Genomic DNA, 230686 nt, shown 5'->3' on the forward strand with positions numbered 1-230686 from the left:
ATGCTAACCAAGCTGATTTTATTTAAAGGAGGGCCCATGGATGTAGGGCTGGTATGGGACAGACTGATGGCGTTACTGCGTCAACCAGATCTGATTCATACACGAACTGTAAATCTGACGCCATTTCAGGAGATCAAACGAGACTGGCATAGTCTCTCCGTTCATCACCGATCAGGAACAGCCATTCACTTGGTGGGTAATATTCTTGCATTTGTACCGTTTGGTGTATGGATTACGGGTCTGGTACGCCATTCTTTTTTCGCCGGGATTCATGTGCTGTTCCTATCCTTTTTACTTAGCCTGGGGTATGAAGTGACACAGTTGCTGACGGGGATGGGCATCTTTGATGTGGATGATCTTATGCTGAATACACTTGGTGGAATGATCGGATATGTGTTGTATATCGTGTTACTGGTATTGAACAGGCTATTCACTGGAGGAAGATCGAGAGTAGTGGTGAATAATTAGGCGACTGGCGATGAAATCACAGGAGAGTAACTGTGAGAATCGCGATGTAAATCACTGGGAGAGTAATTAAGCGAAAGAGTGATCGTGATAACTGTGGGAGAGAGGCCCATGTTTCGTGGCCTGCCTAAGGAGGGATTACACTGATTATTATCGCTGTGCTGTTGATTAGTGCAGGGTTTATGTTTCTGGTATATCCGCAGAGTACAACAGGTGCCACAGATCAGCAAATCAAGGATCGTCGTTTTCTAGCGAGGTGGATAGGAGTAACTTTGATCGTCATGTCGTGTTTATTTCTGATGATGGGAACCATGCAACTGTTCGATCAATCCTCACATTATATCGGGCATTAAGCAAATCTCCCTATGAACGCACAGCTTGTAGCGATGCGTGAGAGGGAGTTTTTTTATAAAGACACGAAGGTGGCGGGGATTTTTAAAAACCCTGGAAACTCGAAAACCCAAACCCAAAACCCAAAACCCAAACCCAAAACCAAAACCCAAAACCCAAAACCCAAAACCAAAAACCAAAACCCAAAACCCAAAACCCAAAACCCAAAACCCAAAACCCAAAACCCAAAACCCAAAAAACCTAACCCTATAGTTATCAATGTTCTGTCTCTCTCGTAGCGCTAACGATCATAACAGAGCTTATTTGGCTGATTTAGCCAGCTTATAACTTCTAACGATCACCAGAAACGCTATTTTCTCAATTTTAGCTGAAATCGGGATAAATCGGGGAGGATTTACTTCAATAGCGTTCCTACGGATCGTTAGAATTTCACAAGGCCTATTTGGCGCCCAATAAGGCTTCTCATGATCGTTAGAGTCATTAGCATTTCGGCTGCCGGTCTCCTTGGTATCGATTTTTTAACTTCAGAACCTTTCCATGCGACGTATACAATTTTGCTTTGTTCGCAACGGGGATTTTTACCTGAAAGTTACATTCTAGAGTATTGATTTGATTCGTTTTAAGCGGAGCTTTTTGTGATACTTCTTCAACGTTTAGTTGCAAGACACAATGAGATGCTCATTTCTTATCTTAAAGAAAAGCCGATTCACCTATTACCTGTTTGTTCACTATACTTGGAGGGGGGGCTCGCTTTGATTGTGTTAGCTAAACAGCTTGCCGGAAGAATGAGAGCGCTGATCGCTATCGAAAGTGAGATCGCAGACGCAACACATAGACAAGAAGAGGAACAGGCCATACGAGCGTTGGAAAAGGACAGATCCACTCAGATTCGTAGCTTCACGCGTGATGAATTATTGGTTATCAAAACGGTTATGAATATTGGCCGATGCGAAAGAGGTTATCGTTATTATGCCAACTCAGAGAATCCATATTATTATGAGATCATTCACCTGCCCATTGAGTTGAACGAGCATGAGTTGATGCAGAAGTATTCATATTATCTGGTACATAAAACAGAACATGAGCTTGCAGATAGAATGGAGTACTATACGGCTGTTTCTGAACAACTGAAGGAAGGTATGGCTATTTTGAAACTCTAGGAGGCAGATCGGATGATTATGAAAATTTCGTATTGCACCCCTGACGGTTTCTATTATTATGTCCCTGACCAGCATGCAGAGCAGATCGAAGCGTGGAGAAATGAATTTTCTGATTTTCTGCAAAGCATTGAAGGTAAACATCCATTCACTCAATATATGGAATCGATTAATTTCGATGATGAACTGGAATATGGGGTGTTTATTCGCAGTTACGGCGGGGATGATTTTATGGATTGGATCAACGTCGAAAAGTTGAAAAGCAGGGGAATCTATCGTATACCTGCACCGCTGGATGATTCAGAGGTGGGAATCAGGATTGATTTTTGAGTAGATTGGGGTCCCAACTCAATAAATCATAAATCAAAAAGCCCCGCTTCTCGTGCAGGCTGCACATGAAGCGGGGCTTTGTTATCTCATTTTATCCCATGAAAGATTAAGGGGGTTACGCTTTTTTCATCATTTGACGCAGTACCGTTTGCAGGATACCACCGTTGTGGTAGTAATCCACATCAACCATGCTGTCCAGACGAGCAATAACAGGGAAGTCGAACTGTGTACCGTCTTCACGAGTTACGGTTACTTTCAATTCTTGACCTGGTTTCACATCGTTGCTCAGACCCGTGATGTCAAACGTCTCACGTCCGTTCAGGCCGAGGCTGGACCAGCCGTGACCTTCCTGGAATTGCAATGGCATAACGCCCATACCTACCAAGTTACTGCGGTGGATACGCTCGAAACTTTCTGCGATAACGGCTTTGACGCCGAGCAAGAACGTTCCTTTGGCTGCCCAGTCACGGGAGCTTCCTGTACCATACTCTTTACCTGCGATAACGATCAGGTTCTGTCCTTCATCCTGATACTTCATGGAAGCATCGTAGATGGACATTTCTTCGTCTGTTGGCAAGTATTTCGTAATACCACCCTCAGTCCCTGGAGCTACCTGGTTACGAATACGGATGTTGGCGAATGTACCACGCATCATGACTTCATGGTTACCACGGCGTGAACCGTAGGAGTTGAAGTCTTTGCGCTCTACGCCATGCTCTTTCAGATACAATCCAGCTGGACTGGACGGAGCAATGTTACCTGCTGGTGAGATATGGTCCGTTGTTACGGAGTCACCCAGCAATGCCATTACACGTGCAGCGCGGATATCGGAGATATCGTTCAGCTTGTCACCAAGCTCTTGGAAGAATGGCGGGTTCTGGATATAAGTGGAGTTCGGGTCCCACTCGTACAGTTCGCCTTCCGGTACAGCAATTTGGTTCCAACGCTCATTGGCAGTAAATACGTTCTCGTACTTGTTGCGGAACATCTGTGCATTCAGGGAGCTTGCAATCGCATCCTTGATCTCTTCGGAGCTAGGCCAGATGTCTTTCAGGAATACAGGTTGATTATTTTGGTCGTGACCGATTGGATCGGTTTCGAAGTCAATATCAACTGTACCTGCCAGTGCGTAAGCAACAACCAGCGGTGGAGAAGCCAGATAGTTGGCTTTTACTTGTGCGTGTACACGGCCTTCGAAGTTACGGTTACCGGACAATACAGCCGCTACAGTCATATCGTTAGCAGAGATCGCTTCGCTCACTTCATCCGGCAGTGGACCGGAGTTACCGATACATGTTGCACAGCCGTAACCGGCTACGTTGAATCCGAGTTGGTCGAGATAAGGGATCAGACCTGCTTTTTCCAGATACTCGGTAACGACGAGGGAACCTGGAGTCAAGCTGCTTTTCACATATCCTGGTTTAGTGAGACCAAGTTCAACCGCTTTTTTCGCGAGCAAACCAGCACCGACCATAACGCTAGGGTTGGATGTATTCGTACAGCTTGTGATCGCCGCGATGACTACAGCTCCAGCTTTCATCTCAGTAGTGGAACCGTCAGGGTGCTTCACAGGCACTTTTTGTTCAATCTTCTCATCGCTCAGTCCATATCCGCCTTTGTCGACAGGAGTACGGATGATGCTGTTGAAGCTTTCTTTCATTTGAGTCAGCTCGATACGGTCTTGTGGACGTTTTGGTCCTGCAAGACTTGGTACAACGGAGCCGAGATCCAGTTCAATTACATCCGTGAATTCCGGATCAACAGTGCTGGAAGTACGGAACATGCCTTGAGCTTTGTAATAAGCTTCAACCAGTTCTACTTGCTCGTCGGAACGTCCAGTGCTGCGCAGGTAGTTCAGCGTTTCGCTGTCTACCGGGAAGAAACCGATCGTTGCGCCGTATTCCGGTGCCATGTTGGCAACTGTTGCACGGTCAGCAAGGCCAATGTTGGCAAGCCCTGGTCCGTAGAACTCAACGAATTTGCCGACAACGCCTTTTTTACGAAGCATTTGAGTAACGGTGAGCGCGAGGTCAGTTGCTGTTGCGCCTTCGCTCAGGCTACCTGTCAATTTGAAACCGATAACGTCTGGTGTTACAAAATAAAGCGGTTGGCCAAGCATACCTGCTTCAGCCTCGATACCACCTACACCCCAGCCGACAACGCCGAGACCGTTGATCATAGTGGTGTGGGAGTCTGTACCCACGAGGGAATCCGGGAATACAACCGTTTCGCCATCAACTGTTTTGGTTGCAGCCACGGAAGCAAGATACTCCAGGTTAACCTGGTGAACGATCCCTGTGGATGGTGGAACAGCACGGAAGTTGTTGAATGCCGTTTGTGCCCAACGAAGGAAGCGATAACGTTCTTCGTTACGCTCGAATTCAACTTTGATGTTGTAATCAAGTGCATCACTGGTTCCAAAAGCATCAACCATAACGGAGTGGTCAATAACGAGATCAACGGGAACGAGCGGGTTGATCTGTTTTGGATCTCCGCCTGCTTTTTTCACGGTGTCACGCATTGCTGCAAGGTCAACAACAACCGGTACACCCGTGAAATCCTGCAATACGATCCGCGCAGGGATAAACGGAATTTCCTTATTATTATCACGGCCTTCAGCCCAGCCAGTCAGTTGTTTAACGTGTTCTTCGGTGATAGCACGTCCGTCGTATTGACGAATCGCTGCTTCAAGCAGAACTTTAATCGAGAAGGGAAGCTTGGAAAGGTCGCCGTGGCCGCCTTCCTGAAGAGCATCGAGACTGTAGTAGCGGTAAGACTTGCCTCCAACCTCAAGCGAACGAGCGGCGGAGAAATGGTTCTTGGCTGACATACATGTACCTCCTTAAAATGTGTCGGTGAGATGAAGAAAACGTTCATTTCTAAATGAAGAACAGGCCTTCACCGTTCCGTGTTCTTGTTCAGTGGTTTCATCAGATGAAACATAATTTCAAAATCATAACTTTAGTTCTAAGTATACCGTTTTCACATCCGTACGTAAAGGGCTTTTTGCCTGTTCAAGCAAGCGTTTGAAAGGATGAAGGCGTTTTCTACATTCTGGCATGAGCGTGGATGATTTTGATCTTTTCAGGTCACAGATTTAGCTGCGTTATTTGAGCTGTGCACATACAACCGAGGTTCCTTTCATATGAATAATAGGAGCAGACTGAACTCATGCCAAAGGGGGACACAAGCTTGGAACGCGAATGGAAGAGTGCCTTATATACGTACGTCAACCAGTACAATCGCTGTGAGATCGATTACCGTCCACAGACGAGTGAACGGATCGTAACCGATCCCGAATTTGTGGTGGAACGGGGAGAACGCATGGCAAGGCTGGATGAATGGTATCGCAAACGGCGCGCCGTACCTCTTCGCAGCGAGACCAGCGCCAAGCTTGTGCGTACACTCATTGATGGATCTGAAGAAGCGGTGGTGGAAGTGCAACTGTACAGTAGGTTGTTCTATGAGAAGAGTGGCATCACTCACCGAGAAGATCGGATCGAACGGGAGCGACTTACCTTTTTGCGCGAAAATGGGCACTGGAGTATAGCGCGTGTGGAACGAGAAGTGCCGGAGCGCCGTCCAGCGGGGGAAGGACGTCCTTATCAACAAGCCGATTTTGTACAGGCGGTGAATCGGCCGCTTCTGAATCGGGAAGTATTGGGTCAAGGCAGAAGTGCCAAAAGGCATATATATCGTCGGGATCTGGCCGTGGCCTACGCAGATCGATGGTGGAATGCAGGCAATCCGGCATATGAAGAATTCGATGTGGACTGCACGAATTATGTGTCCCAGTGTCTCTTTGCAGGGGAAGCACCCATCCACTATACTGGTAGAAGAGAAGCGGGCTGGTGGTATAAAGGGTATGTGAACGGCGCGGAAATGTGGAGTTATAGCTGGGCTGTATCCAACAGTCTGGCAAGATATCTATCGGGTAGTAGCTGGGGGCTGACGGCCACCGAAGTGGATCGTCCTGAGCAGCTTATGCTCGGAGATGTCATTTTCTATGATTGGGACGGCGATGGAAGGTTCCAGCACAGCACGGTTGTTACCGCTTTTGACGCGGGGGGGATGCCGCTGGTGAACGCACATACGGTGAGCAGTCGCCATCGTTACTGGGACTACCGGGATTCCTATGCCTGGACGGAGCGGACGGTATATCGACTTTTTCATATCGCGGACGAATTTTAACAGGGAAAGATTTGCGAGATTCGGTGACGCAGACAGCCCGTTCCGTGTAAAATAAGAACAGAGACCGGAAGCAGCAGGACAATAGCCTGTAACGGCTGCGCAGATAGCATCACGTACAGATATAATCGGAGGTTACGCATGAGTATGGATAAATTAAAAGTAGGCGTCGTATATGGCGGAAAATCAGGTGAGCATGAGGTATCGCTGCAAACGGCGTTTGCTGTAACAAATGCATTTGATTACGAGAAGTATGAACTGGTTCCTTTTTATATCTCCAAGCAGGGGACATGGAAAAAAGGAGCCGTGATGAATGCACCTTTTGCACGTATTGAAGATCTTAAACTGGAAAACTTTGCGGGCGGCACACAGGACGCACTGAACGCATTATTCGCACGATTGTACGGTGGAGCGGAGGCACTGGACATTATGTTCCCGTTGCTTCACGGCACGTTTGGTGAAGATGGCACGATCCAGGGTATGTTCGAGATGGCGGATATGCCGTATGTTGGCGCAGGGGTGCTAGCTTCGGCAGGCGGCATGGACAAAGTAGTTATGAAAAAACTGTTCGCTCAAGCCGGGATTGACCAGTGTGCCTTCACGTATTTTAACGCGACACAATGGAAACAGACGGAACACGAAATGATCGTACAGGTCGAAGACCAGCTGGGTTACCCGTGTTTCATCAAACCGGCTAACCTTGGCTCTAGTGTAGGCATTTCCAAAGCGCGTAACCGCGATGAACTGAAAACAGCGATTGAGTTTGCACTCCGGTATGATACCAAAGTAGTCATTGAGGAATTTGTGGAAGCACGTGAGGTTGAAGTTAGTGTGCTCGGAAATGATGAACCGATGGCTTCGGTTCCAGGCGAGATTGTATCCTCTGGTGAGTATTACGATTATGCAGCCAAATACATCGATGGCCAGTCCCAGATGCTGATTCCTGCACCGCTCGACCCTGAGGCAGCAGATCGCATTCGTGAAGCGGCTTTGCAGGCGTTCCGTGCCATTGAGGGTAACGGTATCTCTCGCGCAGATTTCTTCATTCGCAAGTCGGATGGAGCGCTGCTGATTAACGAAGTGAACACGATGCCTGGCTTCACCCCGTACAGCATGTACCCGCTCTTGTGGCGCGAGACAGGTGTGTCATATGCTGAATTGCTGGATCGCATGATCGAACTGGGACTGGAGCGGTATAACCGCAAACAGGCACTGAATTACGAAAACGGCGTTCAGGCATAGCCTGGACGATCCGCTATCCAAGCTAGATTTCCACTATCAGGAGATTGGGAGGAATGTGCATGGGATTTCAGACAGAGTTTAATTCCGTATGTAAATTCAAGAGCGAACAAGAGTTATTTGAACTGCTGGAATACGGCCGCGGCAAAATGGTCAAACAAGGCTTTCGGGTATTTCCTACCGGGCAGAAGGTCATTGCTTACACTCCGGACAATGTAGCGGTGGCTATTGTGAAAATTGTGGCTTCCATTGCGGAAATCAATTTTCAGAACCAAGAAGTAACGGAAGTAGAGATGCAGCTTATTCGCAAGCTGACCGAGGAAGAATCACGCATCCAGACGGCGCTTGCCGATGAGATGTTCTTTGGGGAACAGGCTGAGGGTTAGAGTCTACCGTTGGGTACGATCATAGAGCCTTATAGGGTCTATCTCCTGTAAGAGAGCGATCGGCCGGATTTGCAATCACGGGATTACGCTCCCCTGTTTAGGGTAAAACTTGGTTATATACCATGTCGGCTTAGCTTCGCGGCTGTCTTCAGTCGTGCAAGTCTGTCCGTCCTAAACAGAGAGGAAGAAATTCATGCTTGTACGTTTCGGTTACGTGGCGATGTCGGTGCTGGTGGAGAATGCTTCGCCTTCCAAGACGATGACAATGGCTAGTTTTAATAAAATCGGCGACAGGGAAGCGGCGATTCGCAAGCTGGAACGCATTGCAGCCGAGAACCTGCACAATACCTTACGTTTGCTCCGGCACAATAAAGGAAGTCATATTCATGTATATCGCTTTTCTTCGAAATTAATTCCACTGGCTACCCATGAAGATTTGAGTGACTGGGACCCGTTTCCGGCACTGAAACCGGATTTCGAAGCCATTGGCGACTTCGTGAAGGAACATCAGATGCGCGTATCCTTTCATCCAGATCATTTTACCGTACTAAGCACCCCTCGCGAAGAGGTGTTGCGTAACTCGATGAAGGATCTTCGTCATCATGTCCGAATGCTGGATGCCATGGGCCTCAATGCGACAGCGAAGAATAATATTCATATTGGTGGTGCATACGGGGACAAGCCTTCAGCTGCACGGCGTTTTGAAGAAAATTTCCTGAAGCTGGATCGGGATATTCAGGAGCGACTGACGCTTGAAAATGATGATAAAACGTTCAATTCACCTGAGACACTCGCGGTATGTCAGAACCTTGGGTTACCGATGGTGCTGGATATTCATCACCAGTGGGTGAATAACGAAGGCGAGCAGCCATGGGAGCTGTGGCCGGATATTTTAAAGACCTGGCAATCACCGCTTGCCCAGGCCGATGCACCTCCAAACCAGCCATTAGTCCCCAAAATCCATGTATCCAGCCCGAAGAGCGAAAAGGACCCTCGTGGTCATGCGGATGGAGTGGAGGTTGAGCCCATACTTGATTTTCTGCGCCATATTGCAGCGGATACACCGGCCCTTGATGTCATGATTGAGGCGAAGCGCAAGGATGAAGCCCTGGTGCAGCTGATGCAGAAACTGGCCTTTTATCAGGATGAGGGTGTTGAATGGGTGGATGAGTCCACAGTACGAATTCATCCGTGAAGCCAAAAGGGGCTTGGGCAGCAAGAAACTTTACGAATGCTCAGACGTATACTTCTAAAAAGTATTTTTAACTTTTTCGTAGATTGATATAGAAAGTAGAGTGAACGCTTTGAGTGAAAAGGAAAAGGTACCTTATGTCGTGACAAGCAAAAGCTATACTGCCGTTGCCATTAATGCTGCGTCCAAGGCGGGCGAGTGGATCAAGAGCCGTCTGGGTACGGTAAGTGAACTCGGAACGAAGTATTCTCCTCAAGATCTGGTGACTGAAGTGGATAAAGGGGCAGAGCAGATGATTCGCCGCCTGATTCTGACCCATTTTCCAGACCACGCCATTCTGGGGGAAGAGGGAGTTGAACCGGGGCCGGAAGCTTCAGCAAGAGCGCTGAAAGAGGCAGCAGAGGAAGAGTACCTCTGGATTGTTGATCCGGTGGATGGAACGACGAACTTTGTGCACGGATTCCCATTCTATTCAGTTTCCATTGCGCTTGCACATAAGGGCGAAGTAATTGTGGGTGTCATCTACGATCCTTCCCGTGACGAATTATTTGTTGCGGAAAAAGGAAAAGGAGCCTATGTGCACGGAAACCGGATGACAGTATCGGGTGAGGAAACACTAACGCAGAGCCTCGTGGCGGTAGGCTTCCCGGCGGATACAACGTTTGCGTTGCCACTGAATATGGCCGCTGTTCAGGCCCTTGCTCCGCAGGTGCGCAATCTGCGTGCAGGTGGTTCTGCTGCCATTCATCTGGCTTATGTTGCTGCTGGGCGCCTGAGTGCTTATACGGAAGTGGGGCTCAAGCCGTGGGACATTGCCGCAGGTGCGCTACTCGTTGCGGAATCCGGTGGTAAGGTGACCGATACGATCGGAACACCATATACGCTAGCCGTGAATCATATCGTTGCCAGCAATGGCAAGATTCATGAGGCGTTGACGGATGTACTTAAAGAAGCTAAGGCTACCGGACTGGAGTAAACACATACCACTTTATTATAGGAGTGAATAACGATGGATGAATCCAAAGAACTGGAACGACGGCTTAGCGACATGCTGACGGAAGGAGATATGGAAGCGTCCGGTGATGCTGAAGAGCAAGAACGTCAGCTCATTCCTCCGAAGTACGAGGTGCGTATTCAGACAGAACGAGATCCGATTGTGGAGGAAACGTTAAAGTTTCGTACGATGGCTCGTGAACTGGATGATCGATATGACCGGTATTTGGATCGTGCTGCCGGACTGAAATCGAAGGCGGACGGCGGACTGAAGTCAGGTCAGCGTGCGGATCGAGAGCAAGTTAGAAATTCAGGATCGGATAGCGAAGCGTAACATACAGGAAACATATGACCATTAATGGACATACCATCATAAGGATATACATTCTCAATAGGATTGCTCTCATAAGATAGAGACGGATTCTAACAATAATAGACTTCCCGGCATAGGGAAGTCTATTATTTTGCGCGCACATTTAGGCAAGAGGACAAAGCTATATTTGAAGTGATAGAATAGAGGTACACAAGCATATGTCATCGGAATGAATGGTGTACTATATAATCGTGTAAATGCTGGATTTAACTAAAGGAGTGTTCACAAGAATGAAGCGTAAACGTATTTGGAAAAACACCGCCGCAGGGCTGAGTGCCAGCATGCTGGCAGGTATGCTGCTACTTACACCGTCCACATTACCGGCACATGCTGCCGATGCCAAAACGGGCGTATTACCTGTGGCTTCAAATGAAGCATCGCTTACGGCAACCAAGAAAGATGCTACTGTGGTAACCAAAGAGTTCCGGATCGTCACATTGGGTGACTCCATTACTGTAGGATATGAGCCAAAGATGACCACATTGCCTTACGGTTACGTTGAGCGTTTGCAAGAACAAGGCTTGCTCCATGGGCGTACACAAGTAGATAACTTCGGCATCGCTGGACTTAAAACGAGCGGTTTGAAGAACTTCACCGATGCGATCAAGGAAGGCAAGACGCTGACTTCTGAAGCCATTCAACCGAGTCTGCCTGATCCAAGAGCGGGACAGATCGGAGCTAATACGGCTGCGATCCGTGAAAGCATTGCACAGGCTAATCTCGTTGCGATGACGATTGGTGGCAATGATGTTTCGGAGCTCCTTGGTACAGCGACTACGATGAGCGACCAAGAGCTGCAAGAGAAAGTGAAAGAGCTCCTATCAACGTATACAACCAATGTTACTGCTATCATTAATGATATTCATGAGATTAATCCATCTGCCCGGATTGTTATTGCTGACCAGTATCAGCCGATGCCAGAAGTAGCCGGCAAAGAGCTGTATGCCAAGCTGATGCAGGCTTCCCAGGGATTCACACAAACGATTGATGGCATTGCTGCTCAGTTCACAGCTAAGGGTGCAGATGTGAAAGTAGCCCATGTAGCCAAAGATTTTGTGGGCGGTGAAGGCACGATGACACATATGATCAAAAATCGTGATTTCCACCCGAATCAGCTTGGATATGCTGCTATTGCTGAAGAGTTTGCGAAAACAATCTGGGGCGACTACACGAAACTGACCGCGCCAGATGCAGGCCAGCCGATGAACATCATCGTGAGTGGCAAGATGTTGAACACACCGTATAAACCGGTTATTCGTAACGGCAAAAACTTCGTCGCGATCCAGGATATCGTAAATGCGGTGGGTGCCAAAACCGTTTGGGATAACAAAACGTCAACGGCAACCATTACCTACGGTGACCGCACAGTAGCTGTGAAGATCGGAGCGAATGCCGTGAAAGTGAACGGCGCATCCGTTGCAGTGGACACTCCGGCCTTCCTGAACAAAGTAGGCAAAGAAGCCAAAACGTATGTACCTGTGGCTATGGTAGCCGAAGGTCTGGGCTTTGATGTGCAGTATATCGCGAAGCTTAAGACCGTATTTGTTAATCCGTAAGGCTTTTATCAGAGTTCACACCTATGACCGCATATGTAGAGATTGAACATGTAAGAATGAATGTGCATAAATGACCTTAACCCAAAGATATCATTAGTGGCGAGGCAGGACTTGTTCCTGACTCGTCATTTTTTTTTCAATCAAGAAAGGGGGGTGTCCTCAGTAACTCAATGGGCAGCGTTATTCTAACGATCAGGGGGAAGCCTTATTTGACTTGAAATATGCTTTTTGAAATTCTAACGATCCGTAGAGACGTTATTTAGGGAAATCTCTAAGATTTAACCCTGTTTTGCATGAAAATGAACCCAATAGCGTCACTGGTGATCGTTAGATTTTGAAACCATGTCAAAATGGCCAAATAAGGTCTGTGGTGATCGTTAGCGGTGCAAGAGAGCAATATATCCATAGCATTTCTCCGAAATTGTCTCGCAACAAAGTAAAGTGATGAATGCATCGGCATTCCCTTGAACCTCTTCGTTTTTTGAGTAACATATTCACCTACCATGATGGTTGTATACCTGCTCAGATGACCCAAAATGTTGTATAAATATGACTTGTCATCCGACCATGGATGTGTAAATATGAAAATAACTTACAAGAAAGCTGAATTTTGCGTTCGGGAGAATAACGGACATATTCAAAACTTGCTGCATTTTCGAACCAATGAAGCTCTTGTTCAGCCTTTTAATTAGTCCAGCATCCCCAAAACAGCAACCCTTCGCCAAGCAAAGGAGCGCTCCCGAGTGAGTAAATTTAAAAACGCTTTCACCACACTACCCATTCACCACAAAACGATGTTGCTGATTGGATTTTTAATGCTGATCAGCTTTGCTTTCTACGTATCTGTCATGCAGTACGTGCTGAATATTTATGACCGTCAGATCTACGAGAAGTCATCGCAAGTACTGAATATGTCGTCCGTCGGCATCGAGAACAAGCTACGCGAGTTATCCAATCTGTCCTTCAAAGTAATGTCGGATGAGCCGCTACAACAGTATCTATTGCAACTGGAGAAGGCGGAGACCGGATATGAGCGGAATAGTCTTCGTAAAAAGATTACAAACCGACTCGTTGCCTACGCTGGTTCCGAGAAATATGTGTACTCCATGATCTTTATCGACAACGATAACAATGTCATGGCGGCAGGTAATCGCGAAGGCATCTCAGAGACGAAACAACAGGAGCTGATTTCGCTCGGTGAGCAGTATGCCGGTTCCAACGTATGGCTGGCAAGTGGAGATCAACAGGCGAGGTTGCTGTCGGTCAGACAGGTGAAGTCCTTTACGGGCGGATCATTTACGCTGGAAAAGCTGGGGACCCTGATTATCCGTGTACGGCTGGATCGTATCGTACAGGATCAGATGCAGGAACCGGCAGAGGACTCACAGTTGCTGATCGTTGATGGGACGGAAGTCATCTACCCAACCGAATCGACCGTAAGCAAATCCGAAATTGCGGAAGAAATGAAGCGGACTCAACCTTACGGAATTGCCACATTGGAGCAGGGCAAATATTTTGTTGCAAGAGCACATTCATCCTATACCAGCTGGAATTATTTATATACCACGCCATTTGATCAGATGTTCAAACAGATTCAATTTGTCAAACAGTTAGTCATGGTCATTTTTATTATGATCTTTCTGGTGGCCCTTGTGATTGGAGCTAAATTCTCTCGCAGCATCACCCATCCGATTGCTCAATTAATCAAGAAAATGCGTAATATTGAAAAAGGGGATCTGGATAAACTGGAGGAAGCAGCCCTTGGCAACATTCCCTTATCTCCGCAAAATGAAGTCGGACTGTTACATCGAACGTTCAAGATGATGTTACAGCGGATTCGAGAGCTGATTGATGAGAATTATGCGAAGCAACTCGTCATTCGTGAAACAGAGTTGAAAGCGCTTCAAGCACAGATCAATCCACACTTTTTATATAACACGCTTGAATCCATTAACTGGCTTGCCAAAGTGCAGAAACAGCATCAAATCTCCGAGATGGTCGAAGCGCTTGGCTTCCTGCTACGTAGCTCGGTCAATATGTCCGAGAAGTGGATTACGCTAGAACGGGAGCTGGACATCGTGCGTAGCTACGTTACTATTCAGCGTACCCGGTTCGAGGAAAGACTTGATTTTGACATGCATATTGCGCCTGAGGTCGGAACAGCTCGAATTCCCAAGTTAACATTACAGCCGCTTGTAGAGAATGCCATTCACTATGCACTTGAACCAAGCATCGAACCTTGTCAGATTCGAATCCGTGCCAGAGCAGAAGGGGAGTATATTCGGATCGAGGTGGAGGATAACGGGCCGGGCATGACCTCCGAATTTATGGAACGTTTACAGGAAGGTCAGATTCAGACCAGAGGACAGGGCATAGGGCTTACGAATATTCAGGAACGTCTAAGGTTGACCTTTGGCGATGAAGGCACCATGAGCATTAATAGCAAGCCTGGATCAGGAACTGTAGTATCGATCAGCATACCTTGGATCAGAGAGGACGATGACGATGTACAAAGTGATGCTCGTAGATGATGAACGTGTCATACTGGAGGGGATTTCTCAGGTGGTTGACTGGGCAGCTGCAGGGACAGAGCTTGTAGATACGGCCAGAAATGGAGTGGAAGCACTGGGCAAAATCGAAAACGTCAAACCCGATATCATCATTACTGACATTTCCATGCCGGGTTTGGATGGACTGGGGCTGATCGAGAAGGCGTCCGAGGCATATCCCGCGGTACAATTTATCATGTTGTCCGGCTACAAGGAGTTTGAATATGCTCGCAAGGCGATGCAATATGGGGTTAAGCACTATCTGCTGAAACCCTGTAACGAGAATCAGATTCATGATGCCCTGGTTGAGCTCTTGCAGGAGCGTCAGGATGCGCAGGTGAAAGAACATGTTGCAGGAGAGATCAAGCAGCGTCTGCAGCGAGTACTTCCCCATGTGAAGGAACAGTTTCTGCTGGAGTTCATGACCAATCGTACGTATGGACCTGTGGATTTGGCGTATTATCAGGATCTGTTTAATATGGAGCTTCAACAGAATAGCGTCCGTTTACTGTTGCTTCGGATTGTGGATGAGCATGATTACAGCCATTTATTTGCGATTAAAAATATAGCGGCTGACCTGCTTCCGGGTGTACTGTTAAGCACAACGATTGAAGGCAAGCTCTTGATTGTACTAGCAGAACCAGCAGATGTGCATATGTTGCAGGAGCGGATTGAAGCGGTTCGCCAGACGTTTACCCGTCTGTACAGATTAGAGCTGACGGCTGCGCTCAGCGAAGCGGATCATATGACCCAGTCCCGGCGGTTGTTCCGCGAGGTGATGCAGTACTTGAATCATCGCTTTTTCATTGGAGAGGGCAAACTTATAACCAAGAATGATGTGGTGCTGGCGGGGGAGTGTGACGGTGTGAATGTGGAGCAGGATGCCGAGCAACTGTGCCAGTTAATTAAATCGGGGAATACGGAGGAGGCTGCGGCCGAGGTACATCGTCTGTTCGAGCAACTGGCAGACCAAAAGCTGGATATTGAGGTGACACGTGCTTATGTTGTGCAGTTATACTCTGCCATGATTCAAGTCTGCCCGCCAGAGGAGGCAACCGATTTCACGCAGCGGATGGCGGAACTGACACATATGGATACGCTAGCTGATTTAAATACATTTGTAGCAGACAGTGCTACCCGTTTAACTGCTGGTTATTATAAAAATTACATCAGTCGTCAATCATCGGCAGTGGAGAAAATGATGGACATCGTGGACCGTCACTATGGTGAGGCTGACCTTTCCCTGAGTGGAGTAGCACATCAAATGTTATATATGAATCCAGACTATCTCGGCAAAATTTTCAAAAAAGTCACCGGCGAAAATTTCTCCAATTACGTTAATCGTCTTCGCATCGAACGAGCGTGTGAACATATCCGCAGAGGCGGGGATGTGAAGGTGTTTGAGCTGGCCGAATTGTTCGGTTTTGGAGGTAACTCGCAATATTTCAGTCAGGTATTCAAAAAATGGACCGGCATGACGCCTACAGAATACCGCAGATTCGGCATCTAACAGGGGATTATAAATGGCAAAGCTATGATAATACGAGGTCATATCATATCTCAAGAGGAGGATAACCGGCGCTTGGAGCGTCAGGGATGTCCTCCTCTGTTTTTTGAACCAACAAGACGGTTTTGTGTATTCAACTTGGATCGTACTTTTGCGAAAATGACAATATCAAGTTTGTGAAAGCGTTATCAGTATATCGTTAACAAGATGGAGATAACCCGTTCACAATACCATATCAGCATAAAAAGGGGAGATTGGCATGGTGAAAAAGGCAATATTCCTGATGATGGCTGCGTTACTTGTGTTTACAGCAGCGTGTAGCTCAGGTGGAGGCAGCGAACAGGGGTCCGGGAGCAAGGGTGATTCGGTAAATCTGCGTATCGCATGGTGGGGCTCGGATACACGGCATGAATATACACAGAAGGTCATCGACCTGTATAAAACGAAAAATCCAAACGTCAAAATTGATGTGGAATATGCTTCTTTTGACGACTACTGGAAAAAGCTCGCCCCGCAAGCCGCAGCCAACCAGCTGCCTGACATTATTCAGATGGATATTTCCTATATCAGCCAATATGCACAGAACGGTCAGCTTGAAGATCTCGCACCGTATCTGGGCAATCAGATCAAGGTGGATGATGTGGCTGAGAATGTCATCAGCACAGGTGTAATTAACGGCAAGCAATATGGTGTACCTGCCGGGGTTAACGTACTAGGGTTCCAATATGATCCTGCGTTGCTCAAGAAAGCTGGCGTAGATGCCATGCCTGAAAATCTGACATGGGAATCTTACGAAGCGCTTGGTAAACAAGCAGCAGAGAAGGGACTGTATCTGGATGGCGGCGTAGCTCCGGATATCTTCTTCCACTATTTCCTGCGTACCAAAGGCAAATCGCTCTACAACCCGGAAGGAACCGGGCTTGGATATGATGACGATGCTCTGTTCGTAGAGTTCTTCGGATTAATGCAACGCATGATCGAGCAGAAGGCAGCGCCATCACCGGATGTGGCTAACCAGACGAAAGGCATCATTGAAGAGTCGGATCTGGTGAAAGAAAAAGGCATCGGTGTATGGCAATGGTCGAACCAGTTTGTCGCTCTGCAACAGGTAGCTAACCGTCCGCTTGCCTTTGCACCAATGCCGGGACCGGATATGGAAAAAGGACTTTATATGCAACCAAGTATGTACTGGGGTGTAACGTCCAACTCCAAGGTGAAGGAAGAAGCAGCGAAGTTCATTGACTTCTGGGTGAATGACGAAGAAGCGAACAAACTGATCAAAGGGGAGCGCGGTGTACCGATCTCCGGGAAAATCAAAGAGGCTATTGCTCCTGAACTGAGCGATGCAACGAAACAGGTATTTGAATTCGTGGCATCGATGGAGCCGAAAGCTTCTCCAATGAGCCCACCACCACCGGTTGGATCACCTGAGGTAATCTCCTCCTTGGCGGATGTAGTGGAAGAGCTGAACTTTGGCAAAATTACAGCCGAACAGGCAGCACAGACCTTCCGCAAAAATGCAGAATCCGTGCTTGCCAACAATAAATAACAATTGAATGATGGCTTGCTCGTCCCGCTTGCAGGGATGGACGGGAACCGGGCTGCTCGCTGAAGGCGAGGGCCTTTCCCCGTCCTGTCTGCAACATGAAGATGGCCAGCAAGCTGATCCATGAAGGAGGTACGTTCCACTTGAGGCAGTATTCTTCATTGCGCAGAAACTTGACGGGATATGCTTTTATCAGCCCATTTATTATTGGTTTCCTTGGATTTACGCTTATCCCGATGTTCGTTTCTCTCTACATGTCGTTTACGAGTTATAACCTGTTCACCTCTCCCAAATGGATCGGGATGGACAACTATACCAAGATGTTTTTTGATGATCCGAAATACTGGAATTCGGTTAAGGTTACGTTTTTATATGTATTCATCGGGGTGCCGTTAAGGCTGATCTTTGCCCTCTTTGTCGCAATGATTCTGAACACGGGCTCTCGTATGGTGGGAACGTATCGTACATTGTACTATCTACCTTCCATCATCGGCGGTAGCGTGGCCGTATCCATTATGTGGCGTAACCTGTTCAGTAACGAAGGTGTCATTAACAGTGCGATGACCGCCATCGGCATTGGGCCGATCAGTTGGTTCGGTGACCCGGATGCGGCGCTTGTGATGCTGATCTCCCTGTCCGTATGGCAGTTCGGTTCATCGATGCTGATCTTCCTGGCAGGACTCAAAAACATCTCTCCCGAGATGTATGAGGCTGCAGGGGTAGATGGCGCGAATCCGGTTCGGAAGTTTTTCAGCATAACGCTACCCTTGCTCAGTCCAATCGTGCTGTTCAATCTGATCATGCAGACGATCGGTGCATTTATGACCTTTGTGCCTGCGTACATCATCTCCAAAGGGGAGGGTGGCCCGATGGATGGTACGATGCTGTACTCGTTATATCTGTTCCGTCAGGCGTTTATGTTTAACAACATGGGTTATGCTTCTGCCATGGCTTGGGTGATGTTGATCATGATTGGTGTGCTTACAGCGGCTGTGTTCCTGACATCCAAGTTCTGGGTATTTTATGAATCTGAAGGAGGGAAGTAATCATGGTGTGGAGAAATGTAAAATGGCCAATCTATCACCTATTCGTTGCCGCACTTGCCCTCCTGATGCTCTACCCGGTGCTGTGGATGTTATTCAGTTCTTTCAAGGAGAGTCGCACGATCTTTGTAACGGCAGAAAGCCTGTTTCCGACCGAATGGATCTGGTCCAACTATGTGGACGGCTGGAAAGGAACGGCTGGAAGGCCGTTTATGGACTACATCACCAATTCACTGATCATAGTGGTAATCTCTACGATTGGGGCAGTGCTTTCCTCGTCCCTGATCGCGTTTGGTTTTGCCAGACTGAATTTTAAAGGACGTACCTTCTGGTTCTCTCTGATGATGCTTACGCTGATGTTGCCGCACGACGTCGTACTGGTTCCGCAGTATATTATCTTTACCAAGCTGGGCTGGCTGAACACGATTCTGCCGATTGTTGTACCTACATTCTTCGGGATGCCGTTTTTCATCTTCCTGATGGTTCAGTTTATTCGCACGATTCCGAAAGAGCTGGATGAGGCCGCAACGATTGATGGCTGTAACAAATTCAGGCTGTATATTCAGATCATCATGCCTTTGATCAAATCTTCGCTGGCAACAGCGGCAATCTTCTCCTTTTACTGGAGATGGGAAGACTTGCTCGGGCCGGTGCTGTATCTGAATTCGCCTGACAAGTACACCGTATCCATGGCGCTCAAAATGTTCCTCGATAGTGAATCTGCCTCCAACTGGGGGGCGATGTTCGCGATGTCGATTGTCAGTCTGGTGCCAGTTGTGGCTGTATTCTTCATCTTCCAGAAGCAGATTGTGCAAGGCATGAGTACGAGTGGTTTGAAGGGGTAACGAGGCGAGCGCATCAAACCAATAATACATGGAGGAGAAAATTAGTGGATGCTGCAGACTTGGAAAACGCAGAACATGCAGAAAAAGTAGAACAAGTAGAACAAAAGAGATCCTCGTGGAAGTTTAGTTTTGGCCCGATCACAGCTCAATCTGATCGTGGATCAGAAATCGTATCGGAATCCACGTTAAGCATGAGGAAGTCCGATAAGGAAGTTTGCAGAGAAGGCATCCATACGAATGTAAGAAAAGCAGATGGCTATGTGGCCGTTTCGTCTACAACGATATACGATGAGAGCCAAGGATTCGGATTTGAATCCGGTTCACTGGTGTATGAAAAGCAACGGGTTGAAGAGCAGGAAGCTAGGTTACCTTCTTCAAAAGGGGATTATCCACCGCAAGGGCAGGCAACAATGTCTGCCCGCTTGCATTCCAGCTTTTGCATCCCGCTTAAGGCATCGTTTGTCGTAGATGTGCCCGACGGGACGTATCAGGTGTTACTGATTGCCGGAGATCCGCTTGCGGATACAATCACGCGTGTCAAAGCAGGAGAAGGTCGGCTGATGTTACCCACGATTCGCACGGTGGCGGGGCAATGCGCAGAAATGCGGTTTGCCGTTGTTGTTCGCGGGGGAAAGCTTCGCCTGACCTTCTCGGGACCTGCACCTCGGATCAATGCAATGGAAATAACGCTGGCCAATCAAACGATGACCGTGTTTCTCGCGGGGGATTCAACGGTAACAGATCAGCCGGAGAGCGGATACCCGTATTGCGGCTGGGGACAACTACTGCCTGCACAGTTCAAACATGACGTTGCCGTGGATAACCATGCACAGTCAGGGCGGAGTTCCCGTAGTTTTATTCATGAAGGCCGCTTGGATGCAATTAGGGAGCAAATAAAGCCCGATGACTTTCTATTTATTCAATTTGGACATAACGACGAGAAGCCTGACCCGGAACGGGGGACAGATCCTTTTACCACTTATAAGCAGTATTTGAAAAAATATATTGATGCCGCACGCGAGGCTGAGGCGCGTCCGGTGCTGATCACACCAGTGCATCGCCGATACTTTGCGAAAGACGGCACATTGACCGATACACACGGCGATTATATCACTGCCGTACGTGAACTTGCGGCAGATGAAGAAGTGCCGCTAATCGATCTGGCCGAACGCAGCCGCCTGATGTTTGAGCAGGCGGGTGAAGAAGGAACCAAAGATGATTTTATGTGGGTGTTGCCTGGCGAATATATCAACTTCCCAACCGGGATGGAAGATAATACACATTTTCAGGAGCGAGGCGCACGCCGCTTGGCAGAGCAGGTAGCTGAAGCTATCCGCGAGATGCATTTGCAACCATTGCAAATGTATTTGCGTTGAAACGCGAGCTATACAATTGCTTATATATTATAAGCGAGTCGAGCGAAGCAACGAGCACAAAAAAATGGCCCAGTCGAAGCGAAGGCCATGCCCTTTAAAAGCAGTAGAGGGTGAGCGAGGCAGCGAGGAGGGCGGAATCGGGAAAAGGGAGCAAAGCGCCCGCGTTTGGCACGGGATTTCTCCCTTGGAGGGGGAATAGAAGAAATCCCGGACCAACAGCGGCCCAAAGCCCGATCCGCCCACCGAGCGCCCGCCCGTGAGCCACCGAGGGGTTTAAATGAAACGCGAGTTCAGCGAAGCAACGAGCGCAAAAAGTGGCCCAGCAAAGCGAAGGCCATGCCTTTTAAAAGCAGTGGAGGGTGAGCGAGGCAGCGAGGAGGGCGGAATCGGGAAAAGGGAGCAAAGCGCCCGCGTTTGGCACGGGATTTCTCCCTTGGAGGGGGAATAGAAGAAATCCCGGACCAACAGCGGCCCAAAGCCCGATCCGCCCACCGAGCGCCCGCCCGCGAGCCACGTAATAGGTTTTAACTAGCACCATCTTCGCAATGAGCGAAAGGAGGAGAATCATGCCAGATCAATCAAGCCTTCCGAAATCCTCATCCCACGGTCATACGTACTGGGTTATCCCGGATGGGTACATCCCGCCGGATAGCTCAGGCTCGCTGGAGAGTCACGAGAGCATCTGTGTGTTAAACACAGGAGGTGAGGATGCAACGCTGGAGATTACAATTTACTTTGAAGACCGCGATCCACTGGAACATATGCAAGCGGAAGTCCCGGCTAGAAGAACAAAACATATCCGTACCGCATCGCTACGTGCCGGGGAAGAAAGCATCCCTTCCGGTGTACCATATGCCATCACGGTTTCAAGTAATGTACCCGTTATCATTCAGTACAGCCGCCTGGATACAACCCAGCCGGAACTGGCCTTAATGAGTGTCATGGCGTACCCTTTGGCATAAACGAAGTGAGCCAACAAAAAATAAAAGAATATTGTACGGTGCCTTAATCATCTTGCCACGCTAACAAGCACTGACCAAGCACAGAAAGACCTGTAATCTGCATCTGGTTTGATGCCGGATTACAGGTCTTTGCTCTTCGGTTTACTCCCCGTATTTATACGTACTGGCATTCAGAATCTTCACGTCGACCTCAACTTTGCCGAGATGAATACGAGCAAGGGGTTCTGCCCGCTGGGCAACCTCAGCTCTCCACCAATCGGGATGATGCCGGTAGAGATGCTCTACAAGAGCGAATGAATCTACATTCCGCGCTTTGGTTGTGGCAAATGAGCTTCGTATTTGAGCTTCCATCTGCTTGCTTGCCTCTTGCTCCATTACACGGGGAGAACGAAAAGAGCCATGATCCTCAGCAATCGAACCTTTCACTGAAGTGAACAGATCAAAGGTGATACCCCCAGCACTTTTTTTCGCCTTTATACGCGTTTTGGGTTTGTGAAGAGTCAATGTAAGGTCAGGAGTACTGCCATGCTTCCCATAAACATACAGCGGATATTGGTACACATGGTCATAATTCACGTAACGGGCGCCGTCTGCTTCGGCACCAGAGACTTTCCCCTGACTTTTTCCATTGCTCACGACGTAAAATCCATCCATTCGAATCAGCGGCGGGGTCTCTTCGCCGTTATGCCATGTCTGATTTTTAGTGGAAACGGAAGGCAGCAACACCACAGATGCAGGTTCTCTCAGACTATCAAGTAACTGATGCAGGCGAATGGGCTCATACCCGGAATGCTGCCTGTACAGTCTCATCGGTTCGAACAACTCAATCGTTTGAGCCGACTGGTTCAGGATCGCGGAGGGAGAGAGCAAAGTGGACAGATCTTGTTCTGTCGCATAGATCCATGGTGTATATCGCAGTTGTCCGGAATGAAGTAACGTGTTAAAAACATCTTCCAGTCGCCCTTCCAACGCATTTTTGGATAGCACAATTGCTTTCACATGAGTCCACAACGTTTGCTGCTGCGATGTCTCATACAGATTGTTGATTGCCATACTTAACGTTGTACCGGTACCTTTTCCGATCCATATTTGACTACCTTCTCTTGGTGTCGGCCCTTCTTGCTTTGCAATGCTGGAAAAATCGATTAACTGGGCGTACGTCGTATATTGATTATCCGCATAATCGATGCCAATGGCTGTAATAAAGTTAATGCTTTGCACTTCCTTGGAATCCCAGCATCCTGTCAGCAGCATGACACAAACTGCAACGATGCTACTTACGCAAGTCCATCTCATCAAGGCTTGTCCTTATGGCGGGTAGAATCCTGTGTGCGTAACACAGCTGGGCGTTTGGTGCGTGTCATGGAAGGTGGCATTGATACGGCCTGTGTGAAATCTCCCGGAATGTAAGGTGATACAGGGGAGAGGTAGGATACGCCGTAACACTCCAGAGATACGAGATGAACTAACAAGGCAAACAGAGCAACCATAAATCCGAATAACCCCAAGATCGAAGAAGCAATTAACATTCCGATGCGAACCTGGGATGTGGCTCCCCCCAGAACCGTATTCACCAGAATGTAGCTGGAGATGACGGAGATCGCTACCGTGACAATTATAGTGGGAGATGTAATCCCGGCACGAATGGCCGCATCCCCGATAATTAAGCCGCCGACTACGCTAACAGTCTGTCCCAATGCACGCGGTAGCCTTCTTCCAGCCTCATTGAACAGTTCAAACATAAAGATCATTAGGAAAGCTTCAAGCGTAACCGGCATGGGCAATCCCATCCGCGTTCCTGCAATCGTTGCGAGCAGGGGCAGTGGAATCTGCTCCAGATTAAAGCTGGTCAGACCGATGTAGAAGGCCGGAAAAAAACAGGCAATGAGCAGCCCGGCAATTCGTAATATCCGTTCAAAGGTCACGATGAAAAAGGGAGTGCTCTCGTCTTCAGGTGATTTTAACTGATTGAACAGGGTTGTCGGTGCGATGACGGCTACAGGTGACCCATCCGTGAGCACAGCAAAGCGTCCGTTAATTAAAGAGTCTGCGACATAGTCCGGACGTTCAGAATTATCTGTAAGCGGAAAGATGCTTCGCACGCCTCCCATGACCGCGCGTTCCATGATGGACGTGCCCATGATTCCGTCGACGTTAATCTGATTCAGATTGCTACGAGCAGTCTCTATAATTTCGGGGTTAATAATATCTCTAACGTATAAGAGACCGATCGTTGTCTGTGTTCGATCCCCTTTTATGATTTTCTCATAACACATGGATGACGTTTTTAACCTTTTACGAACCAGGGCGATGTTGGTGGATAGTTCTTCGGTGAAACCATCGCGCGGTCCTTTTACGGACGTCTCGATGGCAGACTCTTCTGGTGTGCGTCCCGGAATATTGGCAATATCCAGACTGCAAGCCTGTACACCATTTTCAAAAATAAGTAGAAGCTGCCCGCTAAACAGGAGCATGTTTATGTTTTGGAGATCGGAAATGTCATCTATGGGTTTCAGGGTTAGCCCAAGCTCCTTGGGTACAGCCTCTTCCATAATCAATGTATGTTTTTCTAACCGTGGAATGATGAACTGATTGATTTGTTTACTATCCACCAGCCCGTCGCAATAGAGCAGAATGACAGAACGAACGGTCTCATCTTGGGCAGAAAACGTCTGGATGACTACATCCGCACAGGATTCAAAGTTTTTTCTCAGGGAGGCAAGCAGGTTCTCGTAGGATGTTGTGTCAATCGGGTGTTTCTCCTTCTCCATGGCGTTGTTTCCTCCTCTGCTGGCGTGAATGGATGAAGGCAACGATTGTTGCCAGAACCGCAAATCCGCTCAGATACACGAGATTATATGGAAAGATGTAATCAACCAGAATCTTCGTGAAAGTAATATCGTCCAGAGGGTACAGCATGGATAGAATAAAAAATGTAGCCAAAGACGCACAAGTAACCATCCTTCTGGAAGTGGTCTTAATATTCCATATTTCTATCACAATATACATGGCCAGACTAATCCGGGTGAATGAACCTGCGAGCCACTGATAGATGGAAAAGAAATCGGTCTGCGCAATATATTTGCCCAGGGAGGCAATGCGCCATTCTTCAAAAGCAGGGTATCTCATTTTGGCTGCTTCATAAGGGTCAAATTCTACGATTGCTCCAATGAGCGGACCTGTCGTTAAACCAACCATGATCAATGCAAGCATTAGATACTGCCATAGCTTGATACGTTTGGCGAGATGAGGCTGAATGTACCAGAGGAAAAGCAGTTCAAACATGCCTGCGAGACTGTAAACCATGCCATGAAATACAGGTGACCATCCATGCTCCAGCACAGGCAGAAGACGGTTGTAATCTTTATACTGGGAATTGACAATGGCGACGTAGAAGCCGAGCAGCACGACGAGCGGCAGAATCAGTCCTGCTGTGAAGGCGAGCGAACGCATACCCTTATAGGCAGCATATCCGCACAAAGCCATAAGTGCGATTGTTGTTGCGATCACAGGTGTTTCGGTCAGATAGTTCGTTTTGGCCCAGGTCGTGGTATCACGTAACGTAAAGTAGATGACGCATAGAAAAAAGAGACTGTTTCCCACCCGCAACAGAAAACCTACGGGTTTACCAAGATGGGAAGACAGCCAATCATGTAAAGTCTGATGTTGTAGAAAGCGTGACACGTAGGCCAGCATCAGTGTAAAGATCACGAGTGGACCTGCAGATAATAAAACAGAAATCCATGAGTCCCTTTTTGCCGCACTGAGAAGGGCGGGAATAATTAATACATGGCTGATGAGGCCTACAGATAACATGATTAACATCATGGCTTGCAAGAACGAAGGTTGTGTACGCTTCATGCTGAGAACTCCTTTTCAGAGTAGAGTATCCTCAGCAGTGTTAACGTGTTTGGGAAGCTTCATACAGGATCATCGCCTCAGGTACGTTAATCATCGTACCTTTTGCGGTATATCTGGCTTGACGGATATCATGCTTTAGCATGACTGACCAACGCGCGTTTGCGACCACTCATGTTGGTGCCAAGTACACCGATAATGATCAGGATTGCACCTACATAGTGATAACTCCGGACAGGTTCATGTAGAATCAGAGCACCTCCAGCGATGGAGATGAGTGTAGACAGATTACTGAACACACTGACACGTGAAGCCTCCAGATGAGTCAGGGCGTAACTGGACAACAGGGTGGATACCATGGTAGATAAGATAGCCAGATAAGCGAGTGCGCCCAAGTAGGATAGATCTCCAAGCGGCTGAACATAATCAGCCATTGAGCCTGTGAATGCATGACGTATTAGTGCAATCGCATTAAACACAACACACCCTACCATTAAGGTCACCCAGGTCAGTTCCAGCGGTTTATATTGCCGAGTAAGTGGTCTGGCCAGTACCCCGTATCCTGCAAAACTGATGGCCGAAAGGACCAGTAGCACAATGCCTTGCATATTACTCATCGACATACCGCTACCTTTCATGGCAAAGATAAAGATGACGCCAGCGACAGAAAGGAGCAGAGACATTTTTTGCACAATAGACGTACGTTCCTTCAGAAAGACCGAGGCCAGAACAAGGGTGAACACAGGCACCATCGCCTGAATAATTCCCGCTTCCGAAGAATTGGAGGTTACCAGTCCGAAGGCTTGAAAGGCAAAGAAGAGTACGGGCGAGAGCAGTCCAAGCGGAATGATTCGCCACAGGTCAGCCCAATGGAGATTGATTTTAATCCAGCCGAACAGCACAGGAATGCTGACCACAATAAGTGACAGAGCAAAACGGTGTGCAAGCACATCTAAGGGATGAGCAATGGTGACGGTCATTTTCACAAATAAAAAAGATAGTCCGATAATGGCAGCATATACAACAGATGCAATATAAGCATAGGTTCGGTTACGTGTAGTATTCATTCCTTTTACCTCCAGTAATGCGATATGAACTAGATTTACTGTTACCTATCAAGCGATGGAACATATTAGCCTTATTTAATATACTTCTACATCCGCTGTGCTACAATACAGAAAACAAGCGATTGTACCGGTACAGTTTTGTAGATAAGGGGTGGAAAGGTGAAAAAGTATGAGGTAATCGCTCATGCATTGCAACAGTGGATACAGGAGCAAATGGTTCAGCAGGGAAGCCACCAGTGGGATGACAAAGGAATAAGGTTGCCAGCGGTTCGCCGTGTTGCGGAGCAATATCAATGCAGTGTGAGTACAGCGATTCGTGCGTATGAATGGTTGGAACAGCGACATTTGGTGTACGCCGTGCCCCAATCCGGTTATTATGCTGTTCAAAATGGTCTAGGTGTACAGGATATGGACTGGCAGGAGCCGCTGGATTTTGCGTCTGCGGCTCCTGATCCAAGGGTGTTTCCTTATGCGGATTTTCGGCATTGCGTGGAGCTCGCGATGAAACAGAAGCAAGATGAGCTTTTTTTATACGGCACCCCGCAAGGATTGCCCTCGCTGATTGAGCTATTACTGAAACAGTTTGCTGATTACCAGGTATTTGCGCGAGCGGAACAGTTTTTCATCACATCGGGTGTGCAGCAGGCGCTTGCGGCGCTGGCTTTAATGCCCTTTCCCGGTGGAAGAACCAAAGTCATGGTGGAACTGCCTACATATCACAATATGCCTACCTTGTTGAAGAGCTTGAACGTACCGATTGCTGGTGTACGAAGAACGTTTGAGGAAGGACTGGACTGGGATTCACTTGAACGCCAGTTTGCGGAGGGGAATATCAAGTTTTTCTATGTGATCCCACGGTTCCACAATCCGATCGGGACTTCCATGAAGGCGGCGGAAAAGAAGAGACTTCTTCGGTTAGCACAGCGATATGATGTTTATCTGGTCGAAGACGACTATCTGGCCGATTTGGAGGACAACGCGAGACAAGACCCTTTATGGGCTTATGATACACATGACCGCGTTATTTATCTGAAAAGTTATTCCAAGATTCTGTTCCCTGGACTTCGTATGGGTGTAGCCGTAACGCCTGTGGCCTTGATCGCCTCTTTCGGTTCAATGAAAAGAATGCTGGATATCGACACCTCACTGTTATCTCAAGCTGCGCTTGAGGTGTACATTCATAGCGGAATGTTTGCCCACCATCGCAAAATCATTCGTAGCCGCTATGCCGCGCGGATGGAAGTTGTGCAAGAACAGCTGGAGGCTTATTCCGATTTCGAACCATTTCGTATTGCGCCACGAACCGGTGGGGAACATACCGCCCTCCCTTTGCCAGGGAATATACCTGTCCGTACCTTGCTGTCCCGTTTACAGAACCGCGGAATTATTGCGGATACAACAGAGCGATATTATCCCGAAGGGACGTACCGCGCATTTACAGATCAGATGTTGCGACTGAACATCTCTAATGTTCCGAAACAGCGTATTGCAGAGGGGATGCAGATCATCCGGGAGGAGATTATGAAGCTGCAGATCAGATCGACAACGTGAAGATAGACCAGCCTTTAATGGGCTGATCTATCTTGAATTTTTAAATTATATATTGCGAAAGGTGAGTATTAATGTGGGGGCTATCATCGCACCTGAGATGAAGTCATCTCCAAAACATTATTGGGATGATGAAGTAAAGGCGAGGTATTTGCGGAATCAAACGAGATTGCAGCCTTGCATTATCCCGTATTCTAGGAATGGAAAATTCTAACGATCCTGAGAAGCCTTATTTGGGCAGTTTTCAGCCTAGGTATATTCTAACGATCCCCAGCGACGCTATTTCGTCCAAAATGGCCCTTTGAGGGGGGAATTTGGCTCCATTTTGCAAAATAACGTCTCCTGTGATCGTTAGATTTCAAAACTGATCAAAAAGCGGGAAATAAGGTTTCCTGTGATCGTTAGAAATTTCGGCAGCATGGAGGGGCATGATATGGTGAATAGTATGCCCACCAGGTTGAATAGCGAGAGTGCTGACCGATTAGCAATTCAACGTGCGAGTCAAAGTTAGAGTGAGAGTGTTAGCCGACTGTGAACCAAGTGCGAATTAAAGCGGTTATGTTTGGTTGATCAGCGGCGAGGTGTGTATCCAGATTGACACCTTTTCCAGTTTCCAGCATAAAAAAAGCCTAGCCTAAAGGGCTAGGCTTCGTTTCTTTGTCGCTACTCTTTTCGCCATTTCTCAGTCCTACCGATACTCTATCCGCTACTCGAAGGCTCAGCATTAATGCCATGAACTACCCAGTAATATACGCATACGCTATACTCAAACCGACAGTACTACACCATGTACTTTTACGCTTCCTGATGTACTACTCCATCACTCTGCGCTTTACCCAATGTACTATTTCCAGAGCTCAACGCTTACTCTGTAGGCTGCCTGATGGCTCCAACTCTTACTCCTGTGCCATTGCTTTAAAAGAAGCTTCAGCCGCTTCGAGCGTGACAGCAATGTCTTCGTCCGTATGAGCGGTGGTCAGGAACCAAGCTTCATACTTCGAAGGAGCCAGATTGATGCCACGGTTTAACATGTGGCGGAAGAAGGACGCGAAGCGTTCGCCGTCCGTGTCTTGTGCATGATCATAATTCGTCACCGGATGATTGCAGAAATGCGTGGAGAACGCGCCACGAATGCGGTTGATCGTCAGATCAATGCCATGACGGTCCGCGGAAGCTTGCAAGCCAGTAGTCAGATCGATGGCGAGACGTTCCATTTCTTCATATACGCCAGCACCTTGCAGGACTTCAAGACAAGCGATACCCGCCGAGATTGATGCCGGATTGCCTGCCATCGTTCCGGCCTGATAGGCCGGGCCGAGTGGAGCAACCTGCTCCATGACATGTTTACGTCCGCCGTAGGCACCGATCGGCAAGCCGCCGCCAATGATTTTCCCAAGTGCAGTAAGGTCAGGTTCAATCTCCGCATGATTGTCCAATCCGGCATACGTCTGAGTGGAACCGTAGTGGAAACGGAAAGCGGTAATAACCTCGTCATAAATAACAAGTGAACCGTTCGCGCGTGTCATTGCACAGAGACCTTCCAGGAAGCCTGGCTCTGGCATAACCATACCGAAGTTACCAACGATCGGCTCTACCATAACCGCGGCTACATCGTCACCCCAACGTTCGAGCGCTTCCTTCAGACCATCCAGGTCGTTGTATGGAACGGTAATGACTTCATGAGCAATACTGGTCGGAATACCTGCACTGTCGGGAATGCCAAGCGTAGACGGGCCTGAGCCTGCAGCGACCAGTACGAGATCGGAGTGACCATGATAACATCCGGCAAACTTCACGATTTTATTTCGTTTCGTATATGCCCGAGCGACGCGAATCGTCGTCATCACGGCCTCTGTACCGGAGTTCACAAAGCGAACCTTGTCCATGGAAGGGATCGCTTCTTTGAGCATTTTGGCAAGCTTGATCTCAAGCTCCGTCGGCGTACCGTACAGAACACCATTCGCAGCAGCTTCCGTAATGGCTTTCGTAATATGAGGGTGGGCATGTCCAGTCACAATTGGACCGTATGCCGCGAGGTAATCGATATATTTGTTGTCGTCAACATCCCAGAAGTGAGCACCTTGCGCTTTTTTCATAAAAACGGGTGCCCCGCCGCCCACCGCTTTGAATGAGCGAGAAGGGCTGTTTACACCGCCTACAATATGCTCCAGGGCTTCTGTATATAACAACTCCGAGTTCGTACGTGTATTCATGAGATAACTTCCTTTCGTGATTCCAATAGTTTAAACCGGCAAAACAATGACATGCTATGATTATTTTCGCATACTTTGGCGTACAGGCATAGCGAAAGGGCAGCATGTCGGCTGCCCTTCTGAGAATGAATGAGATCATCGCTATGGTATAAACGGTTTATTTTATAGTCACAGGCTGCGAGTACTATTATCGAGTAACCGTGTAGGGTGACTTTTACTGCTGTATTAGATTGATGTTTTAGCCATCCAACTATTTACCAAGTTAGCTCAAACCTAAAAGCTCAAATCGATACCTTTGCCTAAAAGCACAAATACTGCTTCATATCACGAGCTCAATTACTCTGCCGGTTGCTGTGTGTTTTTATCATTACCGCTAGCCGTTTTGTCTTCCTTGGCTTTTTGGTCTTCTGTCTGTGCTGGTGGATGAATGATGTCCTGAACATGTTGTTTCAGTTTTTCTTCACTGGTTACGGACAAAACTTGTGCACCGCCTGGTGTGCGTTCCTCTTTCAACAGGTTCATTGGTGGAACCTGCTCACTGCCATTCATACTGCTTTGGTAACCAAGTCCCCCCAGTTTCCACATGTCGGAAAGGGTAAGATTGGTATCCACAAATGGGCTGACTTCTTCCAGGATGGAAGGCAGTTTGGCAATGGTTGTCGTGGATTGCATTTTTGCGGTCACGGCTTTGAGCAACTCCCGCTGACGTTCCGAACGGGCGAAGTCAGACATCGCATCATGACGGAAACGAACATACATCAAGGCTGTTTTGCCGTCGAGATGCTGGTAGCCTTTTTTCAGATCAATATCATACTCGTTATTGTCGGCTTTACTTGTATAATGCATGTCCTTCTCGACATCAAAGTCTACACCGCCAACCGCGTCAACCAGTTTGATGAATCCCTGGAAATCGGTATACACATAATATTGAACAGGGATACCGAGCAAGTCACTTGCGGCTTCCATCGCTACGTTCGGGCCGTGGGTAATCGCGGTGTTAATGCGATCCTTACCATATCCATCAATGTTAATGTACGTGTCACGCAAAATGGAGAACAGGTTAATCTTTTTGGTCAGCGGGTCAAGTGATACCACCATCATGCTGTCGGAACGTGGCACTTCACCCTTTTTCAGACCACGGGCATCAACACCCATAACCAATATGTTCACGGTCTCGGTACCTTCCCATTTCGGAGGGTCGGGTGTCTTCACTTTCTCTACATTTTCAATATTGGCAAATGGCGAATCCTCGCCTTTCTTCTGCAATCCATCCAACTGATTAAGAATAGAACCGAAATAGTAGGCCACTGCCCCTCCAACAATTAACACGAAGGCGGCAAGAGAGATCCATAGGGTTCTCTTCGTCTTTCTGGTCATGCTAGCGCTCCTTTGTATTTGAGATAAAAAATAAACGATTTCAGTACATGTAAAGTTGCGTTGAGTTTGCGTATAAGTCGAAGCTTTCCGTTCGCCTTCCCTCCAGACCTCAAGGCAGAGGAGGCCACTTCGAACTATTTTTAAAGCTTGCTGAATTTTGACTGTTACTATTATAATTTCTTTTTGGGCTACAAGCAATTTCAACAAAATCCAAGTGAGGTATAAACATGCTGGCGATTGATGTAAAAGATTTGCGAAAGTCGTTTAACGTCCAGAAAAGCCGCGGTGGGCTGAAGGGCGCGTTTCAGGATCTGTTCAAACGTCAATACCAGGAAGTATTGGCTGTGAATGATATTTCATTTCAGATACCGCAAGGTGAAATCTGCGGATATATTGGAGAGAACGGTGCCGGCAAATCAACAACGATCAAGATGTTGACCGGCATTTTGGTGCCTACATCCGGGCATTTATCGGTAGGTGGGTATGTTCCGTATCAGGAACGGGAGAAGTTTGTCAAAAATATTGGTGTAGTGTTTGGACAACGTAGCCAGTTATGGTGGGATATCGGTGTCATTGAATCTTTTCATCTCCTACGCAAAGTATATCGTGTTGGGGAGCAGGACTTCCGTAAACGGCTGGACGAGCTCGTTGAGCGTTTGCAATTACAGGAGTTGCTGAGTCGCCCGGTGCGCAAACTTAGTCTCGGTCAGCGGATGCGCTGTGAACTGGTGGCGGCTTTACTGCACAATCCAGGCATTGTGTTCCTGGATGAGCCGACCATAGGTCTGGATATCGTGGTGAAGTCGGAAATCCGCGAATTTCTGAAAGACATGAATCAGCAGCATGGTACTACCATTTTGCTTACTACTCATGACTTGCAAGATATTGAAGCTTTATGTTCACGTGTCATCATGCTGGATGCAGGAAGCATCATCTATGATGGAGGTCTGGATCACCTCAAGTCCCAATGGGGCACAGAGCGTGAGGTTCGGTTCAAATTTGGTACAGGTCACACGATGACTCAGATGCAGGAATGGACAGCGGCGATGCCTGTGCGGTGGACCGTGGAGAACGAATTGTCGGCCTCCGTGTGGATTCCGCTGGAACTGAACGTTTCGGATGTGCTGGCACGTGTGGTCGGTCAGGCAGATATTACGGATATTCAGATCATTGAGACCAACACGGATGAGATTGTGCGTAGTATCTACCAGTCCGGTTCGGCTGAGCGCCCGGAGATTGTGTCGGCAGATAAAGAAGCGGTAGGTGCTACCTAAGATGAACAGTGCATTTATCGATTTCATGCGTATTCGTTTTCTGACGATGCTCGCGTATCGAGTGAATTATTATTCCGGCATTTTGATATATACGCTGAATATTGGCGTGTATTACTTTACGTGGCAAGCTATTTATGGAAGCAGCGGAGAGATCGGCGGTTTCACAGCAGCACAGATGACAACGTATGTTGCTGTCTCTTGGATGGCGCGTGCGTTTTATTTTAACAATCTGGACCGGGAGATTGCCGCCGACATTCGGGATGGCTCCATTGCGATTCAGTTTATAAGGCCAATTAACTATGTGATGGTCAAAATGATGCAGGGGCTCGGCGAAGGCATATTCCGTTTCTTACTGCTCATGATTCCGGGCATGATCATTGCCATCCTGCTGTTCCCGGTGGAACTGCCAACAGCGCCTTCGGCATGGATCGGTTTTCTCGTTATGTTGTTCTTCAGTTTCATCATCAATTCCCAGATTAATGTCATTACGGGACTGGCCGCGTTTTTTGTGGAAAATAACGAAGGTATGATGCGCATGAAACGTGTGGTCGTCGATCTGTTCTCGGGCCTGATCATTCCAATCAGTTTGTATCCGGACTGGTTGTCCACAATCATGAAAGTATTGCCGTTTCAGGCGATCACATATCTGCCCGGCTCGGTTTTCACTGGCAGGGTGGAAGGTACAGGCATCTGGAATGTGCTCGGGATTCAGGTGCTCTGGTTTGTCCTGCTTCTCATACCCATGGTGCTGATCTGGCGGCAGGCTCGCAAGCGTCTGTTCGTGCAAGGGGGATAAGCGAATGTACTATATGGGTCTAATCTGGGAATATCTGAAAAATTACATGAAGACACGTCTGACGTACCGCGCCGACTTCTGGGTAGAGATTATCTCGGATCTGCTGTTTCAGGCGACCAATCTGATCTTTATCTTTGTCGTTTTCCGGCATACGGACAACCTCGGCGGTTGGAGTGAAGCGGAAGTATTATTTGTTTACGGGTACTTTATGGTGCCATACGGCATTTTTAGCTGTTTTATCAACCTGTGGGGATTCAGCGAGCGTTATATTGTCAAAGGTGAGATGGATCGCATTCTGACAAGACCGGCACACAACCTGTTTCAGATTCTGCTGGAAAATGTAGACCCGCCCTCTCTCGTAGGTTCGTTCATCGGGTTAATCATTATGACCATCAGTGGAGCAGAGATGGGGCTCGTACTGGAATGGTGGCACATCCCTGCATTGATGATACTGGCATTAAGTTCAGTGCTAATCTATGCGGGTATCTATACTACATTGACGTCACTATCCTTTTACTCCGATGCGCCGACAGGAATTTTACCGCTGATGTACAATATTCAAGGATATGGACGTTACCCGGTAACAATCTATAACAGAGCCATTCAGGTACTGCTCACCTGGATTATCCCGTTTGCCTTTGTCGGCATTTATCCGGCAGCGCTGTTCCTAGAGCGAGCAGAGATGCATCGGATGGCTTTGCTCACTCCGGTCATGGGGCTAGTCTTTGCAACGATTGGGCTTACCCTGTGGAACTTCGGTGTGAAGCGGTATCGGGGAGCGGGGTCTTGACCCCTGCTTACAGGATTACTTCACGCAAATCTGAAGGATCATATAACTTGAATTCCAAGGAGGACATGAAAATGACTTTAACAGAAGGTGTACAAGTTCCGGATTTTGAACTGCCATCAAGCACGGGGGAGTCTGTGAAGCTGTCTGATTTTCGCGGCAAGCGAGTTCTGATTTACTTTTATCCGAAAGATATGACCTCGTCTTGCACGCAACAAGCCTGTGATTTTCGGGATCGACATGAGGATTTTCAAGGGCTGAATACAGTCATCCTGGGGATCAGCACTGATCCGATGAAGCAACATGATAAGTTTATTGCCAAATACGGATTGCCTTTCATCCTGTTATCGGATGAGGAACACACGGTTGCCGAGCAGTTTGGTGCATGGCAGCTGAAGAAGATGTACGGCAAGGAGTACATGGGCATTGTGCGTTCCACTTTCCTGCTGGATGAAGAGGGCAAGCTGATCAAGCAATGGACGAAGGTGCGTGTAAAAGGGCACATTGAAGAGGCGCTGGACACGGTAAAAGGGCTGTAATTCGTCGGTTACGATCCTGTGAAAATAAAACGAGCGATGCACGAAGTGTGTATGGTCAAAAATAATAAACAGGCTACATCTATGGACACCACTCCCATTGAGATGTAGCCTGTTTATTTCTGCGAAAGAGTACCTGCATTATTACGTTGTTTAAATCGATTTTTCATAAGCTGAATCAGTAGTAGGAAAGCAGGAATGACAATACTGACCGTAAAATCCCAATTGAACCAGGCGTACATGATGCCGAGGGTGTAGAAGAGGACATCCGGCGAAATAACAATAGCCATACCGAATAATAAGAGCATCGTTGGCAGAATTAACGGCTGGTAAGATTTGAGACGACACAGTTGTGCAAGTCCAAGAATGAATCCAAACGTGTATAGCGAAGTTTTAAAGTAGGTAGACACAAGCCAAGCTGTCGAAGAGATGGCTTCGATTCGTTGAACGAAGCCGCCAATGTTAATCTTTTGTGCAAGAATATACGATACATAAATATTATGCTGAGTCAGTTCAGCCCCAAGTACAAGTAGCGAGGTAAGGAGTATGAGGGTTAGCATGATTCCTGCAAGTAATGCGGCTAATAATAGGTCTCGCCGCTTATGCACACCGTGAGTGATATAGGGGTAAATCATGGTGATGATAATGAGTTCTCCATATGAAGCTGTAGCCCCTCGAACGCTCCCGCTTATAAATGAAAACAGGGGAGTATCAAAGAAAGGCTGGATGTTCGCTACTTCCATTTTGGGAAGCAAACAAAGCATTAGGATAATCAAACTGATCATAACAAAGGGGGCCAGAATCTCTGCCATTTTACCGAACGTGCCCAATCCTTTCAGTGCGGACCAACCTAGGGTTATAACAAAAAGAAGAATGATAGCCCGAATGGGGGTATGGAGATAAACCTGAGTTGTCATAAAATCTCCAACTTCACGGATACATATAGCTGAACCCATCAGAAAATAAAACAGATATGCGGCAGCCAAAATTGCACCTATCCATTTACCAAGTGCTTTGGAACAGATCTCGATGAGTGTAAGTCCGGGGTAAGCTTGATGCAGCTTATAGGAAAGCCATAAGATCGACATGCCGATACCTTGGGAGACGATCGAGCAAATCCAGGCATCCTGTCTTCCAGAGTAAGTAAGTAATGTCGGGTAGATTAGCATCATATCTCCAATCATGCCCATAAAGGCAAGGACTGCAAATTGCCGCACGGTAAGTCTCTCTTTGATGAGCATGATCTGTACCTCCTTCGATTATCTTTAAGTTCTGCCTTTATTAAATGATAATTTGGACTTGATTTGATGAATGATTAACAGCAGGACAGGTAAGATCAGACTCACCGTTAAATCCCACTCCAGCCAATAGGGAATGACCGTTGTGTTAAAAAAAACGATATTGGGTGTCAAAAGGTTAGATAGCGCATATACGATCAGTACGGATGGCAGAATGAGAAAATGGTAGCTCTTAAGGCGAAAAAGTTCAGCGATACCAAGAACAAAGGCATACAGATAAACGGTGGATTTAAAATAGGTGGATATCAGCCAGGACGATGCCATGAGCACTTCAATTCGTTGAAAGAAGTTGGCTATATTGATTTTTTGGGATAATACAAATGAACCAAAGATCGTGTGCTGTGTAAGAAAAAGTCCCATAACCAGCATGGAGATCGTCACCAGAATAGCCATGAGCAGATTGCCAAATCCGGCAGATATCATAAGATCACGAGTACGATGGGCTTGTTGATTTGCATAGGGGAGGATCATCAGAATGGGAAGGGCTTCACCAACCGGATAGATAAAACCGATCACAATCCCATGCGTAAACTGGCTGAAGGTGGTGTCCGTAAAGGGTACAAGTTGGTTTAATTGTACCTCGGGCAACAAAAAGACCACTAAAACAAACATAAAAATAGTAATGATGGGCACGAGAATTTCACTGCTTCGTCCAATGCTTTCTAGTCCGTTATACAGTGCCCAACCGATGGGAATGAGAAAAATCAGAAGTACAGCCCGAATGGGGGTATACAAAAAAATCTGACTGGTCATGAAATCACCAACGACCCGTGATTGTGCTGCAGAGCTAAAAATAAAATACATCAGGTAGAACAGGGCTAACACCGTACCTGGCCAAAATCCAAGGATTTTGCGAAATACGCCTATCAAATTTTCATTGGGATACGTGTCTGCAAGTTTGACGAAAAGATACATCAACCCCATGCCAAGAGGAACACCGATAAAAGCATAAAGCCAAGCATTTTGCCCCGAAAAGGTTGCGATAACCGAGGGGTAGATCATCATCATGTCACCGGCAATGATCAAAATGGTCAAGATACATAATTGTCTAATGCCAAGGCGACCTTGTTCCAGCATGTTGTCAACTCCCTTTTGGCTAACTCCCTGTAATATAGGCCAGTAATTGATTCACGGGTTTGTAAATCCAGATGATAATGTATAGCGGGCTTGGAAACTCCCATAGATTCACCGCGACAATACCAAAAAAGATGCTTGTCAGCAGTAAACAGGAATAGACGGTGACTTCTTTCCATTCCTTCTTTCTCCATAACTTGGGTAGATCAATCACCCCCATCAGGCACCCGACAATGACAACTGCAATCGTTAGCAGCAAGAGTGCTCACTCCTTGGCTTTTTTATTAAATGAATTATCCAACGTCCCTATACGACGGATCTGTACGTTTGCTTCATATGTGACGTCTAAATTTTGAAAGTACTTGTCCCAGTTCTTTTCTTCTCTTTTGTAAATTTTGGGGTACTTGTGATAGATGTCTTGTCCAAAACCGAAGATGTCCACTTTATATTTACTGCGAACGAGACTCACCGTACCTTTCATCAGTTCGATAATCCGATCCTGTGCCAGTTGTTCCAATTGCTGAATGGCCTCCATTGAACCGATCTCCATCTCACAATCTACGGAACCAATGACAGAGACCGTGTTCACTTTCAGACTAATTTGAGGTTCGCCCCGCACCATTTTGACTTTGTGATCCGTGGAGGTACGCAATGTTTTTAGTGTGACATAACCCCCTTTTGGACATTGGGTGGGGCCAATCGTTGTTTTCACGTTGTCACGAATATAGTTGTAGCCTTTAGAGTCATCCTGATTCAGCCAACCGATCAGTTTGTCTTTTTGAAACACGCTGAGACCAGCGAATTGAAGAGTAGCCGGAGGTTCGATACTCTGGACATTTTTGGTCTCACCGCTTGTCTCTTGATCTCCAATAAGCTCAATACCAGTAATAACAGGGGACATGCTGGGTGTGAGAATATACTGCATCAGCTTGTCACTGGTCACGGTTGTCGTTGGAGCCCAGCTTTTAGCAGAAATATCGAGTGCATTGAACAGCTTTTCTGACGGAAGATTTTCTAGTGGTGTGAGTACGTTCAAAATGTTAGAGGCCGTTGTTTTACGAGCTATCATTACATAATAGTCCGGACGCACGTCAGGCTCTCTCAAAAGAGCTTCGATCACATCATATATACCGTTTTTACGTGCAAATTCTTCTCCGAAAACCAACACCCGGATATGAGCCATAAAAATGGCACGAGGGCTTGTCTGGGTAAGCTTCTGAATAGCCTCCAGCAGTGTACGAGCGCTGGCTTGATATTGGGTAACGGGTGTTCCATTGCCGCCTTGACCTTTGGCGACTTCACGAGGCACAACAACCTGTGCACTAACCCTGATCTGGTCACCGTCTCGATCTACACCCAGACCCAGCATAATCCCGAGCTGATTCAGCTCCTGGCGATCCCAACACCCGCTTAGTAACGGCAGTATGACGATGAGGGATAGCATGATACGTAAACATTTCATCATAACCTTTTCTCCTGCCTTCACTAACGTTTGGTTTTTCCTCTTTTTTGTCTCGTTACGTTTGGAGTACCGTTGGATAATGGGCGAGTTCTCATATGTGACCAGGGAACACGGAACAGCGTATCTTTCAGATCATTCTGAATGAAGGGCGCAAAAGGAGACATGTAAGAGATCCCAAAAGAGCGCAAGCTGCAAAGGTGAGTCAGCGTAATGAGCAGCAGAATCAGAATGCCATAGAAACCAAACGCTGCCGCTGCCATCATCAGAATAAAACGCAAAATACGAACCGAAATAGATAATCCGTTCTCAGGAATGACATAGCTGGAAATAGCCGTGATAGAAACAATAATAACCATCGCTGCAGACACAACGCCTGCCTCTACCGCGGCCTGCCCGATAACAAGTGTGCCTACGATGGATACGGCCTGTCCGACCGTTCTCGGAATTCGAATGCCTGCTTCTCGCAAAATTTCGTAGGTCAGTTCCATTAGAACGGCTTCTATAAAGGCTGGAAAAGGCACACCTTCACGCTGTGCAGCCAGACTGATCAACAAGGTGGTTGGTAACATCTCCTGATGAAATGTCGAAATAGCGATATAAAAGGATGGAGCTAGCATGGCGATCAGAAACGATAAATAGCGTAGCAAGCGAACAAGAGAGCTGATGTCAGCACGCTGATAATAATCTTCAGGAGATTGAAAAAAGTGCATGAATAATGCAGGCACAAGCAGTACAAAGGGTGTACCGTCTATAATGATAGCAACACGTCCTTCGAGCAGTGCTGCAGAAACCGTATCTGGACGTTCGCTATTGTAAACTGTCGGAAAGATTGTCGTGGTTTTGTCCTGAATAAGTTCTTCGATGTACCCGCTCTCCAGAATACTGTCGATATCAATCTCACCCAATCGTCTGCGAAGCTCATCAACGACATCTTCATTGACGGTATGTTCCAGATATACGACAGCCACTCGGGTTTTGGTTACACGTCCAATCTCCCGCTCCTCAATCCAGAGTTGCGGATCACGAATCCGCTTGCGAATCAGTGCGGTATTCGTACGCAAGTTTTCCGTAAAACCTTCCATTGGACCACGCACAACGGTCTGGGAAACGGGTTCACCTACAGGACGGTCTTCCCAACCGGCAGCGCCGATTTTGAGTCCCCGAGTAGAGCCATCCAGCAGCAGAATGGCTTCACCGGCCAGCATCGCTTTCAACACATCATCCATGTCATCAATGAACAGTACTTCGCTAGCGGTAAGAACATCGTTCTGAAGGTAACTCAGGTGTTCATTGTCCGCTGAGAAATCAGGCAGGTTGCGCTCTTGCATCAAGGGTTGCAGGACAGCCTGATTGATCAACTGCGTATCGACGAGCCCATCAATGTATAACAGCATCGAAGGCCATTTGTGCAGGCTTTGTAATGGACGAATCATCAAGTCATTGCTATTTCCCATCATCTTTTTGCAATAAGCAATATTATCAGCCAGATTCGGATGAATGGCATGCGTTTCGTGTGCAATTTGAGTATCTGTAGCCATCCATTTCTCCCCCTCAAACATCCTTTATTTGCAAGTAGTATGACCGGGAGTGTTTTAGTTTATGAAAAAAATATGAATGAAAGGATATTTGGTCTTCATATCCCAATAAAAGCAAACAAAAAGAAGCCGTATGTTCACGGCTTCTATATTTATAAAGGGGAGATGGACTCATCATTAGTCCGCATTTTGTTTTTGACGCTGACGAGCAGGGGAATGCTTGCGACGGGAACGAGCGAACAAGGCGTTGCGGTAACGATAGACGATGCCAGCAATCACAAGCAATGCAACTAGGGCAAGAATGTATGCTGTATATTGATGGGCGAGTGTGAATACAGCGCTCCAGCTAGGACCGAACACCTTACCGATCCCAAGGAATAACACAACCCAGAACAAGGCTCCAGAGTAAGCATATAGGGCGAATTTGCGAAACGGAATCGCAGCAATACCAGAGAAATACCCTGTGAAATGACGAACACCGGGAATGAAATATCCGATAAAAATCAGACCGTATCCATACTTAGCAAACCATTTTTGCGTTTTGTCCAGCTTGTCCGGTTTAAGTAAAAACCATCTTCCATACTTCACAATAAAAGGTAGACCGGCTTTGGCTCCGATGAAATACGTAATAGTCATGCCAATCGTTGTCCCGAGAAACGCTAAGACGACAAGTGTACCGAAATCAAGCTGACCTCTGTAGGACAAATAACCCGCATATGCCATCGTCGTTTCGCCTGGGAAGGGAAGTGCAATAAACTCCAGTAGCAGGCCGAAGAACAATACACTGTATCCGTAAGACCCAAATAGCTGCTGGACCTTCTCAAGTAATTCCAATAGATTCACACTCCTGATGGTGTCATATGAATCAGGCTTTAGAAGTAGATGGTTGCCCGTTTCATGTTCGTTATTTCCTAATGCTACCGAATTGCTGATTAAGAATCAATAATCCCATATCGAAGCCAAGGTTATTTGTTGCAAAATAATAGATAAAATGATGTCTTTTTTGCGATCTGCCTCCATATAATTCTAACAAATCTGCTGAAGTCTATCAGCAAATTCAATAGAGTGCTGGAGGGTGAATTACAAATGGCGCAGGAATCTCACGAAATGATGCAACGAAATGGGCAACTTATGGAGCAGCAAACTTCAACTCGTTCCTGTGGGAAGGTACGTATGTGGATGTGTTTATCGATATGGTTCACTCTCGCTACATTACTGCTGACAGATATGTTCGGAGCAAGCGTGCCGTCTGCCGCAGCAGCGGGGAAAAGTAAAACATCAGACAAGGTTGTCTATTTGAGCTTTGACGATGGCCCGGGCAAACATACGTCTGAGGTATTGAATATTTTACGCGATGAGGATGTTCCTGCTACTTTTTATGTGCTGGGAGAGCATGCAGAACGTATGCCGGGAATGATCAAACGAATCGTAAGTGAAGGACATGCCCTCGGCAATCATACATATAACCATGAATATAACGAGTTGTACCGGAACTTTGAAACGTTCTGGCAGCAGATTAAGCGCACGGAAGATATCATTAACAACATTGTAGGCTTTCGCCCTGCACTTGTCAGAGCGCCTGGTGGAACATACGGACATTTTGACCATACGTATTTTGATCTGTTGAAAAAGGGAGGATACGCTGTCATGGACTGGAACGTAGACAGCGGTGATTCCAAGCGGAGAAATGTGCCCGCTAGCGCCATCGTCGCTCGTGCAACTGATGTGCCAGCAGGAATGTCTTCTGCTGTTGTGCTGATGCATGATGGAGGTGCGCATGCCGAGACAGTAAAGGCACTGCCGGATATCATTCAATACTACAAACAGCAGGGGTATCGTTTTGAAGTGATGCAGGCTTCAGACAAACCTGTTCATTTCCAGGTCAAACCTGCGGTGAAATATAAGGTTCGCCAGTCTCCATCTGCTAGCTGGATTGCCAAACATGTAAACACAAACGCTGCGCAATGGATCGTAGCCAAACCGCTCAAAATTGAATTGGGATATATGACCGTCGAACTCAAGCCGAATGAATATCGCTTCAAAGACCAGACGATAATGGTTCCCTTGCGAAGTTATATGAACAAGCTGGGAGGCAGTATAAGCTGGGATCAAACCTCAGGTACTGCAACCACATGGTGGAAGGATCGCATAGTCCAAATTAATCCGGCGATGGGTACATTGACGTCCAAACGATTGCATAATCAGGATGGCCTGACGGTTCAAGCTGTGATGGAGAGCCGTGAAGGCACGATCTGGGTATCAGCAGGTGATTTGATAGAGCAGCTTGGAGCAAAGCAGTATACAGTCCAATCCAAGGACAGTGAGTGGGTAATCACTGTGGAGCCACCTTGGACGTCTATGGAGCATGGACATTTTTATAGCATAATTTGAAAGAAACAGCAGTTCATCTGACTATTCTCTCTACTTCCGGGCAACAATGAATCATAGATTATGATAATCACGATTCATAGGCAAGGAAGGAGAGGTGGTTCACGTGACCAGAGTGCGAATAGAGCATGATCATGCTACCGAACTGTTAAAAAGGCTCAGCAATCGAATTGCTGATGTAATCATTGGCAAGAAACAGGAAATTCAATATATCATTGCTGCAATGCTTAGTGAAGGCCATGTTCTGTTGGAGGATGTACCGGGTACAGGAAAAACGATGCTGATTCGGACCGTGGCTTCATTATTAAGCTGTGCGATGGGGCGCATTCAATGTACATCCGATGTCATGCCAGCCGATGTGACGGGTGTATCTATATATCACGCCCCTACAGGAGAGTTCAGCTTCAGACCGGGGCCGCTGATGAACAATATCGTGCTTGCGGATGAGATTAATCGGGCATCTCCCCGTACACAGTCTTCGTTATTGGAAGCCATGGAGGAACGCAGTGTGACCGTAGACGGCACAACTCACGTATTGCCGAAGCCGTTTCTGCTGCTTGCAACACAGAACCCGTTGCAGTTTGAAGGCACCTATCGTTTGCCGGAAGCACAGTTGGATCGCTTCATGATGCGGATTACACTGGGATATCCCGAGCCGGAGCAGGAGGTAGAACTGCTTTCTCGTGAGCGTAGCAAGGATATGTTAGAGAACATGCGTCCGATTATGCTGGCTGAAGAAGTGGTGGCCATGCAACGTGAAGTGAGGCAGGTACATGTGGATGCCGTGATCAAGCAATATCTTGTCGCTGTCGCTGTGGCTACGAGAAGTCATGACGCCGTAAGACTCGGCATCAGTCCCCGGGGAACGCTGGCCTGGATGACGGCTGTGCAGGCATATGCCTACTTACAAGGTCGCAGTTACGTTGTGCCAGATGATGTGCAATCCCTCGCTGTACCGGTTCTCGCCCACCGAATTCAGTTGAAATCAATGAACAGAGCGGACGGAACCGCAGTGCAAGAGCAAGTCATCCGTGAAGTGTTGTCGTCTGTGCCTGTGCCCGTGCAGATGAGTGGGCAGGGAAGGGGACGACGCGCATGAGAGGGTTTCGCGGAAGTATAGCTCATATGTTAATGGCTGTTCTTCTGGGTGGTCTCTATTTCTGGCATGGTGGAAAATCAGCGTTGTTCTTGGCAACGGTATCCGTGCTTGTTGTGGTATATGGAATACTCCTACGTGTGTTTGGTCCCCGTCAGATTGTTATCAACAGACACTTACGACAAGGGCAGATCACAGCAGGAGAAAGCATCCGCGTTCGGGTTGAGTTACAGATGAAATGTCCGCTTCCATTATTATGGCTCGTGGTATGTGATAACACCCCTGGAGGTATACATCGTAAATTGCTTTTTCCAGGCTTGAAAAGACGATGGTCTTATCAGTATGAGATAACAGGTCTTACCCGAGGAGTACATGTTTGGCAGGAAGGGCGAGTATACTGGGGGGATATTTTTGGGTGGAGCAGAGCCTACGCCACAATTAAGGGTGAAGAGCCTGTTGTGGTGGTGCCCGGGACCGGGAATGCCGCAACATCAATCTGGCCGGAAGTCTGGACGGATCATGGCGAAGGCGTGGGAGCGCAACATCCATTGCAAGGTATACCCGGAACAGAAATTCGTGAATATCAACAGGGGGATTCGTTTAACCGAATTCATTGGAAAAGCTCGGCGAGAAGCGGAAAGTTGCATACGCTGCTTCCTGATATGTCGCAAAGTACCTCACTCGCAATCATGGTATACGAAGAGTACTCAGGATATGAGGGGGTTGGGGCGGGAGAACGTAGTCAGGAAAGTCACGAAGTGTTCGAACGAGCAGTGCTTGGTGCGGCGAGTTGGGTACGTGAGGCAACAGATGCACAAACGCCTTGTGAGCTTTGGTTAAGTGGAGATGAACTTGCAAGTAAACAGGACATGCCGTTAGAAGAGGACGCAAGGCATGAAGCACAAACAAACCGTAGTCGTAATGAAGCTGGTGGAATCCGGAGTGTTCATGGGCAACAAGCCGACAGTTTGGACTGTGCGTTAAGACGGCTTGCTTATGCACGTTTACATCAGGAACAGGGATCGATTGGAGAGCAACTTGGCGTTGACAGACTGGAGCATCTTCCATACGGGTCAAGTATTCTGGTCTTTACCGGACAGCTGGATGAACGTTTGGTTGCATGGCTTGAATATGCGTCGGCACTTGGCTTTCAGGCGAGAGTCTATCTAACCATGAACAGACAGATGAGGGGCACGGCGGGTGACGGGAAGGAACAATCTGGTGCATCTGCTGTGCTGAGTCCGTCAGTAGTACAGGCAAATCGTTCGCAAGTGTGGACTGAGCGCCTTGTATCCAAAGGGGTAAAGATTGTCTATCAGGAGTCTATTGGAACCGTTGGGTCTTGGCATGGCGGAAAGGCAGGGATTGTTGATGTGGGAGCGTAAAATGAAACAGCAGCCCGAATCTGCAGTTCTGTCTGGACAGTCAGTGCAGACACAGCGATCGGAATTAAATTCGCCGTTATTTTCGTCTATGTATCTAACAACTCCTGTGTTATATCTATGGCTTATCACAGCGGGATTGCTCGTATTGTGCATGGAATGGATATATCCTGTGACTTCTGATGGTCAAGCAGGCAGTGAGCGATTTTCGGCTGTCATGGCTGGCTATTCAGCCATCCTTCTGTCCGTTGGCCTGCTGCGTACAGGCTGGATGGCTAGCATTGCGCTACGCATCCCTATGATATACGTTGCACTGTGCGTAATGTATGGAGGCAGTCATCCGATCGAATGGGGCTTATCCTACCCGGGGATACTTAATGCTGATCTGGGACAGTGGATCGATACAGGACGTTTTCGTGTGATGAGCAGGGAAACCAGAGGGTTATTTATGTTGTGCGGCTGGAGCATGTTGCTCGCCTCGGTACAGTACCTGGTATTGCTTCGTCGTAGCATATCTCTATTTGGCACGGGAACATTAGTTTATCTGATCCTGCTGGAGACTGTTGTCGGATATGATGCTTATGGTTCGGTGGTTCGTTCCGTATGCTGGCTGCTGTGCATTCAGGGCATGCTTCACCTGCTGCGCCTTTCGGAAGGCACAGGTCATGAACGGAATGCGCGGGATCAGGAAATTGCACATGAAAGTAAAAATCGAGACATGATCCAAGGTGTAATTCGAGGTACACAACAAGGGATAAACGAAGGTACAACCCAAAGTGAAACCCAAGGTGGAACCCAGGGTGTATATCCAAGCTCTCACAAAAAGGCGGCACGACGTAACAAGAACAGCTCGCATCGAATACGGAGTAAGATTTATCTATATTGGATGGCTGTATCTGTGGGCACGGCGGTCTGTGTGGTGTTGATATCAACACTTCCTGCACGGCTCAGCGTTGTGTCACCTGCCGGACAACTCTCTGTTATGGATACGGTCGAACGTTTGGCTAGATGGGCAGGATATATTCCTTCAGGCAGTGTACCGGCTTCTCTGAGTGTGACGGGATACAGCACCGTTGATGCGCCTATGGGGGCACCTCTGGTACAAGGGAATGAACCTGTATTTGTGGCAAAAACGCCTGTCTCTACGTATTGGCGCGGGGAGACTCGTTCCTACTACAACGGCAGTGCCTGGAGTGATACGGAGCAGCGCTTCCGTTATGTTAACTCATCGGATCTGCTACGTTCCGATGGATGGGAGGAGCATCCGTACTGGCAGCGTGTTCGTCAGATCATCACGATGGAACGGGAGTGGCGTGGTCCGAATCCACTTTTTACGGGAGGGTTGCCGGTAAGTTTGTCTTTTCAAGATGGCGATGTCCTTAATAAAAAGAATGAAAAGCGACTGCTCTCTAATGAAGATACGGGTACATTGTGGCTTGCAGGAGGAAGAGACAGGAATGAGCTTGTCCAGCATTATACGGTAGATGTGATGGTGCCGAATGTGACACCGGAACAGCTTCGGCAACGTGCAGGGATGAATGGGAAGAGTGCTGGGAACGATGGGCAGGATAGTAAGGACGGCAAGAAAGATTTTAACGTGAGCGAACTGAATCATGCTGGCGGGAACAATACATCCGATCCTGCCTCTATTCGCCGAAAGGATCTACAGCTTCCGGATACACTTCCGCAAAGGGTAAGGAATCTTGCTACCGAGATCATCGGTTCAAGTACAACACGGTACGATGCTGTACAGGCTGTGCGCAGTTATCTGAAAGCGAACGCTCGTTACTCGCTGGATACCCGAATGCCGCCACGAGGGACGGATTTTGTGGATGATTTTTTATTTGTGACCCGTGCGGGGTATTGTAACCATTTTTCCACCGCCATGGTTGTGTTACTTCGAGCCGAAGGGATACCGGCACGCTGGGTGAAAGGCTATGCCCCGGGACAAGCAGACCCGCAGAACCCGGGGCAAGTGGTTGTCACCCAGGGGGATGCCCATTCCTGGGTGGAGGTGTATTTTCCCGGCGTGGGCTGGGTGCCGTTTGAGGCTACGCCGGGGTTTGATTCGGCGCAGGCTTTGAATGCCAGCGCCGCAGGGGTCGCCTCGGCGCAGCCAGGCGACAAAGCCCCGCTGCCGGGTGCAGGCAGCGGGCTGGAGCGTGCGGGCGCTTGGCTTGCCGCGTACGCACGTGCCCTTGTCGCGGCGCCGTGGCTGGCCGCGACGGCACTTGCGGCAGCGGCGCTGCTATGCGCCGCTGCATGGGCCTGCACGCGGCGGCTTCGCCCCGCGCTGCGGCTTGGGCTGCTGCTGGCCTGGCCGCGCAGCAGCTTCCCGGACCGCGAGCGGCTGCTGCAGGCTGCCGCTCCGGTCTGGCACGCGCTTGCGCGCCGGTACGGCCCGCGGCCGCCGGGCATGACGCTGCGGGAATACGCAGCGTCACCCGCCGTGGCCGCAGGCATGGACGGCGCGGACATCGCGCGCTTTGCAGCCGACTGGGAGCGGCTACTATACGGGCCAGACCGTCCGCTGCGTGCGGACAGTCTCGATTTCTTGCGCCGGGCACTTCGCCTGGCCCGGCGTCCCCCAAGACGCCAGCGTTAAGTTCCTGACCAGTCTCGTTTGCCCAAGGGTGAACGAGATTTTTTAATTTATACCACTACATTCTATCGAGGTGCAACGGAGCGAATGCTAACCAACCTGGTTGGAGATGAATAGGAAGATTACTACTTTGAAGTGTGAAGAATCTGTTGTCGTAGGTGGAAATTTCAATCTACATATAACATGCAGAGGAGTTAGCTTAGATTGACACACGTTACCTTCGTAACATCACCCCATGAAGTTCGTGACTCCTCCTCCATCTACTTGATCATGAGATATGTACCCTTATTTTTTTACGAGCAGACAATATTTCAATTCCTAAAATTTATGATGCCCGGATTAAACTTCACGATCTCTAACGATCACCAGTGACGTTATTTACTCCTTTTTTGCCATTTTAAAATTCTAACGATCACGAGAAACCTTATTTACTTGAAAAGACGACATTTCCGCTGGATTTCGGGAGTTTTATACCAAATAGCGGTTCTGAGGATCGTTAGAATTTCAAGCACTGCCTAGAGCGCATAATAAGGCTCAGTGTGATCGTTAGCATGTTCCAATTCATGTTGTGCTGCCGATTGCATATTTGCTTTTCTATATTGCCACTGGAACTTAATACCAACTTACCATCTTCACTGATAACGATGACTTTACGATGGCTTTTAATCTACGCACCCGACGGATGAAATCGGTTCTTTTATCCAATTATAAGAGTACACATGAGGTGGAGCATATGTGCATGTTATATTGAACAAAATTTCATCCTGTAGACCCGCCTTAAGGAATGGCATCGACTGTCGCTTTGTGTCACATCTTCCCGTTACTAGCCTGAAAAATGGAGTTTCGTCTTTCCTTGACGGTAGGTTTTGTCGTTGCGTATAATTAGTTTCATTGAATTGAGGGAGGCACGGTAATGAATAAGCAAAATGAAATTGTGGTTGTCCTTGACTTTGGAGGCCAATACAACCAGTTAATCGCCAGAAGAATCCGGGATCTTGGCGTATACAGCGAGCTTTTGCCGTATAACACACCAGCGGAGAAAATTGCTGAAATGGCGCCAAAAGGAATCGTATTCTCGGGTGGCCCATCCAGCGTATATGCTGAAAATGCACCACACGTTGATCCGGGTGTCTATGACCTGGGCTTGCCCATCTTTGGTATCTGTTATGGTATGCAGCTCATGGCTCAGCAGCTTGAAGGGAAAGTGGAACGTTCCGAGAAGCGTGAGTACGGCAAAGCAGATCTTGAGTTTGCTGCCGGTGCAGCCCTGGCTCAAGGTATCGAAGGTGAACATACCGTATGGATGAGTCATGGTGACCACGTTGTCACATTGCCTCCGGGCTTCAAACTGGATGCAGGAACGGAAAGTGCGCCAATCGCAGCGATGAGTAACGACGAGCGCAAATTGTATGCAGTGCAGTTCCACCCGGAAGTACGTCACTCCGTTCGCGGTAACGACATGATTCGTAACTTCCTGTTCGAAATCTGTGGTTGCGAAGGCAACTGGACGATGGAAACCTTCATTGATGACACGATTAGAGATATTCGTGAAAAAGTGGGCGACGGCAAAGTGTTGTGCGCACTCAGCGGCGGTGTGGATTCTTCCGTTGTCGCAGCATTGTTGCACAAAGCAATCGGCGATCAGCTGACATGTATGTTTATCGACCACGGTCTGTTGCGTAAAGGTGAAGCAGAGAGCGTAATGGAGACATTTGTTGGCAAGTTCGATATGAAGGTTGTCAAAATCGATGCACAAGAACGTTTCATGTCCAAGCTGGCTGGCGTGGATGATCCGGAGCAAAAACGTAAAATTATCGGTAACGAGTTTATTTACGTATTTGATGAAGAGTCCAAGCAATTCGATGACTTCGAATTCCTGGCTCAAGGTACACTTTACACAGACATCGTAGAGAGTGGTACAGCTACAGCACAAACCATCAAATCCCACCACAACGTGGGCGGTCTGCCAGAAGACATGAACTTCAAACTGATCGAACCACTGAACACCCTGTTTAAGGATGAGGTTCGTAAAGTAGGTACGGAGTGTGGACTGCCAGACGAAATCGTACACCGTCAGCCTTTCCCTGGTCCAGGTCTTGCGATCCGTGTACTTGGGGAAGTGACGGAAGAGAAGCTTAAAATTGTTCGTGATTCCGACTACATCCTGCGTGAAGAAATCGCCAAAGCCGGTCTTGACCGTGAAATCTGGCAATACTTCACCGCCCTGCCTAACATGAAGAGTGTTGGCGTTATGGGTGACGCACGTACGTATTCCTACACTGTAGGTATTCGTGCCGTAACATCCATCGATGGTATGACTGCAGACTGGGCACGTATCCCTTGGGATGTGCTGGAGAAAATCTCCGTACGGATTGTTAACGAAGTTGATAACGTAAACCGTATCGTGTATGACGTAACTTCCAAACCACCTGCAACAATCGAGTGGGAATAGGGCGTTAACTATTCACGTTGTTAATCGATCTATAGCCTTGATTCATTAAGGTTTGCGGCACTAACTGCGTTGGCAGTGCGGACACGCCTGCAACAATAACATGTAAAAGAAACTCCCTTTTCTTTGCGTTATCGCAAAGAGAAGGGAGTTTTTCTTATGATTAGTATTAATAACCTAATTGAGGATTTTAAAGTGGATTAAGAAATTTTTGTGAGAGTAAAGACATACAGCAACTTGTGTCTGTTTTAATTGTAAAGATGTTAGGAGGGGTGGAAACATTTGCATAGTTTAGCTTTGTATCCTTAACTAACAATGCTAAACACTTGGACAATAAGCTCTGATATAATGGAATAAATTAGATATTTGGTTTTCTGTGGAGGTGAGAATATGAAAAAAATTGGGGTAGGTTTCTTACATGCATGGCTCTATGCAAAGCCAGTGAAGGATATGGCAATGCTTTGCATAGAGTTTAGAAACAATCACATTGCCAACGACGAATCTTGATATTCTGCTAACTGGCTTTGCCCCTTATTGAATGATTAAATAAGGAGTGAGCCTATGAAATATTCAAAAGCCGAGTCCATTTTTCCTGAAGAATTGCTACGTATCATTCAAGAATACGTTCAAGGTGAATTGGTATATATCCCTAAACCCAAAGAGGCACATCTCAAATGGGGCGAGAAAACACACAGTAAGAGCAGAGTGTCTGCTCGAAACGCGGAGATTAAATCATTGTTCCTCAATGGAGTCAGCTTAGATGAGTTGGCGGAACGATATTTCTTGTCCTGCGAAAGCATAAAGAAAATCGTATATAAAAAGAACTAGGCTGTGTCTTGAAATCTACTGAAGTGTACCTTTTACCGTCTTTTTGTCCCCTGCTGTGTCAGTTTCCCTTGACTGCCCTGGCACGCCTGCAGAAGACTTCCTTGCTTGGAACGGAAATTCAGCAAAATCTGCTTTCTTCAGCGTTTTCAGACACGCCTAATGAAAATCCGCTAAATCGTCGTTTCGACGGTTCAGCGGATTTTGTGCAAAGATGAGTTAAATCAACTTATACATAGTAACTGCGGTTTGAAATCGATAGACTCAAGTTGAGGCTGTTGTGATGAATGACGGTCGGGTTTTAAGGAAGCGGTGTAAAGAATGAACGAAATCATTAAGAAAAAGTTAATGGATAAAAACGAGCTGCTCATTAATATGGTGATCGAACGCGTAAAAAGAGAATTTCTTGACGATATCGCAATCATCGGGCTCACGGGTTCATTTAATACCGGTGACTTTCACGAGAAGAGCGATCTTGATCTAGTCATCATTAATAATACTGAAAAGGGCTGGGGAATATCCGATTGTTTTATCCTAGACGACGTTGGTTATGATATCTATTGCACGCCATGGAATACAAAAATTCATGAGCAGTCCTCTTTGGAGAGTCCACACGTATCAAGTCTAACCGAGCTCAAGATACTCTACTATGCAACCCCTGAAGATTTGGAAAAATTCAATGATTTCCGGCGAAAAGCTTTGGATGCACTTGCGAATCCGATAGGAGAAGCGTGTCTTAACCGGGCGATTAAATGGATCGATCTGGCTAAGCAAGCATACAGCAATGCGATGCTGGGTGAGGATATTGGTGCAGTACGACAGGCATCTGCCGACGTTCTCTGCAATCTGGTTAATGCTTTAGCCAGTATGAATAATACATGCATTAAACGAGGGATCAAGCGATATTTGCAAGAGTTATGTTCGTTTCGCTATATACCGGATGATCTCGACTCCTTATATATGTCAATCCTCGAAGCTCGTAGCATTGAAGAGATCCGAATAGCATCTTTTAATATGTTGAAAAGTGTTGCGAGGTTACATAGCACAATGTGTGATCATTTCATTGTTAAGCCTACTCCGACCTTTGAGAATCTGAAGGGAACATATGAAGAGTTGTGGAGCAACTATCGCAATAAAGTCTTGAACAGTGTTACAAATAACGATGCACCTTACGCCTTTCTTTCGGCCTTTGGGGCACAAGAGTACCTTGATTATATGTCTGTGGAGAAGGGAACCAAGAAATTTGATCTTATGCAGTACTTTGATGCAAGTAATTTAGAAGTTATGCATGAGAATTTCCTTAAAGTGATGGATGAATATTTAGATGAGTATAATAAGGTCGGCAGAGAAGTCAAACGGTTTACAACCTTCGAGCAATTATATGCCCACTATATGGATCAGTAGTTCTACATCTTGGAGTGAAACATTCTGTCCAATACCTACAGCAAAGGCGAAAATAGAGCGCTGAAGAGCGTTTAATATATGGGGGATTATGATGAAAGCGACAATTCAACAAATAACACATACAAACAAAGAACAATTCGAAAACTTATTTAATTATTATCTCTATGAGCTTTCCGCATACTCACAGGAGGATATTGGAACAGAAGGTACATTCGAAATGGAAGATATCTCGCCATATTACAGGGATGGACGGTTGTATCCTTACTTCATCACGATTAATGAAAAAATCGTTGGATTTATTCTGGTTACATCCCCTCCTTATGTTGCAGAGGCAGTGGACTATTCGGTGCAGGAGCTATTCGTATTGCCCAAATATAGAGGCACAAATATAGCCAAAGATGCTGTCTTGCAAATCTTCAAACTGTATTCGGGTCGGTACGAGGTGGGGATGTTCAAATCCAATTTAAAAGCTGTTAAGTTCTGGACAAAGCTGATATCAGCACTCGAAATTCCGGTCTCCGTAGAAGATGGCATCGTTGAAATTGGAGGAAATGTATTACAGACATCCGGTATGAAATTCACGGTAGCCTGCGAATCTATCTGCAACTAAATTCAAAAGTGTCGTTGGATGAAGCCGACCGTTGCATTGTTTTTTAACGACCGTTAAAACCCTACAGCTGCATTACCACTTGTGCAATATAAAATGATGAAAATATGGACATATTCTCGTTGTATTTTGCTATTAAATTTGTTTTGAAATGGGTTGTAAATCGCTGAACTGGTTTGATTTGTTAAATAATACGAACGTTTTTGGTTGTTTTGAATATAATATTCGTTTTTATCATTGACAAAATAGAAGCGCCCTCCTAAAATGATGATGGGAAACAAACAAATAGCGCATACTAATTCGTATAATCCTGGGGATTGGCCCGGGAGTCTCTACGAGATCACCCTAATGATCTGGCTACGAAGAGGAGCAGGCTAAGCACATGAATTCTACATGACTGCGGCGGGACATCACCCGTGCACATTAGAATTTTTTTTGTTCTTGGTCAACGGGCCGTCTGCCTGCTTCTGGTCAAGCTGAACTCTGGGGAAAGTACTTCTCAGGGTCATTTGTCGTTTTTCAATATAACTTATGGCTTCAACATCTCTAAGGAGGAGTTAGTGAATTATGGATCGTTTCTTTAAACTCAAAGAAAACGGAACAAATGTTAGAACGGAGATTGTTGCGGGTCTGACCACCTTTATGACAATGGCTTACATTCTTTTTGTAAACACATTGTTCTTAGGACAAAATGGGGCAGGGATGTCCGACAATGCAGTATTCTTTGCAACAGCCGTCGGCGCTGGATTGATGACAATTATTATGGGGTTGTTCGTGAACGTTCCGATCGCTCTTGCTCCGGGTATGGGGTTGAATGCATACTTTATGACTGTGGTTTTGAGCTCCAATGGTGCAATTAGCTGGCAGGCAGCCCTCGGTGCTGTGTTCCTTTCGGGTATCGTGTTCATTATTCTGACCGTGACTCGAGTTCGGCAAATGTTGCTTGTTGCAGTTCCACAATCCATTAAAATGGCAATCACCGTAGGTATCGGTCTTTTTATTACGATTATTGGTTTTAAACTCGCCAATCTGGTGGCAGTAACCGTGAATGTTGCACCGGATGCAGATTTGAGCCAGCCGATTCCAGGTAGTAGCTTCAACTTGTCTCTTGGAAACTATATTACACATCATGATGCATTGCTCGCTTTGATTGGTTTGCTACTGATTGCGGTCCTTATGGTAATGCGTGTTAAAGGTGCTTTGTTGATTGGTATCGTAGCAACAACGCTGATTGGTATTCCAATGGGGGTAACCAATTTGAGTGGTCTGTCCAGTGCAAGCTGGCTGCCCAACTTCAGTGACCTAGCTGTCGGGCAACTTGATCTGAAAGGTGCAATTAGCCTTGGATTGTTCGAAATCATCTTCATTTTCACATTCGTTGAACTGTTTGATACCTTCGGTACGATGGTTGGGACGGCAACACGCATGGGGATTATGAAGGATAAAGCTAAAGGTGAGAAAACGATTGGTAAAGCCATGCTCGTCGATGCTGTCGGTGTCAGCGCAGGTGCGGCACTGGGTACAAGTACGATTACGGCTTATGTTGAAAGTGCTTCTGGTGTTGAAGCTGGTGGGCGTACAGGGTTAACCTCGGTAACAACAGGTCTGTTGTTCATTCTTGCTTTGTTTATCGCGCCACTTGCTTTGGTTGTTCCTTCTGCGGCAACGGCTCCAGCTCTGATTATTGTAGGTGTACTTATGATGAGCCAAGTTCGTAGTATTGAGTGGGATGATTTTCTGCAGGCTTTCCCTGCATTCCTTACTATTGTACTGATGCCATTTACAGGCGGGATTGCGAACGGGATCTCTGCAGGTATCGTATCCTATGTTATTTTGGCTGTGTTCAGTAACTTGGTAACTGAGCGTAAAGTGAAAGTGCATTGGTTGATGTGGGTGCTGGCCGTTATCGTTATATGCCGTTACGTGTTTATCGGTGGAGAATAAGTTTGGTTTATAAATGAAGAAAGCGGAGCTACGATATCACATCGAGCTTCGCTTTTTTTTGTTTCTTCTATATAAGAGTTTGAAACGTGAGATAAAAAGTGGATCAGTTCAGAACCTTTTAGTTGCTCCGACTCAGAGAAAAAGAGTCGTGTATGAAATGATATGGTCATTCAGGTGGATAAGATAATTCCGGACAAAGTTAACCTGAAATGCATGTTCTCGTGAAAATGATGAATTATTCAGATGTTTTTAAAATAATGCTTTACATGTAGTGGTGATACGTGGTATATTCTTATTCCGGCCAAGAAAACACAGTTTACACGGTGCGGCAAGCAATTGAAAACAAGCTTCGAAAGAAACTTGAAAAAAGAGCTTGCAAAGTTGGTTCGGACATGATACTATATAAGAGTTGCTTAAACGAAATGGTTTTGGTAGCAAGAACAAGTTTGATCTTTGAAAATTGAACAACGAGTGAGTAAACATTCTGCTTGCAGAATGACGTGAAGGTTTTTGGTACATGCCATCTGGCTGTATGAAAACTGGAACACAAATGAGATTTTTAATCTCGTCAGATTCAAAATGAGCTTATCGCTCTTTTCAATAACTTTATTGGAGAGTTTGATCCTGGCTCAGGACGAACGCTGGCGGCATGCCTAATACATGCAAGTCGAGCGGACTTGAAGAGAAGCTTGCTTCTCGGATGGTTAGCGGCGGACGGGTGAGTAACACGTAGGCAACCTGCCCTCAAGCTTGGGACAACTACCGGAAACGGTAGCTAATACCGAATACTTGTTTTCTTCGCCTGAAGAGAACTGGAAAGACGGAGCAATCTGTCACTTGGGGATGGGCCTGCGGCGCATTAGCTAGTTGGTGAGGTAACGGCTCACCAAGGCGACGATGCGTAGCCGACCTGAGAGGGTGATCGGCCACACTGGGACTGAGACACGGCCCAGACTCCTACGGGAGGCAGCAGTAGGGAATCTTCCGCAATGGGCGAAAGCCTGACGGAGCAATGCCGCGTGAGTGATGAAGGTTTTCGGATCGTAAAGCTCTGTTGCCAGGGAAGAACGCTTGGGAGAGTAACTGCTCTCAAGGTGACGGTACCTGAGAAGAAAGCCCCGGCTAACTACGTGCCAGCAGCCGCGGTAATACGTAGGGGGCAAGCGTTGTCCGGAATTATTGGGCGTAAAGCGCGCGCAGGCGGTCATGTAAGTCTGGTGTTTAATCCCGGGGCTCAACCCCGGATCGCACTGGAAACTGCGTGACTTGAGTGCAGAAGAGGAGAGTGGAATTCCACGTGTAGCGGTGAAATGCGTAGAGATGTGGAGGAACACCAGTGGCGAAGGCGACTCTCTGGGCTGTAACTGACGCTGAGGCGCGAAAGCGTGGGGAGCAAACAGGATTAGATACCCTGGTAGTCCACGCCGTAAACGATGAGTGCTAGGTGTTAGGGGTTTCGATACCCTTGGTGCCGAAGTTAACACATTAAGCACTCCGCCTGGGGAGTACGGTCGCAAGACTGAAACTCAAAGGAATTGACGGGGACCCGCACAAGCAGTGGAGTATGTGGTTTAATTCGAAGCAACGCGAAGAACCTTACCAGGTCTTGACATCCAACTAACGAAGCAGAGATGCATCAGGTGCCCTTCGGGGAAAGTTGAGACAGGTGGTGCATGGTTGTCGTCAGCTCGTGTCGTGAGATGTTGGGTTAAGTCCCGCAACGAGCGCAACCCTTATATTTAGTTGCCAGCACTTCGGGTGGGCACTCTAGATAGACTGCCGGTGACAAACCGGAGGAAGGTGGGGATGACGTCAAATCATCATGCCCCTTATGACCTGGGCTACACACGTACTACAATGGCCGGTACAACGGGCAGCGAAATCGCGAGATGGAGCCAATCCCAGCAAAGCCGGTCTCAGTTCGGATTGCAGGCTGCAACTCGCCTGCATGAAGTCGGAATTGCTAGTAATCGCGGATCAGCATGCCGCGGTGAATACGTTCCCGGGTCTTGTACACACCGCCCGTCACACCACGAGAGTTTATAACACCCGAAGTCGGTGGGGTAACCGCAAGGAGCCAGCCGCCGAAGGTGGGATAGATGATTGGGGTGAAGTCGTAACAAGGTAGCCGTATCGGAAGGTGCGGCTGGATCACCTCCTTTCTATGGAGAATCGTTTCCCGCGTGGAAACATTCAAATATGCAGCTCAGCTGCAAACCACTCACTCGTTGCTCAGTTTTGAGAGCTCAAACTCTCAAAACTTCTCGTTTGTTCGACCGACACATCCGTGAACGGCCCGAACCAAACGATTTGTTCTTTGAAAACTAGATATCGAAACGAAACAAACGCGAATTAGAACATTCCTTTTTAGCTGAACTTGTGTTAAACAAGTTTCAATAAAAACGGTAGATAATGCAATTGCGATGGTATCGGGTGGGAGCGACTTTTGGCTTTGGACGTAGTCCAAAACAAGGGAAGCGAGCAGACGAAACCGGAGCATATGGTTAAGCTACTAAGAGCACACGGAGGATGCCTAGGCGCTAGGAGCCGATGAAGGACGTGGCGAACAACGAAACTGCCTCGGGGAGCTGTAAGCAAGCTTTGATCCGGGGATGTCCGAATGGGGAAACCCAGCTGGGGTAATATCCAGTTACTCATAACTGAATACATAGGTTATGTAGAGGCATACCAGGGGAACTGAAACATCTAAGTACCCTGAGGAAGAGAAAACAATAGTGATTCCGTCAGTAGCGGCGAGCGAACGCGGAGAAGCCCAAACCAGAGAGCTTGCTCTTTGGGGTTGTGGGACGTCTCACATGGAGTTACAAAGGAACCGGTTAAGCGAAGAGGTCTGGAAAGGCCCGCCAAAGAAGGTAAAAGCCCTGTAATTGAAAGTCTGTTCCCTCCGAGACGGATCCCGAGTAGTGCGGGGCACGTGAAACCCCGTATGAATCCGGCAGGACCATCTGCCAAGGCTAAATACTTCCTAGCGACCGATAGTGAAGCAGTACCGTGAGGGAAAGGTGAAAAGCACCCCGGAAGGGGAGTGAAATAGAACCTGAAACCGTGTGCTTACAAAAAGTCAGAGCCCGTTTTAGGGGTGATGGCGTGCCTTTTGTAGAATGAACCGGCGAGTTACGTTCCCGTGCAAGGTTAAGGTGAAGAGCCGGAGCCGCAGCGAAAGCGAGTCTGAATAGGGCGAGTGAGTACGTGGACGTAGACCCGAAACCGGGTGATCTACCCCTGTCCAGGGTGAAGGTGCGGTAACACGCACTGGAGGCCCGAACCCACGCATGTTGAAAAATGCGGGGATGAGGTGGGGGTAGCGGAGAAATTCCAATCGAACTCGGAGATAGCTGGTTCTCCCCGAAATAGCTTTAGGGCTAGCCTCGGAAAACAGAGTCGTGGAGGTAGAGCACTGATTGGGTGCGGGGCCCGCAAGGGTTACCAAGCTCAGTCAAACTCCGAATGCCATAGACTTACTTCCGGGAGTCAGACAGTGAGTGCTAAGATCCATTGTCAAAAGGGAAACAGCCCAGACCATCAGCTAAGGTCCCCAAGTGTGTGTTAAGTGGGAAAGGATGTGGAGTTGCACAGACAACCAGGATGTTGGCTTAGAAGCAGCCACCATTGAAAGAGTGCGTAATAGCTCACTGGTCGAGTGACTCTGCGCCGAAAATGTAACGGGGCTAAACACACCACCGAAGCTATGGCTTGATGCTTGCATCAGGGGTAGGGGAGCGTTGTATAAGGGTTGAAGGTGTACCGTAAGGAGCGCTGGACATTATACAAGTGAGAATGCCGGTATGAGTAACGAAAAGATCAGTGAGAATCTGATCCGCCGAAAGCCTAAGGGTTCCTGAGGAAGGCTCGTCCGCTCAGGGTAAGTCGGGACCTAAGGCGAGGCCGAAAGGCGTAGTCGAAGGACAACAGGTCGAAATTCCTGTACCACCGTAAATCGTTACGAGCGATGGGGGGACGCAGTAGGGTAGTGACGCAGGCTGATGGATGCCTGTCCAAGCAGTAAGGCTGGTTAGTAGGCAAATCCGCTAACCGTAAGGCTGAGCTGTGATGGGGAGTGAAAATTACAGTAGCGAAGGTCATGATCTCACACTGCCAAGAAAAGCCTCTAGCCAGATGAAGGTGCCCGTACCGCAAACCGACACAGGTAGGCGAGAAGAGAATTCTAAGGCGCGCGGAAGAACTCTCGTTAAGGAACTCGGCAAAATGACCCCGTAACTTCGGGAGAAGGGGTGCCCCGGTAGTGTGAATAGCACGAGGGGGCCGCAGTGAAAAGGCCCAAGCGACTGTTTAGCAAAAACACAGGTCTGTGCGAAGCCGTAAGGCGAAGTATACGGGCTGACGCCTGCCCGGTGCTGGAAGGTTAAGGGGAGTGGTTAGGAGCAATCCGAAGCTGTGAACCGAAGCCCCAGTAAACGGCGGCCGTAACTATAACGGTCCTAAGGTAGCGAAATTCCTTGTCAGGTAAATTCTGACCCGCACGAATGGCGTAACGACTTGGGCGCTGTCTCAACGAGAGATCCGGTGAAATTTTAATACCTGTGAAGATGCAGGTTACCCGCGACAAGACGGAAAGACCCCATGGAGCTTTACTGCAGCTTGATATTGAATTTGGGTACGATCTGTACAGGATAGGTGGGAGCCTTTGAAGCGTGAGCGCCAGCTTGCGTGGAGGCACCGTTGGGATACCACCCTGATCGTATCTAGGTTCTAACCTGGTACCGTAAACCGGTGCGGGGACAGTGTCAGGTGGGCAGTTTGACTGGGGCGGTCGCCTCCTAAAGAGTAACGGAGGCGCCCAAAGGTTCCCTCAGAATGGTTGGAAATCATTCGAAGAGTGCAAAGGCATAAGGGAGCTTGACTGCGAGACCTACAAGTCGAGCAGGGACGAAAGTCGGGCTTAGTGATCCGGTGGTACCGCATGGAAGGGCCATCGCTCAACGGATAAAAGCTACCCTGGGGATAACAGGCTTATCTCCCCCAAGAGTCCACATCGACGGGGAGGTTTGGCACCTCGATGTCGGCTCATCGCATCCTGGGGCTGAAGTAGGTCCCAAGGGTTGGGCTGTTCGCCCATTAAAGCGGTACGCGAGCTGGGTTCAGAACGTCGTGAGACAGTTCGGTCCCTATCTGTCGTGGGCGTAGGAAATTTGAGAGGAGCTGTCCTTAGTACGAGAGGACCGGGATGGACGTACCGCTGGTGTACCAGTTGTTCCGCCAGGAGCACCGCTGGGTAGCTATGTACGGACGGGATAAGCGCTGAAAGCATCTAAGCGTGAAGCCCCCCTCAAGATGAGATTTCCCAGTATGTAAGACCCCTTGAAGACGACGAGGTAGATAGGCTGGGGGTGGAAGTGCAGCAATGCATGGAGCTGACCAGTACTAATCGGTCGAGGGCTTATCCAATAGCAAGTTTTAAATCGCGTACGTTTCGTTTCGAATCTAGTTTTCAGAGAACAAAACTCTGAATATGCGCTGAACCATTCATCCACACCGCTGTGATGGACCGAATGGAACGCGAATGCATTTGTTTCACAAATGCTCGTTTGGTGGCGATGGCGGAGGGGTTCCACACGTACCCATCCCGAACACGACCGTTAAGCCCTCTAGCGCCGATGGTACTTGGACCGCAGGGTCCTGGGAGAGTAGGATGCCGCCAAGCAAAGCAAAGACACACTTGATAAAAATCAGGTGTGTCTTTTTTTACATACTTATCCTGTTTAATTGTTGAATAGTTCAAGAAATTGGGCTGTTTTTTGTATTGTTAGCGTTCTGGTTAATAAATAGTAGTCTCCTAAAGAATAAAATTAGTACCAAGTACTAAGACTTAGTGCTATAATAATAAAAAACATTCGAGGTGATCTCTGCTTATGAATCATCAATCTAAAGCAACAATAACAGCAATGGGTACATATGTACCTGATCGGATACTAAGCAATGCAGATTTGGAAAAGATGGTCGATACAAGTGATAAATGGATTGTACAGCGAACAGGCATGAGAGAGCGCCGGATTGCAGGAGAACATGAATTTGTATCAGACCTGGCTACAAAAGCCGTGGAGGATATGGTACGTCGTTACGAGGTGAAGATCACCGATGTTGATATGATTCTTTTTGCAACAAGTACACCCGAGTATGCTTTCCCAAGTTCGGCTTCACGAGTCCAGGCAAACCTGGGTATTCCCCAGACGGGAGTGCTTGATCTGAACGCGGCTTGCGCCGGCTTCACATACGGTATGCAACTGGCAGATAGTCTGGTGACCAGTGGGATGTATCGTAAGGTACTCGTTATCGGGGCTGAGACGTTATCCAAAATAACAGACTATACCGATCGAACAACGTGCGTGTTGTTTGGAGATGGAGCCGGTGCGTTTCTGGTAGAACGTGCTTCTGACCAGGGTGACTTTAAGTCTGTCATTTCTGGGACACAAGGGGAAGGTGGTATGCACCTATACAAAAGCGGACTTTCTACAGAGATGGATGGTCATCAGTTGAATGCCGAAGGAAATTTGGTGCAGAACGGAAGAGAGGTCTACAAATGGGCAGTCCGCATGGTCCCGGAACAATTAGCTGAGCTTATTACGAGAGCTGAGATGTCACCTGAGCAGATTAATTGGTTTGTTCCGCACAGTGCCAACATGCGCATGATTGAAGCGATGTGTGAACGTGGACCGATTCCGCTCGAACGTACATTAACGAGTATGGAGTACCGGGGGAATACTTCTGCGGCCTCAATTCCACTTGCATTGCAGATTGCAGTGGATGAAGGGAAGCTGAGACATGGGCACAACGTTGCGCTGTTTGGTTTTGGAGGCGGGCTAACGTACTCGGGTCTAGTTGTTCGATGGGGTGTGCCGGATAGGGTGTAAATGTAAATCTACCAAGGTGTCTGATGAATTAGACTTCAGTTCAGTTTTAATAGCATCAAAGGAAAAAAAGGGTAGAACTCAGTAATCTGAGCTCTACCTTCTATTTGCTATTTCCAAATTATTACTCATCAACGTTACTGTTCAAACTCTTCATAACTTTCATCTTCCCATAATGTATTGAACACACTAAAATCAGTCCATTTACCCGAGAAATAAAAAAACAAATCTAACTTTTCGAAAAATTCATTACCTTCAATTTCCCCCTGATCTACAATGGGTTTGCCTGTCCTGCGTAAAATGGGGTATACCTCTGCATAATCTGCCCCGTCAAACGCGATCATAATAGGTGCATCAAGTACGCTTAATTGTTCATAAGAGTAGGTTATACTCTCGCCGTTCACAATAACTTTCAGATCAACCGGTTCTGTTGCGCTGATTGCCAGATAGGCGGTAGAAATGTTGTCTGTACTAACAAGTGCCACATTATCAGATATAAGACTGCCATGCGAAGAATTTCTATAGACGTACTCACGATTTAACTCTCTTGGAATCAGTTCGTCTTTGGTAGGCTGATGTTTGTAGCCTTTCCCGCCATAAAAATTGTAGATGCGTTGCAGAATAACTGCGGTTTCCGCTAGCGTTACCTTTTGATTCGGATAAAAATTCCCTTTGGCATCGGGTTTCATAATGCCTGCTTTAGAGAAGCCGAGCATAGCATATGTTTTTACACCATCAAGATCGGATCCAAGATATACATTCTGTTTTTTTTCTTGAATAATACCTAACTCAGGAGCCAGTGGTTGATAAGCAAACTTCCATTTGTCATATGTTTCAAAAGAAGAAAATGTTCTTTTTGGGATATCCCTGAACGAGTTTACTTTAGTTATGATTTCTTTTGTGTCCATCTCATTCAGGCTATAACGGACATCAGGGAATAGTGCATTCAGGGCAATCAACAAATCCCAGCGAGACAAACTCTTAGAAGGTTGATACGTGAATGTTTCACCATTGTAGTTTATCTGGTCTGCCGCTGCGATCATACCCGAAGGATTACTCGGAATGCTTCCGTACACATCTCTAAAGATCGAATAATAGGTGCTTTCTTCTGGTACGCCTGGAATTTCGATTTTTTTATCGGGTTCAACACGAAATTCCTTGAATAAGGTATGTATCATTTGGGTTAATTCGGCTTTGGACACTGTCTGGTTCAAACGATCTGCTTCCTCTTCGTAGCTTTGCATGACACCGTGAGAGGCCATGAATTCTACAGCGGGCTTAGCCCACTTATATTTCTTGGCATTAGTAGTTGTGGCAGCACTGGCCGTTGATGTGGCAAAAAGGGAGAAACTGAGCACGGTAATAAGCATCATATGCCATCTTGAATAGTTCATCCAAAACCTCCTGTTAATGTGTGGTTCAAACGATGTACAAGAAGTAAATTTCCTCATACATATTGTAGACGACAAATCAAGATCTGGGCAATTTGAAAATATAGATCGAAAAACACCCCGATTCACAGAATCGTGAATGGGGGTGCATGTTTAATGAAGAATGTTCAATAAAGGGACAGGATTGAAATATGAGAACTTGTTTTGATTGATAAGAACTTGGCTTGATTTATGAGGACTTATCACCGAATTGGTTATCAGCAACAGAAGTATGAGTGCTCATGTTTATATATCATCAGTCACCAAGAAGTTAAGGTGTTAACTTTGGTGCTTGGCGATGGTGTGTACCTTGTTCGTAGCTGTAAGCCAGCTTGATCAGTGTACCTTCGTCAAAGGCACGGCCCAGGAATTCAATGCCTACAGGCAAGCCATCCGTTGTGAAGCCAGCCGGGACGGTAATAGACGGGAAACCGGAGAATGGGCTTAGACGATTGTTGGCACCAGAGGTTTGCCCTTTGCCAATCACGCCAGCAGCTTGTGTTGATGTAGGATAGATGATTGCATCCAAATGGTTATCCGCCATGACTTTCAGTAAGGAATCACGAGTAATTTGAGTACGCTTGAGGACGATATCTTTGTACTCTGATGTATCTAGCGTATCCCGTGTGTCCCGTGCTTTCATGGATTGTTCTTGGGATTTATCAAATTGACCGGATGCGATGATCTCGGACAGGCTATGATACGGCGCGTTGTCACCTAGAGAATCCAGATAGTCATTCAGCTGGAATTTGAACTCATAGCCACTGAGGCTAGGATATTTATTGATATCTGCAAAGTTAGGAATGGAGATTGGTACCGCGGTAGCGCCAAGTGATTTCAGTTCTTCAACAGCGGCATTGATGACGTCAGCAACCGCTTTTTCCTCCGCTTTGGTGCTTGGGATGAGTTCAGGAGCTACACCGATTCGAGCACCCTTCAGTCCGTTCGCGTCCAGGAAGTCTGTGTAACTGGAAGGGATTTTGCCTACCGCGTAAGCCGTGGCAACATCTTTTTTATCATAACCAACAGTAGCATCCAGCATGATTGCCGCATCACTTACGGTACGTGCCATCGGCCCACCAACGTCTTGTGTCAGTGCGAGTGGAATAATGCCTTCCCGACTGGAGAGGCCAATGGTTGGACGAATACCGACAAGGCTGTTAAAGCTGGACGGTATGCGGATGGAGCCACCTGTATCGGTGCCCATACCTGCTGCAGCGAAGTTCGCGGCAATGGCCGCACCTGTTCCACCACTCGAACCACCTGGATAATGATCAAGGGCGTACGGGTTAAGCGTTTGTCCTCCCAGTGAGCTTGATGTTGTGATGCCAAAAGCAAACTCATGCAGGTTGGTTTTGCCCAAAATAATGGCTCCCGCTGCTTTCAGCTTCTTCACCTGCTCTGCATCATGGGCCGGAATAGAGTCCTTCAGACAGATACAGCCAGCCGTGGTTGGCATGTCTTTGGTATCAAAGTTATCCTTCACCAGGATCGGGATACCGTGAAGCGGGCCGCGAGGTCCCTGAGCTGTGCGCTCTTCATCTAGTTGTTCTGCGATTTTAAGGGCATCCGGGTTCAGATTGAGGACAGCATTAATGCTGACACCTTGATCATCGTATTTCGTGATACGATCCAGATAATGTTGCACCAGCTCTTTGGATGTCAGTTTACCTTGTGCCATGGCGTTCTGCATATCCATGATCGTGGCTTCTTCGAGCACAAACGGTTTTATGTAGGTATAGATGCGGTCTTTCAAAATAGAGACGTCGTTCGCTGTAAGTACAGCGTTCGGTAAGAAAAGAGAGTCTGTATAGCCTTTCATGAGTCCGGCGGCATTCAGGGCGCCGACGGCACTGGCATACTCGGACTGCTTCGGCACATCCTTGAAGGATGCCGGAGCAGTGTCCAGCTTGAGCCATTGCTGCAAGGCAAGTGCAGCATCTTGGCGTGATATGGTCGCACCGGAGAGCTTGTCCATGGTAAAAGGTACACCTGCAAGTGTAGCAGCTTCTTCCATGGCCTGAACGAAGGTTGCGGCACTGACCGGCGCTTTCCCTGCAAGGGCGGTGACGGTGGAGGTTTGGCTTGGAGGAGTTGCAGCGGCGGCGAAAGCCGAAGGTACAGCAGTTCCTCCCCACGTTGCGGCAACCACGGTTCCCGCGAGTAATAAGGCCCCGCCTTTTTTCAATACAGATCCATGATAAGTCATGCATCCACGCTCCCTTCCTGTGTCTAAGATGATGTGTGTGTTTTAGCAATCTTTGTATAATGCTTTTGCACATCTTATATTGGTGTTAGGTAATCTTACAAATCTATTATTTATTCAAAAAAACGCATACATATTGGTTTTGTGTGATGATATCTCACGTTTTCTCTTTGTGTCTTGGAAGTGAAAGACTATTTTTTTATTGGAAAGTCTAAGAAAAGATATTATCTAACATAGATATGACATTTCCTGATCGGATGATAAGTTGAATGTATTGGCAAAAAGAGATGCCCTTGAAACCATGTTCTGTTTGAATATACACTTGCCGAAAACATGATTCTGATTGAGATGATATAATGTAAAGATGGAAATATAGGAAGACAAGGAAGACAGATCCGTTGTCTCCGATATTAGCGTTTGGAAAGAAAGGAAGAGATACGAAGTGAAGACATTGGTACTCGCAGAGAAGCCATCTGTAGCCCGGGAGATTGCAAGGGTGATGGGCGCGCGTGATAAACATAAAAGTTATATGGAGGGTCCGAAATACATTGTAACGTGGGCCTTGGGACATTTGGTGGGCCTCGCCGAACCTGAGGATTATGACAAAAAGTATGCGACGTGGAATCTGGAGGATTTGCCGATTTTGCCAGAGCGAACCAAGCTGAAGGTGCTCCGGGAAACGAATCACCAGTACAAAGCCGTGCAGCAACTGATGAAACGTCAGGATGTGGGTGAGTTGGTTATTGCAACGGATGCGGCCCGTGAAGGAGAACTGCTTGCAAGATGGATTATGCAAATGGCGCAGTGGAAAAAGCCGTTCAAACGACTGTGGATTTCATCCCAAACGGATAAAGCGATCAAGGACGGATTTGCCTCGCTGAAGCCGGGAAGTCAATTTGACCGTCTCTATGAATCCGCACGCTGCCGTGCCGAAGCAGACTGGATGATTGGTCTTAATGTAACACGTGCGTTAACCGTACGGTTCAATGCCCAATTGTCCGCTGGACGTGTACAGACGCCAACTTTGGGAATGATCATGGATCGGGAAAATGAAATTAACGGTTTCCGTTCGCAGGAATATGAGACGTTAAGCGCGGACTTTGGAGATTTTCAGGCGGTATGGCGTGCAGCTGGCGGGGATTCCAGAATTTTTGACAAACAGGATATGCAGCAATTGAAGGCACGAGTGGAAGGGCGTAAAGGCTCGATTTCCCAGGTGAAAAAAAGTGAGAAAGTCGAGCCGCATCCGCTGGCCTATGACCTTACGGAACTGCAAAGGGATGCGAACCGTAAACACGGTTTTTCCGCTAAACAGACCTCTAACGTACTCCAGCGTCTGTATGAGCAGCATAAGCTTGTTACCTATCCGCGGACAGATAGCCGTTATCTGACTTCCGACATGACGGGAACGTTAAAAGAACGACTCGAGAGTGTAGCTGTTGGCCCGTATGCATCACTTGCACGCCCTTTACTGCGCAAAAACCTGAATGTCACCAAACGGATTGTTGATGATAGCAAGGTCACCGACCACCATGCCATTATTCCAACCGAGCAGACGGTATTGCTGAATCAGCTGAGTCCAGAGGAACGTAAGCTCTACGATCTGATTGTTCGCCGTTTCATCAGTCTGTTCTATCCAGCAGCGAGGTATGATTCAGTAGCTGTTACGGTACAGGTAGGTAAGGATTCCTTCCATGTGAAGGGTACAACGGTCAAGGATAGTGGCTGGCGTGAAGTGTACGGCGGTGATTACACGGATGATGAAGATGATGACCGTTCCAATGATGCAGGTGACCATGAGCGTACACTGTTGCCAGACTTACAGCAAGGTCAGTCAGTGACACTTGGGCGCTGCCACATCAAGAGTGGACGTACGATGCCACCGAAGAGGTATACGGAAGCAGCGTTGCTCTCCCAGATGGAGAAGCACGGACTGGGCACACCTGCGACACGCGCAGATATCATTGAGAAACTGGTCAGCTCGGATACGATTGATCGTCAAGGGAACAGTCTGCATCCAACGGGCAAAGGCAAACAGCTGATTGAGCTTGCTGCCCCGCAACTGCGAACACCGGAACTGACCGCTCGTTGGGAGGCTGAACTGGAGCGTATAGCACGTGGACAGGGTAAACCAGGCCCGTTCCTGGATGGTATTCGTTCCATGGCAAAGGAACTTGTATCCACCGTGAAAAGCAGTAAAGCCGAGTACAAACCCCATAATGTAACCAACAGCCACTGCCCGGACTGTAATGCCAAGTTGCTAGAGAAAAAGGGGAAACGTGGCAAGTTCCTCGTATGTCCTACGGAGGACTGTGGTTATCGTCGCTCCAATGAGAAGCGGTTGTCAAACCGCCGCTGCGCGCAGTGTCATAAGAAGATGGAGATTAAGGAAGGCAAAGCTGGACTGTATGTACAGTGTCTGCCATGCGGAATCACCGAAACGCTGGATAAAGATAAGCAACACGTGAACAAACGCGAGCAACAAAAGCTGGTGAAACAATACGCGAAGCAGGAATCCATCGGCTCCAACCTGGGGGATTTGCTCAAGGCGGCTATGGAGAAACAAGGAAAATAGGCATGCGGCAATGACAACATAAGGTGAGAGAATAGGAGTTAAACGATCTCGGACTATTTAATCGGGGCGACCGCATCTCAGGTAGCCTTATGTGAGTTGAAATTTCTATGAGATGAAATGAGAGAAGCCTACTAGTCAGGTGTCATGTTCAAGAAGGCTTGACCACAAATCGATTACGATACTCTTTTGGTGTAAAACCCGTATGTTTTCGGAACACTTTGATGAAGTAACTCTGATCGTGAAAGTTAAGCAACGTATGAATCTCACTCAGGCGATAGTCTGAGAAAACGATCAGATTTTTGGCTTCTTCAATCCGTTGCCTTTGTATAAAAATGCGAAGTGCCTCTCCAGTCTCTTCCTTGAATTTACGGGAAAGATAGGAGGGGCTTATTTGCAGATGCGCGGACAGTACGGACAGACTTAAGTCATCGTATAAGTGATTGAATATATATTCCTGGCATAACAGAATGTCTTTGGAGTTATGAGCCCGATGGACTTTGGCTACACGTTCGGTAAAATCACCAAGGATCTTATGCAGAATCGGATGAATCGAATCAATCCGGGACAGCGTTTCAATGTGCTGAATATAGGTGTCGCTAAGCGTAAGTGCCGACTCCGAATACAATCCGCCATCAATTGCAGCACGGGTTCCGAGCGTAATGGCCGCGATGATCAGATTCTTTTTGCTCCGTAAACTATTCTGTTTCGATAAAGTGCCGTAGACCCCGTTCAACTCCATATGCTGCTTCAGATACAAAAGCATCTTATGTTTGTTCCCCAGACGCACCTGATCGAATACCTTTTTCTCCGACAGGTAGGATTTGTGAAACAATCTCCGCTCTCTCTGTTCCAGAAGAGATAGTTCAAGTACACCTTCCGCATGATTATTTATATTTAAGACATGTTTGTTGTCCTCAAGAACTTGATTTCGATCCAATATTTCATGATGTAAAAGATAATGGGCCATAATCGCCACACTCAGCAGTTGATGGAGATCATTGGGTTCAATGAATGCGGTTGAATTCAGTTGTTGATCCCATGCAAACGGAACATGCTCAACATATGACTGTGCATTGGGCCAGAGAACAAGCAGACCTTGTCCTTCAAGAGTGGAGACTGGCATCAGGATCATCTTATCCATTTGTATATTGTAATCCATGAGCTGGATTTTAAGATGAACAGGAGTGGACAGAAGCTGGTTCACCAATTCCGGGCTCAAAGTAGGATGACGATCGATACCTTGCTTAAGGTAGAACGCAGGAATCCGGGTGGTATCATATAACGTTTGTAAGATCCATTGAAGTTTGGTTTCGGTTATCGTTGGCACTGAACACTCCATCTCCCTAAAGATCATAATTAATTACTATTAATCGCAAATAAATACCATAAATATAAATGGAAACGCTCTATATTTCAATTAAGATGTTGATGAATGATATTGTAGAGCAGGGGGCTGAAAGCATGTATTTAGTTATTGATATTGGTGGAACTTTTATTAAATACGGAATCATGAGCGAAAGCGGAGAGCTGTTGTCGAAGGGAAAACGTGGCGTTGGCCGGAGTGGCTTGCAGGAACTGCAGGATGCGCTTTATGCCATCGTGGATGCACAAGACTTGTCACAGATTCAGGGCATTGCCCTGAGTTGTCCGGGAACAATCGATGTGGAGACAGGAATGGTGTATCATGGCGGTTCTTTTCCATTTTTGCATGAGGTGAATTTAGCCAAACTTCTTGAAGACAGATATGCGATCCATGTGTCCATTGAAAATGATGGGAAGTGCGCAGCGCTTGCCGAACTATGGCTCGGCAGTGTCAAAGATGCCAAGGATTCCGTCGTTATGGTGCTGGGTAGCGGCATCGCGGGAGGAATCATCATGGACGGTAAACTGCAACGTGGCAAAAACTTGTCAGCCGGAGAGGTTAGTTATGTGATGAGCCGGATTGATCCGGTAACGAAGGAAGCGGCCTATTTTGGACTGGAGAGCTCGGCTGTAGAGATGGTCAGACAGATTGGTGAGTTAAAAGGGCTGGATGACCCTGCCGATGGTGAGGCCGTGTTTGAATTTATTAATCAGCGAGATGCGGAGGCGTGCGGTGTATTTGACACCTTTTGCACACAGATTGCGGTTCAGATCATGAATCTGCAATACATTCTCGACCCTGAAGTGTTTGCCATTGGAGGAGGCATTAGTGCACAGCCTGTTGTGCTGGAGCGAATCCAATGGGCAATAGATGAACTGAAGCGAATTAACCCATTGCATAAGGCGAGCCCACAGATTACAGCCTGTACGTTTGGAAATGATGCCAACCTGTACGGAGCGTTATATCATTTTCTAAACAGTCACCGGAACAACTAGACGTGCGCCTTGAAGCCTAAAATACAGGTGCCTCCTTCGTATAAGATGCTTCGTTTTCAGGCAACGTAAGCGGAGGAGGTGAGCCTGAGATGCCGCATAACAAACCGGAAAAACGCAATAACCAGCAGAATAAGGACAGCATTCGGGAAGAGAATATCGCAGTGACCCCGGAGAAATCAGCCAAAAGGGTACCGAGCCTGAACGGGATTCCGAAACAGGAATCGTAAAATTCTCGTTTATGTAAAATAGTGCGGTTCTCTGCCCGCGTTGATCATCTGCCTGTCTTGGGATTATAATGGAGACAGGGAGATGTCCCGGGACAGGGGGACCGCTAAACGCATATGCATACCGGACTTATCGTATGGTTTATCTTTATTAATGTTGTCGCATATCTGGTCATGTCTGACGACAAGAGACGTGCACAGCAGCGGCGGGATCGCACGCCTGAACGAACGTTATTTTTGCTAGCCTTTATCGGTGGTGCACTAGGTGTCTGGATTGCGATGTATCGGAAAAGGCATAAAACGAAACATCCCAGCTTTACGATTGGCATTCCGTTGCTCGTGTTTCTGAATGCAGTGATGTATGGTTACTTTTTGCAGTGATTGTTTAGGGATGAATGAGTTTATTATGTAAATTGTTTCTTATCAAGTGGTTCATTTTAACCTGTGAAGGTTTAAGAAGTTACATGGTTCCAGGCTCTGTAAGGAATTTAGATGTCAGACCGAGGCTTGCTTCGGGTTCTACATATATAAGGAAGGGACGGGATTTACATGTTATTTTCCAAAATCTTAGTAGCTTATGATGGGTCAAAAGCTTCAAATAAAGCACTGGATCGTGCAATCGAGTTTGCGAAGGCATCGCCGGGGGCTGTGCTTGATGTCATTCATGCATTTGATTTTCCGCGCGTATTTATTGGGGAAGGTCTGGCACCGTTGCCGCCTTCACTCAATAACGATTACTACAATCTGGCTGTGCAAACGACGGATGAAGCCAAAGAGCGTATTCAGGCTGCCGGTGTTACGGCAAATGTAGATCTGATCCAAGGAGCTGCAGCAGAGGTGTTGCTGGACTATGCCAAAGAAAACGGCTCGGATATCATTATCATTGGTTCCCGAGGTTTAGGCGGAATCCGTGAATTCGTGCTGGGCAGTGTCAGTCACAACGTAGTACAACATGCTCAGATTCCTGTATTGATCGTAAAATGATGTTGAAATAAGAGGGAGGATGTACCTGTACTCCATTCCCGTGTGAACAAGCCGGTTGTCTTCGAGAAATTGAAGAGAAGCCGGCTTTCTTTATTTTATTTTGAAGCAACAGGATGGGGTATTTCAAGCGAATTTGGAGTTTATTGTATAACACTGTACTAATTCCCGAACATTAGATTTGTCAATATGTTAAATGTTCGTCTTTAAGTTGACATACGCTGTAGGGGATTGTTAGAATGTTAGATGTGTCGATCAGGTTAAAATAAGGTCGAGTAGGAACGAAAGCTGTATGATTGTGGAACATGGTAAACGAAGATGTAACGAATAGATATTTGCTCGTATAACGCCGGGAATAGGGCCCGGAAGTATCTACCCGGAAACCGTAAATTTCCGGACTACGAGGAGATACGGCTGAGAGTCGCATGGTTGATTGCGGACAGCAAGCCCCTTTTGGCATGCCCAAATGAGGGATACGTATTTCTTGTAGTCCGGTGTCCGGAGAAAATGTAATATTTTCGCGGGTAGCGGACTTTTTCGTTTTTTTTAAAATGCTCAGATGGGAGTGGGATGTATTCATGTCAGTGCAAGTTGCTGTAATTATGGGCAGTAAGTCTGATTGGGAAACGATGAAACATGCGTGCGAGGTGCTGGACGAGCTTGAGATTGGTTATGAAAAAAAGGTCGTCTCCGCACATCGTACACCGGATTTGATGTTTGAATACGCAGAACAGGCGATTGACCGCGGATTCAAGGTCATTATCGCTGGTGCAGGCGGAGCGGCTCATCTTCCAGGTATGGTGGCATCCAAAACGATGCTTCCCGTCATCGGTGTTCCGGTTCAATCCAAAGCATTGAACGGTCTCGATTCCTTGCTGTCCATTGTGCAGATGCCTGGCGGCATCCCGGTAGCGACGGTAGCCATTGGCAAAGCGGGTGCGACAAATGCAGGCTTGCTCGCGGCACAGATCATTGGCGCATTTGACCCGGAGGTGCAGCGCCGCTCCGAAGCTCGCAGAGAACGGATTAAACAAGAAGTACTGGAAAGCAGTGATGAGCTATGAGTAACGAGGTAACCAGACAGGATAAGGGAACAGGGCAGGGACAACCCGTCTTATTACCCGGACATACAACAATCGGTATTCTTGGCGGCGGGCAGCTTGGACGCATGATGACGCTTGCTGGAACGGCGATGGGGTATCGTTTCGTTACGCTTGATCCAACACCGGATTCACCTTGTGGCCAGATTGCGAAGCAGATTGAAGCTGGATACGACGATGTACAGGCAGCAAGAGAACTCGCGCGGCAATGCGATGTGATCACGTATGAATTCGAGAATGTGAATGCAGAAGTGGCGGCTTTAATTGAGCGTGAGTCATCCGTGCCGCAAGGGAGTTCCCTTTTATACACGACCCAGCATCGCTTGCGTGAGAAACGTGCGATTGAAGCGGCGGGTGTCAGAGTTGCTCCATACCGCGAAATTACCAGTTTGGATACGATGAATGCTGCGGTGAGTGAATTAGGCGTTCCATGTGTGCTGAAAACAGTGACTGGCGGATATGACGGCAAAGGTCAGCGAGTGATTCGTGCGGCTACAGAAGCTGAAGCCGCGTATGAAGAGCTTGCAGCAACAGGTGCAGAGCTGGTACTGGAGCAATTTATCAAGTTCGAATGCGAAATTTCGGTCATTGTTGCTCGCAGCACGAGCGGAGAGATCAAAACATTCCCGCCTGCGGAGAACATTCATGTGAATAACATTTTGCATGCTTCCATCGTACCTGCGCGAGTGGCTACAGACATTCAACTGGAAGCACAGAAACTGGCCGCTGCAGTTGCCGAATCCCTGAAAGCTGTCGGATTGCTGGCGGTGGAACTGTTTGTAGCCGCAGATGGCAGATTGTATGTGAACGAGCTGGCTCCAAGGCCGCATAATTCCGGACACTACACGATGGAGGCTTGCGCCACATCACAGTTTGAGCAACATGTTCGTGCCATCTGCGGATTACCGCTGGGGGATACAACGCTGTTAAGTCCCGTCGTTATGGTCAATGTGCTTGGTGAGCATCTGGAAGGAATCATCGCAAGAACAGGGCAACCTGATGAAGAGGCGATGGAACTCGGTGTTATCCCTAAGCTTCATATATATGGCAAGAGCGAAGCAAAGACAGGACGGAAGATGGGGCATGTGAACCTGCTTTGTCAGGATGTCCAAGAAGGATTGCAATGGATCGAACAAACTAATCTATGGAGGCATACAAATTCATGATTGAACGTTATAGCAGACCCGAAATGAGAGCCATCTGGACGGAAGAGAACAAATTCCAATCGTGGCTGGAAGTTGAAATTTGTGCATGCGAGGCATGGGCTGAGCTTGGAGTTATCCCGAAGGAAGAAGCTGCTTTGCTTCGCCAGAACGCTTCTTTTGACATTGATCGTATCTATGAGATTGAAAAGGAAACACGCCATGACGTAATCGCGTTCACACGTACGGTATCCGAGAGCCTGGGTGCTGAGCGGAAATGGGTACACTATGGTCTGACTTCCACGGACGTGGTGGATACGGCACTTGGTTATGTACTGCGTCAAGCGAACGAAATTTTGGAGAAAGACATCATTAATTTCATCGAAATTTTGCGCGAAAAAGCACTGACTTACCAGCACACGCCAATGATGGGGCGTACACATGGTGTACATGCGGAGCCAACGACATTCGGATTGAAAATGGCGTTGTGGCATGAAGAGATGAAGCGTAACCTGGAGCGTTTCCGCCATGCAGCGGATGGTGTACAGTTCGGTAAAATCTCCGGTGCGGTAGGAACATATGCAAACATCGATCCATTTGTTGAAGAGTTTGTCTGCGAGAAGCTGGGTACCAAGCCTGCGCCAATCTCCACGCAAACGTTGCAACGTGACCGTCATGCGGAGTACATGGCTACGCTGGCACTGATCGCAACTTCACTGGACAAGTTCGCTACAGAAGTACGTGCACTGCAGAAGAGCGAGTTCCGTGAAGTGGAAGAAGCGTTTGCCAAAGGTCAAAAAGGATCTTCCGCAATGCCGCACAAGCGCAACCCGATCGGCAGTGAAAACATCTCCGGTCTGTCCCGTGTTATCCGCGGACACATGGTATCTGCATACGAGAACGTAACGCTGTGGCACGAGCGCGACATCTCGCACTCTTCCGTAGAACGTGTCATTCTGCCAGATGCAACGATGTTGCTGAACTACATGTTGAACCGTTTCGGTAACATCGTGAAGAACCTGACTGTGTTCCCGGAAAACATGAAACGCAACATGGAACGTACCTTCGGCGTACCATTCTCCGGCCGCGTTATGACGAAGCTGATCGACAAAGGCTTCAGCCGTGAGCAAGCGTACGACACGGTTCAACCTCGTGCAATGCAAGCATGGGAAGAACAGCGTCAATTCCAGGACATCGTGAAGTCCACACCGGAAATTACAGCCGTGCTGAGCAAAGAGGAAATTGCGGATGCATTTAACCCGTCCTGGCACCTGAAACACGTGGACACAATCTTCAAAAAACTCGGCTTGAACGACTAATATATATCCCAACAATGCTAGAGAACAGAAATGATGGGCTAGCAGAGAACGTAGAGGACAGAAATAAGCTGAAGAAGCGGAGCGTTCGCCTTTATCACCGGATTTTCACTTTGGAAAAGTGGATCGGAAAAATCTGGGGATAACAGCGATCGGAAGATTGTTCTGTCATCGAAGTGGAGTATGCACCATCAGGATTCGTTCTTAGCCTTACATCTCCTGAAAGAAGGTGACCCCATGGCACTGTCCACGGCGGCAGATCTTGTTAAAGCACCTTTGTTATACAAAGGGAAAGTACGCGAGCTATACGATCTGGGTGAGCATTTTCTTATTGTGGTAACGGATCGCATCTCGGCATTTGATTATGTGCTCGACCCGGCGGTTCCAGAGAAAGGTAATGTGCTGAATCAACTCAGTAGCTTCTGGTTTGAACTGACAGGTAGCATGATGGAAAACCACGTGGTTCATACCGATGTGAATCAACTGGGTGATCTGGTCACCGAACCTGAATTGCTCAAAAACCGCATCATGGTTACACGCAAAGCAGAGCGCATCGATATCGAATGTGTGGTGCGCGGATACATCACTGGTGGTGGCTGGAGACAGTACGAGACAACCGGAGAAGTGAATGGAATCAAACTGCCGGAAGGCCTGCGCAAAAATGCCAAGCTCGAAGTGCCCATCTTCACACCAGCTGCCAAAAATGACGTTGGTCATGACGAGGACATTCCGATGGAGCGTATGAAAGAGCTTGTGGGAGATGCGCTTGCTATCGAGCTTCAAGAGAAAAGCTTACGCCTCTATGAGTTTGCCCGTGATTACTGCGATCAGCGCGGGATCATTCTGGCAGACTGCAAATTCGAGTTTGGCATCGTGGACGGCAAGGTGATCCTGATTGATGAAATCTTCACCCCGGATGCATCCCGCTTCTGGGCAAAAGAAAACTATGCTCTCGACATTGAGATCGACAGCATGGATAAAGAACCTGTTCGTACCTATCTGGCAGGCACCGATTGGGACAAGAACAGCAAGCCTGACCCGCTTCCGCAAGAGGTTGTGGAAGCGACAACGGCAAGATACGTCGATATTTATAAACGTTTAACGAAATAATAAGGGTAACGTTTGAGCGCTGGCTCCAGGAAAGATTAGTAGAGTGAAATTTGAGCGTGACTTCTGGAAAGTTTGGCTTTCGATCGCTGTTGCCCCCGGAATGTTTGGATTCGTATCCTTTTTTCAAAAGGACACATTCCGGTTGCAAAGGCGAGCACTTCGTTTCTCCAGCTCAAATCTTTCCCTCCGCCAGTGTTCAAACTGGTGGATGAGGTAATTAAGGCGTAGGCTTCACTAGGTGTGAAGCCTGGAATCAATGCAAGAATTAAAATCAATGTTACTCAAAGACTTGAAGACCTGTACCGCGTATGCGGAAAGCTATGGATTGGTTCAGGTTTACCGCTTGTACAGTTACCACTGAGCAACGCAAAGGGTTTAGGCCTTTAAAAAATAGCGCCGCAGGAACAAGCGGAGGGGTGGAATGGTTCACGAAGGAGCGAAGCGTCCGCCTTTGTTCCCGGGTTTTGACCGCGGCGCGGGCCAAAACGAATCTGAAAACCTGGGAACAACAAGCGGCCGGAGGAACCATCCACACCGAAGCGAGCGTCCCAAGGCCATCGCTTTTACTACCCGCCGAGCAACGCAAAGGGTTTAGGCCTTTAAAAATGAGCGCCGCAGGATCAAGCGTAGGGGTGGAATGGTTCACGAAGAAGCGAAGCGTCCGCCTTTGTTCCCGGGTTTTGACCGCAGCGCGGGCCAGAACGATTCAGAAAAACCGGGGAACAACAAGCGGCCGGAGGAACCATCCACACCGAAGCGAGCGTCCCAAGGCCATCGCTTTTACTACCCGCCGAGCAACGCAAAGGGTTTAGGCCTTTAAAAAATAGCGCCGCAGGAACAAGCGGAGGGGTGGAATGGTTCACGAAGGAGCGGAGCGTCCGCCTTTGTTCCCGGGTTTTGACCGCAGCGCGGGCCAAAACGAATCAGAAAACCTGGGAACAACAAGCGGCCGGAGGAACCATCCACACCGAAGCGAGCGTCCCAAGGCCACAGCACTTTTTTAACAGCATAAAGCATTTATCCCGTTCATTACTGAGGAGGAACATACAGATCATGATCAAAGCAACCGTATATGTCACTATTAAACAAAGCGTACTAGACCCGCAAGGCGTAGCTGTTCAAGGAGCCCTGCACTCCATGGGATTTAACGAAGTGGAAAGTGTACGGATCGGTAAAGTCATGGAACTGAATCTGGATACAACAGATCGTGTGGAAGCGGAAAAACGATTGAAAGTGATGTGTGAGAAGTTGCTCGCCAACACCGTTGTTGAAGATTACCGCTACGAATTGGAGGGTTAATCTCATGAAATTTGCAGTTCTTGTGTTCCCTGGCTCCAACTGCGACATCGACTGTTACAAAGCGGTAGAAGATGCGATTGGACAAGAGGTTGATTATGTATGGCATACGGCTACGGACTTGTCCGCGTATGATTGCATTCTGGTTCCGGGTGGTTTCTCTTACGGAGACTACCTGCGTTGCGGAGCAATTTCCCGTTTCGCACCGGTAATGAACGAAGTGGCTAAAGCTGCAGAGCAAGGCAAATATGTACTGGGCATCTGTAACGGATTTCAGATCCTGACGGAAGCAGGTCTGCTCCCGGGAGCATTGATTCGCAACACGTCCCTGAAATTCCGTTGCCATGACACGGTGCTGAAAGTGGCTAACGCAGACACACCTTTCACACGTGACTATGCACCAGGCGAAGAGATTGTCATTCCGATTGCTCACGGTGAAGGTAACTATTACTGTGACGAAGAAACACTGGCAAGTTTGCAAGCAAACAATCAGATTGTATTCACATATGGCAACAACCCGAATGGTTCCCTGGGTGATATCGCAGGGGTTTGCAACGAGGCGGGCAACGTAGTGGGCATGATGCCGCATCCAGAGCGTGCAGTGGATTCACTGTTCGGTTCGGAAGACGGCAAACGGATGTTTACATCAATTTTGAAAGCATGGAGGGATCGGCATGACGCAGCAGCTATCCGCTAAGGAGCCAACAGCAGAACAGGTCGCAGAACATAAACTATACGCACAGATGGGCGTGTCTGACAGCGAGTATGAGCTGATCTGTGAGTTCATGGGCCGCAAGCCAAACTACACGGAAATTGGTGTATTCAGCGTAATGTGGTCTGAGCACTGCGCATACAAAAACTCCAAGCCACTCTTGCGTCGTTTCCCGACAAGTGGTCCACGTGTCCTGATGGGACCGGGTGAAGGTGCCGGGATCGTAGATATCGGTGACAACCAGGCCGTTGTTTTCAAAATTGAAAGCCATAACCACCCTTCCGCGGTAGAACCTTATCAAGGGGCGGCAACAGGTGTAGGCGGCATTATCCGTGATATTTTCTCCATGGGTGCAAGACCGGTAGCGCTTTTGAACTCCCTTCGTTTCGGTAAGCTGGAGAGCGATCGCGTAAAATATCTGTTCGAGCATGTGGTAGCGGGTATTGCGGGATACGGTAACTGTATCGGGATTCCGACCGTTGCAGGTGAAGTGATGTTTGATGAGAGCTATGAAGGAAATCCGCTCGTGAATGCGATGTGTGTGGGTCTGATTGATCATGACAAAATCCAGCGCGGTGTAGCCAAAGGTGTAGGTAACCCGGTGTATTACGTTGGCCCACCAACAGGTCGTGACGGTATTCACGGTGCAACGTTTGCATCCGTTGAGCTGACCGAAGAATCCGAGTCCCAGCGTACAGCGGTCCAAGTCGGTGATCCATTCATGGAGAAGCTGGTTATGGAATCCTGTCTGGAATTGATCGATACGGGCATCGTGCTCGGTATTCAAGATATGGGTGCAGCAGGTCTGACGTGCTCCAGTGCGGAGATGGCAAGTAAAGCAGGTAACGGTCTGGAGTTGTATCTGGATCAGGTGCCACAACGTGAAGAAGGCATGACACCATACGAGATGATGCTTTCGGAGTCTCAGGAGCGGATGCTGTTTGTCGTTGAGCCGAAGGATGAGGCGCAGGCGATGGAAATCTTTGAACGTTGGGGTGTCATCTGTGCCAAAGTTGGTAAAGTTACTGACGATGGTCGTCTGAAACTGATCCACCACGGCGAAGTGGTTGGCGATATGCCTGTAACGGCTTTGGTTGACGAGTGCCCGGTATATGACAAGCCATCTTCCGTACCTGCGTATTATGAAGCGAGTGCTTCCATCGACACGCTTCGTTATGACGAAGTGTCGGATCTCGGCGGTGCATTGAAACAAGTGCTGGCTTCCCCAACGGTGGCGAGTAAAAAATGGGTCTATGACCAATATGACTATATGGTGCGTACAAGCACAGCCGTTCGTCCAGGTTCGGATGCAGCAGTGGTGACGATTCGTGGCACGCGCAAAGGTCTTGCGATGACAACGGACTGTAACGGTCGTTACGTTTACCTTGATCCTGAGGTAGGTGGACGTATTGCCGTAAGTGAAGCAGCGCGTAATATCGTATGTTCCGGTGCGGAGCCGCTCGCAATTACGGATAACCTGAACTTCGGTAACCCGGAGAAACCGGATATTTTCTGGCAAATGGAAAAAGCCGTGGACGGTATGGCGGAAGCTTGCCGCGTGCTGGATACACCGGTCATCGGTGGTAACGTGAGTTTGTACAATGAAAACGCCAAAGGCTCCATCTATCCAACGCCAGTGGTCGGTATGGTAGGTCTCGTTCATGATACGGATCATATCACGACACAAGCATTCAAATCCGAAGGTGATGTCATTATCCTCCTCGGTGAAACCAAAGCAGAACTCGGCGGTAGCGAGTTGCAGTACGCCGTACACGGCGTGACAGAAGGCCGTCCGCCGGAGCTGGACCTGAACACGGAGAAGGCATTGCTCAGTACTGTGCTGGAAGCCATCCAATCCGGACTTATTCGCTCCGCGCATGACTTGTCCGAAGGTGGTCTGGCGGTTGCACTGGCAGAGTCTTGCATCAGCGGCAACGTAGGCGCACAAGTGAATGTAGAGACTGCGCTACGTGCAGATCACGCTCTGTTCAGTGAGAGCCAATCCCGTATTCTGTTGTCGGCTTCTCCAGAGCAAGCAGGCAAGCTGGAAGCTTTTGTACGTGAACGCGGAGTGCCAGCAGCTGTGATCGGACGTGTTGAAGGAAGTAACCTGACGATTGAATTGAACGGAACATCAGCCGTGAACGAACCTGTAGGAGGTTTGGCTAAGGTCTGGGAGGATGCGATTCCATGTCTCATGAACTGATGACGGAACCGTTGTGGACAGGCGATTATTATAACGAAGGGTCCGGCAAGGAAGGACTCGACAAATTAAAGGAAGAATGCGGCGTATTCGGGGTGTATCGTCACCCTGATGCGGCTTCCCTTTCCTACTACGGTCTGCATGCCCTGCAGCATCGCGGGGAAGAAAGTGCAGGCATGTGTGTAAGCGATGGCACACAGTTTAACTATCACCGCGGTATGGGACTCGTGAAAGAGGTTTTCACCAAAGATCTAATGCAGACACTCACCGGTGATATTTCGATTGGTCATGTACGCTATTCGACAAGTGGAGATAGCAAATTGACCAATGCACAGCCGCTCGTATTCAAATATCGCGATGGCGACCTAGCCGTTGCAACGAACGGCAACATCGTGAATGCACCAACGATCCGGCGTGAGCTGGAGCAGAGCGGTTCTATTTTTCAGACGACGAGCGACACTGAAGTTATTGCTCACTTGATCGCACGTTCTTCGAAAGGTCTTGTTGAGGCGGCAAAAGATGCATTCCAGCGTATCGTCGGTGGTTATGCCTTTCTGATCATGACAAATGATAAGTTGTTGGTTGCTTCTGACCCGCATGGGCTTCGTCCACTAACGATGGGTAAGCTTGGGGACGCGTACCTGTTTGCGTCTGAAACTTGTGCACTTGAGACGATCGGCGCAGAGTTGATCCGTGACATAGAGCCAGGGGAACTGCTTGTGCTGGATGCAGACGGATTACATGAAGATCGTTTCGATGATCATAAACACCGCAAGGCACTTTGTGCAATGGAATATATTTATTTTGCCCGACCTGATAGTGATATGAACGGTGCTAATCAGCATGCTGCTCGTAAACGCATGGGTAGTCGGATGGCCATTGAGGCGTTTGTGGATGCGGACTTGGTTACGGGGGTACCAGATTCCAGCATCTCGGCGGCGATTGGATACGCTGAACAGACAGGTATTCCATATGAGATGGGCATGATCAAAAATAAATACACCGGACGTACATTTATCCAGCCAAGCCAGGAGCTGCGTGAGCAGGGTGTGAAGATGAAGCTCAGCGCCGTGCGCCGTGTCGTGGAAGGTAAACGTGTAGTGATGATCGATGACTCGATCGTACGTGGGACAACATCCCGCCGGATTGTGAATATGCTGCGTGACGCAGGGGCAACGGAAGTGCATGTGCGGATTACTTCGCCGCCATTTAAGAATCCGTGCTTCTATGGTATTGATACACCGGATAGCCGTGAATTGATTGCATCTGCTCTGTCCGTTGAAGAGATTTGCCGTGAGATCAATGCAGACTCTCTCGCATTCCTCAGCCCGGACGGACTGATTGCTTCAATTCAGGGAGATAATCAGGATGACTATAAGGGCGGACTATGTCTGGCATGCTTCGATAATGACTATCCGACCCGACTCGACTTTGACGGCGAGGAGAAGTTCGGCTGCAGTTGTTAGGAGGCAAGGCTTATGGGAAGAAAAAGCTATAATGAGGGCGATGTTTTTCTGATTCCAATGCATGATGGACGGTTCGCCGTGTGTCAGGTGATATGCGCACTGAGAGACCGCTTCAAAAAGGCATTTTCATTCGGCGTGATGAGCATTCAGCGTGACGAAACTGTAAGTTTGGAAGACGGCGAATTCCTTATCTATTCTTATGGCAAACGTAAGAGCAGCGTGATCTTCACGTCACCCAAGTTACTGAAAGATGGAACTTGGAGCATTATTGGTAACATCCCGCTGACTCCGGCGAAAAAAGAATTGCAAGTATTCCAGTGTGCCGGTGCGGTATACAACGGTGACGAATACATTCGAATGGTTCCACCAGAAGAGTACAGTCAGTACATTACAATGGGTGTAGCGGGATTTGAATTGGTTCAGATTCATCTTCTAGAGATGAGTAGCAATAAATGAGTTGGACTTTTGATTTACACAAAAAAATGTTGAGCTCGATTTATACAAGATACGAAGGGTGTGAGGGTTGTGTCCGAAGCATATAAAAAGGCCGGCGTCGATATCGCGGCAGGAAACGAAGCGGTTGAACGGATGAAAAAACACGTAAAGCGTACCTTTCGTCCGGAAGTGATGACGGATTTAGGTGGATTTGGTGCCCTGTTCGGATTGAACAAAGACAAATATGATGAGCCGGTTCTGGTTTCCGGTACAGATGGTGTGGGAACCAAGCTGAAAATCGCATTTGCCATGGATCGTCATGATACGATTGGTATTGATGCTGTAGCGATGTGTGTCAACGATATCGTTGTACAAGGAGCAGAGCCACTCTTTTTCTTGGACTACCTCGCTTGCGATAAGGTCATCCCGGAGAAGATTGAAGCGATCGTTGCGGGTATCGCGGAAGGCTGTCATCAGTCCGGCTGTGCGCTCATCGGCGGTGAAACGGCTGAGATGCCAGGCATGTACAGTGAAGGTGAGTATGATATCGCAGGTTTCACCGTGGGTATCGTGGACAAAGCAAAAATCATTAATGGCACAACCATCGCACCTGGAGATACGGTCATCGGTCTCACTTCCAGCGGCGTGCATAGCAACGGCTTCTCTCTGGTCCGCAGATTGCTGCTTGAAGAAGCTGGCCTGGATCTGCACTCCGAAATGACGGAGCTGGGTGGCAAACTGGGCGATGCCTTGCTGGAGCCAACGAAAATTTATGTAAAACCATTACTGTCCCTGCTGGAGAATGTCAAAGTTAAAGGGATGGCGCACATCACGGGCGGTGGATTCATCGAAAATATCCCGCGTATGCTGCCAAGCAACGTGAACGTAGATATCGATTATGGTTCATGGCCGATCCTGCCAATCTTTAATCTTTTACAGCAAAAAGGCGATGTATCCAACCGTGATATGTTCACAACGTTTAACATGGGTATCGGACTTGTCTTGGTTGTGAACGAAGCGGATGCAGCAAAAGCATTGGAGCAACTAAAAGCTTCCGGTGAAGAAGCGTACATCATTGGCCGTGTAACTGAAGGAGATGCGCGAGTAACCTTCACGGGAGCGGATGTTTAATGACGAACTACCGCATTGCTGTATTTGCCTCAGGGACGGGAAGCAACTTTCAGTCTCTGGTTGATGCGGCACGGAATGGCGAGCTGGGTGCATCGGTGGAATTACTCGTCTGTGATAAATCTGCTGCACGTGTTGTACAGCGAGCACAGGATGCAGGGGTAGAATGTCACCTGTTTACACCGAAAGATTATGCTTCGCGTGAAGCATACGAGGCAGAAATTATCGAAGTGCTCGAATCCAAACAGATTGATCTGGTTGTACTGGCAGGTTATATGAGACTGCTGACCTCCGTAATGGTTGAGCGTTACGCGGGTCGACTGATCAACATTCATCCATCGCTCCTGCCAGCCTTTGCTGGCAAAGATGCGATTGGACAAGCACTTGATTATGGTGTGAAAGTGACAGGTGTAACCGTTCATTTTGTGGACGGCGGCATGGATACGGGGCCGATTATAGCCCAGCATCCTGTGCCTGTCCAACCAGGGGATACGGCGGAAACGATCAGCAAAGCTATCCATGCTGCCGAACAGCAGTTATACCCTGAAGTGGTATCTTGGTTCGCGCAAGGCTTGGTTCAATTAAACGGACGCCACGTCACCGTTACCAAACCGGTTTGATATAAGTTGTCCCTTTTTACACGTTAACGGAGAGGACAGAGAAAACCTGGAAAAGCGAAGCGCTCGCCTTTATCACCGGATTTTCCCCTTGAAAAAAGGAATCAAAAAATCTGGGGATAACAGCGATTGAAAGGTTGTTCTGTCATCGGAGTGTTCCGTGTAAACACTATGGTTCAACTTATATAACAGAAGTCGAAAATTGGTACGCATTTTGTGATATTTCTCGGGAAATAAATCGGCTGTGTTTCGTCAGGAAACGCGAAGCTTATGGGATAATAAAGGAGGAGCATATTGTGAGTATCAAAAGAGCGCTGGTCAGCGTATCGGATAAAACAGGCATCGTGGACTTTTGCCGCGAGCTGTCGCAAATGGGTGTGGAGATTATTTCGACAGGAGGTACAAGTAGCCTGTTGTCGAAGGAAGGCGTACCTGTCATCGGAATTTCGGACGTAACCGGGTTCCCGGAAATTATGGACGGACGTGTCAAAACATTGCATCCGGCAGTTCACAGCGGCTTGCTTGCTGTTCGTGATAACGAAGAGCATACACGCCAAATGCAGGAGCTTGGTTTGGGTTACATCGATTTGGTTGTTGTGAACCTGTATCCTTTCCAGGAAACCATCGCTAAACCGGATGTAGCCTATGAAGATGCGATTGAGAACATCGATATCGGTGGTCCAACGATGCTTCGTTCAGCGGCTAAAAACCATGCTTTTGTTAGCGTTGTTGTTGATGCGGCCGACTACAGTCAAGTGCTGGAGGAAGTGCGCAGCGGCGGAGATACGACGCTGGAAACACGCAAACGGCTTGCGGCAAAAGTGTTCCGTCATACGGCGGCTTACGATGCACTCATCTCCGATTACCTGTCCAACGTTAATGGCGATCCATTACCAGAGCGTCTGACCGTTACTTACGAAAAGCTCCAAGATCTACGATATGGCGAAAATCCGCACCAACAAGCGGCATTCTACCGCAAACCGCTGGCTGCGCAGGATACATTGACTACAGCTGAGCAATTGCATGGTAAAGAGTTGTCCTACAATAACATCAACGATGCCAACGCAGCACTGCAGATTGTCAAAGAATTTGAAGAGCCAGCAGTCGTTGCCGTTAAACATATGAATCCTTGCGGTGTAGGAATTGGCGAAAGCATCTATGAAGCCTACAGTAAAGCTTATGCTGCTGACCCAACATCGATTTTCGGTGGCATTGTGGCAGCAAACCGCATCATCGACAGCGATACGGCGAACAAGCTGAGCGAGATTTTCCTGGAAATCGTACTCGCTCCTGATTTTACCCAAGAAGCACTGGATATCCTGACGAAAAAGAAAAATATTCGTTTGCTCAAAACAGGTGAACTGAACGCAGCTCGCAACCGTGAAAGCCAATTCGTGGTTACATCGATTGACGGTGGTATGATCGTGCAACAATCAGACGTACACTCCATTGAAGCGAGCGAGCTCAACGTGGTTACAGATCGTGCACCTTCCGAAGAAGAAATGAAACAGCTATTGTTTGGCTGGAAAGTCGTTAAACATGTGAAGTCCAACGCGATTGTACTTGCTGCGAACGACATGACGGTAGGTGTGGGTGCAGGGCAAATGAACCGTGTCGGCGCTGCCAAAATTGCAATCGAGCAAGCTGGCGAGCAGGCAAAAGGTGCTATTCTCGCTTCCGATGCATTCTTCCCGATGGGTGATACACTTGAGCTGGCAGCAAAAGCGGGTATTACAGCAGTCATCCAGCCAGGCGGCTCGATCAAAGACGAAGAGTCTATCAAAGTAGCCAATGAATACGGCATCGCCATGGTATTCACAGGCGTACGTCATTTTAAACACTAGGACAAGTAATAAGCAGGTTGAAGAGTTAAAGTCCGAACGGAAGTATTAAAATACTCTTTATCAAAAAGTGGCAAGTGTTATAAAGGGGTGTCACCTGTCATGCTGATGACGTATGGGGCACTCCTTTTTTCAGGAAATAGATCAATAAAAACAGATCACTTAATGTTTTTGAAGTGTAGGAGCATCACAATCCAGTAAAGCGTGGAGGGAAACAGACGAATGGATATTTTGGTAGTCGGCGGCGGCGGCCGCGAACATGCAATTATCTGGGCACTGGCGAAGAGTCCAAAGGCAGGCAAGATTCATTGTGCGCCCGGGAATGCGGGGATTGCACAGGTGGCAGAGTGTCACCCGATTGCGGTACATGAATTCGATAAACTCAAAGCACTGGCAGTTGAACTAAAAGTAGACCTCGTCGTTATTGGACCAGATGATCCGCTCGCAGACGGCATTGTGGACGCATTTGACTCGACAGGAATCCCGGTCTTCGGCCCACGCCGTAATGCAGCGGAAATCGAAGGCAGCAAAACATTTATGAAGGATCTGCTACACAAATACAATATCCCTACGGCTGCATACGAGAAGTTCGACAACTACGAGCAAGCTCAGACATATTTGGACGGGCAAGCAATCCCGGTTGTTATCAAAGCGGACGGACTCGCTGCAGGTAAAGGGGTTACCGTAGCATACTCTCGTGAAGAGGCGAATCAGGCCCTTCGCAGCATTATGGTTGATAAGGTATTTGGTGAAGCTGGAGCGAAAGTGATTGTCGAAGAATTCCTCGCCGGACAGGAAATGTCGATTCTGGCCTTTGTTGACGGTGAGACGGTTCGTCCAATGGCTGCTGCGCAGGATCATAAACCTGTGTTCGACAATGATCAGGGGCCAAATACGGGCGGCATGGGTACGTACTCCCCACTTCCACATATTCCAGCCTTCATTATTGAAGAAGCGGTGGAAACCATCATTAAGCCAACAGCGAAAGCAATGGTATCCGAGGGACGTCCATTCCGTGGTGTATTGTTTGCGGGTCTGATGATCTCCCCGGATGGCAAACCCAAAACGATTGAGTTCAACGCACGTTTTGGAGACCCGGAAACACAAGTGGTGTTGCCACGTCTGAAAACGGACCTGCTCGATATTTTCTGGGCAACCGTTCATGGTAAGCTGGCTGATCTGGAGATTGAATGGAGCGAAGAAGCCGCTGTATGTGTCGTGCTTGCTTCAGGCGGATATCCCGGCCCTTATGCGAAAGGTGTTGTGATTGAGGGACTGGATCAAGCCCGAGAGGGTGTTGTGTTCCATGCAGGAACAGCGCGTAATGAAGCTGGGGACTGGGTGACAAACGGTGGACGTATTCTCGGTGTTGTAGGCCTAGGTGCTGACATTGCAGAAGCAAGAGCCAAAGCATATGCTCAGGCAGAGCACATTCATTTTGAAGGCAAACATCAACGCTCCGACATTGCTGCCAAAGCTTTGGTGTAACAATTAAGCCAGCCCGTAGGATGGGTACCGCAAGGTATTTGCATCCTGCGGGCTTTTTGCGCGTATTACATATATCATGTGTAAAAAAAGACAGCTACAATCCTTAACATAGCCTTGAGAGTGACAATTAGCCGCTATACCAGTGAGCCTCTGGATCTGTTTGATACTCAAATGAAACGGGTAGTTTTTTAATAAACTGCATTATTCTATAACAAGAGGACTGTATCAATTCGGAAGAGCCTTTTACATAAAAGCGGGAAATGTAGGTAGTCTGTCTGTAGAAAGATAGGCGATAAATCCATCTCTTAATTACAGGATCACACTGGCTAAAATGCCAGAGTATAACATACATATAGACTATTCTGTGAACAATAGACTGTAAGCTTGTGCCAAACCATAACGTGCAACTGGATGGTTTGGATCAAAACATGATATACTTTTCGGAAACAGGAATCGATACGTTGGGAGGTGGATATCTATTGGGTAGGCGATATTGTAAATTGTCCAAATGGCGAATCTAGGTGGAGTTGATCAAGGAACAATGGACAGCATGAGGGATAACCCGTTTTGATTGAAGTCGTTTCTACACGTCATGGGCGTTATTGACTTCATCTTGGATTCCTGTTTTAGATTTACAAGGTCATTATGCGACTTATACAGAAGTGATCATGAACTGATTTTTTTATATATTTTTTAATCGTCACTGGCTCTTGGCATCACACATTCAACAGCGTATGAACAGTTAACGGCATGAACGTTAATGTATCACGCTGTAACTATCTTGGAGGTGAATCCCTGACTATCGGGGAAGTCTTTGGACATAATTACCATATTAAATATCGCATTACTTATCATCTTGATTGTACTGACTGCATTTTTCGTTGCGTCGGAGTTTGCTGTTGTGAAAATTCGTACATCAAGGGTGGATCAACTGGTTGCCGAAGGCAATAAACAGGCAGTGCTTGCCAAGAAGGTCGTCTCGGACCTGGATTATTATTTGTCCGCCTGTCAGCTAGGTATCACCGTTACAGCCCTCGGACTCGGGGCCTTGGGGAAACCGACTGTGGAGAGATTGTTATATCCGGTGTTTAGTTATTTTGACGTACCTGCCTCGGCCTCGGCGATTGCTTCTTATGCGATAGCTTTTATACTCGTTACGTTTTTGCATGTCGTTGTTGGTGAGATGGCACCCAAAACGTTGGCGATTCAATTTTCCGAAAAGTTGACTTTGTTACTCTCTCCGCCGCTGTACTGGTTTGGTAAAGTCATGTATCCATTCATCTGGGCACTCAATGGTGCATCGCGTGTAATTTTGCGTGGATTCGGTGTAAAACCAGCCAGACATGATCAGGCTTATTCCGAGGATGAGATTAAGATCATTATGAACCAGAGCTATGAAGGCGATGAGAGTAACCAGACCAAGCTTTCCTATTTGGAAAATGTGTTTGTGTTCGATGAACGTGATGCCAAAGACATCATGGTTCCGCGTACCGAACTGATTACACTGAATCAGGATATGACTTATGACGATATTATTCCTATATTGGATGAGCATAACTACTCCAGATATCCCGTCATCGAGGATGGAGATAAAGACCGCATTATCGGTGTCGTGAATGTGAAGAAGATTTTGCCGGACATGGTTGCGACCCGGGCACATCAATTGAGTGAATTCGTGCGTGAGATCCCATTTGTATCGGAAGTGACATCCATTCAGGATGCGATGATCAAAATGCAACAGGAACGTGTGCATATGGCTGTCGTCGTGGATGAGTATGGCGGTACTTCGGGAATCATTACGATGGAGGATATCCTTGAAGAGCTGGTTGGCGAGATCCGGGATGAGTTCGATGCTGATGAAGTAGCGGACATTCAGGAGACCGGGGAAAACCAGTATCTAATTAGTGGCCGTGTGCTGCTGGATGAACTGGAGCGTCAATTCGGAATTATATTCGAAGGTAATGAAGAGATGGATACGGTTGCCGGTTGGATTCAGTACCAGAAGGGTGTCGGTGTGGAAAAAGGAGATACCGTTGAACACGGCGACTATGTCTGGACGGTAGTGGATGCCGAAAACTATCACATCAAGCAGGTGCTGCTTGAACGTGTTAACGGTATTGAGGCCCAAGAAGCCGCCAGCGATCTGGCTTAAACATTTCAAAACTTAATGGAGGTGAATCCCTCACCTGAGGGAAATCATTGGACGGAATAATAGCCTTGAACTTATTTTTAGTAGCTGTATTTATCGGTTTGACCGCGTTTTTCGTAGGAGCCGAGTTTGCTATTTTGAAAGTGCGGATGTCCCGTATTGATCAATTGATCTCGGAAGGCAACAAAAAAGCAGTGGTCGCCAAAAAAGTAGCACATAATCTGGATTATTATCTGTCTGCCTGTCAACTTGGTATTACGATTACTGCGCTAGTACTGGGTGCTTTGGGCGAACCGACCGTAGAGAAAATGTTGCATCCGTTATTCCAGAGTCTGGAAGTGCCTGCTGCACTGTCCACCGTACTCTCTTACGCGATTGCATTGGCATTTATCACCTTCTTGCATGTCGTAATCGGCGAGCTTGCACCCAAGACACTTGCCATTCAGTTTGCTGAAAAAATGACGTTGTTGCTTGCACCACCGCTCTACTGGTTCGGTAAAATCATGAACCCGTTCATTTATGCGCTGAATGGTGCAGCACGTTTATTGCTTAGCATTTTCGGTATCAAACCGGCCGGGCATGATACGGTTCACTCCGAAGAGGAATTAAAGCTGATCATGGCGCAAAGTTATGAGAGTGGCGAGATTAACCAGACGGAGCTGGATTACCTCAAAAACATTTTTGCCTTTGATGAGCGTTTGCTTCAGGAGATCATGATTCCCCGAAATAAAATCGTTACGCTGAATAAAGAAATGCCGCTGGAACAGATTATTGAAGTGCTGAATCAGCATGAGTATACGAGGTATCCTGTCATTGCAAACGGGAATGCAAACCATTTTGTCGGGTTTATTAATACCAAACAGACGTTAACGAGTGTAGCTGCGGGCAGAACGTTCAGCATGAACACGTTCATGCACCCAATGCCGAGCTTCTCGGAGCGTTCACCGATCAAGGATGTACTCGTTCAGATGCAACATAGCCGCGTGCATATCGCTTCTGTCAAAGACGAAGCTGGCGCAACGATCGGAATGGTAACCATGGAGGATATTCTCGAAGAGATTGTCGGGGATATCAAGGATGAATATGAGCATAAAGATCTGGTTAATCCACCGAAAAAATTAAAATTGGTGTAAGAATCAGAATCAGAAGCAGGCTTCATTTTGGTGAGATACACGTTATTAAAGACAGGTTCCCGTACTTCGGTTCGGGGACCTGTTTTTTTATGTGAAAAGCAGTTCAGAGCGATACGTTTTAACAAAAACAAACGAGTCTATTTAAGGTTCATCGAAGTAATATCTTAATTTTGAAATAAATGCTTGCATATTGCTCGTATATGGATTAATATGAATTTAAAGAATCTTAATTTAAAGATAAATAACGAAGCTAAAGTAAGTTAATCCTCAGAAGCAGTAAATAAAACAACCGTACAACAACCAAGATAATGAATAATAAACGAAAACTAAGGGAGTGGAGATTATGTTCAGAACTTCAGGCATTCATCATATTACCGCTTTTGTCGACGACGCACAGAAAAATGTAGACTTCTACGCAGGGGTGCTGGGACTTAGACTGGTGAAAAAAACGATCAACTTTGATGCACCGGATGTGTATCACTTGTACTACGGCAATGAGCAAGGGGCGCCAGGTACGATCATTACGTTTTTCCCGCAGCAAAATTCAAGAAGAGGTGTGATCGGCTCAGGTCAGACCGGAGTTACCGTCTATGCCGTACCAATGGGCAGCTTGCCCTTTTGGAAAGAACGTCTTGCATCCTTCGATATTCCATATGAAAATAAAACGAGATTCGGTGAACAATATATTCGTTTCTTCGACAAAGGGGGACTGCTCCTTGAACTGGTCGAGCGCGAAGGTGGTCAGACAAGCCAGTGGGCATTTAACGGGGTGACACCTGAGCATGCGATCAAAGGCTTTGGCGGTGCAGTACTGTACAGTCATGTGCCTGAGAAAACGATGGATGTGCTTGTCAGCAAGCTTGGTCTGGAACAGGTTGGCGAAGAGAATGGCCTGATCCGTCTGCGGGCGAGCGGTGATCTGGGACAGATCATCGATATTCAATCGACAGGTATCCAGCGCGGTATCGGTGGTGCAGGAACGGTACACCACATTGCATGGCGTGCCAAAGATTACACGGAGCATGAACAAATTCAACAGGATCTGGATCAAACGGGATATCATCCAACACCCGTGATTGACCGTCAATACTTCAACGCGGTATATTTCCGTGAACCAGGAGGTATTTTGTTCGAGATTGCGACAGATCCTCCGGGCTTTGCACGGGATGAACCGCAAGAGACGATGGGCGAGAAATTGATGCTGCCTGAATGGTACGAACCACAGCGTGAGCAGATCGAACAGTTGCTGCCACCAATTCAAGTACGGGAATGGAAAGGGGAGTCTAAATGATGAGTACAGCGACAATGAAACATATCTACAAAGCAGGTGCGCAGGCAGATGCGGCGACAATATTGTTGCTCCACGGTACAGGTGGAACGGAGAATGATCTGATCGGACTGGCAGAGATGATTGCTCCGGGGGTGGCGATTCTTGGAGTGCGAGGTAACGTGTCCGAGAATGGGATGCCACGTTTCTTCCGCCGCCTTGCAGAAGGTGTCTTTGATGAAGAGGATCTGATTGCACGGACAGCAGAGCTGGGAGCCTTTATCGATGCTGCTGCGGTGGAATATGGATTCGATCGATCGAACGTGTATGCGCTGGGCTATTCCAATGGTGCCAACATTGCCGCAAGTCTGATGTTCCATCAGGCAGATGTATTCAAGGGAGCAATCCTGCACCATCCGATGGTGCCGCTTCGCGGACTGACACTGCCTGATCTGAAAGGACTGCCCGTGTTCATCGGTGCAGGAGAGAATGATCCAATTGTGCCAAGACGTGAAACGGAGGAACTGGCTTCACTGCTGAGTGGGGCGGGTGCCGAGGTGCATATGCATTGGGAACGTCAGGGCCATCAACTGACACGTACCGAGGCGGAAGCTGCGGCAACATGGTATACAACACAGGTGTAATACAGGTACAGTACTTGTGGATGTATTGCATTACGAGATCTAGCACATATCGACATATAAAGAAGTTCGCAGGCAGCCTGATTCGGGAGATCGGGCTGTTTTTTCATTTTATTAATCTATATAGGATAACAGCGATTGAAGGTTATTCTGTCATCGGAGTGCACCGTGTTAAAATTTTTAATTTAACTTATTTGCCTCACGAAAAATGAGCACATCTGTTATGTAAACGTGCCAAACCGGGTAAGGATTTGAAATAGTGAGAGTCCACGCAGTATGCTTGTTATATAGCTTCGACACTACACGAATATCATGAACTGGAGGGGTTAATGTGGAACGTAACATCAAAGATTTGGTACAGCAGATGACACTGGAAGAAAAAGCGGGAATGTGCTCAGGGCTCGACTTTTGGCATCTGAAAGGGGTGGAGCGTCTCGGCATTCCATCTATTATGGTAACGGATGGTCCTCACGGATTGCGCAAACAGGATACCAGTGCAGATCACTTGGGTCTGACCGCAAGTGTACCTGCAACCTGTTTCCCGTCTGCGGCAGGGCTGGCGAGTTCGTGGGATACCGAGCTGGCGCGTCAGGTGGGCGTGGCTTTGGGTGAAGAATGTCAGGCCGAAGATGTGGCGGTACTGCTTGGACCGGGTGTAAATATTAAACGTTCTCCCTTGGGCGGACGGAATTTTGAATACTTTTCTGAAGACCCACTCTTATCTACTCAGATGGCTACCGCTCATATTCAGGGCGTGCAGAGCCAGGGCGTGGGTACGTCTCTCAAACACTTTGCGGTGAATAACCAGGAAGAGCGCCGTATGTCGATTGATGCGGTGGTAGACGAACGGACGCTACGCGAGATTTATCTGGCCAGCTTCGAAGGCGCAGTGAAGGATGCACAGCCTTGGACGGTCATGTGTTCTTATAATAAAGTGAACGGCACGTATGCAGGTGAAAATGAGTGGCTATTAACTGACATATTGAAGGATGAATGGGGCCACGAAGGTCTGGTTGTCTCGGACTGGGGTGCAGTGAATGAGCGGGCGGATGCCCTTGCAGCTGGACTGGAGCTGGAGATGCCAGCAAGCGGCGGTATTGGAGAACGTAAGGTGGTTGATGCTGTAAAGAGCGGAAAGCTGCCCATGGATAAGCTGGATCTTGCGGTGGAGCGTGTGCTGACCTTAATTTTCAAAGCGGTGGATCATAAGAAAGAAGGCGCTTCGTACGATAAAGATGAACATCATCAGCTTGCACGTAAAGTGGCATCCGAAAGTATGGTCTTGTTGAAAAATGAAGCCGGGCTTCTTCCGCTAAAGCGTGAAGGTAGCGTAGCCATCGTAGGTGCTTTTGCGCGTAAACCTCGCTTTCAGGGAGGGGGAAGCTCCCACATTAATCCGACCAAGGTCGATGATATTGTGGAGGAGATGACTCTTGTGGCAGGCGATGGAGTAACCATCTCGTATGCACCAGGGTACCGGATTGAAGAGGACGATGTGGATGAGACACTGTTGCAGCAGGCTGTTCAGGCTGCACAAGCGGCAGATACCGCTGTGGTATTTGTTGGATTGCCGGATCGATACGAATCCGAAGGGTATGACCGTGCGCATCTGCGTCTGCCGGACAACCACATTCGACTGATTGAAGAGGTTGCCAAGGTGCAGTCCCGTGTAGTGGTTGTGCTAAGCAACGGTTCTCCAGTGGAGATGCCTTGGCTGTCGCAGGTCCAAGCTGTGCTTGAAGCTTATCTTGGCGGACAGGCCGTAGGAGGCGCAATCGCCGATCTGCTCTACGGTGAGGTGAACCCGTCCGGTAAACTGGCAGAGACCTTCCCGGCTAAGCTTAGCCACAATCCGTCCTATCTGAACTTCCCTGGTGAGGCAGATCGTGTGGATTACCGTGAGGGGATCTTCGTCGGTTACCGTTATTATGATAAAAAAGAGCTGGAACCGCTATTCCCTTTTGGATACGGCCTCAGTTATACCACGTTTGAGTACAGCGATTTACAAGTAGATCGCACAGCGCTAACGGATCTGGACGAGGTGCAGGTACAAATACGCGTCACCAATACCGGGGAGCGTGCAGGGAAAGAGATCGTACAGTTGTACGTTAGTGATGTTGAGAGTACGGTGATTCGTCCGGATCGGGAGCTGAAAGCTTTTGCGAAGGTGGCATTGGAGGCTGGCGAGTCCAAAATAGTTCATTTCATGCTGAATAAGCGTTCGTTCGCGTATTACAACGTGGATATGAAAGACTGGCATGTCGAGACGGGAGAGTTCGATATACAGCTCGGTAGCTCTTCGCGTGATATTCGTATGCAGGCTCGGGTAAGCTTAGAGTCTACTGCCACGTTCATTCCAACGTATACACGCAATAGTACCCTTGGCGATATTCAGAGCGACCCGGAGAATAAAAAGCTGATTGAGCAGGCTTTGCAGCAATTCCAGGAAGCGAGCGGTTTTGGTGGCGGTGACGATTCCGGTGATCATGATCATGCGGACATGATGAACGCGATGATGAAATATATGCCGCTACGTGCCCTTGTGGCTTTTAGCGGTGGTGCGATGACCGAGGATACGATGAATCAGTTACTGGATCAGATGAATAACAAGGATCACGGCATTCGCGGATAAGAGAATTTCATCCCGATTCTGCTCCATGACCTGTGATTTGTGAAGAAGTAATGAGGCTATGCGCGAGGAAAAGGGCGCGAGGCCGTAAGTTTTATATTGTACGTTCAGCCCCTGCAAGGCTGGGAAGGATACCCGATCCGGTGATGGATCGGGTGTTCTTTTTTTACAGGGAAAAAGGTATAATTAGTAATTGATAATCATTTTCATTTAGAAGCGTGATGAGAGACGGGATACTGTGGATCAGTGGGGAGGGAAGGTGAAGTAATGAGTCATGATGCAGGATTACATACGTTGGGTACAAGTGCATATATTCAGACCCGGGATGGCCGGAAGTTGCATTACATGTCGAAGGGCGCTGGAGAAGTGACGGTCGTTTTTGAGTCGGGGATGGGCGTTTCCAGATCTACATGGGGGCTGGTTGTGCCGAAGATTGCGGAGCATGCACGTACCGTTGTGTATGACAGGGCCGGAGCGGGACGAAGTGATGTTGATTTTTCTCCACGCACGCTCGCCCGGATTGCAGAAGACCTGAATGAACTGCTAGCGGCGATGGGGCCGGGGCCGATTATTCTGGTGGGGCATAGCTGGGGAGGGCCAATTGTACGTGCAGCGGCCGCTAGTAATCTGTCACGTCTGCAAGGTATCATTCTTGTTGACCCGTCGGATGAGCATTGTGAGTTATATTTTTCCCGTATGGCGAAGGTCGGTTTTGCGATAAATGGGGCACTTATTCCCGCTCTGGCTCGTGTGGGCCTGTATCGGTTTCTTGGCATCAAAGACTTTCTTAGTCAGCCTGATGACGTTGTAGCAGATCACCGCCGGGAGGACTTTACGGTACAAGCTGCTCGGACGATGGCTGCGGAGGGAAAGAATTTTTTGCAAGATTTAAAGGGGTTACGGGAGCAACCTCCCGAATTGGAAGACTTGGAAGTTAGCATTATTTCGGGTACGTTGCCTGGCAAGGGAGAACGTAAAATCAGTCCTGCCATCGTTGAGGCCCACCGTCAGACGGTAAGCAAGCTATCCAATGCGAGATGGATAGAAGCTGCGCGTTCGGGTCATATGGTGATGTTTACAGATCCTGAAGTGATCGTCAATGAGATCATGCGAATGATACGCGAAGCGGAGTAAGAGTAAGAGTAAGAGTAAGAGATAAGAAAGTGGGAAATGTGAAGTATTTGAGTACGGTCGTCATAGCGAGTAGAAGATTGTTCCTTCCGGTGCCGGGCGCAAGGACAGAGCAAAAGTGATACAATAAAAAGAAAAAGCAATGAATGACATTGCTAGACCATATAAGCGGAGTGTGGAGACAGATGAAACCAGAGAATCAAGAAACAACAGGAACGGGAGCCGGAAACGAAGGTTCTAGAAATGTCCATGTAGGCATGGAAGATATCGTACGTGCACATCATGTGCTGCGTGAAGTGATTGTCAGAACGCCGCTACAGCGGGATGCTGTACTTTCGGCTAAATATAACTGTAATGTGTATCTGAAACGGGAAGACCTTCAGGTGGTGCGTTCTTTTAAAATTCGAGGGGCTTACAATATGATACGCAGTCTGACCCCTGCCGAAATGGAGAAAGGCATCGTCTGCGCCAGTGCCGGCAACCACGCACAGGGTGTAGCTTTTAGCTGTAATGCACTGAGCATTCACGGCAAAATCTTTATGCCAAGCACAACACCGAACCAGAAAGTGAAACAGGTACGACGTTTTGGCGGCGATAATGTAGAAGTTGTCCTGATCGGTGATACGTATGATGATGCGTATGCGGAAGCGATGCGGGCATGTGACGAGCAGGGCATGACCTTTATCCATCCGTTTGATTCACCGAAGATTATTGCAGGGAACGGTACAGTTGCGATGGAGATCATGGAAAGCCTTGATGAGAATGCAGACTATGTATTTGTCACCATTGGCGGCGGCGGTTTGGCGGCTGGGGTAGGAACCTACATGAAAACGGTTAGTCCTGAAACACAAATCATCGGCGTTGAGCCGCTTGGAGCAGCTTCGATGAGTGAAGCAATGTTCCGCAAACAAGTGGTTACGCTGGATGATATCGATAAATTTGTGGATGGCGCAGCGGTGAAACGGGTCGGTGATTTGACTTATGACATCTGTAGCAACATCCTGAATGACATTGTGAAGGTTCCAGAAGGCAAAGCCTGCACAACCATTCTGGAATTATATAACGAAAATGCGATCGTGGTGGAGCCTGCGGGCTCGCTGGCTGTAGCTGCACTGGAGCAATACCGCGAACAGATCGCAGGCAAGACGGTAGTTTGTGTCATCAGCGGCGGTAACAATGATATCGACCGGATGCAGGAGATCAAAGAGCGTTCCCTGATCTACGAAGGTCTGAAATATTATTTCATGGTGAATTTTCCGCAACGTGCGGGGGCGCTACGTGAGTTCCTGGAGGAAGTGCTCGGTCCGAATGATGATATCGCCAGATTTGAATATACGAAAAAACATGACAAGGAAAATGGCCCTGCCTTAGTCGGCATCGAGCTCATGTACAAGGAAGACTACCAGCCGCTCATCGAACGGATGAACCGCAAAGGTATCGCCTACACCGAGCTGAACAAAAACTTGAATCTGTTCAACATGTTGATCTGAGAGAGAGGTGTCTTTTTACAAGTGAAACCTACTATAGGGTCAGAGCAACAGAAGAAAGTGCCTCAGATCCGACCTGCACGGAAGGAAGATGTGGATCAGATCATCCCGCTGCTGGTGCAGGCGATTGGGGATATCGCTTATGCACTTGCGGGGGAGGCGGACCATGAGCGGGCAATGGACATCTTACGTGAGTTTGTTACACAGAAAAATAACCGGATCAGTTATCAAAATATCACTGTGATGGAGCAGGACGGCCAGATTGCTGGCATGTTGGTAGCGTATGCCGGTGATGATGTGGAGCGTTTGGATCAGCCGCTTCTGAATCGCCCCGGACGTGATACGGATGAGAAATATGCTCTGGTAAAAGAAACCCGCCCTGGGGAGTATTATCTCGATACTCTTTCGGTAAGTGAGCCATTTCAAGGGCAGGGCATCGGCCGTGCACTGATGGCTGCTTTTGAGCAGCAGGGAAGAGAACTCGGGCACAAGCAGGTTGCCCTGATCGTGGAGCAGGACAATGGCCGCGCCATGCAGCTCTATGAACGGCAAGGCTATGTTCAAGATGAAGTGATTCTCATCGGTGGACATGAGTATTACCATATGGTCAAAGAGCTCTCAGTTCTATAGATTGGCTGGAATGCATTCGAGCTTCGCACTCAAAAGGAGCCAACGCTTGAGTAATGGATGCTTACGTATGTAACAGTGAGGGACACCATCTGTATCGTGAACCCGTAACAACTATATTTAGTCAGTTAACAGCAGATACGCCAAAAAAGACGAAGCAACGCCGAGGGCGGTGGGTTCGTCTTTTTTGGATAAAGCGGCGGTGGAGCAATATAAGCTGACAGGCTAACGATCTCAGATGACGCTATTTGGTCGATTTCAACTCATTTAAAATTCTAACGATCAGGAGAAACGTTATTTCCCCATTTCAGACGAGAAATCATTGATTTTTGCTCATTTCAGAAGAAATAGCGTCTCTGGTGATCGTTAGATCACTGAACACCTCTAAATCGGCCAAATAAGGTCTGTGGTGATCGTTAGAATTTTTTTCATCCGTACAACCTTCTACGCGACTAGCACAAGGAACGGTGTATGAAAAATGTTGACTATTCCAAGCTTACCATTGCATGCACACATCTATTTAACCTAACTCCCTTGCTCTACCTCCAGCTTATCCAGGCCATTGGCTGATTGTTACCGTTAGATTGATCTAAAACTTTTATATACCGTACTCCGGCAGATATTCATCCCTAGATACGTTCTGCTCCAGCCATTGGTCGACAGCCTCTGTTCTTTCAAACTTGGATTCAGCGACGACATCCATGAACGCATTCAGTTTTTTCAAAAAAGCACTGTCCTCAGAAGTATTCCGCTGTAAGACAGCTTTGTACCCTTTTTGAGCATTTGGCACCATTACGTTGGTGTCGTAATCGAACAGCGGGGTATTATCGAGCCCGTAAAAGGTGTACAAGGTGTATTGATTCATCAACATCTGTACCTGGTTTTTCCGGTTAGACTTAGGAAAATCATTCAGGAACCGCTCTTGATTCAGCGCACGGTTCAGCATATCCTGATATCCGATCATCAGCCCTCCATCCTCAGTAGAAATGCTGCTTGTTTCAACAGCCATGATGCGGATGTACTGTTTGATATCTTGATTTACATAAGAAGTGTATTTTTCAAATGCGGCATAATTCATGATTGGATAGAGATAACCCTCGATCATCGTAAGACGATAACCGCTGTCTCCGGCCTGTTGCAGCAGTGAGCGGAGACTCGTGTCCTTGGTGCGGGACATCAGCTGGGTGAAGCTGTCATTCCATTTGTATATTTTCTGCATCTGATCCTGAACATTGGGAACAAGCATGCGATCCGTTATGGCCGTTAGCGCTTTGAAGCGGGCATTTTCCAATTGAAGCACCATCAAGGTTGCATGATAAGGAGTCACCTGGCTGATTTTAGACTCCAGATAACGGTCTGCCGCGGGCAGGCCATTTTTTTTATAGAGCATGGTCTGAAAAGATTTGTAGATTGCGGTTGAATTGGCCGATGTTACTTTGCTATCCGTAGCAGGGGCAGCAGAAGCGATGCCAGTGACTGGGGAAACCGCTGTTTGTAACAATAGAGTAATAGCCGTAGCGGTAAGCAGCGTACGCATACCTTTCTTTTTATAAAAATACAAAGATGATGTCATGGATATTAACCCTCCCGTAGTCTGATGTAAGTAAGTGAGGCTGAAGCAACATTACCTATTAAAAATAATACATAGCAAGTAAAGCATGTCTAGTTAACGGTTAACCACAGATTAAAGCAATTGGCACAAAAAGTGGTTGCGGAATGGTGACAAAATCTTCTGTTAATTTTAACCTTTACAGGTGGATGCAAGGCCAAGGTTTCTGCGAAAATAATTTTTGGGGAACCGGAAACTTTTTAACGAATCGAAACGTCTTAGTTGTGCATAGGAAAATACAGGAATTATTGAATCGCACAGCTAATCTATAAGAGTGTACTAATTATAGGAGAATGGGGATAGGGTCTATGAGGAAAGCAGGAGGAAATCAAGTCAAAAAAGTGATGTCAGCACTGGCCGTATCAGCCATGCTTATGTCTGCACTGCCAACATCGGTAATGGATGCTGCTGCAAGAATCAGCATTTATATTAACGGTACAGAGGTACCAGCGGTTCAAGCCCCTGTGATGAAGGCTGGACGTGTACTCGTTCCACTCCGGTCGATTTTTGAAGGAATTGACGCGGAAGTGCAGTTCAACAATAGAACGAAAACCATTACAGCAACCCGTGGGGATCAAGAAGTGACATTAACACTCGGTTCCAAGGCTGCATATATCAATGGTCAACTGAATGTATTGGATGTCCCTGCGAGTACGATCAAGGGCAGTACGATGGTGCCCATTCGTTTTGTGAGCGAAGCTTTCGGGGAAAAAGTATTCTGGAACTCGCGCAGCCAACGTGTTGATATTAAAACAACATCGTCTACACCGGAACCGCCGGTTGACGATACACAGTTTTCTGCTTGGAATATTTATGGATCAGTGTCTGGCAGTAACGGAGATGGCCGTGACCTGACGGTAAGCTTCACACGTGCCAAGTCAGAGAGAACAGTGTCAGCTTACAGGGTGATGCTGGTCAAAAGTGGGGATATCAACAGCTTTAAAGAATCCGTTGCTACAGCCGTATCTCCGGCGAACTACACTTCAATTACACCAAACGGCACCAATCCGAAGCTGACACTTAATGCTCAGACACGCGACGTTAACGGTGATTTGCTAAATAGCAATGAATCCTATCGATTGTATGTACTGACCGTAGGTAACAGCAACAATAACAACCAAAACTATCTAGGCTGGTCTTCACAGGTTCTGAAGCTGAACCAGGTGAAACCTTCTGTTCAAGCTGTGACGGGACTGCGCATTGCCGATGTTAGCGATAATGGTGACGGAAGGGATCTGGAGATCAACTTCACACAGCCAAGCAACAATTCGAATATTACGAGTTACCGTGCATTTGTTGTGAAGGCGAAGGACGCATCCTCATTTAACCAGGCTGCTGCGAGCAAGGTATCCAGCGCGAATTACACGATCATCAATAAAGGGAATTCCAGCACAGTCAAAAGCATACTGAACTCTTCATCGCGGGATACGTCGGGCGAGTTGATCAAAAACGGAAACGCGTATGTTGTATACATTATGTCTGTAAGTGCGAATACAGCAACAGATAGCAAGCTGTCTGCGGCTTCGTCTTCCCTGACGTTGTCCTTGAATTCAACTCCGGCTCCGGTCATTACACAAGTGAGAGACATCTCGGATTATGGAGATGGACGCGATATTCAGGTGAGCTTTAACCGTGTATCGGATGAATCAAAGGTAACGAACTACCGTGTGTTTGTTGTACGCAACTCGGTAGCCAGTAGCTTTAACTTGCCTACAGCAAGTAATCTGTCTTCCAGTTTATATTATACCGTGAACAAAACAGGTAATAACCTCGTGGTTACATTGCCATCGAATATGCGGGATACCAGCGGTTATAACATCACAAACTTGCAGGATTATCGGATCTTTGTCATGGCAGCAGGCACTCAGCAGAACAACTATACCCATGCGTTGTCAGCTTCCTCCAATGTCTTGAGACTGACCTCCAATAGCAATGCAGGTGTGGCAACGAACCTGTCTGTTACAGATATTGCGGATAACGGAAATGGAACTGACATGCGCGTGTCGTTTAGCAAAGCAAGCGATGAGTCCAATGTTTCCCACTATCGAGTATTCGTCGTACCTGCCAATAACGTAGGAAGCTTCAACCTGAATGCTGCGAATGCGTCGAACAATTATACACAAGTGAATAAAACAGGTGGTAACCTGACCGTAACACTTTCGAGTAACTCGGTGGATACGAATGGCTATAGAATTGCGAACTACAACGCTTATCGTGTATTTGTTCTGTCCGTAAATAGTAACGGGAACTGGAGTCAGAACGCACTTTCCTCATCTTCGGCTCAAATTACGCTAACACCGAATGCAACGGTTATCGCACCGACCAGTGTGAGTGCAACCGATGTTGCGGATAACGGGAATGGCAGTGATCTGCGTGTAACATTCAACCGGTCAACGGATGAGAATAATGTGAATCATTATCGTGTGTTTGTTGTGAAAAATACGGCTGTAGGAAGTTTTAATCTGAATACTGCATTGAATAACGGCTTCTACACCTATAGAAGTAAAAGTGGGAGTAATCAGGCTTTCACATTAGCAAGTGATGCTAGAGCAACGGATGGTAGCCTTATTGGCGATAATGTTGATTATCGGGTATTCGTCCTGGCGGTGAATAATAATTCATCTCAATCTAGCGCGCTGTCTTCAGCATCGCCTGTAGTTAAATTAGGTAGTGCTTCTCCTGTAGTAGCAGTGGGCAGTGTAAGTGTAGCGGTTAAAAATCAGGGACAACAAGCGGGTAACGCTTCTGATGTAACCGTAAATTTTGCCAAAGCATCGAATGAAACAGGCATTGCCAAATATCGTCTGTTTATTGTCCCGGCTGATCAGGTACCTGGTTTTACGCTAAATACAGCGATGAATATAAATTATTTTAATGATTTGGATAAAAGCAGTGCAGGCACTACTTTCGCATTGAGCGATGGATACCGGGATATTAATAACAGATCTATCGAGATCGGGAAAAAGTATAGAGTGTTTATTATGTCTGTATCCGATAGTACAACTCGTTCATCAAGTCTTTCAGTGGCTTCCGACGAATTTAGTATTAATAACATAGTACAATCTGTTCAAGCAGCCGTTATTACGGGTCTACAAAAATCAAGTACTGTAACTGAAGCAATCTACAAGTTGACTTTCACCAAACCATCTAATGAAGCTGGCATTTCCTCATATCAATTGTATATTGTGAAGGGAAGAGGATCTGTTGATCCGGCTACAGCTACTTCCAGCAGTAACTATTCAGTAGGAGATCCCAAAGCGGTTGAAGTTACTTTGAATACCAATGCTAAAGATACTACAGGGGCTAGTCTTGTGGAAGGAGAGGAGTACACCGTATATATTGTGTCAGTTGCGTCTAATACAACAACCAATAGAAGTACGATCTCTAATCCATCTGAAGCATTTAAGCTCGAAAAAGCTCCAGCAGCTACACAATCAACTCCTCCGCAGTAAACTACGGCACAAAGTTAGCAATAGAATTGTAATGCTTAACTCCCTTTCCCTCCTTGGAAAGGGAGTTTTTTCTTTGCATCCGTTAATGCCGAGGAAAGGGAACCGCTCTCGGTACGACCTATGTCCTTATTTTTCCATATTTAGACACGCTCAAATAGGTTCCTAAGGCCATTGCTGGTCTTGGATCAAACCATGGATAATAGGAGTCATAGAGCGTGACTAGCTCATGAGCCGAAAGGAAGGATGCAATGTTACCATTTCGTTTGACGGGGCAGCCGGATTCCCGGATGCCGCTATACCTGTACGGTGTGGGCACACAGGAAGAGAAAGGACTGCATCGACCGGAGGGATTTCCAGTATATCAGTTATTTTTGGCACGCGATGGTGGAGGACTGTTTAACATTTCTGGCAAAGGAACGATCATAATGGGCGCAGGGCAACTGTTTGCTCTGGAGCCGGGCATTGCTCATGAATATACCCCGCATACAAGAACGGGTGGAGAACTGGGGTTTATTGGGATCGGCGGCGAATCAGCAGAATCAGTGCTTCGGACGACAGGCATCATGTGCGAGAAGCCTTTTACATTAACCGGGTTTGACCTGATTTGGTCACAGATGATGGAACTGTGGAAGGGGTTGGATCAGGGCGGGATGTCGATGTGGCAAATGTCCACTTTGGTTTACCAGCTGATTTTGAAGATCGCTCAGGCACTAGATCCAATCGGTTCCGTTTCTTCTGAAGGAGATGGAAATAGTGGGCAACTGTCTGTCAGGACAGGCAATCCAGCGAGAGAAAGCAGCGGTTCAGGTTCACATGTACATGGGAGTTCCGAAGCTGGTCTGGAGGGACTCAACCGGGCAATCGTTTTGATGCAGGCTCATTATCAGGACGATCTGTTATTGAAACATGTGGCCGAGGCAGTTGGTTACTCTGTGCAGCATTTGAATCGTTTATTTCATCAGCATTATGGCGTGACTGGACATCAGTATATGCAACGCTGGCGTTTACAAAAGGGACTGGAGTGGCTTAATGAACATCCTGAGGCTAGTGTGAAGGAAGCTGCGGAGAATGTAGGTATGGAAGTGAATTATTTTATTCGTATGTTCAAGCGTGAATTCGGGGAAACGCCAGGCAAAGGCATGAAACTACGCAATCAGCTCAGACTGGAGCAGACCCTTCACCCCCGTCAAAAATAAAATACGAATCTGCAATAAAAAAAGAGACCTGACGGTCTCTTGAATGGAATTTCTTATAAAATAAATGAACATCTATGTGTACCACGAAACAGCCACATTCGACATTGCCTCCTTCAATCACGCCTGCTTTTTTTGCCCGAAAATAGGCCGGATTAAAGCAAGACCAACAATACCAATAACGGCGCTAACCCATGGAGCCATGTAGAACACAGGAAGTTTATCCCGAAGTGGATAACCTACAAAAAGAACAAGTACAACGATCACGATATAAATGATAATGCCTCGAACGTTAACTTTGGGCATGACATGTTTGTCTGTCCCCTGATCGTCTGGACGTTCTGCTAATCGGCGCAGCATCTCTACGAGCGCAATTCCGCCTACAGCGCTAATGATGAGAGAGAACAGGCTGATATGTTCGAAAGCCTCCGTATCGCCGTCTGTTAGGCCGAAGAATAGTCCTGCACAGCCTTGAATGAACAGGACAACGGATATGGCTGCCCAGGCAATCATAACATACCATTTTGGCGTTCGTTTCACAGGTTCTGGTGTATCCGATTGATCGTCAGACTGAGCGATGCTGGATTTGATGTTCTTTTTAATATCTCCAGCAGAACGGGCATGTTGTTTCGGATAAGCTTGTTTTTTTTCGGGAGGGACACTTCCGCTACGGTTTTCCCTGCTTGAATCTTTCCCTGTGCTTGCCCCTGATTGCTCATATGTATTTGCTGAGCCTACTCCAAGTTGGGTATAAATATCTTCTTCCAGATCAGAGCCGTACAATTCGCGTGCCGATTTGTTATCTTTCTGTGCTTGTACGATGGCTTTTCCCGCAGCGAGAATCCATTCTTCCTGTGTTTTCTCGTCTGCTGGCGCTTGCCTTGCGATAGTGCTGATCTGGTTATACAATTGTACGTTGTCTGGTGTCATACGGCTCATCTCTGTGATTTGCCGATTTTGTATTTCTTTCAGCTTTTTATAGGAAATCCCCAATGCTTGCTCCCCCTGTCTCACACGTTCTGATCTTCCATTCCATGAAGACCCTGACGATATTTTAGTATACGGGAAGGGCTCTCGTTTCGCAAAGTCATTCCTTATAAAACAACTGCTTGTGATTTACCCATAGCCCGATACAGGCTAACACAACACAGGTGCATAAGAGCACCAGTTTTCCATGATGCTGAATCCATCCGAGTAGATGTGCCATGAGTTCATTCCTTTCGGTAACAGGCTTCCGGGACAGGCGTGCCTGAGATTTTGGTTTTATTTTCCCCTGTGAAGTTGTGAATATACATGGCTTGCTTGGAAGAAGCAACGATTCTGTGAACCGTGAATAAAGAGCTGCCCAATCCATCACAATAGTAGCATTTCCAAACTGAAATGATGGATAGGAGTGTGATTAGCATGGATAAACAATCAGATCTCACACGAAAGATGCTGCTCAACAGTAATTCCCGTGGTGCCATGGATGAAGTGGTACCGATGGAAGAGGCAGTGGAGGATACTGAGTTCGGCGAAGAGTTGAATGATGATAACTGGCAGGGAAGAAGCTTCTGGGACAACGAGGGAGCAGGTCAGCAACATGAGTGGAACGGACGTATTGAGACTCATGCGATGTTTCGCAGGAGCTATGAGTAGGATCGTGCAGATATAACGCAAGAATACAGGAATGAATCAGAAATTTTCGGAGCCCTGCTGAATATAGCGAGGCTCTTTTTTTACGAGGAAATCCGTACGAAAAGAGAACAGCTTTACATGACCTAAGGTGTTCATTTCTCGCGTTGACTTGCGGGTGAGGGAATGATAATATACTAATATCTTCTTAATACTTACTAAACTTATCGGATTAAACATAATTAATTAAAATACGTTGATTATATAACAAGGAATTAGGCGCAAGGTCATCATGAAAGGGGAAATCCGTATGGAACGTCAGATCAGCATTCGTCACGGGGAAGAGGAGTTAACTGCGACCATTCACTATCCGGTTGTCAAAGATATTAAAGAGGAGACACGTCAGCAACGTGTTCCTCTGGCTGTCATCTGCCACGGTTTTGTGGGAAGCCGAATTGGAGTGGATCGGTTGTTCGTGAAGACAGCTCGTGAACTCGCGGAAGACGGATATCTGGTGCTACGTTTTGATTACATCGGTTGCGGAGAGAGCAGTGGGGAGTACGGAGCAGAAGGATTAGAGTCGATGATACTGCAGACTCGTTCTGTGCTGGATTATGCTGTGAACTGCAGTGATGTCGACCCTACACGTGTAACTCTGATCGGACATAGCTTGGGCGGAGCAGTTGCACTGTTGACTGCTGTACGTGACAAACGGGTTAAAAATCTTGTCATGTGGTCGGCTGTCGGTTATCCGTTCAACGATATCGTGAAGATTACGGGCAGGGATGTGTATGACGAGGGTGTGAGAGCAGGGGCTTCCGATTATCTTGGCTATAAATTTACGCCTAAATTCTTTGACTCTTTGGCGGAGCATCAACCATTCCAGGAAGCTGTGAAGTTCAGCGGAGATGTGCTGGTTGTGCACGGTACTTCCGATGAAGTCATCCCTGTGGACTATGCGTTCTTGTATCAAAAAGTGTTCTGGATGCGCCAGGAAGGGCGCTGCGACAAGGAAATCATTTTCCAGGGCAATCATACCTTCTCATCTGGTAAGGAGCGCGAACAACTGATTACACGTACGAGAGAATGGCTCGGGGAGCGTCAGAAGATTGAAGAGAACTGGCAACACTGGATGATCTAAGCGATAAGTCTTACGTCATCAATCAAAAGTCACGGGTATTAACTTGGAAAAGCGCTTGCTTCGGGGTAAAATAGAGAGGTAAGCATCCTATCCGTGTCTGGAGGTTGGCAGCGATGACATTACCTGCACTATTCATTGCGCATGGTTCTCCTACGCTGGCGTTGGAGAGCAGTGATTACACTCAATTTTTGAACGAGCTTGGAGACAGGCTGCCGGCTCCAAAGGCCATCGTTGTATTCACCGCACACTGGGACAGTCCCGAGCCTTCGGTGACGATGGATGAGTCCCATCAGACCTTGCATGATTTTTACGGATACCCTTCAGCGTTGTATAACATACAATACCCTGCAGTCGGGCAGACTGATGTTGCGAGCGAGATATGTGCGTTATTCTCCCGTAGTAACTTGCCACATCGACCTGTTCGTGGGCGTGGACTGGATCATGGCGTATGGGTGCCACTGCTGCATATGTACCCTGAAGCAAGCATTCCAGTGATTGCTGTATCGGTGGATTCGCTACGTTCTCCGCAAGAACAGTATGATATCGGGCGTATGCTGGAGCAACTCAGGCATGATAACGTGCTTATCATCGGCAGTGGTGGAACCGTGCATAATTTAAGAATGCTGGCACAGGATGATGAGCCACAAGACTGGGCTATCGAGTTTGATGATTGGCTCGGAGAGCGTCTAGAGCAATGGAATACCAGAGAATTGTTTCTGTATGAAAAAAAAGCTCCTCATGCGCGGACGGCCGTTCCGTCTTATGGCATGGAACATCTTGCGCCATTGTTCTACGCAATGGGCACAGCAGATATGTCTCGCACAGCGAAGCGATTATTTCAGTCGTATGCCTGCGGCACGTTAAGTTTGAATTGCTGGCAGTTTGGCGACGGCATATAACTTGGGGCAGATGAGAACAGAAACATCAATTCAGATGGCGAAATGAAGAATACAGTCGTATGATTATAAATAAGCAAAAAGGTTCCTGCGGTCAGTTGATTGACTGCGTGGAACCTTTTTTTGGGTTTGGGTGTTCAGCGGTGATCATTTGCGAAGTTCGAACAACTCACATTCGGTACGTGAGTGATAGGCCAGTTCACTGACACTGGATTGAACAACAACGGTTCTCTCGTCAAAACGAATGATGATACCTCCAGAGTCGATCTGGTGGTTGTCTTTGAATACCCGGATTTTATGTTTTAAGGTCATGGCTTCCTGAAAATCGGCGTCGGTTTCGAGACGGCGCTGCGTCGGCATAGGGATACTCCTTTGTACTGTTAGACTTTATAACCATCATAATATGGGATTCTACTGGTGAGCAAGTGTAGAGACTCGGATGCACAATGGTTGAAGAAGATGGAAGAGTGGTGGGCAATAAGAGCAGATCAGCATAGGTCGTCAGGTTCTGAACAAATGAATGAAAATAATGCAATACAAAGCCCTGCTCCAAGGGGGGAAGCAGGGCTGAGTTTCATATATTTTTAATGATTAAGCCGTTTTCTTAGTGGGTGTAATGGTTGGTGTGTCTGTTGGCTGAATGGTTCTGTCCTTTTTGAACAATCCGCGAAGGTAAGGAAGTACCCAGTGATCCAGACCGATTTTACCTGCATTCGCACCGGCTACGACGATGAAGATTTCCATCACTACCAGTTGAGCGTTCGTGCTTACTGTACCCGAGAAGAGGAACGCGAAGTTCATGACCATCGCCATCAGAGCTGCTAGCGTTGTGAAGCATCCAAGGATGAGTCCCAGACCTACCAGGAATTCACCAAGCGGGATCACGAAGTCGAACAATCCTGCATTTGGAATGGCGAACTTTTCAAGGAACGTTGCCCACCAAGCTTGAACCGCTGGATGATCGCCTGTTGCTTTTTCCAGTGCCCCAGTGAGGAACCCGCCAGCTTGGAATCCGCCGGTCAATTTGCTCCATCCGTGAGTCATCCAGTCATAACCGATATACACCCGAAGTACTGTCAAAATCCACATTGCCACTTTGTTTTCTCTAAGCCATTGATTGAAGCTGAACATATAAACCACTCCTTTTATGGAATCTAGTGTGTGTTGTTTTTGTTTTTCTAAGTGATCACCTTTGATGTCTTTATTGTATATTCCGAAAGGTGTTTTGTTTGTGATTAAAATCACAATCTAGTTCAAATTTTAAGTAAGGTTTAAGAAGTTCACATTTAGGACATATTTATTTGCTCATTTCAAGATTCAAAGATAACTTGTGAGATAAGACAAGGCTTAGAAGGCGCAGACAAAACGGAAACGTTGTGATTAAATGGAAAGAAATACGTGAGATGGTTGCCTGCATGAGAGGAATATCACATGACGAGCAGAAGAAAGTCAGCCAAATCGTTCAGGAGGTCCTATATTGAAGTTATTTTCTTGGAACAAAGCTATATCAGCAGCATCAATCTGCCTTCTTACCGTTAGTCTTGTTGCTTGCCAGAATAAAGAGGTAGCCCAAATTCCCCAGCCGGAGCCCACACCTGCACCGGTTCAAGAAGAGAAGCCTGTGGAGGAGCCTGTTCATTCTGGCTTTACAGCTCCTTTCACGGGACTAGCCGTGGAGAAACCGTCTACGCAGCGGCCACTAGCGGTCATGATCAACAATGCACCTGCCGCCCGTCCCCAATCGGGACTCAGCGCAGCCGATATTATCATTGAGGTGCTTGCCGAAGGTGGGATTACGCGGTTCATTGCTATATTTCAGAGTGAAGGTGGAGCAGAAACCGTCGGCCCAATACGTAGTATTCGTCCATACCTGATCGAGCTTGGTGAAAGTTATGACGGGGTGCTTATTCATGCCGGAGGCAGTCCGGAGGCGTATTCTATTTTGCAAAAACAGCAAAAACAGCACATGGATGAGATTTCGAATGGCGGGCCTTACTTCTGGCGTTCCAAAGAACGCAAGGCGCCTCACAATCTATATACATCTGTGGACAAGCTTAGAGAAGGTACGGACAAGAAAGGGTACAGCCATGAATTCCAATCACCAGTGTACAAGTATGACGAGGCAGGAGCGACCTCCACGGGAGAGAGCGTGAAGCAGTTTGAGATCCAGTATTTATTGAATAGTTATAAAGTAACGTATGATTATGATGAAGTTAGCGGACGATATATGAGAATGGTGAACGGGAAGCCAGATGAGGATAAAGATAACGGCAGTCAGTTAGGTGCAGCCAATATCATTGTTGCGGGGGCAGACCATAAGGTGCTCGACGATGTAGGCAGGTTATCCGTAAACGTGGATCATGGCGGTGAAGCGATGCTGTTTCAGAAGGGCAAGATGATTCGCGGGCAATGGGTTAGAAAAGAGGGAGATATTATTCGTTTTGTGAAGGATGGGCGTGAAATGAATCTGGTGCCCGGGAAAACTTTCATTAGCATTGTGCCGAACCATCCACAGTTTGCAGATCATGTGAAGCTGGCAGAACAAGAATAAGCCATATACAACGATTGGCACAACGAAATGAATCACTTTTGCAGGCTGAAACGAAAGAGAGCGATGAAAAGGGTTAAGATTGGTGATGATGTGTTGTCGTATCATAGCGCTTTTTATGAAAATTGTGACGGGTCACGCGTCGACTTATGTGGAGTTTTGTAAACGCAGTGTAAAATCGGAGTCTGATTTTGCCATAATTCCAAATAATTAAGATTCATTTCAGGTTAATATGAGAAGAATATAAAAAAGGATCGCAGCTTTTGTACAAACCATGAAACAAATATGATAAGATATCAAAGGTTGTCATTTCATGTTTCATCGGTTATCGGCGCAATTTCTCGAAGAGGGGATAGAGCTATGAAGATTAAGAAGAAGAAGGACATATTTTTTGAAACACTGGAGAATATGGCAGATACGGTTGTTCAAGCGGCAGATTATTTCTCCCAGCATGTTTCCAACCTTCAGGATGTAACTCTTTTTGCTAATGAAATGAAGAAGTACGAGTCGCAATGTGATGACTACGTGCACACGATCATTACAGAACTCAACAAAACATTTATCACGCCGATCGAACGCGATGATATTATGGAACTGACAACAACTCTTGATGACGTATTGGACGGCATTGAAGCTACAGCTTCCCGTTTCTATATGTACAATTTGGTGGACCCGGACGAATATATCGTTCAATTTGCAGAAATTTTGCGTCAATCGGCTTACGAAATTCAGAAGGCGATTCATTTGCTGTCCCAGAAAAAATTGCTGGCGATTCGTGAATATACGATTCGTCTGAATGATTTGGAAAACCAAGGCGACGAAGTATTGCGTAACTGTATCAAGAATCTATTCGCTACGGTGTCCGATCCGATTGAATTGATCAAGCGCAAAGAGATCTACGAACGCCTTGAAACAACAACGGATGATTGCGAGCATGTTGCGAACGTTCTTGAATCCATCATCATGCGTAATTCTTAAGGAGCCAGAGAATAATGGAAACAACGATTTGGGTATTAGGTATAGTCGTCTTCCTTGCACTGGCGTTTGACTTCATCAACGGTTTCCACGACACGGCTAATGCCATTGCCACATCGGTATCCACACGTGCACTGACGCCGCGCCGCGCCATTATTTTGGCGGCCGTGATGAATTTTGTTGGTGCGATGATGTTTACGGGTGTTGCGAAGACGATTGGGGGGAGCGTGACGGACCCCACCAAGCTTGATAACGGGATCGAGGTTGTCATCGTCACCTTGATTGCCGCGATCATCTGGAATTTGGTTACCTGGTGGTTTGGAATTCCTTCATCTTCTTCACATGCGTTAATCGGAGCGCTCGCAGGTGCAGTGCTCGTTGGAGCAGGCTCGGACAAAGTGAAATGGAGTGGATTCATTGATATCGTCGGAGGTTTGCTGTTGTCACCTCTGATTGCTTTTGCCATTGGTTATATCGTCATGACGATTCTTAAATATGTGTTTGCCAAACGCAGTCCGCACAATGTGAATAAAGGCTTCCGTACGGTACAGATCTTCACGGCTGCCCTGCAGGCATTCACTCATGGTACCAACGATGCGCAGAAAGCGATGGGGATTATTACATTTGCACTCGTCGCAGCCAAGGTACAGGATCATCTTGAAGTACCACTGTGGGTTAAAATCTCAGCAGCAACAGCTATGGCCCTGGGGACATCGGTGGGTGGTTGGAAAATCATCAAAACGATGGGGACTAAAATTTTTAAAATCGAACCAATTAACGGCTTTGCTGCCGATTTATCTGCTGCATCCGTTATTTTCACAGCAACATTGTTGCACCTTCCGGTAAGTACGACACACGCAATCACATCCGCGATTCTGGGTGTAGGTTCGGCGAAACGTTTCTCGGCTGTAAAATGGGGACTGGCTGGACGTATCATCATTACGTGGTTCATTACGATTCCAATTACCGGAGCACTTGCAGGTCTGTTGTACTGGATTATTTTCTAAATAGTTGTCAACAGAAGGGCCGGGTATCCATCGATCGGATACAGTAAGTGAAGGACGAACCTGTTCATAACCGTGTGAATATCGGGATATGTGGATAAATATACAATGAGTTGAAGAAATGCCTGTGCACGAAGATGTGGACAGGCTGGATATGTGGATAGCCATCCGTGGAATGATAAACCAAAAGAAACCTTCCTGTGGATACAGGGAACTGTGGATAGGGGAAATGAGAGAAGCCAACAGGGTTGGCTTTTTTTGTTGTCCAGGCTGTACAATGAAATCAGAACTTCGATAAGAGACAAGGACGTGGTCTAATCCATGATTCGTACACTTGCGATTACACGGGATCATCAAGTCACGGTGAATATGCCGCTTGAACAGCTGGATTTAAACGATTTTGCCTGGGTATGGGCAGATTTCAACCAGCCTACCGAAGAAGAAAGTCGGCTACTGGATACATATTTTCATTTTCACCCACTTGCCATTGAAGACTGTCTGCATGTATTGCAACGTCCCAAGCTGGATTATTATGAGAATTTGCAGTTTCTTGTGTTACATGCGCTGAATCCAGCTACGCTTGAGGCAGAAGAGGTAGATCTGTTCCTGGGACAGAACTTTTTGGTGTCATTCCATCATGGAAGATTGGAAGAAGTGGACGAAGCCTGGGACAGACTGCTGAAACACGCTCATGAGCGTACCATTTGGGCAAGAGGGCCGGTGGCGGCAGCTTATACAGTGATGGACAAACTGGTCGATCATTATTTTCCATCGCTATTTTCCATCGAGGATGAACTGGCTGAACTGGAAAATCGGGGCGGTCAGGAGTCTGTAGAAGAATTGATGAATCAGGTGTTTGACCTACGCAGTCGACTCCTGAAGCTTAGACGCACTGTTGTCCCTATGCGGGATCTGCTCTACCGGGTCATTAATTCGCAACATGTACAGCGAACAGGGGAACATACGGCATATTTCACCGATATTTATGACCACCTGCTCAAACTGACGGATATGATTGAAGCTGATCGGGAGATGACGGCAGACTTGCGCGATAGCTATATCTCACTGAATTCGAATCGAATGAATCAGATTATGAAAACACTGACGGTCATTACGACGGTATTTATGCCACTCACTCTAATTGCAGGTATCTACGGCATGAACTTCGCCCATATGCCGGAGCTTCAGTGGAGGTATGGTTACGGTGCTGTGTTATTGCTGATGTTTGTTCTTGGAGGCTGTATGGTGGCCTGGTTTGTGAAGCGCGGCTGGTTTAAATAAACAGGATAACTTGATAATAAAGAGAAAAGGCAGTCAGGCGAACCTTGCGGAACACGAAATCCGTTGCTCCCAAGGTTGTTTGTTGCCTGACGGCTATTCTTTGTCTATTCTTCTATCCACATGTGCATAAGTGATTCAATCATAGAGACTTGTGCATAACTAAAGTGAAATTCCCATTTCGAAGTTCAGTCTAACGTAAGCACAAAAGAAGCGGATTCCGTATTTTGCCCGTTCACAACGATCGTGAGCGTATGCAGCCCTTCGTAATATTTCCGTGTCGTAATGAGTTTGAATGATTGTTTGGTATTGACGGTACTGCGACCACTGGCATACATCTTGTCCGAGCACTTAAAGCGTTTGGGTGCCTGTTTGCCGTTAGCCTTCATATAACCAATCTCATATTCAAGCCTCAGCATCTGTGGTTCGCCGCTCGTATTAACCACATCGAATGAAAAATGAAGATCCTCTCCCGTAGCAATCTGCTCCCGATCCAGCTTCAGGTTTTCAATATGAACAGCCTCCTGCTTGTGATAGCCGAACAGGCTCAGTGCAACAGGGTGCCCCTTCTTCAGCAGCGAACGACTTGCGTGGCGGATAATCCAGTCGGTATGCGCGTTCTGACCGTACCAAGCTTGAGCTAAGTCGAGAACGAGATCAGGGTGATCCTTGGAAATATCGTTCAGGTGGTTCGCTACACTTTTTCGTACATAGAGGGATTCATCCTGCCTGAGTGCATGCAGAATCGGAAGCGCGGGCGTCGGATCAACGATCAAATCCCCAAGCTTGGCTCCCCATGGCAAACGAGGGCGACTGCCTTCGCTAGCAAGCCTGCGAATATGCTCGTCACTGCTTTCCGTCCATTCGATCAACTGTTTCAACGTCTTAAGCGGGTAACGTTGGATGAACGGGCGCACCGCAAATTCAGAACTTGAATAAGGTGTGAATACCTTAAGATATTTCATCGATAACTCGTAGTTTTCGGGGGCAAGTCCATTCACTTCAATGAAATCAGGCACAAAAAGGTACTCAACCCCGCGCAACTGTGGAGCTGCCTGTTCAAGGATATGTAAGGCTTGTTCGTAATCGGCGGGCAGAACATGGGTCAAAGATTCCGTAATCCGACGTATCCTTGCCTTGAACTCCAGCGCTTCCCAGCCTTCAGCGAAAACCAGTTCGCGGAATCGCTGTGTTTGTAACTCTGGATAGAATTGATGCAACTGATTGGCGGTTCGATCAATGAGAGCAGGTGTATATTTATCTTTGAACAGTTCCATGGTCTGCCTCCTTATATGTAGTCTCTAGTATACCCCATTTTCCAGAATAAGAACATAAGTTCTTGCTTTTTAGTTGTTCAAAAAGGTTAAGGCACCCGCCTTTGTAAGGGGAGTGCCTGAATAGAGTTAACTTTTGCGTCTTTTAGGACGCGGTTTGGATGTTGCGTTTTTCCGGCGCGCTGGGGAAGAGGTGCGTTTCCGCTGTGTACCTGTCGTTTTTTTGCGGCGTTTGCGCGGGCGAGGTTTCGAGTATTCTTCATAATCAGCGTCGGCTTCGCTGCTACTGTTTTTATTTTTTCCAAAAGGCAGAATGCCCATCACCAGTTTCATCATCGGGGCCATCTGCTGAATACCGCCAACGACCTTTTGCATTTTGGCCACGCCGCTCATAATGCCGTCAATGCCGCCGAAGCGGTCGATCATGCCTTTTAACTCACCTAAGTTGGCAAGGGAAAAGCCTGAGCTGCCTGAAGAGGCAGGTGTTTGAGCCGGAACGACTGGAGTAACGGGCACGACGTCGCTTCCATAAAGCCCTCCGCTGGGTGCGCCCTGCCCATAGGGCATAAGACCGGAGGCTTCAACCTCGGCGAAGCCCGGGTAAGTCGGATGAACTCCGGGGTACATCGGCTGGATCTGGGCTTCATTGAGAGAGCGTGGCACATTTCCATACGGTGCATAGGCTGAGGTTCGAGCCTGTTGCTGGCCTTGAGGAGCCGGACGTTGCCGTGTTCCTGGCGGGCGATGATAGTAATGCTGTGGCATGAACGATCACGTTCCTTCTATATTAGATTTTTCGGAATTGCGTTCCACCGAGAAATCAATCCTGTAAAAATCATGGTATAACAAGCAGGGTGGAACTCCCTTTTGATATACTGTATGTCATTCGCGGAGAGGCGGCGTAGGCGGGTATCACGGAAAACGGGATATTTGCGGAAATGGGCGCAAGTCATGCCAAGCCTATAAGATGGTTTTTAGGAAGAAAAATGAATTTCGGACACAATTTTGTAACAATTTACAGGTATAAAATCCTAGATAAATAATCGGAAATGTTCCCCCTAAAGGGGCGATTATCGCAGTTTTTATGCTTGTTGTCCGCCTCCGGAGGACAATAGTATGTTTTGTAAGCGGTAACATGTGTTTTTGTTCTGTAGTGCGTGAAATCGTTAACGCTTGAAATACCAACTCAGGCTAGGTACAATGGATGTACACAGTAACCGCTAGGGGATGATGATAAAATGCAGCTGAAAAAGCTAAATGATAAAAGCATTGAACAACTATTTGAGGCAATCCTGACACTTAAGGATATTGAAGAGTGTTATGTCTTTTTTGATGACCTCTGCACCGTGAACGAGATTCAATCCATGTCCCAGCGGCTGGAAGTTGCACGTATGCTTGGCAAAGGCAACACGTATAACCAGATTGAAGCAGAGACGGGCGCGAGCACGGCTACAATTTCGCGTGTTAAGCGTTGTCTGAATTACGGGAATGACGGTTATAAAATGACGCTGGAACGCCTGGGGCGCTAAGTCATGAAGAAGCCGGGTGTACTCATCATTAGTCACGGTTCTCAGGAGAAAACCTGGGTAGAATCCGTCGATGACGCGATTTCCCGGTTGAATCTGCCTGATCCGTTACCTGTTGAAGCTGGATTTCTGGAATTGGTGGACGGGCGTTTAATTCAGGACGGTATTAACCGACTGGAAGCGCAAGGTGTAACGGACCTATTGGTTGTACCGTTATTTGTTTCCTCTGGCAGCACCCATGTGGACGAGATCGAGTATGCAATCGGGGCGAAGGATGCACCTGAGCGGGAAACCGATCTTGAACCTTTTGAGGTGAAGGCGCGGGTTCATTTTGGCTATCCAGTGGATAATGATCCTGATATTGCGGTGATGGTATGGGATAAGGTTCGGTTGTTATCACAACAACCTGAGCAGGAAACGATTTTGCTTGTCGGACATGGCAGTATCCATGATGGATTCCGCCAGCGCTGGGAAGCAGGGATTTCTTCGCTTGCGGAACGAGTGCAGCAAATCAGTGGAGTCGCTCATACAGACTATGCATTGCTTAATCCGGAAAGTGTATATGACAAGGCGAAATACTGGTCCGAAGAGCGCGGCAGTCGCGTCATTGTGGCACCGCTATTTTTGAGTGCCGGTTATTTTACCCAGCATGTTATTCCAGGTCGACTTAAAGAGTTGGAATATGCATATAGTGGGGAAACGTTGTTGCCTCATCCTTTGCTTGGGCAGTGGCTGGAGCGCCAGATTCAGTTTTTGCTGAAGAAGTGTGATGAGGTTGAAGATTGAAGTCAGTTTAAGATTTAAAGATTGAAGTTATAAATAGATTTTTCTATTTGTGCATAACGTAAAACCACGCCCTAGGGCGTGGTTTTTTTGTGTGAATCCATGATCTAACCAATTATCTAAACCAGGCTTTATTCAGATTGTTCGCAAAGTTGTTATCGTTAAATGGTACATTGGCACTGCCAAAGTCCGTTGTATTCAGGGCATTACGCGCGGCTGGAGTCAGATCATCCCAACCGATTAGCGGCTGAGTTCCCCCAACTACGTTGGTTACACCAAGCTCGTGGTTGAGCGGCCAGGTGCTATTATAGGAGATTTTCGGATGGTCGCCCTGCATATTGCTGTTGCTTGGTGCCACTTTGGTGAACTGCCCGTGACCTGAGTAGGCGATCGAGAGTACTTTCGGGTTAGCAACCGCCGGGTTGTCTACCCATACGACGATGCCCTCCCAGTCATGCCGATGTCCAAATCCCGGAGATGGGTTGTCTTTAGGGAAGTACCATGCGTACATGATCGCCCAGACGCCATTATGCCAAGCAGAACGTGAATAGACCTGACCCAGGTTGGAGCCGCATCCGCCATTGTGTGATCCGGACGTTGCCAAACCTGCGCTGGTGTTTCCTTGTGCATCAACGGCCGGGAAAGGCACGCATCCATGATAGACCTTCAGAAAAGGTTGAAAACGTTTGGCTGTGATTTGCGTGGCTGTTACGGGTGTGACTTCTTGAAAACCGACGACCTGGTCATGATTAATGACGGCTGCTTCCGCAACGGTGCCTATCGGTAAATAGGCGAGGAGGGTAACCATTAGCATCAGTACCAGTTTTTTGGTTTTTTGCATTGTGCAATTCTCCTTTGTAAACGTAGTAGAGTGAGGTCAGTTATGTATGGATGTGTTCTGTATATCCATGGTACTGGAAAAATATTTATTTAGGTTATATTTTTATATTGAGATTTGTAAATTTGCTGTATATTTTTGTCATAATATAATTAGTTGTGGACAGCAGATAGTATGGAGATTAATTCCGGTGCAAGCGGGCAGAATGGAAGATCAGTGGTTTTTTTGCAAAAGAAGATGGAAAGATCGGTTTCAAGATGACTTTGGCATGTTTATTAGGGTAAGGGACTTCGGGCGTTTGATTTATGCAAAAATCACGGCTGGAATAGGCTAGGACATCTTTACATTTGATGATATGATAGAAGCAATAGCTTTTGGAATGGGACGTCATTCCTCTGGCATAGTTATATATAGTGTTTGGGCAGGATTAACGAAAGTTTATGGTTGTGTTAATTATAATGATGCCCCTCGGTGGACTGATGCAGCGTAAGAAGATGAGGTCATTCGGACTCATGGATAATGTGGAATAGGTGGCGTATCAGATGAAAAGAGCTCGATTAATATATAATCCGACTTCAGGCCGGGAAGAAATGAAGAAACGTCTAGCTGATATTTTGCAACGTTTGGATCAAGGCGGTATTGAGGCTTCGTGTCATGCTACAACGGGGGAAGGCGATGCGACCCGGGAAGCGGAACTGGCGATTGAACGCGGATACGACATGATTATTGCTGCTGGCGGAGACGGTACGTTATATGAGGTCATTAATGGTATGGCTGAGCGGGACAATCGCCCTCCACTGGGTGTGTTTCCTCTGGGGACGACCAATGACTTTGCGCGTGCGCTCGGGATTCCGAGACAATGGGAAGATTATGTGGATCTGGTTATTCAGCAGCAGACGCGTCCTCTGGATCTGGGAAAGGCAAACGATAGATATTTTATCAACATCGCCGGTGGTGGATCGTTAACCGAACTGACCTATGAAGTGCCGAGTCGTTTGAAAACGATGATCGGGCAACTGGCCTATTATATGAAGGGGATTGAGAAAATGGCAAGCCTGTCCCCGCAGGAATTAATCATTCGTGCGAATGGCCAGGAAGAAATTCATGATGAATTCATGCTGTTCCTCATTGCTAATACGAACTCCGTTGGCGGCTTCGAGAAGCTGGCTCCGGGGGCAACCATTGATGATGGGTTGTTCGATGTCATTGGTGTACGCAAGTGTAATCTGGCGGATATGATTCGTCTTGTTACTTTGGCGCTGCGCGGAGAGCATCTGAACGACAAAAAGGTTGTTCATTTCCAGACGGATCACATGGAAGTCAATTCCCCAGGCTATGTACAACTGAATCTGGACGGTGAGCTGGGCGGCACGTTGCCTGCGACGTTTACGAATCTAAAGCATCATCTGCAGCTGTTCCATCGGTAAATAAATGTTACAATGAAATAACGTTTCTGAGATTCGTTAGAATTTTGGAACGTTATTTTTGGCGTGAAGAAGGCAATTCTTTTATCAAGATTACGGAAATTACAGAAAAGCTCAGAACAGTTCAGAACAGCTATAGGTTAACTCACCGTCATTGCAGGCGGTGTACTATATAAGAAAGAAGTGAATGTACGTTGTCTAATACGAACCGCAGCGGTCGTGGAAAAAACCGCCGGAATTCGGCTGCTCCTCAAGGGAAAGGGAATGCTTCAACTTCCCGTCAGCCAAGTCAATCCATGCAATCAAGCCGTCCATCTACAAGTCAGTCAGGTAAAGAGGTGCGGCCAAACGGTGCATCTCTTTCTGGTGTGCGTTCGAAAGGCAGAGCACGTGAATCCGCACCAATCGAGGGATTACCTGTTAGCAAAAATGATGAAACCGTCATTGAGATCATTGGCATGAACCATGACGGTGAGGGTGTAGGTCGTGCAGATGGGTACACGCTATTCGTGCAAGGTGCTCTTCCAGGAGAAACGGTGCGCGTTCGCGTCATGAAAACCAAGAAGCAATATGGCTACGCCAAGTTGCTGGAGATTGTCAAAGCCAGTCCAGATCGTGTATCTGCACCATGTCCGATCTACGATCAATGCGGCGGATGCCAGATTCAACATATGAGCTACGCTGGTCAACTGGCGTGGAAACGTCAGCTTGTGATCGATAATTTGCAGCGGATCGGGAAGCTGAACGTGTTGGTGGAGGATGAGACGAACGAAGAAGATACAGGACACGCGATTCGTGTCTTGCCAACGATGGGGATGGACGAGCCGTGGCGTTATCGGAACAAGGCACAGGTGCCGATTGGTGTAACCGAAGGTGGTTTGGTAGGTGGTTTTTATGCCAAAGGAAGTCACCGAATCATCGACATGGAGACCTGTCTTATTCAACACGAGCATAATGATGAAGTTGTGGCGAAGGTGAAGGAGATCGGCAGCCACCTCGGCATCAGTGCATACAACGAAGAAACAGGCCGTGGTCTGTTGCGTCATGTCGTGGTGAAAAAGGCGTTCCGTACTGGAGAGATGATGCTCGTTCTGGTGACGAATGGCCGGGATATTCAACATAAAGACGAGTGGATCGGTAGCATTCGTGAAGCGATTCCTCAGGTGGCGAGCATCTGCCAGAACGTGAACAAAAAGCAGACAAACGTTATTTTCGGTGATGAGACCCGTGTTTTGTGGGGCCGTGATGTAATCTATGATTATATCGGGGATGTGCAATTTGCAATCTCTCCACGTTCCTTCTACCAGGTCAATCCGGTGCAGACTGAAGTGCTGTATGGAAAAACAGTAGAATACGCTGGGCTGAGCGGCAAAGAAACTGTAATTGATGCCTATTGCGGCATCGGAACGATCTCTCTTTTCCTGGCGCAACATGCGGATCAGGTGTATGGAGTTGAGATTGTACCCGAGGCGATTGAGGATGCGCGCAGCAATGCGATGCTGAACGAGATGAAGAATGTGAAGTTCGAAGTCGGCGCCTCCGAGGACGTCATTCCGCGCTGGAAAGAACAAGGCATCGAAGCTGATGTCATCGTCGTTGATCCCCCGCGCAAAGGCTGCGACCCGCGTCTGCTTGACACGATCCTGGAGATGAAGCCGGAACGTGTGGTATACGTGAGTTGTAATCCGAGTACGCTGGCACGTGATTTAAGAGTGCTAGAGGATGGCGGTTATCACACGGTGGAGGTCACGCCGGTGGATATGTTCCCGCATACGGTGCATGTGGAGTCGGTGGCGATGTTGGTTAGGATTAAAGAATAAGCAGAAGGGTTCGAGAATTTGTAAAAGATTCTCGAACCCTTCTGCTTTAATTTCAATTCGATTAATGGGTCGGTGCAAGATCTCTGGAGTCAACTCCCTGAAGGATAAAAATGATTCGAGAATTTGTTTTAATTCGGTGAACACTAAAGTATTATTGTTGTTTTTCAAAGACTCTTCAATGTTGCATTCCTTTTCTATTAACTCGTTCAGTCTTATATTAGTTTCAGACGGTTCTCCAACCGTGAATGGCTTGCAGGCTAGGGTACAGGCAAACTCCTTGCCACGGTCTGCGGTAGGGTTTGATAGATGGGCCAGGTACTGAGAAGCAGCTTGAGCAATCAGGACATTACAGCTGGCTCTGTAAAAGGAAGACAAAGCATTTACCGCTTTTCAGAATGAGGGGGTGAATTTTTCCTCCATGACCAGGCCACCACCGGAATAAGCAGCAAGGACATCAATCCTCCGGCAAGGGAAAGCATGGAGTAGCCAACGCCAGCCATAACCATGCCTGACAAAGCGCCGCCGGACGCGCCAGCCAGCGCAATCAGAACGTCAACCGTGCCTTGTGTCTTCGCGCGAACCTTCGGCGTTGTGGAGTCGATAATGGCTGCCGTTCCGCTAATTAGTCCAAAGTTCCAGCCTAGGCCGAGAAGCGCCAACGCTACAATAAGCAAACCCATGGATTCGCCTGGTGCAAAAGCCGCGGTTAAACCTGCCAGCAGCAGCGTAACGCCTGATGCGCAGGACATAAAGGTACGGCCAAGCTTATCCACCAGCACGCCGGTCAGCAGGGAAGGCAAATACATGAATGCGATATGGATGCCAATCACCAGACCTGCATCTCCAAGCCCATGGCCATGCTGCTTCATATGAACGGGCGTCATGACCATGATACCCACCATTACGATTTGGGTAAGCACCATAACCGTTGCCCCCACAATGAGTCCTTTTCGGTTATGAGAGCTCTCCGGGCGGCTTGTGTCTACCCTTGCCTGGAGACTTTTGCCGTCTTTCACTTGCGAACCTTTATTCAATCTTTCCTCTTCGTCAATCGCCTTGGCAACGATAAACGGATCAGGATGAAGAAACAGCAGCAGTACCAGGCCCGCTATGAAATATGCAACTGCCGCTAGAATAAACGGCCCCGACAAAGCAGGAAGACCGATGGATGTCGCCATGCGGCCAGTCGGCTCTACCAGATTGGGACCTGCCACCGCGCCAATCGTCGTAAACACCAGCGCTGTACTGATTGCTTTGGCCCGCTGATTCGGCAGCGCCAGGTCCGTACCCGCGTATCGGGCTTGCAGATTGGTTGCCGTGCCAGCTCCATAAATCAACAAAGACACAAATAGCAGCGCTATTTGATCCCAGAGCGCGGCAAACACAACGCCAGTTGCTCCAACTCCACCCGCTATAAATCCGACACCTAGCCCGACTCTGCGTCCAAATCGCTGTGATAACCTTCCCACGATCAGCGCCGCCGCCGCAGAGCCTAGCGTAAACAAAGCTGCGGGAAGACCGGAAAGGCTGTCGCTGCCTAGCATGTCCTGCGCAAGCAACGCTCCAACAGTAAGCCCGGCAGCCAGCCCCGCTCCTCCGAATATTTGTGAAACAACAACAAGCCATAACGTTTTTTTATACAGCTTCTTCTGCTTCTCTGGCGATTTTACATACTCATTTACTCTGTAAGAGCGGCTTTTTTGCCGTTTCGGAGCCACTGATGTGTGCTTATTCAAATGCATCCCCCTTTTCGGCACCCTTGCCGCTATCTAAATTAACTTTAATCCAATATCTGAATTATAGTGATATACGCAATCAATCTTCAATCCCTCAAAGTTGGGATAACTCTTCCAACCCTTTTAGTGATTCGATCATAGCGATCCGAGACATTTTTCATTGTAGTAGCAGGTTAGCACAATATGGTGAGCATAATAGCTTAAGTCTTTGAGCGGAGCGAGCTCTCGGTTTCTTCGAAGATTTTAATGGAAGATTGTTGTAGATAGTGCCAAACGAAAGAAACACGATTGCATTAACCGAAGGTGATCTCCCATCAAGCAAAGACAAAATTCCTGAGGGCATCAAAGGGCTTTTTCAAAACTGTTGACAATTGGCATATATGTAATTATATTTAATATATCAATCAATTAGTGCTGTAAATCACTAGTGTAAACGCTCTCCAAGCAAAATTTTACGCAATATAATTCGATTCCGTCGAGGAAGAAAATGGAGAGGTGATAGGGGACTTAGTCCCAGTTTTGTACTAAACTTATCCATTTACGAATGACATTCCTCTTCGTTTTGTAAAGCATTTTCAGCAACGCTTCATTGCTTGGGAAAATGCTTTTTTTCTTTAGGCTTTGCGATGTTGACGATGGTAACCCTCAATTATTTCCGTCGTTGTACTCTTCGCGTCAAGCTGTTTATGTCTTGCATCGTGTCATACTCCGCCTCCAACATGAATTGCAGCATCCCTGCAAACAACTCTGTAAACAACTCTTTCAGTACAAATTCACCTTGTTTATCGTTATGAACTTATTCACAATCACTCTCACTTGCTCATCACGTATATGATCCTCTTTAATTAGCCTTTTTCTAAAGATTATCTAACGGGGGAAACATGATGTCTAAATCAATAGAATTGATCTTGAAAGACGAAATTTTTGCTGAGCTGGACATCGAGTATCCGGAAGACCACGATACCCGTTTGTTGGACCAAGGGATCGATTCCGTAGGCTTCGTCAAGCTTATTGTTTTAGTGGAATCGAAGTTTAACATCTCGATCCCTGATGAAGATCTGTTATTTGAGAAGTTCTCCACGGCTGGATTAATCCTTAATTATTTGTCTGAGAAAACGCTATGATGACGATCATTGAGCGTCTATTTCTGGAGGCCTCTAATCGCCAAAATCATATTATCCTTGAAGATCTAAAGCAGCAATGGACTTACGCGAAGATGATGACAGAAGCTTACTTGATTGCTTTATATATGCGCAAGAATTTTCAGCTTGAGCCTGGAAGTCATATTGCTTTATACACAAATAATGAGCCCTTGTTCATTTTTGCGGCGCTTGGTATTCAATTCTGCGGTTATGTGTTAGTACCGGTGCCTTATTCGGCATCCAATACTGAGATTGAAAATATTTTAAATGCCAGTGACGCCAAATTGGTTATCAGCAAATCTGCACAACCTGCTTATTTAAATTGTGACATTCCTTGGGTTACCGCTCAGGATGTATCGCAAGAACCCATGCCTTCGTTCGAATCGATCTCGTTAACCAATCAGTCCGATCCCAATCAATGTGCGGTTCTCCTTCCTACATCGGGCACAACCGGAAAATCTAAAATCGTTATGTTATCCCATCGGAATGTATTAACGAATGCGCTGGCACATGGCGGAAAGGTGGGGTATACGGATCAAGATTCGTTTCTGGTAACGATGCCCGTTCATTTCAGTTCTACGATTGTCACGCAATTGATTTCTTGCATGTTATATGGAACCCGAATTAAACTTATCAGCTTGCCCATGCTGCCACGCACCGCGTTTAAACTGTTTCAGAATAAGGCGGTCACGGCATTCTCGGCGGTGCCTACGCAATTGATGCACTTTGTTTCCGATTTTCATCAGACAAAGAACTGGAGTGCCTTTGATTCCATTGAATGTATTGTAATTAGCGGCGCGGCGACTCCCGCGAAATTAGTAGACCATCTTCAAACTGTATTTCCTCATGCGGACATTATTCAAACCTATGGATTGACCGAAGCTTCTCCGCGGGTGAGCATGATGGAACGGGGAGAGTGCTACTTATCCTGTGGAACACCCATCAATGACGTTTCGATTCGTCTTGTTGACGAAGAAGAGAATGAGGTTGAAGGAGCAGCGATCGGAGAAATTTGGGTCAAGGGCTCGAATGTGATGCTCGGTTATTACAAAAACCCGGAGTTAACGAACGCTACCATTGTCGATGGCTGGTTAAAGACAGGGGATCTGGGATATTGGAATGAATCAGGGTGTCTTATACTGACAGGCCGAAAGAAGAATATCATTATATCAGGCGGTATCAATATCTATCCGGAAGAAATCGAGGAATTTTTGTACGGCTTGAAAGAAGTGGAGGAGGTCATGGTTGTTGGTATACAAGATGATATGTTAGGCGAAGTGCCTATCGCATTTCTGAAAATTTTTAATGAATGCCTGATTGATATAGATGCACTGACACGACATTGCAAATTGCATTTGTCATCGTATAAAGTGCCTAGGCAATGGAGGATTATCGATAACATTCCAAAAACAAAAACAGGTAAACTGGACAGGGCAAGTACAAAGCGCTTATTGCTAAATGAGATATACTGATTCGGAATCTTTAAGCCATTTAACCAAATAACCAGGGGTGAACGAAAGGTTGAAAAATTCAACTCAAACGTTAGGCAGAAAAACATTGCCGGTCAGTTATCCGATGATTACAACCTATACGCAACATGCTCATCTCTTGTCCATACTTACCCATTACGAGTGCGCTCACCCATGGATATTTAACAATTATATCCAATTGTTCATTAACAAAAATTATAAACATCATTGGGGAGATTTTTATTTCCCTGTGACTTATGAGCTGCGGCCTTCGGATTCGTGCAAATGGATTACTACCCAAAAGATACATAGAGATACTGTAACAACTAAATGGGACTCTGTTATTCATTTTATTATAGAAAATATTAATGCGAATAACTATGTCCATACCATGATCAATTATTTCTACGTGCCCCTAAGCGATCGCTACAATAAACTTCAATTACATCATGACATATTTGTATACGGCTATGATTTGGATAGAGAGATATTGTATGTTTCCGATTTTTTTAAGAACGGGGTGTATAGTCAGGCTGAGATATCATTTAATGATTTCAATCTAGCGTTCGACATGAATCATCTAACAACGAATTATGATTATCTAAGAGAAATGGTTTATCTGTATACATTCAATAATCAATATCAGGATAAATTCAGTGCAGATACCTTGGTAAATTCTATAAGAAATTATTTCACTAACAAAACGCCGGAGTATTGGGAGATGTTCAACTATGGGGGCGACAGGCATAATCTTGACTTCGGCATGCAAATATACACAACTCTATTTAATTATGCGAAAGAGATATCCGAACATAAGGCTATGCTTGATATAAGACCCTTTCATTTACTTTATGATCATAAGAAAATCATGACGCTAAGACTCAAGTACTTGTACGATAATCGGCATTTGATTGAATTAAATCAAGAGCATATAGATGAATTCACAACCATTGAACTTAAAGCAAAGATCCTTGTGAATCTAGCGATTAAATATAATTTGACAAGGGATACGAGTATTTCCGAAAACTTACAAACGCTGATTACGAATATAGAAAATGAAGAATCCATATTCCTTGAACGATGGCTGAAGAAGGTAGGCAGTTAGTAATGTTGCGGGAGCCAATGATGTTAATTGTGGATATCTCTTCTGCACTCGAATAGAATCCTTAACCCGAAGCCCGTGGTGAACAGGGCATATCTATGGAGGGAGTGATGCCGGGATTATAATCGTTGCGATGCAACGTATTGCGTAAGCCAAACCTTTGCTCTTGTCTTAAAGATTCCGTTTGCTGGCAGGCTATTGCCGTCTCAGCTTTCAACGATCCGCATTGCTTCAAGCGCTTTTTCCGGCACAACCACACCACAGAGAATCCAATCACCTCAAGAATCTCTCCTAGTATTTGACCCGACATCTTGTGAATCATGCATAGAACCATTCCTATTTCGTTTGGGAGCAACGCTCACCAACCTTACGCAATGGGTGATTTTTATATTCATTGTATTAACAGGAGTCACAGGCTTTCATCGGTTCCAACCCTGCCGAGAGGCCGCTGCGGGAAGTCAATATATCCATTAAACGGGAGGTACCTATGCAAGAACAGATCATAGCGATGATAAGCGAAGTTAAGGATGACGCCCAGCTGGAGAACAGCTTGAATGGGCATTCCAGCATCATGGAAGACGGGGGAATGGACTCTTTACAGCTAATTACTTTCTTATTGAAGGTGGAGGAGAACTTCGGCATTGAAATCGATTTTGAACAATTCGACTTCGATTGTATGGAATCGGTTACAATCTTCTGCAATTATATCTCGGAGCTGCAGAAGACGGCATCTGTATGAACGATAGAGGCAAGTCCGAGCTCATTATCGGGATGTTTGACGCGGAACGCTTCTGGCGCGACCCTAATCAAGCCAAACTGCCGTCGGTTCACGATCCTGTAATGGAGAATGTCGTGATGGCCATGGATGAGCTACTCTTCCCATTTTGCGGGGCGCAGGATAGGCTCATTACCCGTTATCGAATGAACGCTTCTCATAAAGCGTATTTGCATGAGATCGGATTCCAATTTCTGTCCAATTCAAGCGATCTTGAGAGTCCTGATGGAGGAAGCGCAGGCAGAACCGCCAATATATTCGACCTGCTCACCTCAACGGATCAAGTGGGTGACATAGATCCAGACTGGCTGAACGGCGCCCGGTTATCGCCCTTTGCGGTCATTCCGGGAGTGGACCGTGCTACTGCGCGTTTCGGGCTGGAACAGGATTGTCCAGCTGTCGAGACGGTTCAGACGGTTAATTCTAAGCTGTATTCAGCCGAATTGAACCGTCGCCTTGGGCTTCAGTGTGACAGCCAGACGGTCTATTCTCACGAAGAGTTGCTATCAAACGGCTTGGCTCTGCTGAAAAAAGGCCCCTTTCTGATCAAAGATGAGTTTGGGGTATCCGGGAAGGGGAATTTGTTAATCGAGTCGGAAGCGATTCTGCAACGGGTTACCTCTTATCTCGCCGATCAGTGCAGAAAGGGAAGAACGGTTCGGTTTATTATTGAGCCGTTTCTCCTCAAAGAGCTGGATTTCTCTTGCCAATTCCACATCGATCCGGACGGTACGTACCGGCATGTCTCTGTGCAGCAATTGGTCAATCACAATTTCGCGTACCAAGGCTCCTATACAGCCGATGACAGGCTACTTCATACGTTACACGAAGCAGAGTACTTTGGTGTAATGAAGCTGGTAGCCCGCGAGCTTTATCAGTCGGGTTATCACGGCGACGTATGCGTCGATTCGATGCTACTAAGAGACGGCCGTATCGTTCCGATTGTTGAGGTCAACGCAAGAAAATCAATGAGTCTGATCAAGCATTACGTTGACCGGTATCTCGAGAAGCACGATACGGCCGGCAGTATGACACATGCTACCTTACAGTTTGCAGGGGATGTATCATTTGATCAATTGCTGGAATTGCTGGACCGCGAGGGTGTTCTATATAAGCCTGATCGAGGGTTTGGCATGCTACCGTTAAGCGCGAATACACTCTTTATTAACAAGGTCGTCAGCGAGTGCAAGGGAATCCGGAATAAGCAAGTGAAGGGCAGATTGTATTATTCGCTGATCGAGGGGACAGGGGATAACGAACGATTGTCCGCGAAACTTAAGGAGGTTCTGTTGTCGTTATCCTTCAAGATCGCCCCCTGATGTATTCCGAAGTGCTTGAAACCATGGATGGAGGAAGAGAGTTTATGGGGAAGCGTAAAGTAACGATTCTATGCTCGGGTTTCGGTCTGGGGTTCTATATTCCCGGCCTGTTAGCTGCAAGCGAGTTCGGGAAAAGGGATATCGCAACGGAAGTGCTCGTGTTCGAAAGCTTTTTGGAGCACGACAAGAGGGAGCATATTGCAGATAGCAGGACGGCTTACCACAGTAATTTCGCACTTGCCAATATTTCGGCTCGAATGCCGATGGATATCCGCAATAGTATAGATTATGCCCAGGTTGAGCTATTGCTGGAGACCTGGAAAACGGAAGAACGCTACGAATTCATATCGCTATCCGGACACTGGATCTATATTCTGGATTTGTATAGGGAGAAGATGCTGCCGAATCCGATTCATGTAGACCTGCTCTACGTCGATTCAGATCTGGCTCCGTCCTGGAAGAGCCTGAAGAAGTTTCATCCCCGGTATGACGAGCATTATTACAATGCTTGTCTCTATGACACCGATAAGATGGCAATTCGATACGAAATCCCGGTTCTTCCTGGTACGACACTGCCTTTCGAATCAAGGAAGCGGCGGCTTGTTGTTCATGGCGGCGGTTGGGGGATGGGCACTTATCAAAGTACAATTCCAGAGCTTGCCAGTCATAACTATGGGCTTGATATTGTAGCTTACGACTGGAAGGAAGCGGAGCCCGATCCCGATCACCGATATTGGATGAACGATCCGGAATGGTGTTCTTGGGTGAAGAGCGCGAACGGTCTGCACGAATTTCCGCCATACATTGAAATAGCAGGAGAAGATACGAATTCATATACCGCTGAGGCTGATCATCATTGGTTATATGACGTCGCTTCTGAGGCGATGGCTATCGTGGCCAAGCCGGGAGCGGGCACATTGATCGACTCGCTTGCCTCCGAAACGCCTCTTATTCTTCTGGAGCCGTTCGGCAGTCATGAGCTTAGCAATCTGGAATTGTGGGAGTCGCTTGGATTTGGAATACGCTACGAGAAGTGGCGAGAGATGGATTTTTCTGTAGATATCCTTAAGGAGATGCATCAAGCGATCAAGAACAGACCCGGTGAACGGACGAATTATGTGGATCACTATTGTTCAAGGGTTGCGTTAACGAAGAGCTAAGATATCAATGGCAGAAGGGGTAATGCGATGAGCTTAAGTAAATTGAGTGTTGCCAAGGATACGGTGAGCTATCCGAGATGGATCGTCTTGCAGCTGCTAGAGGAGTGCAATTTACGATGTAAGATGTGTTATGAATGGGGACTCGAAGGGCCCTACAAAAGCAAAAAAACATTAGCGCAGCTGGATCCGGAGCTGATCAAAAAGATCATTATCGAGTGCAGCCCCGGCAAGCCATATTACGATTTCTTCGGCGGCGAGCCGCTGATGTACCCTTGGCTGAGCGATATTCTCGCCATGATCAATCATTATGGAAGCATAGCGGACTTCCCCACGAACGGCACACTGCTTGAGAAGCATGCCGAGATGTTAGTCGAGACTCCGCCTAATAAGATCTGGGTGTCGCTCGACGGGCCTGAGGAAATCAACGACAGGCAGAGGGGCAAAGGCGTATTCAAGAAAGTAATCAAAGGAATCGAGAAGCTCTATGAGCTCCGGCAAAGCAAAGGCAAGCAATTTCCGAAGATGGGTGTATCCTTTATCATTACACCCTTGACCTATATGTACGTCGAGGAATTTTTCTTTAAGCATATCGACTTGTCAATGTTGGACCATATCAGCATGGAAGTGCAGCTCTATGCCACGGAAGAGCAGTATGCCCAATATGTGGAGGTTCTTCGTGAGGAATTCGGCGTGCATGAAGCTCCGTATGCCAAGGGGATGGTCTGGAAAGACAATAGTTCGTTCAGCCAGATCGATATTCCCGAATTGACGAGACAGCTCAATAATGTTAAAGAGTATTGCTTGAAAAACAGTATCGATGTGATTACCTATCCGAAGACGATAGATGAACAGAACTTGCACAACTATTTCTCGGGACATTTCCATCAGATGGCGGATAAACGAAACCGTTGCTCTCTTCCATGGACTTATGCGGAGATTACGGCAAGAGGTGATGTTTCGCCCTGCCATGCCTTCTATGATTTGACCTTCGGCAACGTGAACGAAGAGAATTTGCTGGATATCTGGCGCAGTGACAATTACAAAGAGTATCGCGCGTATATGAAAAAAAATATGCTTCCGATTTGTACAGCTTGTTCAAGGTATTATATCTACTGATTCATGTGAATGACCTATTACGTTTAAGAAGGGTGTGTTGATATGAATCCGAAATCTGAGATTAAGCATTCCGCTAAGGATCTGCAAATATTGAAACGTACGATCAAGAATACGGTGGAAACCAAGCGTAACATGGAGAAAATAGCGGGTTACGCGACACCGTTGCCAGAGTCGGTCGGGATTAAACTGACGAACCAATGCAACTTGCGCTGCAAACATTGCTATCAATGGAATGACACCGGCTACCATCACTTCATGACACCGGAGCAGCAACGCGAACAGCTCGACTACGGGCTGCTGGAGAAGCTGATCCTTGAGACGGAACCAGCCAAGTCGAGACTCTATATCTGGGGCGGCGAGCCACTTGTATACAGCCATTTCGACCGTTTGGCCGATTTGCTTGAAGCCCATCCTCGTGAGACGACGATCTGCACGAACGCGGTGCTGATCGAGCGAAAGCTGGACGCCTTGCTGAGAATCTCCGATAACCTGGAGCTTCTCATTGCGCTTGATGGATTCGAAGAAGAGAATGATGCGCTTCGCGGCAAAGGGGTATTCAGCAAGGCGATAGATGCGATCCGGAAGCTGGTCGAGCTGCGCAAAGAAAACCGGTTCAAGGGCAAAATTACGATCCATACCGTCGTTAACGATGGTATGACTGACAAGCTTTACGATCTGCTGGACTTTCTGGAGGGCGTCGGTGTAGATATGGTCATGGTCTGCTTCCCGTGGTATATCTCGGACGAATGCACACAGGGAATGGACAATTACTTTGACGAGAAGTTCGACTTCCTTCCGGCGAGCGAGCACAAAGGCGAACGAAGCTGGCACGCCTTTAACTACAAGCTCAATCCGGAGCGTATCCCTGCTTTGATGAGTGAGTTGGACCGGGTGAATAATCGGGTCTGGAAAATGCGTTTACGCTACCAGCCGAATCTGGATCATGACCAGATTGAAGATTTCGTGCTTGGCAAAGAGGTGAGGGGTAAAGGCACGATGAACAAGAAGTGCCTGGCTCTCTCGAACCGGATGGACATTACGCCCGACGGAACAATTATCGCATGCAAATTTTTCAAGGAGTTCGAGATCGGTAAATTACATGATACGTCTGTACAGGAATTATGGCATAGCATGACCTACAGAAGAATAAGGGAAATGATGGATGAACGACTGACACCGGCTTGTTCCAAGTGCAGTGTCTTACATTTGCACGGTGTATAACGATTCTAAATTCACATAAATGAGGTGCGCAAGTGAGTATTATCCAGATGGAGGGGTTATCCAAAAGCTTCAAGTATTACGAGAAAGAACTGGGGCTCAAAAAATCGCTCAAAAATTTAGTGAGGCGAAAATCACTGATCAAAGAAGCGGTTAGCGAAATATCCCTTGTAATCGAGCAGGGTGAGATGGTCGGATTTTTAGGCCCGAACGGTTCTGGCAAAACAACTACGCTTAAGATGCTGTCCGGCATCTTGTATCCGACAAGCGGGCAAGCGAAGGTATTGGGCTATGTCCCTTGGGAACGAAAAAAAGAATTCAAGATGCAGTTCTCAATCGTGATGGGACAGAAATCACAGTTGTGGTGGGATTTACCGGCGAACGAATCGTTGTACCTGAACAAATGCATTTATGAGGTCGAGGATAAGCCCTACAATCTTGTCCTGGATGAGCTTACGGAGATGCTTGACGTTAAAGACCTGCTTAATATTCAGGTGCGGAGACTCTCGCTGGGGGAACGGATGAAGATGGAACTTATTGCGTCGCTCATCCACCGGCCCAAGGTGATTTTCCTGGATGAGCCTACAATCGGACTCGATCTGATCTCGCAGAAACGCATTCGAGAGTTTCTGAAAGATTATAACGAGCAGACGAAGGCAACGGTCATTCTGACAAGCCACTACATGGCGGATATTGAGGATCTATGCAAACGAGCGATTATCATCAATCAGGGGAGGATCGTATACGACGGCGATCTTCGGCGTGTGAACGAGCTGTTGCATGCCAAAAAGATTATCAAGCTGCAATTTACGGATGAAGTGCCGAGGCAAGCGCTAAGCGACTATGGCACGATTACTCAACATGACGGCATGAATGCCGTCATGGAAATTGACAAGCATGACCTCCAGCGGCTTTCCAAAATGATACTGGACCGGTTCCCGATCCTCGATTTCACAGTTGAAGATATACCTGTCGAGCGAGGCATCGAAAGCTTATATCAGAAAGATGGGGTCAGACATGAAAGCCTTGCAGAAATATAAAAGGACGTACATCCTTGCGCTTCAGAACGCGATGGAGTACCGGACCGATTTCCTGATGGGCATTATCAGCGGCGGCTTTATTATACTCGTCCAATGCTTCCTCTGGACAGCTGTGTTCCGCAGTTCGCCGCAAGAGATTATTAACGGCTATACGTATTCACAGATCATCATTTATTCCGTGTTGTCCGGCGTCGTCTCCAAGCTGGTTTCTGCCGGCTTCGAAGGGGAGATCGCGAATGACATCAAGACGGGCGGATTAAGCAAATTTATCGCTCAGCCCATTCATTATTTCAGCTATCGGATATGCAATTTCTTCGGTGAGAAAACGGTTCAGACCGGGGTCGTCCTTGTCTTATTCGTCATACTGATGACCGTGTTTACTCAGATTTGGGGGTTTCAGCTTAGAGTGGGGCAGATCGTTATGTTCCTGGTTAGTATTTTGTTTGGAATGCTCATCAACTTTCTGCTTTTTTATTCGATTAGTGCGCTCGCGTTCATCATTACTGAGGTTTGGGGCGTGTATATCGCGTTCAACCAAGGCGTCTATCTGCTCAGCGGCGCTATCTTTCCGCTTAATATTTTCGGAGATACGTTTGCCACAATCTCCAGCTATTTACCGTTCCAGTATGTCGTATTCTTCCCGGTTAAGATCATCCTCGGGAGCTTGGAGGTTCATGAGATCGTGAGCGGGCTCCTCTTGCAGGCCGTTTGGGTAACGGTACTTTTGCTCATTTCCAAGTTGGCTTGGGATTCCGGGATGAAGAAATATGTAGCCGTTGGAGGTTAGATCTGTGAGTATCCGCTTGAGTGAGATTCGGAAGCACGTACGTATGTTTTTTATTTTCGCAAAGAACAGTTTGGTCGGTTATATGGAATACAAAGCGAATTTCTACTCCGGTTTGATCATGGAGACCGTATTTCTGTTTTCCAAGCTGATCTATGTCATCTTCGTTTTCCAGCTGGGGATCGAAATTAATGGAATTTCTCCCGACCAGATGATGATCTTCACCGGGACCTATACGATTATGATCGCAATCTATACCGGATTGTTTATGGATAACTTTTATAGATTTTCCGGCCATATCCGCAACGGAACGCTGGACTTGTATATGACGAAGCCACTATCGCTGCAGTTCATGATTTCATTCCGAAACGTTAACTACGCGTTCCCGATTCCGAACCTGATCGCCGGGATCACGATGATCGTAGTGGCTTGGCGGCGGCTTGGCATCGAGCCAAGTTTCATGCACGTGGCTGGATATATCGGCGTGATCTTGAGTAGCACGATCGTGACCTACTCGGTGCTTCTGCTTCCGCAAATCCTTGCTTTCTGGACGGTGAAGTCCGGTTCGATCTTCGACATAATTGATAAGTGTTGGGATTTTAACAATATGCCAATGTACATATACCCCAAATGGCTACAGAGAATAGGACTGTATGTCGTGCCTATCTTGTTTATTACCAACATGCCGTCGGTTTATTTGATCGACCGTTTGGACTTCTTCCTCGGGATATGGATTTTTGTAGCTCCTGTGATATCGCTTCTGGTCGTCAGGCTGTTCTGGAAGCTGGCCGTCAGACACTATGAGAGCGCCAGCAGTTAGAGAAATGCTAATAACAAATGGTTGAGAGGGTGAAGTGCATGAGCAAGATGGAGTACAAGAGCTTTTCGCCGCAGACAGAGACTACTGCCAAGAAGCGGCTGCACAACGGGATCGAAATCTATCAAAACAACGAAGGCGAGACCGAGTTCCTCTACAACGAGATTTTCCAGAAGGAGATGTATTTTAAACACGGGATTACGCTCCCGGATCATGGCACGGTCATGGACGTTGGTGCGAATATCGGCATGTTCACCCTGTATGTCAGCAGCAAGAGCAATTGCAGGGTATATGCCTTTGAGCCACTGCCTCCGACGTTTAAGCTCTTGGAGATGAATACGAGCTCGCTGCCTCGCGTAACAACAGTTAACGTCGGACTTTCCAATGAGATCAAGGAGGCGGAGTTTGCCTATTTCCCCACGATGTCCACGGATTCTGTCCAGATCAGATACCGGGAGAACCACGATCAGGATCTCCGATACGGGTTAATCAACCATTACCGGGATCATTTTGACGACCCGCGCATGCTAAACCGGTTTGTGGATCAACTTATGTTGCCGAAGTTTCTGAATGAACAAATCCATCGATGTAAGCTAACTACGATCTCTGAAATGATCCATTATTACGATATGAACGCCATTGATCTGCTCAAAATCGACGTGGAAAAAAGTGAATTTGAGGTCCTGGAAGGAATAGAGCCGGAGGATTGGGGCAAAATCAGGCAAATTGTAATGGAAGTACACGGACTGGACGGAGAGCAGATCAGCAGGCTTGAGAACATCTTCCGAACCAATGGCTTCAATGTTGTGATCGATTACTACGAAGACTTGAATATCCCCAATTACTTCAATGTGTACGCGTTGAATCAGATGCATATATCGGCTGGGTGATCGTCATGATACAGCATCTGCATGCAAAGTTGGTATGCTCCAGCTGTAAGGGGGGGCTTGTCCAGTCGGAGGCGTTGCTGCAATGCTGCAACTGCAACGCAGTATATACGATCGATGATCGTTATGTATCGATGCTTGACCAGCGTGAACAGGTTACCCACCCTTCCGAATGGAACCGGAAAGAGGCTGAAATTCGGGATTATAGCGAGATTTCGCAATCCCTTGCGCTGTCCGGTATAGGCCGATTCGCCACCTTTTTAAACTATGGTTACGTCCCGTGCGGGAGTGAGCAATATGCAGTGATCGAGCCGGGCGATGCATGGAATAGAAACTCAGTTAAGCTGCTACTTGAGACAGTGGGCAGAACGGAGATTCGGGAGCGGCAGGTGATCGACATCGGATGCGGCAGGGGAGGGAACATAGCAGCTCTGTCTAAATATTTCAAGCCGCTGTCTATTGTCGGTCTCGACATCTGCCCGGCGAATATAGCCTATTGCAATGCCAAATCCCGAGGGGGGGAATCTTTCTATCTCGTCGGCGATGCGGAGAATATACCGTTTGCGGACGAAAGCTTCGATGTGGTGTTAAATATAGAATCCGCACATGCCTATCCGAACCGATCACGATTCTATGAAGAGGTGTACCGGATCATGAGAGTTGGCGGCGTATTTCTGTATACGGAGTTGATGCTGGGAGATCAGGTAGCGCAGAACATCAGACTGTTAGAGGAAGCAGGCCTGTCTGTAATCCGTAATCAGGATGTGACTTCGAATGTTCTTCTATCCTGTGATGAGAGTGCGAAGCAGCGTACTGGCACACAAGGGATTGCGAGCAACGCCAAAGCGAGCACGAATATTGGAGATATTCATGATTTCATCGCATTGCCCGGCTCGAAGAAATATGAAGAGATGAAGGTTGGAACGCGGCAATACCGTATGATGAACCTTGTTAAGAGGGGATAGAGCTGTAATATCAACAATAATTTTGGACGTGTCTGAAAACTCTGAAGGCGGCAGATTTTGCTGAATTTTCGTTCCAAGCCAGGAAGTTTTCCGCAGGCGTGCCGGGGCACGTCAAGGGAAAGTGACGTAGCAGGGGGCGAAAAGGCGGTAAAAGATGCACTTCAGTAGGTTTCAAGACACGTCCTAGTATAGGAGAAATATTGTATGGAAGAGATTATTTCCCTGGACACCTTCCAGCCCTTCGACGGCATGACAAAAATGTTTCCGCATCATAATTTTCCTTATTTTAATTGCGGCTACAATTTGTGGTTAACGCTAGCCAAATATTTCAAAAAAGATGAGTTGCCGATTTTGAATAATGTCATTAGTATTTATAGATTTAATGAACAAAAAATACAAACAAGAGGATATTTCAAGTTAGAAGTGTTGGATCTTGAGGAGGGAGATCAGATCCTTGAGGCGATGGGGATCTCTATTCGTAAAAAATCTCCTGCACTAGATACGTTACAAGATGAGATCATAAGCTCTATTTCTAGTGGTCATCCGATTTCCATATTTATTGATTTATTTTATCAACGCGGGAGAGACTTTTACTATAACAAAAAACATGGACTGCACCCTGTTTTTGTCTATGGCTTCAATGTTATGAACGAGGAAATATATACGGTTGATGATATTACGGAATATAGACAATATTCTCTGCCATTTTCAGAATTTAAATCGTCATGCATGACTTCGGAACACGTAAAGATGCCAGACTACTTTTGGGAATATGCGCTAGTGCCCCCCGGTAATCATGAGATCTTGGACAATAAGAAGTCAGCAGACACAACCATCAATACATTCGTAGAAAATATGTGTAGGTATCAAAATGAAATAACGGAAAGTTTGAATAATATACTGTTGCTCGCAGAAAATTATGAGCTCATTATAAAAAATGAAACGATTATAGAAACACTGAGCAGTACGATTTATAGAAAATGTTCTGAGAAATACAGGTTAAATACGCTCTATAAGTACAACATGGATCATATCCATGCAAAACATACACTTGACCCGTTATTGGACCAAATTATTCAAGACTGGAAGACAGTAAGGATCTATTCGAATAAAGCTATCATGTCCCAAAAGTTCACTGGGGAAATCATAGATAAGTGCATTGGTTTAATTAAAAAAATCTATACGAATGAAGTGCGTTTTCATAATCAATTGTTTTTAATGTTAAAGGCTTTCAGGTAAGGTAAAAACACATCTAATATTGCTAGAAATGAGCCGCATGTACCTTATTAAATAGTTGCCTGGCCCGAAGCTTCTAGCGTTCGGGCCATTGTTGTTTTTACCAAAATAATATGTTTAGCGCGAAGTATTGGTTGTGGCTTCTGTTCGTTGGATGGATCAGTTGTCAATAACGTTGTGTCGTTGATTGTTTTCAAGAGTTGCAGTAAGACGGGGTAAAGATATCCCTAATTTTTTGGCTTCTTTCACAACTTCAATTACTGAAAAACCTGCTTTGGTATTGTTGTATTCAATGGAAAGTCGTGCTAAGCTGCCCTTTGCAAAGATAACCTTGTTAAAAAGCATACTGAGAAGTGGTGGTGGAATTTTAGTCAGCAGTAGAGAAATCATATCAATCTTCGCACCTCTTGCTCTAAGTACAGGTGCAATTTCCCTCATATTTTTTCCTACATTGGCGAATGAGTCACGATGATTCAGGAGTGCTGGAAAACTTCCCCGTCTCAACACTTCGGCTTCCATAGCAGCATTCATGGCAAAGTGATTCCATAGCCAATTTTGCATATCCTTTATCCAACTAATTTTAAAATGGGCACTTTCAAATAGTTCCTTGACCATGTTGTTTATTTGTTCCGTCCCTGCCCGTGGTTTTTCAAGAAATATCATTTTAAAAAAGCCACCTCTAAGCCTATTGTCCGTGATGCCGCCTCCTGCTCCTGGGAAGCCAAAGACAACATTGTTCATAACCAAGGGTGAGATAGCTGATTTCAAATCTTGCCAAATATTATTGAATATGAGGACAGGGGTGTTTCCTGTAACAGTCGACAGTAATTGTGCTACCTCTGGAAGTTGTTCCGTACTGACACTTACAATAATGAGATCATAATTTGGATGTATCTCCTCATGAAGTTGAACGTTCCAGCTTTCCTTTATGAACTGTTTCCCCCTTCGTGCGTCCCACATTTCAAGCTCAATATAGCCTCCGAAGGTTGCTTTTCTCCCTTTCCTAACATAGAACTCAACGGTATGCCCTGCCTTTTCCAAAGCCCAAGCATATTGGGTGGATATTAAACCTCTACCAAAGAATAAAATTCTCATATTGCCTCCCTAAAAATATATTTTAGCTCTTGTTGATGATCCAACAACGTGTTGTATAATGTTATTTTATGGATTCATTATATGGTCATCAACCATCAGATTTTTAATATCTGTCGTATCATGGGTTGAACAGATTGAACAGAAAATGGAGGGAAATCATGCATAAGCAACCTGAAATCACGGACAAAACAAGGCAGACGTTTGTAAATGTATTCTGCGATTTATATAGCCGGAAACCAATCGAAAAAATATCCATTCAAGAGATTGCTAACCAATCAGGATATAACCGCAGTACATTTTATCAATACTTTACAGATATCTATGACTTGTTGGACCGGGTTGAAGAACGTATTTTGAATTCCATTAACGAGGAAATGGCAGGCAGAGAGTTCTCTACACATACTTTCCAAGATGCACTTCAGTGCTTGGAAAATGCAGAGGACATTGCAATTCTGAAAGCTCTCTTGGGCGACTATGGCTCTGTTCATTTTGTGGAACGGCTAAAAAGGGAAATTCCCTTTGAACAATTGATTGTGGATTTTCCATCCGATGATGCTTTAGCGCCATATATCATTGAGTTTTACATATCAACATTAATATCTATGTTTCGCCTTTGGATACGAAACGGCAAAGATCTATCGTCAGAAGAGTTGGTCGGACTGATTGATAGCTTATTTACAAAGGGGATAACGCCATATCACATTTTTGGATCGGTCAATCCGCGGCGCCAATGAGGAGTATGGACGGGGCTTGTAACATTTTAATTAAGGCTCTCGAACAATTATAGTGATAGGTGATATCAAAAGGAGCTACCAATATGAACAGATTTAATTGCCCTTGTTGTGGCTATCCCACACTGGAGGAAAGACAAGGTTGGGAGATATGTTGTTTATGTGACTGGGAAGACGATGGGCAAGATGATTCGCATGCAGATGAAGTTTGGGGCGGACCCAATCAAGACTATTCACTTGCGGAGGCCCGTGAGAACTTCAAAAAACACTACATCATGTATAGAGATAAACAAACCATTTTAAAGCAAACGGATAAAGAAGTTCAAACAAAGAAAAGATTAATTCATGCATTTGAAAAGCTTAGAACCGCAGATAATAAATCTGTCCAGCAAATATGGCAGGAAATTGTCTCCTTCGAAAAGGAACTAGATGATATAGTTCATGAAAGAGTAGAACGTTACAGCAGCTGCATAGAGAAGAATCAAGAGATTATAAACCGAATCAACTCCGATAACCCTAAAACAATCGTAAATGGCTTGTTATCTCTAGCATTAAATGCGGATGATGGAGAGTTCGTACAAGAACTGATGGTGCCATATACTCGGCATAAAAATGAAAATATAAGAGGAATAGCCATTCTTTGTTTTGGCCATATCGCAAGAATACATGGAGCAGTGAATAAACAGTTGATTCTTCCACTTATCCATGATGCATTAGAAGATGAGAGTTCATTGGTTAGAGGACATGCTGATTCAGCATTGGATGATATCAATATGTTTTGCAGGTAACAAGCACTTAGAGATCATATCGACTAAGAACTTTTTCTCATTTTGCAGGAGGATTAGGCCTTTAGTGGTGTCTTGACAATTCGACGATGAATTTTTGACATGGTCATTCCAAAAAATGATAGATTAACGGGAAGCACTGCGTACAGATCGGAGAAGAAACTGGGATGATATTTACAGAAGTTACTCATTTAAAGAAATGATGAAATGTGCCTCAATGGAAGGTGGTTCTTTCTTATCTGTAGCAATAGCACTGAATGGAGTTGTTACATCATGCTCATAAGAAAAAAAGGAGTTATTTGGAAATTTAAATCTGGCGAATGTTCAAAGTCAACTCAATAGAGAAGTTGCTATTCTCGCAGATCCGCAACTGACGGATTACATCTATATGTCTCCCGAACAAATGGGCAGAATCAATCATATGGCAGATATGCGTAGTGATTTGTATGCTCTAGGTATGATCTTTTATGAGATGCTGTCAGGTAGTCTGCCGTTCTAGACACAAAATTTAGAAGAATGGATACATGTGCACCTTACTGTTGTACCCAAACCTTTCCACGAATGGTGTCCAGATCTAGATGGCTCTCATGAAGCTATCAGTATGAAGGTATTGTCCAAGAATCCGTAAGAACGTTATCAGAGTGCTTATGGATTACTAGTGATTTGAAGCGGTGCAATTTCAGGAAAAGGGAACAGTGACTTCTTTCCAGATCGCAAAAGCAGATAATTCAAGCCAGTTTCGACTTCCTCAGACTCTTTTTGGTCGTGAAAAAGAAGAGAAAGCTCTATGAGAAGCCTTCGAACAGGCTAAAACAGATATGTCTTCGTTCGTTTTCGTCAGTGGAAGTGCAGGCAACGAAAAAATGGTGCTCGTGTAAGGGCTTCAGATGTTCGTTAGAAGGGATGGAGGCTAGTTCATTAGCAGTAAATGAGATATGATGAGTCGCGCCTTCAAAATATGTAGATCATTTAAATGCATTAAGGGAAGGTTGAGTGAAGAACTTAGCTAGTATTGGAGATGGAAAAAGGGTACAGGGAGGTGGCAGAGCCTGTGGCTTCTTGCACCTCTTTTTGTTTGTTATTTCCAATTGAATTTTACCGTGCTAAAATGAAAATCATGTGATACAAGTTTATTTGAATATATTAAGATATGGAAGTATAGAGTGTCTATAAATTCTTATTTCTGGGAATTGGATCGAAGATGGAGATAAAGAAATGGGGATAAAAAGAGATGCTATCTAAATTTAAAACTTACATATTATATGCTATGAGCTTGATTGGTGTTATCGCAATCATTCTTTTTAGGCTAGGGTTTCGACCAACCATCAAAAAAGCACAGTGCCAGATTGGGAAGCAATTGGCGTAATAGCAACGATTATATTAGGTGTGTTAACACTTACAATCACAATTCAAATTGCAGGTATTGAGCATCGTTCGCAACAAAAACAACAAAACTAGCTATATTCGAACTCCGCTACAACATCTTTGAGAGTCTGGATTATTTATTTACATTTGCTGATTTTATAAAGTCAGAGAATATCACCAAGAAGATGAACAGAATTATGTGGAATGGTTCGATAAGAATATAAAAAATCATGAGGTAATACTCGAGAGGCTACATAAGAGTAATTTACTCTTCCCACTAGAACTAGCAGCCCAAATCACAATTGTGGCTTCCGCAAGTAGCACGCAATTTATGGGACTTGAAGAGTTATTTGTTTCTTCAGAAAAAAAGCATATTGCTGATAAAATCTATAACGATTGCTCAAGAATTCTAAACTATAAAGATTCAATTTCTTCGGGACTGGAAAAAATCATATCTTTAGAACAACTTTAATAGACGTTGTTTAAATCAAGCGTCAAGCGCGTAGCAGGAGGGTCAGCTTTAGTATTCCAGTTTTTTTAGATATGCGTAGTGAAGGATATTCAAAACTAGAGGGGGGTTATGTACTCACCTAGACTTCACATAAGAAAGAGGAGAAGTATAATGTCTAATTGGAATACATATTTGCAAATTATTGAAGATAACAAGAAAGAACTCTATCGTTCCACTTTGAAGGCATTTGCACATTCTCATCATCACACTCGTAGTTCCGTATTAAAGCCGCAAGAGCCAGATTATATTGCTAGTCTGACTTCTTATGGAATTCCTGAAATGGCAGCGGAATGGAAGAGTATCTTAGCCCCTTACGGTATTGCCACTTCTGTGGTATCGATTTTTTGCCATGGGCGGCCTATTGTTAGTCATAAGTTATCCGGGACCAATCCGGAAATAGGTGATTTGCTTATTGTGCATGTGCATCACCCTAGGAAGGGAAAGAGCAGACGCACGGCATTGCTGCTTCAGGCAAAAATGCTGGACGATGTTACAGTAGAGATAAAAAAAGACGATCATCAATGGTTACTTTATAGACATTGGCCGAATTTTGATTTCGTAAAGCCACGCATACGTGGCATTAATATAGATGTCAAACCCAAGAAAGCGCACCGGGGAGCTCAGTATCTGCTGGTGGATGATCATCAATATATGGGACCTTTCTCTTGTGTATACTCGACTTCAGAGGTCGCTAATACTTTAATTCCTGAACAGAGTTTATCACAGGTTGTATTTAAACTTTTAAGTTTCAAAGAAGGGAAGGCGTTTTTCGGGAGGAAAGCTTCTATGCAGAGATTGGATTGGTCCCGATTAATCTGGACTCTTATGGAAAAGTCCACTGGTAAAAATTTCAGACGTATAAACAGCGGAATTCATTCCGAACCTAGAAGCCATGTGTCCAATCCGGGAGGAATGTCGGGACTATTTGCATATTTAACGTCGAACTCTGGAACAAGGCACCATTCGTTCTTGTCCGAGATATTTGGTGCTGAAAAATGGGGGCAGATCGATCAATTTGATGGAGGATATTTTGAATCGGAGGAAGAGAATGGAATCTCTATTGTAGTCATTGAGACATCTCATATTGGCGAAGAAGATTCAGTGCCAGTAATGAAGAGAGGGGATTAACCCCTCTGCATTTATAGAAATACTGAAATATTACATAGATGGATTATCACTCAGATAATTCACTAAATAATTCACTAAATAATTCATCCATTTTTTAATGGAAACATTATATGTGTCTAGCAGCAAAAAGTTTTCATTGAAGATTCATCCGTTGTCTCCATTACGCTGAACTCATGTAACATGATTTTGAGTACAACACTTTATATCCTTTCAAATGCGGAGTGACGGCCTAAAACCAAGATAGAAATCATAAAAAAATAGCGGTGTGAGGGTGGTGAACCCCACATCGCTATTTTTTTATATCTCATATGTTCTCTTTTGCAAGCTGTTCCTAGAAGACCGAAATCTCCTCGCCATACCGATTCGCATAGCAGTTTACCCCAATACTTTACTGAACCTAACTTTAACTTAAAGTTTTCTTTACAATCCACCAAAGCTCCCATTTCGCATGCTAAAATACGGAAGAAAAAACGACATGATTCGCCAGTGTGGTGGTCACCATTCGAAGGAGAAGAAAGGTGGCTTAACAACTTCAATCCATAGAGTTAGTAGCTTTAGGGAATCCATGCTGACTCGCTTGGAAGCACTCCACTCGTAATATGCAAGACTCCTGCCGTTCCTGCGGTTTCCAGTGATTCTAGAGGACGCCCGTATCTTAAAGTAACCGAAAGCCCCTCAGCTCGGGTGCTCGAATGGGTACTGGTGTCCCGAACGTGATGAACGCTGTAGCTTGGACAATGCCATGTTATGTAAAGGTTACCCCCGCTTGATCCCCACATCCTAGCACATGTGAATTGCAGGAAATCAGTGGCCCACATCTGGGCTACTGGTTCCCACTTCGATTGTACATGTTGAGTTGCTTGGTCAGAGAGCGGTTAGACAGCGGTAGAGTATTGCAAGTTTGCGATGGAGGGACTCCTCAGTGTTTTTTTAGTCTGATCTATACATAGAAGGGATGAGTGAAAGTGAAGAAAGTACAAAGACAGGGGTGGAAGGTAAGCTCCCGGATCATGTTGTGGTTGCTGGTCATCAGCTTAGTCATGTCTGCTATTCCTGTATTGCCGGAGCAGTCTGCAGCAGCAGCTGACCTGCCGATGCAGCAGACAACAGTAACCAAATCTAGTGAATTCCAGGATGTGAGTCCAACAGACTGGTTCTACGATGCAATCACCCAGGTACAGGAGAAGGGCATATTTAGTGGTACGACCACCAGCACCTTCTCGCCTAAAGGCACGATGACACGTGCCATGTATGTTACGGCACTCGGACGGATGGCCGGAGTAGATACAGGGGCGTATACGACTTCGAGTTTTGCCGATGTTCAGGTAGGTAGTTGGTATACGCCATATATTGAATGGGCAGTACACAAAGGCATTACCGACGGTACAGGCGCAGGTAAATACTCGCCGAATGCCACCGTATCCCGAGAACAGATGGCAACAATGACGTTGCGGTTTTTGGAAAGTGAAAAGATTCCTTATCAGACAGGCAATCCAATCACGACAAAACCCGCCGATCTCGCTAACATTTCGACTTGGGCAGTGGAAGCCGTTGTGAAGCTGTGGCAAGCGGGCGTGTTCACGGGTGATGAAAAAGGCAATTTTAACCCACGTGTGCAAGCGTCCCGCGCGGAAGCGGCGGTTCTGTTCATGCGCAACAATGCGGTCGTGGAGGCGTGGAGAAGTCAGAATCCATCGACGGTCACCCCTACACCAACGCCGACAGTAACACCGACTCCGGAATCAACACCAACGGTGACGCCAAATCCGAATTCAACGCCAAGCCCTGGAGGAAACAACAGTGGCAGTGGCGGAGGAGGTGGAGGAACACCTAATGACAACAATGGTGTTGGAACACCTGGAGGCAACAATGGTGGTGAAACGCCAGGAGGAACCGGCGGAACGGATAATAAGACGTATACACTTACTTTCGATAGCAACGGAGGTACGGCAGTTAAAGCACAGAAGGTCCGCGGCAACGAAAAGCTAACGAACCTGCCTGTCCCGATCAAGGAAGGTTACATTTTCCAAGGCTGGTTTACCGAAAGTGATCTCTCGTCTATCTTTGCGGAAGGAAGCACGGTAACTGCAGATACCAAGCTGTATGCAAAATATACAGATAGCGTGGAAAATGCTGTACAGCGCACGCCGAGTTACTCTGTTTTGAATGTCGAGCCGGACTTCACTATCACGCTACAAGATGCTTCGGGCAATTTGTCAGCAACGGATGTCCAAGCTGGACTGACATTCATTGACACAGCGAATCCCGATTTTGCAGGAGTAAAAGTCACGGGAGGCAACGGTCTTTTCACCGTCGCTTCCGCTGCTGAAGATGGCAAATTTGTTGAAGGTAACACGTATCAGCTGACGTTGACGAATGAGAACTTGTCCTTCCAGGGCCAAGACGCAACCACAAGCATCTATGTGTTTAGTGTTGCCAAGCAAGAAGCCATGAACGTTCCGCTTAATGCGAATATGATCTATCTGGACTTCCAAGAAGTCACGGATATGATGCTGAACGGTGCAGAGGTGGGTTCACCCGCAATTCCAGTAATCACTACAATAGTAGGCGGTAGCGGGAATTCGCTTGGAAAAGCGAATGCAAGCGGAGGTACGTTTAAGTATGACGGCAGTACCTCGATTCAGGTTGGTGATACCGTCGCAATCTATCAAGGTATTCGCCCGGATAAGCGTACAGTCAATACGACTGATGCGGATAACGGGGATGTAGCCTACATCCAAATTACAGCGGTGAATGGATCGACCTATACTTACGGACGGGCCAGTGCCGATCAAGTGGTGTTCAGACCAGATGTATTGCCGGTTAGCACAGAGGCGGATACAGATGGTGATCCAGACAACAACTCCATTACAATCAAACACACCGATATGAATTATAGTGACAGCCTGTACAAACCTTTTGGATTAAACGAGCTAACCACCGTGGATGTGGGCGACTTTATAGGATTTTATGAAGGTGAATTCGCCGCAGAAGGTTCCGGGGTTACTCATTATGGGCGCATTACATCGATAACACCTGTAGCAGAGATGGATATTATCACTTATAAGGATGTTACGATTAAAGACATCGAGAATGCTTTCAACATCTATCAGAAGCAGGCCATTGACGGTGATGATCTGTTATCGGACAAACAAATTGCACAACTTGAAAAGCAGATCGAACAGCAAGCAACCGCCAGTGGATTCGTCAATAAAGCCGCAGATTATCTTTCCAATTTGGCAATGGAAACGGAAGAACTGAAGGGCATCCAGAAGATTAAAGCTCAGTCCTCTTCCAGCAAAAATAGTCGGGTAAGCGTGGAAAATCTGGAAGTTGTTGCGTCGCTAGGCACACAGTTGAAACATATTAGCGGCCGGAGCTCCGGGGTGAGCGCAACCTTGCAAGTGAGTGCTGATATTGTCATAGATGCTAGTGAAGATAATGATCTCGTCATTCATATGACAGGTGCTTTTGTTCAAGAGATCGCACTGGATCTGGGTATTAATGGCGATATGCAAGGACACTGGCTGACAGCGTGGGGGATTCCGTATTGGTATAGCATTGATGATTATGTGATCACAGCGAATCTCGATGCTTATAGCTATACCGGCATCAATATTACCGCAGAGATAGGTTTTGTCGAAGTGGATAAGTTAGAAGCGGCATTAGACAATTGGTTGGATGCCAAGACTTCCGGCAAGTTAGGTCAAGTACGAGATATCGCAACCGAGATTAAAGCTATCATGGATGGTCAAGGTGACGATTCTTCTTTAGATGAAGAGAAGCTGAAGGAACAGTATCAAGAGATGCTGGAGGATGAAACGGAATGGGTAACGCTAATCAAGAAGACGCTCATTGAAAAAAGCAAGCGAGTGGCTTACGGAATCATCGAAGTCAAATTCGAAGCAGAGTTTGTTGTCAGCGCTCAAGTGAATCTGTCCATTGGAGCGGATTTCTATTATAAAAGCGCCAAGCGTTACTCGGTGACTTTGCGCATATTAAGTTTTAGCGGATCGAGCAATACGGTAAGCTTGCCGGGGGACGGGGACTACCAGTTTACCTTCTATGTCATGGGTACAATAGGCTTACGAGCCGGTATTCATATGGAGCTCAAAGCAGGGATTGGTAGTGTTGATTTGAACAGCATCGGGCTCGCAGTCGAACCCGGGGTGTATGTTAATCTATGGGGGTTTTTCTACTATCAGTTGAAGAATGTGAGCGGGGTACAGACCAGCAAAACGTTAGGTGCCTTGTTTATAGAAATTGGAATTTATTTGGAAGTTGAAATAGGTGCTCAATTGGGTGATGGGATGCTAGAAGATAGCCTTCCACTATATGAGAATACATGGCCACTATATACAGCGGGCATGCAAGAAAGCATCGAGGACTTTGCATACCCGCAGGATGATGAGCTTGGTGTGATCTTTAGGGGAGGACCTGACGGGGCCAGCATTATAGATTTGCCACAATCATGGCTCAAGATGAAAGGTTTCGATCTGAAAACAGGTATGGACATCCAGGAAATATTTGATATTTCGCATTTTGACATTCAAATTAGCGGCGATTTCATCTATAACCCGGAGAAGAAACAGATTAGTGTGAAAGACTGGAGAAAACAATCAAGTACAGGAATGCTGGTAATTACTTGGAAGGCAGCACCTCTATCATTCAAGCCCACTGCGATCAAGCGTACCATTCCATTGAACTGGATCAAGAATAAAGATGGTGACATTTCGATTCAATTCAATCCAACGAATGGAGAACCAACCGAGACCGTAACGGCGGCCTTTAATGCAGTACTCACGGTGAAAAACAAAATTCCTAAAAATCCAGGATACACGTTCGATGGGTGGTATACGGCTAGAGTTGGTGGTACCAAAGTAGACATCCCGAATCGGATGCCTGCGGGTTTATCCTACCTGTATGCACATTGGAAAGTGAACACCGATACACCGTATAGAGTTAATTATTATTTGATGGATCCAAATGGTGGTAAATCGCCAACGCTTGCAGATTGGGAAATGCAGTCAGGCACAACGAATGAACTTGCTCGTATCACCACTGACCGATACAAGGATCGTGGTTATATGGAAGGTACGACACAAGGGATTATTAAGGGAGACGGTTCAACGATTTTGAACGTTTACTTTAAGCCAATCAGTAAGACGGTGACTTTCAACTTAGGTTATGAGGGTGCTTTAGAAAAACAAATTACCGACTTGATCTATACGAATATCGTAAGTCGAATTCCGGTCCCATCAAGACAGGGGTATAAATTTGCAGGATGGTCACCGTACATGCCAGTTACGATGCCGACAGAGTCTACGACTTTTACGGCAAAGTGGACAGCCAAGGATGACATGCCTTACAAAGTCGTATACCTGAAGCAAGATATTGGACAACCAACGTATACGGTTGCAGATACGGAAACGCGTTACGGTACAACCGATACAAAGGCAACACTGCCTGTCGAATCCATCAAGTCTTACGAAGGATTCACTGTAGACACAGCGTTTCCGGGTACTGTGCTGGAAGCCAACATTGCGGGCAACGGTACAACGATCCTAAGAGTGTACTACAAGCGTAATATGTATAAGCTGACAATGGATTATAAAGATCAAAGCACACCTAAAAAGGTAGTCGAAAACGTACCGTATGGATCAACGACTTCAATCCATATTGGTGATCCGATCTGGCAAGGCCATCAATTCAAAGGATGGTCGCCTGTCCCTCAAGCAACGATGCCTGCGCAGGATGTCGAGTATACGGCGAAGTGGGACATTGAACAATACACCGTCAGCTTCAATAGTAATGGCGGAGCGGAAGAAGTGCCTGATCAAATGTTGGATTATGGCGCAACGGCAAGTGAACCAGAGCCTCCAAACCGGAAAGATTATACATTTGGAGGTTGGTACAGCGACAGTGCGTTGACGAAGCCTTACAATTTTGCGATGCCAGTGGTGAGCCCGACTACACTGTATGCGAAATGGATGAGCAGTTACACGATTAGCTTCGACAGTAATGAGGGATCAATGGTGCCTGACCAGACGGTTTACGGGGGAGAGAAAGCCGTAGCACCAAAATCGCCAACAAGAGCAGGATATGTGTTCGGAGGTTGGTTTAGCGATGCAGGTTTGACTAAAGGCTATAACTTCACGACCGAAATCATGAAAGGCAATATTACACTGTATGCAAAATGGACAATTGCTCAGAAAAATGAGTATCGAGTGCGTTTCTACGATGGCACTGCGATAACAGATCAGCAGGTGAAAGAAGGGGGCGTAGCAGAGGAATTTGCTCCAAAACCAAGAGAGGGTTATACATTCCTGTACTGGAGCCCGAAAGGAAACACAAGCAGGGCATATGATTTTACGAAACCGGTCAGTGAGAGCTTCGAATTGCACGCCATGTTTAAAATAAACGCTTATGAAGTGGATTTTATGAGTGAGGGCACGAAGGTGAGCAGTCAATCCGTGAATTATAAAGAAGCGGCCAAGGTTCCTTCAACGCCAACGAAGGAGGGTTACGTATTTAAAGGTTGGTATACCGATACAATCTTGACGAACGCATACAACTTCGGCAGTCAAGTCGTAGCTCCTATTACGCTGTATGCGAAGTGGGTGCCTATGTTCACGGTAAGCTTTGATAGTAAAGGTGGTTCGACAGTTAATACCCAACAGATGGAGTACAATGCCAAGGCCACGACACCTGCATCCCCAACGCAGGCAGGCTATGTATTCGGTGGTTGGTATAGCGATGAAGGTTTAACGGATGCCTACAATTTTGCATCGCCAGTGACGACAAACGTTACGTTGTATGCAAAATGGACACCTTTATTCACAGTAAACTTCGATCTTAAGGGAGGGGCACCAGTAGTCGATCCGAAGACCGTGGTCGAAGGCAGTTTAGTTGCGACTCCTGCCGAACCGGTGCGGGAAGGCTATGTGTTTGGTGGTTGGTATAGCGATGAAGGGTTGACCACCGTGTATGACTTTGCAACTCCGGTGACGGCGAACATGACGTTGTATGTAAAGTGGAAGGCTCTGTTCACGATAAAGTTCATTGCAGGTGTTGACTCTACCCCACCGCTTCCGAAGATCGTGATAGAGGGCGATGTGGTTCATGCACCTGATCCATCTGAACTTCCACCATACCCAGGGAATATAATCTACGGATGGACTAAGGATTTTACAACTAAAATTCCTTACGATTTCGAAACACCGGTGACAGGGAACTTTAACTTGATTGCAATGTGGAGTCAGATTTACACGGTGAATTTCGAGACTAATGGTGGTTCAGCAGTAGAGACTCAGATTCTCGGTAGCAAAAATTTAGTCAAAGTACCTGAACCTCCGACAAAGCCAGGATTTGTGTTCGAAGGATGGTACAAAAATTCAGGTTTGACCGTTCCTTATGATTTCGGGCAATTTGTCATAAACGGAAACACTACACGTACCATATACGCAAAGTGGACTGAACTCTAATAAATAGTTTGACTGAAACATGAAAAGTTAAATCAAAAGCCGGTTGCTCTGAAACTCAGTGCAGTCGGCTTTTTGTATCATGTCATGGCTAATCACAGGAGTTTAAAAATCTCCAATGATCTTTACAATTGGCTAATATACCTTCACGTCCGTTCCAAGCACGGACTTGTTCTGCACCGAATTGCCGGACAGATATACTTTCTTCAGATTGGGCAGCTTGCTTAAGGTTTCCACAGTGGAAATGGCATTGTTCTCGAGATGGAGTTCTTCAATGGCTTGCCATTTGCTCATAAATCCAAGTGAAGCCAGGTTGCTGTCTTGCAGGGTGAAAGAACGCAGCGCAGACAGTTTGGAAAAGTAAGGCATTATCTGGTCAATTTCACTAACGGAGGTATTATTGATGTTAAAATAGGGCTCCTCTAAGGTCAGATGCTCAAGTACTTTGTTCTCCGTTCCTGCCTTTTGTTCGAAATTCAGCCTGCACTCCGAGCATACTAGCGATTTTACCTGCTTCAAACGAAATAAGGCATCACTTTCACTGTACAATGATGAATCATTAATGTTTAGTTTTTGTAAGCGAGATAAACTGTTCAGCGAGCTGAGTTGAGTGATTTCACTGATTTCCCAGAGGGAGAGTTGTTCCAGCTTCGGAAGTTTGTCTAGGGCAGCCAGATTTAACTCCCCGCTTCCGCCACGAATTGTCAGATTGGTTGTGGCAGGTGCTTTCAGCCCGGAGAGGAAGGAGCCAGGGATTTCTACCCTTCCTGCATTGGGTAATGTCAGTGCTTCTGCATTCTCGTAATAACCGGACAACGTTAATTCCCGCAATGAGGATAGACTATTTATGGCCTTTGTTGAACTAAGCTTGCTTAAGGAAGCCAGGCGCAGTTTGGTAATCGATGTTTTACCCGCTAACGGTTCCAGACTGGAAAAGTTTAAACTCTCGATGTCCAGCTTCTGTAGAGCAGGCATATTTTGCACAAAGTCGATGGACTTTACGTTGTTTAAATAGGAAAGCTGAAGTTCTTGAAGCTGGGTTAACGCATATAACGGCTGCAAGTCTGTAGTTTCACTGTAGTTGATAGATAAGGATGTCAGCCCGGTCATGGACGACAACCATCCCAGTTCATTGACAAACGTGAGCGACAGGGACTTGAGCGGCAGTTTATTTAACAGGTGAAAATCCGTTATGGACTCATCGACATAGGTGATCGATAAAGAGTTCAGGTTAGGAAATTCCAGCAGTAAGGCTAGTTCCTGATTGCTACGAAGCTGGGTAGTAAGATGCGTAATTTTAGATTTGTCGCCAAAGTAGCCCGAAAAAGAATTAAAGGATTCGTTAAAAGCACCACCATAACTTTTTAAGCCGGATATATGAGCAAATGTGGTTTGATCCGTCTGGGCAATTTCATAGGTTCCCGTCAGATCGAGTGCCGTCAGTCCCGTAAAGGCTTCAAAATCTCGCTGGTCAATCTCCTGTGTGTTCAATTTCTTGTCCTGAGTAACATAAGTGATCTTCTCAGCCTTTTCATCGCTGAAGGGATCAGAGAAGCTATAGGTAAACTGCCATTGGTCACTATCCAGATAATCTACGGTCAGATAGCGCACACGAGCGAGCTCCTCTTCTGTCGGCAAGGCAGATCCTTTTTCAAAGATGTCCCGTAAAAAGGAGAGCAGAACCTCGCTTTCCGGCATCTTGCGTACAGGCAGATTGGCTTCTGTCTTCTGAAGCGTGGAACTTGTACTGGAGTAAAGGTAAGCACCGATGGCACCAGATAAGACTAACATCAGTATTAGTAATAACCTTACGGAGACGTTCGCCTTTGGTGCTGACTTAGGAGGCGTTCCGTGGTAATGATTAATAGTTTGGTCTACATAGTAGACATTATTTTGCTTCAACAAAAGCTCTGTCTCACAGTACGGACACTTTAAAACCTGCCCCTCCTTGTATTCAATTCTTCCGTTGCAATTGGGACAGTTTAACGGAATAAATGCCACGAATGCCTCCCCCTTCATGATGATGATTGTAAGATCATATTGAACTGATATCTGATTTAATTTAGAGCTTATATTTGATGAGCCTTCTCTAGAGACTACTGATGTAGCATGACTGGCTCACACTATAGTTTATCGTTCTGAAGTGTTACGTTCAATAAGATAACGAAGTTTCACATAGAGAAAGAGCAGGGGGGACCTGCTCCTTTGTGGTCTATTTTTATATTTGAACGAGGATCGTTATGATGGTAGTCATCATTAAATGCCCACTAGGCGATGGATGTAATCGGATGTTTAACGTGCATAGGATAGAGATTATCACCATGGGTTTTTACAAATAAGCCATCATTGTTGATTGAACTTATTAGTTCCATACCATTATTTTCATCCGGGGTGAAATGAAACGTTACTTTCTCGGTATCTGCATCGGCAATTTTATTCACAATATCTCTCATATTGATTTCATTTAAGCTGACAACATCGAAGAGGTCGATACTGCTGTTTTCTTTCTGATAAATAACGATGACCTTTTCGTTTTCCAAATAATAAATATCATTATTAAACACATTCAAGCAATAAAACATGAATATGCCAGGAGTATGATCGGTTGCAAACCGCTTGGAAACAGGCAGTCGTTGCGATGCGAATTGTTGAATAAGGTGTAAATCCTCTGCGTCAGTCACATCTAGTTTCCGCAGGTTCGCAGATTCTAATGGGGTAGCTGTACAATGAAAGTCCATTGAAAATAAATGTTCTTCTACAGCTTTGAACCCAAACTTAGGGTAGAAATCAAGAACGGATTCATTGGCGAAAAGGTACATGAGATCGTACTTGTTTTCGTATTCCTCCAGAATTTTGTTCATTAGACTTGCAGATAGACCCTTCCCGCGGTAATCGGGATGTGTCATTACCGTGCCAATTTGAATTGCTTTTTTCTTCTCTCCGTGGATGACCAGTTCTAGGATATTCACAGATGCATTAGCAACAATCTGATCTCCAGCTACAAACGAGAAAGGGATGTATCCTTCGCCCCAGCAACCCTGTTGGTACCAATTTTCAAAATGGATATCGAATGTACTTGCAGCGAGTTCGAAAAAACTTTTTCGAAGTGTATCATTGTTTTTATAATTTTTCGTAAATTTCAAATTCTGCATGGTATGTTCTCCTTAGCTTTTTTCTATGTATATCAATAAGCCCAATTACTCTTACATTTCTACCAGATATTATTCGACAAAAACGATTAAACCCCTTCATTCCATATCCTCATGTTATGTTAATAACATCTTTGATCACCATCCCAAGTCCAAGTTTGGTGTGTTATATTGAGGGAGCAACCATTCATTCATTACCATTACATAACAGGTGGGATGTAAGATGTTCTTTTTTGTTACATTACTCGTGTGTTTCATTGTATTCATGTTGCTGACGTCGTTCTTCAACAGGAAACATAAAGTGCTGATTTCGTTCGCCAGTGCTCTTGCGGTGAGCATGTTACTTCAGGTGTTGGAGCAATTTTATCTGAGCAGTATTTTGGTGGCGGCATTCCTGGTTTACTTTATCATCGGAAATATCAATATTCTGAAAAGTAATCAACTGAAGCTGAGCTTGGCGATATTATTCAGTACATCGATCGTAACGCTCGTACTTTCTTTTACATATTTTAATCAAAAGACAGCTCCACCAGATGCCGAGATTCTTAGAGTCATGTTTATCTATTATCCGTTGCTTATTATATTCATCGCGTGTTATGCCTATATGCTTCTTAACCTGTTTAATTTTAAAATATTGCAGGCGACCAATCCGCTCCTGTATATATTGAATAAATTTCGTGCGTGGCGGCGGATGATGCACATGTTCTGGATTATTTCACGCAAAGGTTTGGCTCATTTGATTCAGCAGGATCATGCCAAACTGCCATATGTTATTGCTGAGGTACTGGATAGCATGGGTGGTGTATTTGTGAAGTTTGCCCAGGTGTTATCGACAAAAAAGGACATGTTACCTGTAAACTACATCCAAGCTTTCTCCAGTTTACATGATCAGGTGAAACCGCTAAGCCCACAGGAGCTGAAAGCGATTATCGACACCAAAATCGGCAATATGGATGAAACATATGAATCCTTTGGCATGGAACCCATCGCAGCCGCTTCGATTGGACAAGTTCATCTGGCGAAGCTGAAATTGGCGGGAGAGATGGTTGTTGTCAAAATTTTAAGACCTGATGTGAAGCAGAAAATGACGGTCGATTTGGATATTTTAATCCAGTTTGTATCATGGCTATCCGAGCGCTCTGTCAAAATCAAAAGACTTGGATTAATTCAGCTTGCTGAAGGGTTCAAACAGAATTTGATCGAGGAAACGGATTTTGATATCGAAGCCTTGAATACGAATCTGATTCGCAAAGCATTCGAAGAACACAACATTCGTATCCGTGTCCCCGAAATCTATTCGGAGTATTCGACGAAACAGATTTTAACTATGGAATATATCGAAGGAACCAGCTTCACGAAAGCGGTGACAAGCGATGTTTCGGAGAGGGTCATGCACGCATTTTTGGATCAAATTCTAGTGATAGGTATCTTTCATGCAGACCCGCACCCCGGAAATCTGATGCTGACCGTTGATGGAGAGGTTGCGCTGATCGACTTCGGTTCAGTGGGCTACTTAACAGATGAAGAACGAGGTGGGATGTTAAGCTTCCTGATGGGGTACAGCAATCGAGATACGAAAGAGATGGCGTATGGTTTGACACGAGTTTGTGAGGATGGGCATTTGCTGGATGAAAAGTTGATTGAACAGCGTCTGAGCCGACTTTTGTCCGAAGCGTCTTTCTCACCAGACCCGACAAGTGTCATGATGAAACGAATGATGTCCATGATCACGGAGATGGGGATGTCATTAAAACCTACGATTGCCGGAGCATTCAGAGCCATCATTACGTTGGATGGGACGCTGTCATCTGTAGATGATACGTACTCTTTATCCGCAACCAGTCAATCTTACGCAACTTATATGGATAAAGGACAAGTAGTCAAAGAGCGTTTGACAAAGGTCAAAGAGCAGATTACGGACTACATTCCGAAGTTATTGGAACTGCCTATTCTGAAGGACAATAAAATTATGATTGCCCGTGAGGAAAATCATTCACTGCATGATTTTATGGGCACTCTGACAGTGGGTATATTCACGGTAATCTGTATGGTCGTCATGCTTGCTAGCTTTGTGGTGCAGGGGGAAGCGATGCGATTTTTACTTGCTCCGTTATCTATATCTGGTTTTGGCGTAGGCATGATCATATTGATCATGGCTGTAATTAAACAGTTGAAACCGAAGGTGTAGGAGGATGGAGGATGAGACAGAATGGAGGCTACACCATGCCAGTATCCATAGAGAAGGCAAGGGATTTTGTATATGCTAACGGTGTGCTTTGGGAGCAAGGGTTATTTAGTTATCTTTTTGATGGCGGCTCGGTTGAACGATTGTATCAGTGCCTGCTCTGTTACAAAAATGCGGACGGAGGGTGGGGGCATGGTTTGGAACATGATATTAAATGTCCGGATTCGCATCCGCTCGCGCTGGAGTTTCTGCTGACCATGGGACGGGATATGAACCTGCCGCTGACAGAAGTATTGACGGGTACAGTGGATTGGGTTGAACGCAATCGATATGAAGATGGCTCTTTGAAGAATCCTGATTCCTTACATAAGTATCCCCATGCTTCATGGTGGAGTGGTGGCGGGCAGTCCACACCCGATTCAATTACAGGTAATTTGATTAAACAGGGGATTTGCTCCGCTTCCTTAGCTGCATCGACATCGAAGTGGGCGAAGTCTAACCTCACGCTAGAGCACATTCAGGCCAATGATTGGTTGTTTATGGCGTACCATGCTCATGACTACTATCTCAATCTGGAAGATACGCCTGAGAATAGACCTTTTGTAGAAGCAACGATCGATAATATTCTGAAATGTGCTCAAAACGCAACGGAGAAAAACCAGTTTACTCTTTTCCAATTTGCGAATACACCCAACACCAGGGTTGCCCAAGCAGTGCCAAAGGATTTGCTGAATAAGTTGTTGAATGATCTAGAAACCTCGCAACGGGAAGACGGTGGCTGGAGTGATGAGCATGACTTGAAGCATTGGCAGGCATATAATACGATTTTTACGTTATCGGTGCTGCGCAATTACGGAAGGTTGTAGTTCGCTTTAATCAGACCTCAATTTTTGAATTGGGGTCTTTTTGCTTTATTTTTTTCATCGGAAAAGCAGTTAGGCCGTAACTCTATGGAAAATGAAGACGTCATATTATAGAGGAATAAACGCCTAGCAGTAAATTGTCTACAAAGGGGGATTGAAGTCATGCGGAAACCTATTCCGAGATCCAGACTGCGACTAATGTTGGGGAAAACATATTATACTTGGCGAAGGTATGCGAGATGGCTGGTTGACGGTACTTCATTTGCAAAAACCTTCTCAGCTAAAAATCTTCCACATGTTGTATTTCATCATGAAACACCCACCCTTCGAAAGCTGAAGGACGTGGATATGTGGCTACAGCATAACAAAGAAATCAATCTGTCGATCGCGATCGGGCGACTCAATGGACTTATCCTTCAACCGGGTGAAACGATGTCCTACTGGAAGCTGATCGGCAAAACGACAGCGCGCAAAGGTTATGTTCCGGGCATGATATTATTTTATGGTGGCTTCAAACCAGGAGTTGGCGGAGGACTCTGTCAGCTCTCAAACCTTATTTACTGGATAACACTGCACACACCGCTTGCTGTTGTTGAGCGACATCGACATAGTTATGATGTTTTCCCGGACTCAAACCGCACACAACCGTTTGGCAGCGGGGCAACGTGTGCGTATAACTACCTGGATCTGATGATCTCCAATCCTACGTCAATATCCTACCAGCTTCATCTGGAGTTGAAAGATCATGTGCTGAGAGGAGAATGGCGTGCGGAAGAGAAAGTCTTATATTCTTATGAAATCTACGAGAAACAGCACCGCATTGAACAACAGCATTGGGGAGGATATGTCAGGAGTAATGTGTTACATCGGCGTATTTTTAATCCAGAGGGAGAATGGATTGATGATGAATTCATCACTGAGAATAATGCCCTTATGATGTACTCTCCATTACTAACGGAATCCGCAAAAAGTAATTAGCAGTATATTGCTCGTGACGAAGAGGGTAGTGTAATAGTCCTTTTAACTTGTAATTTGACCGGATTCTAATCCGTTATACATCACCAGCAGGTGATCCATCTTGGAAGACCTGCTGGTTGTACCTCAATTAGATTATGCATTAACTTCGCATGAACCCATTAATCTACAGCAAAATGTACCACAGCACTGTACAACATTTTGTTCCGAACAGGATCAAACGTAACTTGATGTTGAACCAGCTTCACGCGTAAAAGGAGGGCTTTGTTCACGCCCATCCGTTCATCAATCGCTCGTTCCAGTTCCTGAAAGTCATAAGCTTGAAGGCATTCAACCTTTTCCTTCATGATATCTAATGAAATTTCCATATGTGATGTAGACCTCCACTTTATATGAATGTTAATAATGAGCCACCCGAGTTTCATTGTAGTTGAGCCTCTGTGGATCAGCAAGTGAAAACCAGTGAAGATGAATGTGATTATTTTATTTTAGATAAATTCATTTTGGGAGGAATGGTTCCGAGCATTCTTGCGATTTTCGTAATCTGTCCTCGATGATGAAATTCATGGGTGGTGCAATGGGTGAAAAGCCATAATTCGCTTAATTCAGCGGTTTCACTCATCCAACTGGCTTGAATGTCTGCGTCCCAATTGTCTTTGAAATGATGAAGAAATTCATCTACCAGTAAATCTGTCTTCTCGAATAATGCACGCATTTCCTGTACGTCTCTGATGGATTCCGGCTTTAGCTTGGGAATGCTTTGTCCAAGACCACGAACACCTAGCCATACACGATAACAATCCGAGACATGAACATGCAGGTTGCGGATGGATTCCCCACCTAATGCATCAATCGTTTGCGAGTAAGCTGCAGGGGGCATCGTCTCACACATTTGGAAGAGGGACTCTCTCGTTCGTTTAATCATTTCATATTGATTCGTTAGTATATTCATTTTCATTAATCTCCTTTATAAGCGAATAACGATTCGCTTTTTTAATTAAAGACTAAAAGTGTCTATAATATCTTTATTATATATTAATGTCAAATATTTTCAAGTTTACAGGAGAAGTATGCTTCGTTCAGGGGTGTGATATAATTGAGCTACAACTGATTGGCTATTTCGGGATAAATAATTTCCCTAGTATGTATAGAGAGGTTTTGGATATGACGAAAGACAATTTTTGGCGTGAATTGCCACGACCATTTTTTATACTTGCGCCGATGGAAGATGTGACCGATGTGGTGTTTCGGCATGTCGTCAGTGAGGCGGGCAGACCGGATGTGTTTTTTACCGAGTTTGCGAATACGGAAAGTTATTGTCACCCGGAGGGCAACAAAAGTGTGCGCGGGCGGTTAACGTTTACCGAAGATGAGCAGCCGATCGTGGCGCATATTTGGGGAGACAAGCCGGAGTTTTTCCGTGAGATGAGCATTGGCATGGCGAAGGAAGGTTTCAAAGGCATCGATATTAATATGGGCTGTCCTGTAGCGAATGTAGCGGAAAATGGCAAAGGAAGCGGCTTGATCTGCAGGCCAGCTCTTGCCGCGGAGATTATCCAGGCGGCAAAAGCCGGAGGCTTGCCGGTCAGCGTCAAAACAAGACTTGGTTTCACCGAGGTCGATGAATGGCGCGACTGGTTAACTCATATTTTGCAGCAAGACATCGTAAATCTGTCCATTCACCTGCGCACAAGAGAGGAAATGAGCAAGGTGGATGCCCACTGGGAATTGATTCCCGAGATCAAAAAACTGCGGGATGAAATCGCACCGAATACACTGCTAACCATTAATGGGGATATTCTCGACCGTGAAGCTGGACTGAAGCTGGCAGAGCAATATGGTGTGGACGGCATAATGATTGGACGGGGCATATTCCAAAATCCGTTTGCATTTGAGAAGGAGCCGCGTGAGCACACGACGGAAGAGTTCCTTCATCTGCTTCGGCTGCATCTGGATCTGCATGATCAATACTCGGAGCTGGAACCTCGTTCGTTCAGTCCTTTGGCGCGTTTTTTCAAAATATACGTTCGTGGATTCCGCGGTGCAAGTGAGCTAAGAGGTAACCTGATGAATGCTAAAACAACCGCTAAAGTACGTGATTTGTTGGACGAATTTGCAAGGAATGATCAGTCAGTTACAGAGGGGAACAGCATATAAAATAGTTGCATGATCACAGTAAAGTTCTGTTAAGTGAATCCTCGATACAAAATGGAACTGCTTGATCGCTATTTCAGAATGATGATGGCTGCTTGTATGCAAGATAACCATGTCTAAATGAACAGATATCTAACTTCTATAAGCTCTATAAATCGCTCAAGTGGAACCATCGCTTGGGCTTTTTATATGGTTTAACCATTTGACATGAGACCTTACATCTGCCTTCTGCAGCTTGGAATAAGCTGATATAATGAACCGGATAGGCTGATCCCACGTGCCTTTACGCTAGGATATGAAACGGAGTAGATGGTTAGATGAGAAGAATGCTCGTGGCATTGGTTGCGGTTAGTCTTGGTTGTTATCTTTTGTTATTTGGATTACAGGAAGCAACGGAGAATAAAGGCATGAAGCCAGAGCCATCCAAGAATGGAATTCTGGATATGACCACATGGAATTTTAATTCCGATGAAGTAGCACCACTGGACGGGCAATGGGAATTTTACTGGAATGAACTACTGAGTCCAGGAGTTCACCCCGTTTCAAGTGCACAATTCATTCATGTACCCGGATTTTGGAGACATACAGCACAAGATGGGACTCTTCAGGCCAAGGGTGGTGGAACCTACCGTTTGAAGGTGAAGCTGGAGCCTTCTTCGAGGGTATATGGTCTAAGAATTTCGAACATCCGAATGGCGAGTACCGTTTATGTAAATGGCGAGAAGGTGGGAGAGAGCGGTGTCCCGACTTTAGATCAACATACATATGAATATGTGAACAGGCCGTATAATGCCTTTTTTACAGTACAAGGGGATACGGCAGAGATTTTGATTCATGTAGCCAATTTTGAAAATACGCAAGGCGGCATTCCCTATAGCCTTTACTTTGGAAGTGCGCAGGGCATTCAAGCTTTTAACATCAATACAACGGTCCTTAATTTAACGCTAATTGTATCCCTGCTGATGCTGGGATGTTATCAATTAAGTGTATACATTATTCGCAAAAAAGAACAAGGTCTTCTCTATTTCGGGTTAAGCTGTATTGTAATCGCATGGTCCTTTGCCAGTAACGGCGAACGGATTATCGTAGAATACTTTGATCTGCCCACCGAGTTTTATTATAAAATTCAGGCCATATCGTTATATCTTTCTTTAATTACGATGGTGATGTTTATCCAATCCATGTGCGAAGGACTGATTGCTCGCTGGTTTACCAGAAGCCTTGTATATGGGATGGCGTTGTATATCGCCTTTGTTCTTGTTACCCCGTTTCAATGGTATTCCGACTTCAATATCATCGCCAGCACCTTTCAACTTGGGGCTTACGTCATTATAATTGGTGTTCTGCTCTATTCCTACCGGAAGGGACGATATGGCGAGTTCAGAAAAAAAAGTCTGGCGCTCTTTATCATGGCCTTATGTAGCTACCTGGTGGGTCTATTCGATTACGCTCTATATTTGAGCAGCCTGACGACAAGTTACCAATTGGGGTATTACGCGATTTTAGCTTTTTGTTTCTTGGCATCCTTCATTATGTCTTACCGCTTTTCTGAAGCGTATAACACTATCGAGAATATGGCAGCCAAGCTTCAAAAGGCGGACAAGCAGAAGGATGAGTTTCTGCTTCAGACTTCGCACGAGTTCCAAACACCACTGCACGGCATCATCAATTTGTCCCAGAACATGCTGGAGGCAGGCGCAGAAGAGCTGAACGACATTCAGATGCAAAATCTGTCCTTAATCCGGGATACGTCCAGAAGGTTGTCCGCGCTGGTTCATGATATTTTGGATATGGAGAAAATTAAACGTAACGAATTGACTGTCCTTCCTGCAAAAGTGGATGTACGCGTCACGGTATCTCTCGTGTTCCATTTGTTCGAATATCTCATTACAGGGAAAAAAATTAGGCTGGTTAACGCCGTACCGGATAGGCTGCCTCTCGTTTCTGCAGATGAGAACAGGTTGAAACAGATCATCTACAACCTGGTGGGCAATGCGGCCAAGTTCACTCAGGAAGGCGTCATCACCGTGAGTGCCCGGGTAACAGCAGATCGAGTGACCATTTTGATTGAGGACAGCGGTGTGGGAATTGCCAGGTCGGAATGGGATACGATCTTTCAACCTTTCGAGCAAGCCCACTCCCCGTATGAGTATAGTGGAACGGGCTTGGGATTGTTTATTTGCAAGAAGCTGCTGCATCTGATGGATGGAGACATTTATATTGATTGGTCCGAGCAGGGCAAAGGAACAGGGATTGCTTTTACACTCCCGCTAGCGGATGAGAATGGGGATGGCAGTACGGAAGCTGCTGCGACTTATGAGAATGATATACTAGAGCAGAAGCAGATCTCAGCAGTTACATCCATTCCAGAACATTCGGTTAATCAGTCTCCGTCTGTTGAAAGTAGGTTCACTATATTGGCAGTGGATGATGAAACCTCGAATCTCCATGTTTTGTCCCGGTTGTTCGCGAGTGAACCTTATCATATATTATGGGCAAATAACGGAGTAGAGGCACTGGAGTTGCTTCATAGCCGCTCGGATATCGACTTAGTTCTACTGGATGTGATGATGCCCAGAATGTCCGGGTTTGAGGTCTGCAGAGAGATACGAAAGCAGTTCAGTCTGTTTGAGCTTCCAATTATTTTACTGACGGTGCTTCATTCTTCCAGCGATATTGAGGGAGGGTTAAAGGCGGGAGCGAACGATTTTATAGTCAAACCCTTTGACGCTTCCGAAATAAGAGCCAGAACAGAAACGCTACTACGGTTAAAGACGTCCGTTGAGGATGCCATGAGGTCAGAGCTTGATTTTCTCCAGTCACAGATTAAGCCGCACTTTTTGTTTAATTCATTGAATTCCATTATGGCTTTATGCCGTATAGATCCGATACAAGCAGAGAATCTCATTACACATCTTAGTCATTATTTAAGAAGGAGCTTTGATCCCAGACCGGATCGTTATGTGTCGCTACGAGACGAGCTTCAGCTGGTTGAGGCCTATGTGGCGATTGAACAAGCCCGATTCGAGGATCGACTGACGGTTATATATGATGTACAGCCAGCAACGCTGGAGAAAAAAATCCTTCCGTTAACGATACAGCCTTTGGTGGAGAATGCGATCCGGCACGGTGTCATGAGAAGGGTCGTTGGAGGAACGGTTCGTTTGTCCATTACTCTGCATGAGGATACGGTTCAGATCGAAGTATGGGATGATGGCGTCGGCATGACCCCGGATCAATTACAACAATTATGGGTAGCGAGTAACTCTTCATCTCAACGAAGGGGAGTAGGTCTGATGAATATCCGCCGGAGATTGGCACACTTCTGTAAAGAAGAAATAAAGGTGACGAGTGTAGAAGGAGAATGGACTAGCGTCAGATTCCAGTTCAAAATATAAACTCGTGTACTGTGAAGAGAGGGGAATGATATTCATGAGAGTTGTCATCGTGGATGATGAGCGACTGGCTATTATGCGGCTGCAACACATCCTGGAGGGCATCGAGGAAGTGGAGGTCGTCGGCACATACACGAATTATATGGAGTTGCTGAATGATTTCCCCCGTCTGCAACCGGATGCAGCTTTTTTGGATATTGATATGCCCGGTATGAACGGTCTGGAACTGGCTGCTAACTTGCAGGGGATGGAGCTGGATACGGAGATTGTATTTATTACAGCTTACGATCAGTATGCACTGGATGCATTCCGGGTGAATGCGCTGGACTATCTTTTGAAACCTGTAGATGAAGTAGCGCTGCGTGATACCATTCATCGAATTCTCAAGCGTAAAAGACGGGCTCCTATGAGGAAAAAAGAAACGCATGCCCGTATCCAATGTTTCGGTCAGTATATTGTCTCTCGTTTAAACGATGGGAGCCCGGTCGATTTCCCGACGGCAAAGACAGAAGAGCTTCTCGCATATTTTCTGATTCACAGGGATACGAGTCTTTCTAAATGGAGCATATGTGAAAGTCTATGGCCGGAGCATGAGCCGCAGAAAGCAGAACAAAATCTGCATACAACCGTATTTCGCATGAAGAAAACCTTGCTGGATAACGGCATCCATATTCAATTAAGCTCCAAAAAGGGTTTTTATCATTTTCAACTCCTCGAATCCTGTGATTATGTGCGCTTCGAAGAGCTGAGGAGGGGAGGATCTGCCCAGATTGATAGATATCCTGCGGATGCAGAAGAGGTTTTAAGGCAGTATAAGGGGGCACTTTTTGGCTGGAAAGATTACGCCTGGTGTGAAGCGGATAAGGAACGGGCTAATCAAAGCTTTCGAGATATGTCCAAAACGCTGGCTCGCTTATATATGAAAAGAGGAGAGTATCGGCAAGCACAGGATTTTCTGCAATTCTTTCTCTCCATCGTTCCTTACGATGAAGAAGGTCATGAAATGATGCTAAGGATCTTTATGCACCGGCAGGATCGAACTTCCTTTTCCATGCATTTTAACAAAATGAAAGAGGTGTTCCAGCAGGAAATGGGAATGGAACCGCCTGCCTTCATGGAGCAGATGTATGTGGAAATGATGGGAAAATCATAGTTAGAAGAAGCTTTGCGGTACTCCCTGATAAATGGGATTCTGCGGAGCTTTTTTTGTGGCGTTTTCTGAGGTTCTTTGTAAGTGTTTTGTAAGCGTACGTAAGTAAAATTAGTTCTCGGGACCCACGAATGTCGAAAGAAGGGGAATTACGCGACTTATTGGTGTTGAGGTGAATACAGCGATATTGAGAGGAGAGCACCTGCGGTGAGAGCAGGGAAAGGCCGGAGAAGGACGGGCTTGAGATGTTTGACTGTGTACCTGTACATAGATGGCACCGGAAAAATTAGATAGTAATGATATGAAGAAGATTACGAATGTTTAATCAGGGAGGAATACAGAATGATGCAACATGTTATGGGCAGGAACAAGCTTCGATCCTTGTTTTCTGTTGTTCTTGTTTTCAGTTTACTTTTGAGTTCGTTTCCATCCATTGCTTTTGCGGATGATCCAGCATCACTTGAGATCGGAACTGCTTCCGGATCTCCTGGTGATATAGTAGACGTTCCTGTATATATCTATCCGGGGGATTATAGTATATATGGCTATCAGCTTAATTTTACCTATAATCCTAATAAACTTGAGCCGATGCCAGGGGTAGCAAGTACGAAATGGAACACATCTACCTTTGATAAAGGTGAAATTCCAGCCAGTACTGAAGTTTATGTGAACTCCAGTTTCGGAGAAGAACACCCCATTAAGGATGGGAAGCAAGAGATATTTGTTTTACATTTTAGAATAAAGGAAACAGCGAGTGAGGGTTCAGCCCATGTGATTTGGAATTCAGGTACATACATTGGATCTAATGAATCCATAGTAGGTATTGACCATAATACTCCGGGTTCTGTCACAATAAATCCTGCCTCTGGAACAGGCACGGGGGACGTGGAACCAAAGGATGCACAATCACCTCAAATTAACCAGCAACCTTTGGATAAAGAAGTGAATTTGAATGATAGTGTGCAGTTGAGTGTAAATGCAACGGTAAGTGACGGCGGAGTGTTAAGCTATCAATGGTACAGTTTAATTACGACTGGAGAGAGGGCCATTGATGGGGCTACGGATAGTAGCTTTGATGTGCCGACAACGACGGCAGGAACAACGTTTTATTTCGTTAAGGTAAAGAACACACTCGGTGCCAGTTCCAAGATAGACTCTAGCCAAGTAGTCAGTGTAACGGTGAAACCCCCATTGGCTGAAGGGCATTGGCAAGATATAACGGGGCCAGAGATACCTGTTAATGGACCAATTGATATCGCAGTTGATCCGAATGGTACGGTGTACGTGGCTAGTTCCACAACAATTAAGATGCGGTCCAACAATGGTAACTGGATCGATATAACACCAGAAGAAGGTCTCGAATATATCTCGGGTATGGCTGCAGATAGCACAGGGGCAATCTATGTGTCGCGGAGCCGCAGTAGTTCTATTTTGAAATATATGGATGGTACTTGGGAAGTTGTTAATGGCACTAATGAAGGTCTCTCCACGCCAGTTGATGTGGCAGTGGATGAGAATAACCAGATTTTTGTAGCAGATAGAGAGTTCAGAAACGTTAAAAGACTGGTCGATGGAACCTGGGAAAGTATCAGTGAATTCAATGTCTCTACTCCTGTTGGATTAGCAGTAGGTAATGGGAATGTTTATGTAACATATGATAACTTTGTTGAATTTGGAGTTAAAACATTAATGGATGGTAGCTGGGAAGGTATCACAGCTGGCACAAAATTTAATATGCCACAAGGAATTGCAGCCGATGCAAGTGGGGATGTGTATGTAGCAGACTCATATAATCATGTTGTAAGGAAGCGGTCTGCAGGCGTATGGACAACGGTCAGTGAAGTAAGTGATTTCAGCCTTCCATATGGTGTAGCCATAAGTCACAATGGAGACGTGTATGTCACAGATTATGAGAGCGGACATATTAAAAGGCTGATTGTTAATGCAGCAATTCCGGTTATTCATGCACAGCCCATTGGCGATACGGTAGATCAGGGAGCTGAGCAACCGAAATTGAGCATTAATGCCACAGTTAACGATGGTGGTACATTGAGCTATCAATGGTACAGCAACACGAAAAATAGCGTGGAAGGAGCCTCATTGATTGAGGGTGCAACGGAGAGCAGTTATTCCGCACCGACAACTCAACCTGGCATTCTCTACTATTATGTGAATGTGAAAAATATGAATACTTCTGCTGCCCAAAATCAAGCCGCATCAGTCAATAGTTCCCTTGCGCTAGTGACGGTGAGTAGCGGCGGCAACACTGGTGGTGGAACAGGACCAGTGATTACGGAACCAGCAAAGGCACAATCCCCTCAGATTTCCCGACAACCTGCGGACAGAAGTGTAAGCCTGAATGATCCAAGTCCACAGTTGAAAGTCGTTGCATCCGTAAATGATGGGGGTCAGCTATCCTATCAATGGTATCGCAATACAAAGAAAAGTGTCGAGAGTGGAAACATTGAAAAGATCGCAGGAGCAACGGAAAGCAGGTATGATGCGCCCGCATCAACTGTGGGAATAACGTATTATTTTGTTGAGGTAACCAATACGCTAGGTGAAACTTCCACAACAACGCCGAGCACTGTAGCTACAGTACTTGTAAGTAAGGGGAGCTGGCAAGATATCACGGGGCCAGAGGCATCTTTTGTTGGTGCAAATGGTATTGCAGTCGATCCGAATGGTACGGTGTACGTAATAAGTGGAATGAAAATTGTTAAGCGTACTATAGACAGTGACTGGCAGGATATCACTCCTGCTGATGGAGAGGAAAGAGAAGATTTTTATACAGGGATTGCAGCAGATAGCAAAGGTACAATTTATGTGTCTAGGAGCAGTGACAGCTCTATCTTGAAATACGCTAATAATATTTGGGATACTGTTCCTGGTAATGGACTTATCAATCCATCGCATTTGGCAGTTGATGAGCAAGATCAGATCTATGTGGTAGATCGAGGCGACGTAATTAAAAAACTGGTTAATGGTACTTGGGAGAACTTCGGTTCAATTAATAGTTACATTTCTAGTTTAGTAGTGACTGGTGGGAAAATGTATGCTAGTCATAGTAATGGAGTTACGGTCAAAACGTTGTGGAACGATAGTTCGGAGGAAGTCGTATCTGGCGTACAGTTTGTCATGTTAATAGGAATGACAGCGGATGCGAACGGTAATGTGTATGTTGCAGACAGTGAAGGCGTGAAAAAACTGTCAAATGGTGAAGCGACGCCAATTAGTACAAAAGCCGATTTCAGTATTCCGTATGGGCTCGCTTTAGATTCCCTTGGTAATTTGTATGCTGTTGATAATCAGCTCGGCAAGGTTAAGAAGCTCATCATCAACGCAGCAACTCCGGTAATTCATACGGATCTGGTGGACTTAAAGGTAGATCAGGGAAGCGAGAGCCCGCAATTGAGTGTGAATGCCACGGTAAGTGACAGTGGTACATTGAGCTATCAATGGTACAGTAACACAAATGATAGCGTTGAAGGCGCTACATTGATTGAGGGTGCAACAGAGAGTAGTTTTTCCGTACCTACAGATCAAGCAGGTAAGGTGTACTATTATGTGAAAGTGAAGAACACAAACGATTTGGCTGCTCAGAATCAAACGTCAACGGTCAATAGTTTGGTTGTGGCGGTGACTGTCAATTCAGCTAATCTTCCGGCTTACAATGTATTCTTTAATCGGCAGGATGGAACTGCTCCATTCTCAATGGGGGTAACACAAGGCTCCAAGATTCCAGTAATGATTGTTAAGGAAAGAGCAGGTTACACCTTTGAAGGGTGGTACAAGGATGCAGCAGGAACATTAAAATGGAATAACGATACAGATGTTGTGAATAGCGATGTTACTTTATATGCAAAATGGACTGCCACTAGCAACGGCGGTGGAACAGATCAAGGTGGCAACACTGGCGGCAACGGTAGTGGAACTGGCAATGGCAACGCTGGTGGAAACAGTGGAAGTGCTGGCAATGCAGGAAGCAACAACAGTGTTAGCGCAGGAGCAACTCCTGCAGGCACGCCAGCCCCGACCAATGATGCGGTTGTAGTACTGGTGAATGGCAAAGAGGAGCGCATTGGTAAGTCTGTAGCTTCTAAAGAAGGTGAACGTACGGTAACGACGATCACTGTTGATCAGAAGCAACTCGATACCAAGCTGAATGCAGAAGGGCAAGGCGCTGTTGTAACAATCCCTGTTTCTGCTGAGTCCAATATCATTATAGGTGAACTCACTGGACAGATGATTAAGAAGATGGAAGACAAACAGGCGATTCTGGTTGTGAAAACAGGAAATGCAAGCTACTCGATTCCTGCGCAGCAGCTTGATATTGATTCGATCTCCAGGCAATTGGGTTCTACAGGGACGCTGGAGGACATCAAGCTGTCATTGCGTATCGCTTCTCCGGAAGCAACAATGATGAAGGTTGCCGAAGATACGGCGAAACAAAATGCATTTACACTGGTAGCACCTTCAATTGACTTTACAGTCAAAGCAGAGTATGCAGGAAAGTCAGTGGATATAAATAAGTTTAATGTGTATGTGGAACGGTCTATAGCTCTGCCCGAAGGCATTGATCCAAGCAAAATTACAACAGGGATCGTAACAGATCCAGATGGATCTGTACGTCATGTTCCAACCAAAGTAACACTGGAGAATGGTAAGTATTTTGCCCACATTAACAGTTTGACCAATAGCTTGTACTCGGTAGTTTGGCATCCGCTGACGTTCAAAGATGTAGAAAGTCACTGGGCCAAGGATGCTGTTAATGACATGGGTTCCCGTTTAATTGTAAATGGCAGTGGTAATGATCTTTACAATCCGAATGTGGATATGACACGTGCTGAATTCGCAGCTATCATGATGCGGGGCTTGGGATTGAAACCGATTGAAGGAAATTCACCTTTTGCAGATGTAAAAGCTTCCGATTGGTATCATTCCGCCGTGCTGACGGCTTATGATTACAAGCTGATCGATGGCTTCGAGGACGGAACTTTCCGTCCGCAAGAGAAGATTACCCGTGAACAAGCGATGGTGATTCTCTCCAAAGCGATGGTAATTACCGGGTTAACAGAGAAGCTTGCAGGTAAGGGCAGCGATGAAATGCTGAAACCTTACACGGATGCTTCACTTGTTGCGGCATGGGCGAAAGCTGGTGTAGAAGCAAGTTTGGAAGCAGGTGTCGTGAGCGGCAGAGGAGCAGAACAACTGGCTCCGAATGCGAATATTACCCGTGCTGAAGTTGCGACGATTGTACAACGGTTACTGAAGGTATCCGGTTTAATTTAATGAAATTCAAAGGGTTGCTCCGTGCAGAACTAACTGCATCAGGGGCAACCCTTTTTGTGTATTTTGCATAATAAAAAAGACGTTACCGGAATGGCTATGACGAAGCCAGCATGTATCCTGCTCCCCGAATCGTAATAATTCTCTCTGGATGGAGAGGGTCATCCTCTATCTTTTTGCGTAAATTACTGATGTGTACAGCGACCGTTCTCGTATCCTCCAGACTTTCCATGCCCCAGACAAGATTGAATAACGTATCGACCGAGATCACCCGATTCACATTCTGTGCCATATAGGACAGGAGACTGAATTCTTTTTTGGATAAAAAAATGGTTTTACTACCTATGTTGACGGACTGAGCATAGAAATCCAGTTGCAACCCTGGTAACTCCAGCAGTTGTTCCCGCCTGCTTGACGATACTCTGCGAAGATGAGCCTTGATTTTGGCCATGAGTACGCCTGGACTGAACGGCTTGGTCACATAATCGTCGCCGCCATCCGTTAATGCACTGATCTTCACCTCATCTTCCTCATGGCTGCTCAGAAACAAGATCGGCGCATCAGTGTAGCCTCTTGCGTTCCTGCACCAGTCAATGCCGTTTTCATTGGCTAGCATCACATCCAGTACAATCAAATCAGGATTAAACGATGTAAGCAGCTGCATGGCTTCTGTCCCGGTATGACTATAAGTGCAATTAAAACCTTCACGTTCGCAATACGCCTGAACAATCTCACATATATGGGGATCATCATCGACGATCATAATTTTGTACGAGTCCTTCATATGGTCACCTTCCTGCTATTGAATAGAGCGGCAGCGATATATAAAATATCGATCCCGTCTCGCCGTCGCTGTCTGCATGAACGCTTCCCCCATGTGCCTGAACAATTTCCCTGCAAATCGCGAGTCCGAGTCCACTGCCCTCCACTTTCATGTCCGTGCTTGGCCGATCATATCGGTAATTGCGATCAAAGATTTGCTCGAGTTGATCCGGGGGAATACCCATGCCAGAGTCTTGTACACTAATGATCACATTAGAGGGATCTTCTGTCTCATCCACGGCTAGAGCAAGACGTATGATTCCACCAGTAGAGGTGAACTTCATCGCGTTGGATACGAGATTAAACAAAGCCTGCTCTAATCTTTGCTCATCAATCTCAATGTGCGGAAAGTCAGCCCGTTGATCTTCCCCTCTGCCGATGTCCAGTGTGAAATCCAATCCTGCGTCAAGCACAACCAACTCATATTGTTCAAAAAAACGATGTAAGAAGTCGGCTGCATGAACCGGCTCCATGTGGTATTCCACTTGTCCTGTCTCCAGATGAGACAAGAAGGACAACTCCCCGATCATATGATTAATTCGTATCGTGTTATCACGAATATATTTTAGGTACTGTTCATTGCGTTCTGGCTTTACCATATCTTTTACCGCCTCGACATAACCAAGCATGCTGGACAGCGGCAGACGCAAATCATGTGTAATGTAGGCAAGTAGCTTCTTTCTTCCATGCTCTGAGCGGAGTAACTGCTCATACGACGTACGCAGGTCTTCGTGAGCCGCAGATAATGCATGTGTACGTTCCTTCACCAGTTGCTCCAGATTGGTATTCATATCGGTAAGCCTGTCATTCGCTTCCTGAAGCTCATGGGCAATCCGCACCTCGTTTGTTGCTGCCCTTGTAAATCTGGAAGAAAGCAGAATCAGCTGTGCAATCGTGAATATCAACAGACCTGCCGGAGAAGTATTTCCGATTGGCGACCACTCATTGAAGTATAAGAAGTCGTTAATCACCGTAACCAAAGCAACCACGGATACGAGCAGGAAAATCAGAGCTCCCTCCATATGCTGCATAGCCGCTTTGGCTAGCCCAACCATCAGATATGCCATATGAAGAACAACGACCGCACCAATCAACATTAACATTTTGGTATAGATCAGTGCAGGGGTTATGACAACAACCAGGCAAAGTAATCCCGTTACGATTCGGCTGCCAAGACGGAACCATCGTGAGACATAATTCGGGAAAATACATTCATAATACTTGGTAATGACATACCCACCAAGACAAAGAGTCAGATATTCCATTTTAAACTGCAATTCCCACGGGAAATCAGAAAAAAATTGTGTAAACATCAGCTCGCCATTCAGCATGGATCGGATGCCAAACAACAAGGTAAACAGACCAAAGTATAATGGTGCTCTGTCCTGACGGCGGAGCAAGAACAACATCAGATTATATAAGCCAATGACGAGCAGACTTGCTGTTATAAACATGTCTGTGGCAACCTTCAGTTTAGTCTGGACCGTTAATACGTTACTCCCACCTAGTTCTATTTCTTTGGTGATACCGCCACGATTATGATAGAAATTGGATACTTGCATCACGAGTTCTACCGTATCGCTCTCGGGCTGGAAGAACACCAGTTTTGTTGCCAATTGCGGTGTCATGTTACTTTTGTCCTGACCAACCCTACCTGCTTCTGCAAGCAGTTCTCCATTCACCCATAGTTTATAAGCATGGAAAATGGTAGGTAACCGCAGCGCAAGTCGCTCATTTCTGTCCTGCTCGCTAAGCTTAATGAGCAGACGAAAAGTGGCAAAGCCTTCTCCTGTCAGTTCTTGACCATCCAATCGGTAGCCTAGCCATGATCCAGGTATATTGATATATCGGTCAGACTGTCCACCCATTTCCATACGACTTCGTATATCCTCAGGCGAAAGCAACTGATGCCAGTAGAATGTCCATTCTCCCTCTAACTGTACAGGATTTGTACGAATATGACCCTGAGTTAAATCGAGTATGCCTTGTTCGCTTTTAACGGGAGGGGAATCTGGTGCAGACATCACGGCGTAGCTTATGACCAAACCGATAACAACGACAAAAGTGATGTGAAGCAAGATCGTACGAGAACTGACTCGCAGAATATCCCTGAACATGAAGTTGACCCCAATCTACAAAATTCGCTATAAATATCTGAATATCTTCATGATAGCATCAACAAAAGAAAATGTGTGAGTCATGGAGATAAAAACTTCAAGAAAGACCCAGATGACTTCAAAGGTGAACTATTCTTTTGTGCTGTAGCTATTAGAGGGGCGTATCGTTGTGCTGTGCTATACTTTATGTAAATGTTCTGTTGAAGCTTTTCTGAGAATAGGAGGAACTATGTCCTGGAGTAAATTAAAACAACAATTAGAGAGTTTCCTTAGCCCCGCACTGGCCGGCACAGTAGCGTACCGGGCAACCAGTTACCGCTATTCACCGGATAAATCAGGGAGTGGTTATCTGACCGTGGATCAGAAGAATATCCTTAATATGGCGGATACGACGACACCCATACGGTGGTATCAGACCGATCAGGAGATCAAGAATGATCCCAATATCGTAATTCCTGTAAGTATGGAAGAGATTGAAGCCATTCGTAAAGAAACGAAAGGGGCTGTACCGGAAGAACGACTTGAGATCATGGTGCGAGGTAGAAAAAGCACATCTCATGCTAAGGAACTGTTAGCGGCTCAAGCCGCATTGAGCAAATCGAATTTTACGTCGGTAGCAACAACGTTTCTGGCCACTTCAATCGAGGACAATCTGGAGAGCAATGACATTCTGCTCAATATTTTGGCGCTGATCGACAGACGGGTGGGCAAAAAGCGGATTCTGAACATGTCGGATTCGATTAAAATGAAGCATTCTGCCGTGCAGTATTTTTACGAACTGCGCCGCAGGACAGTGTGAAATCGTTATTTCGCATGTTAAATCAAGCTTACAAACAGCTTATAAAGCAAAGAGAGCCGTGCTGTAACACGACTCTTTGCCGAAATAGCCGCTTCTAAGAGCAGTGGGCTTCAAACAAGAGCATACACGACCAAGTAGACCGCGACCTTTGTAAGGGGGCGGTCTACTTGTGTTTATCGGACCGCAACGCTGGAACTTAGCCAACCAAAGGTTATCATCGGCAAGCTCAAAGGGTAGAGAATGTAATTTAGAGCGGTTTAGAACAAAATATGTTGTACTACATATTGTTTTTATACTTCAACAAAGATAAGATATAATAAGAACATACGTTTTGTTCATGCTATATTTTATACATATTCGGGGGATTACTGTGGTTGAACTTGTTAAGGGGTGAATACGTCCAATGATACAATTAACCAGACGGCAAGCCAGGCGATTTTTATTGTTAAAGCATGGGTTATTGGGGGAGCATCAATATGTCGGAAAGTCAGGGGTCATGGAATTTACAAGACAGGTTGGTTGTCTTCAATATGATCCTATCGATATCTGTGGAAAAAATGCCGAGTTAGTATTGCAGTCACGCATTCGTGGGTTTAGCAAGAACATGCTCGAAGAGTTATTGTATGAAGATCGATTACTGATGGATTATCCCGATAAGAATCTCGCTATAATCTCTATTGAGGACTGGCCTTATTTCGAACGGTACAGACAAGCGGCCAGGCAACATGCCGAAAGCTATCCCCAGATGGAGACGCTCACAAGGCAAGTACGGGATTATATACAGCAAGTTGGTCCGGTAAGTTCGAATGAATTAAATGCATTGCAACTAGAAGGAGATTTCACTTGGCGTTCAGCCATTCATTGGAGTAGTGGGAACAATGTCTCTCGCTCGGTGCTAGAGCAGATGTATTCGACAGGTGAACTGGTTATCCATCATAAAAAAGGAACACGTAAATATTATGATCTGGCTGAGAAGCACATACAATCTGATTTATTGCACGCCCCGGAACCGTTATTGGACGAATTAGATCATCACAAGTGGAGAGTATTGCGCCGAATCGGTGCGGTTGGTTTACTGTGGAATCGTGCATCCGATGCCTGGCTTAATATATGGGGGTTAAAAACAGAACAGCGGAACAGGGCTTTTCATGAGCTATTGCTGGAAGATCGCATTATTGCTGTGGAGGTAGAACAAATCAAGGAACGCTTATACTGCCGGACAGAAGACTTACCTATGATTGAACACATACTGCAAAATCCGGAGTTACAAGAGCGTTGCGAATTAATTGCTCCACTGGATAATTTAATGTGGGATAGAAAGCTTATTTATGCATTGTTTGAGTTCGACTATAGATGGGAGATCTATACGCCAGCTCTCAAACGGAAATTTGGTTATTATGTGTTGCCTTTACTGTATGGAGACCGGTTCATTGGGAGAGCCGAGATTATCGTGGAACGGAAATCTGGAAGGCTTGTTGTTAAACATGTCTGGTACGAAAAAGACATGCAGCCAACCGAAGAACTTGTAGCCGTGGTGAAGGAATGTTTCGAGCGGTTTGCAATATTCAATGACTGTGAGACGATTTCAATAGAGGGAAAAGACTAAAAACTAAACATCAAAATTGAAGAGCATACATGTGTTTGTTCCCCAGCGGTTATAGCCTGAAGCTATAACCAGTCATACTTTTTTGGTATCTCTTCTAACCCCGCTCCGCGTGATATGATAATCATATACAACGAGGGGGTTATTTACATGACTGACAAGTTCCAGATCGTAGGCAGTTTATTGCGGCCGGAAGAGCTGCTGACATATAAAACACAGATTGAACACCGGGATGATATCCAGTATCCATTCTATGAAAACTTTCAAGGATACCAGCAATGTGAGACGAAAGCGATTGAACAAGTGATCCAAAAAGAGATTGAGAACGACCTGTCCGTTATCACGGACGGCGAATTTTCCAAATCGATGTGGCATCTCGACTTTGTGTGGGGATTTGGCGGAGTGGAGCGGTATATTGCGGATCATGGGTACTTTTTCCGGGATGTGGACGGCACTTCTAAATATGAAACACGTAAAGATATCGGGCTGCGTATTACGGGGCAACTGAGCGGCAAGAATCATCATTTCATTCAACTGTTCAAGCAGTTGCAAGACCAAGCGGGTGACCAGCAGACCAAACTCTGCATTCCATCGCCATCCCATATTTTCGGTGAATTATCGTGGTCGGACAACATTGGGGGCAAGGATGCCGTATACCAGAATACACAGGAGCTGAAAGCCGGCTTGGTAAGTGCTTATAAGGAATTTGTGCAGGAGTTTGCAAGTGCGGGTGGTAAAATTCTGCAAATGGATGACTGTCTCTGGGAGCTGTTTGCCGATGACAATCCGAACTCGCCTTTTACCGGAGAGCATATTAATCAAGAGGAAGTACAGGGTCTCGCCACGGAGTTTATTGATATCAACAATACGGTCATTGACTTCGGTCATAGTCTGGGTCTGAAAATGTGGACACATAACTGCCGCGGCAACTATGACTCCCGTAACATGGGCGGCGGATCGTATGCGAAGATTGCGAATCTGTTCCTGAAGCAATTGAAGTATGATCGTTTCTTCCTGGAGTGGGATGATGACCGGGCAGGTTCCATCGAAGCGCTGGAAGTGTTCAAAGACAGACCGGATACGGAAATCGTACTGGGATTGCTGTCCTCCAAAACGAGTACACTCGACGATGAGGAGCGCGTGGTTCGTCTGCTGGACGAAGCCTCCAAGATCATTGACAAAGATAGGCTACTGCTGTCTCACCAATGTGGTTTTGCGTCCTGTGATGGCGGGAACGAACTGAGCGAAGCCCAGCAGTGGGCGAAGATTCATCAGGGTCAGCAGATTGCGAAGCAATACTGGGGCAACTAATTTCTATAACATATAGATATTTTCATAGGGCGATCTTTTCCGAGCAGGATTCGGGAGAGATCGTTTTCTATTTTGCCTGATTCGTTACCGTGTGATCGTTATGTCTGTTTTGTGATTCTTCTCACTTTCCTGACCCGACATCTGCTCTACACTTAATGGCATGTAGATAGGGGGAGAATGGATGACGATGCCACAGATCAAGGCGCAAATGCAGCAGTTAAGGCCGCAGATGAAGCCACGTGATTATACCCAATATCCGTTCATCGTGATCTGGGAAGTGACCCGGGCATGTGCACTGAAATGTGTACATTGTCGGGCAGAGGCCCAGTATCGGGCTGATCCACGTCAACTGACCACCGAACAGGGAAAAAGGCTGATAGATGATATCGCTGCTATGCAGGAACAACCGTTATTTGTTTTCACGGGGGGTGACCCGCTAATGCGGCCTGATCTGTTTGAACTGGCGGAGTATGCGATTCGGGAGAAGGGGCTACCCGTGTCCATGACGCCTAGTGCCACCCCGAAGGTCACTGAAGCGGCAATTATGCAGGCGAAGGAAGTCGGCTTATCCCGCTGGGCATTTAGTCTGGACGGGTCAACGGCCGAGATTCATGATCATTTTCGCGGAACCAGAGGTTCTTATGATATGACGATGAGGGGCATCCAGTTTTTGCAGGAAGCAGCCATTCCGATTCAAATCAACACGACCGTTTCCCGTTATAACCTCCACGATCTGGAGGCGATCAGCCGCAAGGTGAAAGAGATGGGCGTTGTGCTGTGGAGTCTGTTTTTCCTCATTCCGACAGGCAGAGCTCAGGAAAAAGATATGATCACAGCGGAAGAGCATGAACAGGTCATGAAGTGGATGGTGCAGCTTGCTCATGAGATGCCTTACGGCGTGAAATCAACGGAGGCGCCTCACTACAGACGAGTAATGATACAGCAACGGACAGCAGGAGCAGAACAGGCCTCAGAGCAGGCCTCAGAGCAGAACTCCAAGCAAGGCTTAGAACTTCAATCCGAGCAGAGCGCAGGTTATCAGGCAGATGTGGCCTCGGTTTTCGCCAAACGCCCAGATATGCTGGGACGTGCACCGCAAGGGGTCAATGATGGGGACGGGTTTGTGTTTATCAGTCACACGGGGGACGTCTATCCTAGCGGTTTCTTGCCCGTGGTTTGCGGTAATGTGAAGAATGAGTCGCTCATTGAGGTGTACCGGAATTCACCGGTGATGCAGACCTTGCGGGATAAGTCGAAATTGAACGGAAAATGTGCAGTCTGCGAGTACAAAACGATGTGTGGTGGCTCCAGAGCAAGAGCGTACGCAATGACGGGAGATTATATGGCCAGTGATCCTTCCTGTGCCTATATCCCGGTGGCGCTGCGTTAAAGTTTATATGGCGGGAAGTGTAGCATGGAAAATCAACGCACGAAACAAGTTGTCATCGCTGGCGGTGGCATTACCGGATTAAGCGCAGCTTATTATATCGAACATTTTTGCAGAGCGAATGATATTGCAGTAGAACTTATTATTGTCGAAAAAAAGGATCGATTCGGTGGACATGTGCACACCGGTAAAAGGGATGGATTCGTGATCGAACGGGGGCCCGATTCTTTTCTCGCACGGAAAACCTCCATCATTGAGCTTATGCAGGAGCTCGGTATGGGTGAAGAACTCGTTGGTACGCGTCCAGGGGTGTCGCATAGCTATATCGCCTATCGGAATAAACTGCATCCGATCCCGGATGGCTTTATGCTCGGTGTGCCTACGAAGTGGAAACCCTTCGTAACAACTCGTTTATTGTCCCTTCGGGGCAAGGTGCGAGCAGCAGCAGATCTTGTTTTGCCGCGGAGGTCGAGCAGGGAGGATGAGTCTCTGGGGCAACTGCTGCGCAGACGCCTTGGCGATGAAGTACTGGAGCAGATCGCCGAGCCGCTCTTGGCAGGCATATATGCAGGCAATGCGGACGGACTGAGCGTACAAGCAACGTTTCCAATGCTACAGGAAACGGAGCAAAAACACCGTAGCCTGATCGTGGGCATGCTGGGTGTGAGAAAAAGTCGCGCCCCAAAGCAAACAGTCAAGCCTACGGCTCAAACCACAACGGAGTCTACGTCACAACCTACAACTATATCGGCAACCCGTCCAGCTCTCAAACCCGCATCAAAACCATCGGGCACGGCCACTCGAAGCATGTTTTTGAGTGCACGGGGCGGACTGGAAGGTGTGGTAACGCAACTTGAACAGACACTTTCTTCCACAGCACATTTGATCAGGAACACGGAAATTTCCCGTGTGTCGAAAGCAGAACAAGAGCAAGGAAAAGACACTATACGTTATACGGTTCAGTTTAACAATGGAACGACGCTTGCGGCGGATGCGGTAGTGATTGCGACTCCAGCGTATGCAGCAGCGGATATGCTTGCACATGAGCATGAGGCGATTGCAGAACACCTGCGTGCGATCCCGTATGCTTCGGTGATGAACGTCGTACTTGCTTATCGCGAGCAGGATGTGGGTGTTTCCCTGAATGCATCCGGCTTTGTTGTACCGCGCAAGGAAGAACGCAAAATTACAGCCTGCACCTGGACATCATCTAAGTGGGAGCATACAGCGCCGAAAGGTCACATTCTTTTGCGAGCCTATGTGGGGAAATACGGCCGTGACCCGATGAGTCATCAGCTTACCGATGAAGAAATCATTGCTGAAGTACGCCGCGAATTACAGGATACCATGGGGATCTCCGCAGAGCCTGTTTTTACAGAGATCAACCGATTACCGTTATCCATGCCCCAATATCAAGTCGGGCATCTAAAACGAATCGCAGAGGTTGAGAAGTTACTGGAAGATGTTATGCCTGGAGTGTACGTTGGTGGCGGAGGTTACCGCGGAATTGGCGTTCCGGATTGTATCTCTCAGGGCAAGGCTATGGCGGAGAAAGTCATTGGCACGTTGTTGGGAACTAGATAAACATAAAGAAGCGGCAGCCTGTCCCGAAATTCAATCGGGGGAAGCTGCCGCTTTTTTTATTGGCAGGCGCTGAATTTACTTACGCTGTAATGATCGGCTCAAGGAATATATTCACACGATCCGGGGATGTGGATCACGCTATTTCGCAGTAGCCTGCTGCGCCAGCCATTCTTTTTTTAATATCGCATATTGATACGTGTTCTCGTATTTCGGCGTGCCGTCTTCATTTTTCACAAAAGAAATAAATTCAAGGAACAGACCTTCCCGGCGCATACCGAGTTTCTCACACAGCTTCTGAGACCGGAAGTTATCGTCTTCCACATAAGCGTAAATTCTTCGAATTCCCTGCTCCATAAAGAGGTATTCCATGAAGGCACGAGCACTCTCGCTGGCGTATCCTTTTCCCTCAAACCTTCCGTTAAAATTCCAGCCGACACTATACGTATCTGGATCTGAGTTTGAATCTGAATTCGATTTCGAGTCCGAATCTGGATCATGGCCTTCTGTCATCCCAAACAGCTCTCCAATGATTTCATTGCTGTCTTTCAGACAAACGGCGATATGAGAGTCGTCCTTGCTTCGTTTCTCTACCTCAGCGACTGCTTCCTCAAGTGTCGACATCTGATGATCCATAAAGCAGTTCACTCGTGGATTCGCGGTATACTCGAGCAATCCGGCCGCATCCGTTGCGGCAAAATTACGTAAAATCAATCGATCCGTTACAATGTTTTGCATATATGATTCCTCCAATGATGACGGAAATAGATCATGCATATCTAATCCATATTCCGTATTTCGTATTTTGTTGTGTGTGATGGCATCGTACATATTCAACTCTTCTGTCATCTTTATCCTTTTTTCGGTGCCAAGTCTCTCGGCTTAACTAAAGCAGGCGCAGTTTTTGTTTTTAACGTCGTATGGACTCCCTTTGTCTCGTTTATCTCCTTGATCTCACTATCTTCATTGTTCTCCATATTCTTAATTGTCGGATTCGTTTTATCCGCTTTGGAGAACAGATTCATTAATTTGTCCTTGTAGATGTATCCGAATATAAATCCAACGACAGCAATAACCGATATGATGATGGCAATGGTATATTGTTGCATATGAAGGTTTGAACCTACCACGGCCGAAGCGATAATCCAGGGCAAACGTCCAATCAGCAGAATAGTGAAGAAGCGTAAAGAGCTGATGGATGTCAGCGCAGCGACAAAGACGAGCATGTCTTTGGGCAACCCGGGAACGAGGAAAAAGATAAATAAAAAGGCAGCAAATTTTCGCTCATCATGCATGAATGACATCCATTTCATATTTTGCTTCCGTAGCAGGCGCGATACAAAGTCACGACCGATAAAACGGGTGAAATAGAATGCGATCGCTGATCCTATGATCAGACCGACCGTAGTATAGAAGGAGCCGAGTGCAGTACCGTAGATATATCCACCGGCTATCTGTACGACCTCTCCGGGAATAGGCGCAACGACGATCTGTAGAATTTGAAATAAAATAAACATGATCGGGCCCCAGTGTCCCGTTGAATGAATATAAGCTCTGAAATTATCCATCGACGACATGATTTTAATGATAGCTGGTGCATAATAGATCAGCAGAGCTGTGGATACGACAGCGATCAGACCCAGCAGTACTTTCATCACGATACGTTTTGAAGTTTGCGGCATAGCTGAAGACTCCTTTTTTAATTACTTTGACTATTAACAGTATAAATCGAAATCATGAAGAGATACCTACTTAACTTCTTAAGAATTCTTAAGGCGATCCTGATCCACTGGCTCTGTTAAAACACGCAGACTATACTGGAATGAACGGAGGGATTTCGAATGAACAACAACAAGCAGATTTTAATTGCAGATGATAATAGTGAGATTCGTGAGATCGTGAAGATTTTACTAGAAAGTGAAAGCTACGAAGTCATTGAAGCCGTCGACGGCCAAGACGCGGTAGATAAAGTAACGGAAGAGACAGATCTTATTATTCTGGATATGATGATGCCCAATAAGTCTGGACTGAAGGCATGTCTGGAGATTCGTGAAAAAACGAGTGCGCCGATCCTGTTCCTGACAGCAAAAACACAGGATTCGGATAAACAACTAGCCTTTTCGTCGGGGAGCGATGACTTTTTGTCCAAGCCATTCTCGTATACCGAACTGGTGGCAAGGGTCAAAGCGCTGCTTCGCCGATATTATGTCTACCGGGGCAAGGAGAAGATCGAAGAGGCTGAGAACATTGCGGTGAAGGATCTCACCATTCACAAGGATGCGAAATCGGTGTATATCGGTGAGAAAGAAATCTCGCTGACGGAAATTGAGTATCAGATTCTGTTGCTCTTGGCGTCCAAACGAAGAAAGGTTTTCTCAGCCGAAAATATCTATGAGAGCGTGTGGCAGCAGCCTTATTTTTATACTTGTAATAACACGGTAATGGTTCACATTCGGAATTTGAGAAATAAGCTGGAAGACGACCCGCAGCATCCTAAATATGTGCAGACCGTTTGGGGGAAGGGGTACAAAATTGAATAAACTGCTCATCGGAAAAAAACTGAAGCTCAAGCTGGTACTTGCCATTATTCTCTCGCTGTTCGTTGCCGTAGGTACATTCATCGTCTTGCAGGTGGTTGGGGAGACGGCACTGGACAGTTATCTCAGCAAATCGACGTTTATCGAAAACAGGCAGCAGGATGCGCTGAAACGATTCCAGACCATGGTAAGCAGTGAGCACTTGTCCACACAGGATCATCAGAGACTCTCGGAATGGATTCGTGGGGAGCGGTACTTGGAGCTATTCATATTTGAACAGGATAAATTGATTTATGCATCCAACACGGAAGCGGATCCTGCGATAAATAAAGAGCTAATAACTCAGTTCTTACCGTCCAGAACACCGATTACAACCGTCCAGTTTGCAGATCAGCCGGCTCAGATTTATTTGGTTGGTTTCTACGAATATCAGTACTATAACTTGCTTTTGATTTTGACGGTATTCGCAGCTTTGATTGTGTTTATTGTTGCATTCTTGCTCATGATTAATCGGAAAATATCCTATATTGGCAAGCTTGAGCGTGAGATCAAAATACTGGAAGGCGGCAATCTGGATTATAAGATTACGGTGTCTGGTAAAGACGAGCTGTCATCGCTGGCATGGAGTATCGACGAGATGCGAAAATCTTTTGTGGAACGGCTCGGTAGCGAGGAGAGGGTGAGAAGTGCGAATCGAGAGTTGATTACGGCGATTTCTCATGATTTGCGCACACCGCTCACGATTCTGCTTGGATACATGGACATCATTGAACTGGGTAAATACAAGACACAGGAGGATCTGCACCAGTATATTCACAATAGCCGAGAGAAGGCGTATCAGATCAAGATTCTATCAGATAAGCTGTTTGAGTACTTCACGGTCTCTTCTGCATCAGAGGAAGAGGATGTGGAATCCGAAATCTATGATGGGCGAGAGTTGCTTGATCAGCTTCTGGATGAGCAACTGGCCTTAATGGAAAATTTCGATGTTGAGTTGAAGCAGAAATACGGGGAACAGGCCTTTTTGATCGAGTTGAATCTTGTAGCGATCCGTCGTGTGTTTGATAATATTTTCTCGAATATAAAGAAATATGCGGATCGTTCTCATCCAGTGGATATCGATTTATCTATCGAGCAACACATTTTAATCATGACCGCTCGGAACCGGATTAAACCTGTGGACAAAACGAAGGACAGTAACGAGATTGGACTCGTCAGTTGCCAGAAAATCATCGAACAGCATAACGGAACATTGAAGATATCTGAGCAAGAGGAAACATTTATCCTACAGATCGAATTGCCCGTTATTCTCAGTAAATGAGATCGGAAGTCGTATGGTTTAAAGACACGCCCTAGGCAGAAATAATACATTTTTGCTTATTCGATGTAACTTCCAAGTGTTAGGAAGGGTTATATAAGAGAGTAGCAAAAGGGGAAAAAGTGTAAATGAAAATGATTTAAAAGTAAGGAACACAATGTGATTGAGGGGAGAGGCTTCATGAAGAACAATCATACTCCACTGAGTAAAAATCGGATTTTAGAAGAACTGGACTCGCTTGGTTATTCGAACCGAATGAAAGAGATTGCGCGGCTGGGACGGCATCATCTGGCTGTGGGCGCGAAAGATTACGCTACGCTTCTGATTGAGCTACTGGACAGCGGGACAGCGTACGAGGCACATCTGGCGTTAACCGGAGCTGGCGCGGTAAAGGATGCACAAGCTGTTATACATGCGTTAAATCATCCCAAGGCTGGGGTCAGGGGCCGGGCTGCCCGGATGCTCGTAGAGGTGGTCACTGATCCGGGTTATGACATTGAAACCGAGATCGTTTCGATGTCGCACCATTGTCGTCAGCAACTGTTGCGGAGCATTGTGAAGTATACCAGACAGGACTGGGCAGAACGGCTGTTGCCGGTCGTATTGGAACGTTGGGGCGCAGATGACGCTATTTTCCTGCTATCCATGTGTGGTGAAGCAACGGTTCGCACACGATTGCCACAGCTTGGATATGCAATTGATAATTGGCGAACCATAACAACCCGGAACCCGGACCTGGTCGCTGCTTACTTAGAAAATGCCTTGAATCAAGTATCGGAGAGCGACAGGTCCAGTGTGTGGTATGAGATGGGCACGGCAGTAGAGAAGCTGAGTATATTGAGACCAGCAGCAGTCCTGGAATATGCATTGTCTTATGGTCCAAAAGAACAGATTCATCCTGTGATTAAGAATCAACTGGGTATCCTGATTCGGACCAGCCCTGAGCAAGTATTTGAACTGCTCGCGAGGCAGGAGACAAGGGCATATCTGCTGAATAACGGAGTTCCGGCGGGTGTGTTGAAAAAGAGAAGATACTTCACCACTGCACAATGGACTGCACTGGTGACCATGCTTGCCGAAGCACCTTTTCAAGTGGCAAAGGTGCTGGATACGCTCGCGCCTTCAAGCCGTGAAGCGTTATTTAATGCAGCTTACCCGGTGCAGGAGCGAACGAATCGAATGTTCCCTATGGCCCTGCTCGATGTACTGCCGCATCAGTTACGCGACAAAGAAGCGGTTCGCATGCTCACCCTGCGAGAAGTTCTGGAAGACCGGGGCAAAACGTTCGAAATGACAACACGTCGTCTGATTGCACAAGTTAGAGAAACGCTGGAGCAGGCTGTTCAGGTATCGAACGCGGATGAGCGTGCTATGGCTTATTCCCGGCTGATTCAAAGCACGGCTCTGTCCCGTAGTGGGATGGAGGACACGTTACGGTTCCTGACGAGAGTGAGAAACGATCAGGACCCGGTACGTTTTATGGTAATGGCAGAACTATCGAGATGTCCGGTCACGTTGTTTAAGGAAGAGCATGTGCCACATCTGACGATCCTGGTGGACAGTGTCATTGAGGCCAGAGATACTTCGTATGGAACCAGAACGGGAGTCGAGCAATTGGCTTTTGACATGCTGCTGGAGCATGCAAGTGAACCTGGGCGTCCCTTGTTCCAATTTGCGCTTAGAGCGATCAAGCGCATGGCGATGCGTGATGGGCAGTTTATGTTATTTTCCAGAGAGTGGAACAGTCTGCCGCAGGCCGCACTCGAAACCTTATTTGACGAGATCTATGCTATAGGTGTAGAAGCGAACAAGCGGGAGAGTGACTACGTCGTTCTACAGATGGCTAGTGCATTTGGCAAAGCGATTGATCGACTGCCCAAACTGCACGACCTGCTCGAGGAATTGGTGAAGAGTAAAAAGTCAGCGGCTCAAGCCGTCAGGTACTGGCTCGCTCCCTACAAGACCAGGGATAAACGGGTTAGGGAACTGCTGGACCTTGATTCGACATTCATCTCATTTTATGAAGTGTTTGAGCATTTACACCGGAAGCGTCAGGAGTGGCTTGATCCGTTTATCTCTGGTAAAGTCCTCAAAGGCAAGCACTTAACGGGGAAAACCATCTATCTGGTTCCAGCATATCATGGCTTTTATCGCTGGTTGCCTCGTCAGCAACAAGCGCTGGCTTCGCTACTTGACCGAGTGGCACAAGACAACAAGCGAAGCTTCTATGAGCGTGCAAATGCGATGCGGAGTTTGGCGGGTATGCCGGATTATCGTTCGAATCCATTGCTAGAGAAGCTACTAACTGATCCGGAAGTACATATCGTGGAGGCTGCCCTGCATGCTTTTTCGTTAACGGAGGAACCGGAAGACGCCCTACCTGTGTTGTTAAATAATCTGGATGGAGATCGTGCACGAGTAGCGATGTACTCCATTCCGAGGTGCGCACGCAGGGTGAACCCGGTGTTGCTCACGTCCATGCTTTCGAGCCTGTTGGACCGGGAAAAACTCAAGATTACGGTGCGGAAAGAAGCGGTTCGGTTGCTGGGAACTTATAAAAGTAGTGAAAGTGTGACCTTACTCATCCGTGAATTTGAGAAGCCGAAGCGGCACAAGGATGTCATTATTGCCATTGGTCATGCGGCCAGACAATGTCTGGACGATGAGCGAAGCTGGACAATGATGAGTATCATGGCGTCCTCTTCGGATCGGGACATTGCGCGCAGTTTGCTGAATCAGCGTCCGGATGAACTTCCGGTGGAAGCGCGACTGCGATATTTACAGTGGATTACCGAAATTGCGGGGCATGATGACCCGATTGTATCGATGGAAGCCTTTCATGCGATGTCACGCTGGGGACATGTAAGTGCAGAGGTCATTTCACAATGTGCTGGCAAAGCACTAATCGATCTACAGGATGGTACGCGCTGGAAAGCCGCGATTCTTGCCTTGGTCACGGTTAGCAGGGACGGGAAAGTGAATGATGAGGTCGTACAAGTCATCCGGCAGTTGGCTGAAGTGGAGGCCCAGGACGACTGGAACGCAGGTAGGGAGCGGGATTTACCTCATCGTCAACGTTTGCTGGAGTTAATTGATCAGCTTGTCTCGGGTTCTATATCGGTGAAAAGGCGACTTGCTCCATTATATGCATCCATTATCAGGACTCTTCAGCATCATCAATCGCTGAAGCTCACGGCGATTCGTCTGCACCTGGCTGCAATGGATTGGAGCCAGCCGGATCAGGCGGTCGAAGGGTTACACCCTGTTATTGATATCGTTAATGCGCATCCGTATGTACTTGAATCGGTCGATCGGCAGATTAAGCGTACGGTGCTTGATGGGAAAGGATATTGGAAACCGGAGCAGCTACTCCACATCGTAGATGTGTTGAGAACGCGGACGGATATTGCTTCTTCCTGGATTGGACTATCTTTGCTCAAGGTCGCTGGTGAGGATTTACTATGGAATCAGGATTGCCGCAATCGCTTAAGAGCTTACCGACAGCATGAACAAGAAGCGGTTCGTCTGCTGGCGTTGGACAGTTGGACAATACTTGAATAACATCATTGTTTTCACTACAATCGAGTAGAATAAGTGCGCTGCACCACTATATGCTAATGAACCGGGGGAGAATGAGGATGACCATGAACTCCATTGAAAATGAAAAAGATCTGTCACCGGAACAACGTGATGAATTGTTCAAGGCATTAAAGACCCGTTTTGAAAAGAATATGAGTCGTCATTCCGATCTGGAATGGGCTAATGTAGAGGCTAAACTGGAAGCAAACCCGGACAAACTATGGTCACTGCACGAGATGGAGAAGACGGGCGGCGAACCGGATGTTGTGGAGTTGGACAGTGAGACAAGTGAATATATCTTTATAGACTGTTCACCAGAGAGTCCCAAGGGTCGCCGTAGTGTATGTTATGATCAGGCTGCACTGGATGCACGTAAAGAGAACAAACCTAAGCATAGCGCTGTTCAAATGTGCATCGAGATGGGCATTGAGCTTTTGGATGAGACCCAGTATCGTGAACTTCAGCAACTGGGGAACTTTGATCTGAAAACATCCAGCTGGGTGGTGACACCTGAACATATTAGACAGCGGGGGGGAGCCATTTTTTGCGACCGCCGTTACGATACCGTGTTTATGTACCATAACGGGGCAGAGTCCTATTACGCTGCAAGAGGTTTCCGTGGTTTGTTAAAGGTGTAAATGAAATATAGATTGGATTATGTTAGATGAAATGAGCAGTCCCAACAGGGATAGAGAGGAACGATTCGGCAGGTTGCGAATTGTTCCTTTTTTGGTTTTAATTAAGCCAAGTTAAGTGAGTTAAGCTATATAAGTTGAACTATTCTTTTACACAATAACGGAGAGGACAGAAAAAACCTGAAAAAGCGGAGCTAAAAGCTTTCTGAAAGAAAGCTAGCATCGGAAGCATACGCTTCGCCTTTATCACCGGATTTTCCCCTTTGGAAAAGGGAATCCAAAAAATCTGGGGATAACCGCTACTCTCCAGGTTATTCTGTCATCGGAGTGGGCCGTGTAAAATCTTTAGTTCAACTTATATAGATCTCCTTTGTCATTTGGCTCCTCAATATGCACCATAACCCGAACCAGATAATCCTCCGCATGTTGCAGCACAATCTCATCCTGCATGTAATCCTCGTAAGCATCACCCTTAATGACATACTGTTTCTTCTCTATATGATCAAAGATTTGCGGAAAAAACCTCTCGGTATCTCCATAGTCGGCTCTGGCATAAGAAACAAGATAATATCCCTCCGGCATATACGCCTGTTCATGATGCTCTGTTGTCATATAGCTATACATATGGGAGATCATATCTCCATCCTTGCGTAGCAGATCCGCTTTAGGAATGATGACGCCGCCGGGATAACCGAGCGGAGCATGTTCCTTGTTCAAACGTACTCGAAAATCCTCCCAAAGTTCCTCAGGGAACTCCTTTTTGGATGAGTAGATACGGCGGCTCAGCAGCAAGGGGGTTTCAGGTTGCCAGATGACATGCATTTGGCTGGTGTCGAGGTGCATGGATTGCTCTATATTTTCCGCACGTTGAATAATCATTTGTTTGGCCTGAGTCAGTTTGGCAATCTGCAACTGTAGATTCTCCTCCTGTTTGCGCAAAAGTTGAAGAGTCGTTTCTGGAGAACGCTCACCGAGATGTTGCTGAATTTCCTCCAGGGACATGCCGAGCTCTTTGAAAATATGAATAACGCCGATCGTTTCAAACTGGTTGTGGCTGTAATAGCGATAACCGTTATCCGCCACATAGGCAGGCTTGAACAGACCAATGCGGTCGTAGTAAATGAGGGTTTTGCGTGAAACTTCTGACAGCTTGGAAAAAGCGCTAATGGATAACATTTCATTGGAATGCATAAGTACCTCCAGGTCGAAAAAAGGTGATTGACTGTATAGTTGCTATACAGTTTATAATACAGCTGTTCTGACCGCCGATCTACCTTTAGATCGCAGATCAGCGTGTTTATTTTAGATGAGGAGAATGCTTATGGTCAGGAAATTACTGCAAAGTGTACGTGAATATAAAAAGGATACGTGGCTGACGCCTTTGTTTTTACTTGGTGAAGTGGCCATGGAAGTCATTATTCCGCTGTTTATGGCTGAATTGATCGATCAGGGGATCACGGGGGGCCAGATGAATCAGGTAACCAAGTACGGCTTGATTCTGGTGTTGTTTGCCCTGGTGTCTCTGGTCTTTGGAGCGCTGGCGGGTAAGCATTCTGCGATTGCGATGTCGGGGTTCGGAAAAAACTTGCGTTACGACCTGTTCCGTCATGTGCAGCAGCTGTCGTACTCCAATATGGATAAATTCTCGACTTCAGGGATCGTCACCAGGCTGACTACGGATATTACGCATGTGCAAAATGCATTTCTGATGATTATCCGGATTGCCTTCCGCAGCCCGGTCATGATGATTTTTGCAACGATTATGACGTATCGTATCAGCCCGTCCATCGCTACATGGTTCGTGATTGTTATACCCGTGCTGGCAATTGGCATGATGATTATCATGAAGTATTCTTTTCCGATATTTGAGCGTGCCTTTGACAGTTACGATGATCTCAATAAAGTTGTGCAGGAAAACGTACGCGGTATCCGGGTTGTGAAATCCTATGTGCGAGAAGAGCGTGAGGTATCCAAGTTTCAGGTCGTATCCCAGCGAATATTTGCACAGATGGCTAAGGCAGAACGCATTCTGTCGTATGAACTTCCATTGATGCAAATTGTGATGTATGCCGTGATGCTGATGATCTCATGGATTGGAGCCAAACTGGTTGTGGGTGGAAACATGACTACCGGGGAGCTTACGAGTGTATTCGCGTATTCCATGCAAATTCTAATGAGTTTGATGACGCTGGGTATTGTTGTCATTATGGTTGCCATTGCTCGGGCTTCGGCGGGAAGGATTAATGACCTGTTAAGTGAACAGCCGGACATTACCAGTCCGGAGTCACCCGTTACAGAGCTACACAACGGGGAGATCGAATTCCGCAATGTGTCCTTCCGTTACTCAGGCAAAGCCGAGAATTATGCCCTGTCTGGCATCAATCTGCAAATTTCTTCGGGACAGACGATTGGTATTATTGGAGCTGCGGGCAGTGCAAAATCTACCTTGGTACAGTTGATTCCACGTCTATATGATGCGAGTGAGGGTGAAGTGCTTGTCAGTGGTGTCAATGTGAAGGAGTACGATCTAAGTTTGCTTCGCAGCCAGGTCGCGATGGTATTGCAAAAAAACGTCCTGTTTGAAGGCACGATTAAGGAGAATCTGCGTTGGGGCAATGAACATGCTACCGATGAAGAGTTGATCGAAGCGTGCAAAGCAGCGCAGGCACATGAGTTTATTTCCACGTTTCCGGATGGATATGACACTCATTTGGCACAAGGCGGTACGAACGTTTCGGGAGGTCAGAAGCAGAGACTGTGTATTGCCAGAGCTTTGCTCAAAAAACCGAAGATTCTGATTCTGGATGACTCTACCAGCGCGGTAGATACACGGACCGACGCATTAATTCGCAACATTTTCAAAGAAAGCATACCGGATACAACAAAAATTATCATTGCCCAGCGTATTGCATCTGTGGAAGATGCCGATCAGATTGTCGTGCTGGATGAAGGCAAGATGGTAGATATCGGAACCCATGAGGAACTGCTGGGTCGAAATACAATTTATCAAGAGGCTTATTATACACAGACGAAAGGCGGTGAAGCACTGGATGGATAACATTCAATATGGCCGGACGATAAAACGTCTGCTAACCTACTTTAAATATTACAAATTCAGAACGACACTAGCGCTGATCCTGGTGCTGGTGAGTTCTGCCGTCTCTGTTGCTTCAGCGGCCTTTCTGCGATTGCTGATCGACGACTTTATTACGCCGCTACTTGGAAATCAAAATCCAGTATTTGATGCCTTGTTACAGGCTTTAATCATTCTGGCTGTGATCTATGCTGCTGGAGTCATCAGTACATTTGTCTCGAAACGGCTGATGATTACCGTCTCACAGCAGATTATGAAGAGGATTCGTGACCGCTTATTCGATCACATGCAGAAGTTGCCGATTAAATATTTTGACCGTAAAGCCCACGGGGATATTATGAGTCATTACACGAACGATGTGGATACGCTGAACATGATGCTGACGGATGGATTGCCCCAGCTGTTGTCCACTGCCGTGACAGTGGTGGTCGTTCTCGGTACGATGTTGTTTCTTGATGTGCCTTTAACGATCGTGGTTGTGCTAGGTGCACTCGCGATGCTTTGGGTTACCAAAACCGTCGGTACCAAGGCAACCGAGCATTTTTTTCAGCAACAGGAGTCTATCGGGGTTGTGGATGGATATATCGAGGAGATCATTCATGGGCAAAAGGTAGTGCAAGTGTTTGGTCGCGAGCAAAAAGCGATGGAACAATTCGCACATCTGAATGATAAATTGTTTGAGGACTCGGCGACAGCTAACAAATATTCGAATATTCTCATGCCAATCAATGAGAATCTGTCGACATTAATCTACGTGCTTGTGGCTATTGCGGGCGGAGCTATGTCCATATCGGGCTGGAACGCCGGTCTGAGTCTGGGGATTATTGCAGCTTTTTTGAGTTTATCCCGTAATTTCACAATGCCGATTGCCGAAATCTCCTCGCAGGTCAGCATGTTTGTCGTAGCTGTTGCAGGGGCTCAGCGGATATTTAACATGATGGATGAACAGCTTGAAGCAGATGAAGGCCGTGTGACCTTGGAGAAAAACAAGGATCAGGCCGGATGGGTCTGGAAACTGGAGGACGGAACAAGCGTTGTTCTGAAAGGCAAAGTGGAGTTTAAGGATGTCAGTTTTACGTATGACGGAAAGAAACAAGTGCTCCAGAATATTACGTTATATGCCAAGCCTGGACAGAAGCTTGCGTTCGTGGGTGCAACGGGTGCAGGCAAGACTACTGTAGCCAACCTGCTCAATCGTTTCTACGATATAACTGAAGGTGAGATCATCTATGATGGCATCAACATTCAGCGTATTCGCAAAGCAGATTTGCGGCGTTCCTTGGGAATTGTACTGCAGGATACCCATCTGTTCTCGGGTACGGTCGCTGAGAATATTCGCTACGGAAGGCTGGAGGCCAGTGACGATGAGGTCATTCAGGCGGCGAAGCTGTCGTATGCGGCGAGTTTTATTGAACGTCTGCCTGACGGGTATGAGACCTGGCTGGATGGTAACGGCAATGGACTGTCACAGGGACAGAGCCAGTTGCTAGCGATTGCCAGAGCAGCGATTGCGAGTCCGCCGGTCATGATTCTGGATGAAGCCACTTCATCTATCGATACACGTACCGAAGCGCTGGTTCAGAAGGGGATGGATAATCTGATGCAGGGCAGAACGGTATTTGTCATTGCCCACCGTTTGTCTACCGTGCGGAATTCCGATGCCATTATGGTGCTGGAGCATGGTAAGATCAAGGAACGTGGCGACCATGAACAGCTGTTAGTAGCGAAAGGTACGTATTATCAATTGTATACTGGAGCTTTTGAGTGGGATTAATGTTTAACGTAGTATTTAAGCATCGAAGAGTATACTAGAAAGCAACCAAGATCAAAAGGGGTGTCCCCAAAGCCTTATAAATGGCTTTTGAGACACCCTTAAATTTTGTTCACTGGTGGAGTAATTGTAGAACGGATTGAGGGCTTTGATTCGATTGTGTGAGCATGGCTTGTGCAGCCTGCAATAAAATATTTGATTTTGTATACTCTAACATTTCTTTGGCCATGTCTGCATCTCTAATTCGAGATTCGGCATTACTCAAATTCTCTGAAGCATTACTTGCATTGTTTAATGCATGTTCCATTCGATTTTGGATTGCACCGTATATTCCACGAATACTGGAAATTTTGGAGATGGCTTTGTCTACACGAGATAATGCTTGTCCTTGAATAGATGGTGGTAACAAGCCCATCGTTGTAATGCCTAACTCATCAGCCTGCACGTTGAATAAAGGGATATCCATATGTTGCCCTTGATTTGCTCCGGCTTGGACCGTGAGTTTCGGTGTGATATAGTCTATGTCTTTGATCTCGACATTTGTAGTTGTTTCTATGCGTGTAGACACTTCTGCTTCGTATGTACGTTCAAATACATCCAAATTTAATGAGAAAGGACCGTAATTGAAAGTAAATGTTAAACTTGAATGAGAAGGGAGGTTAACATCCCAATCAAAATTAATTGTGGGTTGTCCCCCTGCGGGATTATGAATTGCAAGTTGGGTTGGTGATAGAGATCCGAGTGAATCATCGAACGTAATACTAGCATTTGCTTCCGTTCCTGTCATCGTATATGTTGTATTCCCAGATGGAGAATTAATAGATGTTACACCATTGGGGATAAGTAGCCCATTTGCATCTGTCATCACTGAATTATCAGGCGGGTTAACCAGGTTACTTAGCTTTACGTTCGTATCCGTTGGATTTCCGTTATTTATTATATATTCGATTTGCATCGAATTATCTGGAAGTATAGTCCGGAGTCTTTTTATCGATACATCGGTATTTGGAAACCACATATGATCCCAAGCCGGAACTGTACCGGTATTGCTTCTAGATGTATACTCCACTGGTCGCATTATGCCATCCACTTCTACATTCTCACTCATCATGCCATAAACACGGCCGAATGTTTTGGGGCCAAACCAAGTTGAGTTCATTCCCGAAGCATACCAATAGTCTGGTGCTGAATATTGCGGATCGGTTGTAGGTGCTAACGTTTCATATACTGAACGCTCTGTATCTGTTTTAGTTGTTGTATAAGTATCCACATTATATTCGTTGTAACCTTGTCTCAAATCCTGCGATGTTATCGGAGTAATTACATTTGTGTTTGTATATGTCTGAGTTGTAGATGACGTATTAGAATTGCTAGTCAGGTGTCTTGCTTCTGGGGGTGTCCCAGAGGCTGCATAAACTACAGTTTTCTGTACGGTTGGAATTGTAGGCGGCTCACTAAGGGAAGTGTTTGTGCTGGAACTTGAACGATCCGCCAGTATTTCATAATCATCTCTTGCCAACAAGTTTATTGTGTTAAAGCTTGTGCTTTGGGAAATATGGTTTACTTCATTCGTAAGCTCTTGAATCTCACTTTCAATCATCAGACGATCGTTATTGGTGTATGTATCATTTAGACCCTGAACAATTAGTTCTCTCTGTCTTTGTAAAATAGCTGAAATTTCTTGCAGTCCACCTTCTGCTGTTTGAACAAGAGAAATCCCATCCTGTATATTTCGGTTTGCTTGGTCAAGTCCCCGAATCTGTGCCCTCATTTTCTCGGATATTGCTAGTCCTGCTGCATCATCAGACGCACTATCGATTCTTTGCCCAGAAGATAGTTTCTGTAGGTGGCTAGAGTTATTACGAGCGTTTTCTTGAATTCTCCTATGTGCACTAGTAGCCGCTAAGTTATGCGAAATAATCATATGTTATACCTCTATCTAAAGTGGAGTAATATGATTAATTTTACCATGGTAGAACAGGGATAGTCTATTGATTATGTGATTTTTTTGTAAATTTAGTGTGTAAATTTCCTAATAAACGTGATGTCTCCACTAAGATAATTAGCTCAGAAAGAAGAGGGCCATGCGCCACCGCACAGCCTATTCAGAGAAGAAAATGCTACACGTATTAAACCACAGGTTCATTTTGTTTTTTGAAAAAGTATTCAATGATCAATTCAAGCACAGGTTCCGGTACGGCACGCTGTAGCTGGGCCAGATCACCAAATTCCATGCGATACGGCTGCTCGGTACTGCTCGGAATCCAGTAGGGAAGTGGTTTACCGGTAGAGTCCAAGCCGTTGGGATCACCTGTTGCAATGAAGTTCGAGAGATAGTTACACATCTGGCGTGCCAGATCATAATGTTTACCCGTGAAAGGACGCCAGCATTTGGCGAGTGTTTCAAAAAAGAACCACAGATCGACCGAATGGAACGTGCCTGGTTGATCCCAGCCCGGAATGTCTGCGTCGAAATTATAATAATAGAGCGGTGTTTCCGACGGATGACCGCTATTAGAACGGATTACAAGCCGAATCGCATGTTCAATCATGCGCACAGAAGCCAGCTGTAAGACATGATCCAGATCGCCAGTATCGGCTTCACATCGCTCTAAAAAGGAAGGAGCATCCTCGCCAAATAGCTCTGTAGCCATCTGTTTCAGTTCCTCCACACTGTTTACCGCAGGCCGGGTCCAGAACTCGGAGGACGTATGCCCAAGCATGACAGGAACAAGTTCACGCTTATGTTGCATGAAACGAGTGAACGGATCACCTATACAGAACTGATCATCAATGACCGTTCCCCAGAAGCTTCGATATTCCAGAATTTTATCCCGTAGTGTGACGGCATCCAGCTGTCTGGCTTCATCCAGAGAAGATACACCAAGGAAACGAAAAAATTCAACGCCTTTCTGCTCGGCATCTCGCAGCGTACTGCGAACAGCGGGTACAGGAACGTTTGGATATAACTCTGTTGCAATACCGCTCATGATGACAGCACGCTGAAATAGGCCTTTATTTTGCGGAGAGGTCATCTGACTAAGAACACTGCCACCGCCAGCAGACTGTCCCCCAATTGTAATTTGATCCGGGTCACCGCCGAACGCGGCAATATTACGCTTCACCCAGGCTGTTCCTGCCTGCTGATCCAGATGTCCAAAATTCGCCGGTGCGTGAGGTGACTCCGCACTGATCTCTGGATGGCACAGGAAACCAAATGCATTCAAGCGGTAATTGATGGTCACGACCACAATGCCTCTGCGCGCAATGCGTTCACCGTCAAATTCCATCTCGGCCGTGTGACCGACTTGGAGCCCCCCACCAAAGTACCAGACAAAGACCGGTAGTTTCTCATCGGTTCGTTTGGCAGGTGTCCACACATTTAGATACAGACAGTCCTCATTCATCGGCAGATCAGGATCAACCGCCCATTCTCGCGTATAGATGTTATTATCATCAATGACGGTTGGTGCCTGCATGGAGGTCGGTGCAAAATCAAAGGCTTGCAGTACACCATCCCAATCGGAAGCAGGCTGTGGCGCACGCCAGCGATTCCGGACTACAGGGGGCGCGGCGAACGGAATACCTTTAAAGCTTGTAATACGTGGATCTGCGGCAGGCAGTCCCTGAACTTGACCATTTTCGACCGTAACAGTTCTAAGCAACACAACATTCTCCTCTCTGAATTGAACATCGTTCATGTATGTCGATCCAAGATGTTTGGTTGCGCTTACAAATCTGCTGGGCTATATGCCCTCTGTCTCTATCATAAGCAACTTGAAGCGTTGTTTCCAGCATCGAAATTAAACCAATAACCCCTCATAATGATATATAATGACTGGGATCACGAAAGGAGTTGCTGACGTGGACACATTATGGCGAGACGGGGGCAGGGCGAACCAGATTTTTTTTATCAGTGGCGGACACAAACCTGTAAACCTTCATCAGTGGGGACCAGGTGTACGTGACGTCTATGCGCTACACTACATCATTCGAGGGCAGGGTACACTGGAAACCGGAGGCAAGCATTATCGGCTGGTTGCCGGAGAGAGCTTTATTATTTTTCCGCAAAAAGAAATCTATTACTACCCCGACCCGGCGGACCCGTGGGAGTACGTATGGATTGAGTTCGACGGACGAAACGCAGGGCGAATCGTAGATTTGACACAACTATCGGTTAAGCACCCTGTACTGCCGGCCGCACCGGAAACGATGGAGATGTGGTTTCATTTGGCCTGGAATGCAGGTGCATCACCAAGTGAAGTATTAAGAGCGGATGCACGTTTGCAGCTGTTACTGTCCTATTACATTGAATTTTTTCCGAGCGAGAAGCAGACAGAAACCAGAGATGAGGTATGGATGGCGAAAACCTATATCGAGCAAAACTACTGGCAATCATCCTTGACGGTAGCAGAGATTGTACAGGCCGTAAATCTGGAGCGAAGTTACCTGTTCCGCAAGTTCAAGGAAGCTACAGGTGAATCGGTGTCAACGTACATAACGGCATGTCGTATCCGGCGTGCCTGCGAGCTCCTTGAGTCATCTCAATTGTCCATTCAATCCATAGCATATTCGGTAGGATATAATGATCCGCTTTATTTTTCTAGGGTATTCAAAAAGGCAACATCATACACGCCATCTGCATATATGATGTTGCACCAGAAAAAAATAACTAGTAAGACATTTACAAGTAACGTTTAGCGAAAAAGTGCACAGTTCCCGGACTCACGGAAGTAACGAATGAGCTTCTCAATCGGCTCCCGCCCGCAATTCAGCTTCACCCCAAGACAATCAATGCAGACAAATTGCCGGGCTGTTAATGAGACTAATTTCAGATAGATGCCGACGTCGTCGGAAGTGAGCGGAACCTGACAGGTGGTGCACAGCCGGCTTTGTGCCATTTATTTCACCAGTTTGGCTCGCACGACGAGACAATCATGGGCCGCTACGACGGGAGCATAACGCTCGCGGAATACACCGAGTTCCTTGTGCTCCCAGCAGTCATAGAGAGACAGGGAATAGCCTGATGCGTAAGGCAGTCCCATATCCCAAAATTGCAAGGATAGTTCGCGCTGGCTGTCGCTCAGATTGAAGAAACCAATCGCCAGATCACCATCCGTAAGCACCTTCACCAGCATGAATACATCATCGGTATGGAACCATTGCGGCTCAGGTTTGATGCGGTAAGCCCCGCGTGCCTCTGCGTCCTGATTAATGGCAAGCAGATCGGGGTTCAGCAAAATGTCCTTGGTGACCTGATTGGCCTTGCGTACATCACATCCAATCATAAGCGGTGAACCCATCATCGACCAGAGGGAGAAATGGGTTTTGTACTCAATATCGTTGCAGCCACCAATGCTACCGATAAAGTCATTGTTACTTCCGCCGTACATACCAACGATGAGCATATCCATATCATTGTGGCAGAAGGAGCCCGTATAGCTTTGTTTTCCGAGCTGTGAAAGAGCCAGCTCTTTGACCGAATCCCAGTTATCACGGATATCCCCGGTGGAACGGTACATATGGGCCCCTGATTCACGAATCCATTCGTAGACATTGTCCTCTCCCCAGTTGCAGGCGGAGAAAAGAATATCGCGGCCGCAGTTTTTGAGCGCAAGACTCATGCGTTTGTATAACAATTCGCCAGAGATATGGCGCGGCTTGAAGCAGTAGTCATATTTTAAATAATCCACGCCCCACTCGGCGAATAACGCCGCATCCTGAAATTCATGCTCGAAGCTGCCTGGATACCCGGCACAAGTATGTGTTCCGACACAGGAGTACATGCCAAACTTCAAACCTTTGTCGTGAATATAATCTGCAAGCGCCTTCATTCCACTCGGGAATTTGGCAGGGTCTACGACCAGATTGCCGTCCGCATCCCGCTCCTTCAGGCTCCAGCAATCGTCAATGACAATGTACTCGTACCCGGCGTCACGGTATCCTTCCGTTACAAACACATCGGCAACATCCCGAATCAATTGCTCATTGATGTCCCACGTAAACGTATTCCATGAATTCCAGCCCAGCGCAGGGGCAAATCCCATCATTGCATTGGTGTTAATACTCATGATCTGACTCGCTTCCTTCCTTGTCCTGATTCCTATATTTTTTGAAAAAAACCTAATGCCATCTTCTCCATGTTACAAATAGGGGGATTAATTATCATGTATAACTATCATGAACTTAACGGATTAAGGGCATTTCAACCATAGTCTGACGTTGCTTGAACATGGACAAATGTTGTTTAGGTTAAAAGGAGTAATCTGGGAGTAATTGTGTTGTACTAATTAAAACATCAAATCACCATGTTATAATAAGGACATAAAGAGCTTATAATGCAGAAGGAGCCGTGCGCGAACACGACTCCCCATGCAATAGCCGCTTTAAAGGGCGGTAGGCTTTTAAGCAGAGGTACGAATCATTGGTAGACCGCATCCTTGGCTCGGGGGGCGGTCTACTTGTCTTTATTGGACAGTATTGCTGTAATCAGCAAACCAAAGGTAAGCATCAGCATCAAGGATTCAAATACTGTCACAAGGCATCACCTCCCTTCCGGGAGATTAGCCGACCGACCATATAGCCCTTTCCATTGCCATGCGCCTGAAATGGCGTGTTTTTTGCTGTTTTACAGGGCTATGTCCTTTACAAAACCACTAACATTAAACCTCCTTCTGGCGAAGCTTTTTTTTATCGTTTATACTTGTAAAGCCAATTTACTTGAGGAGTTGTCTAACGAATCATGAATAAAAAAGAAGTCGCGCACATTCGCAAACAATTCAAGCTGGATCATGACCTGCTGAACATTTACGACATCCTGAATGTCTATATTACGAAAGAAACCAATGAAGTTTATCACTGGGAACGCCATCCGTTTGAACTGGTGGATCGGGAGAAGCAAGAGTTATACATGGGTAATTTCAAAAAATTGCTGACAGGTGAACTGGATCAGAAACTGTTCGAACTGAAGTTCCAAGAAGAAGCGGAGGAGCCGGCACAGGTGATGCTTCACCAGGCACTCGTCACAGGTGACCCGGATGAGTGGCAGGATCTGATGCTGTTGCTTGTCGATCGTATGATGGCTGATGCCAAGTATGAACGGGATATGGTGGTTACGTTTATTAAAGGGCAGTATTATCTGCCAACGAAGGCGAGAAATGAGGCAACAGAGGAAAGCGAGAAAAATGAGGTCTTTGCTCATCCCTTCATCCTGTGTAGTGTGAATTCCACGGAGAAACAGCGGAAGACGCTGCTCTTTGACTATGTAGAGCGGGAATTCAAGTATAACATCATCGTTGATCCGATCATCAAATTAAGCACGCCGGAGCAGGGTTTCCTATATCCAAGCGTTACGGACAACTATTCCGACGTAAATCGTGTGCTGTACTGCACGGGCAAATCCAATTTCCCGGACCCTCATTTTGTTGAAAATGTGCTGAATGGGGAACGTTCTGTGACGGCCTTGGAGGAGCGCGCAATATTCGAGGATATCGTCAAAGAGATCACGGGTGAGCAGATGGATGCCACAACCCTGGCTCATGTATATGAAGAGATCAACCGGGTTATTGAAGTGAACGAGGAATCCCATGAGGAAGAGCCACCGAAGTTGGATTACAAAGACGTAGAACGTCTGCTTACAGCCAGCGGCGTAGAAGAACTGACCACCGAGAAGGTGGAACGTGCATTCGAGACAATCGTCGACAACAAAAACTATGAACTGAAGGCGAACAGCGTGATGCCGAAGTACACTTCCAAATCAATCAAGATTGATACCAAGGTGGCGACCATCTCGATCAGTCCGCAGGATCTCAAATATGTGAGACAAGTCAACTATCAGGGAAGACGCTGTATTATGATTGAAGTGGATGAAGATGCGGTGATTGAGGGATTCACGCTGGCTACGGAGAATCTGTAAATAAACTTCAGCTTAAACATTCAAAAAGCCCAAGCTTGCGGTCATTCCGCCAGGCTTGGGCTTTGTTGTCTTGGTCTGTTTGTCTCTGTCTTTGTGTCTGTCTCAGCTAAGATTGACGGAACAACAGCTGAATATCGGCTGCTGGGCGGGAGCCAAGCTCCTCGTGAAGCGATTCCTCGAGTAACTGGTATTGCCACTGGGCTTCAGTCCGCCGACCCAGCGAAAGATAGATCACGATTTTTTCACGGTGAATATCTTCCCGAATCGAATCGATCTGCAGAATTCGATCCAAATAATGAAGTGTACGGAGGGGTTGCTTTTGCTGGATATGATATTGAGCAGCCGTTTCCATCATTGTGATGAAGTCCCTCTCGAGCTGTCTTGACCATGCGAGTGCCCATTCATAATGCCGCCCTTTCAAAAGTTCACCCCGGTACAAGGTGTCTATTCTTTCGAACATTTCAGGTGAATAGGTTGAAGTTTGACGGATCTGGCGAAATAACGCTTCAAACTCATACAGATCACAATCGATGGAATCCCGGTCAATCCGAATCCCGTTGCGATCCTTCTGGATAAGGGGAACATCGCTGTTATCTCCAACCGCACGCCGGACGTAGTAAAGTGTTGAGTTGATATTAGTCCAGGCTTTCTGCGGACTGAGATCCTTCCATAACGTATCAGCCAGTACATCACGGCTAGTCGACTTCGCACATAAAAGAAATGCGAGTAACTCCTCTGTTTTCGGCGTTCGTAGCTTCACAGGGATGTCCACATTCGCTCCATCAAGCACGGTAAATTCGCCTAACATCCGCACAGTCAGACGTGGGGATGGGGATACCGGCTCCGATGAGATAGCTGTGTCCCGGAGAAGTTGCTGCAAGCGCTGAATCGTACGACTTACACGCTCGGCTGTCACAGGTTTGATGATATAGTCGATGACTTCTTTTTCAAAAGCCTGTACGGCATATTCCTCATATCCTGTCACCAGCACGATCGGCAGGGAGGGGTGATGCTTGCGCAATTCGCCGATCAGTTGCATCCCGGAGATTCGTGGCATGGTAATATCCAGGAAAGCAGCATCAAAACTGTGATTTGCTGCATATTCGCAAGCTTTCTCGGGATCATGGAATACTTCGCATACCTCAATGGCTCCACTTTCAGTCAAAATCCGTTTTAGTCGTTTGAGCGATAGATCCTCATCGTCTACGATGATTACTTTTATCATGTAATGTACCCCCCGTTACCCTTCATACTCTGGTGTTGAATGGGAAGATCGAGCGTAATACGGGTTCCTTCACCATCATGACTTTCCATCCGAAAATCCCTGTTATACAGCAGTTTGAGTCGGCTGGATATATTCCATAAACCGACACCTGTGCTACCATCGGCGACCTGGCGGAGCTCTTTCATTTTCTGTTTTGTCATACCTATGCCGTTGTCTTCAATGGTAAATCTGGTTTCCGTTTCGCTGAGATTGCGAATAGATAGCATCACACGGCCGCCGCCAACACGGGACATTAGACCGTGCCGAATAGCATTTTCGATCAAGGGCTGCAGAATCAGCGGCGGAATCTGCATAGTTCGATCCACATCAGCATCTACATCGATAATGACTTCGAGTCTTGATCCGAAGCGTGCCTGTTCAATGGCTACATAGGCCTCGATCATACCCAGTTCGTTCTCCAGGCTGGTTTTGGAATCCAGATGTTTGAAGTGAACACTGCCCCGCAAATAACTGGATAATTGTAAAATCAATCGTTCTGCCTCATCTGGCGCATCCACACATAATTCGGCAATGGCATTCAATGCGTTATACAGAAAATGCGGGTTAATCTGGGACCGCAAAAAGGAAATTTCGGCATTGCGTGCAGCCTGAACAGATGTTTTCATCCGGGTTAGACCACCGATCCGTGCAAGCAATTCCTCCGACTCAAAAGGCTTGGATACAAAATCGTTGGCACCTTTCTCCAACGCAAGCTTTAATTGATGAGCTTTATTGCCTGCGGTTAGCATGAGCACAGGGAGTTCGGAAGGGGAGAAGCGCTCTCGAATCCGATCGAGCAGTTCATACCCTGACATGCCTGGCATCATGATATCGGCAATCACCAGATGCACGGCAGGAAGTTTGTCCAGCAGCATCATTACCGATTGGGAACGGGATGTAACGGCATAACTGTATCCTTCCAGCTTCAGCAGACCCACGATCGTTTGCAGATTGGCCGCATCATCGTCAACCACGAGAATCCACTCATTCCGTACCCCTTGCATAATGACAGGTTCTTCATACCTCAGTTCTCGATTTCCCGAAACCGTAGGCGCCATGCTGAAAGGCGTCACGTTGGCACGTTTCTCTTTTTTACCTTCAGCCAGTGGGAACGTCAAAATAAATGTGGCGCCTTGACCCAGCGTTGATTCGGCGTGAATGGTTCCTCCGTGCATCTCAACAAGTTTGCGCGTGATGCTTAGACCCAAACCTGTGCCTCCGGCAACCATTGGCCCCGCGTCTGCTTCCTGTTCGAAAGGCAGGAAGATATGCTCCAACTTGTGGGGGCTGATGCCGCGTCCCGTATCGGTAATGTGCAGTGCTGCTTTTCCCTGAACGAGTGTAGCACTTATCCGGACAGAACCCTGTTCCGTGAATTTGATGGCATTGCCGATCAGGTTGTGCAGAATCTGAACAAGACGATTCCCGTCTGCATAAATTGCCGGGAAATAGGCTGGGATGTCGTTGATCAGTTCCACCTTTTTGGTACCAAGCAGGAAGGAGTGCATGCGCAACACCGATTCGACATAGGAGGACAGGTCTGTGGCTGAGCGGTGCAGCGAGATGTCCCCGTGTTTCATTTTGGAATAGTCCAGCAGCTCATCCACTAGGTACGTCAAACGTCTTCCACTGCCCGTCACAATCGCCAGATTATGTGCTTGTTCATCGGTGAGCGGGCCTTCCGAACCTTTGAGCAGACTTTCGCTAATATTAACGATGGCATTGAGCGGTGTTTTGAGCTCATGTGACGTGTTGGAGAGAAAATCATCCTTAACCTGATCGAGTAGCAGAAGCTGATCCTTCAGAGATCGAACCGTAAGATAGGCCTCGAAGAGCCGCAGGACGGCTAGAAACAACATCAGGATACTGAACAATACGATACATACCTGTCCGATATTAACGTTTTCCTTTAGTGAGATCGAGAACAGGTTGATGTCCAGACAGTACAGCGTGATACAGAGCATGGCTGCGTACCATAGAAAGCTTGATAATCGTTCTCCTTTCTCGCTAAGCACAAACCGCAAAGCACATTGCACCAGAAGCCATAGCAGAATCAACGTGTACAGTCCGATAACATAAGGTGCGGTTAGCACGTAGACGGAGATAGGAAAGAGTACGAGCAAACTGATATATGCGCCAAAAATAAACAGCGTTACAGAAGTGAGAACCCCTGAGAACATGCCCGTTCTGAAACGGTAGAAATAAAAGATCAACAAGCCGAGACAGGCAACGGAGCAAAAATCTTTTAATTTATATAACGTACTAAATGAAAGATCTGTGCTTGCTGCTGCCAATACTCGTTCACTGATCATGCCATTGTAGAGGGCATACAACAGGCATACCAGGCCGAGCAGTAACAGAGAGTCATCCCGGTTTCGATATAGCGCAGATCCCAAATAACTGATGAGAAAAATGATGAATATGGTAGCCAATACAGCCATAGTTGCCAGTTCAATGGCCGTGCGGTTCTGATGGCTTTTTAGCATGGCAGCCTGTTCTCCAAAAAAAAGCGGACCCGAGATGCCTGCATTCGGATAGTCATAGTTGGCGACCCGAACCAGTATCTCAATATCACCGCCATGATACGGGAAAAATGCGATTTGTGGTGAATTGCCTGCCTGGTATCCTGCATTTTTTTCCACGGCTTGTCCGTCTTCCATCAGTTTGGTGCCATTGACGTAAATTTCGCTGGCAAAGCGAATGTTGCTTTTCTTGATGGCAAGAGTGCCTTCAACGGGTGTATTTCTTAGGACAAGCCGGTATGTAGCAAAACCGTAGGACGGTAATCGTTCATCCCCTATCTGAATGGGTCCCCAAGTACCAGGAACCTCTGCATAAGCATCAGGGGATGCTAGTGTTCCTCGTTGTTTTTGATCCGCGATATGAGCTGGAGCTGGCAGTAGCTTCTTCCAATAAAATTCCCATTCACCGTCCAGCCTGATGCGATTCTCAAGTTTCGGATTCCAGGTCGATAGATCCAGAATGCCTTGACGGGCATGGAGCGCGGCAGCTTGCGGTTCTCTTGCCGTGGATAGAACCAGCAACGTAACAGCAAGTATCACGGTGAGAACAACACCTGAAATTCGTAATAACACGTTCTGCTACTCCTTTGGGAGATTACCAATCATCTCTAGTATTCTATCGGCATTGTAGCGGATATCCCCAGGGGGTGCAATTGAATTTCGACAATTTTCTTTGTTTATTTTTTGTTTATTGTAATCTTGTATAATTCGGATGCGTGATATGTCGAAAGAACTTAATAGAAGCATCAAAAGACCTATCTTTACGCAACTATGGACTTATGGAGTGGTGAGCATGGAGAGGAAAATCACAACGGCGTTTTTGCGGAACTTAATGGTTGGGGTAACGGTCTTGCTGCTCATGATTGTGAGTGTGAGCGGGTATAGAGAACCTTCGATTGCTCATGCAGAAGGGAGTACGCAAACCAAGGCGCTTTTTGGAGCCGAAAAGGTCTATTCCTCGGCAGCCCAAGCGGTTTTCTATCTGAAAGCGTATCGAAAGGACGGCACACTTAAGACCGTGGGCAGCGGTTTCCTGATCGGGAACGGGCAAGCGCTCACAGCCGCACATGTTGTGAAGGATGCGGTTTCGTATGAGGCGGTGTTCGAAGATGGCTCTGTGCAGAAACTCAGGGTTCTTGGTGCTGACGAAGATACCGATGTGGCGCTCCTGTCTGTAAAAGATACTGCAAAACGTCCGGTACTTGCATTGTCTGATGACAAACCTTCCGCGAGACATGGGGAGCGGTCGTTTGCGATTGGTTATCCGCTTAAGGATGGCAAGATCATCACGGAGGGCATCGTTAATGCTCCAACGGCTGAGGTGAACGACGTCATTCGCCTGTTGACATCCGCGCAAGTATCACCAGGCATGTCAGGTGGCCCGTTGCTGAACGAGGAGGGGCGTATCATCGGATTAATTTCTGGCTCATTTCGCACCATGAATGGCATCCATATTTGTGTGACGGTAGAAGATATACGCAAGCTTTTGAAGAAATCGAATACATAACGGGGAAAAGGGGAATTTCTGCATGTTCAAAAAGTTAGGAATCTGCTTGCTAGCCGTACTGCTTACGCTGACATCGGTCAGTTGGCCACAGATGGGCACGGTTTCCGCAGCCGCAGGCTATCAGGATATTTGGATACCAAACGGTGGCGGAAAAATCATGAATCAGCAAGATATGTCATCCTGGAACAACAAGATTAAAAATTCGAATGCGAACAGCTTTGGTATCTTTGCTGGGGGGGCGCCGGGAACGTCGGTAAAGAAGGAATATATCGAGGTTTTCAATGCCGGATATATCAAACCGGATGGAATGGCGGGTACAGTGACCGCCAAGATTTCAGTAGCAAACAATCCAACCCTAAGGCGTTTGGCAGAAGGCGGGCAAGCCAGGATGCTCTTTAAAGTTGGTTTTTTCGATCTTTTTCTTGGCGCACCATTAGTGAAAATCAACATTAATGGTAAAGAGAAATTTATTATGTTTGACTATGAAAAATCGGCAAATTCATCGTGGATTGCTTTTGGACCCAATGACACGATTGAAATCATCGTATCTGGTGTATATAAAAGCGCCAGCGACATCGAGCTCTATTTCGCGGACATTACACCACCTACCTATAATGGCAACACATTTACACATAACGGAGTAGTTCGGTTCAATACCGATCCGGCTGTGCAGAAGAATGAACTGTTCCTGAAGCAGGGCAGTTCCATGAATCTAGCGCTGAATTTTAGTGAGCCGGTATTCCCTTGGGAAGCAGAGAATGCTTCAGAACAGGTTGACGGCAAGTACAGCTTTATGCGAACCGAACTGTTCAGTAACCCGGGTGGAGACGGATTTGAACCTTCTACCTACTATTTGTCAAGTGCAGACAGTGGTTACGGTGATTTTGCTTTAGGTGGACTGGATCGGAACACTCAAGCACGCTCCACTTTTAATTTCCGTTATCAGGCTGCGCTGAACGATAGTACGGGTAATATTCCAATTGACCCGAAACGTCTCAGTGCACCATCGGAGGCAGATCGCCCAACCTTTCTGGAACGCATGAATGCGGCTGGTTTCGTCGATGGGGCGGGCAATCCGGTTGCATCCTTTAACGGAATCGGAACGATTCCCTTTGCGGACAACGCACAGCCCGGCGGTACATTCCGTACCATTATCGACGCACGTGTACCCCAGTACTCTGCATCCCGCAATGGCGTGCAGCCAGAGATACTGACAGGACTAGTTCTGAACAAGGGCGATGTCGTTGATTTTACGGTGTATCTCAACGAGCAGGTCATCAGTGCATTTAAACCCACCGAGGATACCAGACTCAAGTTTGCTAACGGATTGACAGCAGCCTATGTCAGTGGTCAGAACACCAATACATGGACATTCCGCATGACTGTGCCAGATGGAAAAAGTATTGAAACATCGCTGCTGGAGACAGCTGCACTGGAACATGCCAGCAATCCTGGAGACGGGAAGGCACTAACAGATTACGCTGGTAATGTGCTCGTTGAACCGGTCAAAAAGATCGCTTGGGCGGATCTGTCTGTGGACAATACGGCCCCTGAAGTGAATTTTGTTTACGAAAATCAGGATGGAGAAGTTATTCCCGAAGGTCAGTACGTGGGGGATGGTTCATTTACCATTCAGGCGTTTGATCCCGATTTGAACGGCCAGCCGAGCAAAGGTTTGTTCCGCCCAGGCAACGGTTCAGGACTAGTATACTACGTGTTGAATCAGAGCCAGGCTGATCCTTTTGCAGGGAAAAATGATCACTTTGCAGCCGTGAAACGATACTCGCTCGCACAGAAGCAGCCATCGGACGAACTGTACTCTTCAGGATATGAAGGCGTGACACTGTCAGCGGGCCAGAACGGTACCAAAGTCGAACTGCCGAATAACGGCACACCCCTGAACGGGAACTGGTACTTGCATACATGGACGGCGGACATGACTTGGGATTCGGCCCGTCAGCGGATGCAATATGACAAAGGAAGCACAGAACGTGCAGCCTATCTTGCCCAGCATCCCGACGCAACACCTGCGGAGCTGGAGGAATATTATCGCTCAAATATACTGCCAAACCTTTCGGATTACGGCAATGTTGCGCAATGGCCGCTGTCTGATTACATGCAGGATGATTCCAACTGGTCGTATCATGTAGGCCTGCTCAAGATTGACAACGATGACCCGAACGTTGAGATCGGCAATATTGTAGATAACAACTCGGACAACGTGAAGATCACCGTCAAGGCAGTCGACCCGACATCTTCTATTAAGAATGATAAGGTTCAATACCAGTTCGTAGCGGTAGGCAAAAATGTGGCTGCTTCTGGCTGGCAGGATGCTGCATTGAATGCGGCAGGCGAAGCTGAAATATCAACCTTGAAAGACCCGGCGATTACCAAAGGCGGTCGTTATGAGCTGCATGTCAAAGCACAAGATGTCGCAGGCCATTCGGCAACGGCTGAACCCAAGGCGGTGGATGTGCTCGTTATTTCTACCAAATTCAAAGCTTACTCAGGTACGTATGCGATCAATGACGGACCGGACTTTACGGTCGCGGGTGTTCCAATCGACACCATTGAATACCAGTACACACAAAGCTCCGAGCGCCCTGCGGGCAACAGCAAATGGACTGCTTTTGAAAACGCACCGAAAGAAACGAAACTGGGCGATGTAGCTGCCGATAAGTACAGCTTCCCTGCCAACCATACGCTGAATGGCACATGGTACGCCCATGTACGCATCAAACAGCAGGATACAGGACGGTATTACTACTATTATCAGGAATACAAGTTTGATCATTTGCCTCCGAATGTAAAATTTGGTTCTGAAGGTTACTTGTATCCGATGCCGGAGCAATCCGTGCAGATCGATGTATCCGATACACTGGTTGACTTCGCCGGGGTGGCTACGAAGAACATTCGTTACCAGTGGATCAAGGTAATTGAGGGACAAGAAGAGAAGGAACCGGACCCGGATGGGAAAGGATGGAGCACATCTCCTGCCGATCGCCTTATTACCCTTCAGGTAGATAACAAAAAGGACAGCGGAAACTATCGCCTGTATGTACACGCTAGCGATAGTCTGGGGAACAGCAAAACGTTCCATACCACCGGTGTATTCTCCGTCTTTTATTTGAGCAGTGAGCCGCCTGTGGGCAGCGCACGTTTGATTCGGACCGAAGGTCCGGGGGATGACGGATATACAGCGATTATGGAATTAACCGTAGATGTGCCAGCACAGGAAGGGTATTTCTACTCGGTTTCCACGAATGGAGGAGACAACTGGAGTACTTGGCTACCTTATACGAACTATGTGGGTGTTCCGGTAGACACCGAAGATCCAGGACAGTTGAAATCCAAGGTTCGTGTGAAATTCAAAGGATTCTATGACAACATCAGTGAAATCGTAACGCCTGAAATCCAGATTCAGAATGCACCGGCTTATGCGCTTGCTTCCCTGGAGCAGATCATGCCTGTTCGCGGCGGAGAGAAAATTCAGAATGGCGGGCAAAACGAAGGCCAGGACATCGTATTTGATCTGGTGGATGGCAAGACCGTGAAGCCGACGGGCAGTAACCCGGAAATGCCGGAGACGCTGGAGGCGAACAAACGCTTCAAGATTTACCGGAACGGAAGTTATTCTTTTACCGTCAAGGATGGCAGCAGTACGGCAACCGTATTTATCGTCGTTTCCAACTTTGATGATACGCCGCCAGTGGTGAATGTGAAGTATTCCACCATTGCTGCGACGAATGGAACGGTTAAAGTGAGTCTGAAATCCAGTGAACCGATTCGGATCACCAATCTGCCGACATCGTACAAAAATTTCAAAGAAAATGGAGAATTTACATTTGAGTACGAAGATGCGGTGGGTTTCACCGGAAGTATAACCGCTACAGTGACCAATATTGATACAACACCGCCAGAAGCGGATATTACGCTACATTACAATCATCCAGACCTCAAGGCGCTAATCCGTTATGGAGGCGGTACGGCTGTGGTGGACAGTGCAGGGGACGGTTATAACGCGAGCGGGGAATTTACTCATTTTGCAGTCCCGACAACAAGCAATGTAATTGCATCGAATCTGATCGTGGCTCAGGTATTGCCGAAGGCAGGACAGGTTCCGGACTATCAGATAGTTTCGAACAGTGCGGGCACCAATCAATCCTCGATTGTGATGACTTCGGGCAGCAAAGCACGTTTCATATTGGCGGATGCCGCCGGGAACAGCGCGAAAATTGAATCCGAAGCGATCTCAACACTGGTCGGTTCTATCCCTGCTGTAGATGAAGTGACGATGGTTCGGGTGGATAACGACGGACAAGTCATCGATGGTAACAAGCTTGTGCAGATTGGGGATCAGGCTTATTCCAAAGGTAAGGTACGTGTAGGTCTGGCGATGCCAGCATCGGCAATTGAGGGCAATGTTATCTATGCTGGAGCAACACCGGTAACAAGTTTTAGCGCCGAGTACGCAACCAATGGCGAACATTCCATCTTGCTCTCGGATCTGCTTGGCAACAAGAGAGAGGTTAAATTCACGATCGAGGGTCTGGATAATACGGCACCAACGATTCGATTGAACAAAGCCTCCACAACGCTGTTGCAAAATAAACCAGGCTTTGACCTGGCAGCTGATCTGGGTGGTTGGGTCGTGAGTGACAATCTATCTCCCGCAGAGAACATTCAGGTGACGGCTGCAGAATACGTACTGGAGGGTGGGAAATACGTAGACAAACCGCTGAACCTGACGGTTACGGGAAAACACACCCTGCGTTACACCGCCAAGGATCAGCTCGGTAACGTAAGTTACGCCCTGCAAACGGTATTTGTTCGTTCAAGTGATGGCATGTTTGTGACAGCGAACGGGTTGCCACTGTCGGATACTGAATCCGAAACTGCGATCGTAAATACGGGAGTTATTACGTTTAATGTGAGTAACTTCCGCACAGTTGGCTCTGTGGGCGGAACCAAGCTGGAGAATGAACTTGGCACGTACGACGTGTATTATTTCCCGGGACTGGTGCGGGAAGGACAGCTGAAGTACATCGCGACCAAAGTAACATACAAGGACCTGGTCAGCAAAGACTTCAAAGTAACACTGCCCAAAGCGGGATGGTACACCATCGTAGTACAAAATTCAGAGCGCGAACGCGTCTACTCCACACTGCTCGTTAACCGGGCCAATTAGAGAAACGGAAGGGGTTCACCCATGCGACGGAAGAATATCATACGGATGATTGCGGCGATGATGGCTGCAGTAATGCTGATCAGCATGTTGCCGCTCCATATTGCTGCCGCTGCAGTTTCTGCTGCGGGAACAACATCGATCAAGAACGGATTCATTAAAGTAACTGTGGATAACGCAAGCGGCCGCTTCAGTATTCGTACGGAAGACGGACAACCTATCCGTAAAAAGGACAACGGAGTAGACATGATCTTTGGTGGAGATAATCCGGAGACCTCATTTACAACGTTTAAGATTAACGGAGTTGATTTGATCTTCGGTAACCCCTATAAAATGGCACCGAACTGGACCTCGGAGGTAACCCCTCCGAAGGTTGTTACAGGAAATGATGGTACACAAAGTGTCGTTACCGTGTGGACCGTTCAAGGAATTCGGATCAGCCAGATTATTACCTTGTTACTGAAAGAAGACAAGGATCAGGGTGGTAACGCACGCGTCCAGTACGTTGTAGAAAATACAACGAATGCCAAAGTGGAAATCGGCTCGCGTGTATTGCTCGACACATCGGTTGGCGGCAATGACGGACCGGCTTTTCAGATTGGGCAGAACTACTCGGTTCCGCTGACGGTAGAGCGCAAGCTGGTTCATGAGCCCGAGAAGCTTGGGTATAACAAAAACGTGGACGAGCAGGCCTATAACCTGCACAAACTGCCAGCCTACTGGGTTATGCGGGACAAACTGGAACCGGGCAATCCGTCTGCAACGAACGTGATTGCCTACGGTTTCAACAACTTGTTTGAGGGTGGCATCAACATTGTCGACGAGATGATCGTTGGACATTGGGCTAACCTCGCCGGCACGAAATGGGATTATGAACCAGATGAGAATCTGGATTATACCCAGGATACGAATAAATATGGCACTGCTGATACAGCTGTAGCTTATTATTGGGAGCCAGATGCCGTACAAGCGGGCGGTCAGCATACGTATGAGCTTGTATACGGATTGGGCGAGATTGTATCACCGGAGAAAGTGTTCGACGTACGATTCCTTGATCCAACACAGAAGCTGGAGACCAACGAGGATGAGACAGGTTACGTGCGTGACGGTGTGTTTGAAGTCAACACCGAGATCGAGAATCTGGAAATGTTCAGCATGAACCATAGCCAGATTGATGTTACGTTGACCCTGGAGAACGGTTTGAACTTTGTGGACGAGGATGGCAAGGAACTGAACACACGAAGCCAGAAGCTCACGTTCCGCAAAGACGTTCCACCGGAGCAAGCTGCGCAAGGTGTGGAATATATTCCATATAAACCGGGCGAAGTAGTTGCAGCCAAGTGGCGGGTCAAGGGTACAGGCAAAGCCTGGCCTTCAACACGCCAATATATGGTGACGGTGAGTAGCCCGGAAACGGAGAAAAAGCTGGAGACAACGATCAGTGAGAGCAAACAGCTCCCTGAATCGGAGATTCGTGCGATCTATGAATCGTCGAGAGCCGGTTTTATTTTCCTGCCACCCGTTGGCGAACTTCGCAAAACGCTGGTGTACGCTTTGTCACCGGAGGAAACGTTCAGCAAGGATGAGAAATATATCACGCTCAACGTGTCCAACATTGCGGCATACAATGTCGGTAACGCAGCGACATCAACCGCAGCTAATTTTGATATGTATCTTGTCAACGTGAAGAACGGGGATCGTTACAAGGTTCCAGTGACCCGCTCCGTGACAACCCAACCGCTTGGTAATGGATTTGCGGGAGATATCAAGCTGATCTATCGCGGTGGTGAAAAGGTGAATCCAGATGGTACAACACTGGAAGTACTTCATGATTCCGTTCTCCCACTGGGGGAGTATACTGTGCAGCTTGATTACAGGGACAAAACGATCCCTGAGCTGGCGGAAGCACTCAGCTTCACAACAAATCAGACTTTTGCTGTAACGGACAACGAAGAGAATCGGGTTCGTCAGGCAGGCATTCTCGCTGTATATAAAACCAAACTGGATTTGAACGCAGGTGCGCGTGACAAAGCAGCTTTTGCAGATGTGTTGCCGTGGACGTATGGCAATCTGACGGATGCACAGTTCAAAACCAGACTGGATCAAGACAGAGCAAGGTTTGTGGCTGCAAAGCAGGAGATGGTCGCTGCTTCACGCAAGCTTGACCCTGCGCTGGATATTGCCGGAGCATTGGATGCATCGGGAACACCCGTATATGCAGTGGAAACGTTTGAGGATGAGAAAGCGTTCGAAACGTTCAAAGAAGGACTGGACGAAGATGCAGAGCAGGAAGTTGTGCTCGAAGTACGCGGTAAAATCGTGCAGTCCGGTACGGGTGCTAACGCCCAATACACCGTTCAATCCGATACCGAACCGGCAATCCTTAACCAAAGTGTTGCCTACAAAGGTAAAGATCTGACGATCTCCAGCGGGAAATTCCCGCTTGCTGATCGGCTGAGAGGGAATACGGACACGCCGTTCTTGCAGGCGCTCTTCGTAGGCGGAGACGGAACGTTAAGTGTCGCGAACAGCGGTTTTGTTTTCCATTCCGGTGAATGGACTGTCGATTTCTATAACGGATTCGACAAGTCGCTTGGAACCGAATCGAAGCTGAGCGATGAAGAGCAGGCATGGGAAGAGGGACGTAACCCGGAAGATCCGACGCTGAACGGTACACTGACGTGGGCGAACGGTATGATCGGTGATGCACTCAACCCTTATCGGACACTGCTTGTATCGTATGTGTATTTTAACAAGCATACGTTGTTCACCACGCCATCCTTCTCGCTGAACGGTTTTGGCTTGAAGCTGAATGATTTCATTTTGAGACAGGATGGCGTTTCTTTCGGCGGTGCGATAAAGATGTTTATCGTCGATGGTGAAGTGAAAAACGTCATGTTCAACAAATCGGGGTTTGTAGGGATCGAATCCGCATTGAAGTTCCAACTGGATAACAGCATTGGTTTGTTCAAGCCAGGCTCGGAAGACAGCATCAAAGGCGGCATTGATGTTACGCATTATAAAGACCCGAATAAATACGGTGTGATGAACTCCTACGGGGTTAACTTTGAAGCCAAGCTGGAGAACTTGTTCTCGATCAGTGCAGAGCTTGCTTTCAAGCGTGTTCCAGATGGACGGATTATTCCTGACGTCATTGCGTTTGGATCAGACCTTCCTGATCCGGGAATTCGTATTAATCCGGCTACGAAAATCTCAAGTTTGCGCGGAGCGGTTCGTGAACTTGCGATGACCATCGCTGGCGGGACAGAGCGTTTACCGCTCACCCTTGAAGCAGGTATCGATATGGAGATTGGTCAGAAACCTGCGGTTTTCTCGGGTAGCGTGGACCTGACTCTGAAAGCAACAGGTTTCAAAGTAGTCGGTAAACTGGGTTTTGGCGAGGGAAGCAAAGTCATTCCTATGTTGACTGAAGCATTGATCCAGACGCAGTGGGTGAGTCCGATGTTTATTCGTGCCCGTGCGCAGATTGATGTCGGCGGCTGGGATGTTATTGTGGGAAGTGCGAGCCTGTTTATCGGTGAGAATCTGGAAAAGGGCCGCGTTGATTTTGAAGGCATGGTCAGCTCCAAAATACAGGTGCCGCGTTCGGTGCCGGTTGTCGGCGGCATGGGCTTTGGTGTCCGGGCGGGAGCCAACAACGACCAGTTGTGGGCAGGCATCTCGCTGTTGTTCCTGACGCTGGGCATCAAGTATTATTGGGGCGGCGGCATCTCGTTTATGACGGATGGCTCAGCCTTGGACAACGAAGCACTCGCACATCTGGCGATTAATGACCCGGAGCAGGGGCCACGTCTGTTACAGATTGGTACAGGCATTAAAACGCTGGCAACCTCATGGGAAAATGAAGAGCCTGAGCATTACGAGATTCGATATACTGCCATTGAAGACGGCATCGATATGATCGAAGATAGCTCCCAGAACCTTGGTATTGGCGGCATTCGTACTTCCAATGGAGGCAAGACTCATGTTATCCCAATGAACGGAGTAACAGGGGATGCCTTGCTGGAAGTGGAGTATTTTACTACGACCAGACCAACGCTGGCCCTGAAACGGGCTGACGGAAGTACGTACAACATCGTATTTGGTGAAGCAACAGACAAAAATGCAACCGCATTTGAACAGATCATCAAAGCTCCTAAAGAGGGCGATCTCAAGGGCGACGGCACAACCGTAACCAAGAAGGAAGAACAACAAAGCACGGACGTGCGCCGCGTTTATATTGCGATTCCGCAAGAGGATGCAAAAACAGGCAGCTGGACATTAACCTCCAGTCAGTCCGTCAAATCCAAGCTGATGAACATTCCGGTACTTCCGGAACTGAGTTCCACGGCGCTGGAAATGAATCCGCAAGATGCGGATCAATTCACAGCGCGCTGGACGGTGGACAATGCTTCAGCAGGGGATATGGTAGATCTGTATCTATCCTCTGACCGTTTGCAAGCCGCAGTGACACCGGATGAGAAGGTTGATCCGGGCATCATGATCGCCAAAGGCATTGAAATCGAGAGTGCTGACATTGATGCAGACGGCCGTGCCTCTGGTGAGATGACCTTTGACGTGAAGAAGATTGCTTATTTGGGTGGAGCCGATCTTCGCGGTTTGCTGCAACAAGGTAAATATTATTTGCGAACCGAGCTTAAGACGGATATGGCCTTTTCGGTCCTGTCGTCTGAAGAATCGTACACACTCGTCGATCCACTGGCTCCAATGGCCGTGCCATCTGTAGAAACGAGAAGCATCGGTAACGGCATGTTCGAGATTGCTTTCCCGGCAATGTCTAAAACTGCTGCGGAAGAAGCCGACGAGTTCACGTATATCGTGACTGCATCGGATGAACAAGGACAACTGTATGATCCGTTTGGTGAGGAAGGCTACAGTGAATCCGACTTGAAAGCTTCGCTGAAGGATGGCAAATATCATGTGACTGTCGGCGGCTGGAATGCACTGGGTACCCCTAAACTGGGACCGGATGGCAAGGTGCTCCGCAATGCAGACGGTACCATTGTGATGGATGATGACGCGAATAAGACGGAAGATAAGAGCGCTCGTCATTCCGGACTGGAGCCAGGTAAAACGTATCGCATGGGCGTTACGGTTGCGCGTAAACCTGCCTCGGATGACAAAGGCAACCTGCGTCTGTCCACCACGACGTACAGTGATGGAAAACTTTTGCCTGTTCCGACAGGACCGATACTCTCGCTGAACAATAAACAAGTGGTGAATAACAAAGTAGAAGTGGTGACTGGTTCAAACGAAGTAACCGTGAGCGCAGCTTCCAATCAACCTAACGTAGTTGTAGAGGCCTCTACGGATGATGGCGTGCTGGGAACGTATAAGCTGGGCACGACGGACAGGATGAAATTTAACTTTGCAGTGGATGGCGTATATGCCGTTCAGCTCAAGGCGAGAAACACCAGTACGGGGGATACATCGGTAACGATGTTATATATCACCGTGGATACCACGGCTCCAATGATCTATCTGGATTCACCTTCACAAGGTGCACGTGCACAGGGCGGCGTAGCGCTCGTGCAAGGTACAACCATGACCGATGCCCAGATTACCGTAACTGACGCGGATAATGACAAAACATTGGCACAGTTCAAGCCTGACGAGAACGGAGATTTCAAACATGAAGTTCCATTGGACGGCGGTCGTTTGAAAACCCGTTTACGGATCAAAACGGAGGATGCTGCTGGCAATGTCAATTCAGCTGTCGTTGAAGTGTTGAACGGAGATTTCAAACTGCCACGCAGATTGAAAATGGTGATGCCTGAAGGACTTGTTGCAGGCGGAGAGCAAGCACTAGTTCAGACCTATGTGGAGTACACAGATGGCTCGCGCGAGCTTGTAGACAGCAGCAAAATGACATATAGCATCATTAACGGGGACGCGAATGCATCCTTGGAACAGGGTGGAATGATCACCGGTAAACGTGTCGGGGCTTCACTGATCCAGGCAGATTATAACTGGCAGGGTACCGAACTGAGCACCATGGATGTGGTCTCTGTCGAGGCACCGAAGACGGGAACGGCACCACCGGATTACATGGATACGATTAAAGCTTCGACGATTGGCACCGGCAAAAAAGGAGAGACACGTGTGGCGATCAGCGCAGCCGGTCACAAAGGAAGCATGGCTGGCAGCGAACTGGCGTACCGTATCTTTGCGAGTCAAACACAGGTGATGCTGCCTACGTTTGAGCAGGATATCAGTGGGTGGAGCATATTGCCTGCCGATAAAATCATCAAAGCCAAACCAGGCGAATGGGTGGTCATCGCCAAACGTACAGTCAAAGAACCTAAGCTTGTCACGGCAGCTTCCGCAGCTGTGAAAGTCAATGAACGGATCTCGGCGGATGCAGATGTAACGCCAACAGGGAACCATAAACCACCTGCATCCAATATACCTTCAGGCCCGTTAACCGTGGGTGGCATTGTGATCGACAGTAAAGCCGCAGGCCGTGACCTCAAGGCTCCACTGGAACTGAATGGGGTGAAGCAAGAAGGTTTGCTGTTGGTGGACGTTACCCCAGGAGCTAACGGTCCAACGGTTCTCGCTCATCCAATAAGGGAGGCTTTATTGGAGGCTGCGAAGCAAGATCAGCGAATTCGTCTGCATGTAACGGGTCAGATGGAGAAGCTGCGTTTTGATCTCGATGCCGACCTGATCAAACAGCTCGCTGCCAAAAATATTTCGATGGATCTGGAGAGCGACTGGGGTAGCTATCGACTGAACTGGAAGTCAATCGATGTGAAGGCACTGGAAGCATCATTCCCTGGGCAGAAAGCCGAGGATATCAAAGTTAGTATGAATGTTGGAAAGCCTGATGCGATTTACGAACAACAAGCTGCCAAACTGGCGAAGGAAGGTCGCATCGTTCCGAGAGGAACGCCTGTAGCCTTTGATATGATCGCAAGTGATGGAAGCAAAACCGTTGAAATTAACAAACTTTTGAGCATGACAACGAAAGAACTGAATTTGCCTCAAGGTGAGGATGAGCGTTCGGTTTCCACAGTTGTTGTACTTGAAGCGGACGGCAGTCTGCGTCATGTACCGACGCGTTTTGTAGTCAGAGAAGGACGTATGATCGCGATGGCAAACAGTATGACTAACAGTGTGTATCTGCCTGTTCATTATGAAACGTCGTTCCGTGATATGAAAAATCACTGGGCAGCTGAGGCTGTAAATGATCTGGCATCACGTCTGGTTGTAAACGGGGTATCCGCTACAAACTTCGAGCCTGCACGAAGCATGACACGTGCCGAACTCGCAGCACTGATGGTTAGAGCATTGGGTCTGAAGCCGGGTACGGATGTATCTAAGGGTGCAGTTACTCCATTCACAGACGTACACGTAAAGGACTGGTATAACGATGTCGTGACAACGGCGACAACCTATGGCCTGATGACAGGATATAGTGGTAACCGGTTTGGGCCGCAGGATGTGATGACACGTGAGCAAGTGATGGTGATGCTGATTCGTGCCTATGAAATGGCTGGACATACAGCACCGGCAGCAAGCAGTGCAGTCAGCGCACTTGAAGGGTACAGCGATGTATCCAGCTTGTCTCGATGGGCCAAAGACAGTGCTGCGCAAGCAGTGAAGCTTGGACTCATTCAAGGCAAGTCGGCAACGAAGCTTGAGCCGAAGGCTCCGGTAACACGTGCCGAGATGGCTACCCTGGTCCGCAGATTGCTTGTAGAACTGGACTTGCTGTAATTAATGGCGGCAACAAGAAACAGCAACAATACAGCAGTGCAACAGTCATAAGAACAAATTAAAAAATCCCGGAAGTCTCCAATGACTTTCGGGATTTTTTTATGTAGCTTAGACCCAGCCTGTGAATGCCAAAATAGATGCCTTGGCTGATTGAGCTTCCATGTGAGTACCTGTGCGCCAAGCCTTCGGCGACTCACCCATTAATCTGGCGAAGCAACGGTTGAAGCTGGAAATGGACCTGAACCCAACTTGCTCAGAGATCGAGAGCACCGAGGCATCGGTACTTTTTAATCGTTTGCAAGCCTCTTCTACGCGTGTACTGTTTAGAAAATCAAGAGGGGTCGTACCCATAATCTCATGGAACTTGCGGCGAAAATGGGTGGTGCTTAGATGACACAGTTCTGCAAGCTCATCAATCGTCACCGGCATCATGTAATTCCTCGTGATAAATTCCAGAGCAGGGGATATAACCAGATCAGGCTGGCGGCTTTGCCTTTCCGTTTCCCGCATCTGTTCTAGTTCCAGCTTCTGCTCATGGCTAAGCCCGTTCTCATCGCTCGCATGAATTCGTAGTAACTCAATATACAGCGACATTAATAATCCATACGCACTCTCTCGATAGAATGGGGTTTGCCGCTGAATTTCCTCTACAATCGATGTGGCCAGCATATACACCTTCGGATATTGATCTTTATGTAACACACAACGGCCTGCTTGAATAGCTCGGAGATTGGGTTCCATGTTACTCTGCGGTGTTTTTAATGAATGCTGGAACAGTTCCTCTGGCGAAAAAAAGAGATAGGCCCACCTGCTTGCCGTATTAGGTGAACTGTATGTCGTATGGGGCAGGTAACGAGGTAGGAATGTAACATCTCCGGCTCGAAAAGGAACGTTTTCTCCCTTGATCTCCATTACACCTCCATCGGAGTAACAGATGCCAATCTCCATATGATTATGGAAATGTAGGTGCTCACTCTTCATATCAGAGATTTTCCAGCGCTCCCCGCTAAGTAGCAGAACAGGAAAGTCTATGGGCAGGCTGTAATGGCGGTATTCAATGACAGGTTTTTTCGGTTTGGGCATGTCCGGCTGCTCCTATTCGTCGGATTATAAATGATCGAAATTGCGCAGTTTTGTTACGAATATGCTTAGATGCAAACTATTTTACTGCGTACAATGAAATAAGTAAAGCGTTTACATCACAGGACGGTCACTTCTTAAACTCAATTTGAGGAGTGTGCGCAGGAGAGGGGAATTTCAATGCTGCAAGTGAAATACGACCGTGAACAAATTTTAAACGTTATTCAGAACGTAACGAGAAAAACACTGGATATGGATTTAACTTGGGATTGGCCCTGCGGCGTAGCCTATTACGGAGTATCGAGAGCTTACCAAACGACAGGTGATCAGGAGATATTGGACAGGCTGGTGAAGTGGGCGGATGAATATATAGAGCTAGGCTTGCCAAGCTGGACGGTGAATACATGTGCGATGGGACATGTGTTGATTACGTTATACGAAGAGACAGGCGATCAGAAGTATTGGGATACCGTCATGAACAAAGTGGATTATTTGCAAAATCATGCGCTCCGCTTTGGCGATCGGGTGTTACAGCATACGGTATCAACAGCGAATGATTTTCCTGAACAGGCCTGGGCAGATACGCTGTTTATGGCGGCTTTTTTTCTGCTCCGAGTGGGTAGCAAGCTGAAGGACGAAGCGATGATTCAGGATGCGCTGAATCAGTATTACTGGCATATTAAATACCTGCAAGATCCGAGCACCGGCCTGTGGTATCACGGTTATAATAACGTGAACAAGGATCACATGTCCGGCTTTTACTGGGGACGAGCGAATGCATGGGGAGCTTATACGATGTCACAGGTCAAACCGCAACTCAAAGAGTGGTACTTGTATCCGCAATGTATGGACGTTGAATGTTCCTTGCGTGATCAGCTTGCGGCTCTCAAGTTGCTGCAGACGGAAGATGGCTTGTGGCGTACCGTGCTGGATGATGCGGAATCTTATGAGGAAGTTTCCGCATCATGCGGTATTGCAGCGGCTATGATTAATAACGGCAACCCATTGCATACGAAATATGTGCAAAAAGCCCTCAGAGGCATTTTGCACCATATCAGCGAGGATGGACGTGTACTCGGGGTCTCCGGCGGAACAGCTGTGATGAAGGATCGCGATGGATACCGCAACATTCCGAAAGACTGGATTCAAGGCTGGGGTCAGGGACTGGCACTGGCATTTCTGTCGGATATGTTACGACAAGGAGAGTGAATATGTTGCCGAAATCAACCAAAGGCTCCTTTACGTTACCAGGAGAATCCGGTTATGAAGCACTGACGCTGGAGCTGGCTGAGCGGTGGGGAGCCGATGTGATCAGAGACAGTGACGGGACAAAGTTGTCAGGTGAGATCATTCAGGCCGGATACGGCATTTATTCGACGATCTGTATCATTCGGGATCATAATGAGTGGGCATCAAGGAACCAGGATAAGCTCCAGCAATGTTTTCTTATTACTCAGCCGAAGGTAGCCGTTCAGGATTATATCTCCATCTATCTGATGGAGGACTTTTTTGCCGAACAATTCAAGGTGAACGATTCGAAGGAAGCGTTGAAGTATTGGCAGGTGTACGACCGGACGACCGGACAGGAAGTACCGAGAACACAGTGGAATTACGAAAGAGAATCCGGCAACGTGGTCATTACTGGCATCACCCCTTGGCATAAATACACGGTAAGTTTCATGGTCTATCGTATCTGGGAAGAAATATCTATGTATAATCACACAACCAACAACTGGGACAAAGAACACCTGATGCAGATCGACCCCATGTATGTGGATACACAAACGTATCTATTGGATTGGATGGAAAAATGGTGCCTTGCTCATCCCGAAACAACGGTTGTTCGATTCACGTCGCTCTTCTATAACTTTGCCTGGATTTGGGGTAGTGATGAGCGTAACCGCCATCTTTTCTCGGATTGGGGTTCCTACGATTTTACGGTGAGTTCAAGAGGGCTTGATTTATTTGCCGAAAAATATGGCTATGCACTCACCGCAGAGGATTTTGTGAATGGCGGAAAGTACCAGGTCAGCCATATGCCTGCGGGGCAGCGCAAGCTGGACTGGATGGCATTTATCAATGATTTTGTCATTGATTTTGGCAGAAAGTTGATTGATATCGTTCATCGCCATGGCAAGCTGGCTTATGTATTCTATGACGATAGCTGGGTGGGCATGGAGCCTTACAATGACCGCTTTGAAGAGTTTGGCTTCGATGGCATGATCAAATGTGTGTTCTCTGGCTATGAGGCCAGAATGTGTTCGGGCGTCAAGGCTGAAACACATGAAATTCGCCTGCATCCCTATCTGTTCCCAGTTGGGTTAGGTGGATTACCTACCTTTAAGGAGGGTGGGAACCCAACGCTTGATGCCAAAAATTACTGGATCAACATTCGGCGCGCGTTATTGCGCGAGAAAATCGACCGGATTGGCCTGGGCGGATACCTGCATTTGGTAGAGCCTTATCCTGATTTTGTGGAATATATCGAGAAGGTCGCAGATGAGTTCAGGGAGATCAAAGCATTGCACCAGGCAGGCAAACCTGCGCAGCTTCAAACGCGTGTGGCTGTGCTTCATAGCTGGGGCCGATTGAGATCCTGGACGTTGTCGGGACATTTTCATGAGACTTACATGCATGACTTGATTCATGTGAATGAGGCGTTAGCCGGGTTGCCGGTTGATGTACGCTTTATCGATTTTGAAGATATTCGCCAAGGCGTGCTGAACGAGGTGGATGTCGTCATTAATGCTGGAAGAGCCGGTTCTGCATGGAGCGGTGGCGAGCACTGGAATGACACGGCTTGTGTGGATCAGCTCACCCGTTGGGTGCACGAAGGAGGCACATTTATTGGCATCAACCAGCCGTCGGCTGTGGAAGGTTATGATACCTTTTTCCGAATGGCTCATGTGCTTGGGATGGATGAGGATACAGGTGCGCGTGTAGTGCATGGAAAATGGGCCTATGACGTGCAGGATCGGCATGAGCTTGTGCCAGAAGGTGCAACAGTGAAAGGCAAGCCGCAACGTTATCTGACCGATGGAACGGCCGAGGTGGTGCTGGAAACGGAAGGGAACATTGCACTGTCTGTACATGCGTTTGGCAAAGGAAAGGGAATCTATCTGTCTTCGTTCGAATTCAACTGGGCGAATGCCAGACTGCTGCTGAATCTGATCCGCTTTGCAGGTAATGAGCAACACAATACCAAGTATATTACGGATAATGTGTATACCGAGTGTGCGTATTATCCCGAGAGCGGCAAGCTGGTTGTGATCAACAACAGTGATCAGGTGCAGACGACGACGATTGACACGGAACAGGGGATGCAGAGGTTTGATATCGCACCATTTGATACAATGATTACCCAGATTGGAGCGCAGGCTTCGGTATAACATAAGCTACTCTCCAGGTTGTAATGTTATCGGAGTAGTCATGTAAATGATTCGTTTGACACAAGAAAGCTCAGGGTTCGTAGCACATACGCTATAAGCCTTGGGCTTTTTGTGGCGCAAACAAATTTATTATGATGCCATACGTTACATGTATGGACATACGACCTGATGTGCTAGACTAATGAAAAACAAAGGAGCTGCTCACATGAATGTAAACGAGGTTATGCAAGAGCTTGAGGCTCTGGGCAAAGAACGTACAAAAAAGATCTATATATCCAACGGTGCGCATGAACCCTTGTTTGGAGTTGCGACAGGGGCGATGAAACCGATGGCGAAGCAAATCAAGAAAAATCAGCCGCTTGCTGAGCAATTGTATGCAACAGGCAACTATGATGCCATGTACTTTGCAGGTGTTATAGCTGACCCGAAAGCGATGACCCACGCCGATTTTGATCGCTGGATGGATGCGGCGTATTTCTATATGGTGTCCGATTATATCGTTGCTGTAACTTTAGCGGAGACGGATATTGCCCAGGAGGTTGCAGACACCTGGATTGCGAGCGGAGAAGAGTTGCGAATGTCCGGCGGATGGAGTTGTTACTGCTGGCTTTTGGGCAGCCGCAAGGATACCGAGTTTGAGGAAAGTAAACTTAGACAGATGCTTGAGCAGGTAGAACAAACGATACACAGTGCGCCTGAACGTGCAAAAATAGCTATGAATCTATTTATCTACACTGTCGCTATGTCATATGTTCCGTTGCATGAGCTAGCGGTGGTAACGGCCAAAAGGGTTGGCCCACTTGAAGTGGGTCTGGACAAGCCGAAAAGCAAGCAGATCAGTGCTTCCGACAATATTCAAAAGGCACTGGACCGCAATCAGCTAGGTTTCAAACGCAAATATGTAAGATGTTAGTCCGAAACGTGTATTCCATTATCACCATAGCTCGTTATAATGGTGGTAATGGATGACACGGGTGGGGGAGACAACAACGACATGAAACGCAAGTTAAAGTGTAAGCGTATTCAGTTACTGGATGATTGGAGTCTTAGAACGAAGTTATACATAATGTTTATTTTTTGTGTGCTGGTTCCTGTGGTGGCAACTAATGCCGTGTTTTATCAAAGCATCAAAGGACAGATTGAAGCCAAAGAACAGAGCCGGATCAACGAAATGCAGCAACGGATTCGCTTTAATCTGCGGAACAGCTTGGATAACAGCCTGTACGTATCCAATTTTTTATATACGGATGCTACGCTGAATCGGTTTATGGAGTCCAAATACAACAATCAGGAAGACTATTATTTTGCATATTATGATATGCTGAGCGGCAACAATCTGGTTCGGTATTATTACAGTTATCAGCAAGTGAATCAGGTGACGTTTTATGTAGATAACGATACGTTTGTAAATGGCGGCAACTTTATCAAGCTGAATGATGACATAAGGAAAAGTGAATGGTATCAGGCGCTCATGAACACAGACGACCAGATGATGATTTATTCCTATTTTGACAAGCAGCAGGCAGAGATGTCGCAAACTCAAGGCGGCCGTAAGGTTAGCATTATACGCAAACTCAATTATTTCGGGAAACAACAGGTGGAAAAGGTATTGAAGGTAGATCTCGACTACGCCTTCATTAACAAATCGTTCAAAAATGAGGGAGCGGGCGGCAAAATCTATATCGTTTCGAATGATCGGATTATTTTCTCCAATGATGCACAGATGAATCAGGCAAGGAAGCCATTCCATCTCATGTCTGGCATGTCGAAGGATGAGGGACAGTCCACAGAATTGATTCCTGTCGTATCGGAAAATTGGCAGATTATTGTGCGTGGAGAGAAGCTGGATTTTCTGACGGAGATCGTGGATTCCAGATTCAATCTGCTTCTGCTGATTATTGTTAATCTGCTGGTACCAACACTACTTATCTGGCTTATTTCCAGATCCCTTGTTCACAGGGTAGGCCGAATTGCAACGCATTTGGATCAAGTTAAACAGGAGAAATTTGAAGTGATTGTAGAACCTGCGGGCAAGGATGAGATCGGTAGCTTAACCCATAGTTACAATATGATGGTCATCAAAATCAGGAATCTGATCGAGATCGTATTTAAAGGGCAGGTCGAACGGCAGGCGCTTGAACTTTCCAAGAAACAGGCCGAATTAAAGGCGCTACAGAGTCAGGTCAATCCACACTTTATGTTTAATACACTAGAAACCATTCGCATGCGGAGTCTGATCAAGGATGAACATGAGACCTCTGATATCATTCAGAAGCTGGCGTTGCTGCTCAGGCAAACGATTAATTGGGGCAATGATCTCGTAAGCATTCAAGATGAGATTCGTTTTGTCGAAAGTTATCTGGTGATCCAGCAATATCGGTTTGGCGAGAAGTTACAGTTCGTTATTGACGTTACCGATGCTGAGATATTAGAGATGAAGATTCCGAAGCTGACCGTGTTAACGTTTGTCGAAAATGCTTGTATCCATGGTATTGAAGGTGGCTTGAATGATGGAGTCGTGGAAGTCAGATTCCAGAAGTATAACGAGCAACTACATATTGTGATCCAAGATACCGGAGTTGGCTTGGAGAAGGACAAACTGGAACTCATTCGAACGATGTTGCTTGATCCGAGTCTGGAACGGCTTAGCGAACTGAGCAGCATTGGAGTGATGAATGCATATATTCGGCTTCGAATGTATTTCGATGAACGTGTGCAAGTAAGCATTGACAGTGAAAGGTACAAGGGGACTACGATTCGCATACAAATTCCGCTTGTACAAGCATCTCAGGGATAAGGAGCGAGAATATGATCAACGTGCTGATTGTGGACGATGAGCCATTTATTCGCCAAGGACTGATTTTGCTGATCGATTGGAATTCACATGGGTTTCAAGTTTGTGGTCAGGCCTCTAATGGGGTACAGGCACTCGAATGTATCCGAACAATGCGGCCTGACCTCGTCATATCCGACATTAAAATGCCGGAAATGGATGGCATGCAACTCGCGAAAATCATCTACGAACAATACGGCGGTGAGATGAAGATGGTGTTACTTAGCGGTTTCTATGAGTTTGAGTACGCCAAACAAGCGATCAAATATCAGGTGAACGATTATATACTCAAACCGATTGTGAAGGATGAGTTGTTGCAAGTGCTGGAGGCCTTCCGCAAGGCTTTCATGGAAAGAACGGAAGAGAAGCGGCATCAGGAAAAACAGGAACATATCGTTATGACTCAACAGGTGCAATCAATTTTGCTTGGAACGGCAGATGAAGATACACTCGCCAGTATCCAGGTCTCATATGGGGATGTAACGACGAAGTTGCGATGCTTGATGATTGAAACGGAATCGGAGCGAGAACAACAGCAGAACGATGGAAGTCTGCTCGTGGAAGCCCATATCAACCAGAATCATGCAGGCTATGTCCTGAAATCTTTTACAGGTGAGAAAAACCGAGTGCTGCATATTGTGACCGACCTGTTGCTGAAGCGTGAGGCATTATCACTGGAACAATACGTCACAAGGCTGTATACAGAGCTAAGTCAGATACAGGGTGCATCCATAGCCATCTATGTCGGCAAGGAAGTGCACAGGCTGGAGGAACTGCACGAGTCCTATTATTCTTGCGGTAAGATTAAAAGTTTACGTTTCTTTAGTGAGTACGGGCCGATTTATTATTTTGAACATATGGACACAAGTGTATTCACCAATCAACCAGCCGGACGGGAGAAACAGCTCTTTGACGGACTGATTCAAGCGATCGAGGAGCAACAGACTGAAGATATACGCGGTCATGCGCAGGCCATTTTTCAATTTTTTCTGGAGCAGCGCATTGAGCCGGGCATCGTGGGCATTCATCTTCATTATTTGGCGTACACGTTGCTTGGATTAGTGAACAGGGACGATACGGATCTGAATTCAGATGAGGAATGGATGCAGTCCACATTTCTGCAGACGAACTATGCCATGCTGTCCATGGAAGAGAATATCGAGAATCTCTGCGACTTTTCATACACATGTGCGGAGAAGCTGAAAGAGCGTCAGAAGTGGAATGCAATGGGTGTACTGGCGCGAGTCGAGGCTTACATTCATGAGCACTATATGGAAAATGTCAGCTTGAAGCTGCTTGGAGAGCATTTTTTCATGAATAGCGCCTATCTGGGCCAGATTTTCAAAAAGCATTATGGCGTGAGTTTCAGTGATTACCTGAATCAGATTCGTATTGACGAGGCCATTCGATTGTTACGCAGAACGGATTATAGAGTCTATGAGATTGCAACGAAGGTTGGGTATCGGGACTCCGATTATTTCATTAACCGGTTTGAGAAAATCAGGGGAGAGACGCCTGCCCAGTATCGAAAAAGGGCACAAACGATGCATAACTCGGATTCATCATCCTGCGCGCCTTGAGGGGGAGCAGGATTTTTTGTATATCTGGAATTATTGGGATGAGGTCTATAATTTGTCCCGTTGAGGAGAGCAAGTAACAATGATAATTTTAAATCAACCTTTGGAAAGCGCTTTCTAAAGAGTGTCTCTCAACATACTTCGCTGGAGGGGTCATGATGAAAAAGGATGTCAGAAAAAGATTAAGGCAGCTCGTTCTACTGACGTTAATGTTTACGGTTGTGCTCGCCGGTTGTACGCCGGGGTCATCCAAAACGGAAGAGAAAACGGCAGACGGCAAGGAACTGAAGCAATTTTCCGCATTTTTTGCTGTACCAGGCAAGCTTGCACCTGATGATAACCGCGTAATGAAGGCTATTGAGGAAAAGACAGGCGTGCGTGTCACGATGGATTGGCTCACAGGCCAGACCGCCAAAGAACGAATTGGAGTAATGATTGCAGGCGGAGAGTATCCGGATTTTATTGATGGCAGTGATGGTACACAGCAATTAGTATCTGCCGGTGCGCTTGTGCCACTCGAAGACTACATCGACAAATATCCGAATATCAAAAACTATCTCGGTGACAATTGGAAGAAAATGAAGAATTCAACGGATGGTCATATCTACTTCATTCCGCAATTCGGGAATTTACAAGGCGAGTCTATGAAAGTATCCCATGACGGGGAAGCGTTCTGGATTCAAAAAGCGGTGCTGGAGTGGGCGAATTATCCAACAATCAAAACGCTGGATCAATATTTCGACTTGATCGAAAAGTACAAAGCAGCGAATCCAACGATTAACGGCCAGCCGACCATCGGATTCGAGATCATTTCTTACGACTGGCGTTACTTCGCCTTGGAGAACCCGCCGCTGTTCCTGGCCGGCTATCCGAATGAAGGGGCCGCAATTGTTGATAAGGCTACGTTAACAGCGAAAAACTACAATACGATTCCGGAAGCCAAGGCTTATTTTAAAAAGATCAATGAGGTCTACAATAAGGGGCTCGTCGACAATGAAACGTTCACAGCCAACTACGATCAGTACATTTCCAAAATTTCAACGGGACGTGTACTGGGAATGGTCGACCAGGGATGGCAGTTCCTCGATGCAGAGGCTTCTCTGGTCAAACAAAAGCTGTATGAAAGAACCTATGTACCACTGTCCATTACGTTGTCCGAAGATGTAAAAGGACGTTATCAGCATAAGCCGATTCTGAACGTCAACGGCGGACTAGCGATCACGAAGAGCTGTAAAGATGTTGAAGGAGCGCTTCAATACATTAACGACCTGCTTGATCCGGAGACGGAAGTTCTGAGAACGTGGGGACAGAAAGATGTAGATTATCAGGTGGATGACAAAGGTGTATTCTCCCGTAACGAGGAGCAACGTGCCAATTCGAAAGATCCGGATTGGGTACTCGCCAACACTGGAAGCCCGCTGGTATATTTCCCTCACCATGAAGGCATGACAGCAGACGGTAAAAACGCGATGGACCCGAAAGAACAGCCTGAAGAATACCTTGCTACATTGAATGACATTGATAAAAAAGTGCTCAAGGCTTACGGATACACTAAATTCAC

General features: G+C 46.7%; 159 protein-coding genes, 3 rRNA genes, 1 pseudogene and 2 riboswitches (2 of these 165 running past the window's edge). Of the genes and pseudogenes, 122 read left to right on the forward strand and 41 right to left on the reverse strand.

The window, feature by feature from the left end:
- From MKY23_RS03430 to MKY23_RS03440, 3 genes are all read left to right on the forward strand, one after another.
- Nucleotides 1-468: the 3' portion of a VanZ family protein gene (locus MKY23_RS03430; RefSeq protein WP_221791430.1), read on the forward strand. The gene continues 174 nt to the left of window position 1, outside the view; the window shows 468 of its 642 coding nt (coding positions 175-642); the start codon falls outside the window, past its left edge; it ends in the stop codon at nt 466-468.
- A 1100-nt stretch (nt 469-1568) separates the two neighbouring features.
- Nucleotides 1569-1976 carry a hypothetical protein gene (locus tag MKY23_RS03435; protein ID WP_339835247.1) on the forward strand — a complete coding sequence of 136 codons (408 nt, stop codon included), beginning with the start codon at nt 1569-1571 and terminating at the stop codon, nt 1974-1976.
- Between the two features lie 12 nt (nt 1977-1988).
- Nucleotides 1989-2303, forward strand: coding sequence for a hypothetical protein (locus MKY23_RS03440; protein ID WP_090924559.1), 315 nt, complete (start codon nt 1989-1991; stop codon nt 2301-2303).
- 115 nt (nt 2304-2418) lie between these two features.
- Here the strand turns inward: MKY23_RS03440 and acnA are convergent, their stop codons facing one another.
- Nucleotides 2419-5133: an aconitate hydratase AcnA gene (gene acnA / locus MKY23_RS03445; protein WP_339835249.1), complete on the reverse strand. Its 2715-nt coding sequence runs from the start codon at nt 5131-5133 to the stop codon at nt 2419-2421.
- Nucleotides 5134-5474: 341 nt separating this feature from the next.
- Here acnA and MKY23_RS03450 point away from each other — a divergent pair, with 341 nt between their 5' ends.
- The 14 genes from MKY23_RS03450 to MKY23_RS03515 all read left to right on the forward strand — a co-directional run bounded on the left by MKY23_RS03450 (nt 5475) and on the right by MKY23_RS03515 (nt 22058).
- On the forward strand, nt 5475-6494 hold the full coding sequence (locus MKY23_RS03450) for an amidase domain-containing protein (RefSeq protein WP_090924557.1): 1020 nt from the start codon (nt 5475-5477) through the stop codon (nt 6492-6494).
- Between the two features lie 138 nt (nt 6495-6632).
- Nucleotides 6633-7733, forward strand: a complete 1101-nt coding sequence (locus MKY23_RS03455; protein WP_154891913.1) for a D-alanine--D-alanine ligase — start codon at nt 6633-6635, stop codon at nt 7731-7733.
- 59 nt (nt 7734-7792) lie between these two features.
- The gene (locus MKY23_RS03460; RefSeq protein ID WP_090924555.1) at nt 7793-8116 is read left to right on the forward strand and encodes a hypothetical protein; all 324 of its coding nucleotides are present in this window, start codon (nt 7793-7795) and stop codon (nt 8114-8116) included.
- Between the two features lie 193 nt (nt 8117-8309).
- Nucleotides 8310-9311 (forward strand): UV DNA damage repair endonuclease UvsE, encoded by a 1002-nt coding sequence (gene uvsE, locus MKY23_RS03465; protein ID WP_339835254.1) that lies wholly within the window; start codon nt 8310-8312, stop codon nt 9309-9311.
- A 109-nt stretch (nt 9312-9420) separates the two neighbouring features.
- The gene (locus MKY23_RS03470; protein WP_244159478.1) at nt 9421-10284 is read left to right on the forward strand and encodes an inositol monophosphatase family protein; all 864 of its coding nucleotides are present in this window, start codon (nt 9421-9423) and stop codon (nt 10282-10284) included.
- 33 nt (nt 10285-10317) lie between these two features.
- Nucleotides 10318-10635: a hypothetical protein gene (locus tag MKY23_RS03475; protein WP_339835257.1), complete on the forward strand. Its 318-nt coding sequence runs from the start codon at nt 10318-10320 to the stop codon at nt 10633-10635.
- Between the two features lie 269 nt (nt 10636-10904).
- Nucleotides 10905-12230, forward strand: a complete 1326-nt coding sequence (locus tag MKY23_RS03480; protein WP_339835260.1) for a stalk domain-containing protein — start codon at nt 10905-10907, stop codon at nt 12228-12230.
- A gap of 743 nt (nt 12231-12973) precedes the next feature.
- A complete protein-coding gene (locus MKY23_RS03485) occupies nt 12974-14761 on the forward strand; it encodes a sensor histidine kinase (RefSeq protein WP_339835263.1) in 1788 nt (595 codons plus the stop codon).
- Nucleotides 14736-16289, forward strand: coding sequence for a response regulator transcription factor (locus MKY23_RS03490; protein ID WP_339839178.1), 1554 nt, complete (start codon nt 14736-14738; stop codon nt 16287-16289). Before MKY23_RS03485 ends, MKY23_RS03490 begins: the two co-directional genes overlap by 26 nt.
- Nucleotides 16290-16545: 256 nt before the next feature.
- Nucleotides 16546-17835, forward strand: coding sequence for a sugar ABC transporter substrate-binding protein (locus MKY23_RS03495; RefSeq protein WP_090924549.1), 1290 nt, complete (start codon nt 16546-16548; stop codon nt 17833-17835).
- 101 nt (nt 17836-17936) lie between these two features.
- A complete protein-coding gene (locus tag MKY23_RS03500) occupies nt 17937-18878 on the forward strand; it encodes a sugar ABC transporter permease (protein WP_154960382.1) in 942 nt (313 codons plus the stop codon).
- 2 nt (nt 18879-18880) lie between these two features.
- A complete protein-coding gene (locus MKY23_RS03505; RefSeq protein ID WP_090924547.1) occupies nt 18881-19720 on the forward strand; it encodes a carbohydrate ABC transporter permease in 840 nt (279 codons plus the stop codon).
- Nucleotides 19721-19911: 191 nt separating this feature from the next.
- Nucleotides 19912-21096: a rhamnogalacturonan acetylesterase gene (locus tag MKY23_RS03510; RefSeq protein WP_339839184.1), complete on the forward strand. Its 1185-nt coding sequence runs from the start codon at nt 19912-19914 to the stop codon at nt 21094-21096.
- Between the two features lie 566 nt (nt 21097-21662).
- On the forward strand, nt 21663-22058 hold the full coding sequence (locus MKY23_RS03515) for a sensory rhodopsin transducer (RefSeq protein WP_090924545.1): 396 nt from the start codon (nt 21663-21665) through the stop codon (nt 22056-22058).
- Nucleotides 22059-22199: 141 nt separating this feature from the next.
- Here MKY23_RS03515 and MKY23_RS03520 read toward each other — a convergent pair whose 3' ends face one another.
- The 4 genes from MKY23_RS03520 to MKY23_RS03535 all read right to left on the reverse strand — a co-directional run bounded on the left by MKY23_RS03520 (nt 22200) and on the right by MKY23_RS03535 (nt 26983).
- A complete protein-coding gene (locus MKY23_RS03520; protein ID WP_339835268.1) occupies nt 22200-23354 on the reverse strand; it encodes a Ger(x)C family spore germination protein in 1155 nt (384 codons plus the stop codon).
- A complete protein-coding gene (locus MKY23_RS03525) occupies nt 23354-24829 on the reverse strand; it encodes a spore germination protein (protein ID WP_339835272.1) in 1476 nt (491 codons plus the stop codon). The genes MKY23_RS03520 and MKY23_RS03525 overlap by 1 nt, the downstream gene beginning before the upstream one ends.
- Entirely contained in the window at nt 24804-25919 is a 1116-nt protein-coding gene (locus MKY23_RS03530; protein ID WP_339835275.1) for an endospore germination permease, read from the reverse strand. Before MKY23_RS03530 ends, MKY23_RS03525 begins: the two co-directional genes overlap by 26 nt.
- A gap of 128 nt (nt 25920-26047) precedes the next feature.
- Nucleotides 26048-26983, reverse strand: a complete 936-nt coding sequence (locus MKY23_RS03535) for a DMT family transporter (RefSeq protein ID WP_339835278.1) — start codon at nt 26981-26983, stop codon at nt 26048-26050.
- Nucleotides 26984-27142: 159 nt separating this feature from the next.
- On the opposite strand from MKY23_RS03535, the gene MKY23_RS03540 reads away from it, so the two are divergent.
- Entirely contained in the window at nt 27143-28534 is a 1392-nt protein-coding gene (locus MKY23_RS03540) for a PLP-dependent aminotransferase family protein (protein WP_339835281.1), read from the forward strand.
- Between the two features lie 893 nt (nt 28535-29427).
- On the opposite strand, the gene MKY23_RS03545 is transcribed toward MKY23_RS03540, so the two are convergent.
- On the reverse strand, nt 29428-30744 hold the full coding sequence (locus MKY23_RS03545) for a glutamate-1-semialdehyde 2,1-aminomutase (protein WP_145336195.1): 1317 nt from the start codon (nt 30742-30744) through the stop codon (nt 29428-29430).
- Nucleotides 30745-31080: 336 nt separating this feature from the next.
- On the reverse strand, nt 31081-32121 hold the full coding sequence (locus MKY23_RS03550) for an LCP family protein (protein WP_221791408.1): 1041 nt from the start codon (nt 32119-32121) through the stop codon (nt 31081-31083).
- A 227-nt stretch (nt 32122-32348) separates the two neighbouring features.
- Here MKY23_RS03550 and MKY23_RS03555 point away from each other — a divergent pair, with 227 nt between their 5' ends.
- The 4 genes from MKY23_RS03555 (at nt 32349) to bcp (ending at nt 35517) form a co-directional block, all read left to right on the forward strand.
- A complete protein-coding gene (locus tag MKY23_RS03555; RefSeq protein WP_154985748.1) occupies nt 32349-33395 on the forward strand; it encodes an ATP-binding cassette domain-containing protein in 1047 nt (348 codons plus the stop codon).
- Between the two features lies 1 nt (nt 33396).
- A complete protein-coding gene (locus MKY23_RS03560; protein WP_090924537.1) occupies nt 33397-34191 on the forward strand; it encodes an ABC-2 family transporter protein in 795 nt (264 codons plus the stop codon).
- Nucleotides 34192-34195: 4 nt separating this feature from the next.
- Nucleotides 34196-34981 (forward strand): ABC-2 family transporter protein, encoded by a 786-nt coding sequence (locus MKY23_RS03565; RefSeq protein ID WP_339835290.1) that lies wholly within the window; start codon nt 34196-34198, stop codon nt 34979-34981.
- Between the two features lie 71 nt (nt 34982-35052).
- Entirely contained in the window at nt 35053-35517 is a 465-nt protein-coding gene (gene bcp / locus MKY23_RS03570) for a thioredoxin-dependent thiol peroxidase (RefSeq protein WP_339835293.1), read from the forward strand.
- Between the two features lie 113 nt (nt 35518-35630).
- On the opposite strand, the gene MKY23_RS03575 is transcribed toward bcp, so the two are convergent.
- The 6 genes from MKY23_RS03575 to MKY23_RS03600 all read right to left on the reverse strand — a co-directional run bounded on the left by MKY23_RS03575 (nt 35631) and on the right by MKY23_RS03600 (nt 41717).
- Complete coding sequence (locus MKY23_RS03575; RefSeq protein WP_251511510.1) at nt 35631-36755, reverse strand: endospore germination permease; 1125 nt, start codon at nt 36753-36755, stop codon at nt 35631-35633.
- A 24-nt stretch (nt 36756-36779) separates the two neighbouring features.
- A complete protein-coding gene (locus tag MKY23_RS03580) occupies nt 36780-37889 on the reverse strand; it encodes an endospore germination permease (protein ID WP_154985744.1) in 1110 nt (369 codons plus the stop codon).
- A gap of 19 nt (nt 37890-37908) precedes the next feature.
- Nucleotides 37909-38145 carry a hypothetical protein gene (locus MKY23_RS03585; protein ID WP_154960370.1) on the reverse strand — a complete coding sequence of 79 codons (237 nt, stop codon included), beginning with the start codon at nt 38143-38145 and terminating at the stop codon, nt 37909-37911.
- A gap of 6 nt (nt 38146-38151) precedes the next feature.
- Entirely contained in the window at nt 38152-39351 is a 1200-nt protein-coding gene (locus MKY23_RS03590; protein ID WP_154960369.1) for a Ger(x)C family spore germination protein, read from the reverse strand.
- Nucleotides 39352-39371: 20 nt separating this feature from the next.
- Nucleotides 39372-40886 (reverse strand): spore germination protein, encoded by a 1515-nt coding sequence (locus MKY23_RS03595; protein WP_339835301.1) that lies wholly within the window; start codon nt 40884-40886, stop codon nt 39372-39374.
- Between the two features lie 174 nt (nt 40887-41060).
- Nucleotides 41061-41717, reverse strand: coding sequence for a DedA family protein (locus MKY23_RS03600; RefSeq protein ID WP_154960367.1), 657 nt, complete (start codon nt 41715-41717; stop codon nt 41061-41063).
- Nucleotides 41718-41969: 252 nt separating this feature from the next.
- On the opposite strand from MKY23_RS03600, the gene MKY23_RS03605 reads away from it, so the two are divergent.
- The 13 genes from MKY23_RS03605 to MKY23_RS03665 all read left to right on the forward strand — a co-directional run bounded on the left by MKY23_RS03605 (nt 41970) and on the right by MKY23_RS03665 (nt 62470).
- Nucleotides 41970-43274: a polysaccharide deacetylase family protein gene (locus tag MKY23_RS03605; RefSeq protein WP_339835306.1), complete on the forward strand. Its 1305-nt coding sequence runs from the start codon at nt 41970-41972 to the stop codon at nt 43272-43274.
- Between the two features lie 103 nt (nt 43275-43377).
- A complete protein-coding gene (locus MKY23_RS03610; protein ID WP_339835309.1) occupies nt 43378-44370 on the forward strand; it encodes a MoxR family ATPase in 993 nt (330 codons plus the stop codon).
- Nucleotides 44367-45752: a DUF58 domain-containing protein gene (locus tag MKY23_RS03615; RefSeq protein ID WP_339835312.1), complete on the forward strand. Its 1386-nt coding sequence runs from the start codon at nt 44367-44369 to the stop codon at nt 45750-45752. Before MKY23_RS03610 ends, MKY23_RS03615 begins: the two co-directional genes overlap by 4 nt.
- Nucleotides 45694-48354: a transglutaminase domain-containing protein gene (locus MKY23_RS03620; RefSeq protein ID WP_339835315.1), complete on the forward strand. Its 2661-nt coding sequence runs from the start codon at nt 45694-45696 to the stop codon at nt 48352-48354. Before MKY23_RS03615 ends, MKY23_RS03620 begins: the two co-directional genes overlap by 59 nt.
- A 910-nt stretch (nt 48355-49264) precedes the next feature.
- Entirely contained in the window at nt 49265-50803 is a 1539-nt protein-coding gene (gene guaA, locus MKY23_RS03625) for a glutamine-hydrolyzing GMP synthase (protein WP_090924524.1), read from the forward strand.
- A 558-nt stretch (nt 50804-51361) separates the two neighbouring features.
- Entirely contained in the window at nt 51362-51628 is a 267-nt protein-coding gene (locus MKY23_RS03630) for a CD3324 family protein (protein ID WP_339835319.1), read from the forward strand.
- 318 nt (nt 51629-51946) lie between these two features.
- Nucleotides 51947-53029, forward strand: a complete 1083-nt coding sequence (locus MKY23_RS03635) for a nucleotidyltransferase domain-containing protein (RefSeq protein WP_339835322.1) — start codon at nt 51947-51949, stop codon at nt 53027-53029.
- Between the two features lie 88 nt (nt 53030-53117).
- Nucleotides 53118-53639: a GNAT family N-acetyltransferase gene (locus tag MKY23_RS03640; RefSeq protein WP_154960361.1), complete on the forward strand. Its 522-nt coding sequence runs from the start codon at nt 53118-53120 to the stop codon at nt 53637-53639.
- Nucleotides 53640-53916: 277 nt separating this feature from the next.
- Nucleotides 53917-54016, forward strand: a riboswitch (purine riboswitch).
- 187 nt (nt 54017-54203) lie between these two features.
- Nucleotides 54204-55580: an NCS2 family permease gene (locus MKY23_RS03645; protein WP_339835326.1), complete on the forward strand. Its 1377-nt coding sequence runs from the start codon at nt 54204-54206 to the stop codon at nt 55578-55580.
- Nucleotides 55581-56186: 606 nt separating this feature from the next.
- Nucleotides 56187-57742: ribosomal RNA gene (locus tag MKY23_RS03650) — 16S ribosomal RNA — on the forward strand.
- Nucleotides 57743-58082: 340 nt separating this feature from the next.
- Nucleotides 58083-61007 (forward strand): 23S ribosomal RNA (locus tag MKY23_RS03655).
- Between the two features lie 139 nt (nt 61008-61146).
- Nucleotides 61147-61263 (forward strand): 5S ribosomal RNA (rrf, locus tag MKY23_RS03660).
- The 16S, 23S and 5S rRNA genes sit together here, the layout of an rRNA operon.
- 208 nt (nt 61264-61471) lie before the next feature.
- Entirely contained in the window at nt 61472-62470 is a 999-nt protein-coding gene (locus tag MKY23_RS03665) for a ketoacyl-ACP synthase III (RefSeq protein WP_339835330.1), read from the forward strand.
- A 134-nt stretch (nt 62471-62604) separates the two neighbouring features.
- On the opposite strand, the gene MKY23_RS03670 is transcribed toward MKY23_RS03665, so the two are convergent.
- On the reverse strand, nt 62605-63861 hold the full coding sequence (locus MKY23_RS03670; RefSeq protein WP_339835333.1) for an S-layer homology domain-containing protein: 1257 nt from the start codon (nt 63859-63861) through the stop codon (nt 62605-62607).
- A 307-nt stretch (nt 63862-64168) separates the two neighbouring features.
- Nucleotides 64169-66106, reverse strand: coding sequence for an amidase family protein (locus MKY23_RS03675; protein WP_336121177.1), 1938 nt, complete (start codon nt 66104-66106; stop codon nt 64169-64171).
- A gap of 439 nt (nt 66107-66545) precedes the next feature.
- Between MKY23_RS03675 and MKY23_RS03680 the strand changes: the two genes are divergently transcribed.
- Nucleotides 66546-68678: a DNA topoisomerase III gene (locus MKY23_RS03680; protein WP_339835337.1), complete on the forward strand. Its 2133-nt coding sequence runs from the start codon at nt 66546-66548 to the stop codon at nt 68676-68678.
- Nucleotides 68679-68826: 148 nt separating this feature from the next.
- On the opposite strand, the gene MKY23_RS03685 is transcribed toward MKY23_RS03680, so the two are convergent.
- On the reverse strand, nt 68827-70005 hold the full coding sequence (locus MKY23_RS03685) for an AraC family transcriptional regulator (protein ID WP_339835340.1): 1179 nt from the start codon (nt 70003-70005) through the stop codon (nt 68827-68829).
- 134 nt (nt 70006-70139) lie between these two features.
- Between MKY23_RS03685 and MKY23_RS03690 the strand changes: the two genes are divergently transcribed.
- From MKY23_RS03690 to MKY23_RS03810, 25 genes are all read left to right on the forward strand, one after another.
- Nucleotides 70140-71036, forward strand: a complete 897-nt coding sequence (locus tag MKY23_RS03690) for an ROK family protein (RefSeq protein WP_339835343.1) — start codon at nt 70140-70142, stop codon at nt 71034-71036.
- Nucleotides 71037-71125: 89 nt separating this feature from the next.
- Nucleotides 71126-71263 (forward strand): hypothetical protein, encoded by a 138-nt coding sequence (locus tag MKY23_RS03695; RefSeq protein ID WP_167375798.1) that lies wholly within the window; start codon nt 71126-71128, stop codon nt 71261-71263.
- A 114-nt stretch (nt 71264-71377) separates the two neighbouring features.
- Nucleotides 71378-71641, forward strand: a complete 264-nt coding sequence (locus tag MKY23_RS03700; protein WP_090923375.1) for a DUF1294 domain-containing protein — start codon at nt 71378-71380, stop codon at nt 71639-71641.
- A gap of 168 nt (nt 71642-71809) precedes the next feature.
- Nucleotides 71810-72244, forward strand: coding sequence for a universal stress protein (locus tag MKY23_RS03705; protein WP_090923374.1), 435 nt, complete (start codon nt 71810-71812; stop codon nt 72242-72244).
- A gap of 316 nt (nt 72245-72560) precedes the next feature.
- Nucleotides 72561-72662, forward strand: a riboswitch (purine riboswitch).
- 157 nt (nt 72663-72819) lie between these two features.
- Nucleotides 72820-73305: a 5-(carboxyamino)imidazole ribonucleotide mutase gene (gene purE / locus MKY23_RS03710; protein WP_090923373.1), complete on the forward strand. Its 486-nt coding sequence runs from the start codon at nt 72820-72822 to the stop codon at nt 73303-73305.
- The gene (gene purK, locus MKY23_RS03715; RefSeq protein ID WP_339835349.1) at nt 73302-74507 is read left to right on the forward strand and encodes a 5-(carboxyamino)imidazole ribonucleotide synthase; all 1206 of its coding nucleotides are present in this window, start codon (nt 73302-73304) and stop codon (nt 74505-74507) included. Before purE ends, purK begins: the two co-directional genes overlap by 4 nt.
- On the forward strand, nt 74504-75802 hold the full coding sequence (gene purB / locus MKY23_RS03720; protein WP_339835352.1) for an adenylosuccinate lyase: 1299 nt from the start codon (nt 74504-74506) through the stop codon (nt 75800-75802). The genes purK and purB overlap by 4 nt, the downstream gene beginning before the upstream one ends.
- A 234-nt stretch (nt 75803-76036) precedes the next feature.
- A complete protein-coding gene (locus MKY23_RS03725; protein WP_154892153.1) occupies nt 76037-76909 on the forward strand; it encodes a phosphoribosylaminoimidazolesuccinocarboxamide synthase in 873 nt (290 codons plus the stop codon).
- A 1053-nt stretch (nt 76910-77962) separates the two neighbouring features.
- Entirely contained in the window at nt 77963-78208 is a 246-nt protein-coding gene (purS, locus tag MKY23_RS03730) for a phosphoribosylformylglycinamidine synthase subunit PurS (protein WP_090923368.1), read from the forward strand.
- A 4-nt stretch (nt 78209-78212) separates the two neighbouring features.
- Nucleotides 78213-78902: a phosphoribosylformylglycinamidine synthase subunit PurQ gene (gene purQ, locus MKY23_RS03735; protein ID WP_090923362.1), complete on the forward strand. Its 690-nt coding sequence runs from the start codon at nt 78213-78215 to the stop codon at nt 78900-78902.
- Nucleotides 78880-81123 carry a phosphoribosylformylglycinamidine synthase subunit PurL gene (gene purL / locus MKY23_RS03740; RefSeq protein WP_339835359.1) on the forward strand — a complete coding sequence of 748 codons (2244 nt, stop codon included), beginning with the start codon at nt 78880-78882 and terminating at the stop codon, nt 81121-81123. The genes purQ and purL overlap by 23 nt, the downstream gene beginning before the upstream one ends.
- Nucleotides 81108-82586, forward strand: coding sequence for an amidophosphoribosyltransferase (gene purF, locus MKY23_RS03745; protein ID WP_090923359.1), 1479 nt, complete (start codon nt 81108-81110; stop codon nt 82584-82586). Before purL ends, purF begins: the two co-directional genes overlap by 16 nt.
- A gap of 12 nt (nt 82587-82598) precedes the next feature.
- Complete coding sequence (locus MKY23_RS03750; RefSeq protein WP_339835363.1) at nt 82599-83042, forward strand: immunity 26/phosphotriesterase HocA family protein; 444 nt, start codon at nt 82599-82601, stop codon at nt 83040-83042.
- A gap of 69 nt (nt 83043-83111) precedes the next feature.
- A complete protein-coding gene (purM, locus tag MKY23_RS03755) occupies nt 83112-84152 on the forward strand; it encodes a phosphoribosylformylglycinamidine cyclo-ligase (RefSeq protein ID WP_339835366.1) in 1041 nt (346 codons plus the stop codon).
- A complete protein-coding gene (purN, locus tag MKY23_RS03760) occupies nt 84152-84769 on the forward strand; it encodes a phosphoribosylglycinamide formyltransferase (RefSeq protein ID WP_339835368.1) in 618 nt (205 codons plus the stop codon). Before purM ends, purN begins: the two co-directional genes overlap by 1 nt.
- Before the next feature lie 293 nt (nt 84770-85062).
- Nucleotides 85063-86610 carry a bifunctional phosphoribosylaminoimidazolecarboxamide formyltransferase/IMP cyclohydrolase gene (gene purH / locus MKY23_RS03765; protein ID WP_154960740.1) on the forward strand — a complete coding sequence of 516 codons (1548 nt, stop codon included), beginning with the start codon at nt 85063-85065 and terminating at the stop codon, nt 86608-86610.
- A 219-nt stretch (nt 86611-86829) separates the two neighbouring features.
- On the forward strand, nt 86830-88095 hold the full coding sequence (gene purD / locus MKY23_RS03770) for a phosphoribosylamine--glycine ligase (RefSeq protein ID WP_339835372.1): 1266 nt from the start codon (nt 86830-86832) through the stop codon (nt 88093-88095).
- Nucleotides 88096-88909: 814 nt separating this feature from the next.
- A complete protein-coding gene (locus MKY23_RS03775; protein WP_339835375.1) occupies nt 88910-90247 on the forward strand; it encodes a hemolysin family protein in 1338 nt (445 codons plus the stop codon).
- A gap of 47 nt (nt 90248-90294) precedes the next feature.
- Nucleotides 90295-91377, forward strand: a complete 1083-nt coding sequence (locus MKY23_RS03780) for a hemolysin family protein (protein WP_336121168.1) — start codon at nt 90295-90297, stop codon at nt 91375-91377.
- 340 nt (nt 91378-91717) lie between these two features.
- On the forward strand, nt 91718-92668 hold the full coding sequence (locus tag MKY23_RS03785; protein WP_339839187.1) for a ring-cleaving dioxygenase: 951 nt from the start codon (nt 91718-91720) through the stop codon (nt 92666-92668).
- 14 nt (nt 92669-92682) lie between these two features.
- The gene (locus tag MKY23_RS03790) at nt 92683-93288 is read left to right on the forward strand and encodes an alpha/beta hydrolase (RefSeq protein WP_339835380.1); all 606 of its coding nucleotides are present in this window, start codon (nt 92683-92685) and stop codon (nt 93286-93288) included.
- Between the two features lie 328 nt (nt 93289-93616).
- Complete coding sequence (locus MKY23_RS03795; protein WP_339835382.1) at nt 93617-95917, forward strand: glycoside hydrolase family 3 C-terminal domain-containing protein; 2301 nt, start codon at nt 93617-93619, stop codon at nt 95915-95917.
- Between the two features lie 264 nt (nt 95918-96181).
- Nucleotides 96182-97048, forward strand: a complete 867-nt coding sequence (locus MKY23_RS03800; RefSeq protein ID WP_339835384.1) for an alpha/beta hydrolase — start codon at nt 96182-96184, stop codon at nt 97046-97048.
- Nucleotides 97049-97302: 254 nt separating this feature from the next.
- Nucleotides 97303-98535 (forward strand): threonine ammonia-lyase IlvA, encoded by a 1233-nt coding sequence (gene ilvA, locus MKY23_RS03805; protein ID WP_339839190.1) that lies wholly within the window; start codon nt 97303-97305, stop codon nt 98533-98535.
- Nucleotides 98536-98556: 21 nt separating this feature from the next.
- Nucleotides 98557-99162: a GNAT family N-acetyltransferase gene (locus tag MKY23_RS03810; RefSeq protein ID WP_339835387.1), complete on the forward strand. Its 606-nt coding sequence runs from the start codon at nt 98557-98559 to the stop codon at nt 99160-99162.
- A gap of 595 nt (nt 99163-99757) precedes the next feature.
- Here the strand turns inward: MKY23_RS03810 and MKY23_RS03815 are convergent.
- A complete protein-coding gene (locus MKY23_RS03815) occupies nt 99758-100732 on the reverse strand; it encodes a hypothetical protein (RefSeq protein WP_339835390.1) in 975 nt (324 codons plus the stop codon).
- A gap of 344 nt (nt 100733-101076) precedes the next feature.
- Between MKY23_RS03815 and MKY23_RS03820 the strand changes: the two genes are divergently transcribed.
- Together MKY23_RS03820 and MKY23_RS03825 are read left to right on the forward strand one after the other, a co-directional pair.
- Complete coding sequence (locus tag MKY23_RS03820; RefSeq protein WP_339835393.1) at nt 101077-104220, forward strand: copper amine oxidase N-terminal domain-containing protein; 3144 nt, start codon at nt 101077-101079, stop codon at nt 104218-104220.
- Between the two features lie 248 nt (nt 104221-104468).
- Nucleotides 104469-105416: an AraC family transcriptional regulator gene (locus tag MKY23_RS03825; RefSeq protein WP_339835396.1), complete on the forward strand. Its 948-nt coding sequence runs from the start codon at nt 104469-104471 to the stop codon at nt 105414-105416.
- Nucleotides 105417-105533: 117 nt separating this feature from the next.
- On the opposite strand, the gene MKY23_RS03830 is transcribed toward MKY23_RS03825, so the two are convergent.
- Complete coding sequence (locus MKY23_RS03830; protein ID WP_339835399.1) at nt 105534-106406, reverse strand: hypothetical protein; 873 nt, start codon at nt 106404-106406, stop codon at nt 105534-105536.
- 411 nt (nt 106407-106817) lie between these two features.
- On the opposite strand from MKY23_RS03830, the gene MKY23_RS03835 reads away from it, so the two are divergent.
- The 3 genes from MKY23_RS03835 to MKY23_RS03845 all read left to right on the forward strand — a co-directional run bounded on the left by MKY23_RS03835 (nt 106818) and on the right by MKY23_RS03845 (nt 109067).
- Nucleotides 106818-107051 (forward strand): hypothetical protein, encoded by a 234-nt coding sequence (locus MKY23_RS03835; protein WP_090923327.1) that lies wholly within the window; start codon nt 106818-106820, stop codon nt 107049-107051.
- A gap of 286 nt (nt 107052-107337) precedes the next feature.
- On the forward strand, nt 107338-108168 hold the full coding sequence (locus MKY23_RS03840; protein ID WP_090923326.1) for an alpha/beta fold hydrolase: 831 nt from the start codon (nt 107338-107340) through the stop codon (nt 108166-108168).
- A gap of 113 nt (nt 108169-108281) precedes the next feature.
- Entirely contained in the window at nt 108282-109067 is a 786-nt protein-coding gene (locus MKY23_RS03845; protein ID WP_154960610.1) for a class III extradiol ring-cleavage dioxygenase, read from the forward strand.
- Nucleotides 109068-109211: 144 nt separating this feature from the next.
- On the opposite strand, the gene MKY23_RS03850 is transcribed toward MKY23_RS03845, so the two are convergent.
- Together MKY23_RS03850 and MKY23_RS03855 are read right to left on the reverse strand one after the other, a co-directional pair.
- The gene (locus MKY23_RS03850; RefSeq protein ID WP_090923324.1) at nt 109212-109424 is read right to left on the reverse strand and encodes a hypothetical protein; all 213 of its coding nucleotides are present in this window, start codon (nt 109422-109424) and stop codon (nt 109212-109214) included.
- Between the two features lie 231 nt (nt 109425-109655).
- The gene (locus MKY23_RS03855; protein ID WP_154891598.1) at nt 109656-110195 is read right to left on the reverse strand and encodes a DoxX family protein; all 540 of its coding nucleotides are present in this window, start codon (nt 110193-110195) and stop codon (nt 109656-109658) included.
- Between the two features lie 346 nt (nt 110196-110541).
- On the opposite strand from MKY23_RS03855, the gene MKY23_RS03860 reads away from it, so the two are divergent.
- The 4 genes from MKY23_RS03860 (at nt 110542) to corA (ending at nt 114872) form a co-directional block, all read left to right on the forward strand.
- The gene (locus MKY23_RS03860) at nt 110542-111615 is read left to right on the forward strand and encodes a DUF3048 domain-containing protein (RefSeq protein WP_339835405.1); all 1074 of its coding nucleotides are present in this window, start codon (nt 110542-110544) and stop codon (nt 111613-111615) included.
- Between the two features lie 357 nt (nt 111616-111972).
- Nucleotides 111973-112590, forward strand: coding sequence for a DUF47 family protein (locus MKY23_RS03865; RefSeq protein ID WP_090923319.1), 618 nt, complete (start codon nt 111973-111975; stop codon nt 112588-112590).
- 14 nt (nt 112591-112604) lie between these two features.
- Nucleotides 112605-113594: an inorganic phosphate transporter gene (locus MKY23_RS03870; RefSeq protein WP_090923317.1), complete on the forward strand. Its 990-nt coding sequence runs from the start codon at nt 112605-112607 to the stop codon at nt 113592-113594.
- Between the two features lie 318 nt (nt 113595-113912).
- Entirely contained in the window at nt 113913-114872 is a 960-nt protein-coding gene (gene corA, locus MKY23_RS03875) for a magnesium/cobalt transporter CorA (RefSeq protein ID WP_154960613.1), read from the forward strand.
- Nucleotides 114873-115057: 185 nt separating this feature from the next.
- Here the strand turns inward: corA and MKY23_RS03880 are convergent, their stop codons facing one another.
- Together MKY23_RS03880 and MKY23_RS03885 are read right to left on the reverse strand one after the other, a co-directional pair.
- Nucleotides 115058-116146 (reverse strand): DNA alkylation repair protein, encoded by a 1089-nt coding sequence (locus MKY23_RS03880; RefSeq protein WP_339835416.1) that lies wholly within the window; start codon nt 116144-116146, stop codon nt 115058-115060.
- A gap of 126 nt (nt 116147-116272) precedes the next feature.
- Nucleotides 116273-116908: a tyrosine protein kinase gene (locus MKY23_RS03885; protein ID WP_339835419.1), complete on the reverse strand. Its 636-nt coding sequence runs from the start codon at nt 116906-116908 to the stop codon at nt 116273-116275.
- A gap of 473 nt (nt 116909-117381) precedes the next feature.
- Here MKY23_RS03885 and MKY23_RS03890 point away from each other — a divergent pair, with 473 nt between their 5' ends.
- Nucleotides 117382-117672: a YerC/YecD family TrpR-related protein gene (locus MKY23_RS03890; protein WP_017690665.1), complete on the forward strand. Its 291-nt coding sequence runs from the start codon at nt 117382-117384 to the stop codon at nt 117670-117672.
- A gap of 3 nt (nt 117673-117675) precedes the next feature.
- A complete protein-coding gene (locus tag MKY23_RS03895; RefSeq protein ID WP_154985766.1) occupies nt 117676-118455 on the forward strand; it encodes a CbiX/SirB N-terminal domain-containing protein in 780 nt (259 codons plus the stop codon).
- Between the two features lie 112 nt (nt 118456-118567).
- Here the strand turns inward: MKY23_RS03895 and MKY23_RS03900 are convergent, their stop codons facing one another.
- Nucleotides 118568-119266, reverse strand: coding sequence for an NPP1 family protein (locus tag MKY23_RS03900; RefSeq protein WP_244159393.1), 699 nt, complete (start codon nt 119264-119266; stop codon nt 118568-118570).
- A 566-nt stretch (nt 119267-119832) separates the two neighbouring features.
- Here MKY23_RS03900 and MKY23_RS03905 point away from each other — a divergent pair.
- Nucleotides 119833-120717 carry a diacylglycerol kinase gene (locus MKY23_RS03905; RefSeq protein ID WP_090923311.1) on the forward strand — a complete coding sequence of 295 codons (885 nt, stop codon included), beginning with the start codon at nt 119833-119835 and terminating at the stop codon, nt 120715-120717.
- 191 nt (nt 120718-120908) lie between these two features.
- Nucleotides 120909-122534 carry a 23S rRNA (uracil(1939)-C(5))-methyltransferase RlmD gene (gene rlmD, locus MKY23_RS03910; RefSeq protein WP_221788382.1) on the forward strand — a complete coding sequence of 542 codons (1626 nt, stop codon included), beginning with the start codon at nt 120909-120911 and terminating at the stop codon, nt 122532-122534.
- Between the two features lie 380 nt (nt 122535-122914).
- On the opposite strand, the gene MKY23_RS03915 is transcribed toward rlmD, so the two are convergent.
- Both MKY23_RS03915 and MKY23_RS03920 read right to left on the reverse strand, forming a co-directional pair.
- Complete coding sequence (locus MKY23_RS03915) at nt 122915-124252, reverse strand: MFS transporter (RefSeq protein WP_339839194.1); 1338 nt, start codon at nt 124250-124252, stop codon at nt 122915-122917.
- 525 nt (nt 124253-124777) lie between these two features.
- Nucleotides 124778-124932: pseudogene (locus MKY23_RS03920) on the reverse strand (IS256 family transposase); the annotation flags it as partial.
- 219 nt (nt 124933-125151) lie between these two features.
- Between MKY23_RS03920 and MKY23_RS03925 the strand changes: the two are divergent.
- From MKY23_RS03925 to MKY23_RS03990, 14 genes are all read left to right on the forward strand, one after another.
- Nucleotides 125152-125394: an acyl carrier protein gene (locus MKY23_RS03925; RefSeq protein ID WP_339835426.1), complete on the forward strand. Its 243-nt coding sequence runs from the start codon at nt 125152-125154 to the stop codon at nt 125392-125394.
- Nucleotides 125391-126884, forward strand: coding sequence for a class I adenylate-forming enzyme family protein (locus MKY23_RS03930; protein WP_339835429.1), 1494 nt, complete (start codon nt 125391-125393; stop codon nt 126882-126884). The genes MKY23_RS03925 and MKY23_RS03930 overlap by 4 nt, the downstream gene beginning before the upstream one ends.
- Before the next feature lie 49 nt (nt 126885-126933).
- A complete protein-coding gene (locus MKY23_RS03935) occupies nt 126934-127986 on the forward strand; it encodes a hypothetical protein (RefSeq protein WP_339835432.1) in 1053 nt (350 codons plus the stop codon).
- A 484-nt stretch (nt 127987-128470) separates the two neighbouring features.
- The gene (locus tag MKY23_RS03940; RefSeq protein WP_090923305.1) at nt 128471-128722 is read left to right on the forward strand and encodes an acyl carrier protein; all 252 of its coding nucleotides are present in this window, start codon (nt 128471-128473) and stop codon (nt 128720-128722) included.
- Nucleotides 128719-130077, forward strand: a complete 1359-nt coding sequence (locus tag MKY23_RS03945; RefSeq protein WP_339835435.1) for a hypothetical protein — start codon at nt 128719-128721, stop codon at nt 130075-130077. The genes MKY23_RS03940 and MKY23_RS03945 overlap by 4 nt, the downstream gene beginning before the upstream one ends.
- Before the next feature lie 44 nt (nt 130078-130121).
- On the forward strand, nt 130122-131237 hold the full coding sequence (locus MKY23_RS03950) for a UDP-glucuronosyltransferase (RefSeq protein WP_339835437.1): 1116 nt from the start codon (nt 130122-130124) through the stop codon (nt 131235-131237).
- Nucleotides 131238-131264: 27 nt separating this feature from the next.
- Nucleotides 131265-132353 (forward strand): radical SAM protein, encoded by a 1089-nt coding sequence (locus MKY23_RS03955; RefSeq protein ID WP_154891619.1) that lies wholly within the window; start codon nt 131265-131267, stop codon nt 132351-132353.
- Between the two features lie 42 nt (nt 132354-132395).
- Entirely contained in the window at nt 132396-133574 is a 1179-nt protein-coding gene (locus tag MKY23_RS03960) for a radical SAM protein (RefSeq protein ID WP_154960623.1), read from the forward strand.
- Nucleotides 133575-133606: 32 nt separating this feature from the next.
- A complete protein-coding gene (locus tag MKY23_RS03965) occupies nt 133607-134611 on the forward strand; it encodes an ATP-binding cassette domain-containing protein (protein ID WP_090923301.1) in 1005 nt (334 codons plus the stop codon).
- Complete coding sequence (locus MKY23_RS03970) at nt 134589-135398, forward strand: ABC-2 family transporter protein (RefSeq protein ID WP_308723311.1); 810 nt, start codon at nt 134589-134591, stop codon at nt 135396-135398. Before MKY23_RS03965 ends, MKY23_RS03970 begins: the two co-directional genes overlap by 23 nt.
- Before the next feature lie 4 nt (nt 135399-135402).
- Nucleotides 135403-136215, forward strand: a complete 813-nt coding sequence (locus MKY23_RS03975; RefSeq protein ID WP_154891621.1) for an ABC-2 family transporter protein — start codon at nt 135403-135405, stop codon at nt 136213-136215.
- Nucleotides 136216-136253: 38 nt separating this feature from the next.
- Nucleotides 136254-137102: an FkbM family methyltransferase gene (locus tag MKY23_RS03980; RefSeq protein WP_339835446.1), complete on the forward strand. Its 849-nt coding sequence runs from the start codon at nt 136254-136256 to the stop codon at nt 137100-137102.
- A gap of 5 nt (nt 137103-137107) precedes the next feature.
- Complete coding sequence (locus MKY23_RS03985; protein WP_339835449.1) at nt 137108-138064, forward strand: class I SAM-dependent methyltransferase; 957 nt, start codon at nt 137108-137110, stop codon at nt 138062-138064.
- A 204-nt stretch (nt 138065-138268) separates the two neighbouring features.
- Nucleotides 138269-139303: a hypothetical protein gene (locus tag MKY23_RS03990; RefSeq protein WP_339835452.1), complete on the forward strand. Its 1035-nt coding sequence runs from the start codon at nt 138269-138271 to the stop codon at nt 139301-139303.
- Between the two features lie 156 nt (nt 139304-139459).
- On the opposite strand, the gene MKY23_RS03995 is transcribed toward MKY23_RS03990, so the two are convergent.
- Entirely contained in the window at nt 139460-140395 is a 936-nt protein-coding gene (locus MKY23_RS03995) for a 2-dehydropantoate 2-reductase N-terminal domain-containing protein (RefSeq protein WP_339835455.1), read from the reverse strand.
- A gap of 158 nt (nt 140396-140553) precedes the next feature.
- On the opposite strand from MKY23_RS03995, the gene MKY23_RS04000 reads away from it, so the two are divergent.
- The 5 genes from MKY23_RS04000 (at nt 140554) to MKY23_RS04020 (ending at nt 152399) form a co-directional block, all read left to right on the forward strand.
- Nucleotides 140554-141129 carry a TetR/AcrR family transcriptional regulator gene (locus MKY23_RS04000; RefSeq protein WP_339835458.1) on the forward strand — a complete coding sequence of 192 codons (576 nt, stop codon included), beginning with the start codon at nt 140554-140556 and terminating at the stop codon, nt 141127-141129.
- 83 nt (nt 141130-141212) lie between these two features.
- Entirely contained in the window at nt 141213-141914 is a 702-nt protein-coding gene (locus MKY23_RS04005; RefSeq protein ID WP_339835461.1) for a CPCC family cysteine-rich protein, read from the forward strand.
- Nucleotides 141915-143475: 1561 nt separating this feature from the next.
- Entirely contained in the window at nt 143476-143748 is a 273-nt protein-coding gene (locus tag MKY23_RS04010; RefSeq protein WP_339835465.1) for a hypothetical protein, read from the forward strand.
- A 150-nt stretch (nt 143749-143898) separates the two neighbouring features.
- Nucleotides 143899-144915, forward strand: coding sequence for a hypothetical protein (locus tag MKY23_RS04015; protein WP_154985782.1), 1017 nt, complete (start codon nt 143899-143901; stop codon nt 144913-144915).
- A gap of 965 nt (nt 144916-145880) precedes the next feature.
- Nucleotides 145881-152399, forward strand: a complete 6519-nt coding sequence (locus MKY23_RS04020) for an InlB B-repeat-containing protein (RefSeq protein ID WP_339835472.1) — start codon at nt 145881-145883, stop codon at nt 152397-152399.
- Nucleotides 152400-152531: 132 nt separating this feature from the next.
- On the opposite strand, the gene MKY23_RS04025 is transcribed toward MKY23_RS04020, so the two are convergent.
- Together MKY23_RS04025 and MKY23_RS04030 are read right to left on the reverse strand one after the other, a co-directional pair.
- On the reverse strand, nt 152532-154187 hold the full coding sequence (locus MKY23_RS04025) for a leucine-rich repeat domain-containing protein (RefSeq protein WP_339835475.1): 1656 nt from the start codon (nt 154185-154187) through the stop codon (nt 152532-152534).
- A gap of 476 nt (nt 154188-154663) precedes the next feature.
- On the reverse strand, nt 154664-155548 hold the full coding sequence (locus tag MKY23_RS04030; protein WP_339835478.1) for a GNAT family N-acetyltransferase: 885 nt from the start codon (nt 155546-155548) through the stop codon (nt 154664-154666).
- Between the two features lie 220 nt (nt 155549-155768).
- Between MKY23_RS04030 and MKY23_RS04035 the strand changes: the two genes are divergently transcribed.
- From MKY23_RS04035 to MKY23_RS04045, 3 genes are all read left to right on the forward strand, one after another.
- Entirely contained in the window at nt 155769-157733 is a 1965-nt protein-coding gene (locus tag MKY23_RS04035; protein ID WP_221788417.1) for an AarF/ABC1/UbiB kinase family protein, read from the forward strand.
- A gap of 11 nt (nt 157734-157744) precedes the next feature.
- Nucleotides 157745-158596: a hypothetical protein gene (locus MKY23_RS04040; RefSeq protein WP_339835481.1), complete on the forward strand. Its 852-nt coding sequence runs from the start codon at nt 157745-157747 to the stop codon at nt 158594-158596.
- A gap of 150 nt (nt 158597-158746) precedes the next feature.
- Complete coding sequence (locus tag MKY23_RS04045) at nt 158747-159571, forward strand: VanW family protein (RefSeq protein ID WP_339839198.1); 825 nt, start codon at nt 158747-158749, stop codon at nt 159569-159571.
- 158 nt (nt 159572-159729) lie between these two features.
- Here the strand turns inward: MKY23_RS04045 and MKY23_RS04050 are convergent, their stop codons facing one another.
- Both MKY23_RS04050 and MKY23_RS04055 read right to left on the reverse strand, forming a co-directional pair.
- Nucleotides 159730-159936, reverse strand: coding sequence for a DUF2536 family protein (locus MKY23_RS04050; protein WP_339835484.1), 207 nt, complete (start codon nt 159934-159936; stop codon nt 159730-159732).
- 110 nt (nt 159937-160046) lie between these two features.
- Nucleotides 160047-160520, reverse strand: a complete 474-nt coding sequence (locus MKY23_RS04055; protein WP_154985197.1) for a DinB family protein — start codon at nt 160518-160520, stop codon at nt 160047-160049.
- Between the two features lie 212 nt (nt 160521-160732).
- On the opposite strand from MKY23_RS04055, the gene MKY23_RS04060 reads away from it, so the two are divergent.
- The 4 genes from MKY23_RS04060 (at nt 160733) to MKY23_RS04075 (ending at nt 171559) form a co-directional block, all read left to right on the forward strand.
- Nucleotides 160733-161725: a tRNA-dihydrouridine synthase gene (locus MKY23_RS04060; protein WP_154985198.1), complete on the forward strand. Its 993-nt coding sequence runs from the start codon at nt 160733-160735 to the stop codon at nt 161723-161725.
- 314 nt (nt 161726-162039) lie between these two features.
- Nucleotides 162040-165120 (forward strand): ATP-binding protein, encoded by a 3081-nt coding sequence (locus MKY23_RS04065; RefSeq protein WP_339835491.1) that lies wholly within the window; start codon nt 162040-162042, stop codon nt 165118-165120.
- A 34-nt stretch (nt 165121-165154) separates the two neighbouring features.
- On the forward strand, nt 165155-166270 hold the full coding sequence (locus tag MKY23_RS04070; RefSeq protein WP_339835494.1) for a response regulator: 1116 nt from the start codon (nt 165155-165157) through the stop codon (nt 166268-166270).
- Between the two features lie 339 nt (nt 166271-166609).
- Nucleotides 166610-171559: an S-layer homology domain-containing protein gene (locus tag MKY23_RS04075; RefSeq protein ID WP_339835497.1), complete on the forward strand. Its 4950-nt coding sequence runs from the start codon at nt 166610-166612 to the stop codon at nt 171557-171559.
- 94 nt (nt 171560-171653) lie between these two features.
- Here MKY23_RS04075 and MKY23_RS04080 read toward each other — a convergent pair whose 3' ends face one another.
- Together MKY23_RS04080 and MKY23_RS04085 are read right to left on the reverse strand one after the other, a co-directional pair.
- Nucleotides 171654-172340, reverse strand: coding sequence for a response regulator transcription factor (locus MKY23_RS04080; protein WP_090923222.1), 687 nt, complete (start codon nt 172338-172340; stop codon nt 171654-171656).
- 4 nt (nt 172341-172344) lie between these two features.
- Complete coding sequence (locus tag MKY23_RS04085; RefSeq protein ID WP_339835502.1) at nt 172345-174495, reverse strand: ATP-binding protein; 2151 nt, start codon at nt 174493-174495, stop codon at nt 172345-172347.
- A gap of 229 nt (nt 174496-174724) precedes the next feature.
- Between MKY23_RS04085 and MKY23_RS04090 the strand changes: the two genes are divergently transcribed.
- From MKY23_RS04090 to hemG, 5 genes are all read left to right on the forward strand, one after another.
- Nucleotides 174725-175294 carry a hypothetical protein gene (locus tag MKY23_RS04090; protein ID WP_090923218.1) on the forward strand — a complete coding sequence of 190 codons (570 nt, stop codon included), beginning with the start codon at nt 174725-174727 and terminating at the stop codon, nt 175292-175294.
- 496 nt (nt 175295-175790) lie between these two features.
- Complete coding sequence (locus MKY23_RS04095; protein WP_339835506.1) at nt 175791-176900, forward strand: crosslink repair DNA glycosylase YcaQ family protein; 1110 nt, start codon at nt 175791-175793, stop codon at nt 176898-176900.
- A 147-nt stretch (nt 176901-177047) separates the two neighbouring features.
- Entirely contained in the window at nt 177048-178208 is a 1161-nt protein-coding gene (locus tag MKY23_RS04100) for a cobalamin-independent methionine synthase II family protein (RefSeq protein ID WP_339835508.1), read from the forward strand.
- A 229-nt stretch (nt 178209-178437) separates the two neighbouring features.
- Nucleotides 178438-179598, forward strand: a complete 1161-nt coding sequence (locus MKY23_RS04105; protein ID WP_339839200.1) for a TIGR04053 family radical SAM/SPASM domain-containing protein — start codon at nt 178438-178440, stop codon at nt 179596-179598.
- A 24-nt stretch (nt 179599-179622) separates the two neighbouring features.
- Entirely contained in the window at nt 179623-181179 is a 1557-nt protein-coding gene (gene hemG, locus MKY23_RS04110) for a protoporphyrinogen oxidase (RefSeq protein ID WP_339835512.1), read from the forward strand.
- 138 nt (nt 181180-181317) lie between these two features.
- Here the strand turns inward: hemG and MKY23_RS04115 are convergent, their stop codons facing one another.
- Both MKY23_RS04115 and MKY23_RS04120 read right to left on the reverse strand, forming a co-directional pair.
- On the reverse strand, nt 181318-181914 hold the full coding sequence (locus tag MKY23_RS04115) for a GNAT family N-acetyltransferase (RefSeq protein WP_339835515.1): 597 nt from the start codon (nt 181912-181914) through the stop codon (nt 181318-181320).
- A gap of 113 nt (nt 181915-182027) precedes the next feature.
- Nucleotides 182028-182858, reverse strand: a complete 831-nt coding sequence (locus tag MKY23_RS04120) for a TVP38/TMEM64 family protein (protein ID WP_339835518.1) — start codon at nt 182856-182858, stop codon at nt 182028-182030.
- A gap of 159 nt (nt 182859-183017) precedes the next feature.
- On the opposite strand from MKY23_RS04120, the gene MKY23_RS04125 reads away from it, so the two are divergent.
- From MKY23_RS04125 to MKY23_RS04140, 4 genes are all read left to right on the forward strand, one after another.
- The gene (locus tag MKY23_RS04125) at nt 183018-183716 is read left to right on the forward strand and encodes a response regulator transcription factor (RefSeq protein ID WP_154960339.1); all 699 of its coding nucleotides are present in this window, start codon (nt 183018-183020) and stop codon (nt 183714-183716) included.
- Nucleotides 183709-185034, forward strand: a complete 1326-nt coding sequence (locus MKY23_RS04130; protein WP_339835521.1) for a HAMP domain-containing sensor histidine kinase — start codon at nt 183709-183711, stop codon at nt 185032-185034. Before MKY23_RS04125 ends, MKY23_RS04130 begins: the two co-directional genes overlap by 8 nt.
- Before the next feature lie 177 nt (nt 185035-185211).
- Complete coding sequence (locus MKY23_RS04135) at nt 185212-188592, forward strand: HEAT repeat domain-containing protein (protein WP_339835524.1); 3381 nt, start codon at nt 185212-185214, stop codon at nt 188590-188592.
- A 77-nt stretch (nt 188593-188669) separates the two neighbouring features.
- Nucleotides 188670-189248 carry a DUF4256 domain-containing protein gene (locus MKY23_RS04140; protein WP_336121116.1) on the forward strand — a complete coding sequence of 193 codons (579 nt, stop codon included), beginning with the start codon at nt 188670-188672 and terminating at the stop codon, nt 189246-189248.
- A 342-nt stretch (nt 189249-189590) separates the two neighbouring features.
- On the opposite strand, the gene MKY23_RS04145 is transcribed toward MKY23_RS04140, so the two are convergent.
- Nucleotides 189591-190436, reverse strand: coding sequence for a MerR family transcriptional regulator (locus MKY23_RS04145; RefSeq protein ID WP_339835532.1), 846 nt, complete (start codon nt 190434-190436; stop codon nt 189591-189593).
- Between the two features lie 130 nt (nt 190437-190566).
- Here MKY23_RS04145 and MKY23_RS04150 point away from each other — a divergent pair, with 130 nt between their 5' ends.
- On the forward strand, nt 190567-192303 hold the full coding sequence (locus MKY23_RS04150; protein ID WP_336121114.1) for an ABC transporter ATP-binding protein: 1737 nt from the start codon (nt 190567-190569) through the stop codon (nt 192301-192303).
- Nucleotides 192296-194113: an ABC transporter ATP-binding protein gene (locus MKY23_RS04155; protein ID WP_339835535.1), complete on the forward strand. Its 1818-nt coding sequence runs from the start codon at nt 192296-192298 to the stop codon at nt 194111-194113. Before MKY23_RS04150 ends, MKY23_RS04155 begins: the two co-directional genes overlap by 8 nt.
- A gap of 109 nt (nt 194114-194222) precedes the next feature.
- Here MKY23_RS04155 and MKY23_RS04160 read toward each other — a convergent pair whose 3' ends face one another.
- Together MKY23_RS04160 and MKY23_RS04165 are read right to left on the reverse strand one after the other, a co-directional pair.
- Nucleotides 194223-196034 (reverse strand): flagellin, encoded by a 1812-nt coding sequence (locus MKY23_RS04160; protein WP_339835538.1) that lies wholly within the window; start codon nt 196032-196034, stop codon nt 194223-194225.
- A gap of 205 nt (nt 196035-196239) precedes the next feature.
- Entirely contained in the window at nt 196240-197775 is a 1536-nt protein-coding gene (locus MKY23_RS04165) for a carboxylesterase family protein (protein WP_339835541.1), read from the reverse strand.
- A gap of 199 nt (nt 197776-197974) precedes the next feature.
- On the opposite strand from MKY23_RS04165, the gene MKY23_RS04170 reads away from it, so the two are divergent.
- On the forward strand, nt 197975-198811 hold the full coding sequence (locus MKY23_RS04170; protein ID WP_251510786.1) for an AraC family transcriptional regulator: 837 nt from the start codon (nt 197975-197977) through the stop codon (nt 198809-198811).
- Nucleotides 198812-199011: 200 nt separating this feature from the next.
- Here MKY23_RS04170 and MKY23_RS04175 read toward each other — a convergent pair whose 3' ends face one another.
- A complete protein-coding gene (locus MKY23_RS04175) occupies nt 199012-200181 on the reverse strand; it encodes a glycoside hydrolase family 27 protein (RefSeq protein WP_221788444.1) in 1170 nt (389 codons plus the stop codon).
- A 671-nt stretch (nt 200182-200852) separates the two neighbouring features.
- Between MKY23_RS04175 and MKY23_RS04180 the strand changes: the two genes are divergently transcribed.
- Nucleotides 200853-202025, forward strand: coding sequence for a DUF4317 domain-containing protein (locus tag MKY23_RS04180; protein WP_090923180.1), 1173 nt, complete (start codon nt 200853-200855; stop codon nt 202023-202025).
- 106 nt (nt 202026-202131) lie between these two features.
- On the opposite strand, the gene MKY23_RS04185 is transcribed toward MKY23_RS04180, so the two are convergent.
- Both MKY23_RS04185 and MKY23_RS04190 read right to left on the reverse strand, forming a co-directional pair.
- The gene (locus tag MKY23_RS04185; protein ID WP_339835550.1) at nt 202132-203250 is read right to left on the reverse strand and encodes a response regulator; all 1119 of its coding nucleotides are present in this window, start codon (nt 203248-203250) and stop codon (nt 202132-202134) included.
- Nucleotides 203247-206384, reverse strand: coding sequence for an ATP-binding protein (locus MKY23_RS04190; RefSeq protein ID WP_339835553.1), 3138 nt, complete (start codon nt 206382-206384; stop codon nt 203247-203249). Before MKY23_RS04190 ends, MKY23_RS04185 begins: the two co-directional genes overlap by 4 nt.
- Before the next feature lie 220 nt (nt 206385-206604).
- Here MKY23_RS04190 and MKY23_RS04195 point away from each other — a divergent pair, with 220 nt between their 5' ends.
- The 3 genes from MKY23_RS04195 to MKY23_RS04205 are packed head-to-tail and all read left to right on the forward strand — an operon-like array spanning nt 206605 to nt 220246.
- Entirely contained in the window at nt 206605-207318 is a 714-nt protein-coding gene (locus MKY23_RS04195) for a serine protease (RefSeq protein ID WP_339835556.1), read from the forward strand.
- A 22-nt stretch (nt 207319-207340) separates the two neighbouring features.
- Complete coding sequence (locus tag MKY23_RS04200; RefSeq protein WP_339835559.1) at nt 207341-212506, forward strand: hypothetical protein; 5166 nt, start codon at nt 207341-207343, stop codon at nt 212504-212506.
- A 21-nt stretch (nt 212507-212527) separates the two neighbouring features.
- Nucleotides 212528-220246 (forward strand): S-layer homology domain-containing protein, encoded by a 7719-nt coding sequence (locus MKY23_RS04205; RefSeq protein ID WP_339835562.1) that lies wholly within the window; start codon nt 212528-212530, stop codon nt 220244-220246.
- Nucleotides 220247-220354: 108 nt separating this feature from the next.
- Here the strand turns inward: MKY23_RS04205 and MKY23_RS04210 are convergent, their stop codons facing one another.
- Nucleotides 220355-221329: an AraC family transcriptional regulator gene (locus MKY23_RS04210; protein WP_154960328.1), complete on the reverse strand. Its 975-nt coding sequence runs from the start codon at nt 221327-221329 to the stop codon at nt 220355-220357.
- A gap of 177 nt (nt 221330-221506) precedes the next feature.
- Between MKY23_RS04210 and MKY23_RS04215 the strand changes: the two genes are divergently transcribed.
- From MKY23_RS04215 to MKY23_RS04240, 6 genes are all read left to right on the forward strand, one after another.
- Nucleotides 221507-222535, forward strand: coding sequence for a glycoside hydrolase family 88 protein (locus tag MKY23_RS04215; protein ID WP_154960327.1), 1029 nt, complete (start codon nt 221507-221509; stop codon nt 222533-222535).
- Nucleotides 222536-222537: 2 nt separating this feature from the next.
- The gene (gene gnpA / locus MKY23_RS04220) at nt 222538-224715 is read left to right on the forward strand and encodes a 1,3-beta-galactosyl-N-acetylhexosamine phosphorylase (RefSeq protein ID WP_339835568.1); all 2178 of its coding nucleotides are present in this window, start codon (nt 222538-222540) and stop codon (nt 224713-224715) included.
- 205 nt (nt 224716-224920) lie between these two features.
- Nucleotides 224921-225628 carry a DNA alkylation repair protein gene (locus MKY23_RS04225; protein ID WP_154985216.1) on the forward strand — a complete coding sequence of 236 codons (708 nt, stop codon included), beginning with the start codon at nt 224921-224923 and terminating at the stop codon, nt 225626-225628.
- Between the two features lie 81 nt (nt 225629-225709).
- A complete protein-coding gene (locus MKY23_RS04230; RefSeq protein WP_339835573.1) occupies nt 225710-227512 on the forward strand; it encodes a histidine kinase in 1803 nt (600 codons plus the stop codon).
- Nucleotides 227513-227523: 11 nt separating this feature from the next.
- Nucleotides 227524-229128 carry a response regulator transcription factor gene (locus MKY23_RS04235; protein ID WP_339835576.1) on the forward strand — a complete coding sequence of 535 codons (1605 nt, stop codon included), beginning with the start codon at nt 227524-227526 and terminating at the stop codon, nt 229126-229128.
- Between the two features lie 152 nt (nt 229129-229280).
- Nucleotides 229281-230686 carry the 5' portion of an extracellular solute-binding protein gene (locus tag MKY23_RS04240; protein ID WP_253497197.1) on the forward strand. The gene runs 268 nt beyond the window's last position, so the window shows 1406 of its 1674 coding nt (coding positions 1-1406); the start codon lies at nt 229281-229283; the stop codon falls past the right edge of the window.

Source organism: Paenibacillus sp. FSL R7-0272, from assembly GCF_037969905.1.
Classification (GTDB): Bacteria; Bacillota; Bacilli; order Paenibacillales; family Paenibacillaceae; genus Paenibacillus; species Paenibacillus polysaccharolyticus.

What these genes read in the sequence shown, in the direction of transcription:
- MKY23_RS04115 (WP_339835515.1), bottom strand. Translation starts at nt 181,914, where the DNA reads ATGCAAAACATTGTAACGGATCGATTGATTTTACGTAATTTTGCCGCA.
- MKY23_RS03800 (WP_339835384.1), top strand. Translation starts at nt 96,182, where the DNA reads ATGAGTCATGATGCAGGATTACATACGTTGGGTACAAGTGCATATATT.
- hemG (WP_339835512.1), top strand. Translation starts at nt 179,623, where the DNA reads ATGGAAAATCAACGCACGAAACAAGTTGTCATCGCTGGCGGTGGCATT.
- ilvA (WP_339839190.1), top strand. Translation starts at nt 97,303, where the DNA reads ATGGAAGATATCGTACGTGCACATCATGTGCTGCGTGAAGTGATTGTC.
- MKY23_RS03590 (WP_154960369.1), bottom strand. Translation starts at nt 39,351, where the DNA reads ATGATGAAATGTTTACGTATCATGCTATCCCTCATCGTCATACTGCCG.
- MKY23_RS04040 (WP_339835481.1), top strand. Translation starts at nt 157,745, where the DNA reads ATGAGACAGAATGGAGGCTACACCATGCCAGTATCCATAGAGAAGGCA.
- MKY23_RS03640 (WP_154960361.1), top strand. Translation starts at nt 53,118, where the DNA reads ATGATGAAAGCGACAATTCAACAAATAACACATACAAACAAAGAACAA.
- MKY23_RS03945 (WP_339835435.1), top strand. Translation starts at nt 128,719, where the DNA reads ATGAACGATAGAGGCAAGTCCGAGCTCATTATCGGGATGTTTGACGCG.
- MKY23_RS04070 (WP_339835494.1), top strand. Translation starts at nt 165,155, where the DNA reads ATGAGAGTTGTCATCGTGGATGATGAGCGACTGGCTATTATGCGGCTG.
- MKY23_RS03505 (WP_090924547.1), top strand. Translation starts at nt 18,881, where the DNA reads ATGGTGTGGAGAAATGTAAAATGGCCAATCTATCACCTATTCGTTGCC.
- MKY23_RS03995 (WP_339835455.1), bottom strand. Translation starts at nt 140,395, where the DNA reads ATGAGAATTTTATTCTTTGGTAGAGGTTTAATATCCACCCAATATGCT.
- MKY23_RS03490 (WP_339839178.1), top strand. Translation starts at nt 14,736, where the DNA reads ATGTACAAAGTGATGCTCGTAGATGATGAACGTGTCATACTGGAGGGG.
- MKY23_RS03990 (WP_339835452.1), top strand. Translation starts at nt 138,269, where the DNA reads ATGGAAGAGATTATTTCCCTGGACACCTTCCAGCCCTTCGACGGCATG.
- MKY23_RS03855 (WP_154891598.1), bottom strand. Translation starts at nt 110,195, where the DNA reads ATGTTCAGCTTCAATCAATGGCTTAGAGAAAACAAAGTGGCAATGTGG.
- MKY23_RS03515 (WP_090924545.1), top strand. Translation starts at nt 21,663, where the DNA reads ATGCCAGATCAATCAAGCCTTCCGAAATCCTCATCCCACGGTCATACG.
- MKY23_RS04195 (WP_339835556.1), top strand. Translation starts at nt 206,605, where the DNA reads ATGGAGAGGAAAATCACAACGGCGTTTTTGCGGAACTTAATGGTTGGG.
- MKY23_RS03565 (WP_339835290.1), top strand. Translation starts at nt 34,196, where the DNA reads ATGTACTATATGGGTCTAATCTGGGAATATCTGAAAAATTACATGAAG.
- MKY23_RS04050 (WP_339835484.1), bottom strand. Translation starts at nt 159,936, where the DNA reads ATGGAAATTTCATTAGATATCATGAAGGAAAAGGTTGAATGCCTTCAA.
- purF (WP_090923359.1), top strand. Translation starts at nt 81,108, where the DNA reads ATGTCTCATGAACTGATGACGGAACCGTTGTGGACAGGCGATTATTAT.
- MKY23_RS04075 (WP_339835497.1), top strand. Translation starts at nt 166,610, where the DNA reads ATGATGCAACATGTTATGGGCAGGAACAAGCTTCGATCCTTGTTTTCT.
- MKY23_RS03525 (WP_339835272.1), bottom strand. Translation starts at nt 24,829, where the DNA reads ATGGAGAAGGAGAAACACCCGATTGACACAACATCCTACGAGAACCTG.
- MKY23_RS03605 (WP_339835306.1), top strand. Translation starts at nt 41,970, where the DNA reads ATGGCGCAGGAATCTCACGAAATGATGCAACGAAATGGGCAACTTATG.
- MKY23_RS03980 (WP_339835446.1), top strand. Translation starts at nt 136,254, where the DNA reads ATGAGCAAGATGGAGTACAAGAGCTTTTCGCCGCAGACAGAGACTACT.
- MKY23_RS04215 (WP_154960327.1), top strand. Translation starts at nt 221,507, where the DNA reads ATGCTGCAAGTGAAATACGACCGTGAACAAATTTTAAACGTTATTCAG.
- MKY23_RS04105 (WP_339839200.1), top strand. Translation starts at nt 178,438, where the DNA reads ATGAAGCCACGTGATTATACCCAATATCCGTTCATCGTGATCTGGGAA.
- MKY23_RS03970 (WP_308723311.1), top strand. Translation starts at nt 134,589, where the DNA reads ATGAAAGCCTTGCAGAAATATAAAAGGACGTACATCCTTGCGCTTCAG.
- MKY23_RS03960 (WP_154960623.1), top strand. Translation starts at nt 132,396, where the DNA reads ATGAATCCGAAATCTGAGATTAAGCATTCCGCTAAGGATCTGCAAATA.
- MKY23_RS03880 (WP_339835416.1), bottom strand. Translation starts at nt 116,146, where the DNA reads ATGGAACTGTTCAAAGATAAATATACACCTGCTCTCATTGATCGAACC.
- MKY23_RS03455 (WP_154891913.1), top strand. Translation starts at nt 6,633, where the DNA reads ATGAGTATGGATAAATTAAAAGTAGGCGTCGTATATGGCGGAAAATCA.
- MKY23_RS03690 (WP_339835343.1), top strand. Translation starts at nt 70,140, where the DNA reads ATGTATTTAGTTATTGATATTGGTGGAACTTTTATTAAATACGGAATC.
- MKY23_RS03905 (WP_090923311.1), top strand. Translation starts at nt 119,833, where the DNA reads ATGAAAAGAGCTCGATTAATATATAATCCGACTTCAGGCCGGGAAGAA.
- MKY23_RS04125 (WP_154960339.1), top strand. Translation starts at nt 183,018, where the DNA reads ATGAACAACAACAAGCAGATTTTAATTGCAGATGATAATAGTGAGATT.
- MKY23_RS03560 (WP_090924537.1), top strand. Translation starts at nt 33,397, where the DNA reads ATGAACAGTGCATTTATCGATTTCATGCGTATTCGTTTTCTGACGATG.
- MKY23_RS03845 (WP_154960610.1), top strand. Translation starts at nt 108,282, where the DNA reads ATGACATTACCTGCACTATTCATTGCGCATGGTTCTCCTACGCTGGCG.
- MKY23_RS04205 (WP_339835562.1), top strand. Translation starts at nt 212,528, where the DNA reads ATGCGACGGAAGAATATCATACGGATGATTGCGGCGATGATGGCTGCA.
- MKY23_RS03820 (WP_339835393.1), top strand. Translation starts at nt 101,077, where the DNA reads ATGAGGAAAGCAGGAGGAAATCAAGTCAAAAAAGTGATGTCAGCACTG.
- MKY23_RS04100 (WP_339835508.1), top strand. Translation starts at nt 177,048, where the DNA reads ATGACTGACAAGTTCCAGATCGTAGGCAGTTTATTGCGGCCGGAAGAG.
- MKY23_RS03615 (WP_339835312.1), top strand. Translation starts at nt 44,367, where the DNA reads ATGAGAGGGTTTCGCGGAAGTATAGCTCATATGTTAATGGCTGTTCTT.
- guaA (WP_090924524.1), top strand. Translation starts at nt 49,265, where the DNA reads ATGAATAAGCAAAATGAAATTGTGGTTGTCCTTGACTTTGGAGGCCAA.
- MKY23_RS04145 (WP_339835532.1), bottom strand. Translation starts at nt 190,436, where the DNA reads ATGCATTCCAATGAAATGTTATCCATTAGCGCTTTTTCCAAGCTGTCA.
- MKY23_RS04150 (WP_336121114.1), top strand. Translation starts at nt 190,567, where the DNA reads ATGGTCAGGAAATTACTGCAAAGTGTACGTGAATATAAAAAGGATACG.
- MKY23_RS04235 (WP_339835576.1), top strand. Translation starts at nt 227,524, where the DNA reads ATGATCAACGTGCTGATTGTGGACGATGAGCCATTTATTCGCCAAGGA.
- MKY23_RS03725 (WP_154892153.1), top strand. Translation starts at nt 76,037, where the DNA reads ATGGCACTGTCCACGGCGGCAGATCTTGTTAAAGCACCTTTGTTATAC.
- MKY23_RS04120 (WP_339835518.1), bottom strand. Translation starts at nt 182,858, where the DNA reads ATGCCGCAAACTTCAAAACGTATCGTGATGAAAGTACTGCTGGGTCTG.
- MKY23_RS03500 (WP_154960382.1), top strand. Translation starts at nt 17,937, where the DNA reads ATGGCCAGCAAGCTGATCCATGAAGGAGGTACGTTCCACTTGAGGCAG.
- MKY23_RS03950 (WP_339835437.1), top strand. Translation starts at nt 130,122, where the DNA reads ATGGGGAAGCGTAAAGTAACGATTCTATGCTCGGGTTTCGGTCTGGGG.
- MKY23_RS04095 (WP_339835506.1), top strand. Translation starts at nt 175,791, where the DNA reads ATGGAATTTACAAGACAGGTTGGTTGTCTTCAATATGATCCTATCGAT.
- MKY23_RS03545 (WP_145336195.1), bottom strand. Translation starts at nt 30,744, where the DNA reads ATGAATACACGTACGAACTCGGAGTTGTTATATACAGAAGCCCTGGAG.
- MKY23_RS03865 (WP_090923319.1), top strand. Translation starts at nt 111,973, where the DNA reads ATGAAGATTAAGAAGAAGAAGGACATATTTTTTGAAACACTGGAGAAT.
- MKY23_RS04185 (WP_339835550.1), bottom strand. Translation starts at nt 203,250, where the DNA reads ATGATAAAAGTAATCATCGTAGACGATGAGGATCTATCGCTCAAACGA.
- MKY23_RS04200 (WP_339835559.1), top strand. Translation starts at nt 207,341, where the DNA reads ATGTTCAAAAAGTTAGGAATCTGCTTGCTAGCCGTACTGCTTACGCTG.
- MKY23_RS03635 (WP_339835322.1), top strand. Translation starts at nt 51,947, where the DNA reads ATGAACGAAATCATTAAGAAAAAGTTAATGGATAAAAACGAGCTGCTC.
- MKY23_RS03580 (WP_154985744.1), bottom strand. Translation starts at nt 37,889, where the DNA reads ATGCTGGAACAAGGTCGCCTTGGCATTAGACAATTATGTATCTTGACC.
- MKY23_RS03840 (WP_090923326.1), top strand. Translation starts at nt 107,338, where the DNA reads ATGGAACGTCAGATCAGCATTCGTCACGGGGAAGAGGAGTTAACTGCG.
- MKY23_RS03930 (WP_339835429.1), top strand. Translation starts at nt 125,391, where the DNA reads ATGATGACGATCATTGAGCGTCTATTTCTGGAGGCCTCTAATCGCCAA.
- MKY23_RS03850 (WP_090923324.1), bottom strand. Translation starts at nt 109,424, where the DNA reads ATGCCGACGCAGCGCCGTCTCGAAACCGACGCCGATTTTCAGGAAGCC.
- MKY23_RS03675 (WP_336121177.1), bottom strand. Translation starts at nt 66,106, where the DNA reads ATGACTTATCATGGATCTGTATTGAAAAAAGGCGGGGCCTTATTACTC.
- MKY23_RS04155 (WP_339835535.1), top strand. Translation starts at nt 192,296, where the DNA reads ATGGATAACATTCAATATGGCCGGACGATAAAACGTCTGCTAACCTAC.
- MKY23_RS03705 (WP_090923374.1), top strand. Translation starts at nt 71,810, where the DNA reads ATGTTATTTTCCAAAATCTTAGTAGCTTATGATGGGTCAAAAGCTTCA.
- MKY23_RS04230 (WP_339835573.1), top strand. Translation starts at nt 225,710, where the DNA reads ATGAAACGCAAGTTAAAGTGTAAGCGTATTCAGTTACTGGATGATTGG.
- MKY23_RS04090 (WP_090923218.1), top strand. Translation starts at nt 174,725, where the DNA reads ATGTCCTGGAGTAAATTAAAACAACAATTAGAGAGTTTCCTTAGCCCC.
- purS (WP_090923368.1), top strand. Translation starts at nt 77,963, where the DNA reads ATGATCAAAGCAACCGTATATGTCACTATTAAACAAAGCGTACTAGAC.
- MKY23_RS04160 (WP_339835538.1), bottom strand. Translation starts at nt 196,034, where the DNA reads ATGATTATTTCGCATAACTTAGCGGCTACTAGTGCACATAGGAGAATT.
- MKY23_RS03480 (WP_339835260.1), top strand. Translation starts at nt 10,905, where the DNA reads ATGAAGCGTAAACGTATTTGGAAAAACACCGCCGCAGGGCTGAGTGCC.
- purE (WP_090923373.1), top strand. Translation starts at nt 72,820, where the DNA reads ATGTCAGTGCAAGTTGCTGTAATTATGGGCAGTAAGTCTGATTGGGAA.
- gnpA (WP_339835568.1), top strand. Translation starts at nt 222,538, where the DNA reads ATGTTGCCGAAATCAACCAAAGGCTCCTTTACGTTACCAGGAGAATCC.
- MKY23_RS03520 (WP_339835268.1), bottom strand. Translation starts at nt 23,354, where the DNA reads ATGAGATGGACTTGCGTAAGTAGCATCGTTGCAGTTTGTGTCATGCTG.
- MKY23_RS03790 (WP_339835380.1), top strand. Translation starts at nt 92,683, where the DNA reads ATGAAACATATCTACAAAGCAGGTGCGCAGGCAGATGCGGCGACAATA.
- MKY23_RS04180 (WP_090923180.1), top strand. Translation starts at nt 200,853, where the DNA reads ATGAATAAAAAAGAAGTCGCGCACATTCGCAAACAATTCAAGCTGGAT.
- MKY23_RS04135 (WP_339835524.1), top strand. Translation starts at nt 185,212, where the DNA reads ATGAAGAACAATCATACTCCACTGAGTAAAAATCGGATTTTAGAAGAA.
- MKY23_RS03670 (WP_339835333.1), bottom strand. Translation starts at nt 63,861, where the DNA reads ATGAACTATTCAAGATGGCATATGATGCTTATTACCGTGCTCAGTTTC.
- MKY23_RS03555 (WP_154985748.1), top strand. Translation starts at nt 32,349, where the DNA reads ATGCTGGCGATTGATGTAAAAGATTTGCGAAAGTCGTTTAACGTCCAG.
- MKY23_RS04175 (WP_221788444.1), bottom strand. Translation starts at nt 200,181, where the DNA reads ATGAGTATTAACACCAATGCAATGATGGGATTTGCCCCTGCGCTGGGC.
- MKY23_RS03550 (WP_221791408.1), bottom strand. Translation starts at nt 32,121, where the DNA reads ATGACCAGAAAGACGAAGAGAACCCTATGGATCTCTCTTGCCGCCTTC.
- MKY23_RS03535 (WP_339835278.1), bottom strand. Translation starts at nt 26,983, where the DNA reads ATGAATACTACACGTAACCGAACCTATGCTTATATTGCATCTGTTGTA.
- MKY23_RS03750 (WP_339835363.1), top strand. Translation starts at nt 82,599, where the DNA reads ATGGGAAGAAAAAGCTATAATGAGGGCGATGTTTTTCTGATTCCAATG.
- MKY23_RS03870 (WP_090923317.1), top strand. Translation starts at nt 112,605, where the DNA reads ATGGAAACAACGATTTGGGTATTAGGTATAGTCGTCTTCCTTGCACTG.
- MKY23_RS03630 (WP_339835319.1), top strand. Translation starts at nt 51,362, where the DNA reads ATGAAATATTCAAAAGCCGAGTCCATTTTTCCTGAAGAATTGCTACGT.
- MKY23_RS03495 (WP_090924549.1), top strand. Translation starts at nt 16,546, where the DNA reads ATGGTGAAAAAGGCAATATTCCTGATGATGGCTGCGTTACTTGTGTTT.
- MKY23_RS04015 (WP_154985782.1), top strand. Translation starts at nt 143,899, where the DNA reads ATGTCTAATTGGAATACATATTTGCAAATTATTGAAGATAACAAGAAA.
- MKY23_RS04030 (WP_339835478.1), bottom strand. Translation starts at nt 155,548, where the DNA reads ATGCAGAATTTGAAATTTACGAAAAATTATAAAAACAATGATACACTT.
- MKY23_RS03510 (WP_339839184.1), top strand. Translation starts at nt 19,912, where the DNA reads ATGAGGAAGTCCGATAAGGAAGTTTGCAGAGAAGGCATCCATACGAAT.
- MKY23_RS04035 (WP_221788417.1), top strand. Translation starts at nt 155,769, where the DNA reads ATGTTCTTTTTTGTTACATTACTCGTGTGTTTCATTGTATTCATGTTG.
- MKY23_RS03985 (WP_339835449.1), top strand. Translation starts at nt 137,108, where the DNA reads ATGATACAGCATCTGCATGCAAAGTTGGTATGCTCCAGCTGTAAGGGG.
- MKY23_RS03530 (WP_339835275.1), bottom strand. Translation starts at nt 25,919, where the DNA reads ATGAAGCGTACACAACCTTCGTTCTTGCAAGCCATGATGTTAATCATG.
- MKY23_RS03440 (WP_090924559.1), top strand. Translation starts at nt 1,989, where the DNA reads ATGATTATGAAAATTTCGTATTGCACCCCTGACGGTTTCTATTATTAT.
- MKY23_RS03700 (WP_090923375.1), top strand. Translation starts at nt 71,378, where the DNA reads ATGCATACCGGACTTATCGTATGGTTTATCTTTATTAATGTTGTCGCA.
- MKY23_RS03575 (WP_251511510.1), bottom strand. Translation starts at nt 36,755, where the DNA reads ATGCTCATCAAAGAGAGACTTACCGTGCGGCAATTTGCAGTCCTTGCC.
- MKY23_RS03895 (WP_154985766.1), top strand. Translation starts at nt 117,676, where the DNA reads ATGAAGAAGCCGGGTGTACTCATCATTAGTCACGGTTCTCAGGAGAAA.
- MKY23_RS03645 (WP_339835326.1), top strand. Translation starts at nt 54,204, where the DNA reads ATGGATCGTTTCTTTAAACTCAAAGAAAACGGAACAAATGTTAGAACG.
- MKY23_RS03890 (WP_017690665.1), top strand. Translation starts at nt 117,382, where the DNA reads ATGCAGCTGAAAAAGCTAAATGATAAAAGCATTGAACAACTATTTGAG.
- MKY23_RS03665 (WP_339835330.1), top strand. Translation starts at nt 61,472, where the DNA reads ATGAATCATCAATCTAAAGCAACAATAACAGCAATGGGTACATATGTA.
- acnA (WP_339835249.1), bottom strand. Translation starts at nt 5,133, where the DNA reads ATGTCAGCCAAGAACCATTTCTCCGCCGCTCGTTCGCTTGAGGTTGGA.
- MKY23_RS04140 (WP_336121116.1), top strand. Translation starts at nt 188,670, where the DNA reads ATGACCATGAACTCCATTGAAAATGAAAAAGATCTGTCACCGGAACAA.
- purK (WP_339835349.1), top strand. Translation starts at nt 73,302, where the DNA reads ATGAGTAACGAGGTAACCAGACAGGATAAGGGAACAGGGCAGGGACAA.
- MKY23_RS04080 (WP_090923222.1), bottom strand. Translation starts at nt 172,340, where the DNA reads ATGAAGGACTCGTACAAAATTATGATCGTCGATGATGATCCCCATATA.
- purD (WP_339835372.1), top strand. Translation starts at nt 86,830, where the DNA reads ATGGATATTTTGGTAGTCGGCGGCGGCGGCCGCGAACATGCAATTATC.
- corA (WP_154960613.1), top strand. Translation starts at nt 113,913, where the DNA reads ATGATTCGTACACTTGCGATTACACGGGATCATCAAGTCACGGTGAAT.
- bcp (WP_339835293.1), top strand. Translation starts at nt 35,053, where the DNA reads ATGACTTTAACAGAAGGTGTACAAGTTCCGGATTTTGAACTGCCATCA.
- MKY23_RS03925 (WP_339835426.1), top strand. Translation starts at nt 125,152, where the DNA reads ATGATGTCTAAATCAATAGAATTGATCTTGAAAGACGAAATTTTTGCT.
- MKY23_RS03835 (WP_090923327.1), top strand. Translation starts at nt 106,818, where the DNA reads ATGGATAAACAATCAGATCTCACACGAAAGATGCTGCTCAACAGTAAT.
- MKY23_RS03955 (WP_154891619.1), top strand. Translation starts at nt 131,265, where the DNA reads ATGAGCTTAAGTAAATTGAGTGTTGCCAAGGATACGGTGAGCTATCCG.
- purQ (WP_090923362.1), top strand. Translation starts at nt 78,213, where the DNA reads ATGAAATTTGCAGTTCTTGTGTTCCCTGGCTCCAACTGCGACATCGAC.
- MKY23_RS03900 (WP_244159393.1), bottom strand. Translation starts at nt 119,266, where the DNA reads ATGCTAATGGTTACCCTCCTCGCCTATTTACCGATAGGCACCGTTGCG.
- MKY23_RS03595 (WP_339835301.1), bottom strand. Translation starts at nt 40,886, where the DNA reads ATGGCTACAGATACTCAAATTGCACACGAAACGCATGCCATTCATCCG.
- MKY23_RS04085 (WP_339835502.1), bottom strand. Translation starts at nt 174,495, where the DNA reads ATGTTCAGGGATATTCTGCGAGTCAGTTCTCGTACGATCTTGCTTCAC.
- MKY23_RS03815 (WP_339835390.1), bottom strand. Translation starts at nt 100,732, where the DNA reads ATGACATCATCTTTGTATTTTTATAAAAAGAAAGGTATGCGTACGCTG.
- MKY23_RS04060 (WP_154985198.1), top strand. Translation starts at nt 160,733, where the DNA reads ATGACGAAAGACAATTTTTGGCGTGAATTGCCACGACCATTTTTTATA.
- MKY23_RS04025 (WP_339835475.1), bottom strand. Translation starts at nt 154,187, where the DNA reads ATGTTAGTCTTATCTGGTGCCATCGGTGCTTACCTTTACTCCAGTACA.
- MKY23_RS04005 (WP_339835461.1), top strand. Translation starts at nt 141,213, where the DNA reads ATGAACAGATTTAATTGCCCTTGTTGTGGCTATCCCACACTGGAGGAA.
- MKY23_RS03460 (WP_090924555.1), top strand. Translation starts at nt 7,793, where the DNA reads ATGGGATTTCAGACAGAGTTTAATTCCGTATGTAAATTCAAGAGCGAA.
- uvsE (WP_339835254.1), top strand. Translation starts at nt 8,310, where the DNA reads ATGCTTGTACGTTTCGGTTACGTGGCGATGTCGGTGCTGGTGGAGAAT.
- MKY23_RS04000 (WP_339835458.1), top strand. Translation starts at nt 140,554, where the DNA reads ATGCATAAGCAACCTGAAATCACGGACAAAACAAGGCAGACGTTTGTA.
- MKY23_RS04065 (WP_339835491.1), top strand. Translation starts at nt 162,040, where the DNA reads ATGAGAAGAATGCTCGTGGCATTGGTTGCGGTTAGTCTTGGTTGTTAT.
- MKY23_RS04210 (WP_154960328.1), bottom strand. Translation starts at nt 221,329, where the DNA reads ATGCCCAAACCGAAAAAACCTGTCATTGAATACCGCCATTACAGCCTG.
- MKY23_RS04055 (WP_154985197.1), bottom strand. Translation starts at nt 160,520, where the DNA reads ATGAATATACTAACGAATCAATATGAAATGATTAAACGAACGAGAGAG.
- MKY23_RS04225 (WP_154985216.1), top strand. Translation starts at nt 224,921, where the DNA reads ATGAATGTAAACGAGGTTATGCAAGAGCTTGAGGCTCTGGGCAAAGAA.
- MKY23_RS03695 (WP_167375798.1), top strand. Translation starts at nt 71,126, where the DNA reads ATGCCGCATAACAAACCGGAAAAACGCAATAACCAGCAGAATAAGGAC.
- MKY23_RS03825 (WP_339835396.1), top strand. Translation starts at nt 104,469, where the DNA reads ATGTTACCATTTCGTTTGACGGGGCAGCCGGATTCCCGGATGCCGCTA.
- purL (WP_339835359.1), top strand. Translation starts at nt 78,880, where the DNA reads ATGACGCAGCAGCTATCCGCTAAGGAGCCAACAGCAGAACAGGTCGCA.
- MKY23_RS03940 (WP_090923305.1), top strand. Translation starts at nt 128,471, where the DNA reads ATGCAAGAACAGATCATAGCGATGATAAGCGAAGTTAAGGATGACGCC.
- MKY23_RS03885 (WP_339835419.1), bottom strand. Translation starts at nt 116,908, where the DNA reads ATGCCACAGCATTACTATCATCGCCCGCCAGGAACACGGCAACGTCCG.
- purB (WP_339835352.1), top strand. Translation starts at nt 74,504, where the DNA reads ATGATTGAACGTTATAGCAGACCCGAAATGAGAGCCATCTGGACGGAA.
- MKY23_RS03475 (WP_339835257.1), top strand. Translation starts at nt 10,318, where the DNA reads ATGGATGAATCCAAAGAACTGGAACGACGGCTTAGCGACATGCTGACG.
- MKY23_RS03450 (WP_090924557.1), top strand. Translation starts at nt 5,475, where the DNA reads ATGCCAAAGGGGGACACAAGCTTGGAACGCGAATGGAAGAGTGCCTTA.
- purN (WP_339835368.1), top strand. Translation starts at nt 84,152, where the DNA reads ATGACGAACTACCGCATTGCTGTATTTGCCTCAGGGACGGGAAGCAAC.